The organism is Aquirufa aurantiipilula, assembly GCF_019923745.1.
Taxonomy (GTDB): Bacteria; Bacteroidota; Bacteroidia; order Cytophagales; family Spirosomataceae; genus Aquirufa; species Aquirufa aurantiipilula.
This window is the reverse complement of record NZ_JAANOG010000003.1, coordinates 172,817-362,912: the sequence shown is the minus strand read 5'-3', so window position 1 is coordinate 362,912 and position 190,096 is coordinate 172,817. Positions and strand designations below refer to the sequence as shown.

At 38.6% G+C, this 190,096-nt stretch carries 184 protein-coding genes, 6 tRNA genes and 1 riboswitch (1 of these 191 only partly in view); of the genes, 100 read left to right on the top strand and 90 right to left on the bottom strand.

What is annotated here, in order from left to right:
• From G9H60_RS05290 to G9H60_RS05260, 7 genes are all read left to right on the top strand, one after another.
• Nucleotides 1-198: integrase core domain-containing protein (locus G9H60_RS05290; RefSeq protein WP_223143039.1), on the top strand; the 198-nt coding region annotated here is incomplete at its 5' end.
• A 195-nt stretch (nucleotides 199-393) separates the two neighbouring features.
• Nucleotides 394-945, top strand: a complete 552-nt coding sequence (locus tag G9H60_RS05285; protein ID WP_223143038.1) for a hypothetical protein — start codon at nucleotides 394-396, stop codon at nucleotides 943-945.
• Nucleotides 946-964: 19 nt separating this feature from the next.
• The gene (locus G9H60_RS05280) at nucleotides 965-1,363 is read left to right on the top strand and encodes a MerC domain-containing protein (protein ID WP_223143037.1); all 399 of its coding nucleotides are present in this window, start codon (nucleotides 965-967) and stop codon (nucleotides 1,361-1,363) included.
• 58 nt (nucleotides 1,364-1,421) lie between these two features.
• Complete coding sequence (gene gatB, locus G9H60_RS05275) at nucleotides 1,422-2,876, top strand: Asp-tRNA(Asn)/Glu-tRNA(Gln) amidotransferase subunit GatB (protein ID WP_223143036.1); 1,455 nt, start codon at nucleotides 1,422-1,424, stop codon at nucleotides 2,874-2,876.
• A gap of 9 nt (nucleotides 2,877-2,885) precedes the next feature.
• Complete coding sequence (locus G9H60_RS05270) at nucleotides 2,886-3,998, top strand: TlpA disulfide reductase family protein (protein WP_223143035.1); 1,113 nt, start codon at nucleotides 2,886-2,888, stop codon at nucleotides 3,996-3,998.
• A gap of 3 nt (nucleotides 3,999-4,001) precedes the next feature.
• Nucleotides 4,002-4,802 (top strand): pyrroline-5-carboxylate reductase, encoded by an 801-nt coding sequence (proC, locus tag G9H60_RS05265; RefSeq protein WP_223143034.1) that lies wholly within the window; start codon nucleotides 4,002-4,004, stop codon nucleotides 4,800-4,802.
• A 126-nt stretch (nucleotides 4,803-4,928) separates the two neighbouring features.
• Complete coding sequence (locus G9H60_RS05260; RefSeq protein ID WP_223143033.1) at nucleotides 4,929-5,654, top strand: hypothetical protein; 726 nt, start codon at nucleotides 4,929-4,931, stop codon at nucleotides 5,652-5,654.
• Between the two features lie 4 nt (nucleotides 5,655-5,658).
• Here the strand turns inward: G9H60_RS05260 and mutL are convergent, their stop codons facing one another.
• The 17 genes from mutL to G9H60_RS05175 all read right to left on the bottom strand — a co-directional run bounded on the left by mutL (nucleotide 5,659) and on the right by G9H60_RS05175 (nucleotide 16,720).
• Nucleotides 5,659-7,509, bottom strand: coding sequence for a DNA mismatch repair endonuclease MutL (gene mutL / locus G9H60_RS05255; protein ID WP_223143032.1), 1,851 nt, complete (start codon nucleotides 7,507-7,509; stop codon nucleotides 5,659-5,661).
• 90 nt (nucleotides 7,510-7,599) lie between these two features.
• Nucleotides 7,600-7,986, bottom strand: coding sequence for a 50S ribosomal protein L7/L12 (gene rplL, locus G9H60_RS05250; protein WP_166229839.1), 387 nt, complete (start codon nucleotides 7,984-7,986; stop codon nucleotides 7,600-7,602).
• A 66-nt stretch (nucleotides 7,987-8,052) separates the two neighbouring features.
• The gene (gene rplJ, locus G9H60_RS05245; protein WP_130924445.1) at nucleotides 8,053-8,586 is read right to left on the bottom strand and encodes a 50S ribosomal protein L10; all 534 of its coding nucleotides are present in this window, start codon (nucleotides 8,584-8,586) and stop codon (nucleotides 8,053-8,055) included.
• Nucleotides 8,587-8,588: 2 nt separating this feature from the next.
• Nucleotides 8,589-9,287, bottom strand: coding sequence for a 50S ribosomal protein L1 (rplA, locus tag G9H60_RS05240; protein ID WP_130924446.1), 699 nt, complete (start codon nucleotides 9,285-9,287; stop codon nucleotides 8,589-8,591).
• A 38-nt stretch (nucleotides 9,288-9,325) separates the two neighbouring features.
• Nucleotides 9,326-9,763: a 50S ribosomal protein L11 gene (rplK, locus tag G9H60_RS05235; RefSeq protein ID WP_109321960.1), complete on the bottom strand. Its 438-nt coding sequence runs from the start codon at nucleotides 9,761-9,763 to the stop codon at nucleotides 9,326-9,328.
• 217 nt (nucleotides 9,764-9,980) lie between these two features.
• On the bottom strand, nucleotides 9,981-10,448 hold the full coding sequence (locus G9H60_RS05230) for a hypothetical protein (RefSeq protein ID WP_223143031.1): 468 nt from the start codon (nucleotides 10,446-10,448) through the stop codon (nucleotides 9,981-9,983).
• A 119-nt stretch (nucleotides 10,449-10,567) separates the two neighbouring features.
• Nucleotides 10,568-11,164 (bottom strand): transcription termination/antitermination protein NusG, encoded by a 597-nt coding sequence (gene nusG / locus G9H60_RS05225; protein WP_109321962.1) that lies wholly within the window; start codon nucleotides 11,162-11,164, stop codon nucleotides 10,568-10,570.
• A 35-nt stretch (nucleotides 11,165-11,199) separates the two neighbouring features.
• Nucleotides 11,200-11,391, bottom strand: a complete 192-nt coding sequence (gene secE, locus G9H60_RS05220) for a preprotein translocase subunit SecE (protein WP_166375032.1) — start codon at nucleotides 11,389-11,391, stop codon at nucleotides 11,200-11,202.
• A 36-nt stretch (nucleotides 11,392-11,427) separates the two neighbouring features.
• Nucleotides 11,428-11,501: transfer RNA gene (locus G9H60_RS05215), tRNA-Trp, on the bottom strand.
• A 62-nt stretch (nucleotides 11,502-11,563) separates the two neighbouring features.
• Nucleotides 11,564-12,310 (bottom strand): NIPSNAP family protein, encoded by a 747-nt coding sequence (locus G9H60_RS05210; RefSeq protein ID WP_223143030.1) that lies wholly within the window; start codon nucleotides 12,308-12,310, stop codon nucleotides 11,564-11,566.
• Nucleotides 12,311-12,460: 150 nt separating this feature from the next.
• Entirely contained in the window at nucleotides 12,461-13,648 is a 1,188-nt protein-coding gene (gene tuf / locus G9H60_RS05205) for an elongation factor Tu (protein ID WP_109321965.1), read from the bottom strand.
• An 84-nt stretch (nucleotides 13,649-13,732) separates the two neighbouring features.
• A tRNA-Thr gene (locus tag G9H60_RS05200) sits at nucleotides 13,733-13,804 on the bottom strand.
• 85 nt (nucleotides 13,805-13,889) lie between these two features.
• Nucleotides 13,890-13,962, bottom strand: a tRNA-Gly gene (locus G9H60_RS05195).
• 42 nt (nucleotides 13,963-14,004) lie between these two features.
• Nucleotides 14,005-14,090: transfer RNA gene (locus tag G9H60_RS05190), tRNA-Tyr, on the bottom strand.
• A gap of 101 nt (nucleotides 14,091-14,191) precedes the next feature.
• The gene (locus G9H60_RS05185) at nucleotides 14,192-15,370 is read right to left on the bottom strand and encodes an outer membrane beta-barrel protein (protein WP_223143029.1); all 1,179 of its coding nucleotides are present in this window, start codon (nucleotides 15,368-15,370) and stop codon (nucleotides 14,192-14,194) included.
• A gap of 4 nt (nucleotides 15,371-15,374) precedes the next feature.
• Nucleotides 15,375-16,175, bottom strand: a complete 801-nt coding sequence (locus G9H60_RS05180) for a hypothetical protein (RefSeq protein WP_223143028.1) — start codon at nucleotides 16,173-16,175, stop codon at nucleotides 15,375-15,377.
• Nucleotides 16,172-16,720: an RNA polymerase sigma factor gene (locus G9H60_RS05175; protein ID WP_223143027.1), complete on the bottom strand. Its 549-nt coding sequence runs from the start codon at nucleotides 16,718-16,720 to the stop codon at nucleotides 16,172-16,174. Before G9H60_RS05175 ends, G9H60_RS05180 begins: the two co-directional genes overlap by 4 nt.
• 105 nt (nucleotides 16,721-16,825) lie before the next feature.
• Here G9H60_RS05175 and murI point away from each other — a divergent pair, with 105 nt between their 5' ends.
• Nucleotides 16,826-17,635, top strand: coding sequence for a glutamate racemase (gene murI, locus G9H60_RS05170; RefSeq protein ID WP_223143026.1), 810 nt, complete (start codon nucleotides 16,826-16,828; stop codon nucleotides 17,633-17,635).
• On the opposite strand, the gene G9H60_RS05165 is transcribed toward murI, so the two are convergent.
• The 18 genes from G9H60_RS05165 to G9H60_RS05080 all read right to left on the bottom strand — a co-directional run bounded on the left by G9H60_RS05165 (nucleotide 17,636) and on the right by G9H60_RS05080 (nucleotide 35,835).
• A complete protein-coding gene (locus G9H60_RS05165) occupies nucleotides 17,636-17,923 on the bottom strand; it encodes a hypothetical protein (RefSeq protein WP_223143025.1) in 288 nt (95 codons plus the stop codon).
• Nucleotides 17,916-18,473: a DUF420 domain-containing protein gene (locus G9H60_RS05160; RefSeq protein ID WP_262899952.1), complete on the bottom strand. Its 558-nt coding sequence runs from the start codon at nucleotides 18,471-18,473 to the stop codon at nucleotides 17,916-17,918. The genes G9H60_RS05165 and G9H60_RS05160 overlap by 8 nt, the downstream gene beginning before the upstream one ends.
• The gene (locus G9H60_RS05155) at nucleotides 18,457-19,176 is read right to left on the bottom strand and encodes an SCO family protein (RefSeq protein WP_223143024.1); all 720 of its coding nucleotides are present in this window, start codon (nucleotides 19,174-19,176) and stop codon (nucleotides 18,457-18,459) included. Before G9H60_RS05155 ends, G9H60_RS05160 begins: the two co-directional genes overlap by 17 nt.
• A 24-nt stretch (nucleotides 19,177-19,200) precedes the next feature.
• Entirely contained in the window at nucleotides 19,201-19,518 is a 318-nt protein-coding gene (locus G9H60_RS05150; RefSeq protein ID WP_109321973.1) for a cytochrome C oxidase subunit IV family protein, read from the bottom strand.
• A gap of 19 nt (nucleotides 19,519-19,537) precedes the next feature.
• A complete protein-coding gene (locus G9H60_RS05145) occupies nucleotides 19,538-20,305 on the bottom strand; it encodes a cytochrome c oxidase subunit 3 (protein ID WP_223143023.1) in 768 nt (255 codons plus the stop codon).
• An 11-nt stretch (nucleotides 20,306-20,316) separates the two neighbouring features.
• Nucleotides 20,317-20,895 carry a cytochrome c oxidase subunit 3 gene (locus tag G9H60_RS05140; RefSeq protein WP_166229863.1) on the bottom strand — a complete coding sequence of 193 codons (579 nt, stop codon included), beginning with the start codon at nucleotides 20,893-20,895 and terminating at the stop codon, nucleotides 20,317-20,319.
• Between the two features lies 1 nt (nucleotide 20,896).
• Complete coding sequence (gene cyoE, locus G9H60_RS05135; protein WP_223143022.1) at nucleotides 20,897-21,748, bottom strand: heme o synthase; 852 nt, start codon at nucleotides 21,746-21,748, stop codon at nucleotides 20,897-20,899.
• A gap of 1 nt (nucleotide 21,749) precedes the next feature.
• Nucleotides 21,750-22,655 carry a COX15/CtaA family protein gene (locus tag G9H60_RS05130; protein WP_223143021.1) on the bottom strand — a complete coding sequence of 302 codons (906 nt, stop codon included), beginning with the start codon at nucleotides 22,653-22,655 and terminating at the stop codon, nucleotides 21,750-21,752.
• A 71-nt stretch (nucleotides 22,656-22,726) separates the two neighbouring features.
• Complete coding sequence (locus G9H60_RS05125) at nucleotides 22,727-24,631, bottom strand: cytochrome c oxidase subunit I (RefSeq protein ID WP_223143020.1); 1,905 nt, start codon at nucleotides 24,629-24,631, stop codon at nucleotides 22,727-22,729.
• A gap of 29 nt (nucleotides 24,632-24,660) precedes the next feature.
• A complete protein-coding gene (locus G9H60_RS05120) occupies nucleotides 24,661-25,746 on the bottom strand; it encodes a cytochrome c oxidase subunit II (protein ID WP_223143019.1) in 1,086 nt (361 codons plus the stop codon).
• A gap of 32 nt (nucleotides 25,747-25,778) precedes the next feature.
• Nucleotides 25,779-27,140, bottom strand: coding sequence for a quinol:cytochrome C oxidoreductase (locus tag G9H60_RS05115; protein WP_223143018.1), 1,362 nt, complete (start codon nucleotides 27,138-27,140; stop codon nucleotides 25,779-25,781).
• 32 nt (nucleotides 27,141-27,172) lie between these two features.
• The gene (locus G9H60_RS05110) at nucleotides 27,173-27,784 is read right to left on the bottom strand and encodes a c-type cytochrome (protein ID WP_223143017.1); all 612 of its coding nucleotides are present in this window, start codon (nucleotides 27,782-27,784) and stop codon (nucleotides 27,173-27,175) included.
• A gap of 38 nt (nucleotides 27,785-27,822) precedes the next feature.
• Complete coding sequence (locus G9H60_RS05105) at nucleotides 27,823-28,344, bottom strand: DUF3341 domain-containing protein (RefSeq protein ID WP_223143016.1); 522 nt, start codon at nucleotides 28,342-28,344, stop codon at nucleotides 27,823-27,825.
• A gap of 28 nt (nucleotides 28,345-28,372) precedes the next feature.
• Nucleotides 28,373-29,770 (bottom strand): NrfD/PsrC family molybdoenzyme membrane anchor subunit, encoded by a 1,398-nt coding sequence (nrfD, locus tag G9H60_RS05100; RefSeq protein ID WP_109321983.1) that lies wholly within the window; start codon nucleotides 29,768-29,770, stop codon nucleotides 28,373-28,375.
• Nucleotides 29,771-29,802: 32 nt separating this feature from the next.
• The gene (locus G9H60_RS05095; protein ID WP_223143015.1) at nucleotides 29,803-32,850 is read right to left on the bottom strand and encodes a TAT-variant-translocated molybdopterin oxidoreductase; all 3,048 of its coding nucleotides are present in this window, start codon (nucleotides 32,848-32,850) and stop codon (nucleotides 29,803-29,805) included.
• 51 nt (nucleotides 32,851-32,901) lie between these two features.
• On the bottom strand, nucleotides 32,902-34,104 hold the full coding sequence (locus tag G9H60_RS05090) for a cytochrome c3 family protein (protein ID WP_223143014.1): 1,203 nt from the start codon (nucleotides 34,102-34,104) through the stop codon (nucleotides 32,902-32,904).
• A 214-nt stretch (nucleotides 34,105-34,318) separates the two neighbouring features.
• A tRNA-Cys gene (locus G9H60_RS05085) sits at nucleotides 34,319-34,389 on the bottom strand.
• Between the two features lie 195 nt (nucleotides 34,390-34,584).
• A complete protein-coding gene (locus G9H60_RS05080) occupies nucleotides 34,585-35,835 on the bottom strand; it encodes a metallophosphoesterase (RefSeq protein WP_223143013.1) in 1,251 nt (416 codons plus the stop codon).
• A 142-nt stretch (nucleotides 35,836-35,977) separates the two neighbouring features.
• Between G9H60_RS05080 and G9H60_RS05075 the strand changes: the two genes are divergently transcribed.
• Nucleotides 35,978-36,769 carry a Rossmann-fold NAD(P)-binding domain-containing protein gene (locus tag G9H60_RS05075; RefSeq protein WP_223143012.1) on the top strand — a complete coding sequence of 264 codons (792 nt, stop codon included), beginning with the start codon at nucleotides 35,978-35,980 and terminating at the stop codon, nucleotides 36,767-36,769.
• On the opposite strand, the gene G9H60_RS05070 is transcribed toward G9H60_RS05075, so the two are convergent.
• The gene (locus G9H60_RS05070; protein WP_223143011.1) at nucleotides 36,766-37,959 is read right to left on the bottom strand and encodes a M20 metallopeptidase family protein; all 1,194 of its coding nucleotides are present in this window, start codon (nucleotides 37,957-37,959) and stop codon (nucleotides 36,766-36,768) included. The genes G9H60_RS05075 and G9H60_RS05070 overlap by 4 nt on opposite strands.
• 111 nt (nucleotides 37,960-38,070) lie before the next feature.
• Between G9H60_RS05070 and G9H60_RS05065 the strand changes: the two genes are divergently transcribed.
• Nucleotides 38,071-38,586, top strand: coding sequence for an HNH endonuclease (locus G9H60_RS05065; protein ID WP_223143010.1), 516 nt, complete (start codon nucleotides 38,071-38,073; stop codon nucleotides 38,584-38,586).
• Nucleotides 38,587-38,588: 2 nt separating this feature from the next.
• Entirely contained in the window at nucleotides 38,589-39,374 is a 786-nt protein-coding gene (locus tag G9H60_RS05060; protein WP_223143009.1) for a DUF2520 domain-containing protein, read from the top strand.
• On the opposite strand, the gene G9H60_RS05055 is transcribed toward G9H60_RS05060, so the two are convergent.
• Nucleotides 39,367-39,852, bottom strand: coding sequence for a hypothetical protein (locus tag G9H60_RS05055; protein WP_223143008.1), 486 nt, complete (start codon nucleotides 39,850-39,852; stop codon nucleotides 39,367-39,369). The two genes, G9H60_RS05060 and G9H60_RS05055, sit on opposite strands and share 8 nt — an antisense overlap.
• Before the next feature lie 97 nt (nucleotides 39,853-39,949).
• Here G9H60_RS05055 and prfA point away from each other — a divergent pair, with 97 nt between their 5' ends.
• The gene (gene prfA, locus G9H60_RS05050) at nucleotides 39,950-41,020 is read left to right on the top strand and encodes a peptide chain release factor 1 (protein WP_109321993.1); all 1,071 of its coding nucleotides are present in this window, start codon (nucleotides 39,950-39,952) and stop codon (nucleotides 41,018-41,020) included.
• 158 nt (nucleotides 41,021-41,178) lie between these two features.
• On the opposite strand, the gene G9H60_RS05045 is transcribed toward prfA, so the two are convergent.
• Nucleotides 41,179-42,207 (bottom strand): sensor histidine kinase, encoded by a 1,029-nt coding sequence (locus tag G9H60_RS05045; protein WP_223143007.1) that lies wholly within the window; start codon nucleotides 42,205-42,207, stop codon nucleotides 41,179-41,181.
• 120 nt (nucleotides 42,208-42,327) lie between these two features.
• On the opposite strand from G9H60_RS05045, the gene purB reads away from it, so the two are divergent.
• The 10 genes from purB to rplS all read left to right on the top strand — a co-directional run bounded on the left by purB (nucleotide 42,328) and on the right by rplS (nucleotide 51,148).
• Nucleotides 42,328-43,692: an adenylosuccinate lyase gene (gene purB / locus G9H60_RS05040; RefSeq protein ID WP_223143006.1), complete on the top strand. Its 1,365-nt coding sequence runs from the start codon at nucleotides 42,328-42,330 to the stop codon at nucleotides 43,690-43,692.
• 4 nt (nucleotides 43,693-43,696) lie between these two features.
• Entirely contained in the window at nucleotides 43,697-44,089 is a 393-nt protein-coding gene (locus tag G9H60_RS05035; RefSeq protein ID WP_223143005.1) for a VOC family protein, read from the top strand.
• 205 nt (nucleotides 44,090-44,294) lie between these two features.
• On the top strand, nucleotides 44,295-45,716 hold the full coding sequence (locus tag G9H60_RS05030) for an anthranilate synthase component I family protein (protein ID WP_223143004.1): 1,422 nt from the start codon (nucleotides 44,295-44,297) through the stop codon (nucleotides 45,714-45,716).
• Nucleotides 45,717-45,722: 6 nt separating this feature from the next.
• Nucleotides 45,723-46,286 carry an anthranilate synthase component II gene (locus G9H60_RS05025; protein WP_223143003.1) on the top strand — a complete coding sequence of 188 codons (564 nt, stop codon included), beginning with the start codon at nucleotides 45,723-45,725 and terminating at the stop codon, nucleotides 46,284-46,286.
• 3 nt (nucleotides 46,287-46,289) lie between these two features.
• A complete protein-coding gene (gene trpD / locus G9H60_RS05020) occupies nucleotides 46,290-47,279 on the top strand; it encodes an anthranilate phosphoribosyltransferase (RefSeq protein WP_223143002.1) in 990 nt (329 codons plus the stop codon).
• A 1-nt stretch (nucleotide 47,280) separates the two neighbouring features.
• Nucleotides 47,281-48,069 carry an indole-3-glycerol phosphate synthase TrpC gene (gene trpC / locus G9H60_RS05015; RefSeq protein ID WP_223143001.1) on the top strand — a complete coding sequence of 263 codons (789 nt, stop codon included), beginning with the start codon at nucleotides 47,281-47,283 and terminating at the stop codon, nucleotides 48,067-48,069.
• A 1-nt stretch (nucleotide 48,070) separates the two neighbouring features.
• Nucleotides 48,071-48,688 carry a phosphoribosylanthranilate isomerase gene (locus G9H60_RS05010; RefSeq protein ID WP_223143000.1) on the top strand — a complete coding sequence of 206 codons (618 nt, stop codon included), beginning with the start codon at nucleotides 48,071-48,073 and terminating at the stop codon, nucleotides 48,686-48,688.
• Nucleotides 48,689-48,698: 10 nt separating this feature from the next.
• Nucleotides 48,699-49,883, top strand: a complete 1,185-nt coding sequence (gene trpB, locus G9H60_RS05005; RefSeq protein ID WP_223143055.1) for a tryptophan synthase subunit beta — start codon at nucleotides 48,699-48,701, stop codon at nucleotides 49,881-49,883.
• Nucleotides 49,884-50,663 (top strand): tryptophan synthase subunit alpha, encoded by a 780-nt coding sequence (trpA, locus tag G9H60_RS05000; protein ID WP_223142999.1) that lies wholly within the window; start codon nucleotides 49,884-49,886, stop codon nucleotides 50,661-50,663.
• A 131-nt stretch (nucleotides 50,664-50,794) separates the two neighbouring features.
• Nucleotides 50,795-51,148 (top strand): 50S ribosomal protein L19, encoded by a 354-nt coding sequence (gene rplS / locus G9H60_RS04995; protein ID WP_109322003.1) that lies wholly within the window; start codon nucleotides 50,795-50,797, stop codon nucleotides 51,146-51,148.
• 450 nt (nucleotides 51,149-51,598) lie between these two features.
• On the opposite strand, the gene G9H60_RS04990 is transcribed toward rplS, so the two are convergent.
• Together G9H60_RS04990 and G9H60_RS04985 are read right to left on the bottom strand one after the other, a co-directional pair.
• Entirely contained in the window at nucleotides 51,599-52,207 is a 609-nt protein-coding gene (locus tag G9H60_RS04990; RefSeq protein WP_223142998.1) for a Crp/Fnr family transcriptional regulator, read from the bottom strand.
• A 316-nt stretch (nucleotides 52,208-52,523) separates the two neighbouring features.
• Nucleotides 52,524-53,231 carry an ABC transporter ATP-binding protein gene (locus tag G9H60_RS04985; protein ID WP_109322005.1) on the bottom strand — a complete coding sequence of 236 codons (708 nt, stop codon included), beginning with the start codon at nucleotides 53,229-53,231 and terminating at the stop codon, nucleotides 52,524-52,526.
• Between the two features lie 154 nt (nucleotides 53,232-53,385).
• Here G9H60_RS04985 and G9H60_RS04980 point away from each other — a divergent pair, with 154 nt between their 5' ends.
• Complete coding sequence (locus tag G9H60_RS04980; protein WP_223142997.1) at nucleotides 53,386-54,417, top strand: acyltransferase family protein; 1,032 nt, start codon at nucleotides 53,386-53,388, stop codon at nucleotides 54,415-54,417.
• 116 nt (nucleotides 54,418-54,533) lie between these two features.
• Here the strand turns inward: G9H60_RS04980 and G9H60_RS04975 are convergent, their stop codons facing one another.
• Together G9H60_RS04975 and fusA are read right to left on the bottom strand one after the other, a co-directional pair.
• Nucleotides 54,534-55,109 (bottom strand): YdeI/OmpD-associated family protein, encoded by a 576-nt coding sequence (locus G9H60_RS04975; RefSeq protein ID WP_223142996.1) that lies wholly within the window; start codon nucleotides 55,107-55,109, stop codon nucleotides 54,534-54,536.
• 110 nt (nucleotides 55,110-55,219) lie between these two features.
• Complete coding sequence (gene fusA / locus G9H60_RS04970; RefSeq protein WP_223142995.1) at nucleotides 55,220-57,313, bottom strand: elongation factor G; 2,094 nt, start codon at nucleotides 57,311-57,313, stop codon at nucleotides 55,220-55,222.
• 148 nt (nucleotides 57,314-57,461) lie between these two features.
• Here fusA and G9H60_RS04965 point away from each other — a divergent pair, with 148 nt between their 5' ends.
• A complete protein-coding gene (locus G9H60_RS04965) occupies nucleotides 57,462-58,142 on the top strand; it encodes a ComF family protein (RefSeq protein WP_223142994.1) in 681 nt (226 codons plus the stop codon).
• Nucleotides 58,143-58,153: 11 nt separating this feature from the next.
• On the opposite strand, the gene gldJ is transcribed toward G9H60_RS04965, so the two are convergent.
• Together gldJ and mfd are read right to left on the bottom strand one after the other, a co-directional pair.
• Entirely contained in the window at nucleotides 58,154-59,413 is a 1,260-nt protein-coding gene (gene gldJ / locus G9H60_RS04960; protein WP_262899951.1) for a gliding motility lipoprotein GldJ, read from the bottom strand.
• Between the two features lie 63 nt (nucleotides 59,414-59,476).
• Nucleotides 59,477-62,827, bottom strand: a complete 3,351-nt coding sequence (gene mfd, locus G9H60_RS04955; RefSeq protein ID WP_223142993.1) for a transcription-repair coupling factor — start codon at nucleotides 62,825-62,827, stop codon at nucleotides 59,477-59,479.
• A gap of 70 nt (nucleotides 62,828-62,897) precedes the next feature.
• Nucleotides 62,898-62,993: riboswitch (TPP riboswitch) on the top strand.
• A 92-nt stretch (nucleotides 62,994-63,085) separates the two neighbouring features.
• On the opposite strand from mfd, the gene G9H60_RS04950 reads away from it, so the two are divergent.
• A complete protein-coding gene (locus G9H60_RS04950; RefSeq protein WP_223142992.1) occupies nucleotides 63,086-65,536 on the top strand; it encodes a TonB-dependent receptor in 2,451 nt (816 codons plus the stop codon).
• Nucleotides 65,537-65,597: 61 nt separating this feature from the next.
• Here the strand turns inward: G9H60_RS04950 and G9H60_RS04945 are convergent, their stop codons facing one another.
• A complete protein-coding gene (locus tag G9H60_RS04945) occupies nucleotides 65,598-66,338 on the bottom strand; it encodes a glycosyltransferase family 2 protein (protein WP_223142991.1) in 741 nt (246 codons plus the stop codon).
• 49 nt (nucleotides 66,339-66,387) lie between these two features.
• On the opposite strand from G9H60_RS04945, the gene G9H60_RS04940 reads away from it, so the two are divergent.
• The gene (locus G9H60_RS04940; protein WP_223143053.1) at nucleotides 66,388-67,437 is read left to right on the top strand and encodes a TerC/Alx family metal homeostasis membrane protein; all 1,050 of its coding nucleotides are present in this window, start codon (nucleotides 66,388-66,390) and stop codon (nucleotides 67,435-67,437) included.
• 94 nt (nucleotides 67,438-67,531) lie between these two features.
• Here G9H60_RS04940 and G9H60_RS04935 read toward each other — a convergent pair whose 3' ends face one another.
• Nucleotides 67,532-68,419, bottom strand: coding sequence for an AraC family transcriptional regulator (locus G9H60_RS04935; RefSeq protein WP_223142990.1), 888 nt, complete (start codon nucleotides 68,417-68,419; stop codon nucleotides 67,532-67,534).
• 178 nt (nucleotides 68,420-68,597) lie between these two features.
• On the opposite strand from G9H60_RS04935, the gene G9H60_RS04930 reads away from it, so the two are divergent.
• Entirely contained in the window at nucleotides 68,598-69,338 is a 741-nt protein-coding gene (locus tag G9H60_RS04930) for a phytanoyl-CoA dioxygenase family protein (protein WP_223142989.1), read from the top strand.
• A gap of 25 nt (nucleotides 69,339-69,363) precedes the next feature.
• Here the strand turns inward: G9H60_RS04930 and G9H60_RS04925 are convergent, their stop codons facing one another.
• Nucleotides 69,364-69,555, bottom strand: coding sequence for a hypothetical protein (locus G9H60_RS04925; RefSeq protein WP_223142988.1), 192 nt, complete (start codon nucleotides 69,553-69,555; stop codon nucleotides 69,364-69,366).
• 150 nt (nucleotides 69,556-69,705) lie between these two features.
• Between G9H60_RS04925 and G9H60_RS04920 the strand changes: the two genes are divergently transcribed.
• Nucleotides 69,706-71,040 (top strand): C69 family dipeptidase, encoded by a 1,335-nt coding sequence (locus G9H60_RS04920; protein WP_223142987.1) that lies wholly within the window; start codon nucleotides 69,706-69,708, stop codon nucleotides 71,038-71,040.
• Nucleotides 71,027-72,379: a flavin monoamine oxidase family protein gene (locus G9H60_RS04915; protein ID WP_223142986.1), complete on the top strand. Its 1,353-nt coding sequence runs from the start codon at nucleotides 71,027-71,029 to the stop codon at nucleotides 72,377-72,379. The genes G9H60_RS04920 and G9H60_RS04915 overlap by 14 nt, the downstream gene beginning before the upstream one ends.
• Nucleotides 72,380-72,395: 16 nt before the next feature.
• Here G9H60_RS04915 and G9H60_RS04910 read toward each other — a convergent pair whose 3' ends face one another.
• Entirely contained in the window at nucleotides 72,396-73,229 is an 834-nt protein-coding gene (locus G9H60_RS04910; RefSeq protein ID WP_223142985.1) for a dienelactone hydrolase family protein, read from the bottom strand.
• A 122-nt stretch (nucleotides 73,230-73,351) separates the two neighbouring features.
• On the opposite strand from G9H60_RS04910, the gene G9H60_RS04905 reads away from it, so the two are divergent.
• Nucleotides 73,352-76,690, top strand: coding sequence for a ThuA domain-containing protein (locus G9H60_RS04905; protein WP_262899949.1), 3,339 nt, complete (start codon nucleotides 73,352-73,354; stop codon nucleotides 76,688-76,690).
• A 42-nt stretch (nucleotides 76,691-76,732) separates the two neighbouring features.
• Here the strand turns inward: G9H60_RS04905 and G9H60_RS04900 are convergent, their stop codons facing one another.
• From G9H60_RS04900 to G9H60_RS04885, 4 genes are read right to left on the bottom strand one after another with little or no spacing between them, the layout of a single operon-like run.
• Nucleotides 76,733-76,957 (bottom strand): VF530 family protein, encoded by a 225-nt coding sequence (locus G9H60_RS04900; protein ID WP_223142983.1) that lies wholly within the window; start codon nucleotides 76,955-76,957, stop codon nucleotides 76,733-76,735.
• 10 nt (nucleotides 76,958-76,967) lie between these two features.
• Nucleotides 76,968-78,827: an ABC-F family ATP-binding cassette domain-containing protein gene (locus G9H60_RS04895; RefSeq protein WP_223142982.1), complete on the bottom strand. Its 1,860-nt coding sequence runs from the start codon at nucleotides 78,825-78,827 to the stop codon at nucleotides 76,968-76,970.
• Nucleotides 78,828-78,848: 21 nt separating this feature from the next.
• On the bottom strand, nucleotides 78,849-79,715 hold the full coding sequence (gene tatC, locus G9H60_RS04890; RefSeq protein ID WP_223142981.1) for a twin-arginine translocase subunit TatC: 867 nt from the start codon (nucleotides 79,713-79,715) through the stop codon (nucleotides 78,849-78,851).
• Between the two features lie 9 nt (nucleotides 79,716-79,724).
• A complete protein-coding gene (locus G9H60_RS04885) occupies nucleotides 79,725-81,017 on the bottom strand; it encodes a serine hydroxymethyltransferase (RefSeq protein ID WP_223142980.1) in 1,293 nt (430 codons plus the stop codon).
• A 181-nt stretch (nucleotides 81,018-81,198) separates the two neighbouring features.
• On the opposite strand from G9H60_RS04885, the gene G9H60_RS04880 reads away from it, so the two are divergent.
• Nucleotides 81,199-83,190: a protein-disulfide reductase DsbD family protein gene (locus G9H60_RS04880; protein ID WP_262899948.1), complete on the top strand. Its 1,992-nt coding sequence runs from the start codon at nucleotides 81,199-81,201 to the stop codon at nucleotides 83,188-83,190.
• 2 nt (nucleotides 83,191-83,192) lie between these two features.
• Nucleotides 83,193-83,642: a hypothetical protein gene (locus G9H60_RS04875; protein ID WP_223142979.1), complete on the top strand. Its 450-nt coding sequence runs from the start codon at nucleotides 83,193-83,195 to the stop codon at nucleotides 83,640-83,642.
• Between the two features lie 56 nt (nucleotides 83,643-83,698).
• Here G9H60_RS04875 and G9H60_RS04870 read toward each other — a convergent pair whose 3' ends face one another.
• Both G9H60_RS04870 and G9H60_RS04865 read right to left on the bottom strand, forming a co-directional pair.
• Complete coding sequence (locus G9H60_RS04870) at nucleotides 83,699-83,932, bottom strand: hypothetical protein (RefSeq protein ID WP_109322027.1); 234 nt, start codon at nucleotides 83,930-83,932, stop codon at nucleotides 83,699-83,701.
• 74 nt (nucleotides 83,933-84,006) lie between these two features.
• On the bottom strand, nucleotides 84,007-85,734 hold the full coding sequence (locus G9H60_RS04865; protein WP_223142978.1) for a M3 family oligoendopeptidase: 1,728 nt from the start codon (nucleotides 85,732-85,734) through the stop codon (nucleotides 84,007-84,009).
• A gap of 307 nt (nucleotides 85,735-86,041) precedes the next feature.
• Here G9H60_RS04865 and G9H60_RS04860 point away from each other — a divergent pair, with 307 nt between their 5' ends.
• Nucleotides 86,042-86,857, top strand: a complete 816-nt coding sequence (locus tag G9H60_RS04860) for an aldo/keto reductase (RefSeq protein ID WP_223142977.1) — start codon at nucleotides 86,042-86,044, stop codon at nucleotides 86,855-86,857.
• An 86-nt stretch (nucleotides 86,858-86,943) separates the two neighbouring features.
• On the opposite strand, the gene G9H60_RS04855 is transcribed toward G9H60_RS04860, so the two are convergent.
• From G9H60_RS04855 to G9H60_RS04845, 3 genes are read right to left on the bottom strand one after another with little or no spacing between them, the layout of a single operon-like run.
• Nucleotides 86,944-87,993: a ferredoxin--NADP reductase gene (locus G9H60_RS04855; protein WP_317197220.1), complete on the bottom strand. Its 1,050-nt coding sequence runs from the start codon at nucleotides 87,991-87,993 to the stop codon at nucleotides 86,944-86,946.
• A 10-nt stretch (nucleotides 87,994-88,003) separates the two neighbouring features.
• Complete coding sequence (locus G9H60_RS04850) at nucleotides 88,004-89,509, bottom strand: glycoside hydrolase family 10 protein (RefSeq protein ID WP_223142975.1); 1,506 nt, start codon at nucleotides 89,507-89,509, stop codon at nucleotides 88,004-88,006.
• Nucleotides 89,510-89,551: 42 nt separating this feature from the next.
• Complete coding sequence (locus G9H60_RS04845) at nucleotides 89,552-90,250, bottom strand: response regulator transcription factor (RefSeq protein ID WP_223142974.1); 699 nt, start codon at nucleotides 90,248-90,250, stop codon at nucleotides 89,552-89,554.
• A 107-nt stretch (nucleotides 90,251-90,357) separates the two neighbouring features.
• Here G9H60_RS04845 and G9H60_RS04840 point away from each other — a divergent pair, with 107 nt between their 5' ends.
• Entirely contained in the window at nucleotides 90,358-91,443 is a 1,086-nt protein-coding gene (locus G9H60_RS04840; RefSeq protein ID WP_223142973.1) for an AI-2E family transporter, read from the top strand.
• On the opposite strand, the gene G9H60_RS04835 is transcribed toward G9H60_RS04840, so the two are convergent.
• Genes G9H60_RS04835 through G9H60_RS04825 form a run of 3 tightly spaced genes read right to left on the bottom strand, consistent with a single transcriptional unit; the run spans nucleotide 91,429 to nucleotide 93,884 of the window.
• The gene (locus tag G9H60_RS04835; protein ID WP_223142972.1) at nucleotides 91,429-92,172 is read right to left on the bottom strand and encodes a LytR/AlgR family response regulator transcription factor; all 744 of its coding nucleotides are present in this window, start codon (nucleotides 92,170-92,172) and stop codon (nucleotides 91,429-91,431) included. The two genes, G9H60_RS04840 and G9H60_RS04835, sit on opposite strands and share 15 nt — an antisense overlap.
• 30 nt (nucleotides 92,173-92,202) lie before the next feature.
• Nucleotides 92,203-93,240: a sensor histidine kinase gene (locus G9H60_RS04830; protein ID WP_223142971.1), complete on the bottom strand. Its 1,038-nt coding sequence runs from the start codon at nucleotides 93,238-93,240 to the stop codon at nucleotides 92,203-92,205.
• Between the two features lie 2 nt (nucleotides 93,241-93,242).
• Nucleotides 93,243-93,884, bottom strand: a complete 642-nt coding sequence (locus tag G9H60_RS04825) for a histidine phosphatase family protein (protein WP_223142970.1) — start codon at nucleotides 93,882-93,884, stop codon at nucleotides 93,243-93,245.
• A gap of 67 nt (nucleotides 93,885-93,951) precedes the next feature.
• On the opposite strand from G9H60_RS04825, the gene G9H60_RS04820 reads away from it, so the two are divergent.
• From G9H60_RS04820 to G9H60_RS04805, 4 genes are all read left to right on the top strand, one after another.
• Nucleotides 93,952-94,371, top strand: a complete 420-nt coding sequence (locus G9H60_RS04820; protein ID WP_166229982.1) for a hotdog fold thioesterase — start codon at nucleotides 93,952-93,954, stop codon at nucleotides 94,369-94,371.
• A 30-nt stretch (nucleotides 94,372-94,401) separates the two neighbouring features.
• Nucleotides 94,402-94,869, top strand: a complete 468-nt coding sequence (locus tag G9H60_RS04815) for a DUF5004 domain-containing protein (RefSeq protein ID WP_223142969.1) — start codon at nucleotides 94,402-94,404, stop codon at nucleotides 94,867-94,869.
• A gap of 62 nt (nucleotides 94,870-94,931) precedes the next feature.
• A complete protein-coding gene (locus G9H60_RS04810; RefSeq protein ID WP_223142968.1) occupies nucleotides 94,932-95,927 on the top strand; it encodes an LLM class flavin-dependent oxidoreductase in 996 nt (331 codons plus the stop codon).
• 148 nt (nucleotides 95,928-96,075) lie between these two features.
• On the top strand, nucleotides 96,076-97,224 hold the full coding sequence (locus tag G9H60_RS04805; protein ID WP_223142967.1) for a chorismate-binding protein: 1,149 nt from the start codon (nucleotides 96,076-96,078) through the stop codon (nucleotides 97,222-97,224).
• Here G9H60_RS04805 and G9H60_RS04800 read toward each other — a convergent pair.
• The 7 genes from G9H60_RS04800 to G9H60_RS04770 are packed head-to-tail and all read right to left on the bottom strand — an operon-like array spanning nucleotide 97,221 to nucleotide 103,369.
• Complete coding sequence (locus G9H60_RS04800; RefSeq protein ID WP_223142966.1) at nucleotides 97,221-98,543, bottom strand: hemolysin family protein; 1,323 nt, start codon at nucleotides 98,541-98,543, stop codon at nucleotides 97,221-97,223. The two genes, G9H60_RS04805 and G9H60_RS04800, sit on opposite strands and share 4 nt — an antisense overlap.
• Before the next feature lie 5 nt (nucleotides 98,544-98,548).
• The gene (locus G9H60_RS04795; RefSeq protein ID WP_223142965.1) at nucleotides 98,549-98,821 is read right to left on the bottom strand and encodes a hypothetical protein; all 273 of its coding nucleotides are present in this window, start codon (nucleotides 98,819-98,821) and stop codon (nucleotides 98,549-98,551) included.
• Nucleotides 98,822-98,825: 4 nt separating this feature from the next.
• A complete protein-coding gene (ccsA, locus tag G9H60_RS04790) occupies nucleotides 98,826-101,378 on the bottom strand; it encodes a cytochrome c biogenesis protein CcsA (protein ID WP_223142964.1) in 2,553 nt (850 codons plus the stop codon).
• Nucleotides 101,375-101,824 carry a cytochrome c maturation protein CcmE domain-containing protein gene (locus G9H60_RS04785; RefSeq protein WP_223142963.1) on the bottom strand — a complete coding sequence of 150 codons (450 nt, stop codon included), beginning with the start codon at nucleotides 101,822-101,824 and terminating at the stop codon, nucleotides 101,375-101,377. The genes ccsA (G9H60_RS04790) and G9H60_RS04785 overlap by 4 nt, the downstream gene beginning before the upstream one ends.
• Nucleotides 101,825-101,829: 5 nt before the next feature.
• Entirely contained in the window at nucleotides 101,830-102,039 is a 210-nt protein-coding gene (locus tag G9H60_RS04780; protein WP_223142962.1) for a CcmD family protein, read from the bottom strand.
• Nucleotides 102,036-102,716, bottom strand: a complete 681-nt coding sequence (gene ccsA / locus G9H60_RS04775; RefSeq protein WP_223142961.1) for a cytochrome c biogenesis protein CcsA — start codon at nucleotides 102,714-102,716, stop codon at nucleotides 102,036-102,038. The genes G9H60_RS04780 and ccsA (G9H60_RS04775) overlap by 4 nt, the downstream gene beginning before the upstream one ends.
• The gene (locus tag G9H60_RS04770) at nucleotides 102,704-103,369 is read right to left on the bottom strand and encodes a heme exporter protein CcmB (protein WP_223142960.1); all 666 of its coding nucleotides are present in this window, start codon (nucleotides 103,367-103,369) and stop codon (nucleotides 102,704-102,706) included. Before G9H60_RS04770 ends, ccsA (G9H60_RS04775) begins: the two co-directional genes overlap by 13 nt.
• Before the next feature lie 185 nt (nucleotides 103,370-103,554).
• Here G9H60_RS04770 and G9H60_RS04765 point away from each other — a divergent pair, with 185 nt between their 5' ends.
• Both G9H60_RS04765 and feoB read left to right on the top strand, forming a co-directional pair.
• Complete coding sequence (locus G9H60_RS04765) at nucleotides 103,555-103,785, top strand: FeoA family protein (RefSeq protein WP_109322050.1); 231 nt, start codon at nucleotides 103,555-103,557, stop codon at nucleotides 103,783-103,785.
• An 8-nt stretch (nucleotides 103,786-103,793) separates the two neighbouring features.
• Nucleotides 103,794-105,920: a ferrous iron transport protein B gene (feoB, locus tag G9H60_RS04760; RefSeq protein WP_262899947.1), complete on the top strand. Its 2,127-nt coding sequence runs from the start codon at nucleotides 103,794-103,796 to the stop codon at nucleotides 105,918-105,920.
• On the opposite strand, the gene G9H60_RS04755 is transcribed toward feoB, so the two are convergent.
• The gene (locus G9H60_RS04755) at nucleotides 105,921-106,370 is read right to left on the bottom strand and encodes a PaaI family thioesterase (RefSeq protein ID WP_223142959.1); all 450 of its coding nucleotides are present in this window, start codon (nucleotides 106,368-106,370) and stop codon (nucleotides 105,921-105,923) included.
• A gap of 30 nt (nucleotides 106,371-106,400) precedes the next feature.
• Entirely contained in the window at nucleotides 106,401-106,823 is a 423-nt protein-coding gene (locus G9H60_RS04750) for a DUF2147 domain-containing protein (protein ID WP_223142958.1), read from the bottom strand.
• Nucleotides 106,824-106,976: 153 nt separating this feature from the next.
• Here G9H60_RS04750 and G9H60_RS04745 point away from each other — a divergent pair, with 153 nt between their 5' ends.
• From G9H60_RS04745 to G9H60_RS04735, 3 genes are read left to right on the top strand one after another with little or no spacing between them, the layout of a single operon-like run.
• Nucleotides 106,977-107,738 carry a phosphosulfolactate synthase gene (locus G9H60_RS04745; RefSeq protein ID WP_223142957.1) on the top strand — a complete coding sequence of 254 codons (762 nt, stop codon included), beginning with the start codon at nucleotides 106,977-106,979 and terminating at the stop codon, nucleotides 107,736-107,738.
• Nucleotides 107,739-107,788: 50 nt separating this feature from the next.
• Nucleotides 107,789-108,427 (top strand): VTT domain-containing protein, encoded by a 639-nt coding sequence (locus tag G9H60_RS04740; RefSeq protein WP_223142956.1) that lies wholly within the window; start codon nucleotides 107,789-107,791, stop codon nucleotides 108,425-108,427.
• Nucleotide 108,428: 1 nt separating this feature from the next.
• A complete protein-coding gene (locus G9H60_RS04735) occupies nucleotides 108,429-109,187 on the top strand; it encodes a shikimate dehydrogenase family protein (protein ID WP_223142955.1) in 759 nt (252 codons plus the stop codon).
• Here G9H60_RS04735 and G9H60_RS04730 read toward each other — a convergent pair.
• Nucleotides 109,184-109,687 (bottom strand): phosphoribosyltransferase family protein, encoded by a 504-nt coding sequence (locus G9H60_RS04730; protein ID WP_223142954.1) that lies wholly within the window; start codon nucleotides 109,685-109,687, stop codon nucleotides 109,184-109,186. The genes G9H60_RS04735 and G9H60_RS04730 overlap by 4 nt on opposite strands.
• Nucleotides 109,688-109,783: 96 nt before the next feature.
• Here G9H60_RS04730 and G9H60_RS04725 point away from each other — a divergent pair, with 96 nt between their 5' ends.
• Complete coding sequence (locus G9H60_RS04725; protein WP_223142953.1) at nucleotides 109,784-110,329, top strand: YcxB family protein; 546 nt, start codon at nucleotides 109,784-109,786, stop codon at nucleotides 110,327-110,329.
• Nucleotides 110,330-110,352: 23 nt separating this feature from the next.
• Nucleotides 110,353-110,763, top strand: a complete 411-nt coding sequence (gene ruvX / locus G9H60_RS04720) for a Holliday junction resolvase RuvX (RefSeq protein WP_223142952.1) — start codon at nucleotides 110,353-110,355, stop codon at nucleotides 110,761-110,763.
• Nucleotides 110,764-110,798: 35 nt separating this feature from the next.
• Here ruvX and G9H60_RS04715 read toward each other — a convergent pair whose 3' ends face one another.
• Complete coding sequence (locus G9H60_RS04715) at nucleotides 110,799-111,626, bottom strand: phytanoyl-CoA dioxygenase family protein (RefSeq protein ID WP_223142951.1); 828 nt, start codon at nucleotides 111,624-111,626, stop codon at nucleotides 110,799-110,801.
• A 231-nt stretch (nucleotides 111,627-111,857) separates the two neighbouring features.
• Between G9H60_RS04715 and G9H60_RS04710 the strand changes: the two genes are divergently transcribed.
• The 7 genes from G9H60_RS04710 (at nucleotide 111,858) to G9H60_RS04680 (ending at nucleotide 117,353) form a co-directional block, all read left to right on the top strand.
• A complete protein-coding gene (locus tag G9H60_RS04710) occupies nucleotides 111,858-112,703 on the top strand; it encodes a hypothetical protein (protein WP_223142950.1) in 846 nt (281 codons plus the stop codon).
• Nucleotides 112,704-112,740: 37 nt separating this feature from the next.
• Nucleotides 112,741-113,487: a transporter gene (locus G9H60_RS04705; protein WP_223142949.1), complete on the top strand. Its 747-nt coding sequence runs from the start codon at nucleotides 112,741-112,743 to the stop codon at nucleotides 113,485-113,487.
• Between the two features lie 43 nt (nucleotides 113,488-113,530).
• Entirely contained in the window at nucleotides 113,531-114,952 is a 1,422-nt protein-coding gene (locus G9H60_RS04700; RefSeq protein WP_223142948.1) for a BatD family protein, read from the top strand.
• A 6-nt stretch (nucleotides 114,953-114,958) separates the two neighbouring features.
• Entirely contained in the window at nucleotides 114,959-116,044 is a 1,086-nt protein-coding gene (aroC, locus tag G9H60_RS04695) for a chorismate synthase (protein ID WP_223142947.1), read from the top strand.
• Entirely contained in the window at nucleotides 116,044-116,484 is a 441-nt protein-coding gene (locus G9H60_RS04690; protein ID WP_262899946.1) for a nucleoside deaminase, read from the top strand. Before aroC ends, G9H60_RS04690 begins: the two co-directional genes overlap by 1 nt.
• Nucleotides 116,485-116,574: 90 nt before the next feature.
• Nucleotides 116,575-117,186, top strand: a complete 612-nt coding sequence (locus tag G9H60_RS04685) for a superoxide dismutase (protein ID WP_223142946.1) — start codon at nucleotides 116,575-116,577, stop codon at nucleotides 117,184-117,186.
• Between the two features lie 93 nt (nucleotides 117,187-117,279).
• A tRNA-His gene (locus G9H60_RS04680) sits at nucleotides 117,280-117,353 on the top strand.
• Between the two features lie 157 nt (nucleotides 117,354-117,510).
• Here the strand turns inward: G9H60_RS04680 and G9H60_RS04675 are convergent.
• On the bottom strand, nucleotides 117,511-118,866 hold the full coding sequence (locus G9H60_RS04675) for an alpha/beta hydrolase family protein (protein ID WP_223142945.1): 1,356 nt from the start codon (nucleotides 118,864-118,866) through the stop codon (nucleotides 117,511-117,513).
• Between the two features lie 51 nt (nucleotides 118,867-118,917).
• On the opposite strand from G9H60_RS04675, the gene G9H60_RS04670 reads away from it, so the two are divergent.
• The 3 genes from G9H60_RS04670 to G9H60_RS04660 are packed head-to-tail and all read left to right on the top strand — an operon-like array spanning nucleotide 118,918 to nucleotide 121,256.
• Nucleotides 118,918-119,655, top strand: a complete 738-nt coding sequence (locus G9H60_RS04670) for an NYN domain-containing protein (RefSeq protein WP_223142944.1) — start codon at nucleotides 118,918-118,920, stop codon at nucleotides 119,653-119,655.
• Nucleotides 119,656-119,679: 24 nt separating this feature from the next.
• Nucleotides 119,680-120,312 (top strand): carotenoid biosynthesis protein, encoded by a 633-nt coding sequence (locus tag G9H60_RS04665; RefSeq protein ID WP_223142943.1) that lies wholly within the window; start codon nucleotides 119,680-119,682, stop codon nucleotides 120,310-120,312.
• Between the two features lie 59 nt (nucleotides 120,313-120,371).
• On the top strand, nucleotides 120,372-121,256 hold the full coding sequence (locus tag G9H60_RS04660) for a MerR family transcriptional regulator (protein WP_223142942.1): 885 nt from the start codon (nucleotides 120,372-120,374) through the stop codon (nucleotides 121,254-121,256).
• Here the strand turns inward: G9H60_RS04660 and G9H60_RS04655 are convergent.
• Nucleotides 121,249-122,313 (bottom strand): mannose-1-phosphate guanylyltransferase, encoded by a 1,065-nt coding sequence (locus tag G9H60_RS04655; protein WP_223142941.1) that lies wholly within the window; start codon nucleotides 122,311-122,313, stop codon nucleotides 121,249-121,251. The two genes, G9H60_RS04660 and G9H60_RS04655, sit on opposite strands and share 8 nt — an antisense overlap.
• 338 nt (nucleotides 122,314-122,651) lie before the next feature.
• Between G9H60_RS04655 and G9H60_RS04650 the strand changes: the two genes are divergently transcribed.
• Nucleotides 122,652-125,531 carry a TonB-dependent receptor gene (locus G9H60_RS04650; RefSeq protein ID WP_223142940.1) on the top strand — a complete coding sequence of 960 codons (2,880 nt, stop codon included), beginning with the start codon at nucleotides 122,652-122,654 and terminating at the stop codon, nucleotides 125,529-125,531.
• A 78-nt stretch (nucleotides 125,532-125,609) separates the two neighbouring features.
• Nucleotides 125,610-128,447 carry an excinuclease ABC subunit UvrA gene (gene uvrA, locus G9H60_RS04645; RefSeq protein ID WP_223142939.1) on the top strand — a complete coding sequence of 946 codons (2,838 nt, stop codon included), beginning with the start codon at nucleotides 125,610-125,612 and terminating at the stop codon, nucleotides 128,445-128,447.
• Between the two features lie 65 nt (nucleotides 128,448-128,512).
• Here the strand turns inward: uvrA and G9H60_RS04640 are convergent, their stop codons facing one another.
• The gene (locus tag G9H60_RS04640) at nucleotides 128,513-129,133 is read right to left on the bottom strand and encodes a hypothetical protein (RefSeq protein ID WP_223142938.1); all 621 of its coding nucleotides are present in this window, start codon (nucleotides 129,131-129,133) and stop codon (nucleotides 128,513-128,515) included.
• Between the two features lie 202 nt (nucleotides 129,134-129,335).
• Here G9H60_RS04640 and G9H60_RS04635 point away from each other — a divergent pair, with 202 nt between their 5' ends.
• The 6 genes from G9H60_RS04635 to G9H60_RS04610 are packed head-to-tail and all read left to right on the top strand — an operon-like array spanning nucleotide 129,336 to nucleotide 134,319.
• A complete protein-coding gene (locus G9H60_RS04635; RefSeq protein ID WP_223142937.1) occupies nucleotides 129,336-130,658 on the top strand; it encodes a (Fe-S)-binding protein in 1,323 nt (440 codons plus the stop codon).
• A 4-nt stretch (nucleotides 130,659-130,662) separates the two neighbouring features.
• Nucleotides 130,663-131,658 carry an alpha/beta hydrolase gene (locus G9H60_RS04630; RefSeq protein ID WP_223142936.1) on the top strand — a complete coding sequence of 332 codons (996 nt, stop codon included), beginning with the start codon at nucleotides 130,663-130,665 and terminating at the stop codon, nucleotides 131,656-131,658.
• A 4-nt stretch (nucleotides 131,659-131,662) separates the two neighbouring features.
• Nucleotides 131,663-132,544, top strand: a complete 882-nt coding sequence (locus tag G9H60_RS04625; RefSeq protein WP_223142935.1) for a sterol desaturase family protein — start codon at nucleotides 131,663-131,665, stop codon at nucleotides 132,542-132,544.
• Between the two features lies 1 nt (nucleotide 132,545).
• Nucleotides 132,546-133,322 (top strand): (Fe-S)-binding protein, encoded by a 777-nt coding sequence (locus tag G9H60_RS04620; protein WP_223142934.1) that lies wholly within the window; start codon nucleotides 132,546-132,548, stop codon nucleotides 133,320-133,322.
• 4 nt (nucleotides 133,323-133,326) lie between these two features.
• Nucleotides 133,327-133,821: a hypothetical protein gene (locus G9H60_RS04615; protein ID WP_223142933.1), complete on the top strand. Its 495-nt coding sequence runs from the start codon at nucleotides 133,327-133,329 to the stop codon at nucleotides 133,819-133,821.
• A gap of 3 nt (nucleotides 133,822-133,824) precedes the next feature.
• A complete protein-coding gene (locus G9H60_RS04610; protein ID WP_223142932.1) occupies nucleotides 133,825-134,319 on the top strand; it encodes a GAF domain-containing protein in 495 nt (164 codons plus the stop codon).
• 3 nt (nucleotides 134,320-134,322) lie between these two features.
• Here G9H60_RS04610 and G9H60_RS04605 read toward each other — a convergent pair whose 3' ends face one another.
• Entirely contained in the window at nucleotides 134,323-134,826 is a 504-nt protein-coding gene (locus tag G9H60_RS04605) for a DinB family protein (RefSeq protein ID WP_223142931.1), read from the bottom strand.
• Between the two features lie 74 nt (nucleotides 134,827-134,900).
• The gene (locus G9H60_RS04600; RefSeq protein WP_223142930.1) at nucleotides 134,901-135,563 is read right to left on the bottom strand and encodes a phosphatidylserine decarboxylase family protein; all 663 of its coding nucleotides are present in this window, start codon (nucleotides 135,561-135,563) and stop codon (nucleotides 134,901-134,903) included.
• Between the two features lie 160 nt (nucleotides 135,564-135,723).
• Between G9H60_RS04600 and G9H60_RS04595 the strand changes: the two genes are divergently transcribed.
• Nucleotides 135,724-137,139, top strand: coding sequence for a hypothetical protein (locus G9H60_RS04595; RefSeq protein ID WP_223142929.1), 1,416 nt, complete (start codon nucleotides 135,724-135,726; stop codon nucleotides 137,137-137,139).
• Here G9H60_RS04595 and G9H60_RS04590 read toward each other — a convergent pair.
• A complete protein-coding gene (locus tag G9H60_RS04590; RefSeq protein WP_223142928.1) occupies nucleotides 137,134-139,320 on the bottom strand; it encodes a S9 family peptidase in 2,187 nt (728 codons plus the stop codon). The two genes, G9H60_RS04595 and G9H60_RS04590, sit on opposite strands and share 6 nt — an antisense overlap.
• An 8-nt stretch (nucleotides 139,321-139,328) precedes the next feature.
• On the bottom strand, nucleotides 139,329-139,883 hold the full coding sequence (locus tag G9H60_RS04585; protein ID WP_223142927.1) for a hypothetical protein: 555 nt from the start codon (nucleotides 139,881-139,883) through the stop codon (nucleotides 139,329-139,331).
• Between the two features lie 73 nt (nucleotides 139,884-139,956).
• On the opposite strand from G9H60_RS04585, the gene G9H60_RS04580 reads away from it, so the two are divergent.
• Entirely contained in the window at nucleotides 139,957-141,036 is a 1,080-nt protein-coding gene (locus tag G9H60_RS04580; protein WP_223142926.1) for a long-chain-fatty-acid--protein ligase, read from the top strand.
• Here the strand turns inward: G9H60_RS04580 and G9H60_RS04575 are convergent.
• Entirely contained in the window at nucleotides 140,997-141,416 is a 420-nt protein-coding gene (locus tag G9H60_RS04575; protein ID WP_223142925.1) for a molybdenum cofactor biosynthesis protein MoaE, read from the bottom strand. The genes G9H60_RS04580 and G9H60_RS04575 overlap by 40 nt on opposite strands.
• A 1-nt stretch (nucleotide 141,417) precedes the next feature.
• Nucleotides 141,418-141,909, bottom strand: a complete 492-nt coding sequence (locus G9H60_RS04570) for a dihydrofolate reductase (protein WP_223142924.1) — start codon at nucleotides 141,907-141,909, stop codon at nucleotides 141,418-141,420.
• Between the two features lie 208 nt (nucleotides 141,910-142,117).
• Here G9H60_RS04570 and carB point away from each other — a divergent pair, with 208 nt between their 5' ends.
• From carB to G9H60_RS04535, 7 genes are all read left to right on the top strand, one after another.
• On the top strand, nucleotides 142,118-144,946 hold the full coding sequence (carB, locus tag G9H60_RS04565) for a carbamoyl-phosphate synthase large subunit (protein ID WP_223142923.1): 2,829 nt from the start codon (nucleotides 142,118-142,120) through the stop codon (nucleotides 144,944-144,946).
• Nucleotides 144,947-144,964: 18 nt separating this feature from the next.
• Nucleotides 144,965-145,216: a hypothetical protein gene (locus G9H60_RS04560; protein WP_223142922.1), complete on the top strand. Its 252-nt coding sequence runs from the start codon at nucleotides 144,965-144,967 to the stop codon at nucleotides 145,214-145,216.
• Between the two features lie 140 nt (nucleotides 145,217-145,356).
• Nucleotides 145,357-145,632 carry a hypothetical protein gene (locus G9H60_RS04555; RefSeq protein WP_223142921.1) on the top strand — a complete coding sequence of 92 codons (276 nt, stop codon included), beginning with the start codon at nucleotides 145,357-145,359 and terminating at the stop codon, nucleotides 145,630-145,632.
• Between the two features lie 92 nt (nucleotides 145,633-145,724).
• Entirely contained in the window at nucleotides 145,725-145,997 is a 273-nt protein-coding gene (locus tag G9H60_RS04550) for a hypothetical protein (RefSeq protein ID WP_223142920.1), read from the top strand.
• A gap of 31 nt (nucleotides 145,998-146,028) precedes the next feature.
• Nucleotides 146,029-147,120 carry an efflux RND transporter periplasmic adaptor subunit gene (locus tag G9H60_RS04545; protein ID WP_223142919.1) on the top strand — a complete coding sequence of 364 codons (1,092 nt, stop codon included), beginning with the start codon at nucleotides 146,029-146,031 and terminating at the stop codon, nucleotides 147,118-147,120.
• Between the two features lie 9 nt (nucleotides 147,121-147,129).
• Nucleotides 147,130-150,249 carry an efflux RND transporter permease subunit gene (locus G9H60_RS04540; protein ID WP_223142918.1) on the top strand — a complete coding sequence of 1,040 codons (3,120 nt, stop codon included), beginning with the start codon at nucleotides 147,130-147,132 and terminating at the stop codon, nucleotides 150,247-150,249.
• Between the two features lies 1 nt (nucleotide 150,250).
• Nucleotides 150,251-151,675 (top strand): TolC family protein, encoded by a 1,425-nt coding sequence (locus tag G9H60_RS04535; RefSeq protein ID WP_223142917.1) that lies wholly within the window; start codon nucleotides 150,251-150,253, stop codon nucleotides 151,673-151,675.
• Here the strand turns inward: G9H60_RS04535 and purN are convergent, their stop codons facing one another.
• Entirely contained in the window at nucleotides 151,676-152,245 is a 570-nt protein-coding gene (gene purN, locus G9H60_RS04530) for a phosphoribosylglycinamide formyltransferase (protein WP_223142916.1), read from the bottom strand.
• A 92-nt stretch (nucleotides 152,246-152,337) separates the two neighbouring features.
• Here purN and bshA point away from each other — a divergent pair, with 92 nt between their 5' ends.
• On the top strand, nucleotides 152,338-153,501 hold the full coding sequence (gene bshA / locus G9H60_RS04525) for an N-acetyl-alpha-D-glucosaminyl L-malate synthase BshA (RefSeq protein WP_223142915.1): 1,164 nt from the start codon (nucleotides 152,338-152,340) through the stop codon (nucleotides 153,499-153,501).
• A 74-nt stretch (nucleotides 153,502-153,575) separates the two neighbouring features.
• Complete coding sequence (locus G9H60_RS04520) at nucleotides 153,576-154,220, top strand: sterol desaturase family protein (protein WP_223142914.1); 645 nt, start codon at nucleotides 153,576-153,578, stop codon at nucleotides 154,218-154,220.
• Here the strand turns inward: G9H60_RS04520 and folK are convergent.
• On the bottom strand, nucleotides 154,215-154,703 hold the full coding sequence (folK, locus tag G9H60_RS04515) for a 2-amino-4-hydroxy-6-hydroxymethyldihydropteridine diphosphokinase (protein ID WP_262899944.1): 489 nt from the start codon (nucleotides 154,701-154,703) through the stop codon (nucleotides 154,215-154,217). The genes G9H60_RS04520 and folK overlap by 6 nt on opposite strands.
• A gap of 39 nt (nucleotides 154,704-154,742) precedes the next feature.
• Between folK and G9H60_RS04510 the strand changes: the two genes are divergently transcribed.
• Entirely contained in the window at nucleotides 154,743-155,312 is a 570-nt protein-coding gene (locus G9H60_RS04510; RefSeq protein WP_223142913.1) for a YqgE/AlgH family protein, read from the top strand.
• Here G9H60_RS04510 and recG read toward each other — a convergent pair.
• On the bottom strand, nucleotides 155,309-157,402 hold the full coding sequence (gene recG / locus G9H60_RS04505; RefSeq protein ID WP_223143048.1) for an ATP-dependent DNA helicase RecG: 2,094 nt from the start codon (nucleotides 157,400-157,402) through the stop codon (nucleotides 155,309-155,311). The two genes, G9H60_RS04510 and recG, sit on opposite strands and share 4 nt — an antisense overlap.
• A 69-nt stretch (nucleotides 157,403-157,471) precedes the next feature.
• Between recG and G9H60_RS04500 the strand changes: the two genes are divergently transcribed.
• Genes G9H60_RS04500 through G9H60_RS04480 form a run of 5 tightly spaced genes read left to right on the top strand, consistent with a single transcriptional unit; the run spans nucleotide 157,472 to nucleotide 160,997 of the window.
• Nucleotides 157,472-158,206 (top strand): gliding motility-associated C-terminal domain-containing protein, encoded by a 735-nt coding sequence (locus tag G9H60_RS04500; protein WP_223142912.1) that lies wholly within the window; start codon nucleotides 157,472-157,474, stop codon nucleotides 158,204-158,206.
• A gap of 3 nt (nucleotides 158,207-158,209) precedes the next feature.
• Nucleotides 158,210-158,722 carry an NADH-quinone oxidoreductase subunit B gene (locus tag G9H60_RS04495; RefSeq protein WP_166230106.1) on the top strand — a complete coding sequence of 171 codons (513 nt, stop codon included), beginning with the start codon at nucleotides 158,210-158,212 and terminating at the stop codon, nucleotides 158,720-158,722.
• A gap of 10 nt (nucleotides 158,723-158,732) precedes the next feature.
• Nucleotides 158,733-159,224, top strand: coding sequence for an NADH-quinone oxidoreductase subunit C (locus G9H60_RS04490; protein WP_223142911.1), 492 nt, complete (start codon nucleotides 158,733-158,735; stop codon nucleotides 159,222-159,224).
• Between the two features lie 4 nt (nucleotides 159,225-159,228).
• The gene (locus G9H60_RS04485; protein WP_223142910.1) at nucleotides 159,229-160,104 is read left to right on the top strand and encodes a glycosyltransferase family protein; all 876 of its coding nucleotides are present in this window, start codon (nucleotides 159,229-159,231) and stop codon (nucleotides 160,102-160,104) included.
• Nucleotides 160,104-160,997: a glycosyltransferase family 2 protein gene (locus tag G9H60_RS04480; RefSeq protein ID WP_223142909.1), complete on the top strand. Its 894-nt coding sequence runs from the start codon at nucleotides 160,104-160,106 to the stop codon at nucleotides 160,995-160,997. Before G9H60_RS04485 ends, G9H60_RS04480 begins: the two co-directional genes overlap by 1 nt.
• Here the strand turns inward: G9H60_RS04480 and G9H60_RS04475 are convergent.
• Nucleotides 160,994-161,935, bottom strand: coding sequence for a glycosyltransferase (locus G9H60_RS04475; protein ID WP_223142908.1), 942 nt, complete (start codon nucleotides 161,933-161,935; stop codon nucleotides 160,994-160,996). The two genes, G9H60_RS04480 and G9H60_RS04475, sit on opposite strands and share 4 nt — an antisense overlap.
• A 71-nt stretch (nucleotides 161,936-162,006) precedes the next feature.
• Between G9H60_RS04475 and G9H60_RS04470 the strand changes: the two genes are divergently transcribed.
• Nucleotides 162,007-163,836, top strand: coding sequence for an ABC transporter ATP-binding protein (locus G9H60_RS04470; protein ID WP_223142907.1), 1,830 nt, complete (start codon nucleotides 162,007-162,009; stop codon nucleotides 163,834-163,836).
• A gap of 110 nt (nucleotides 163,837-163,946) precedes the next feature.
• The gene (locus G9H60_RS04465; protein ID WP_223142906.1) at nucleotides 163,947-165,149 is read left to right on the top strand and encodes a pyridoxal phosphate-dependent aminotransferase; all 1,203 of its coding nucleotides are present in this window, start codon (nucleotides 163,947-163,949) and stop codon (nucleotides 165,147-165,149) included.
• An 84-nt stretch (nucleotides 165,150-165,233) separates the two neighbouring features.
• On the opposite strand, the gene nhaA is transcribed toward G9H60_RS04465, so the two are convergent.
• Genes nhaA through G9H60_RS04450 form a run of 3 tightly spaced genes read right to left on the bottom strand, consistent with a single transcriptional unit; the run spans nucleotide 165,234 to nucleotide 168,339 of the window.
• The gene (gene nhaA / locus G9H60_RS04460; protein ID WP_223142905.1) at nucleotides 165,234-166,367 is read right to left on the bottom strand and encodes a Na+/H+ antiporter NhaA; all 1,134 of its coding nucleotides are present in this window, start codon (nucleotides 166,365-166,367) and stop codon (nucleotides 165,234-165,236) included.
• A 26-nt stretch (nucleotides 166,368-166,393) separates the two neighbouring features.
• The gene (locus tag G9H60_RS04455) at nucleotides 166,394-167,104 is read right to left on the bottom strand and encodes a phosphatase PAP2 family protein (protein WP_223142904.1); all 711 of its coding nucleotides are present in this window, start codon (nucleotides 167,102-167,104) and stop codon (nucleotides 166,394-166,396) included.
• A complete protein-coding gene (locus G9H60_RS04450; RefSeq protein ID WP_223142903.1) occupies nucleotides 167,104-168,339 on the bottom strand; it encodes a peroxiredoxin family protein in 1,236 nt (411 codons plus the stop codon). Before G9H60_RS04450 ends, G9H60_RS04455 begins: the two co-directional genes overlap by 1 nt.
• A gap of 124 nt (nucleotides 168,340-168,463) precedes the next feature.
• On the opposite strand from G9H60_RS04450, the gene rsmH reads away from it, so the two are divergent.
• The 7 genes from rsmH to G9H60_RS04415 all read left to right on the top strand — a co-directional run bounded on the left by rsmH (nucleotide 168,464) and on the right by G9H60_RS04415 (nucleotide 177,300).
• A complete protein-coding gene (rsmH, locus tag G9H60_RS04445) occupies nucleotides 168,464-169,378 on the top strand; it encodes a 16S rRNA (cytosine(1402)-N(4))-methyltransferase RsmH (protein WP_223142902.1) in 915 nt (304 codons plus the stop codon).
• Between the two features lies 1 nt (nucleotide 169,379).
• On the top strand, nucleotides 169,380-169,769 hold the full coding sequence (locus tag G9H60_RS04440; RefSeq protein WP_223142901.1) for an FtsL-like putative cell division protein: 390 nt from the start codon (nucleotides 169,380-169,382) through the stop codon (nucleotides 169,767-169,769).
• A gap of 3 nt (nucleotides 169,770-169,772) precedes the next feature.
• Nucleotides 169,773-171,902, top strand: coding sequence for a penicillin-binding protein (locus G9H60_RS04435; RefSeq protein WP_223142900.1), 2,130 nt, complete (start codon nucleotides 169,773-169,775; stop codon nucleotides 171,900-171,902).
• 1 nt (nucleotide 171,903) lies between these two features.
• A complete protein-coding gene (locus G9H60_RS04430) occupies nucleotides 171,904-173,364 on the top strand; it encodes a UDP-N-acetylmuramoyl-L-alanyl-D-glutamate--2,6-diaminopimelate ligase (protein WP_223142899.1) in 1,461 nt (486 codons plus the stop codon).
• A gap of 62 nt (nucleotides 173,365-173,426) precedes the next feature.
• Nucleotides 173,427-174,638: a phospho-N-acetylmuramoyl-pentapeptide-transferase gene (mraY, locus tag G9H60_RS04425; protein WP_223142898.1), complete on the top strand. Its 1,212-nt coding sequence runs from the start codon at nucleotides 173,427-173,429 to the stop codon at nucleotides 174,636-174,638.
• 13 nt (nucleotides 174,639-174,651) lie between these two features.
• On the top strand, nucleotides 174,652-175,893 hold the full coding sequence (locus G9H60_RS04420) for a 3-phosphoshikimate 1-carboxyvinyltransferase (protein ID WP_223142897.1): 1,242 nt from the start codon (nucleotides 174,652-174,654) through the stop codon (nucleotides 175,891-175,893).
• A gap of 135 nt (nucleotides 175,894-176,028) precedes the next feature.
• Entirely contained in the window at nucleotides 176,029-177,300 is a 1,272-nt protein-coding gene (locus G9H60_RS04415) for a metal-dependent hydrolase family protein (RefSeq protein WP_223142896.1), read from the top strand.
• Nucleotides 177,301-177,339: 39 nt separating this feature from the next.
• On the opposite strand, the gene G9H60_RS04410 is transcribed toward G9H60_RS04415, so the two are convergent.
• The gene (locus G9H60_RS04410) at nucleotides 177,340-177,924 is read right to left on the bottom strand and encodes a DUF6580 family putative transport protein (RefSeq protein WP_223142895.1); all 585 of its coding nucleotides are present in this window, start codon (nucleotides 177,922-177,924) and stop codon (nucleotides 177,340-177,342) included.
• A gap of 93 nt (nucleotides 177,925-178,017) precedes the next feature.
• Between G9H60_RS04410 and G9H60_RS04405 the strand changes: the two genes are divergently transcribed.
• The 4 genes from G9H60_RS04405 to G9H60_RS04390 are packed head-to-tail and all read left to right on the top strand — an operon-like array spanning nucleotide 178,018 to nucleotide 181,305.
• Entirely contained in the window at nucleotides 178,018-179,151 is a 1,134-nt protein-coding gene (locus G9H60_RS04405) for a 5-(carboxyamino)imidazole ribonucleotide synthase (protein ID WP_394369772.1), read from the top strand.
• Nucleotides 179,152-179,163: 12 nt separating this feature from the next.
• Nucleotides 179,164-179,652, top strand: coding sequence for a 5-(carboxyamino)imidazole ribonucleotide mutase (gene purE, locus G9H60_RS04400; RefSeq protein WP_223142893.1), 489 nt, complete (start codon nucleotides 179,164-179,166; stop codon nucleotides 179,650-179,652).
• Between the two features lie 3 nt (nucleotides 179,653-179,655).
• The gene (locus tag G9H60_RS04395; protein WP_223142892.1) at nucleotides 179,656-180,309 is read left to right on the top strand and encodes a LysM peptidoglycan-binding domain-containing protein; all 654 of its coding nucleotides are present in this window, start codon (nucleotides 179,656-179,658) and stop codon (nucleotides 180,307-180,309) included.
• Between the two features lie 9 nt (nucleotides 180,310-180,318).
• The gene (locus G9H60_RS04390; RefSeq protein WP_223142891.1) at nucleotides 180,319-181,305 is read left to right on the top strand and encodes a M15 family metallopeptidase; all 987 of its coding nucleotides are present in this window, start codon (nucleotides 180,319-180,321) and stop codon (nucleotides 181,303-181,305) included.
• A 1-nt stretch (nucleotide 181,306) separates the two neighbouring features.
• On the opposite strand, the gene fmt is transcribed toward G9H60_RS04390, so the two are convergent.
• Nucleotides 181,307-182,224, bottom strand: a complete 918-nt coding sequence (fmt, locus tag G9H60_RS04385) for a methionyl-tRNA formyltransferase (RefSeq protein ID WP_223142890.1) — start codon at nucleotides 182,222-182,224, stop codon at nucleotides 181,307-181,309.
• Nucleotides 182,225-182,436: 212 nt separating this feature from the next.
• Between fmt and greA the strand changes: the two genes are divergently transcribed.
• Complete coding sequence (gene greA, locus G9H60_RS04380; protein ID WP_223142889.1) at nucleotides 182,437-182,910, top strand: transcription elongation factor GreA; 474 nt, start codon at nucleotides 182,437-182,439, stop codon at nucleotides 182,908-182,910.
• Nucleotides 182,911-182,974: 64 nt separating this feature from the next.
• Nucleotides 182,975-185,008, top strand: a complete 2,034-nt coding sequence (locus G9H60_RS04375; RefSeq protein ID WP_223142888.1) for a BatA domain-containing protein — start codon at nucleotides 182,975-182,977, stop codon at nucleotides 185,006-185,008.
• Here the strand turns inward: G9H60_RS04375 and G9H60_RS04370 are convergent.
• A complete protein-coding gene (locus G9H60_RS04370; protein WP_223142887.1) occupies nucleotides 184,982-185,659 on the bottom strand; it encodes a YggS family pyridoxal phosphate-dependent enzyme in 678 nt (225 codons plus the stop codon). The two genes, G9H60_RS04375 and G9H60_RS04370, sit on opposite strands and share 27 nt — an antisense overlap.
• 111 nt (nucleotides 185,660-185,770) lie before the next feature.
• Between G9H60_RS04370 and G9H60_RS04365 the strand changes: the two genes are divergently transcribed.
• The 5 genes from G9H60_RS04365 to G9H60_RS04345 all read left to right on the top strand — a co-directional run.
• A complete protein-coding gene (locus G9H60_RS04365; protein WP_223142886.1) occupies nucleotides 185,771-186,748 on the top strand; it encodes a hypothetical protein in 978 nt (325 codons plus the stop codon).
• Nucleotides 186,749-186,835: 87 nt separating this feature from the next.
• Nucleotides 186,836-187,198 carry a 30S ribosomal protein S6 gene (gene rpsF / locus G9H60_RS04360; protein ID WP_109322122.1) on the top strand — a complete coding sequence of 121 codons (363 nt, stop codon included), beginning with the start codon at nucleotides 186,836-186,838 and terminating at the stop codon, nucleotides 187,196-187,198.
• Between the two features lies 1 nt (nucleotide 187,199).
• A complete protein-coding gene (rpsR, locus tag G9H60_RS04355) occupies nucleotides 187,200-187,451 on the top strand; it encodes a 30S ribosomal protein S18 (protein ID WP_109322123.1) in 252 nt (83 codons plus the stop codon).
• A gap of 38 nt (nucleotides 187,452-187,489) precedes the next feature.
• On the top strand, nucleotides 187,490-187,933 hold the full coding sequence (gene rplI / locus G9H60_RS04350; protein ID WP_223142885.1) for a 50S ribosomal protein L9: 444 nt from the start codon (nucleotides 187,490-187,492) through the stop codon (nucleotides 187,931-187,933).
• A gap of 116 nt (nucleotides 187,934-188,049) precedes the next feature.
• Nucleotides 188,050-190,096, top strand: the 5' portion of a protein-coding gene (locus G9H60_RS04345) for a sialate O-acetylesterase (RefSeq protein WP_223142884.1). The gene runs 86 nt beyond the window's last position; only the first 2,047 of its 2,133 coding nucleotides appear in the window; it begins with the start codon at nucleotides 188,050-188,052; the stop codon falls past the right edge of the window.

Below are 190,096 nucleotides of genomic sequence, written 5' to 3'. Positions count from 1 at the left end.
AAAGCAGAACGCATCAATGGCATTATTAAAAACAATTATTTACGGCATCGTAAAATCAATAACTTCGAAATGCTAGTCAAGGAAGTTGACCGCGCAGTATCACTTTATAATCTAGAAAAGCCACATACTGAGTTAAATAAAATGTCTCCTATTGCATTTGAAAAAAAACTACTAAATTTAAATCAAGCTATAAGCTAAATACCTAAAATACTTGAATATGAATCAAGTATAAGTGACACAAAACGGTCAACGTCATTCAGGCATTCACAATTTATAATCCATCATCCATAATCCATAATTTATACTCTATAATTCATCATTTATTATTGCAACATTGTTGCAATAATAAAATCTCTTTGTATATTTGCAACAGTATTGCAAAAAGATCCTCCTATGAAAAGTAATTTTGTATATGTATTCTTTTTTACACTCGTATTATTTTCTTGTAAGAAAGATCCAGCTGTAGAACCTACAGATGATAACGAATTAATAACCACCGTAGAATTGGAATTTACCAATAGCAAAAATGTCACGAAAACATTTTCCTTTCAAGACCTTGATGCTAATTCTATTACCCCTCCTGACAAATTTGAATCCATTGTTTTGGATGCAAATGAAAATTATGACATGGAGGTGAAAGTATACGATGAATCAAGAAAACCTCGTGTCGATGTGACCGAAAAAATTGAAGAAGATGCCGAAGCCCATTTGTTTGTATACAAAGTAACTCCAGCTTCTTTATTCTCTCTTAAGGCGAAAGACAAGGATAAAAATAATTTACCAGTTGGATTAAAGAATACGGGTAAAACCCAAGGTAAAGGTGTTGGTAAATTGCATGTTATATTAAAACATCAGCCTCCAGCTAATGGGAAAAGAACAAAAAATGGCGATGAGGAAATTGGGTCAACGGATATTGATTTAGAATTTAAATTAGAAATTAAGTAGTTATTTAAATATCTAAATAATGAAAAGATATAAACATTTATTGGGCATTGAAAAGATGGGCTTATTTTTCTCCATAGCCTGTGCCATTCATTGCATGACGTTGCCCATCTTTTTATTCTTTGCTCCCTATATTGCTAGTAGCTTTGCTTTTACTTCTACTTTTGAATGGATTTTGGTCTCTACCAGTTTTTTATTGGCTTTGATTTTATTGTTTCAAGACTTTAAAAGACACCGTAAACCTTTACCTATGATTTATCTAGGATTAGCTGTCCTAGTTAAAGTGATTGAAGTTAGTATGAGCAAGAATTCTTTTGATTGGGCTTTTGGTCTGCTCCTAGGTATTTTTATTTCAATTGCCTATTGGGTTAATTACAAACATAAAGTCGCTTGTACGTGTAAAATCAAGCACCAAGTCTAGCTTTCCTATCCTTTTTTGTATCTTTACAGACTATTGATGACCTAATTATTTCAAATCTGTGAGTACATTTCAATCTACTATCTATCAACCGGTTATTGGTCTTGAAATCCATGCACAACTGCAAACGGATTCCAAAATATTCGCCAGCGATGCTGTCCGATTTGGTAGAGAGGCTAATACCTTAATTTCTCCCATTAGTTTAGGTCATCCGGGAACCTTACCTTTTTTGAACAAAAGAGTTGTTGAATATGCGATTAAAATGGGGATTGCCATTGGATCTGACATAAATGAGTGGCAATATTTTGACCGTAAAAATTATTTTTATCCTGACCTTCCAAAGGGCTATCAAATCACCCAAGATAAAACACCTATTTGCATTGGTGGGAAAATTAAAGTTAAGTTAAAATCTGAAGAGAAATTCATTTCTTTCCACCATATCCATTTGGAAGAAGATGCTGGAAAATCAATGCATGAGGGCGATAATCCATTTAGTTTTATTGATTACAATAGAGCTGGCACACCATTAATTGAAATGGTAACAGACCCGACCTTGCATTCTTCGGAAGAAGCATTTGCTCTTGTTTCTGAAGTTCGTAAACTAGTTCGTTATTTGGGTATTTGTGACGGTAATATGGAAGAAGGATCCTTACGAGCCGACGTTAATATATCACTGAGACCCATTGGTACAGAAAAACTAGGGACCAAAGTGGAAATCAAAAACATGAATTCCATTCGAAATATTCAGCGGGCAATTGAATTTGAATGCACACGCCAAGCAGCTATGATAGATGCTGGAGAAACCATCATTCAAGAAACACGTACATTCGATGCACATACGGGTAAAACATCCAGTATGAGGGTTAAAGAAACAATGAATGACTATCGTTATTTCCCTGAACCTGATTTAGCGCCATTGCACATTAGCCAAGAATGGATTAATGAAGTAAGAGCAAGCATGCCTTTACTGCCATGGGAACAAGAACAAGAGCTCGTGGATCAGTTTGGTTTACCTGCCTATGACGCACATTTTTTGGCAGATTCCAAGGAAATGGCTTTGTATTTTAAAGAAGCGGCAAACTTTACCAAAGCCTATAAAGCATTATCCAATTGGCTTATGGGGCCAGTAAAATCCCACATGAATGAGAGTTTATTGCACATTCAAGACTTTGAAATAAGTCCTAAAAACCTAGCTGAGATAGTCGACCTAGTAGAATTAGGCAGCATCACCCATAATTTAGCAGCACATCAATTATTCCCACTTTGTTTGCAAGAAAGGTCCAAAAGTCCGAAACAATTAGTGGATGAAAATGGCTGGGCTTTAGTTGATAATAATGATGAGTTAAACAATTTCGTTCAAGAAGTAATTCAAGCTTTTCCAGATAAAGTAAAAGAATACCATAAAGGTAAAAAAGGCCTAATAGCTTTATTTATTGGAGAAGTGATGAAAAAATCAAAAGGTAAAGCTGATCCCAAACTAGTGAATCAATTAGTTCAAGAAGCCTTGGCCCAATAAACCATAACTATGAACCGTATTTGCCTACTTGCTTTTATTTTTATATCGTTTGCCTTGCAGGCTCAGGAGTTTACTATTCAAGTAAAAGTCAAGCAAATAGTCCCACAAAGAAAAGTATATTTAGAATTTCTTAATGGTCGGGGGCAAGCCATCAAAATTGACTCTTTAAGTCCAGATCAAAATAATAGTGTAGTTTTTCGTGGAAAGGTATTGGAAAATGGTGGATTCTACATTGTTAATTTTTATGATATAGCCAATCCTCAAAAGATTATGGTCATCTTAGAGGGAAATGAGAAAGTTCAAATAGAGGCGGAAGGAGTAAATTTGCCTGATAAACCTGGTACTTACAGCGTAAGTGGGGAATCAATTAATATCAAAATGATGAACCAGGTTATGGCCATTTCCAAAGGCCTAGAAAAAAAGATCATTGCCTGGAATGCAGAAATCCAAAAAACACCTGCTTCTCAAACTAGGATTCAAAAGGAGTTCGAGACAGCTCAAAATCTTGCGCTAAGTCAGATAAAAGCATTAATTCCGCAAATGGGGACTAATTTAGTGGCACTTTGGACTACTAATTTCTTGCCAATTGAAACGGAGATGGCAACTTTAGAAATCATTGCAGATAAATTTCGAGTAGCTAGACCCAATCATGTTCAGATAAAACCATTTTTGGAAAATTTGAAACGGCTAAAAGGAGTCAGTGTAGGTTCCGAAGCCCCAGAAATTAGCCTTCCTTCACCTAGTGGAGAAAAAATTGCTCTCTCTTCATTACGTGGTAAATATGTATTGATTGATTTTTGGGCAAGTTGGTGTGGCCCATGCCGGAGAGAAAACCCCAATGTCATTAAAACTTATGCTCGTTTTAAAGACAAAGGTTTTGAGATTTTTGGGGTAAGTTTAGATCAGGATAAAAGTGCTTGGTTAAAAGCTATCGAAACCGATCAATTAACTTGGAAACATGTTTCTGATTTACAATACTGGAATTCAGTGGCAGCACAAGCTTACCAAGTTTCAGCTATTCCAATGACATTTATGTTAGATAAGGAAGGTAAAATTATGGCAAAAGGCCTTAGGGGAGCTAGTTTAGACCAATTTTTGGAGAATTTATTTAAAGGAAAATAGTACATGAAAATTGCTATCATAGGTTGCGGAAATATGGGAATGGCTTTTGCCAATTCTTTTATTCAATATAATTTGGTCAAGAAAGAAGACCTGTTGCTTATTGAAAAAAATAAGGAGAGGGGGGATATATTACAAGAACAAAAAGCTGGAGTGGTAGTAGATACTATTTCTGAGAAGATATCGTCTGTCAATTTGGTCATATTATCTGTTAAACCCCAGGATTACCCATCAGTCTCAGAGGAGTTGAAGCAATATTTACGACCAGGCCAATTGGTGCTTTCTATCATGGCTGGTATTCCCATTAAAAAGATACAGGAAAGTTTATCCTATCCTTTAATTATAAGGGCCATGCCCAATACTCCCGCATTGCTAGGTATGGGAATGACCGCATTTGCTTCAGCACCGGAAGTAGGATTGTCGGATATTCGGTTGGCTGAGAATTTGATTAATTCCACTGGCCGTGCCGTATTTTTAGAAGAAGAGAGTTTATTGGATGCTGTAACGGGTTTAAGTGGAAGTGGTCCTGCCTATTTCTTTTATTTGATTAAAAACATGATTGATGCAGGTGTAGCCATGGGCTTCGATCCTGCTATGTCGGCTTTATTGGTGAAACAAACTATGCTAGGATCCTATCACCTGATGCAAACCAGTGATAAATCATTGGATGAATTAATTCAGGCTGTAGCTTCCAAAGGAGGAACCACTGAAGCAGCTTTAAAGACCTTTGGTGAAAAAGAAGTAGGAGAAGGATTGCAAAAAGGTATTTTTGCTGCCAGAGACAGAGCTGTAGAATTAGCTAAATAATTTTTTGTTTAACTAAGCAGAGAATTTATTGTTTTGATATCCGTCCTAAGGATGATTATTTTAAAAAATTAAGCTTTCTTTAGGGCTTAATTTTATATACGAGGGTACTTTTTTTTAATAAGTTCTATGAGGGTTGTAAAGTACCACATAAAAAAACAGGATATTGATATTCAATCAGACTTGTTTTCAGGCATTTATACTATTTTAACACATACCATTGGTCCTAATCTTACTTTAGATGAAGCATTGGGAGGTTCATTTTGTTATCCAGTTCCAGATGAGGTGTTTATCTGGAGTTTCATGGTGAAAGATAAGATGGTCGGGTTTTGTTATTTTACCATTCTAAGCCACGAAGATTTAGTCATCATTCGATTAACCTTATCGGTAGAAAGAAATTATAGACATATCGTTAAAATGCCTTACCATGATTTCCTTTGGGAAATGATCTTCATCAAATTAAAGAATTTGTCGAAAAAGGTGGTATTTTATTCCAATCCAATCAATCCTATTATTTATTCAGTTATCAGAGAGTATACCAAAAACTTCTTACGTTACGAGAATAATGTCCCATCTCAAACGGCAACCATTAATAAGATTTATGATCTATTTGAAATAGAAAGGTACAGCCGTACTAGGAAGACTCCATTTAAAATGGAAGAAACAAGTTTGAATTTTGAGACTTTAAGGCATAGAAATAAATATGTCAATGATTTTTTAAACCAAAATCCAAACTTTAAACAAGGAACAGGATTGATCACAATGGTACCAGCTACCGTAGCCAATATGATTTATGCCGTAGTAAAAATGGCGAAGAAGCAATTCAATCCTTCTAAATCAAAATACAAGAAATAGTAATTTAGTTCAGTAAATTGATAATTTCCTGAAGGTGAAGGGCTCGGCTAATTTGTTCCCCATTGGGAGAGGAATTAGGATTACTGCTTGCAAATAATTGCTCGACCAAGGCATTCATTTCTTCGGCACTTAATTTTTTCTGTTGGTATCTGATAGCTGATCTGTTCGCCATTGCTTGGGCAATTTTTTCATTGCGATGTTTACTTAGATCGCTGGCTTCATGTTTGACTTGTTCCAATATTCCTTCCAACAAGGATTGTCCATCTTCTTCCCCTAAACCCGCGGGAATTCCTTTGACCCAGTATTTGCCCCCATCTTCTTGGGCGAGTTGAAACCCAAGGTAAAGCAAGTCTTCTTTGATTTCCTCTAAGATTAATTGGTCAGCCGGACTAATATGCAATAATTTGGGGAATAATAATTGCTGGGAAGCCCCATTTTTTCGCTGTAAATGATCCATGAATTGATCATAAAGAATACGTTGATACGCTCTTTTTTGATCGATGAGTATAAGGCCATTGGACCAACTTAATGCTAGGTATTTCTGCAATATTTGAATAACCTGGAAGTTGGTAGAATTGAATTCCGTGGTTTCTCTTTGGTTAGCCCTACTCTGTAGTATGGTTTCTGAACTATAGTTTTGTTGTTCAAACAAGAGAGGCTTTATAGCTGGTGCTTGTTGCTCAAATGCCTGGATATTGTCGTGTAAACCTTCATAAAGTTTTTTCCAGGCATCTTGAACGTTTTTATTGGAATTATTTCCTGATCCTGTCGAAAAATTCCCACTTCTGTTGGCTAATGCTTGTCCAGAAGGTGTATGTGGAATATTAAAATTGACATTGGTATCAAAATCCAGCGAGGGGATTAAGTTGTGAATACTTAAGGTCTTTCTAACTGCTGCTTGAACGATGGCATAAATAGACCTTTCATCGTCGAATTTGATCTCCGTTTTAGTTGGATGGACATTAATGTCAATATGGCTAGGATCGATGCTTAGAAACAAAACATAGAAGGGGAAAGCGCCTTCGGGCAATAAGCGTTCATAGGCGCTCATTACGGCATGGTTCAAATAGGCATTCTTGATGTAACGATCATTGACGAAGAAAAACTGTTCACCCCGAGTTTTTTTGGCATGTTCAGGTTTTCCTACATAGCCTTTGATACTCACGTAGGACGTATCTTCTTCGCAAGAGGCTAATTGTTCTCGATAACCTTTACCGAATAAATCCACGATTCTTTTACCGAGCTTTTCAGCAGGCAATTGATAGGTTTCTTGTTCATTCTGAACAAAGGAAAATCGAATGTGTGGATGGGCTAGGGCGACATGTTGAAATTCATCCAGGATGTGTCGGATTTCAACTGGATTTGATTTTAGGAAATTTCTGCGAGCAGGGATGTTATAAAATAGATTTTTAACGGTAATGGATGTGCCAACTGGATGTTGAATACTTTCTTGTATTTTTAGAACAGAGGCTTCCATTCGAACTAAAGTTCCTAATTCATCTTGCTCTCTCCTCGTTTTTAATTCCACCTGCGCCACAGAGGCAATAGAAGCCATGGCTTCACCACGAAAGCCCATGGTTTTGATGCTAAAGAGATCCTCGGCCTTTCTAATTTTGGAAGTGGCATGTCGTTCAAAACACATTCTTGCGTCTGTTTCGGACATTCCAGAGCCATTATCTATGACTTGAATAATTCCTTTCCCTGCATCTTTGATGATGAGTTGTATGTAGGTAGCTTGTGCATCGATGGCATTTTCCATGAGCTCTTTGACTACCGAAGCGGGTCTTTGTACGACTTCACCAGCAGCAATTTGGTTTGCTATGGCATCTGGAAGTAATTGTATCAAATCACGCATGTTAATAGGTAGGTATAGGCAATTAGAATTCAAATAAAGCAAAAAAAAGGGAATGTTGCCATCCCCTTTCTTTTATAATCAGTGTGTGAATTATTTCAATTCAACTTCAGCACCAGCTTCTTCTAAAGATTTTTTCAAACCTTCAGCTTCGTCTTTAGATACACCTTCTTTAACAGCTTTCGGTGCAGCATCAACTACATCTTTCGCTTCTTTCAAACCTAAACCAGTTAAGTCTTTTACTAATTTAACGATAGCTAATTTGTTAGGACCAGCAGCTTTCAAGATAACATCGAAAGATGTTTTCTCAGCAGGAGCATCAGCACCGTCACCAGCACCAGCAGCAGGACCTGCAACTACAACAGCACCAGCAGCAGCTGGCTCAATACCGTACTCATCCTTAAGGATAGCAGCTAATTCATTTACTTCTTTTACAGTTAAGTTCACTAATTGTTCAGCGAACGCTTTTAAATCTGCCATTTTTTGAAAATTTAATTGTTAAGAATTAATTATTTTGTGGGGTATTACCCCGGTAAAATCTGGTAATTATTCAGGACGCTCTCCTAAAGTCTTTACGATACCAGCTAATTTCTTCTCGCCGCTTGTAAGAGCAGAGATAACGTTTTTAGCAGGCGATTGCAATAGGCCAATAACCTCTCCAATCATCTCGTTTTTCGACTTGATATTTTCAAGTGCTGTTAATTGGTCTTCACCAATGTATAAACCACCTTCAATAGAAGCGCCTTTGAATGCAATTTTATCCTTTCCTGCTTCTTTACGGAAGTCTTTGATCAATTTAGCTGGAACTTTAGCATTTTCTGGGGAGAAAATGATTCCAGACATACCTTTCAATACACCTTCGTTGAATGCAGAATAGTCATTTCCCGTTTTCTCTAATGCTTTAGCGATCAAAGTGTTTTTGAATACTTTGTATTCTAAACCTCTTGAAAAACACATTCTACGGAATTCTGTAGCCTGAGCTACTGTTAAACCGGCTGTACTTGCAATGTAGAAGTACGGAGTTACCGCGAACTTTTCGCTTAACTCATCAATAATCTGATTTTTTTCTTCTCTTGTCATGATTACAATCCAGTTACTGTCGCCTTATCAATAACAATGCCCGGAGACATAGTAGAAGATATATTGATCGATTTAACATATGTACCTTTTGCAGAAGATGGCTTCAATTTGATCAACGTATTGATCACTTCTTGCGCATTTTCAGCAATTTTGCTAGCGTCAAATGAAACCTTACCGATTGAGGTATGGATGATACCTGTTTTATCAACTTTAAAGTCAATTTTACCGGCTTTCACTTCATTTACTGCTTTTCCTACTTCCAAAGTTACTGTACCAGACTTTGGATTAGGCATAAGTCCACGTGGACCTAACACACGACCCAAGCGACCTAATTTGGCCATAACCGTAGGCATTGTGATGATTACATCGATATCGGTCCAACCTCCTTCGATTTTTGAAATATAATCATCTAATCCTACATGGTCAGCACCGGCTGCTTTTGCTTCCTCTACTTTATCAGGAGTACACAATACGAGAACTCGTACGTCTTTTCCTGTTCCATGAGGTAGGGCAACCACGCCACGAACCATTTGGTCGGCTTTGCGGGGATCTACTCCTAAGCGAACATCAATGTCCACTGAGGCGTCGAATTTTGTATAGGAAATTTCCTTCAAAATTTCAGCCGCTTTGTTTAGAGAATACTCTAACGTCGCGTCATATTTAGAAAGGGCTTCCTTTTTTTTCTTCGTAAGTTTTGCCATTACCTTTTTATTAAAATGTTAAATTCTGATTATTACAATCAGAACGGTTTCTCTCCAGAAACAGTAATACCCATTGATCGGGCCGTTCCAGCAATCATACTCATTGCTGCTTCAATTGTAAAACAGTTTAAATCTGGCATCTTAGTCTCAGCGATAACTCGCACTTGATCCCAAGAAACAGATCCTACTTTTTTCAAGTTTGGCTGAGCCGAACCTGATTTCACCTTAGCTGCTTCCAATAACAAAATTGGTGCAGGAGGAGTTTTTACAACGAAATCAAACGATTTATCTGCGTAATAAGTAATTAGGACCGGCAATACTACGCCGTTTTTATCTTGAGTTCTAGCATTGAACTGCTTACAGAACTCCATGATATTTAATCCTTTCGAACCTAATGCAGGACCGATGGGCGGTGAAGGATTGGCTTGGCCACCTTTGCATTGAAGCTTAACGTAACCAGCTATTTCTTTTGCCATATTAAAACATCGTTTTTAAGTGAATTATTGAGGTTTATCTGCCAATAAGGGTGGAAGCTTCCTTATCTGATGTACCTCGTTTTGATCTTCCAGCGTAACAAACCTTCCAATCCATTCATCCGTTTGATAATCAATCGAATAGAATGCCGCTTTTTAAACGGACTGCAAAATTAGGAGATTTATTTGATAAACCAAAGCTAATTGACAATAATTCAAATTAATATTCCCAGCTATGATATAATTCTAAATATCCATTTCTTAGTCGAGAAGATTTTTGTATTAAAATCAATTGTTGGATTTGATAATAGGCTATTACAGGTGTTGATAGAAGCGTCCCCCAATAAATAGAAGGATAATCATTTTTGGTTAAGCTAAGCCAAAGTATCCAGGATAATACTTTTAAACTTAGCGATATATTGGTAAATGTATAACGAGCGATCCCTTTCTCTTTAAGGTCAAAATATAGATTTTTGCCTTCAGGTACATCAAGGGAAAATCGGGAAGGTGGATATCGAAATAGATTGAAACGGAAAGCTATTTCGATAACATGGTTTCCACAGGGCAATTGGAAGGTGTCATGCTTTCCCAAGTTTTTACTGAGCACTTCTTGAGTTCGTGCATTTTTAATGGAAAGATTTTGATAACGTAGTAGTGAACCTGTATAGGTGATGGTGATTTCAGACATATTATTAGTGGATAGCAGATAATGTTATCTGTTTTTTTACTACAAATAAATCAAATGGGAGTGAAATAAAAAACCCCAACCAAAAGGTCAGGGTTTCTCATTCCAAAATAAAGGTTTGTTTATTTCTCTACTTGAGAATAATTTAATTCCAAAGGAGTATTTCTTCCAAAGATTTTTACCATCACTGATAATTTCTTACTGTTTTCGTGAATCTCTTCCACTGTTCCTTCAAAGGTTGCAAATGGCCCGTCAATTACACGCACCGTTTCTCCTTTAATGAAAGATACTGAAGCGAAATCTTCTACCGCTGCTGATTCATCCACTTTACCTAAAATTCGATTTACTTCGGATTGACTTAATGGCATTGGCTTTTTAACAACCACTTTTACCTTTTTTGTCTTTCCGCCTTCTATTTTAGTTTCTTCAACTTCCTCATTCATGGTTTGTAGAAAACCAATGACGCCAGGAGTAGAAGTTAAAATGTGACTTACTTCGCCTGCCAAATCCGCCTCAATCATAATATATCCAGGAAATAGATTTTTCTCGCGAATCACCTTTTTCCCTTTTCTGATTTCATAAATCTTTTCGGTAGGAATCAATATTTGGGGAACAGCATCCGCTACGCCTTGACGTGCGATTTCGTTCTCCATATACGTTTTCACTTTTTTCTCTTGTCCTGAAATTGCTCTCAAAACATACCATTTAGTCTCTGCCATGGCTATTTTCGTGTTAAGGATCGGGTTAAGCCCTGTTAAAATGAACTATAAAATAAATCCAATCCAGATTTGAATGCCAAATCAACTAATCCTACCAAGATGGCAAAAATTAGAGAGGCCACTAAAACCAATATAGAACTTGCTTGAAGCTCGGAAAATTTAGGCCAAGTAACGTTTTCTGTTACTTCTACCCAAGATTCCTTAATTAATGATGTAAAGTTGCTCATATTTTCACCGATTTTTCGGCTTTAAAAATTATTACATGGCACGGGCACAAGGATTCGAACCCTGACCAAAGGTTTTGGAGACCTGCATACTACCATTATACTATGCCCGTAGGAGGATTGCAAAATTAGGCAAATTTTCCTAATTCGCAAACCCCATATTAATTAAAAGCAATTACCATTGAGAATATGCTGTTGGTTCCAAGAATCGGCGGACCGTTCTTGAGTGACTATTGGCGTATTTAGGGTCATTGGAAATGCGTTTCCATTCTGGATCAGCGGAAAATTTGGCCCAATTTTTATCACGCTCTGCCATATTTTCAAAACTAACCATGTAGGTTAAGCAGGGGGTATTTTCTCCAGCCAAAACTTCTCCAAAGAAAACGCGGTGTAATCCTACATTTTCAAAAACTTGAAGTTCCGAATCATCAAACATAGCAATTTTTCTGCGTAAGGCATCTTCATTGTATGATTCGTAGGTTCTCCACTCGTAAATGCGGCCTTCATTTTTTGTTGGCAATGTTAAAGCTGGATGTCCTTTAAAGCCCTTGGCTAAATAGGTGGATATTTTCTCAAATAATGGTTTATCTAAACCAACCATATCAAAGTACGCCTTGCTAGCTTGTAAATATGCATCGTCTTTTTCTAATGCGGCTTTGTATCCAGCATAAGATTCTAAAGACGCAAAAGGGATAGTCACCACCAAAATTGCTGGTTCTGGCTTTCCTAAATCTTTGAAAACACCCACTTTTGAAACACCATATTTATTTAATGCAGGAATAAGTGCATTGGAAATGTATTTTTCTACCACGCCCAAATTACCTCTAAATTTCATTTGGTAGGTTCTTACTTCATAGTATTCCTGACTGATGGCCAAATGACTTAATAAGATAAGTGATAATAATGCAAGGATTTTTTTCATAGGATAATTTATTTAAAGGTTCATTCGTTTCTATTTTGTTCTTATAGATTTCTAATAGATTTGACAACTTTTTAAAAGTTGTCAAATCTTAAAATTTAGGCAAAAAAAAAGAGCGGGATAAACCGCTCTTTTTCTATATCAACCAAAAAATTAGTCTAAGATTTCAGTTACCTGACCAGCACCTACTGTACGACCTCCTTCACGAATCGCGAAACGAAGACCTTTGTCCATAGCTACAGGGTTCAATAATGTAACTTCAATTGTCAAGTTATCACCTGGCATACACATCTCCACACCAGCTGGCAACATGATTTCTCCTGTTACGTCTGTTGTACGGAAATAGAACTGTGGACGATATTTGTTAAAGAATGGAGTGTGACGACCACCTTCCTCTTTTGACAAGATATAAACCTCAGCCTTGAATTTAGTGTGAGGCTTAACTGAACCTGGTTTACAGATAACCATACCACGACGGATATCAGTTTTCTCAATACCACGTAACAATAAACCTACGTTATCTCCAGCTTCACCACGATCCAAAATCTTACGGAACATCTCAACACCAGTTACTACTGATTTCAAGTTTTCAGCTCCCATACCTAAGATATCTACACCTTCACCTGAGTTGATAACTCCAGTCTCAATACGACCTGTTGCTACTGTACCACGACCTGTGATCGAGAATACGTCTTCAACTGGCATCAAGAATGGCTTATCTACGTCACGCTTAGGAAGTGGAATCCAGCTATCAACTGCATCCATTAAAGCATCGATTGTAGCAACCCACTTAGCATCTCCATTCAAACCACCCAAAGCAGAACCTTGGATTACTGGAATGTTATCGCCATCGAATTCATAGAATGAAAGAAGCTCGCGAATCTCCATTTCTACCAATTCTAATAATTCTGGATCATCCACCATATCCACTTTGTTCATGAAAACAACCAATTGAGGTACACCAACTTGGCGTGCCAAAAGGATGTGCTCACGAGTTTGTGGCATTGGTCCGTCAGTAGCAGCAACTACTAGGATAGCACCGTCCATTTGGGCAGCACCTGTAACCATGTTTTTCACGTAGTCAGCGTGACCTGGACAGTCAACGTGAGCATAGTGACGGTTAGCTGTTGAATACTCAACGTGAGCAGTGTTGATTGTGATACCACGCTCTTTCTCTTCTGGAGCAGAGTCAATGGAAGAGAAATCTTTCTTCTCAGCTAGACCTTTTTCAGAAAGAACTTTTGTGATAGCAGCAGTCAAGGTAGTTTTACCGTGGTCAACGTGGCCAATAGTACCAATGTTTACGTGGGGTTTACTTCGGTCAAAATTCTCTTTTGCCATGATTATTTAGTTCTTAATTTAGTTATAAAAAGTTTCAAAATGTGCTAATCGAAGCTACTCTCGCGAGTAATTTTGGTATTTTAGAGCCTTTGAGCAGGATTGAACTGCCGACCTCTTCCTTACCAAGGAAGTGCTCTACCACTGAGCTACAAAGGCCTTTACCCTGGGGCCAATAGTAGGTCTTTGGGCCCTACCAATATAAAAATCGTCTATGAGATTCCTCATAGAACGAAGTTTATTGAGCGGGAGACGGGGCTCGAACCCGCCACCTATAGCTTGGAAGGCTATCGCTCTACCAAATGAGCTACTCCCGCTGGTAATATCAACACAAAAACTTGGTTATTTCTGTGTGCGAATGGTGGGGACAGATGGATTCGAACCACCGTAGGCATTCGCCAGCAGATTTACAGTCTGCCCCATTTGGCCGCTCTGGTATATCCCCCTCTTTCTTATTTCAGTGAAACGTTTTACTGAAATAGTTCGCAAAAGTAGCTCAAATTTTGGTATCCACAAACACCTTGGTAAAAAATTTCTAAATTAATTTTATAATAATCGGAATCCAAAGCTAAATGCCTGTACATCCGGCCCTTTTCCTTTCTCAAATAATGGACTTAAGTCATAGGAGAAAAATAAATCTGGGAAATGTTTTAAAGCAAACTCCGCTCGAACACCATACCGTATCTGGTTAACAAATAAATTAGAGCTTGTCTTATGTAAATTTTCAGTTTTATCTTCAATGGCCTTCGTGTAACTGTCAAGTCGGTAAGAGACATATCCTCCTAATCCAATCATTTGTACAGCAGATTCTTTGGAATAGGTCCAATGGGGCATGATAGGTAAGGTGACATAACTGACCGTCATTTTGTTTTTTGTCAATACTGTTTCTCCGCCATTTCCATTAATTATCGGCTGGAAAATAACCGCATCATTCCCTTTTTGTATGATTCGATTATGATCAAACATGAAATTGTACCAATCAAATTGTATTCCATAACCTAAATTGAATCTCGAATTTTTGCCAGAACTAAGTCGGATTGCCCGAGCAATTTCTAAGCCAACATACCTAGAACCCATAGGTTTTAAAGCAAAATCTGTGGACAACAAAGGGGCCGGAAACTGCGCGATGCTAACGGCAGGTAAATTTCCTGAAGTTCCATTTAATCCTAAGTATAGATTTAAGCCTTTGCGTTGATAGAAATTTCGATCCTTAGCTTGAACTTTGGTGGAATCTTTACCCCAAATAACTCGCGTAACTTCATTACCTTCTTTTACCTGTACTCCATTCCAGCCTACTTGGACTTCTTCATTTCCTTCTTTGACATGGATTCCCTTCAAACCTACTTCCACTTGCTTGTCGTTAGAACTAGGTGATCCTGCCGAAATTGTTTTTGTCGAGGAAAAGCTTTTTGTCCCATTGAATCCAGTTTGATGCAATTTAATAGTAACATTTTTTCCACCGATCCCTACAACAATCGAAGTGTCTTTATCACTATCTGCTTGAACAGCTTTGCGGATGCTTTGCCACAAACTGTCTTCCAATACCAAGCCGTTTTTGGTAAAAATAGCTTGTAATTCTTCTTTCAATGATTTTTTTGAATTACTGGGATTGCCAATAATTTCTTGATTTCGCTTATCTATTTTTAATAATAAGGAATCTTGAGTTGGTCTTGCTAAAAGACCCGTGCTAAGTAGGATAAATCCTAAGATGAATAAATTTTTCATATACTTAAAATTGAAATGTTCTTTGTACTACTTGTTCGGTTTTGATATAGGTATTCGCCACTTGGTGAATACTGTTTTCTAGTTTGGGGTCTCCCTGCTTTAAAGTTTGCCAATCCACAGGTTCTCCATCGATGGCCTGACGTAATTGTTTCACTACACGCGCAAACAAGGAATTTCTTTTTTTGCTAGGCTCCGGAACATAGCTATTGTCTTTCTCTTGATTGTTCGCTTGGCTCGGTTGAATGTCAATTAACATTTCGACACTTTCTTCCTTTGCCAATAAAGCAGGTTTTTCTTTTTCAAATGTCCTATTATCAGCTAAAATAATAGGGTTGGTATTGGGTTTACTTACGTCTTCTATGACAGGAATTGACTCAGTTATGCTTTTTGTCTCTTGAATGCTAGATGCTTGAGAGCTATGGCTGACCTTAGTTTCCGTATGATTTGATTCAATGCGATTAATTAAGGTATTATTTTCTACTTGAATTGGTGTATTCGAATTGGGTACTTGTTGGCTTGGGCCATTGTTTTCAGTTTGGATATGGTGGGCAACCTTTGAATCGTCAATGAATGTATTCGTATTAGATAATTGCCACCAGCCTAAACCAAAAGAAATTAATAATATTGCCGCCCATGACCACTGTCTACGATGAATGATGAAAGGGGCAGCCTTTCCTTTTTTCTCGTCAAGCTTTTTCTCAATCTGATTCCAAATGGCAGCGGGAACTTCCTCTTCGTGAGAGTTTAGTTTTTCCTGCCAGTTTTTTTCAAGGGAATCCCAATTGTCAACCGATGATTTTTTCATGCGTGTAATTCCTTTAATTTACTCTGTAATAGTTGTCTAGCTCGTGAAAGCTGTGACTTCGATGTACCTTCTGATATTTGTAACATATCGCCAATTTCAATATGTGAGTAGCCTTCAATGGCATATAAATTAAATATCGTTCGGTAGCCAGGAGGTAATTCCAAAATTAAATTTTGAATTTCCTCAACTCCCAAATGCATTAGTGCATCTTCGGGATGAGCAACATCATAGGTTTCATCTATGTCTTGATCATAGCGATTGGAAGCTTTTCGAATTTTCATGAGTGATTCATTCACCATGATTTTCCGAATCCATCCCTCGAAACTCCCTTGGCCCTGGAAGTTGTCAATTTTACTAAAGACTTTCATGAAACCCTCCATCAATGCATCTTCCGCATCGGGACCTACTCCTAAGTAGCGCTTGCACACAGCCATCATCTTGCCAGCGTTCAGCTGATAGACAATTTGTTGAGCTCTTCGGTCTTGTTTTTGGCAAGCCTGAATCAACTCTTGTTCGCTCTTGAAGGGTAGTAAAGTTTTACTCAATGATTATAGAACTTATTTGAACGTAAAGATGTGCATTAAACATAAATGGTTGCATGGGTTTGAAAAGATTTTCAAAATTCCTTTCTTTACGCAGATTTAACATATATGCCAAACTCTTCGCCCATTGGGATTTTTGATAGTGGAATTGGGGGATTAACCCTCGCTCATGCCATCACGGAATTGATACCTCAGGAACCCATCATTTATTTTGGAGATACTGCCCACTTACCTTATGGGGATAAATCAGCAACGTCCATTCAAGCATATTCGGTAAAAATTTGCAATTTATTATTAGAGAAAAATTGTAAGTTGATTCTAATAGCTTGTAACTCTGCCTCTGCCGCTGCTTTTGATTTAGTGAAAACCTATGTGGGGACAAGGGCTGTTGTGGTGAATGTGATAGATCCTGTCATTCAATATTTAGATCAACAATGGGCTGGCAAAACTTTGGGTTTGATTGGTACAAAACAAACCGTCAATTCTGGGATTTATGCTCGAAAGGCAGAAGCCTTAGGGAAAGATATCCATATTCATTCCTTAGCTACTCCTTTGTTGGCACCCATGATTGAAGAAGGTTTTTTCAATAATACGATTTCAGAACATATTATTCGTGAATATTTGGAACAAGATGTGCTCAAAAATATTGAAGGATTAATTTTAGCTTGTACGCACTATCCTCTCATAAAACCACAGATTGATCAATTTTATGGGGGCCGAATTCCAGTTATAGATACGTCTCAGATTGTGGCTCAGGAAATCAAACGTATTTTGAATCAACAAGATTTATCGATAGAAGCTGGGCCGGTAGGGTCAAGGCAATTTTTTGTGTCAGACTATACAGACTCATTTGAAAAGTCCACTCAATTATTTTTCGGTGAGGCTATTAAATTGACTCAATATCCCATTTGGGATTGATTATTGACTGAGTAATTGACTGACTTTTTGTCGAATTCTAAATTTCGCAATTCGTTCTTGTTGTTCCTTTTTACTTTGACGAAACCACAAAAAAGCGATTGCTCCAACCAATAAGTAGGGAGCTGACAATAAATATAAAATCCCTGTATTTAAACCTGTAGCAATGTTGGAGCGGCCGTTTGAAATGGTGCTTTCTACTGTTGTTCGACACATAGCACATTGTGCTGAGCTATCAAATTGGACCAGAACAAAAAACAAAAAGAGGATCAATATTAACTTCTTAGACATAATATGGGGCAATTAATAAGTACACCAATACACCTGTAATACTCACATATAACCAAATCGGGAAAGCCCATTTCACTAATTTTTTATGGGAATTGATTTGATCTGTTAAAGCGTAGAATATTGCCTTTAAAACTAAGTTAACTACACCAATAGACAATAAAATATGCGAAAAAAGTAATATGTAATAAGTGGGTCTTAACCATCCACTACCACCAAATTTAGTTGGTTCATTGGAAATGTGGTAGGTTACATAGGAGACTAAAAAGAGACTTCCTAAAATAAAGGCCACGCCCATTAATCTACGATGCATTTCGATGTTTTTGTTTTTAATAGCAATAAAGCCTAAAATCAAAACGATCGAACAAGTAGCATTTAACACACCATTGACATGCGGAAGTACTTTTGTCCAAGTACCTAAGGCTAATTTTGTTTGAATGGCGTTTAACATGGCTACAGCAATGGGTATAGCCAGGGACAAAATATTAACAATTTGATTATTTCGAGGGGTATTTTCAATCTTGTAAGCTGCCATATTATTTTTCACTATCATAAATGCGTTTTAATACTTTGATTTCCATCATTAGGCGATCAACATCCTTTTTATCGGTTCCGTTATAGAAGCCACGAATATGCTTTTCTTTATCTATGAGTATTAACCTTTCAGAGTGTATAAATGTTTCATCTGGATTTTTGATGGCTTGATCATATTCAGAAGCATCTGCCAAAGGGACATGAAATCCTTTTAAAGCTAATGGATAAATGGTTTTTTTGTCGCCCGTTAAAAAATACCATTTACCTGATTTAGCATCAAAGCGATTCGCATAATCAGCAAGTTTTTCAGGAGTATCAAAATGTGGATCCACTGAAATAGAAAGAAGTTTAATGTCATCCTCTTTGCTAAAGGTATCTTGTAATCTACTTACTTGGGTAGTGATTTTGGGGCAAATGGTAGTACAGCGGGTAAAGAAAAAGCTCGCTACATAGATTTGATTGTCTAGAACTTTTGAGGAAAAGGGATTGCCTTTTTGATCGGTCAGTTCAAAGGCAGGAATTCTAAAGAATACCGTATCCATGTCGGATTCATTCCAACGAGGATTGATTCGTTTTTCCATTTTGATTTCACCGGTAGTGGAATCAATTTCTGGAATGTATCGAGGTAATTGAAAATGATTATTACCAAATTCGTGCAGGCCTAAATATAATAAGACAGGCACTATTAAAATGGTTAATAAAATGCCTGTCTTTTTAGTCATGCGCCAATAAGAGTTTATAATCTACTAATACAAATGACCACCTTCGTAGATCAATGCTACTAGTAACCAAACAACGAATACAGTAGGGATTAAAACAGCCCAGATAAGGGTTTTAACTTCATGCTTTAAGTGCATGAATTCACCTACGATATAGAAAGCTTTAACGATTGTCATTCCTGAAAAGATAGCAACACGCAAGGTGTTAGCTGGCAATGTAAAGGCAATAACAAATTCGATTGCTGTTAGAATTAAAAGAATCCAAAAAGTTTTCCAAATAGCGCCAGTTTGTGGAGCTGGAATTTCTTTTTCTGAGGTTTCGTGTGCAGTAACGTGCGAAGCCATATGTTAAGGGAATTAAATATTAAACAAGATAAAAGAAGGTAAATACGAATACCCAAACTAAGTCTACAAAGTGCCAGTATAAACCAACTTTTTCAACCATTTCATAATGACCTCTGCGCTCATAAACTCCTGTTGCAGCATTGAAGAAAATCAAAATGTTTAGGATAACTCCTGAAAATACGTGAGTTCCGTGGAAACCTGTAATGAAAAAGAATAAGTCAGCAAAGGCAGGAGGGCCATATGGATTGCGTACTAAATTGGCTCCTTCAATTGGGGTCATCACACCGTCTACCAGTTGTTTCGCTGCTAAAGACAAATCTTCTGGTCCGTGTATGAAGTGACTCCACTCCCAAGCTTGTGAGCCTAAGAACGTAAAACCACCTACGATAGTCCAAAGCATCCATTTTTCTACATCTTTACGATCACCACGGTGACCAGCTTCTACAGCTAATACCATAGTTACTGAAGACGCAATCAAAATGAAAGTCATGATACCTACGAATACCAAGGGTAATGAAATGCCGTGTAGGAATGGAACTGCTTCAAACACTTTTTCTGGGATAGGCCAGTGTTGTGTTGAAAAATAGAAATCACTTGGACTTCCTTCCCAAGCTGGTTGACTGAAACGAATCATTCCATAAGTCACTAAGAGTGCTGAGAATGTAAAAGTGTCAGAAAGTAGGAAAAACCACATCATGAGTTTTCCATAACTAGCTTTAAGAGGTTCAGAACCACCTGTCCAAGTTAAATTTTCAGGAACAGAAGGGGCAGCGTGTGCAACTGACATGAGGTAATAGCTTAATTGTTAAACACTAAAAATAAAAATAAATAAATCCACAAAGCATCTAAAAAATGCCAATAAGTGGAACAAATTTTAATTTGAGTAAGGGCTTTGGCATTGATTTTCATACGGAATGCAGCAACTAGTGCTACAATTAATACAATCAATCCGGAGATTAAGTGCAGACCGTGAAGACCAGATAATACGTAGACAAATGACCCTGATGGATTACCAACGAAATAAACGTTCATTTCGACTAATTGTACCCATCCGAAATATTGTAAAACTAAAAACAATAATCCGAGCACAAAAGTAATAGAAATACTTATTCTTAACGCATTAAATTGGTCTTTTTTTGCGGCTAATAATGCAAAATGCATCGAAGCGCTACTAAGAAGTAGGACTACAGTACTTATCCAAAATAAATTAGGTAATTGAAACTCTACCCAGTTTCCTTCTGCTTTACGTACAAGATAGGCACTCGTAAAAGCTGCGAAGAGCATAATTATAGATACGATGAACAACCACATGGTGAATATTTTAGGATTCACTGAACGGGTCGCTTTGGCTTCTATGGAATTGGTTTCAGCGTTCATGTTATGAAATTTTATCAAATAAAAAGGCAATTTGTACGACTAATAAATAGAAAAAAGATCCAAACATCATCCATCGAGCAGCCTTGTCTGTTGGACGCATCATAAGATAAAAAGTTTGGCAAAGGAATAATGTACCAGCCATTACAGCGATAATAGCTGATTGAATTCCTGTCATGTGCAATAAATACGGGACTAGTCCCAAGGGTACTAAAAATATGGTGTAGATCATGATGGTAAAAGCCGTTTTCATGTCTTTTTTCCCATCATTGGGCAACATTTTAAATCCCGCTTTTTTATAATCAGCATCTGCAACCCACGCAATTGCCCAAAAGTGCGGGAATTGCCAAAAGAATTGAATGGCAAATAAGATGCCTGGTTCCCATCCAAATTCGTGTGTAGCTGCTAGCCAACCAATCATGGGAGGAAAGGCACCCGGTATAGCACCCACAAATACTGAAATTGGTCCAACCCGTTTTAATGGGGTATAAACAAATCCGTATAGCAAGTAGGAAATGAACCCGATTATGGCTGCTTTCCAGGATAAATAGCTAAGCAAGCTTAAGGATATGAATAAGATGACAATCCCATACATCTTGGCTTGCTGTGGTTGCAAAACTTCTGTAGGGAGCGGTCTTTTGGCTGTCCTTTTCATCAGTTTATCGTAATCAATTTCTTTCAACTGATTGACAATGTTGGCTGCTCCAGTTAATAAATAGCCTGCTAAGGATATTAGGATAATATGAAATGTAGTATGTTCAATAGGCGCCAATAAATAGCCAAAGGTACCCGAGAATGCTACCGTGATCGATAGTCTGGATTTTAATAAGGCTATATAGGGTTTAATTATTGACATCTTATTTGGCGGTGCTTGTTTTTATCCAAGTATTCATGTGTAATCCTAAAATCACTAAGGATATGGTTAAATGTATGGCTTGACTTCCCAAAGGTAGGTTGACATAGGCCATTAATATTCCTGTGAGTAGGGATACACTTAAAAAAACTAATAAGTAGGTACTATAGTTTTTTAAAGATTCGATTTTTGACTTATTTATTTTATACCAAAGGATTAAATGACTAATTAGAACAATCCAAGAGAAGGTTCTATGAATGATATAAATGATTCCTAGATGACTTACCCATTCTGATTTCGCATTTTCTCCATATTGAACGATCACATGATCCATTTCTTCTCTCACTTGAGTTCCTAATACGATTTGTATCAATATGATCAATAAATTGAGCATAAGCATTGTTCGTATGGTAGAAGGAATCTCTATGTAGCTTTGATTGACATGTAAGGCTTTAAAAAGTAAAAAGAGTACTCCTATACTCAAAAGCATATGCATGGTGACTACTCCTGGCAATAAGAAGGAATCAACAACGTATTTACCTAATACGGCATTGCCCAATACAAGTAATAAAGCTAGAAAAGAAAGGATAAATTCTTTCTTACCAGTTTTAAATGCCAAAATGGTTGTAATTAAAACAAAAAGTCCTGTTAATGCGCCAATGAGACGGTTAATGTATTCAATCCAGGTCTTTGTTGGATTAAATAGAACCTCACCATGTAACTTTTCCTTATAGGTGATTTCATAATGAAGGGGCAGTTCGGACTCCTTGGTAGGTGGGATGAATCTCCCAAAGCATTTTGGCCAATCTGGGCAACCCATTCCCGATCCCGTACTTCGAACTATTCCTCCGGCCAATATGAGGAGGTAGATGCATAGTAAAGTAACAAAGCCAAATTTTTGGAATGTCATGGTTGTAGGGAGAAAAAAAAAGATGCATCCAAATGAGAATCATTTCGATGCATCTTTTAGGTTATTGGTTTTTATCGGTTGTAACTCTCGTTCTGAGCCGCTAATAAACTTTCAATTTCCTTTTCTTTTGCAATCTCATCATTCTCTTCAGGAAGATTTGATTCAGGAGTTGCAGAGTGAGGTATAGTTTGAGGAATAAAATCTGCCTCAGAACCTGGCTTGCTATAATCATAAGGCCAACGGTAAACAGCAGGAATTTCTCCTTCCCAGTTTCCATGCCCTGGTACGATAGGTGTTGTCCACTCCAATGTATTTGACTTCCAAGGGTTTTGTGTAGCACGTTTTCCTTTGAAAATAGAATAGAAGAAGTTGAAGAAGAAGATCGCTTGAGCCGTGAAAGTAATAATCGCAGCTAGTGATATGAAAGCATTTAAATCAGTAAATGCAGCTTCTCCATCATTACCTAAAGCGGTGAATGAATAGTAACGTCTTGGGAAACCTGCAATACCCGTATAGTGCATTGGGAAGAATACAGCATATACTCCCACAAATGTTAACCAGAAGTGGATATATCCAGCTGTTTTATTCATCATACGTCCAAACATCTTAGGGAACCAGTGGTAAACACCAGCCATTAATCCAAAGAAGGAAGCTGCACCCATTACTAAGTGGAAGTGGGCTACAACGAAATAGGTATCGTGTAAATTAATATCCAATGCCGAATTTCCTAAAATGATACCTGTAACACCACCTGAAATAAATAGGGATACAAGACCAATAGAGAATAACATGGCTGGAGTAAATACGATATTTCCTTTCCAAAGTGTAGTAATGTAGTTAAAGCCTTTTACTGCTGAAGGTACAGCAATAATTAAGGTCAAGAACATGAATACGGAACCAAGGAATGGGTTCATACCAGTTACGAACATGTGGTGAGCCCACACAATAAAAGCAAGTACGGTGATACCCATCATGGAACCAATCATGGCACGGTAACCAAAGATAGGTTTACGTGAATTGGTAGCAATAACTTCTGATGTCATACCTAAAGCAGGTAATAATACGATATATACCTCTGGGTGACCTAAGAACCAGAATAAGTGTTGGTACAAGATTGGGCTACCTCCCATGTTTGGAAGTGCTTGACCTTGAATATAAATTTCTGACAAGTAGAAAGAAGTACCGAAGCTACGGTCAAAAATCAATAATAAAGCAGCTGATAACAATACAGGGAAAGATAATAATCCTAATACCGCTGTAAAGAAGAACGACCAGATAGTCAATGGCATTTTAGTAAATGTCATTCCACGTGTTCTCAAGTTGATGATGGTACAGATGTAGTTGATACCTCCCATTAATTGAGAAACAATAAATAGGGCCATACTGGTTAACCATAAGGTCATACCTAATCCTGAACCTGGCATTGCTTGTGGTAGAGCACTTAATGGGGGATAAATTACCCAGCCACCGGATGCAGGACCTGTTTCAATGAATAATGATGAGAACATAATCACTGATGATAAGGCAAAGAACCAATAGGATAACATATTGATAAAGCCAGACGCCATATCACGAGCTCCAATTTGCAATGGAATCAAGAAGTTGGAGAATGTACCTGATAGACCTGCTGTCAATACAAAGAATACCATGATGGTACCGTGCATGGTTACTAAAGCAAGGTAAAATTCTTTGTCTAATTTGCCTGACTCATCAATCCATTCACCTAAAATAGGTCTTAACCATTCTAAGCTCATATCTGGGAAACCTAATTGCAAACGGAAGATGATCGATAATGATCCACCGATAAATGCCCAAAGGATACCTGAGATTAAATATTGTTTTGCAATCGTCTTATGATCCTCTGAAAAGATGTACTTACGGATAAAACCAAGTTCATGATGTTCATGCTCGTGATCATGACCATGATCGTGTCCATGAGCGTGCACTTCTTCAGTAGTTGATATGGCTGTTGACATAGGTATTATTTTTTCTAAATTCTTTCTAATTATTTGACACTTACAGCTTCTGTAGCAGTACTATCTGCTGCGATTGGCTCAGCTGGAATATATTTACTTGCTTTCGCTTTTAAATTCTCAGGTACTTTAGACAAATACGCAGGATTCATCGTTAAGAATGGTTTTTGTTCCATCACCCATTTTTTGTAATCTGCAGGTTCATCAACAAAAACTGTGATTGCCATACCGAAGTGACCACGGCCACAAATTTCTGTACAGTTTAATTTAAAGTTGAAATCCTTCTTACCTAATTTGGCACGCATTTCATCTGTAGAAATTGTAGGAGTAAACCAAAATTTAGTTGGCATACCTGGTACTGCATCCATCTTAACTCGTTGGAAAGGCAAATAAACCGAGTGTAATACGTCTTGTGCTCTGATTTTCAACAAGACAGGCACGCCTTTTGGAAGGTGTAATTCACTTGCTGTAAAATCATCAAAAGAGTTTTTATCTGTAAAGTCTAAACCTAAGCTATTGGTTTCGTCAATTAATTTGTAGTTGATATTACCTAATTGGCTATCATCATTACCTGCATAACGTACATACCAACCAAATTGGTGGCCTGTAACTTCAATAACTACTGCATTACTTGGTGCTTGAGAAGTAATATCTCTCCAAGTTCTCCAACCTGTGAATACCAAGATGGCCATGACAATGGCAGGAATAATGGTCCAGATAATTTCAAGCTTGTGGTTTACTGGGTAAAAAGTAGCTTTTCTGTTTTTATCGTTACGGTATTGGAATGCAAAAAAGAACAATAAAGAGTTGGTAATAAAAAATGCAAATGTTACCACCGCCATAGAGATCCAGAACATGGAATCTGTTTTTACTCCATGAGCTGATGCCGCTTCAGGTAGAAAATCAGGCTGTGAGTGTAAGAATGACCATACACCAGCAATAGTTCCAAATAACCAGAAGAGTAAGAATCCAACGGCATTGGTATTATTGTGTGAATCTAGAGCAGAATCTGACTCATTTTCACCACTAAGGTTTTTGTTAAGCTTCAAACTTTTGCTGATTACAGTAATCGCTAAGATGAAGAATACAACGGATAAAAGACCAACTAGGTAATTCATATGTTTTATTTGTTAGAATCTTAATTTAAATACTAAATATCGTGATGAACTGCTTCTGGTAAGAATGGGTGGTTCTTAGCTATTAATGAAGCTTTGGTTAATTCATCACTAACGATGTAAATAAACGCAGAAGCAAAAACAGTTACCATTCCAAACTCAACTAATCCATATCCTGCATGACCTCCTAATACTCCTGGCATAATCATTTGATAAAAATCAATGTAATGTCCTACGATGATGAAGAATGCAGCGATTTTTAAGAAAATACGAGTTCTTTTTGCATCACGTGTCATAAGAACTAGGAAAGGGAAGAAGAAGTTTAAGAAAACCATCAAAATTTCTGATGTTTTGTAAATTTTGTTGTGACCTTCCCAACGCTCCAAGAAATAAATGATTTCTTCTGGCATGTTAGCATAATAGATCAATAAGAATTGTTCAAACCAAACGTATGTCCAGAAAATAGAAAATGCAAACATCAACTTACCTAAATCATGTAGGTGGTTTTCGTTTACGTAAGCCATATATCCTTTATCTTTTAACAATAAGATAGTTAAAGTAATAACAGCTAAACCCGTAACATGCCAAGATGAGAACATGTACCATCCAAACATGGTAGAGAACCAGTGTGTATCGATGGACATAACCCAATCCCATGCAAACATAGAACTAGAAGCTCCGAATACGACAATAAATGCAGTTGAGATACGAACTAATTGAGTAAATAAATCAGTACCACCTATTAAATCTTCTTCTAAAGACTTCTTACGAAGAACAGTCCAAAGACCGATCCAAAGTGCAAAGAAACCTACTAAACGAACTAAGAAGAATGTCTTGTTCAAATAACCAGATTTACCAGCAATGATTTTATCGTAGTTTTCATTTCCTACTTCAGTAACCCCATGGTGCATCCAGTGGAAAATAGCATCTCCTTTGAAAAAGAATACCAACAATAGGATTGGAAGAGTGATGTATAAGAATTTAGGGAATGCTTCTGGAACACGCTTCATCACAGATGACCATCCTGATTTAGTTAGGTATTGTAATGAAACAAAGAACATACCAATGATAGCTATACCTGTAAAGAATACCGCATTTAACCATACGTTAGCCCAAATACGATTTGTCCAATCATAATGTTCTTCTGCTGCAGGTTGGTGGGATACCGCTCCGCCTGAAAGGTGTTCTGAGGCAGCTTCATGACCTGCTTTCACAGCTTCATGTCCTGCATTGGCAACTTCGTGGCCACCAGCCTCACCTTTGGATAAAAGATATATTCCAAGCACTAAAGCTACTACTCCGGCAATGAAAGCATAAATAACTCTTTTTTTGCCTTCAGAAGTGAATTCAAAATGCTCTTCAACGTTTGCTGGGGAAAAATGTGAGTGTCCCGCCATTTTATCTGGTATTTTAATTTTTAATAATTGAACTATTGTTTTTGCAATTCATGTACATAAAGTACAATTTTCCAACGATTGGCTGAAGTGATTTGTGAGCCATGAGGCCACATTCTTCCTTTACCATGTGTAATTACGTGGTAGATATGACCATCGTTCAAGGCTTTTAATGCGTCGCTAGAATATACTGGAACTCCTTTATACATTTTAGCTACCAAACCATCTCCTTTACCTGTTTCACCGTGGCAATGCTGGCAATATCTTTCATATTGTAATTTTCCTGCTTCGATATTTTCAGGTGTAGCAGCTAATGGATTTTTCAAAGCTGCAGCTGAATAGGTAATGCTATCGTTTGGAATAGTTCTTGAAATCAAATCTTGATGTAAGAGTTCTTTCTGTAAGGAATCATTTCCTGTGAATTTGCTTCTTGCTATCGTTCCTGCTACAGGCTGGCGCATGTTCATCCCGAGTGGATTAATAGTATTGGTATCACCATCAGTCTGAGTCATTGGCTCATAAGCAACGGAATGGTACATATTTGGAGCAAATTCTGTTCCTGTATCATTGTGGTCGTCACTACAAGAGGACAATAAGCCTAGGGCTAAACCAGCAAATAAAACGAATTGGTATCTTGGATTCAACATTTTGTTATGCTTCTTCGTGAACAATTGTTCTTGGTTAATTATTTAACATTTACTTCAATCGCACCTGAATCTTTCAAGGCTTTCTTGATATCATCGGCACTTACTTTTTTGTTTTTGTCAACATTGATTGCCATAACAAATTTGTCGTCCGTGATTCTAAGATCTAATAAATCCGGTTGGTTACCTGGATAAAGATTATTGGATATACAGAAGGTAATTACCAATCCAAAAGCAGTGAACAATACGGTTCCTTCAAAAGTTACTGGGATCCAGTTGGGAAGTGCAAAGAAGTCTTTACCTCCAATGATCATAGGCCAATCAAAAACCATAGTATAGCTGATTAATGATAAAGCACAGGTTAAACCCAATACACCAAACATGAAGGCTGCAATAGGTAAACGTGTACGCTCATGCCCTACAGCACGATCCAATCCGTGAATCGGAAAAGGAGTGAATACGTCTTCAATTTTGATGCCTTTAGATTTTACCTCGCTAACTGCGTGTAACACCTCATCCTCATCATCGTATACACCTAAAATGTAGTTAGTTGTCGAACTCATATTGTTTTAATTTCGAATTGCTAATAAATTATTCTTCGGTTTTTTTCGTAGCTTTTTTCTTTTCAGGGAAATTGCTTGATACACCTTTCATGACAGATTTCACCTCAGCCATATTAACTACAGGCAAATATTTAGCGAATAAGAAGAATAGGGTAAAGAATAAACCGAAAGAGAAAATGTAATCACCAATATCATACATAGTAGGAGAGAACATAGCCCATGAAGATGGTAAGTAATCTCTGTGTAAAGATGTTACGATAATCACAAAACGCTCAAACCACATACCTACGTTTACTACGATAGATAAGAAAAAGCTCACCATTAAATTGGTACGGATTGCTTTTGACCAGAATAATTGTGGAGAGATAACGTTACAAGTCATCATCATCCAATATGCCCACCAATAAGGACCTGTGGCACGGTTAATGAAGGCATAGCTTTCATATTCCACTCCAGAGTACCAAGCAATGAAGAACTCAGTTAAATAAGCAATACCTACTACTGAACCAGTTACCGTGATAACGATGTTCATCATTTCGATATGCTCAATGGTGATATAATCTTCTAATTTGAACACCACACGTGTGATTAACAAGAGTGTTTGTACCATAGCAAATCCTGAGAAAATCGCACCTGCCACGAAATAGGGAGGGAAGATTGTCGTATGCCATCCTGGAATGACAGAAGTTGCAAAGTCCATGGATACAATGGTGTGTACAGAAAGTACTAATGGGGTAGAGATACCGGCTAAAATTAAAGACATGTATTCATAACGAGCCCAAGTTTTAGATGAACCTGTCCAACCTAAACTGAACAAACCATACCAAAATTTACGTCCTTTCGTCGTAGCACGATCACGGATAGAAGCCAAATCAGGCACTAGACCCATGTACCAGAATAATAAAGAAACGGATAAATATGTCGAGATAGCAAATACGTCCCAAACCAATGGAGAGTTAAAGTTAACCCAAAGAGAACCAAATGCGTTGGGAAGTGGTAAAGCCCAATGAGCTAACCAAGGACGACCCATGTGGGCCAAAATGAAAGAAGCTGCACAAAGTACCGCAAAAATAGTCATCGCTTCCGCTGAACGGTTAATGGAGGTTCTCCATTTTTGACGGAATAATAACAATACGGCAGAAATCAAGGTACCGGCGTGACCAATACCAACCCACCATACGAAGTTGGTAATATCCCATGCCCAACCTACTGTTTTATTTAAACCCCAAACACCAATACCTTGCCACCAGGTATAGAATAGGCAGTAAGCTCCATAGATAAATACAATGGAAGATATACCGAAGGCCCATTTCCATTCTTTGGTGGGTTCCCCTTCTACCTGCTTGCAAATATCGTGGGTAACATCGGAATAAGATTTGCCACCAGTAACTAGTTTCTCTCTTATGGGTGATACAACGTGCGACATATTTTTATTTACTTTTTAATACGATTGAATAATTATGCTTCTTTTTTAACGTCCTTGTTACGAACCTTCATTAAGTAAGAGATGTTTGGCTTTACGTTAATCTCTTCGATTACACCGTAAGCCCTTCCTTCTTTCTCAACAGCTAATAATTTAGAAATTTCAGAAGCAGGATCGTTCATGTCACCAAAGGTAATCGCATTGGTAGGACAAGACTGAGCACAAGCAACCTGGATCTCTCCGTCGACTGGTCTTCTTTTTTCTTTCTTCGCAGTTAACTTACCTTCTTGGATACGTTGAACGCACATAGAACATTTTTCCATTACCCCACGTGAACGAACTGTTACGTCTGGGTTAATCACCATACGACCTAAGTCATTGTTGAAGTGGAAATCATATTCATCAGTTTGGTAGTAACGGAACCAGTTGAAACGACGAACTTTATACGGACAGTTGTTAGCACAGTAACGTGTACCAATACAACGGTTATATGTCATTTGATTTAGACCCTCAGTAGAGTGAGTCGTTGCTAATACCGGACAAACAGTCTCACAAGGAGCATTGTTACAGTGTTGGCAAAGCATTGGTTGGAATACAACCTCTGGATTATCTGAAGCTACTTCTAATCCTTTCAAATCTTCTACCTCAGCATCAGAAGAATAATAACGGTCAATACGCATCCAGTGCATTTCACGACGGTTGATGACCTCTTGACGACCTACTACTGGTACGTTGTTTTCAGCCGAACACGAAACGACGCAAGCTGAACAACCTGTACATGTATTTAAGTCAATCACCATTCCCCACGCGTGGTTGTTGTATTGGTGACCATTCCATAGAGTTAAATCAGTTGCATTTTTCTTGCCTTCTGATGTAGCTACTGTTGGGTTGAAACGACCAGATTGAGGATTCTTAACAAATTCTCCTAAAACAGTTTCTTGAACTACTGCCTGACGCGCCATCACTGTGTGGTGAGTTTGCGTTTGAGCAATGTCTTTGGTATCTCCTGTTGGACTTACTGATACTCCTGTTGTGCAAGTACCTACGCAAGCTCCATTGATTTCTGATATAAATGGATAGGCATTTACACCTACACCATCAGCTGATTTTCCAGCTTTTGTTCTACCGTATCCAATAGCGATAGCTACTGTATCTTGTGCTTGACCTGGTTGAACTAAAACAGGTAAGGTAACTTCATAACCTTTTGCAGCTACTTTAACTACATCTCCTTGTTTCAAGTTTAATTTCGTAGCTGTCGGCTGCGAAATGGATGCATAATTATCCCAGCATGCTTTGGATACTGGTTCAGGGAATTCTTGTAACCAAGGGTTATTGGCTTGAGAACCTGTTCCTAAACCTACTTTTTCATAAACTGATATTTCTAAGCCAGTTGAACTAGCCGAATATGCTTTAGATATTGCCGCTGCTGCTGCATTAGCATCTACAGATGGAACAGCTGAAGAAATACTTGCTGCATTGGGTTGGAATACACCATCATGCAAAGCATTTTTCCATTGTACAGCACCTGCTTTCAAGATATTGGATTCCCAATTACGCTCTAAATAAGCAGCATAATCGCCGTTCAAACCTGCCCAAGTTAATAAGCTGGATTGTGCTTGACGAGTTTTGAAAATGGTTGAGATTGTAGGCTGAGTTAATGAGTAGAATCCTGTTTTAGGCTCTGCATCATTCCATGATTCTAAATAATGAGAATCTGGAGCAATGAACTGGCACAAGGAAGCTGTTTCATCAGCACGTTCATTGGTTGCCAAACTTACTTCAACCTTAGGCAATGCAGCTGCTAATGCTGCGCCCATTGGGTGATTATATACCGGATTGGCATTGTAGAAAATAACAGCAGCTATTTTTCCAGCTCCTGCTTCTTTAATGAAATTAGCCATAGCCATATCATTACCTTGACGGTAATTAACAGCTACTCCTGTATTGATGGTTGCTCCATACGCTCCAACTAAGGCGTTGATAGCCACCACTACTTTTTGTACTTCTGGATCATTTGAACCAGCCACGACAATAGAAGCTCCTTTTGAAGCTACTAAATCTTTCGCAGCTTTATCTAAGTGATCTATTTTAACGGATGCACCTGCTAAAGCAGCTGCTCCTGTTAATTTAGCAACCGCATTGTATAAACTGATTACTACTAAACCTTCTTGAGATGGCTTGTATGCAGAACGGTAGTCAGCATTAGCACCTGTATTGGATAAGATTGTCTCAAATTGATAATGACGAGACATTTCTTTTTTACCGTCTTTTGCAGAACCTACACGGCGAGTTTCAGCCCATTGTGCTGCAAACTCCGTAGGAGCAACCCATGTACCTAAGAAATCAGCGCCCACAGAAACAATTGTTTTTGCTTTGCTGAAATCAATGCTTGGTAGGATGCCACCGTGCGCTTGGGTTAAACCGTAAGCTGGGTTTGCATCATATACGACATGTTGTGTTGTTGGATATTTTGCTGTGAATTCAGCAATTACTTTTTTCGTGCTTGGAGAAAGAATCGTATTGGATACAATTCTAATTTGTCCTCCTTTAGCGGCTACTGCAGCTAATTTAGCTATGAATTCTTTATCTAATTGAGCCCAATCAGCAGCTTTTGCACCAATTTGTGGACCTTTTAATTTCTCATTATCATAAAGACTCAATACGGAAGCATGTGCTCTACCAGAAAGAACTCCTTTAGAAACAGCAGAAAGTTTATTTCCTTCAATTTTGATAGGGCGACCTTCTCTTGTTTTAACTAAGATAGAAGCATATTCACCTCCATCTGTATACGTTGAAGCATACCAGTTAGCAATGGTAGGTTCTACATCTACTGGTTTGTTCAAGTAAGGAATGGTTTTCTTTACTGGAGCCTCGCATGCAGCTAATGAAACGGCTGCAACACCGAATCCCAACATTTTGAGAAAATCACGACGATGTGTTCCCGAACCATCCACTAGGGCTTCCCCTTTAGAATCGTTCTCCGATGGCATATTGCCAAATTCGTTGTGGATATTTTTTACAAACGATGGTTCATTGGTTAACTCCTCAATCCCTTTCCAATACCTCTTGTTCGAATTTTCCATATAATCTTTCTTATTCAGACTAAAATTGAATCTTTTATGACGCGTATACTATTAATAGTGGCACTTAGAACATTCTAAACCGCCAATGTTTTGTACTTTAAGGGGTGTTTTGCTGTCCTTATTGTGAACCTCAACCAACTTATCGTAATAGGCATTTCCCTTAGCGTTAACATCCGTATTACGGTGGCAATCAATACACCATCCCATGGTTAAAGTAGAACGTTGTTCTACTACTTCCATTTTTTCAATATCTCCGTGGCAGTTCTTACATTCCAAATTACCCACATTGGTGTGTTGTGAGTGATTGAAATAAGCTAAGTCTGGAAGATTGTGTACACGAACCCATTGAATTGGCTCGTCGTTTTCAAGTGCTTGATAGATTTTTTGAATCTCTGGAGACTCTCTCTTGATTGCGTTGTGGCAATTCATACAAATGTTGGCTGAAGGGACGTTAGCGCCTTTTCCTTCATAGACACCTGTATGGCAGTAGTTACAGTTGATTTGATACTGTCCTGCGTGTAATTTGTGAGAGAATTTAATCGGTTGCTCTGGGGCATAACCTTGGTGAATACCTACACCATATGCTGCATCAATGGTAGCTTTACCACCTAATAACAGTGCGAAGATGATGATACCCGTTTTCACTGCTGAATTAGCAGCTAATTTTTTAGCATTTTCAGCAATTCTTTTCATCAATGGAGCCTCAGAATCAGCCTCTCCACCACTTAATTTACTTAAAGTGCTTACGATAGATAATAAAGCAATCAATACAAAAACCATGATTACTAATAATCCTACTAATAATACTTCCATCATACCACCTGAACTAGCAGCAGCTGGCGCAGCAGCACCCGCTGGAGCAGCACCAGCAGCCGGAGCAGCAGGGGCAGCGTTAGAAGCATCGATATAAGCTATGATGCTTTTGATTTGACCTTCCGTGAAGTTAGGATATGGTGTCATAGCCGCCTTATTGAACTTATTGTACAATTCATTGGCATACTTATCACCTGAAGCAATAACCGCTTGTGGGTTGTGTACCCATTTAACGATCCATTCGATGGGTCTGCGTTCCCCAATACCTTTTAATCCTGGTCCTACAAGCACTTCATCTGTGCTACTGTGACATGCAGCACAGTTGTTTTTAAACAATGTTTCCCCTTCTGCAGCGTCTTGCGCTAAAGTCGCATATACTGATGCAAACAAAAACAGAAAAGAGAAAAGGAACTTAACGAGCGTAAAATTTTTGCGATTCATGTTTGAAAATCTCCTATTTATTCAGTCCGCAAAACTACAATTCGAATTTTTAGGAAACAATTTATTTGCCATTCAATTTCAGGAATTTTTAAGCTTTACCTGTCTATTTAGAATTTTTCAAAATAAGCCAAAGCTTAAATTTCAATATTTTGATAATAAATTGTACCTAAATCTCTTTAAATAAAAAAACCTCCCAGAATGGGAGGTTTTTGGGAGGTTTCGAGCGGATTCGAACCGCTGTAGAAGGTTTTGCAGACCTCTGCCTAGCCACTCGGCCACGAAACCATCGTTTTGGGGACACAAAATTAGGTCATTTTTGTGAAAATGCCAAGTGTTTTTTAATTGTTAAATCGATAGAATGGTATAATTAATTCATTTTAAGCCAAAATACATCAGGCAACCCTGCGTATTAAGCGTTGAGTTATTTTATTTTAGCAAGTTATTTTTTTCCAAATTCGTTTCAATTAGAAAGAATCTACCTTAACCTCTTGTCAAAGTAAATACCGAAATTTCTGGTGGCATGCCAACTCGTCCTGGATAACCAATGTACCCAAATCCACGGTTAACATACAATTGCTGTTTTCCTTCTTGATACAAACCTGCCCATTGCTTGTATACATATTGAGCTGGGGACCATTTGAAATCTCCTACTTTAACTCCGAATTGTGTGCCATGTGTGTGTCCTGCAAAGGCAACATCAATGTCATGGTACTTTTTCGTCACCTCGGCGTTCCAGTGTGTCGGATCATGAGAAAGTAATAATTTAGTGCTGGCCTCCTCGGTTCCTTGATGCGCCTTAGCTAAATTTCCATACCAAGGAAAACGGCCCACCCCAATGTTCTGAACCCCAATTAAAGCTAATTTCTCTCCTGACTCTTCAATGATTTTATTTTCATCCATCATCAGATTCCAGCCCATTAATTCATGAGCCTTCATCAAATCTTGAAGATTTTGTTTTTTCGCCTGTGGCGATTTCCATCTGACATAATCTCCATAATCATGATTCCCTAAGGTGCTATAAACACCCATGGGGGCATGTAACTTGGAAAACATTTGAAAGTAATCCTCTACCTCCGTAGCCTCATTATTGACTAAATCACCCGTAAAAAATAGTAAGTCGGCCTTCTCTTTCATTACCATATCGACTCCTCCTTGTACCGCCCTTTTATTGTAAAAACTCCCTGAATGTATATCTGATAGCTGGGCAATGCGTAGGCCATCAAATGCCTTGGGGAGGTTAGGGATTTTTAAACTAATTTTTTCAACTCGGTAATCATGTGCTCCTGAAAGGATTCCAAAAGTAAACGTAGCTGCAGGTACTGCGCCTACTACCAAAGCTGTCTTGGATAAAAACTCACTCCGACTAATCTGACCAGGTGCTGGTTCTCCCGGAATGATGTCTAAGTTTTTGTTGGTAAATGCCCAACGAATGATGCGAGTAATATCTTCAATGAACAGAAATATAACGACAAACAATTTTGAGACCACCGTAATCATGACACTAGCCATGAAGAAAGTGCGGATTGTTTTGTTCCAATAAGTCAATGGAAGGAAATTATATCCAATAATTCCGAATATGATACTAGCAGAAATGGTCCAATAAACCCATCGAATGATTTGTTGAGTGGATTGACTCTGTTGTTGAAAGCCCGTTTTGAACGCTTGCCATACATAATAGTCGATGGCAAGTATGACCAAACTCATGATCGGGATAAAAAGTAATTTATTCATGGCTTAATTTAGAATGGCAAGTAGAGGCAATCCGGGGAAATATCAAAAATAAAATGGATAAACGGCATTTATCCCTGGATAATCCTCGTTAATTTGCTGTCATTAACGGCTAACAGGGGTATTTTGTTCCCAAAGATCATTTATGTTTGATATTTCTATTCTTGGAGGAGGTTGGGTAGGTGTCCCTTTGGCGGAAAAACTAGCTTCATTGGGTTATTCTGTTAAAATAAGTCAATCATCTCAAACCAAATCAATTCATAATCCCAATATTTCATTAATTGATTGGAGAGCAGAGGTCAATTTGCCCCAATTGGCTTGGGAATCAATTTTGGATGCAAAGACGATTATTTGGACCATTCCACCTCGTCGAAAAGTCAATGGAGATCATTTTTACCTAGAAGTGTTAGCTGATTTTGTTCGAATATTGAACCCAAAAACGCATCAACAAGTAATTTTCCTTTCTTCTACTTCCGTATATAAAGCTGAAAACGCTGTCGTTAATGAAGCATCTGCTTTGGAAAACAATTTGATGTGCCAGGCAGAAGAAATCTTACATGGGCTTCACAGCCCCTTACTTTTATTAAGGTTGGGTGGATTGATGGGAGGAGAACGTTTTGTGTCCAAATATTTTGCAGGCAAGAATGTTCCAGCTGCCAATCATCCTGTCAATTATGTGCATCGGTTGGATGTGCTTGAAATAATCAATCAAAGTATAAAAAGTCAACTCCGTGGCGTATATAATGTAGTAGCACCATTGCATCCCATTAAATCTGAATTAGTTAAGTCGGAGTGCCAATTACGAGGATTGGAACTGCCTGTGGATTATCTTGAAGACAAGGAAGCCATAAAAGTAGTCAGTTCAGATAAATTAATCCAGGCACTGAATTATACATTTCAATACCCAGATCCTTTAACTTTCCCCATCGAAAACTAGGCTAGGCTTAACTCTTGAATAGCCAACCAAGCCATTAGTCCAGGCCCAACATGAAGTGCTTTTTCATCAATATTGAAGTTGGGAGTGTGGACACCATGAATAATGCCTTTGTCATCATTTCTAGTTCCTAAACGATAAAAGCAAGCATCCACATGGTGGGTATAAAAGGCAAAATCTTCTGCCGCCATCCAAATATCTAGGTCGATCACATTATCTGCTCCCATGTATTCGATAGCCGCTTCTTTCATACGTCGAGTTAATTCAGGATTATTTTTTAAGAAAGGATATCCTTTTAAAACAAAGAAATCACAAGAGCCTCCCATAGATTCCGCTATTCCTTCGGCCAATTTTTTCATTTTGGCCAATCCATCGGCTCTCCATTCTTCGTCCATGGCACGGAAAGTACCTTCAATCTTCACTTCATTGGGAATAACATTGGTGGCTCCTTCGGCTATGAATTTTCCAAAGCTTAATACCGAAGGGAGTCTTGGGTTTTTATTTCTAGAGATAATTTGTTGCATCGCAATAATGATATGCGAAGCAATCACAATAGGGTCAATGCATTGATCTGGCATCGCACCATGTCCACCTTTACCTTTTACGGTTAAATACAATTCATCTGCGCTGGCCATGTACATGCCTTCTCTAAATCCAACCTTACCCACCGGGATGTTGGTGGCCACATGTTGACCCAAAATACCCGCGGGACTTGGATTTTGTAGAGCACCTTCTTGAATCATGATGCTGGCACCTCCTGGTGCTTTTTCCTCAGCCGGTTGGAAAAGTAATTTGATGGTTCCTTCAAATTCATCTTTAACAGATTGCAAGATGCGAGCTGTTCCTAACAAAGATGAAGTATGGACATCATGGCCACAAGCATGCATCACACCTGGGTTTTGAGATTTATATGGAATATCATTTGTTTCTTGGATAGGCAATGCATCCATGTCGGCGCGTAATGCAACTACCTTCTTTGTTGGATTTTTACCTTCAATGATAGCGATAACACCGGTATTGGCTATACGCTGAGTTGGGATTCCTAGTTTATTCAATTGACTCTCCACATATACCTGTGTCTCGAATTCATGAAAGGAGAGTTCGGGGTGGGCATGCAAATGACGGCGTGTATCAATATTCGCATTGGCCTGTTGCTCAGCTAGTTCCTGTATCTTTTTTAGAAGGCTCGACATAATAAAATTTAATTTTTTACAAATCTACAAAATATTGCTTCAAAGAGTTTTTTTCTTAACTTTAAAGACAAGGGATGTGTAGGAGAGTATTCACCTTTAATCTTTTGTCCTATGAGTCGGAAAGTTTTAGTTTTAAACCAAGATTATAGTGCATTAACCATCTGTTCCATGCCGAAGGCCTTTCTATTGGTCTATCTTAATAAGGCGGAATTAGTGGCAGAATCAACCACCGAAAAACTTCATTCAATTTCACAGACTTTCCCATTCCCATCGGTGATTCGATTGAATCGATATGTTTATTTTCCTTACAAAGGAGTGATGTTAAGTCGACAAAATATTTTCAAGCGGGATGATAATATGTGCCAATATTGTGGATCCAAGGATCATTTAACCTTAGATCATGTGATGCCAAAATCCAGACAAGGTCGGACCTCTTGGGATAATTTAACTACGGCTTGTAAATATTGTAATTCTAAAAAAGGAGATCATACCCCTGAAGAGGCGGGGATGACTTTGAAGAGGCGACCATTTAAACCTTCCTTTGTTATGTTTTTGCGTAATTTTTCTGGAATTTTGGATCAACAATGGATTCCATTTGTCGGATCTAAAATGGAGCAAATCGTTTAAGCATGAATATTTCGTTTATTGGTTCTGGTCACGTGGCCTGGCATTTATCTCAGGCTCTTGAAAACGCAGGTCATAGTGTACAAGAAGTTTTTAGTCGAGACCCTGCTAAAGCCAAAGATGTAGTTAGTTATTTATACAATGCCAAAGTGCAGGAGCATTTGGATTTTTCGGAATCGAAATCGTCGGTCTTCTTTTTCTGTATACCTGATATAGCATACCCAACTGTTCTAAAGGAATTAATTCTCCCGAAATACGCTACTTTATTATTGGTATCAGGAACGGTCTTACTGGCCGAAGCTTCTATTTGGTATGACCCTGCCAGAGAAAGTACCAATCAAATAGCGATTTTCTTCCCGGTGCAACATTTGCAAAGTGGGAGAAAAATCAATTTGGGTCACATGCCTATTTGTTTAGAAGTGATGGTGGAGGAAACGGAACAAGTGCTAGTTCAATTAGCTCGTGACATTACAGATGCCATGTATTTAGTGAATGGCGAGGAAAGAAAGAAAATTTATCTGTCCATGCTTTTGGCTGGCGTATTTACCCAGCAACTTTGGGCAGAGGCTAGTCGTTTGCTTCATTCCATCGAATTAGATACGTCCTTACTTCAAGGATTGATACAAAATTATGTTCAGTCGTATTTCAAAAATTTACCAGTTTCCAATCAAATTGAAGCTAATGCTTTACAAGATGGTCGCTTAATGTTTGAGCAGCAAGGCTTTTTGTCGACTGTAGAACTTCAAGAAGTATACCGAAATATGGTTCAGCAGATTTTGAAAACTACTTAATCAAGGGTTTATCTATGTTCAAGACTATTTGAGATTTACTGAATCCCAATAAAATGACATCTTGTTTCTTATGGATAAAAATATAGAACAAGCTATCTCCTGAAGTGTTTTTCTGAATACTAGGAGGAATTTCTTGGTTCATGGATAAACTGTATTCTAAGGCGTCCAAGACTTCTTGAATCTTTTTATCCTTGTTTTGTTGTTTCAAATTAATGGCTTTGCCTGACTGTATTCTAATTTGAAATTGCTTAGCGATACTATCTAAACTCAATTTATTTGAAGGGCTTTCAATCATCGCTTGAACTTCTTGTCCCCAGGTGTCGGCTTTGTTGGTAATGTCTTGGGGAAGAATTCGCTTTACTTGTCGACTTTTCATTTCCTTAACCGCTGCCGTGGTATCGATGCGTTTTGAGAAATCACAAGATTGAAGAGAAAGGATACTTAAAACAAGGCAAGTTAAAACAAGCGATTTTTTCATGGGATTGATTTGATGTGCAAAGGTATTCCATCCAAGCAGAAAGGGCAATGAATTTAATTGTTATCTTTGCGGGGAATTTTAAAAATATTATACGAGTATGTTGGAGCAGCTGGAGGCTATTAGGGAAAGATTTTTAGAGGTAGAGCAACAAATTGCCATGCCTGAGATCGTTTCTGATTTAAAGAAATTCAAAACTTTAAGTAAAGAATACAAGGATTTACAGAAGATTGTAGATCAATATATGGCCTATCAAAATTTATTGAAATCCATTGAAGAAGCTAAAGATGTTATTGCCACAGAGAAGGATGAGGATTTTAGAGATATGGCAAAAGCGGAATTGGAAACTTTAGTTCCTCAAGAAAAGGAAATGCAAGAGGAACTTAAGGAAATGTTAATTCCTAAAGATCCAAATGATTCAAAAGACTGTATTTTGGAAATTCGTGGTGGTACAGGTGGGGATGAGGCATCCATTTTTGCTGGTGATTTGTTTCGTATGTATCAGCGATATGCAGAAAAGATGGGTTGGACATTCCAAATCATGGATTTTACAGAAGGTACAGCTGGAGGCTTTAAAGAGATTATTGTTTCTGTTCAAGGTGAGGATGTTTACGCCAAATTGAAATTTGAATCAGGGGTTCATCGTGTACAACGTGTTCCCGCAACGGAATCTGCTGGAAGAATTCACACATCAGCCGCCACCGTAGCGGTGATGCCTGAAGCGGATGAAGTAGATGTTCAAATTAATATGAATGATATTCGTAAAGATACATTCTGTTCTTCTGGTGCAGGTGGTCAGTCGGTCAACACGACCTACTCTGCTGTACGTGTAACGCACATTCCATCGGGTTTGGTGGTACAATGTCAAGATGAAAGATCTCAAATTAAGAACTTTGACAAGGCCATGACGGTGTTGCGTTCTAGATTATATGAGATTGAGTTAGAGAAAAGAAATGCTGAAATAGCTGGAAATAGAAAATCCATGGTTGGATCTGGAGATAGATCAGATAAAATCAGAACTTATAATTACCCCCAAGGTCGTGTTACGGATCACCGCATTGGTTTAACAGTGTATAATTTACCAGTGGTAATGGATGGCGAAATCGCTGAATTTATTGAACAATTGCGAATTGCAGAAAACGCAGAGCGATTGAAAGAAGGCTCGATGTAAAAGAGTTGATTATTTTAAAATGAATCGGGCTCAGGTTTAAACCTGAGCCCGATTTTTTTATCAAGTAAGTGATTGAAATATAGAAACAAAAGGGGAGAAAAAAATGTTAAACCGCCAACGCTGTCAAGGTTTTAAACCTTGACAGCGTTAGGTTTTTTTTAAGCCTTATCCAATTTAAATTGAAAGGAGGTTCCTTTGTCTACTTTGGAAAATACGGCAATCTTACTATTGTGGGCTTGGATGATATGTTTTACAATGGATAATCCTAAGCCGGAACCTCCACTCATTTTAGCCCTACTTTTATCTACCCGATAGAACCTTTCGAACAAGCGGGGTAAATGTTCTGCAGGTATGCCTGGTCCATTATCCTTGACCATGATTAAAAATGCCTTTTTCTTCTCTTCTAAATGAACCGTTACTTTGCCGTCTTGATGGCCATATTTGATTCCGTTATCTATTAAATTCACCAATACTTGGCTAATTCGCTGATAGTCAGCTTTGACTAACACTGGGCCATGGTGGCCAATCAATTTCAATTCGATGTTTTTAGCTTTAGCCTTGGCTTCTAATTGTTCAAATATCTCAATGACCAATGGTTTTAAATCGAGTGCTCTTTTGTCAATTTTGATCGCTCCTGTTTCTATTTGAGATACTGTTAATAAATCTTTTACCAAGATATCTAGCCCATCCAAACTCTTTGCTGCTTTTTCTAAAAATCGTTTTCTGATTTCAGGGTCCTCTTCAGGATTATCCAGCAGAGTATGAACAAAACCTTGGGCTGCAAAAATGGGTGTTTTTAATTCATGTGAAACATCCGCTAAGAATTCTTGGCGGTACTTAGCCGCTTTCTTTAATTCTTTAACCTCATCTTCCTTGGTCGTCACATAGGAGTTTAATTCCTCCTTTAATAACTCAATGGGATTCTCTTTTTCGATTAATTGTTTGCGGGGAATAACAGAAAAATTCTTCTTTTTAATCTGTTTGATGCGGTCGTATAATTTATTGACTTCTTTAAACACGAGGTTGTCTAAAGCAAAATAAATAACGGCACTTCCAAAGATAAAGGCACTTATAAAGCAGACAAAAAGTATGGTGAAATCGGTATTGGGCAAAAAAGAAAGAAAAGAGGTACATACCCCAGCAATCACAAAGGCCAGTAATAAGGAAAGGTATCTAGGGCTTAACATGCTTTATTTTTGTTTTCAAGTTACAATTTATATTTCTTTTGGGGAATCATGTGCCCAATTGTTTTAGTATAATCAGGTTTTACGCACATTTTCGTACCTTTGCGCTTTACAAAAAATACCATGGAATTAAATCGCTTAAGTGCTATCTCTCCCGTTGATGGACGTTATCGCAAACAAACGGAAGTCTTATCTCCTTATTTTTCAGAATTTGGATTAATTCAATACCGTGTTCGAGTGGAAATCGAATATTTCATTGCTTTATGCGAAATTCCATTGGCTCCATTGGCTAGTTTTCCTGCGGCAGCCATTCCTGCTTTGCGCGGTTTATACCAAAACTTTTCTGAGCAAGATGCACTTTGGATTAAAGAAAAAGAAAAAGAAACCAATCACGATGTCAAAGCAGTTGAATACTTCATTAAAGATAAGATAGCTGGATTTAGTGAATTTGGAGATTTAACGGACTACCTGGAATTTATTCACTTTGGCTTAACGTCTCAAGATATTAATAATACGGCGATTCCTGTTTCCATATTGGAGGCTCATCGTGCTGTCATTTTACCTGCATATTTACAAGTGAAAGAGCAATTGGCTCTCGTAGCGAAGGCCTGGAAGGATATTCCTATGTTGGCACACACCCATGGACAACCCGCTTCTCCTACTCGTTTGGGTAAGGAAATTCAGGTATTTGTAGAACGCCTAGAAAGACAATTGGAGCTTTTGGCTCAAGTCCCTTTTACTGGAAAGTTTGGAGGAGCCACAGGTAATTTTAATGCACATCATGTAGCATTTCCTGAGATTCATTGGCCGGAATTTGGAGCTAATTTATTGGAAAATAAATTGGGGATTCAGCGTAGTAAATACACCACTCAAATTGAGCATTACGATAATTTAGCTGCCTATTTTGATGGATTAAAGCGTTTAAATACCATCCTAGTAGATTTGGCTCGAGATATTTGGTCTTATGTTTCCATGGGTTATTTCAAACAAAAAATCAAAGCTGGTGAAATCGGTTCTTCTGCCATGCCCCACAAGGTGAATCCTATCGATTTTGAAAATGCGGAAGGAAACTTAGCTATTGCTAATGCTTTATTGGAATTTTTATCTGCCAAATTGCCTATTTCTCGCTTGCAAAGAGATTTGACGGATTCTACTGTTCTTAGAAATGTTGGAACGCCATTGGCACACATCCTTATTTCCTTGACTTCGCTTCAAAGAGGTTTGGGTAAATTGGAGCTTAATGAAGCTAAGATTCACCAAGATTTAGAAGAAAATTGGGTGGTTATAGCTGAAGCGATTCAAACCGTTTTACGTCGAGAGTCTTATCCAAAACCCTATGAAGCTTTAAAAGAATTGACACGTCATCATGGAAAGATAGATCAAGCCGTATTTCAACAATTTATTCAGGGATTAGCTGTTTCAGAAGCAATAAAGGCTGAATTGTTATTGATATCTCCATTTAATTTTGTGGGAAGAGACGAAAACTAAGCGCATGAATCAACGAATTGCACAAATTTCTCTAGTGGTGGATGATTATGATGAGGCCATCGCTTTTTATACACAAAAGCTAGGTTTTGAATTGTTGGAAGACACCGTTATGAGTCCGACAAAACGCTGGGTAGTTGTTACACCTGTGGGAGAGGGTTCTTGTCAATTGTTGTTAGCAAAAGCAGCAAATGAAGAGCAGAAATCCCGCGTAGGCAATCAAACTGGCGGAAGAGTTTTCTTGTTTTTACATACGGAAGATTTTGACCGAGATTATCAAAATTTAGTACAAAAGGGTGTTCAAATAATCCGAGAAGCCAGTGTTGAGGAATATGGAAAAGTGGCCGTTTTTGCTGATTTATATGGCAATTTATGGGATTTAGTAGAAAGGAATGCCTAGTTTTTTTATCTTGAAATTTTGATTTACCATATTTCAGATTACATTTGCATCAAATTATTATAGAAATGACTAAAACAACATACAACAAAAACTGGTGGCAAGGCTAAAATTTCCTTGAACAGTTTTGCTGTGTGTATATGATATGTTTTACTCAAGGCTTGCTGTTCCCAGTAAGCCTTTTTATTTTAATTTTGCCGATAGCCTCATGTCCAGTTCAAATACATTTACCATTCATACCACTAGGAAGACCTTGTTAGCAGACACGTTAACACCCATTGGTATTTTCTTGAAAATCAGAAAAAATTATAAAAATTCTGTCATCTTAGAAAGTGCTGATTACCACGGTCGTGAACATGGTTTTTCTCATATAGCTTTTGATCCTGTTGCTAGTTTTGTTTTGGATCAGCAGCAAGTCACACAGACTTTTCCTGACGGAACAGTTGAAACCTTCCGATTAGAAAATCCAAAGGATGCCGTGAAGGTCCTACAACGTTTTTCCTCACGTTTTGTATATCAAAAGGAGGCGGGAGATTCGCCCATGTCCAATGGACTGTTTGGTCACATCAGTTACGATGCGGTCACCTATTTTGAAGATATTCAGATACAGGATAAAAATCCAGAAACAGCTATTCCTTCCATTCGCTATTATGTGTATCGCTATGTGGTGGCATTGAACCATTTCAATAACCAAATGACTTGGTATGCTCACAGTTATTTGGAAGGAGAAAAGCCTAATTTGGATGCTGTAGCCTATCATTTAGAGATGCCACATTATACCTTAGAGGCATTTAAGCGCGTGGGTGATGAACAAAGTAATTTAACGGAAGCTCAAACGGAAGAGATTGTCAAGACTTGCATCAAGCATTGTTTACGTGGGGATGTATTTCAAATTGTGCCTTCCAGAAGGTTTAGTCAGAATTTTACAGGAGATGATTTTCAGGTTTATCGTGCATTGCGTTCAGTAAATCCTTCCCCCTATTTGTTCTTTTTTGATTATGAACAATACCGAATTTTTGGAGCTTCGCCTGAGAAACAAATTAAAATAGATCATGATTTGGCAGAAATTCACCCCATTGCTGGAACATTCAGACGTACAGGGGATGATGCGCGGGATGCAGAGCTTGCACAAGCTCTAATCGCAGATCCTAAAGAATCAGCTGAACATGTGATGTTGGTGGATTTGGCCAGAAACGATTTGAGTAGAAGTGCAGATAATGTGAAAGTAGAGACTTTTAAAGAAGTGCAATTCTTTTCTCATGTGATACATTTAGTGTCTAAGGTGACAGGAACCTTGCAAAAAGGAGTAAATCCTTTGCAAATGGTTGCTGATACCTTTCCTGCAGGAACGTTGAGTGGAGCACCTAAGCACAATGCCATGACGATTATCAATCGTTTGGAACCAACCAACCGCCATATTTATGGAGGTGCCATCGGTTTTATGGATTTTGAAGGCAATTTTAATCATGCCATCGCTATTCGAACCTTTTTAAGTAAAGGAAATACCTTGTTTTATCAAGCAGGGATGGGTGTGGTAGCTAAATCCGTAGTAGCCAGTGAAATGCAAGAGATACACAACAAATTAGCTGCGCTGAAAAAGGCCTTGGATGTAGCTGAAAATTTAGCATAAGAAGCCATGAAAGTATTAGTAATAGATAATTATGATTCATTTGTATACAATTTGGTATACTTATTGAAAGAGATTGGGGCTGAAGTGGATGTTTTCAGAAATGATAAAATAGCCTTAGAAGAAGTAAAGGCATATGACCATATTTTATTATCTCCAGGTCCTGGTATTCCATCTGAAGCTGGCATTATGCTGGATTTATTAAAAGAATATGCTCCATCCAAACGAATTTTAGGAGTTTGCTTGGGACATCAAGCTATAGCGGAATCTTTTGGTTCCACTTTGCAGAATATGGGAGAGGTTTTGCACGGAGTAACGACTGAATGCGTAGTTACAGATCCTACAGAAAGATTATTTAAAGGGATTCCTTCTCGGTTTGAAGTTTGTCGTTACCATTCTTGGACGGTCATTCCAGAAAGCATGCCTGCAGATTTAAAAATTACGGCAGTGGATGATAAAGGATATGTAATGGCGGAGGCTCATCAGACATTTGATGTCCGAGGAGTGCAGTTTCACCCAGAGGCATATTTAACGCAACATGGTTTGCAAATGATTAAAAATTGGATTCAATAAAACATGAAAGATATATTAAGTAAACGAGTTCAGGGGTATTCCTTAACCGAGGTAGAAGCAAAAGAGTTACTGTTGCGCGTAGGTCAAGGAGGTATCAATCCAAGTCAAATTGCGGCATTTTTAGCAAGTTATTGGTACACACCTATTCAGGTTCAAGAGTTAAAGGGATTTGTTTCCGCCATGATGGATTTGGCTGTGACCATTGATTTGACGGACTTTGATGCCATGGATGTATGCGGTACCGGTGGCGATGGGAAAGATACTTTTAATGTTAGTACGACTTCCTCATTTGTGGTGGTGGGTGCAGGACAAAAGATTGCGAAGCACGGTAACCATGGAGTTTCTTCTGCGGTAGGATCTTCTACTGTATTGGAGTTTTTAGGGGTTAAGTTCAGTAATGATCCTAGCTATTTAAAACGTAAGATGGAATCATCGGGAATCTGTTTTTTACACGCTCCCTTATTTCATCCTGCCATGCGCCACGTTGGGCCTATTCGAAAAGAATTAGGTATGAAGACATTTTTCAACCTATTAGGGCCATTGATGAATCCTGCATTGGTTAGTAAACAGCTTACTGGGGTATATTCCAAGGAAGTGTATGACTTATTTGTGCAATTTTATGCTTCTGGGCCGAAGAAGTTTGGTATCGTTTTTGGCGAAGATGGATATGATGAAATATCATTAACCAGTTCTTTTTTGTTGACTACGAAAGAAGGTGAAACGCGTTATCTCCCAGGCGATTTTGGTTGCGAAACTTTTCAATCTCAGGATTTAAGCGGAGGTTCAAATGTAGAGCAGTCAGCGGATATGTTGTATAAAATATTGCAAAGACAGGGGACGCCCGCTCAAACCCAAGTGGTTTTGGCCAATGCTGGCGCTGCTTTGCTCGTTGCAGAAAAGGTTAATAATTTATCGGATGGGTATTTGATGGCCAAAGAGTCTTTGGAAAGTGGAAGAGCTTTTCAGGTTTTCAAGAAATTTATCATGGATTAAGATGAGTATTTTAGCTACAATTTTAGATTCCAAAAGAAAAGAAGTTGCGGAAAGGAAATCTCGCATTTCCATGAGTGCATTGGAGAAAACTGGATTCTTTGCGCGCAATTGCCACTCTTTGTCGATGTCTTTGACACAACCTGCATCTACTGGTATTATTGCAGAGTTTAAGCGAAAATCACCATCCAAAGGAGTAATTAATGATCGTTTAACAGTAAAAGAAGTGACCCAGGCTTATGCAGCTGCTGGTGCAGCTTGTTTATCTGTATTAACGGATGGCCCATTTTTTGGAGGAACAGATCAAGATTTTGAAGAGGCTCGTCGGGCTAATCCCCATACGCCAATACTTCGTAAGGACTTTATGGTCGATGAATACCAAATTGTGGAGGCAAAAGCCATGGGTGCCGACGTGATTTTGTTGATAGCAGCGGCATTGAGTCCCCAGGAGATTAAGCAATTGGGGGCATTAGCACGATCATTGGGTATGGAAACATTGTTGGAAGTACATGATGAAGAAGAATTGAATCGAAGTTTGGGAGACTATATTTCGGTAGTCGGTGTGAATAACCGTAATTTGAAGAATTTTGCTGAGCAGAATGTGGAGGCATCCAAACGATTGGCAGAAAAAATACCTGCCACTTGTATTAAGGTATCTGAAAGTTGCATTTCGAGTTCCCAAATTATCCAAGAATTACGGGGTTACGGATACAAAGGATTTTTGATAGGAGAGAGTTTTATGAAAACGGATGCTCCAGGAAAAGCATTATTGGATTTTTTAAATCGAGGCTAAGATGAAATGGAAGGTTTGCGGCATGCGGGAAATGGAGAATACCCAGGAAGTGGCCAAGCTCAAGCCAGACTATATGGGATTTATTTGGGCAGAAGCATCTCCCAGGTATGTAGGGGAAGATTTTGTGATACCCCTTGAAATGTTGAGAGAAACTATTCCTGTGGGTGTTTTTGTGAATCGAGCTGTTGATAGCATCATCGACTTATCTAGAAAAGCTGGATTTACTTGGGTTCAGTTGCATGGAGAGGAAAAGGATGAAGAGATTTTGGCATTGAAAAAAGCCGGTTTAACGGTGATTAAGGCCATCTCGGTGTCAGATCCTCAGGATGTGAAAGATTTGAGTTTAACTCCTGATTTTTATTTATTTGATACTAAAAAAGGCCAGCAAACCGGTGGAACTGGTCAGCGATTTGATTGGGATATATTGGCTGCATATACTGTCGGAAAACCTTTTATTTTGGCAGGCGGTTTAAGTAAGGAGAATTTGGAGGAGGCAATAGAATTAAGTAAAAAATATTCAATTCATGCCCTGGATTTTAACAGTAAAGTGGAGATCAAGGCTGGGTTGAAAGATGTACAAGAAGTAAGGGAAATTTCGGAAATATTAGCAGAACATTAGCATTATGGCAATGACTTACCAAGTAGACGACAAAGGTTATTATGGGGAATTTGGCGGGGCATTTATTCCCGAGATGCTTTATCCCAATGTGGAGGAGCTCAGAACGCATTACCTTGATATTATTCAGGAACCTTCTTTTCAACAAGAGTTTCATGAGTTATTGAGGGATTTTGTGGGTAGACCTACTCCTCTGTTTGAGGCAAAAAGGTTGTCGGAGAAATACCAAACCCAGATTTATTTGAAAAGAGAAGACCTTTGTCATACTGGCGCTCACAAAGTAAATAATACCATTGGGCAGATTTTAGTAGCCAAGAAATTGGGCAAAAATAAGATTGTGGCTGAGACGGGTGCTGGCCAACATGGCGTAGCCACAGCGACAGTTTGTGCATTGATGGGTATGGAATGTATTGTTTACATGGGGGCAATTGACATTCAACGTCAGGCACCTAATGTGGCAAGAATGAGAATGTTAGGGGCACAGGTGGTAGCTGCTGAATCCGGCTCAAAGACGTTAAAAGATGCTACAAATGAGGCTATGCGCCATTGGATTAATAATCCTGTGGATACGCATTACATCATAGGCTCTGTGGTTGGACCTCATCCTTATCCAGATATGGTAGCAAGATTTCAATCGGTGATTTCAGAGGAAATAAAGGCTCAATTGACGGAAAAAGTGGGTAGAAATTATCCAGATTATGTATTGGCTTGCGTAGGAGGAGGATCAAATGCCGCCGGAGCTTTTTATCATTATTTAAATGAACCAAGAACCCAATTGGTGGCTGCTGAGGCAGCTGGACAGGGAGTGGGGACTGGACATTCTGCTGCGACCACTTTTTTAGGGAAGTCGGGCGTTTTACATGGCAGTAAGAGTTTGTTAATGCAAACAGAGGATGGGCAAGTGATAGAACCATATTCTATTTCGGCTGGATTGGACTACCCGGGAATTGGACCGATGCATGCTCATTTATTTAAAACGGGTCGCGCGCAATTTTATGACATCACAGATGAGGAGGCTTTGGTTTCTGCATTGGAATTAAGTCAATTAGAGGGTATTATTCCTGCTTTGGAATCAGCCCATGCCTTGGCGGTATTGCCTAAATTACAGGCTAAGCCTACCGAAATAGTAGTGATTAATTTATCGGGTAGAGGAGATAAGGATTTGGCGACCTACCAACAAAGATTAAATTTAGTTTAGATGAATCGAATTTCAGCAGTTTTTGAATCGGCGAAAGGCCCTATATTAAATGTGTATGCTACGGCAGGTTTCCCAAAATTGGGTGATACGATGACCGTGTTGGAGGCGCTTCAAGAAGGAGGAGCAGATATCATTGAGATTGGTATGCCCTATTCTGATCCTGTAGCAGATGGCGAAACCATTCAGCAGTCCAACCAGGTTTCTTTGGACCAAGGAATGACAGTAGCCTATTTATTTGAGCAATTGAAGGATTTGAGATCAAAAGTTCAGGTTCCAGTTTTGTTGATGGGATATATCAACCCTGTTTTGCAGTTTGGAGTGGAGAAGTTTTGTCAAAAATGCCAAGAAGTGGGAGTCGATGGGCTGATTTTACCCGATTTGCCTATGGCTGAATACGAGTTGGAATATCAAGAAATATTTGAACGATATGGTTTGTTTAATATCTTTTTGATTACGCCACAAACGGCAGATGAGCGCATTAGACAGATTGATTCAGTCAGTAAGGGTTTTATTTATATGGTATCTTCAGCAAGTACCACGGGTGCTAAAACGGGGATTAGTTCTGAGCAGGAGGTGTATTTTGAAAGAATTAATCGGATGAACTTGAAAAATCCTCGATTGATTGGGTTTGGCATTTCAGATCGAGAGAGCTTTTTGAAAGCTTCTACTTCTGCTTCGGGGGCCATTATTGGTAGTGCTTTTGTGAAGTTATTGGCTAAGTCGAGTCATTTGAGAGAGGATATTGTGGCATTTGTACGTGGGATAAAAGGACTGAATTAATTCACAATTTTTTGACTAACAGTTTTTTAGAAAAAATAAATTTTCTATCTTTGCAACCCAAATCAGTGAGCCTTATGTACGATTGGACCGCTAAGCACTGATAATCACCAAAGTTTGAACAAATAATTAAGATGAGTGATTTAATTAAATTAGTAGAAGCAGAAAATGCAGCTCGTAGAGCAGATCATCCTGAATTTGCAGCAGGAGATACCATTAATGTACACGTTAAGATTCGTGAAGGAAACAAGGAGCGTATCCAGGTTTTCCAAGGATTGGTAATTCAACGTAAGAATTCAGGTGCAGGTGAGTCATTCACTGTTCGTAAGATTTCTAATGGAATTGGTGTTGAGCGTATTTTCCCAATCTTGTCTCCAAACATTGACAAAATTGAAGTATTACGTCGTGGTAAAGTACGTAGAGCTCGTTTATATTACATGAGAGGTAAGCAAGGTAAAGCTGCTCGTGTTAAAGAGAAGAAAAAATAAGAGGTTTGAATTCTTTGAAATAAGAAAGAGCTGCTCCGAAAGGGCAGCTCTTTTGTTTTAAGGGTACTAGTGGTTAGATGTAAAATTGTTGGTATGAGATGATAAAGCATAATGGTTTCTTCAAAAGAGGAGTTTTTAGGCTCCTCTGATGAATTAGAAATTATTAGTGATTAGGTGGTTAATAAGAGAGATTATGTAACAAATCATTTTTGAGATGGAGGTGTATACATTGATTTCTATAATGCTTAAAAAATTAGTAGAATTCACTTCCATGGTAACTATAAATTTTAGAACACAGGTTGCAATTTTTATCTCTTATCAACCGATAATTGGCAAGATTCCTTTGTTTTACCATAGAAAACCCATCAATTACCACATGACAAAGTTGAAGAAAACTTATTGAAATTTTCTTGCGAAAAATCAATAAATAAAATTGAGAAAACGCAAGTATTAGTCGATTAGGGAGCCATTCTCCATGATTTTCCTTCTAACCCGACTTAATTCCGAGGGGCTCATATTGAGAAAAGAAGCTTTGTATTTATCAGGAACCTGTTCATCCATTTCTCTAAAGGCTTTTCGAAAAGATTCGTATCGAACTTGGGTGTTTCTGATGTGAAGGAAGGAAGTGATTCGTTCGTGTTGAACTAAGTTTTCTTGTAAGATGATTCTACAAATGGTATTGGAGTGAGGGATTTCAATATAGGCTTTTTCAAGATCTTCTTTTTCCATATAAAATACCTCTGATTTTTTTAAAGCATCAAGTGTGATTTCACTAGGTGTTTGGTGGAAAAAACTTTCTGCTGAGATACCAAATTTACCTGGTAAAGTAAACCATCTGGATATAGGTTCAGGCATATCCAATTGGTCTACCCAGGAATATTCTCGGAGTAAACCTGATGTTAAAAAGTAGAAACGACTATTTATTTCTCCTTCTGCAATGATTATTTGATTCTTTTGAAATTTGGCATACTTGAAATAACTCGCTAGTTGTTTTGTTTCAGATGGGCTTAATAAATGAAAGGAGTTAAGGTAAGCTTCTAGGTTAGCTAGAGTCGTCATAAAATGGGATAATTAGGGGTTATGTATTTGAAATATATTGCCCGAATGCAAGGCATTGTTCGATAAACCAAAGTTGATTTTCTCAGGATTTTTTTGACAAATCAGAAGAGAAGAAGTGGAATTCTTCAAGGAATATACATTTAGAACAAGCCAAAGATAGGAATCCCCTTGAATTTTGCCAATTATGAATGGCGGAAAGCGCTATTGAATATTCATTTCTTGCGTTTTCTCAAGAATAATTCTTGTTTTCCCGCAATTTAAAAGCCCCGAAATACGGAATGTTTTGTATTTCAGGGCTTTGTACTACTTTTTTCTACTACTTAATTACTTTTCTTACGTTTTGATTGATGGTATCTGACTCAATAAGTCCATCACGTAAACGTATTATTCGGTGGGCATATTGAGCAATATCATCCTCGTGAGTAACCATGACAATGGTATTTCCTTTTTTGTGTAATTGATCAAAAAGGTCCATAATTTCATAAGATGTTTTGGTGTCCAAATTACCTGTAGGCTCATCCGCTAATAAAATGGATGGCTCATTGACCAATGCTCTGGCTACTGCTACACGTTGTCTTTGACCTCCTGATAACTCATTAGGCTTATGGCTAGCTCGGTTATCTAGACCTACACCTCTCAGGGTTTCCATGGCAATTTCGTTCCTTTCTTTTTTGGAATATCCTGCATAAATCAGAGGAAGAGCTACATTGTCCAAGGCAGATTGCCGAGGTAATAAGTTGAATGTTTGAAAAACGAACCCAATTTCTTTATTGCGCACAGCGGCTAACTCATTTTCTGACATTTCGCTGACGTCATGACCATTCAAAATATACTTTCCAGTACTAGGAGTATCCAAGCATCCAACAATATTCATCAAGGTGGATTTACCTGAACCGGATGGCCCCATAAATGCTACATATTCGCCTTTATTCACTGAAATACTGATGTTTTTTAAGGCATCAATTACTTCTTCTCCCATCACATAGCGCTTGGAAATATTTCTTGTTTCAATAATTTTGGTCATAATCTCAGGAATAAAATATCTTAAAAATACACCCAATACCTGAAAGAAGTTTCACTTTTCTACAAAAGATACGCAGCGTGGATAAAGTAGCTTTAGGAAGGATAAGAGGTTTATTGCACAATATGTTTTAGCTTTGTTAGCTGTAGATTTAATAATGAAATACATTCCTGCTTTAGATGGTATTAGAGCCATAGCAATTTTATTAGTATTGGTTTTTCATTGGTTTCCCACAAATCATTGGATCAATACTATTCCCAATGGCCCCATAGGAGTCACCTTATTTTTTGTATTAAGTGGATACTTGATTACATCCATTTTGTTAGGTCAAAGGGCAAATCATTCATTTTTGAAATCATTTGGCAATTTTGTGGCACGTAGGGCCTTGCGCATATTTCCTATTTATTACGCGGTGTTGGCATCCTTACTCATATTAAAGCCATTTGGCATACAAATTGTCAGTGATTTTTATGAGCATCCCGGTTATTATTGGTCGTATTGGTATAATCATTGGTTAGAACAAAGTCAGAATTGGTCAGATATGCTTTCTCCCTATTGGTCACTTTCTGTAGAAGAGCAGTTTTATATCATTTGGCCTGTATTAATTTTAGGTATAAGTTCAAGGAAAAACATATTGTCGCTTTTGTGGGCTACGACTATACTTGGATTAGTAGCTAGATTCGTTTTAATTCATCAATATGAGGGAATTGGGGTATACATGATTACATGTGTTGATACATTTGCTTGGGGAGGCTTATTGGCGTATTATGTGAGAGAGGGTAGAGAAGAGCAAGTTCGGTCAGCAGCCAAATGGATTTTACCTGTGGCAGCTTTAGGATTTGTAATGACTACTGTATTTATGTCGGATATCAATCTTGGTAAGCAATTGTTTTTTCGAACCTTTACTTCCATACTTTCAGCAGGATTGATTTTGGGAGCATTGCAACCTGGACTTCTAGCTCATTTGTTATCTATTCGCCCCTTAAGAGAAATTGGTAAGGTTAGTTATGGGTTGTATTTATACCATATGTTAATCCCTGATTTGTTTTATCAGCTGATGAATCGACTTCATATTTCGATCCAAGATCCCTATCACATTTATGGAATAGTAGCATTATTTGCCACCAGTTTCATTTCCTACCATTTGTTTGAAAAACCCATTCAATCAATAAAGCGATATTTTGTTTAGTGAAGCAATAATTATCAGTTTTTGGGAGGTTTTTCGAGGGAGAATGAGGTAATTTTGCCTAACGCTGGCAAGGTTTAAAACCTTGACAGCGTTGGGGGAGGTGCAGAGAAAAATGCTTAATGAAACTTCTCTCCTTTAGCCAGTTTTTCAAGGATTTGTTCCATTCTTTTCTGTCTAGTTTCTGGCTTTTTTGCCGACTGAAGTCGGAAGTAGATGGCAAATAAATTCGTTCGATTGAGGGTTTGGTAAAAGAGTTCTGCAGGTTTGTTCTTTTTCAATTCAAGGAGAAAATCTTCAGGAATCACCATTTCGCTTTGCGCAGCATAAGCCTGTTCCCATTGACCATTCTCTTTGGCCTCCTGTACTACCTGTATTCCAGCAGGCATCATTTTACCTGCTTGAGTTAATCGCTCTATATGCTGAATATTGATTTTAGACCAAATGCTTTTAGGTTTTCTAGGACTGAATTTTTGTAACCAGTAATATTCATCAAAAGGAAATTTTTGACTATCTATCCAACCAAAGCAAAGCGCTTCATCCAATGCTTCTTTATATGAAATGGTTTGTTCTGGGGCCTTTGATTTAGAGATTTGAAGGCAAATACCAACAGAATTTGTATGATGCTCTTGAAGCCATTCACGCCACTCCTGTGAAGAATGGAATTTAATTATTTCCGATTTACTTGTCGCCATGTGGAGGATTTTGACCTAAATATACATCATTGAGCTAGCAAGGCTTATGTTGGGGCATAAAAAAAGCCCTCGATTAATCGAGGGCTTTCTGTACTTATATTGATTGGATATTACAATCCTTTCGCTTTCTTAACTACTTCGTCAGCAATGTTTTGCGGAACAAATTCGTAGTGAGAGAAAGTTAAAGATGCAGTAGCACGTCCAGAAGACATTGTACGTAAATCTGTAACATATCCGAATAATTCTGATAAAGGCACATCAGCTTTTAAGATAACAGCACCTTGACGAGAATCCATACCTTTCATGATACCACGACGACGGTTTAAGTCACCTGTGATAGGTCCAGTATACTCATCTGGAGTAACTACGTCAACAGCCATGATAGGTTCCATTAATTTAGCACCTGCACTTTTCGCTGCTTCTTTGTAACCCATACGAGCTGCTAATTCAAAAGATAATGAATCTGAATCGACATCATGGTAAGAACCATGGAACAAACGTACTTTCATGGAATCCATAGGATAACCAGCTAAAGCACCTGTTTTCATTGCTTCTTCAAAACCTTTCTGAACTGCAGGGATGAATTCACGAGGAATAACACCACCCACGATATTGTTTACAAATTCTAAACCAGGTTTATCATCTTCTCTTGGTCCGATTTCAAATACGATATCAGCAAATTTACCACGACCACCTGATTGTTTTTTGTAAACCTCACGGTGCTCAGTTGTCTTAGTTAAAGACTCTTTGTAAGCCACTTGAGGCGCACCTTGGTTAACTTCAACTTTGAATTCACGACGCATACGGTCAATGATAATCTCTAAGTGAAGCTCACCCATACCTTTGATGATGGTTTGACCAGTCTCTTCGTTAGATTCTACTTGTAAAGTTGGGTCTTCCTCGATCAATTTTGTGATTGCTTTTGAGAAGTTATCAGCATCAGCTGTTTTCTTAGGCTCAATAGCATATCCAATAACTGGCTCTGGGAAATCCATTGCTTCTAAAATGATTGGGTGTTTCTCATCAGATAAAGTATCACCAGTTTTGATGTCTTTAAATCCAACTACGGCACCAATATCACCAGCACCTAAGCGCTCAATAGAATTTTGCTTGTTAGCGTGCATTTGGAAGATACGAGAGATACGCTCCTTATTTCCTGAACGGTTGTTCAAAACATAAGAACCAGAATCCAATCCACCAGAGTATGCACGAATAAAACATAAACGACCTACGTAAGGGTCAGTTGCAATTTTAAATGCTAAAGCAGCAAATGGCTCAGACTCAGATGGTTTTCTAAGAATTTCTTCTCCTGTATCTGGGTTTGTTCCTTTTACACCTTCTTTGTCCATCGGTGATGGCAAAATAGCCATTACATAATCCAACATAGTCTGCACTCCTTTGTTTTTGAAAGAAGAACCACAAAGCATTGGAACGATTTTCATAGAAATAGTAGCGGCACGTAAAGCAGCTAAAATTTCATCTTCAGTGATTGAGTTAGGATCTTCGAAGTATTTCTCCATCAAAGTCTCGTCAAACTCAGCTACTGCTTCTAATAATTTCTCACGATATTCAGTCGCCTCTTCTAACATATCATCTGGGATAGGTACCTCAGTGAATGTCATTCCTTTGTCTGCTTCGTTCCACTTGATACCACGGAAGTTCACCAAATCAACTACTCCTTCGAAATGCTCTTCAGCACCGATAGGTAATTGCAATGGTACTGCGTAGCTACCCAACATTTCTTTTACTTGCTTACACACGTTTAAGAAATCAGCACCAGAACGGTCCATTTTGTTTACGAAACCAATACGAGCAACGTTGTAATTGTTCGCTAAACGCCAGTTAGTTTCTGACTGTGGCTCAACACCGTCTACCGCTGAAAACAAGAAAACTAGACCATCTAATACACGTAGGGAACGGTTTACCTCTACAGTAAAGTCAACGTGACCTGGTGTATCAATGATGTTAACATGGTAATCTTCGTTACGGTATTTCCAGTTTACAGTAGTTGCTGCAGAAGTAATCGTGATTCCACGCTCCTGCTCTTGCTCCATCCAGTCCATGGTTGCCGCACCATCGTGTACCTCACCAATTTTGTGACTCACACCTGCGTAATACAGGATACGTTCCGTCGTGGTGGTTTTACCAGCGTCAATGTGCGCAGCAATACCGATGTTTCTAGTGAATTTTAAATCGCGTGCCATTTTTAAAGGTTAATTATGATATAAGTGTTTTTACTCTTCTCTAAGATTATCAAGAACTTGAACTACATGGTTTTAGCATGTAAACTTTAGGTTCTTATTTAGGGGTGCAAAATTACTGAATCTTAATTAAATACAAAACTTTTTTCAAATGTTTAAGCGCATTTTACAATTGCTTTACCCGGAAGTTTGTTTTGGGTGTTCCATGACCCTTTTAGAATCAGAGGAAATACTATGTAGTAGGTGTCGATTAGAGCTCCCAAGGCCCGGTTTATTCCTTCCAAAGCCCAATTGGCTCAGTCTGAAATTCGACGGTTGGATGGATTATCAGGATGCACATTGTTTCTTTTTATTTTCTGAGGGAGGGCGCGTTCAGCACTTAATGCATCAAATTAAATACAAAGGAGCCCAAGATGTAGGAAGATTTCTTGGGGTTTGGTGTGGCTCAGAATTAAATAAGTACAATTGGCCTTTCACTTACGATCTAATTCTCCCTATTCCAATGCATGCTCAAAGAGCGCGCGATCGAGGATATAATCAAGCCCAATGCATCGCCGAAGGAATTTCTTCAAGTACTCAAATTCCAATCATTTGGGGAGGTATAGAACGAATCAAGAATAGTCAAACATTGATTCATCAAAATCGGCAAGAACGTTTTCAAGTATTGGAAGAGGTATTTCAGGTTATTAATCCATCCCTTATCCAAGGAAAACATGTATTGATTGTGGATGATACCTTGACCACTGGAGCCACGATGCTGGCATTGGGACAAAAAATAAAAACCGCCGGAGCTAGACAAGTGTCTTTTTTAGCTCTGGCGGCTTTGCAATAAATGGGAAAATATTATTTGTTCGTTCCTGCGGAAATCATAGCACAACGGAATCCGATAGTCGCAGTAGCTGAATCTTCATCCAAATAACGACGAGTACCCGGCGCTAACCAATAAGCCACATCTGACCAAGATCCACCTTTATAAACACGAACTTTGTTGTCAATTAATGAGTTATTGTTTTTGCTGTCATAGCGACTAGCCTTATCTAATTTTTCGTTTCTACGAACAGGGTTCAAGTCATTAAAGTCTTGAAAGGAAAGAGGACGGTATAAATCTTGTACCCACTCATTTACGTTTCCTGCCATTTGATATAAACCAAAATCATTTGGTGGGTATTTGTATACTTCTGTAGTAATGATAGCACCGTCATTCGATTTACCAGCAATACCTGCGTAGTCACCGCGTCCACGCTTAAAGTTAGCCAACATGGTTCCTCTCGCTTTTCCTTGTGACTGACGTAAAGAAGGGCCATCCCATGGATAAATACGTTGGTTAATTTGGTTTTCGTCTTCTTGCTGTGTACCAATCATGGCCTTAGCTGCATATTCCCATTCCGCTTCGGTTGGAAGTCGGTAAGAAGGCAATACTCGACCTGATTCAATGGTTAAGCGAGCCGTAGTGTTGGTTCTTGTCGTGGCTGCAGTAGCGGCAGTACCTGTGGTAGCAGCTCCTTTTTTAGGTTTCTTTTCTTTTACTTTATCTCCACCTGCCAATTGTTGGTTTACAACCGCAGTTCTCCATACACAATAGTCGTTTACTTGTTTCCACGAAGTACCCACTACTGGATACATACGGAAGCCTGGGAAACGCAAATATTGTTCCACATAAGGATCATTAAATGCTAAATCGTTTTTCCAAACAGTCGTATCTGGTAATGCAGATTCGTAAAAATCTTGAGTAGAGTCCTTTTGAACCGAATATAAATATTCTAAATAATGCACGTTGGCGATTTCTGTTTCGTCCATGTAAAAGGACTGTACAGATACAGTTCTTTCCACGTTGTCATGCATGCCTAATACATCCTCTTCTAAAGAGCCCATTGTGAAACGGCCACCTTCAATAAATACCAAATTCGGGCCAGTTAATTGGCCGTTGAATTTTTTATCTACCTGAAATCCACCTTTTTGGTTGTAGGAAACTCCTGTAGCAGAGGATTTAGAACCGATATTTACACTGCTAGGTTTTACGCCAGATTTGATTCCACTTGGACATGATGTCAAGAGAAACACACTAGCACAAATCCCCATTACAATTTTCAATTTAGCAATCATTGATATCTTTTATCGTAAGAATTTGAAAAGCAAAGGTATAAAATTCAATTAATAAGCTCAAAACTAGCCTAAAATATCCACTAAAATAGTATTTAATTCTTCAATACTACTGATTCGGTCAACTTGAAGAATCAATTTGTTGGCTTTTTCTCTGAGTTGACACTGTCCTTTTCGAGAATTAACAAAGTTGATAACCTTCAAAACAATGGAACTAGCATGTTTTTGATGCGTCTCTGATGAAACGAAATGAAGTTTAAGGATATTGTTTTTTAGCAGTATTTTTTCAATTCCTAAAACTTGTGCTTTCCAGCGACATTTCACGAGTTCAATCATGTCGCTCACTTCTTGAGGTAATTTGCCAAAACGATCCTCAATTTCTTGAATGAATTTGTTTAAATCTTCTTCATGATCAATTTCATCCAATCGAGTATAAAGAGCCAATCTTTCTGAAATACTTTGTACATAGGTATCAGGAATCAAAACCCGTAAATCTGTTTCAATTTGGCAATCTACTTTCAAGGTATCTGCTACTTCATGTAAATCTGCTTCAAACAGGGCTTTAAATTCATTCTCTTTTAATTCCTGAACGGCTTCATCTAGGATTTTGTGGTACATATCATAGCCTAAATCATTAATGAATCCACTTTGTTCAGCTCCTAAAAGGTTCCCTGCTCCACGAATGTCCAAATCGCGCATGGCCACTTTAATTCCATCTCCTAGGTCGGAGAATTCCTCTAAGGCACTTAATCTTTTACGTGCATCGCTAGTCAAATTAGCCAAGGATGGTGTAACCAAATAGCAATAAGCCTTTTTATTGGATCTACCCACACGGCCTCGCATTTGGTGTAAATCCGATAACCCAAAATTATTGGCATTGATGATGAAAATGGTATTTGCATTGGGTATATCCAAGCCTGATTCAATGATATTCGTCGCTACCAATACATCGAAATGCCCCTCAATGAACCCCAGCATGATTTTTTCAAGTTTGTCCCCGTCCATTTGTCCGTGTGCCACGGCAATTTTGGCATCTGGAACCAATCGTAAAATTCGGTTCGCAATACTTTCCAATTCGCCAATGCGGTTGTAGACCACAAAGACCTGTCCGTTTCTTGCTAACTCTTCTCTAATTCCATCTCGCAAAAGTTCATCGTTTAATACCACTAATTTGGTTTCAACAGGCTGACGATTGGGTGGTGGGGTAGCAATAATGGATAAATCCCTCGCCCCCATGAGAGAAAAGTGTAAGGTCCTAGGAATCGGTGTGGCTGTCAAAGTCAAGACATCTACATCCACTCGCATTTCTTTTAATCGATCTTTGACCTTCACCCCAAATTTCTGTTCCTCATCAATGATCATCAATCCCAAGTTTTTGAAAACGACATCTTTATTGACCAATCGGTGTGTGCCTATTAAAATATCAGTTACACCTTTGGCCACTCGATCAAGCGTCTCTTTAATTTGTTTGGGTGATTTAAATCGATTGATGTATTCCACTTTGCAAGGAAAAGCGGCTAAACGGTCATGAAAAGTTCTGAAATGTTGCATGGCCAAAACGGTCGTTGGCACAAGAACGGCTACTTGCTTAGAGTCTGCCACGGCTTTGAAAGCTGCTCTAACCGCAATTTCTGTTTTACCAAAACCTACGTCGCCACACACCAATCGATCCATCGGATGAGGTTTTTCCATGTCGGCCTTGACATCCTGTGTCGCTTTGGCTTGGTCAGGGGTATCTTCGTACAGAAAAGAAGATTCTAATTCAGCTTGTAAATAGGTGTCGGGTGAAAATGCGAAGCCGGGAGCAGATTTTCTTTTGGCATACAAGGCAATTAACTCCTTGGCAATATCTTTTACCTGCTTTTTGACTCTCGATTTTTTGTTGTCCCAATCAGGAGAACCCAATTTGGACATACTAGGAGGAGCACCTTCTTTTCCAGAATATTTTGAAATTTTATGTAAAGCATGGATGGAAACGGAGAGGACGTCATCATCTCGGTAAATCAAGCGAATGACTTCCTGTTCTCCATTGGAAGTGTCTATTAGGTTTAAACCTGCAAAACGGCCAATTCCATAATCAATGTGTGTGACAAAATCCCCTACTTGTAAGCTTCGTAACTCCTTTAATGTGAGGGCTTTATTTTTAGAAAATTTGTTTTTTTCTTTAAATCGATGGAAACGGTCAAATAGTTGGTGATCTGGGTAAAAAGCAATTTTGGTTTGCTCATCGATGAAACCTTCACGAAGAGTAATTTGCAGGTTTTTGAATTGAATGGAGGTATTTAATTCATTGAAAATGACTTCCAAACGTTCCAATTGTCGGGAAGATTCCGAGCAAATGATATTTTGATACCCCTGCGTTTGATTATCGAGCAAAGCACCTGCTAAACGTTCGAAATCCTTGTGAAAAGCACCAGGATTTTTGGAAGCGTAGCTAATGCTTTCTGCATTTTTTAGGTGGTTCCTTTTTCCATATTCCACTTGGGTAAAATGGTTGAGGGACTTTAAAAAGTCTTTTTTATTCTCCCAGCGCTCGGAAGGGTCAGACATAATTTGAATATCACTTCCCCGACTTTTCAGTTCTTCAAAAGCATCATGTGTTTTTTGGAAATAATTTTGAATAATTTCCAACAGCATGTCATGGTCTTTTATCCAAATGATGCTGTTTTCTGGGAAGAAACTCAAAAAGCTCTCTCTACTTTCTTGGATGAGCTTAGTTTGCACATCAGGGATGAGGTGCATGGCTGAAACCGACTGAATGGAAAGTTGGGTTTCTGGATGAAAGGTCCGTATACTATCTACCTCATTTCCAAAAAAATCAAGGCGATAAGGGAATTCTGTTGCATAAGAAAATACATCTAAAATTCCTCCACGAACGGAATATTGGCCTGCTTCATAGACAAAATCGGTTCGCTCAAAATCATATTCATTCAATGTTTCAGCTACAAAATTCGGGTCAATTTTATCACCTACACGGATAGAAAGGGTATTCTTAACGAGGGATTTTCGATTGATGACTTTTTCACTTAACGCTTCTGGATACGTAACAATGTAGGTGTCTTTGGAAGATAAATTACTCAGGACATTCAGTACTTCAGCCCGCATTAACACATTGGCATTATCTATTTCTTCCCATTCATAAGGTTTTTTATGTGACATGGGAAATAGAAGAACTTCCGCATCACCCACCAAAGCTTGTAAGTCATTGAGCAAATAATGGGCCTCTTCTTTTTCTTCACATATCAAAAGATAAGGCCTTTTTTCTTGCTTGGTGGCCGCCATAATAATGGCATCTAAAGAGCCAGATAGGCCTTTTATGTGAAATTTGCTCCCTTTTTGGGCATGATGAATCTGCGAGGAAAGGGTTTGAATAATTCCATCGTGTTGGTAGTGGGCAATAAAATCTTTTACAATCATAATCTACCGAATCAGGGCAGCCAAATTTTTCTTAGGGCTTGCAAAGGTAGGAATTTTTGTATCTTTGTGCATCCACAAAAAGGGGTGCCCAATTTTTTGGGCTGAGATTATACCCATTGAACCTGATTCGGTTAGTACCGACGAAGGGATTTTGTCGAGTTTTTAGCGCTGAAAACTCAAAAAAATCATCGATGTAAGGGTTGCATGTTAAATCAGACAGGATTTGACTCCTTTACCTGTTGTTAAACTTTTCAAAAAATGAAAAAGATAACGACAACGTTTTTTCTTATTGTAGTAATCGCCATGATGGCTGCACCAGTTTGGGCGCAGAAAACCTTCCGATGGGAAGGGACGGTCGTAGACCAAGAAAACACCCAAGCTCTTTGGGGGGCAAGTATTCAGTTAAAAGATAGTCAGCGAGGAACCGTTACGGATAGTAAGGGGCATTTTGTATTAACTAGCACGCAATCTTCTGTGAGTATTTCGGTTCATTTTGTCGGATTTGAAACCCAAACTAGGGTATTAAATTCATCAGAAAAATCGGTCAATATTCAATTGAAGAAATCTTCTTTTTTAAATGATGAAGTGATTGTTAAGGCCACTCGAGCGGATGAAAATTCGGCTATGGCTTACACGAATGTTGGGGCAAAAGAATTGGCGAAGTCAAATTTAGGCCAAGATATGCCTGTATTGCTAAATTTCACCCCTTCTATCGTGACCACATCTGATGCAGGGGCTGGAGTTGGATACACGGGAATTCGTATTCGTGGTTCGGATGCTACTCGTGTCAATGTGACCATCAATGGAATTCCAGTCAATGATTCTGAATCTCAAGGGACCTATTGGGTGAATATGCCTGATTTCGCTAGTTCGGTTGCCTCTGTACAAATTCAACGTGGGGTTGGAACCTCCACCAATGGTGCTGGGGCGTTTGGAGGATCAGTCAACATGCAGACCAATAGTTTTGAAAAAGATCCTTATGCCGAATTGAATGCTTCTGGAGGATCATTTGGAACATTAAAGACTACCTTGAAATTGGGAACGGGTTTGTTGGCTGGGAAATGGACTATTGATGGTCGATTATCCCGTGTAGTTTCTAATGGTTATTTGGACCGAGCGTCTTCTAATTTACAATCCGCGTATTTGTCGGCTGCCTATTTTGGGAAGAAATCCTTTTTTCGTTTGAATTATTTCATTGGAAAAGAAAAGACTTTTCAGTCTTGGTATGGAACTCCGGAAAGTCGAGTAAACAATGATGTTGCTGGAATGAATGCCTATATAGAACGAAATTGGTTAAGTGAAGTGGAGGCTAAAAACTTGTTAGAAAGCGGAAGGACTTACAATTATTATACTTATCCCAATCAAACGGATAATTATGCACAAGATCATTATCAATTCTTGACACATCACAGTTTGGGAACGTATTGGAATTTGGACTTAAATGGACATTTTACCTATGGAAGAGGTTATTATGAGGAGTTTAAGGCCGATGCCAGTTTGTCGAAATACGGATTAGCACCTATTAATTTAGGTTCAGTATTGTTGACAAGTACCAATTTAGTGCGAAGAAAATGGTTAGATAATGATTTTTATGGAAGCACTTTTGCTTTGAATTATGACGCCAATCAAGGTTTTAAGTTCACCTTTGGTGGGGCGTGGAACCGTTATATAGGTCGTCATTTTGGAGAAGTAGTTTCTGGTGATAATTTGCCTAGTTCATATGTAGGTCATCGCTGGTATCAAAGTCGATCTCAAAAAACGGATTTGAATATGTTTGTCAAAATGAATTATGCCTTGTCTACCCAATGGCAAAGTTATTTGGATTTACAGTACCGCACAGCAGGCTATACCATGAAAGGAACAGCGGATAAGATGCAGGATATAAGCCAAACCTGGTCCTATGATTTCTTTAATCCTAAATTTGGATTAACACATCAGCTTTCGGAATTAAGTAAAATTTATGGTTCTTTAGCGATTGGAAGTAAGGAGCCAAGTCGACAAGATTTTATCGATAATCCAGGAACGACACCTCGGTCGGAGTTTTTGACAGACTATGAATTGGGTTTTGAAAGAGCCGCTTCCAATTATTCCTTTCAATTGAATTTATATCGTATGCAATATAGAGATCAGTTGGTTTTGACGGGAGCAGTCAATAGTGTAGGGGAGGCTATTCGAACCAATGTTCCAGAAAGTTATCGCATGGGTGCAGAGGCCAGTTTGAATTATCGATTGTCCAATCATTTTTCATGGCAAGCTAATGTAACCTTGAGTCAAAATAAAGTCTTGAATTTCGTAGAAAGTATTCCAGATTATGATACGTATGGAGTTAAAATCGTGAATCATGGGACTACAGATATTGCCTATTCTCCATCAACAATTGCGGGTAGTCAATTCACTTATTCATGGAAAGGTTTGGAAACAAGTTTGTTGACCAAATATGTAGGACAGCAGTATTTGGATAACACTTCAAGTGAAAATAGAAAATTGAAGGCTTATTGGACTCAAGATATACGTTTGACCTATCCAATAAAGACGAATTGGGCAAAAAATGTACAGGCTAGTTTATTGTTAAACAATCTAGCGAATAGCTTGTATTCCTCCAATGGATACACCTACAGCTATGTGTATGAGCAAAAAGTGATTACGGAGAATTTCCAGTATCCACAGGCAGGATTCAACTTTTTAGTAGGTCTTTCTATTCGTCTGTAAAAGGATTAAATAAAAATCCCCTGTCGCTTTGGCAGGGGATTTTTTATGGAATCATGGAATTTTATTTCCCCATTAAATCCCAAGTCCAGCCCATTTTGGCTAGGCGATAACGAAGGGAATACCATAATACGCCAAAACCATAGATGGAACTGCGTTTAAAATTGATAGAAGAGGCTTCTTCAAAATATTTGGTTGGGCAGGTAACTTCACCCACTTCAAAGTTTTTCCAAAATAATTGGAGTACCATTTGGTTATCGAAGATGAAATCATCGTCACAATCATGAAAAGGTACGGCTTCTAAAGCCTCTCTAGAAAAAGCGCGGTAACCGGTATGGTATTCGGATAGCTTTTGTCCGATGAGAATATTTTGATATAAAGTTAAAATACGATTTGCGATGTATTTATAAATGGGCATTCCCCCTTTCAGTGCTCCTTTTCCTAAAATTCGAGAAGCAAAAACAACTGGGTACAGGCCATTGCCAATGATACTTATCATGGCTTTTAATAGCAAAGGAGTATACTGGTAATCTGGGTGAAGCATGATGACAATGTCACCTTGTAATTCCAAGGCTTTGGTATAACAGGTTTTCTGATTACCTCCATAACCCTTGTTTTTATCATGGCGGATCACATGTTGAATGCCAATTTGCTTAGCGACTTCCACCGTATTATCCGGACTGTGGTCATCGACTAAAATGACTTCATCCACCCAATCGTGAGGAATCTCGTTATACGTTTTTTCTAGTGTGAGTGCGGCTTTATAGGCAGGCATCACAACAATTACCTTTTTCCCTTCGTACATATAATGTGTGCCAAAGATTTACGAACTTTGGGCTTTGGTGCAAAATTAGATATTTATGAGCGAAACTTTGTTTTTTATTCTGTTTTCAGTGGGAGTCTTGGCGGTGATGTTAGTGGATTTAGGAGTTTTTAAGACTGGACCACAGTCAGAAGTAACATTTCGAGAGGCGGGTTTTTGGAGTGGAGCTTGGGTGATTTTAGCACTATTGTTTTATCTGTTTTTGAGGTTTAATGGGGGCATGATTCATGGAATTCATGATGTGCCTAGTTTACAAGTTGTTCAAGAGTTATATGCCAAACAGATTCAATTGGGTACAGGAAGCTATTTAGATCAACTTGCTGTATTTCAGGAAAATATGTCCTTGGAGTATATCACTGGTTATTTGGTGGAATATTCTTTATCGGCTGATAATGTCTTTGTCTTCATATTGATTTTCAATTCCTTCGGAGTTCAAAAGCGTTACTATAAAAAGATATTAGTTTGGGGAGTATTAGGTGCTATCGTATTGCGATTGATCTTCATCTTTTTAGGAGCAGCATTATTACAGAAGTTCGACTGGATTATTTATTTATTTGGGGCGTTTTTGGTGTATACGGGTATCAGTATTATCGTCAAAAAAGAGAGTGAGGAAGAAATGGTCCCAGGTCATCATCCTGTAGTGAAGATTTTGTCGAAGTATTTTAATGTGTATAAAAGAAATGTGATTGGTCGCTTTTTTGTACGGATGAAGACGGGCAAATGGTACATAACGCCCATTTTTGTCGTGGTGGTAGTGATTGCATTTACGGATATTTTATTTGCTGTAGATTCTATTCCAGCTATATTTTCTATTTCAAAAGACCCTTACATTGTATTCTTTTCGAATGTGTTTGCAGTCATGGGATTGCGGTCTTTATTTTTCTTCTTATCGAATTTAATGGGCTTATTCCGTTTTTTACCAATGGGATTAGGAGTGCTTTTAAGTTTTGTAGGAATCAAAATGTTAGCGCATCATTATTTGGAGCAAATTGGTTTTGGAACGCTCGCTTCCTTGGGAGTTATAATTGGAATTTTGACGGTAAGTATCGTATTAAGTATGCTGTTTCCTGAAAAGAAATAATCAGTATTTTATCAGTTTTTTGAAAGAGAAATTGGGGGAAATTAGTGAAATTTGCCCAACGCTGGCAAGGTTTTAAACCTTGACAGCGTTAGGATTATTGATGCCATTCTAAGGTCAATTTCCTGTATTGTAGGGGTGGCATTTTCATCCACTGTTTGAATTGTTTGTTGAAGTGAGAAAGATTCCCAAATCCACTTTCAAAACAAATCTCAATCATAGGTTTCGAGCTGCTTCTAAGTAACTGGCAGGCATGTTTAATCCTAAATTCTGTGACCAATTCCACAAAGGTTTTATTCGTAACTTTTTTGAAATAACGGCAAAATGCAGTTTCAGTCATGTTAGCCAAATGAGCCACTTCATCCAAGTGTACTTCATGTGTATAATTGGCGATAACATATGCGTAAACCCGATTGATTCTATCCAAATCTACTGTAGATAAAGTATAACTACTTTCACTAGATTCAATAGGATGAAGATCAGCTACTTGGGTACTTAAGGTGTGGAGTATTTGTAGAAAATTCAATAAACGAGGGAAAGGTGCTAATCCTTTTAATAGTAACATTTCCCTGGCAATTTTATCCTGCGTGCTTCCTTGAATAGAAAATCCTAGTTTAGCTCTTTCAAGTAAGGATTTAATAGCGGCACTTTCTTTTTTGTTCAAAAAAGCTTCTCCCAAAAAATCCAAAGAAAAATGAATTACTAATGCTTGGGCAGCATCCTCTTGCAAATCTTCCGTTAACCAATCTTTTCGGTGATTTTGCCAGCAATGCGGCAGATTGGAACCTAAAAGCACCAAATCTCCAGGGCTAAAGTCGCTGATTTGATTGCCTATAAACCGTTTACCCTCGCCAGAAATAATCAAAGTTAGTTCCAATTCAGGGTGAAAATGATAGGGAGCATCAAAACGCGCTTGCTTTACTTCCTTGATTTCGAAGGATAAGGCTTCGCTTCCCTTAGCTAAATGCTCCAAACTAGCTTTCATCTTATTTGAAAATTATCAGAATAATCTATGTAATGTTTAATCTATGGTAAAATTGCATTAATTTTTACAAATTTCACGGTAGATAGTCGGATTCTTTTTATGGAACTTTGGCCTAAAATTTAGCTAGATGCTCGATCAAGCTTACTTACTGAAGAACACAGATAAAACCTATTTTAATATGAATGGACACGTCTATTTACCAGACGTGTTAAGTGCCGATGATTTGCAACCCTATCGGGAAGCAATCAATCGCTGGGCTAAGGATTTTCGCGCAAAGCAAAAGTCCTTAGCTGAACGCGATACCTATGGTAAGGCCTTTTTGCAAATGATGAATTTGTGGGAAGAGGATGCCAAAATCAAGGAATTTACCCTCGCTAAACGATTTGCTCAAATTGCTGCTGATTTATTGGGAGTCCAGCATGTTCGCCTTTACCATGACCAAGCCTTATTTAAAGAACCTGGTGGAGGTTTAACCCCATGGCATCAAGATCAGTATTATTGGCCTTTAAACACTAAAAATACGGTAACCATGTGGATGCCTCTGGTGGATATCGACGAAGAAATGGGGATGCTTACTTTTGCTTCAGGGACTCAAGATGTCAACTTGCCTTTAGTGAATATTTCTGATGAGTCAGAACAAATGATAAGTCAATTTGTCAAAGAAAAGAATTTTCCCATTGTAGCTCAAAAGACCATGAAAGCCGGAGATGCGACCTTTCACAAGGGTTGGACTCTTCATGCCGCTCCAGGAAATCATTCCAATAAAATGCGGGAGGTAATGACCATTATTTTTATGGATGCTGATGCCAAAATCATTGAGCCACAAAATGAGAATCAAGAAGCAGATCGCCAGCGTTGGTTGCAAGGATTAGCCCCAGGAAAAGAAGCCGCCTCGGATTTGAATCCCGTGTTGGTTTAAGTTTTGGACCTAAAAGGGGATTTAATTAAAGCTTTGGACAATCGCAGCCTTTTTTCTTCTTTTTAAAAAGTCCCCAAAGAAAACCTTTCTTTTTTCGATATTTAGCCACTTTCTTGTTGGTAGAGCTTGAATAGCTTAATGCCATTTTCGAGTCCGCTACCGTGCTATGCGCAGGAATACTGAAAGAAATCAAGCAAAATAGAACTAGGTATTTCATTGCTTTGAGCGCTTTGATGGAGTACAAACTTACTATTTTTGAAGGAATAAACTTGACCTCTTATTTTTGGATTTATAGGTTCTAATTTTTTGAGTTGCGTGAAATAAATTCCATACTTGTATTATTATTGGCTTTCTAAACCTAACATGCATGTGCGATACTTTTTTTAGCCCTTCTCACAGGAATGTACATGGAAATGCCATCTTAGCCAAAAACTCAGATCGTGAGCCCAATGAAGCTCAACAAATCGTTCGATTTCCTGCTCACAGCCGATTTCAAAAACGTGTCCAATCAACTTTTATTGTTGTGGATTGTCCAGAACAAGTAAATGAGGTAATTCTATCCAAACCTTTTCAGATGTGGGGTGCCGAAATGGGAGTGAACGAACATGGTGTGGCCATTGGGAATGAGGCGGTTTTTACCAAATTACGTTTGGCCAGAAAAAACAATGGCTTGACTGGAATGGACCTTTTGCGATTAGCCTTGGAACAGTCGAAAACGGCTAAATCGGCCTTGGAGAAAATCATAGAGTTGTTGGGGAAATATGGACAAGATGCATGTGGTGGTTACCAAGATAAAGGGATGTTTTACAGCAATAGTTTTCTAATAGCGGATTCTCATACTGCTTTTGTTTTAGAAACAGCAGGCCCATTTTGGGCTTATAAACACTTGAATTCTTTTTATGCCATATCCAATCTGCTGACTATTGGGACAGATTTTGATGAGATCCATCCTGAGGCAAAAGCTTTTGCCTATCAAAAATCTTGGATGAAAGAAGATGTGCCATTTGATTTTCAAATGGCTTTTTCTGAGCCTTTCATGACTTATATGGGTCGAGGGGCATCCCGAAAACAGCAATGTGAGCTTCAGGCTCCTTCATCAAATAGTATTCAATTTAGCGTTAGGGATGCTTTTCAGATTTTGAGAAGTCATAAGATCCAAGAAGATTTTGAGCCATGCCAAGGAGATATGGGAAATATTTGTTTGCATGCACAAGGTCTTTTGACCCCTTCTCAAACTACAGGAAGTATGGTGGCAGAGTTGAGGGAGAATGCCCAATCCACAGTTTGGCTAACAGGTTCTTCTGCGCCTTGTTTGTCGGTATTTAAGCCTTTTTACTTTAGAACTAATGCCTTGAATGCCAATGTATTTCCACAATCCAGCGACCGCCTGGATCATTCTTATTGGTGGCAATGGGAAAAAATTCACCGTAGGGCCTTGACAGATTATTCCACTATAAAGTCGAGTATTCAAAGATTTCAGCAAGAAAAAGAACAAGAATGGGTGGAAGAAGATCAGGAGCTATCTAGGCAAACAGATGCTAGCAAGAAGGAAGTTTTTAGTCAAAAAGCCATCGAGGATTGTTTTGACTACTTACATCAATGGGAGCAAAAAAATGGTTCAGTCCAGATCAAGATTTGGCCTGTGGCTTATCGGTTGTATTGGATGTGGCAAAATAGAAAGATGAAACATGAAGGAAATTAATACAGAGATATTGATTGTTGGAGCAGGTTATGCGGGTATAGCTGCGGCAAAAAAAATGTATGCTGCCAACCAAGATTTTAGGGTGATAGAAGCCCGAGACAGAATTGGTGGTAGAACCTTGACCGAGGATTTGCAATCGGGAGTGACGGTAGACATGGGAGCAAAGTGGGTAGGACCCACGCAACATTTGGTGTGGGAGTGGATAAAAGAGACCCAAACTGAAACATATGATACCTACGACCAAGGAAAGAATCTATTGAAGTTTAAGGAAAAAATCAGTTCATATACGGGCACAATTCCCAAAATTGACCCTGTATCCCTGATTGATTTAGGTATTGCAATCAGTAAAATGAATAAGCTTTCAGATCAAATATCCATTTCTGAACCTTGGAACCACCCGAAAGCCAAGGAATACGATGCCATGACTTTGGCTACCTGGATGGATAAACATATCTGGACAGCTAAAGCAAAGCATTTATTTGAAATTGGAATTCAAACGGTTTTTGCGGCAGAAGCTTCGGAGATTTCATTGCTTTTTGCTTTGTTTTATTTTAAGTCGGGGGACAATATGGACACCCTCATTTCCATTAAAAATGGAGCCCAGCAAAGTATTTTAAAAGGGGGTACGCAAGGTTTGATTAAAAAAATAGCTGCTCCATTTTTAGACAAAATTCATTTTCAGGAACCTGTTTTTAGGTTAAGTCAACATGCTGGAGGAATTATAGCGGAGACAGATAATCTAACAATAAAGGCAAAGAAATGCATTTTTACTATACCCCCCGTGCTAATCAGTAGTGTTGTATTTGATCCCCCATTAACCCAACAAAAAGCACAACTTTATCAGCGGATGCCCATGGGAGCAGCCATGAAAGTGTATTTGATTTACCCGACGCCTTTTTGGAGAGAGATGGGCTTTAGTGGACAAATTGTAAGTGACGAATACCCATTGAAAGTCACCTTTGATGTGGGACATGCTGATGCAGATCAGGGTGTACTATTGGTTTTTGTGGAAGGGAATGATGCACGAAATTTCATTGACTTGCCGGAGGATACTCGCAAGAAAATGATTGTTGAGCGAGTGGAGAAAATATTTGGACATCAAGCATCGCAACCTATACAATACATCGACAAATGTTGGACGGAGGAAGTATATTCTCGGGGTTGTTATACTGGATTGATGGGACCAAATACATTAACTCAGTTTGGACACCAGATTAGAGCACCTTTTCAGCATGTACATTTTGCTGGGACAGAAACAGCGGAAAAATGGAGTGGTTATTTAGATGGGGCTATTTCCTCAGGATATCGGGCAGCTTCTGAGGTGTTAAAAATGCTCTAGAAGCCGCCCAATACTATTATTTTATTCTTTCTTTAAAAAAAGCAATGGCCATATTCCAAGCTTCTTCAGTTGATTTTTTATCAAAAGCAGGATTTGAAGGATTGGCAAAAGCATGCTCAGCATCAAAGCTTTTTACTTGTAATTTTTTCCCTGCAGCCTTCATGTTTTCTTCAAACTCGGCTACAACTTTAGGAGAAATCCATTGTTCTTTACCCGCGAATAATCCTAATACATCGGTATTTAAGGCTTTCAATTCTGCGACATCCTTCACTGGCATTCCATAATACATGACGCATGCTACACCTTGTTTTCCTGCTAGAATAGATGCTTTTAGGGATAATCCTCCTCCAAAGCACCAACCGACTGTGGCAATTTTTGCTTTTGGACCTACATGTTGAATGGCACCTTTAATAATGGCCTCTAACCTTGCTGGATTGGCTTCACCCATGTATTTACCAGCATCTTCTCGGGTGGTGGCTACTTTTCCATCATACATATCTATGGCTAATACATTCACATTACCTAAAGTGCTGTAGAAATGTTCAGCTTCTCTTTTAATGTGATCATTTAATCCCCACCATTCTTGAAATACGAATAAGGTAGTATTAGTTGGTTTCGCAGCTTTGATGTAAAATGCTTTCGCTTTTTGGCCATCGGGTGTGCTGAATTCTACCATTTCTCCGCCTGCTTTAGAGATATGTACATAAGGTTTAGGCAATTTATGCGAGCGTTGAAAAGCTTTATTAGATGCCATTAATTGCATATCATCCTTTTTAAGGAAGCAGCAGGATTGGGCGCTTAGTTCCTGAAAACCAGCTAGTAAGGCGAGTAAAACGATGATTTTTTTCATGGTATTATTTGAATAAAAATTTTGAATAATTTAATCGAAAATGAAGCTTTTAATTTAACTTTACCAACTCTTTAAGACTGAAATATAATATGAAACACAATTTCTTCGGCACTGTCCGAATCATGGCTAGCATCTGTCTTGCATGCTTATTTTCGTTCTCACTTGTTGCACAAGACAAAAACGTACTCAAAGGTAAAAAGGTTTTGGTTTTTTCATCTACGAAAGGATTTCGTCATAGTTCTATTGAACCTGGCAAAATTGCATTTTTGAAGATGGCTTCTGAAAAAGGTTTTTCAGTGGATACCACAGAAAATGCTGCGGCATTTACCGAAAATAATTTGAAGAAATACCGCGTCGTGGTGTTTTTAAACACGACAGGAAATGTCTTAAATGCACCTCAACAAAATGCATTTGAACGCTTTATTCAAGCTGGAGGAGGATATTTAGGTATTCACGCTGCCACGGATACAGAATATGATTGGCCTTGGTATGGTAAATTATCTGGCGGGTATTTCGCCTCACATCCTGGCCGACCTAATGTACAGGAAGGTAAAATGACTGTTGTAGACGGAAGTCATATTTCTACTTCTCACATGCCAGCTAGTTTTATTCGCAAGGATGAATTCTATGATATTAAGGAATTTAATAAAGATGTTAAGGTTTTGGTTACAGTAGACGAAAAAACTTACACAGATGGTAAAATGGGTGATTTTCACCCAATGGCTTGGTATCACGAGTTTGATGGTGGTCGTGCATTTTATACTAACTGGGGACATACTCATGAGACTTTTTCTGAAGATTTAGTATTGAAACATATCTGGGGAGGTCTACAATGGTTGGCTTCAGGTGCCGACATCAATTACAATAAAAAATTACGTACAGGTGTACTTCCAGAAGAAAACAGATTCACTAAAATTACTTTAGACCGTAATTTGGATGAGCCAACGGAGTTAGCCGTTACAAATCAAGGAAAAATCTTTTTTGCTGAGCGAAAAGGTAAATTGAAGATGTTTGATCCTAAAAAAGGCAAAACGAAAGTTATCGCTCATTTGGATGTTTTCAATAAGTTTGAGTATGGTTTAATGGGGATGAATATTGATCCAAACTATGATCAAAACAAATGGATTTATTTGTTTTATTCTCCACAAACAGGTCAGCCTGATACAGCACAACATTTATCTCGTTTTACTTATGATGATGTGAAAGATACCTTGTTGATGAATACAGAGAAGGTAATATTGCGAGTTCCCGTAAAACGTACAGGATGTTGTCATACTGGTGGTTCTATTGCTTGGGATAAGGAAGGAAACTTGTTTTTATCCACAGGAGATGATACCAACCCATTTGATTCCAATGGTTTTGGACCTATCGATAACCGTCCAGGAAGAGCGGGCTGGGATGCACGTGCTACCAGTTCTAACACCAATGATTTACGAGGTAAAATTATTCGAATTAAACCTACTGCTGAAGGTTCTTATACCATTCCAAAAGGCAATTTATTCCCGGAGAAAACTCCTCATGCCAAAGCAGAAATTTATGTAATGGGTAATCGTAATCCTTACCGAATTGCGGTGGATCAACGTACTGGCTTTTTATATTGGGGAGAGGTTGGTCCAGATGCAGGAGAAAATTCACCTAAATATGGTTCACGAGGTTATGATGAAGTAAACCAGGCTCGTGAAGCTGGGTATTTTGGATGGCCTTTATTTGTTGGAAATAATCAAACCTATAATCAACGTGATTTTGTGAAAGATAGTACTTGGGCTAAGTTCAGTGTAGAGGCTCCTATCAACGATTCTCCTCACAATACTGGTTTTGCACATTTACCTAAGCCTCAAAAAGCGTTTATATTCTATCCATACGTAGATTCACCAGACTTTGGTCCAGTTATTGGAAAAGGTTCAAGAAATGCAATGGCAGGACCCGTTTATTATTCAGAAGATTTCCCAGCTACTTCAAAAACTAAATTCCCATCTTATTACGATGGAAAATTGTTTGCTTATGATTGGGCGAGAGATTTAGTTTACACTGTCACCATGAAACAAAATGGAGATTTTGATTCCATGGAGCGCTTCTTACCTTCGGTGAAGTTCTCTCATCCGATTGATATGCAATTTGCGAAAGATGGAACATTCTATGGATTAGAGTATGGTCCAAACTGGTTTGCTCAAAACGAGGAGGCTACTTTATACAAGATTGAATACAATGGCGGTAATCGTCCTCCTAAAGTGGAAATTTCAGCTGATAAAAAAGTAGGTGCATCACCATTAAAAGTGAAGTTCTCATCTGAAGGTACTTTAGACTACGATGGAGATGCCATCAAATATGCTTGGTCATTTGGAGATGGACAAACAAGTACCTTAGCTAATCCAACTATTACTTACTCTAAATCAGGTGAGTTCAAAGCCGTATTGAAGGTGAAAGATGCGAAGGGTAATGTTAGTTCAGCTGAAACTATTGTGAAAGTTGGAAATGAAATTCCAAAAGTCGATGTGAGTATTGAAGGAAATAAATCATTCTATTGGAATGATAAAGCCGTGAAATACCAAGTGAAGGTAGATGATAAAGAAGATGGTTCATTAAGCAACAAGAAAATTTCTGAAGAGGATGTTGTTTTGAATATCAATTACTTACAAGGATTTGATAAGACCTTAATTGAGCAAGGACATCAAAGCAATACTTCATTCTCGAATGGAAAGCGTTTAATTGATTTGTCCGATTGTAAAACATGCCATGCTGTAGAGAAGAAGTCCATTGGACCATCTTATACCGAAGTAAGTAAGAAATACCGTGCTTCAACAGCGAATATTGATATGTTGGCAAAGAAAGTTATTTCTGGTGGTGGTGGAGTTTGGGGAGAACAAATGATGGCTGCTCACCCTCAAATCAAATCGGATGATGCGAAAGAAATGGTTCGTTACATCTTAAGTTTATCTGATACTAAGAAAACGTCCAAACCATTGAAAGGAGAATTTGTGACCAATGACGGAGGTAAGCCTGGTACGTTCTTATTTGTGGCTAGCTATACGGATAAAGGAGGTTCAAAGGTTGGTTCGGCAACAGGTCAACAAGTGATCACTTTGCGTAATTCACGTGTAGCTGCAGCTTCTGCTGACCAAACAGCTAAAACCATGAAATACAAAATTGATGGTGTTGGCGAGTTATTAGTTGCTACTGCCGATAAAGGTTATGCCAATTTTGGGATGATTGATTTGACTGGAATTAAGTCGATTCAAGTATCTTCTTTTGTGATGCCAGGTCAAACGGCTGGTGGTAAATTAGAGTTGAGATCTGGTAGCCCAAGCGGTACTCTTTTAGGCTCGATTGATATTAATACAACAGGAAATGCTAGTATGCCTGTGAATGTATCGGGTTCTCAGAACTTATATTTTGTCTTCTTTAATCCGAATGCAGGGGATAAGCCACTGTATGGTTTGAAGGAAATCTATTTTGAGAATTAGGAATGATAATCCATAAAAAAAGGCTCCGAGAGGAGCCTTTTTTTATAACCATTTAGTACGAATGTAGAGGTTTTCTACTTTTTGCCTGGCCCAAGGAGTTCGTCTTAAAAAAGTCAAAGAAGATTTGATACTTGGGTTAATCGCAAAGCAATTGATGCGAATTCTTCGTGCCAGTTCTTCCCAGCCATAACGCTCCACCAATTGCTCCATGATGAAGGCTAAAGTTTTGCCATGCAAAGGGTCATTGGATACTTGTCCTTCGTCCATAGGTGATGATTTAAGCGCGCTCAGATAACTCTAACCAACGCAATTCTTTTTCCTCTAAACTATTTTTTAATCGTTCAATTTCTGCTGCCCAAGCTGTTAAGTCTTGAAAGTCGTCTGAACCTTTACTTAGTCGTTCTATAAGCGCCTCTTTTTGACTTTCCATCACCGCCATATCCTTTTCTAGTTCTTCCAATTCTTTCGCTTCTTTAAAACTTAATTTTGCTCCTTTGGGGGCGGGTTTACTTTCAACTACTGGAGCTGGATTTTTTTTCTCTGCTATAGGTTCTTTTTCTTTATTTTCAAGCGCAATGCGATAATCCGTATAATTTCCATTGAAGAAATTCACTTCACCTTCACCCTCAACTAATATTAGTTGATCGACCAAATTATCCATGAAATAGCGGTCGTGAGATACCAATAGCAAGCAACCTTGAAACTCACTTAGAAAGTCTTCCAATAATTGTAAGGTATCTAAATCTAAATCATTGGTAGGCTCATCCAGAATCAAGAAGTTGGGATTCTTGACCAAAACCTGCATGAGTTGTAGTCTTTTTTTCTCACCACCCGATAGTTTTTCTACTGGGGTATATTGCTGGGCAGTTGGGAATAAAAACTTGCTTAAGAACTGACTAGGAGTCAATGACTCATTTTTGCCATATGGAATCACTTCTGCGATTTCTGTAATAGTATCGATGACGCGTTGTTCAGGCTTAAATTCAAAAGGTAATTGAGTATAATACCCTATCACCAAAGTTTCTCCTGGATCTATGGTACCAGCATCAGGTTGTTCTAAACCAGTTAAAAGTTGAAGGAAAGTAGTCTTTCCGGCTCCATTTTTCCCAACAATACCTATTCGATCTTTCTTCTTGAATGTGTAAGTGAAATCATTGACAATCTTTTTTTCTCCCCAGGCTTTCTTCAGGTGATTGATTTCAATGATTTTATTGCCCAAGCGCGACATCTGAATATTCAATTCCAGTTTGCTATCGTCCGTTTTGCGATGTGCTACTTCTTCTGTTTCAGCAAAAGCATCAATGCGTGATTGAGCTTTGGTACCGCGTGCTTTGGGCTGTCTTCTCATCCATTCCAACTCCTTGCGGTACAAGTTTTTGGCTTTGGAAATCGTACTCGCTTCGGAAGCTTCACGTTCTGCTTTTTTCTCTAGGAAATAGGCATAATTACCTTCATATGTGTAGATGGAGCCATTGCTGAGCTCCAGCATTTTATTACATACTTTATCAAGGAAATATCGATCGTGAGATACAACTAAGACGGTGACGTTAGGACCAGAAAGTATACCTTCTAACCATTCAATGGTTTCAATATCCAAGTGGTTGGTAGGCTCATCCAGAATCATGATATCTGGACTTTCAATTAATAATTTAGCTAATGAAAGTCGTTTCTTTTGACCACCAGATAGGGTACTTACTTTTTGATCTCCGTCGGGAATACCTAGTCGAGTGATGATTTGTTTAGCTCTAGCCTCATAATCCCAGGCATTGTTGGCTTCCATGAGCGCAAAAGAATCTTCTAGTTCTTTGGCATCACCAGAAATCATGGCCTTTTCGTAGGCTTTGATAGCTTGTGCACTTGGCAAATCGTCTGAAAATAGATAGTTAAGGACTTCTTCGTTTTCCTGAAAAATAGGGTTTTGAGGAAGGTATCCCACGCGTATGCCTTTGCGGATGGTCACTTTACCTTCATCGGGGCTTTGGAGACCCATTAAGGTTTCCATTAGGGTCGTTTTACCCGTACCATTTTTTCCAATGAGGGATACTTTCTCTCCTTTTTGTAGGCCAAAGAACAGGTTTTTAAAAACCCATCTTTCACCCAAATTGCGAGAAATATTTTCCGCGGATAGGTAATTCATGTTTGTTAATTAGGAACTCGATTAGGAATTCGATTCGAGCGCTTCTTCTCTCATTTTTCTGCGCAATACTCTTCCTGAAACGATGATACTGATTTCATAGAGGCCAAAGAGAGGGAAGGCCACTAGTAACTGAGAAATCACATCGGGGGAAGGGGTGATGATAGCCGCTACTAATAAAATCACGATTAATGCGTGTTTTCTGTATTCTCTCATGAAAGAAGGTGTTAAAATACCTACTTGAGAAAGCACAAAAGCAATCATCGGTAATTGGAAAGTAAGGCCGCAAGCCAAGGTTAACATGGACAATAACGAGATGTAATCGTTGATGTCAAATTGATTTTGGATGCTAGGATCTAATTTAAAATTCGCCAAGAAATTAATGGCCATGGGGGCTACCACAAAATAGCCAAAAGATACTCCTACAAAAAATAATAACGAAACCCAGAAAACGGCTCCTCGAGCTGCTTTTTGTTCTTTTTCTTTCAAACCTGGACGAATAAATCGCCAGATTTCATAAAAGGCATAAGGGAAAGCGAAGAGGAGACCCACGATGATAGACTGAGTCAAGGCCATCATGAATTGTCCTGATACTTCCCTACTTTGAAGAATGAAATCTGCAGCTTGCATACACAAGCTAGTCATTCCTGTTAATTCAGCTAAATGGCAAAGTACTTGATTGGTATAGAAATCCACTTTAGTAGGTCCCATAATGATGATACCAAAGATCTCATTTCTGAAAATCCATGCCATGATGGTGAATATCACAATAGAAGCTAAGGAGCGAATAATATGCCACCTTAATTCTTCTAAATGATCCATAAACGACATTTCTGTGCCGTCCTTATCTTCATCCTGGTCCTCGTCGTCCCAATCTTGATCTAATGCCATGTTTTTCTTTTATAAATAAAGTGGGAATTGCTTCATCCACTGATTTACTTCTGTTTTTACTTGAGCTAAAACCGACTCATTTTCATGGTTCATCAAAGCGCGATCTACTAAATCCACGATTTGCTCCATTTCTGTTTCTTTCAAACCACGAGTAGTCATTGCTGCAGTTCCCACACGCATACCTGAGGTAACAAATGGGGATTTATCATCAAACGGCACCATGTTTTTATTGATGGTAATGTCTGATTTTATCAAGGTGTTTTCGGCTAATTTACCAGTCAAACCTTTAGGTCTTAAGTCGATTAGCATCAAGTGGTTATCCGTACCACCTGAAATAATATCATATCCTTTAGCTAAAAAGGCTTTTGCCATTGCTTGAGCATTGCTTTGCACTTGTTTGGCATAGGCTTCAAATGTTGGAGTTAATGCCTCACCAAAAGCAATAGCTTTAGCTGCAATCACATGCTCCAATGGGCCACCCTGAGTTCCAGGGAAAACCGCGCCGTCTAAACATGCGGACATGGTTTTAAGGTCGCCTTTCAATGTTTTGAATCCGAATGGATTTTCAAAATCATTTCCCATCATAATCAAACCTCCACGTGGTCCACGTAGGGTTTTGTGGGTGGTAGTAGTAACAATATGGCAATGTTGCATTGGGTTGTTTAATAAACCTTTGGCAATCAATGCAGATGGATGAGAAATATCAGCTAATAAAATGGCATCAACTTGGTCTGCAATAGCACGTAAACGAGCATAATCCCAATCACGAGAATAAGCAGAGGCACCACAAATGATTAATCTTGGCTTTTCTTTGGCAGCAGTTGCTTCTACTTTATCCCAATCGATTAAACCTGTTTCTTTTTCTACTCCGTAAAAAAATGCTTGAAAGTATTTTCCTGAAAAGTTGACAGGAGAACCATGTGATAAGTGACCTCCATGAGATAGGTCAAAACCTAAAATCTTGTCGCCTGGGTTCAAAAATGATAAAAATACAGCTGCATTAGCTTGTGCGCCTGAGTGAGGTTGCACGTTTGCCCAAGCTGCTCCAAATAATTTTTTGGCACGCTCAATGGCTAAAGTTTCTACTTCGTCCACTACTTCACAACCACCATAATAACGTTTCCCTGGAAGTCCTTCTGCATATTTGTTTGTCAAAACGCTACCTTGTGCCTCCATAACTTGAGGAGACGTGAAGTTTTCAGATGCGATTAACTCGATACCGAATTCCTGACGGTGTGCTTCTTGACTAATCAATGAAAAAATTTCGTTATCGCGCTGTTGTGGGAATGTGCTTGCAGCCATGGATATGTATTGTTCGTATTTACGTGAGAATGGGCACAAAATTACGTTTTTTTATCCGAATAGAAAAACCAATTGATAGCCTTTTCCGTTCTATAGATTTGTCATAGATATCCACTAAATTGTTTAATTTTGAAAATTATTTCACTCCCACGAACTAGATGTATACCAAACGACGTTTGGTATGGAAAATATTGAACTTATGAAATACAAATTACTCATCTTAAGCTTGTTCCTTTTTGTGCTTAGTCCAGTACTTGCGCAGAAATTAGTGCCTGCTAAATGGTCTTGGACTTTGGAGCCAGCTAAGCCTTCTGTAGGTCAAGAAGCAGAAATTGTATTTCAAGTAAAAATTGAAAAAGGGTGGTACCTCTATTCATCTGATTTTGATAAAGATTTAGGTCCTGTTGTAACCACGGTTACCATCAAAAATCCAGTTGGTTTTGAATTGGTGGGTGGATTAAAGGCGATTAATCCACATTCTAAATTTGATAAAGAGATTTGGAATGGAACGTATACTTATTTTACTGAAAAGGGAGAATTTAGACAAAAAATTAAAATAACTGCTGAAAATTGGAAGGTTGAAGGGGTTTATGACTCCCAAGCATGTTCCAATGAAAGTGGACTGTGTGTACCCGTCAAAGGTCCTTTTGTGATCGCAAGTTCAGCTGCGGCATCGGATGTTTTGACAGACGAAGCAAAAAAAAAAATCCCTGAATCAATAGATGTAGCTAGTGCATCCGCTGTTGCTCCTACTGAATCTTTATGGCAATTTTTTTGGATTGCCATGGGTGCAGGCCTTTTAGCTTTATTAACTCCTTGCGTTTATCCGCTCATTCCCATGACGGTGAGTTTTTTCACTAAACAAAAGGGAGGAAAAGGTTTAGCCTTTTTGTATGGGTCCTTCATTGTATTGATTTACGTATTTTTCGGGACATTATTAGCTTTTTTTGCGGGAGCAAGTTTTGCTAATTTCTTAAGTACCCACTGGATTCCTAACATCTTATTTTTTGTCATTTTTATCTTTTTTGGTATCTCTTTTTTGGGGGCATTCGAAATCGTATTGCCATCAGGAATGGTTAATTCCGTAGATGCTAAGTCGGATAAGGGCGGTATTATTGGAGTATTTTTCATGGCATTCACCTTGGTTTTGGTTTCATTTTCATGTACTGGACCCTTGGCTGGGAGTATTTTGATTGCAGCTTCTCAAGGTGCTTTTGTCAAGCCCATCATTGGGATGTTAGGCTTTTCGCTCGCCTTTGCTATCCCCTTCACTTTATTTGCCATTTTTCCTGGGTTCATGAAGAAATTGCCTAAGTCGGGCAATTGGATGAATGAAGTAAAAGTGGTACTAGGGTTCTTAGAAATTGCTTTAGCCTTCAAGTTTTTAAGCGTAGCCGATCAAGTTTATCATTGGCATTTATTAGACAGAGAGATTTTCTTGGCTATTTGGATTGCGATTTTTGGTGCTTTGACTTTATATCTTTTTGGTAAGATTTCCTTACCACATGATGGGCCTTCTGGCAAACTTTCTATACCTAGGACGCTATTTGCTACGGCCATGTTGGCTTTTGTTGTGTATTTGATTCCAGGCATGTTTGGAGCACCCTTGAAAGGCTTGTCGGGTTGGTTACCTCCTATGAGTAGTCAAGATTTCAAAGGGAACTCGGGAGAAGTTAGCATCAAGCCAGGCTCTACAGGTGTGGTTAAATATGGTGATTTTTTAGAATTGCCTTTGGGCCTTACGGGCTTTTTTGATTATCAAGAAGCGAAGGCATATGCTGTTCAAGTGGGAAAACCTTTGTTCATCGATTTTACAGGACACGGATGTGTGAACTGTCGGAAGATGGAAGAGTATGTTTGGTCAGACCCTAACGTGTTGAAACGCTTGCAAGAGGAATATGTGATTGTAGCTTTGTATTGCGACGATAAAACGGAGCTGCCAGCTGATCAATGGTATATTTCGAAAATAGATGGACAGGAGAAAAAGACACTAGGAGACCAAAATTTAGATTTTCAGATTAGTCGATTTAATTCCAATGCTCAGCCTCATTATGTTTTATTGGATCCCCGTAAAGAGGGGGCACCTCTAGTGACTCCAGTAGCTTTTGATGCCAATGTTGATCATTTTGTAGCGTTTTTGGATAAGGGTGTGCGTCAATATAAAATGAACTAAAGATGGATTGGTCTTCTTATTCGGCTGTTATGGCCGCCACAGCCATTAAGTTCATAGCTGGCCCTATTACGGGTTTTAGTCTAGGTCTAAGTTGGATGGAAACGATACTATTTACCTGGTTAGGCATGATGATTACGGTCAGTTTTATGATTAGTCTAGGTCAGTGGTTGGTGAAGTACATCGCTCAATGGCGAAATCAAAAGCCTTTGGTATTCAGTAAGCGCGCACGAATGGCGGTTAAGATTTGGACAAAATTTGGTATCAAAGGAATAGCAGCCTGTACTCCCTTGTTTCTAACACCTATTGGTGGGAGTTTATTGGCCCTCTCTTTTAAAGTTCCTCTGCCACGAATTTTGTTTTTTATGGCTATTTCTGCCTTATTATGGGCGGCAATTTATACGGCCTTGATTTACCAGTTGGATTTTATTCGCGACTATTTCATAGACAAATAAAAAAAGCCCCCGAAATCTCGGAGGCTATCATATAGAAGAACAGGGGCAAAAGTTGTTTACTTTTTTGCACTGTATAGTTTTGCACGAAGCTCGTTGGCTTTAACTTCCAATTCAGGTTTCGCAGTATAAGTTTGTTTGGTTTGTGCAGCTGCACTATCTGGATGAACACCGTATACATAAGTATCGCCTTGACGAACATCTTTTTGTTTAATTCGATTGTTTTTTTGGTAATCGCAAGAGCTAGCTAGAGCTACAACAAGAAGGGCAGGCAATAAACTTTTCAATTTCATATAGTTGTGTAAAAAATCCGAGTGCAAAAATAAGTCCAAATTTGGTACAAAAAAAATTTCTTTAAATAAGCCGCTTAGCTTTCTTCTAAATTTTTGATTTTTTCAGCTAAAAAGCTCATTAATTCAGCAATGTAGGCTTTACTAAAATTGAATTCAATACCTGCTGCAGCATAAATTGTTTTCATGGGTTCAGTATAACCTAATTCTAAGGCTTGCAAGTATTGTTCTAAAGCTTGCTTCGGTTGACGGCAATAATTTCTCCAAACAGCTAATGCGCCTAATTGAGCAATGGCATATTCAATGTAATAAAATGGCACCTCAAACAAGTGTAATTGTTTTTGCCAGATGTTGGTTTTAATTTCTTCCAAATCGGACCAATCCGTGATATTATCTGAGAAGCGTGCAATGATTTCCAACCAAGTGGCATCTCGCTCCGCTTGACTGTGATTGGGGTTTTCATAAATCCAATGTTGGAAGGCATCTATGGTGGCTACCCAAGGTAAGGTTTCTAAAATATCCTCTAAGTGCTTGATTTTAGCTCTTTTTGCCTCTTCTGGATTTGGGAAATAAATATCCCAATGATCTATAGTGAGTAGTTCCATGCTCATGGATGCCAATTCGGCTACTTCTGATGGGACATTTCTAAAGGTATTTAATGCTAAATCTTTGGTTACAATGGAATGTACGGCGTGTCCACCTTCGTGTAACAAGGTAACCATATCTCGCACTTGACCAGCTGCATTCATGAAGATAAATGGGAAGCCACTTTCTTCTAATGGGTAATTGTAACCACCTGGGTTTTTACCTTTTCTTGAGTCTAAATCAAAACGATTTAACTTAACCATTTCTTTCAGGCAATTTCCTAAGAAAGGGTCCAGTTCATCAAAGACTTGGATGGTTTTGCTTAATAAATCATCTGCAGTAGTAAATGGCACCAGAGGTTTTCTTCCCCATGGATCTACTGCTTTGTCCCAAGGTTTTAATGCATCCAATTGAAGAACTTCTTTTCTTTTGGCAGCTTGCTTATTAACCATGGGTACAACCGTCTGAGCTACTGCTTCATGAAATTCAAAACAATCGGCAGCGGTGTAGTCAAAACGGCCCAAACTAGCAAAGGAGTAATCTCTGAAATTGTCAAATCCAGCGTTTTGTGCTACTTGATGTCTTCTTTCAATTAATTTATTGAATAAATCATTCAGTTCATGCTTAATACTTAATCGTTTATTGGCAACGAGTAAATAGACCTCTTGCCGCTTATTTCGATCTGTTGATTCCAAATAGGCATTGGCCTGCTGAAGTGTTTTTTCTTGTCCATCTATTTCAACCATCAATCCGCCTGTCAATGCGCCATATTCGGTGGAAAGATTGGATAGCTCAGTGTAAAGTGGAATGTTTTCCTCACGAAATATTTCAATCGCCTTTTTCATGCCACGAAGCATGATACCATAACCATGGGCGGGTAATTGATCGGCAAAACCGGATTCTACTACTTTTTTATTCCAAGCATCCTCGTAAATAGATGCATTGGGCATGATGTCATTGACAAACTGTTGGTAACTTTTTTGAAGGCCCTCATTTTGATTGTCGCAAGACATTTTGATATATCTCCAAGCGAAATTTTCTGATAAGTAGCTTTCTAATTCCGATCGACTGATGCAAAATTGCTCTAATTCTTCTAGGTTTTGAATGCTCAAAGAGCTTAGTTTTTCAAAATAGGGTAATACACTTTCCCAAGTACTTAGTTGGAAATCAGAAGGAAGGAAATTTCTATTAGGCGCTTCTACGCTTATCGTTCTACTCATGCGATTAATTTTTTACAAAAATACACAAGGTATTTGGCTTTTGCAGATGAAAAAATAGGTTTGTTGATAGGAAGAAATCAAATGCCTGATAATTATTACATCATTTTGCCTTGATTTTTATTTAGATTTGTCAACTTTTCAAAAGTTGACAAATCTAGGAGGAGAGTCCCCCAAAAAAAAACTCATAAACCTGATCAACATAAAAAAATCCAAAGAACTTAGAGTTCCTCCAGCCACTCAAAAAAATAACCCTTATACCAAGTTTGTCGAGTTAATCAACCTTAATCATTCTATAGAATATTCAAAAATGAACATACCATTTGTAACATTAAACAATGGCATTTCAATGCCTCAATTGGGCTTAGGTTTATATGCACCCAAACAGCAAAATGAGGTCAAACAATCTGTTTTAGATGCCTTGGATTTAGGAATACGCTTGATTGATTCAGCGGCCATTTACGGTAATGAAAAAGAGGTGGGCCAAGGAATCATAGAATCTGGGGTATCTAGAGGGGAATTGTTTGTTACTAGCAAAGTCTGGATGGATGATATGGGATATGATACTACTTTACGAGCATTTGAAAAATCACTAAATGATTTGGGCTTGGAATACCTAGACCTATATTTAATCCATTGGCCTAAGGATTCCTATAGAAAAGAAACCTGGAAAGCCTTGGAGACGCTTTATGAACAGAAATTATGTCGTTCCATTGGCGTTTCAAACTATTACCAAAACCACCTAGAGGAATTATTTCTTCATGCCAATATTTGTCCAGCTGTTAATCAGTTTGAATTAAGTCCATTTTGCTACATGCCTGAGGAATTGGCGTTTAATCAGCAACATGATATTCAAGTGGAAGGATATGCTCCTTTGGTTCGCGGTTGGAAGAAAGATGACTTAGTATTGAATGAAATAGCTGCGCATTATGGTAAAAATACGTATCAATTATTGGTACGATGGAACTTGGAATTGGGGGCAGTAACCATCCCCAAATCGGTTAAAAGAGCGAGAATTCAAGAGAATATGGATGTATTTGATTTTCGTATATCTGCAGAGGATATGCGCCGATTGAGCCAACTTTTTGACAATACTCGGGTAGCTTGGGATCCTCGAGATTTTTAGTTAAAATGCTTAACCTTGACAGCGTTTTAAACGCTGTCAAGGTTAACGAAAAAACGATTTTTTTATTGAATCAAGAACCTGATAATCTAATCCAAATCAATGACGACGCCACTAGACATTGGATGTGCTACGCAAGTAAGTACATAGCCCTTTTTGATTTCATTATCAGTCAATCCATCTTCCTCGTCCATCACCACTTGACCACTTTTGCACAAGCCCATGCAAGCGGTACACATGCCGGCCTGACAAGAATAAGGCATATCCACATCGGCAGATAAGGCCGCTTCCAAAATGGTTTCACTCGGCTTTACTGTGATTTTATGTTCCTTACCTTCGTAAATAATGGTGATTTCTTGTTCTTTTAAACTACCATCATCTTCTACTTCCTCCGTTTGTGGATTGCTATGAAATAATTCTCGATGAATATGAGCAGTTGGTACATCAAACATCCCTAAGGCTTCTTGGATTTCATCCATCATCCCAGCTGGACCACATAAGTAATAATGGGCTGAAGAGATATCTATACCAAATTCTTGTTTCAAATAATAAACAGTAGAAGCTTTATTGATTCGTCCTTTTAAACCAGGCCAATTGGAAGCTGGTTGACTAATGATATGTAAAACTTGAAAACGACCAGCATAGTCCAGTTCCAGTTGATCCAATGCTTTCTTGAATATGATTTGACCCTCATGTCTGGACCCATAAATCAAATAAATTTTTGATTGTGGTTCTCCTTTTAGCAAGGTTTTAATCATAGAAATCAAAGGTGTAATGCCTGATCCAGCCCCCATGAAAACATAGGTTTTGCTTGCATTGGCTTGAGGCTCAACATAAAAGTTGCCCATGGGCTCAATCACCTCCACACTATCACCTACCTGAATTTGATCACATAAAAAATTGGATACAGCTCCTCCAGCAATCCGCTTCACCGTAATTGCAGGAGAGTGGTCAATCAAAGGAGATGATGATAAAGAATAGCTACGACGTACCTTTTTCCCGTCAATCTCAGGAATCACCGTTAAAAACTGTCCCGAATGATAGCTTAAAGCCTCATGAATTGGATGCCAAAAATGTATCGTTTTGGTATCATTCGTTTCTTCCGTAATTTCTTTAACAGATAAATGCAAGAATTTCATGTTCATCAATTTATTCAACTACATTAGGAACTATCCATTGAATAGTACCCGGAATAGATTCATTATGCAATCGGTCCAAAGCTGTTACAACAAATCCAGTACCCGATTTGATCCATTTCGAATCAATAATTAATTGTTTGTCTGATCCTTTATAAATAATGTTTTCCGCTTTATCCAAAGGTTCAATTTCATCTTTTTGAATTCGGTATACCAAATAATACCTCGGTGGGTCATTGTCCAAACTTGGTTCACCTTCCTTCCAGCGTAAAATCCACTGGTCTTTTTCCTTTGCTAAATTCACCTGATGAGGAGCGGTAGGAGCTATACTGTCTATCCACAACATCGGGGGTACTAAAGCAATATGCTCAAAATGCTTTGTTCTCAAACTATCCCTCCATCCTTTGGTATTCTGACTAATCTGTCGAGAACTGAAATAAATGGCTCCTTGAACTTTAGGTAAACTTCTGGAAATGCTTAATTGTTTGGCCAACTCAGCAGGTGCCCACAAATCACTCAAATGATAGGCTGCATGCCCCATGTAAATAGGCCGATCAAAACTATGTTCACTCCACCATGTAGCCAGTGCCTTGTAAGGCGCTACACGATGTGTTGTTCCCCAATACAATTGCGGTGCTAAATAATCCACCCAACCTTTTCTAATCCATAATTCCGTATCAGCAAATAAATCATCGTATGATTGTAAACCAGCCCGTGTAGGTGAACCATCTTCCTGGTCAATACTTTGATGTCTCCAAATTCCAAATGGACTGATACCAAATTTAACTTTAGGTTTGGTCGATTTTACGGTTTCAGCAATTTCTTGAATGAGCATGTTCACATTTCTCCTTCTCCAATCTGCCAGGCTTTCCTCTGGAAATTTGTACTGCTGAAACGTTTTTTCGTCTGGAATAGTCGCTCCTTTGATGGGATAGGGATAAAAATAATCGTCAAAATGGACTCCGTCGACATCGTAATTTTTGATCAAGTTTTTGACCAATTCAGCAATGTAATGACGTACTTGGGGTATACCAAAGTTCAATATCAGTTGACCATTGTAGGAAAACAGCCATTCTGGATGCCGTCGAGCTAAATGGTCTGAACTCAATATGGTTTTAGCAGACATGGTGGCCCGATTCAAATTTAACCAAGCATGGAATTCCATGCCTCGTTCATGACTCTGTTCTATCATGAATTCCAAAGGGTCATAATATGGACTTGGAGCCTGTCCTTGAAAACCAGATAAATAGGCTGACCAGGGTTCTGTACTTTTAGCATAAAGTGCGTCTGCAGCACAGCGAACTTGTACAAAAATGGCATTCATGCCTGTTTGATGATGTGAATCAATCAGGTCAATAAATTCCTCTCTTTGTTTAATGCTATTGTAATTTCTAGCTGACGGCCAATCGATGTTTTGTACGGTAGCTACCCAAACTCCACGCAATTCCCGCTTAGGGCTTTGTGCCGCCAAGGAATGCATCAAAAAAAATAGTGCTAGAATTAAATAAGAACCCCTCATTGAGGGCGCAATTTACCTATAAATGATGGAATTGTGCTAGAATTAATTCTTTTCAATCGAAAATAAATAACCAACACCCTTCAATGTTTTGATGTAATATTCAGGAATTTTCTCCCTCAGTTTACGGATATGTACGTCAATTGTTCTCTCCACCACATACACATCAGATCCCCAAACCTTCTCCAAAAGTTCATCTCGGTTAAAGACTTTATTGGGGTTTTTAGCCAAAAATGACAATAGTTCAAATTCTTTCTTAGGTAAAACCAAAGCCTTCCCATCAAAGGTCGCCGCATATTGAGTACGATTAATATGCAAGCCCCCAATATCAATAACTTCTTGATTATCTTCTACCGTTTCTCGCTTTAACATGGCTTTGATTCTACTAACCAAAGCACGTGGTTTTATAGGTTTGATGATGTAATCATGTGCTCCAGCATCAAAAGCTGCCACTTCGGTATATTCCTCCCCGCGAGCAGTTAAAAATAAAATAAGGGCGTCTTTTAATTCCGGCATGGATTTCATCCGACGTGCCGTTTCTATGCCATCCATGGCAGGCATCATTACATCCAAAATCACTAATTGAGGATTAAAATCTTGCGCAATCGCAATGGCTTCCTTCCCATCTGACGCTTTCGCTAACACAAATCCCTCTTTAGCTAGATTGTATTCCAATAATTCTAAAATATCAGGATCATCATCTACCAAGAGAATTTTTGTCGAATTGGCTGCTGCCTGGCTCATAGGATGAAATTAGTGAAGTGCTTTTAAAACTTGCTGCAAATATAGAGAGGGCTATATTACCAAATTATTAATTTTTTTCGACTAAATTTAATCATTAGCTTTGGTTTATGGCGAAAGAATCCTCCTATATTGTCCGTTTAGCCTCTGTTTTAATTTCCATTTCCTTATTGGTTTTGGGATTATACCTTTTGCAGGATTTATTGATCCTTTTAGCGGCGGCATTGATTTTGGCCATGCTTTTATTACCTCTAGCCTCTTGGTTAGAAAGAAAAGGGCTTCCTCGTTCGGTTTCCATCGCTATTTGCCTCATCATTACGGTCGCTGTTTTAGCAGGTATTTTAGCTATTTTGACGGTTCAAATGGTTGAATTTGCTTCGGATTGGCCTATTTTCATTAAAAAAGCCGAATCCTACATTTCTAGTTTACAGAGTTTCTTGTCCAGAAATCTCAATATTTCGCGGAAAAAACAAATGGTCGAAATCAGTAATCAGACCATCAATCTTTTGAAAAATTCAGGGACAATTTTGACAACCACCTTTGGCACCATTATACATTCCATAACCACCATCATACTTATTCCCATTTTCGTTTTCTTCTTCTTGTATTACCGCAGTTTTTTCGCCCAATTTTTAGAAATGGTTTTCCCTAATACGGAAACACATATATTAAAAGGGATCATGAGTAAAACAGGTCAAGTGGTCCAAGGGTATTTGATTGGTTTAATGGTGGTGATGCTCATTGTTTCCATTTTGAACACCATTGGCTTCTGGTGGATTGGGGTAGATTACCCTTACTTTTTTGGAATTCTAACGGGCTTATTATTGCTGATTCCTTACATCGGAATATGGATGGGCGCAAGTGGCCCCATTGTTTTAAGTTTAATCGTGTTGAGTCCATCCCACGCCTTTGCCGTTATAGCTTGGGTAGCTGCCGTACAGTTTATCGAGGCAAATTTCATCACACCAGTGGTGATAGGCTCTAAAGTAAGTGTTAATCCGATGGTAGCTATGCTAGCCTTATTGTTGGGGGAAATGCTCTGGGGAATTCCAGGTCTGATCTTGGCTTTGCCTTTGACAGCCATAGTCAAAGTAATTTTTGACTATGTACCATCATTGCAGGCTTATGGATATGTGCTTGGTGAAGCGCCTTCTCACAAGAAGAAAGAAAAAGATGAAAAATTAGAGGGAGAGTAATTCCTTGAAACGAATCGACTGCCTTCTAGAAATCTCGATTTTCTCTCCTTTTCCTTGTAATGTTACTTGCAACCCTCCTGAAAACCAAGGCTCTATTTTTTCAATAAAATTGAGATTGATGATGTGTTTTCTGTTAGCACGGAAAAATACTTTAGGATCCAAACGGTCTTCCAAAGCATTCAAAGATTTCAATACCAAAGGCTTTTGGTCATCAAAAAATAAACGTACGTAATTGCCCATGGATTCGCATAAACGTACTTTGTCTAAGCGAACAAACCAGCATTTCTCTCCATCTTTCACAAATATTTGATCCTGTGCACTTAAATAATGTTGAGGAGAAACAGAAACCTGTTCTGGATGAGATTTGGTTTTATTGGCTAATTGCTTTTCTAATTTTTGAACACTCTCACTTAAACGCGAAAGTTCGATTGGCTTTAAGACATAATCAAGGGCATTGACTTCAAATGCTTTCAAGGCATATTCATCAAAAGCCGTCGTAAAAATTACCTCAGGCAAATAGCCATCCCATTCTTCAAGCCATTCAAACCCCGTTTTGCCTGGCATTTGGATATCTAGGAAAATGACGTCAGGGTGTAATTCTTCAATCAAGGCCCCAGCCTCATCGGTATTTGCCGCTTCTCCAATGACCTGGATATGTGGGAAATTTTCTAATAAACGTTTTAGTTCATTTCTAGCTAAACGTTCGTCGTCGATGATAATAGCGTTCATAAAGGGTTTATTTTATAATTAACACAGGAATTAAGGCACAAGATAAGGTATAATTAATTCGGCAATCACTTGATTTTTGTCGAAAGGTTTAAGCCTTAGTTGAGCGGTCTCTCCAAACAATATCTTCAAACGAGCAATGGAGTTTTTCATTCCAACACCCGTTTCACTTTCTTTGGTTTTAATGGTCCCTGGATTAATGACATAGGCATGCAATAAGTTACCTACCTTATGTGCTTGAATCAAGATAGTACCTCCTTTGACAGAATGTGAGATGCCGTGTTTAATCGCATTTTCTACTAAAGTTTGTAAAATCATGGGGGGCACCTCCGCTTTTAGATGCTCTTTAGGTATTTGAACTTCCCAAAACAAACGTTCTTCATATCGGATTTTCTCCAAGGATAAGTAATCAACAATCGTCTCTATTTCTTCAGATAATGGAATCGTTTTTTTTCTTTCTGTCAGCAAAGAACTTCGAAGTAATTTGGACAACTGGTTTATGCCTTTCTTCGCTTTGCTAGGGTCTTCAGTAATTAATGCCCGAATGCTATTCAGCGCGTTAAACACAAAGTGAGGGTTCATTTGGGCACGTAAAACCTTCCCTTCTGTCTCCTGGATGGTTCGCTCCAATTGGTCGTTTTGCCTTTCAATCTCTAATTTCCTTTGGGAGTATTGGAAGAAGAAATAAATCAACTGCCAAATGGCCAAGGGTTTCATGAAATTGAAAAGGTATTGAAGAATGATGAAGGTATTTAATTTAACCTCATAATTCTCCTGCAATAAGGCAAAATCCAAGGGTAGGTTAAAGGCCAACAAGACAGTAGCCATCACCAAAAGCGCTTGAAGATTAATCCTCAAAAGTTTAAACAATGGATAATTCTGCCATTGAAATTTTTGGGTAATCCTTTTGTATTGGTGCGTCAATAAAATAGCGAGGGAAATATTTCCTACGAATGCATAGAGCCATGCCCATCGCCAACCATATTGCATGGTGTACAATAAAGCCTCATTGAGTGTCCAGGCGAACCAGCCAGAAAATTGTAAAACCCAATAAAGCTTTTGTCTCTTCATAATTACATGGAATCAGGTAAGTGCCTCAAGTGTTCAGTCAAGGGACCTTTCACTAATTTGAATGCACGCTCTGGGTAAGAATATTGTAAATGGTATAAGCAGAGATTGCTGTGGGCAAAATCATCCATTTTGTGTAGTGGTTGTTCAAATAAATGAGTCAATAAAACCCGCATAGCCCGACCGTGCATAGCGATTAAAATAGCCTGCTCTTCTGGACGTGAAAGGATTAAATCAACCACGGGTTTTTGTCTTTCCAAAACCTGCACTGGGCTCTCACCCTCTTCCGAAGGTACATGAATGTTCCCTTCTCGCCAAGTTCTGGTCAAATTTTTATAGTAAAGGTCGTCTTCCGTGTTGGGCGACTTCCCTTCCTTATTTCCCCAAGAAATTTCGTTCAATCCTGCATGCTGTTCCCAAGCAATTCCCTTCTTGATAAAGCCATCTACCGACTGGTGTGTACGTACTAAAGCAGAGGTGTAAATTTTATCAATGTATAAATCTTCATAATGATCAAAAAACGCCTGAGCTTGTTGACGTCCTAATTCATTCAAATGAGCGTCAATGCCACTTCCTTGTACCACCCCCATTCTATTATAATCAGTTTCTCCGTGACGAATTAGGTAAATGTCTTTGATAGGGTGCATAAAAAAGGCGAATTGAGGTTGGAATTAGTAAATTATTGCGAATTTTAGGCACAAAAATACGAAATATATGTTTAATACATCCATCACTTCAGAACAACTAAATAGCTTCAGTAAAGGCAATATGATTGAGCACCTAGGAATCGAATTTCTAGAAGTTCACCCCGAGTATTTCACTGCCCGTATGCCCGTGGATCACAGGACCAAACAACCCTTTGGGCTATTGCACGGAGGAGCATCCGTGGTTTTAGCGGAAACTATGGGAAGTATAGCGACTATGCTAGTCGCCAAAGATCCTGCTACCATGAAAGCTGTAGGTGTGGAGATCAATGCCAATCACCTAAAAGCAGTACGTGAAGGATGGGTAATAGGAACATGCTCCCCAATTCGGATAGGTAGAACCATGCATGTATATGATATCAAGATACACAATGAACAGGGTGATTTAGTCTGCGTGAGTCGATTGACCGTGGCGATTTTGTCGGCTTAGTTTTTCAGAATTAGATTAAAGCAATTCCATATGAAAACTCCAAGCATCATAATTGTAGGAATACTTATTCTTTCTGAATTAGGCCTATTTTCTTGCAGTCAATCTACTTCAAAAGCTATTATTGGTACTTGGCAAATTGCACATTTAAAAATCACCATGCCTAGCTATAAAAATTCAGATAGCACGCAAAACATGGAGGTACTTGGAAAGAATTGGGAAGCAAAAATGAAGTCTAAAAATATTCAAACCACCTACGCTGCAGATGGTACCTACCATTCTTTGCACCGTAACCTTCAAGGAAAGACTACCTATGACCCTGCCGGAACATGGAAGATTATTCAAGATACTTTAATCATTCAGGATACCATTCCGAAGCGCATCACCTATAAGTTTAGATTTAAAATCAAGAAAAATCAAATCGAGTATTGGGGAATAGAGGATTTTGACCTAGATGGTAAGGTGGATGATCAGTATTATAGTCGACAAGTGAAATTATAAAGAAATAAGGGAACATATTTATAAGAAATGAAGTTTAAATTTCTTTATCCCAATAAAAATACATGCCTAAAATCCCCCTATCCGTATTAGAACTTGCCCCTATCCCACAAGGCGGAACAGCAAGCACGGCCATCGAAAGAACCGTGGAAATAGCGCAACATGCGGAGACTTTAGGTTTTAACCGAATCTGGTTAGCTGAGCATCATAATATGGAGTTTATTGCGAGTTCGGCAACCTCCGTTTTGATAGGTCATGTTGCAGGTAAAACATCCCGTATTCGGGTAGGTTCAGGAGGTATCATGTTACCGAACCATAGTCCTTTAGTGATAGCCGAGCAGTTCGGTACTTTGGCATCCATGTATCCTAATCGGATCGACTTAGGACTGGGTCGTGCCCCGGGTACAGACCAGCAAACCGCTCGGGTCTTGAGAAGGGATAATATGGATACAGCCTATCATTTCCCCAAGGATGTAGAGCAATTGCAATTGTATTTCAGTGAAGAAAATAGCTTGGCTCAAGTTAGGGCCTTTCCTGCTGAGGGTCTTGAAGTGCCTATTTGGATTTTAGGGTCCAGTACTGATTCCGCTTATTTGGCCGCTAAAATGGGTTTACCTTATGCATTTGCTGCTCATTTTGCCCCTGCTCAATTTAGAACGGCTATTGATATTTATCGTAAGAATTTTATTCCTTCTTCCCAATTGGATAAACCCTATGTGATGGCTTGTGTGAACGTAGTAGGGGCCGACACAGATGAGGAGGCAGCCTTCCTTCGAAGTAGTTTAATCCGCATGTTTGTGGGTATTATCACCAATCGTCGAGTGCCTTTAGCTCCTCCAGGCCCTTTACCAGAAGCTTACCAAATTCCTGAAATTAGAGCGATGGCAGACAAGATGCTGACATGTAGTTTTTATGGCAGTCAAGAAACACTCCGAAATAAAGTAGGTGAATTTATTCAAGAAACAGGTATAGATGAATTGATGGTGGCTACCTATATATTTGATGGGGAAAAGAAAAAGCAATCGTATTCGATTTTGAAGCAAGCTCTAACAGAATTGTAATTTATGGGTTATAGATTCTAAGGGATTGATAGGGTATGGTACGTGAAATGAATCATTGACCACCTTGATAGAAAAATAACTAAAATTGCACAACACGATAAGTGGTCCTATGGTGAATTGCTTAACTTTGAAATTCGAATTATAAAATATGCCTTCTACGCTTTCTTCCACCCTAACCTCTTTGCTCGATTGGGAACAGTTGTGGCAACATACGCAGCAAAAGCGCGGAGGCATGGCTGTTTGGAGATTACCCAAAAGTGATAAACGCTATTTTTTAGTAGATTCTACTGGTGGAGAGAAGTTAGGATCTTTGGATTTAGAAACTTTTCCAGCCGGATTTTTAGTAGCACCCTTCATTGGGCTTCCATATTTTTTAAAAGCTGAGACATTGTTGGAAGAGTCCATCGTTCCTAAAGAAATTGAAGGTGCCTCATTGTTGAAAACCCAGCACAATGTCGAAGAAAACGAACAGAAACACCAGCATTTTACGCATTGGGTAAATGAATCCATTCAAGAAATACAATCGGGCCATTTTCAAAAAGTAGTTCTTTCTAGAACCGACGAAGTTGAATTCCCGGCTGATTTTTCTCCACTCAGGGCATTTGGTCAATTATGTCAAGCTTATCCTAATGCATTTGTTTGTGCTTTATACATCCCTGAATTAGGAAGTACTTGGTTATGTGCCACTCCAGAAACTTTGGTGGAACAAGACGCTCAAGGGATTTTTCGTACTATTGCTTTGGCTGGAACTCAATCTGCCATAGATCCTCAAGGAGAAATCATCCCTCCACAAAATGCACGGTGGTCTCAAAAAGAAATTGAAGAACAAGCCTATGTGTGTCGGTATATCATCGAATGTTTCAAGAAAACTCGTTTAAGAGAATATCAAGAGATTGGACCAAAAACGATTTTGGCAGGTAACCTCCTACACTTGAAAACCGAATTTACCGTAGATACCAAAGCCTTGAATTTTTCTCAATTGCCAGGTATTTTATTGTCTCTATTGCATCCTACTTCGGCTGTATGTGGGACACCCAAAGAGGAAGCAATTGCATGGATTGGCCAAGCAGAAAAACATGCACGTGAATTGTATTCTGGATATTTAGGCCCTGTTAATTTGGGAGATGAGATACATTTATTCGTTAACTTACGGACGGTCAAAGTAGATCAAAGCGAGGGGAAATGCTTGGCAACTTATTTTGCAGGTTGTGGTATCACAGAAGACTCTGATCCAGAAAAAGAATGGCATGAAACGGTGATGAAGTGCCAAACCCTACAACGCGTCTTGGAAAACTAGTGCTTAATTTTTGATTCTTCTTTTGGAGAAATTTTGCCAACTATCGTCATTTTGACGGTATCAATTCGCGCATCGGTCGACGTCAAAATCTGAAATTGAAAAGGAGCTAATGTGATGATTTCATTGGCTTTGGGAATGTCTTCATATAAACTGATTAACATACCACCCAGTGTTTCATAATCTCCTTCTGGAAAATTCCAATCGTATTTTTCATTAAGGTAATCAATCTCATGTCGACCCGACAATAAATAGGAATGGTCATCTAATTTCTTTTCTACCCAATCTTCGGAATCATCGTATTCATCTTGGATTTCACCAAATATCTTTTCCATGACATCTTCCATGCTGACAAGGCCGGAAGTGCTTCCAAATTCATCTACAACCAATGCCAATGATTTTCTGTCTTTGGAGAATTTTAGCATCAAGTCGTTCGCTGGCATAGCCTCTGGAACAATTAAAATGCTTGTCAATATGGATTGAATATCCTTAGGTTTCTTGAACAAGGCTAATGAATGGCAATAACCCAATACATCTTCTAAACTTTCCTTGTAAACCAATACTTTGGAATGCCCTGATTCGATAAATACTTCTTTTAAACCTTCAATACCTTCTTCTAAATCTATCGCAGTGATTTCAGTTCGTGGAATCATACAATCACGCACCTTTACCTGTTTAAATTCTAAGGCATTGTGGAAGATTTTGGTGTCTACTTCTGCCTCTTCTTCCGTGGAGACTTTACGATTTAAATTTTGTAAATAGTTATTCAGGTCGGTTAAACCAAAAGCGGGTTTTTCTTCGGAATAGTTCAGTCGGAGTACCTTAGTGATGAACCATTTGGATAAGCCTACTGTCACCCAAACAAGTGGGAACATGAGCGCATAGACAATCCAGATGAGGATGGCCAAGAATTCTAAAATAACATCAGGGTTGATTAAGAATATACTTTTTGGCGTAAATTCTGAGGTAATTAAGATCAAAATGGTGGCGACGATGGATGCTAATAAACGTGCCAGGATTTCATTTTGAAGAAAGGGGATGTATTGTAGAATTTGATGATGCAAAAACTCTTCCATGAAAATACCGTAGGCCACAAGGGATAAGGTATTGCCAATCAACATGGTTCCAATGAAGCGGGAAGGGGATTGATTGAAGTTGGAAATGATTTTGGCACTCAAGATATTTTGCTTTGCCTTGAGTTCAAAATACAATTTATTGCAGGAAACAAAGGCCATTTCTACGCCAGAAAAGAAGGCAGAGAAAATCATGGAAATGACGATTCCTGCAACTTGAGTGGTATATAATCCGGGATCTGGGTCCATTTAACTTAGTTTTTGCGCGGGTTACTTTTCATAGCTCGGCTACGGATATCTTGTTTGGGCTCCTTGGCTTTATTTTCTTCTTCCTTGATGCGCAAGTTCTTGGAATATTGAAAGTAAAGGAGTGAACCTAGACCAAACATAAGCCAAACATAGTGAAAGTAAATCTCTAACCAAAAATTTCCTTGGATTTCAACAGGTGTAGGTGCATTTAAATCAATGATCCAAATGATCAAAAATCCAATTCCTGCAGATAATATAATGATTTCTTTCCTAGTCATGTGATTAAGCAGCTTTGGGTTGTTGTAATCTACGGAACATGGCCACAAACAATCCTATAAAGACCAAAATGGACCCCACCCAAACTAAATTGATGTAAGGTTTTTCCAAGGCTTTGATAATAATTAAGTCTTGCTGAGTCGTATTAACCGCAAAACTAAATTGTTGTGTTTTCGGGTTGATGGCCGTGAATTTAATTTTGATCCCTGTTTCTTCACTTTCAAAAGCTGGCATAGCTACCATGCCTCCTTTGATGATGAAAAGTGGTGCCAGAGAGAATTGTTGGAAATTTTTACCTAAAACCTGGAATTGCGCTTTTACGGCAGCATCGTTGGGTCCTAAGGTCATATCTTCTACTGTATTCACTCGAGATACATCTTGTAAAACAGCCACAAAATCATTTAAAAATAGCGTGTCACCAATACTCACCGTGGAGTTAACTGTTTGACTCCATTGTTTTTCTTCTCCTGCTTCGGCGGCTAAACGAGGGTCCAGTGAAACATAAGTGTAAATGTCGTGGCTCCAAGCATGTTTTACGTCGGGCGAAATGGCTGTTCCCATTTTAGGATTTACTTGCCAACGAGGATAGAGTGAAACCGATTTTCCTTCGGCATTTTTAAATTCTAATTCATAGTAGGTGTTCTCGGGTTCCACGGTTAAGGTATCTCCTTTTTTAGCAATCAACTGACCGTCTTTTTCCACGTTGCGTAAAGCTACAGCATGAAAATCACCTTCTATCACTTCAAAATCTTTTCTTGGATAATAACCAGGCTTACCGCGCAATTCTATCATTCGACCTTTATAAGTCACTAAATAATCTTGCATTTGAGCACCTTGGCCTAGCCAAAGTGGAAGGTTCTCTTTATTTTCTTTGTTATCATCTTTGGTAAACTGTTCAACCTTATTGGAAATGGCAAACCCAGATCGGTTTAATGAAACGACTTTGGAATATCCAGAAGAAAATAAAATACCAATGAGCATAACCGCCAGTCCTACGTGGGCCATGGCTCCTCCCACCAAATTAAATCGCTGGCGAATTAAGAATATCAGGATATTGAAATTGGCAATAACAGAGAATAAACTTGTCCACAACAATAAGATGTACGAAACCGTATAAACCTTGCCTAAGTTGACAAAAAGAACGGTAAATAAAGTAGCTACCAAAGCGGAGTTGGTCAGTGGTTTAAAAGAAGTGGACTCTTTCAATTTCCCCCACCAAATGTATTGTCCTACAGCACTCAATGCCGCAATGGCCAAGAAAATCCAAATTTGAATTTTGCTGTAATGTTCTACTTGGTCAGCAGGCAATGCGATATTCGATACGATTCCGAAAGCCTCTGCAATTTTATTGTAGACAGGAATGGAAGTCGTGAAAATCAATTGGAAAGCAGATAAGCCTAAAATAGAGGCCCCTACGAAAATCCAGAATTCACGAGAATAAATGCCTAATTCTTTTTCATCCACAGGTAATTGTTTCCATCTTTTTGCCGCAAAAAATATGGCTACAAACAAGAAGGTCAACATGTAAATCAACAACTGTCCTGATAGCCCTAAGTCGGTAAAGGAGTGAACAGAAGCATTTCCTAAGATTCCTGATCGGTTTAGGAAAGTGGAATATAAAACCAAAATAAAGGTACATATCACCAAAATGATGGATGTTTTTAAGGCAGCACTGGAATGCTTATAAGCAATCATGGTGTGTATGGCACCAATGAGTACTAACCAGGGAACGAAAGAAGCATTTTCTACGGGATCCCAGTTCCAATAACCACCAAAGTTCAAGGTTTCATAAGCCCAATAGGCTCCCATCATGATACCAATACCTAAAATTCCTGCGCCAAAAAGAGCCCAAGGCAATGCTGGTTTGATCCATTCTGTTAATTGATTTTTCCAAAGGCCCGCAATTAAATAAGCAAATGGCACTAAGGTTAAAGCAAATCCCAAGAATAAGGTGGGAGGGTGAATTACCATCCAATAATTTTGTAACAATGGATTTAGTCCACGGCCGTCTTTAGGAATGAAATTTGGTTGTAAGCTCCACACAGGAAGGTCTGGCTGAGCTTCACGCAATAATAAGAATGGTGAGGATCCAATTTTTAAATCGATGTAAGGAAGAATGACTCCTAAAATCATCGAGGTTAAAAAGGTTTGAACCAAGGCAAAAACGGTCATGACTGGTGCTTCCCATTTTGGGTTTTTGACCATCAATATCACACCTAAAATCGCTTGCCAGAAAATCCACAAAAGGAAACTGCCCTCTTGTCCTTCCCAATAGCATGAAATCATGAAAGCCATAGGTAAGGCTTTGGATGAATGGGAGAAGGCGTAATGATATTCGAAATAGTGATTGTATATGATGACAAATAAGCTAGATGCTACACCAATCACAGCAATGAGATGAATGATGAAAATACCTCTGGCTAATTTTACCCAATCTTTAGCTGCTAATTCATCCGCCGTTTGCGTGGCTTTGAAATAGGAGAACGTAGCCAAAAGGGCAGTTACAAAGGATATGATGACTAATAGGTGACCAACTGATCCGATTGTCTCGTGTATCATAATTGTTTTTTTGCTTCATACGTGGCTGATGAGTCAGCCGAAATTTTACCTTCTTGATATTTAGAAGGGCATTTCAATAAAATTTTATCGCAATAGAAAATCTTGTCTGGCTTCATACTTCCTACCAACACAATCTTTTCAGAGCGTTCAAAATCCTGAGGTTTAGGTGCAGCATAGATCACTTGATTTTCTCTGCCTAAACTATCCTGAACAATGAATTCCAAGCGATTGGCATCCACCGCAGGGTCAAAATGCATGCCAACAATTTTGCCTTGTGCATCTTTTTTTAAGGTCCCAACTACGTGAACTTTTTGGTTTGGATCATTTTGAGAGATGCGTTCGGCTTCATCAAAGCCAACGTAGGTACTGGCATCTCCTGTGGTGATTAAAATAATTCCAATGGCTACAGCGATTAGAATCAGACCTATGATATGTGTCTTTTTCATACGTTTTATTTTTTGAGCTCTTTTTCAAGGGCACTCACTTTTTTGTCTAGACTGAACAGATAGATGAATAGTCCGATTAAAATAACGAGCACTACCGCTATAACGACATAGATTTTGCCATCCGCGCGAAACTTGTCCGCCATTTCAATCTCATTTTGAGCTAAACCTAAAAAGCAGGTAAAACTGAACAAAAGGGTTAAGATATATTTTTTCATACTTGTTCTTTTTCTTCTAATAAAACTTCAATTTTTCTGATCCGAATGCGTAATTGGGCATACCAAAAACCCAAGGACATCCATCCTAAAATGGCAGGATAAAATACCATGCGCATGCGGTTATCTAAATCCATGGAATTGAAACCTGGATTACCACCATTTCCTGGATGCAAAGAATCCGTCATACGAGGTAATATCCAAATAAGAACCATGAAAATGATGAAGGCAAAAATATTATAAACAGATGATATCCTGGCTTTTTGCTGTTCATCAGGTAGGGAAGAGCGTACTAGTCCATAAGCCAAGTAAATGAGCATTCCAATAGCAACAGAGTTCAATTTAGGGTCGTTGGTCCACCAATCTCCCCAAGTAAATTTAGCCCAAATACTACCCGTAATTAATCCCAAAGTGGCAAAAATTAGACCTGTAATGACATAGGCATTGGATTTCAAATCATCCATGGGGTCGGATTTACGCAAATATTGAATGGAATGATAAACCGATACTCCCAGCAGGGCAATCATACTGAACCACATGGTCACGTGGAAGTATAAGTTGCGAACCGTTTCATTCAGAATGGCTTGACGAGGCACTTGCCCAGCAAATCCCATGTACATGGTGTAGACCAATAACAGCATACCAGCCCACTTCCAATAATATTTTTTTAGTGTCTCCATATATAAGGGAATAGTATTCCTGATAAAACAATCACAATCACATCTAGAGAGGCTAGTACCGCGATTTCATCCCAGTTTTCAGCAATAGAAATACCATCTAATGCGCTTTTGGAAAGTTTTAATAAGAATAGTAATAAAGGTATGATGATGGGGAAACTTAAAACCGCCATCAATGTAGAAGTGTTTTCTGCTTGTGCGGCAATGCCACCCACCAAGGATAAAGTTGAAGCAAAGCCTATGGAACCTAAAATCAGGGCAATGACATACAGCGACATGTTGCCGACCGGATTTCCCATGACCCATGAATACATAAAAATTCCCACCAAGGAAATTCCTGTCATTAAGATGGAATTGTATAGGATTTTAGAATAAATAACAGACTCAGGTTTTACTAAAGTATAGTAAAATATCCCCCGCTGTGAGGACTCTTGGGTAAAACTTTTACCAATGGCATTGATGGCAATAAAGAGCAAAATGACCCAGAATAGCACATTCCATGTGATAGGACTGATGGATTCTTGCTTGGCTTTAAAGGATAAATAACTAACGAAGATGGTAGAAGCCAGGTAAAGCAACAAACCATGAACGGCATATTTTTGACGCCATTCTAGCTGTAGCTCTTTTTGAAACAAAACCTTGATCTCCTGAAGCATTATCAATGTCAAATTAGTAAAGGACCTGCAATTTACGACAGAAAGTTGGCTTTGATGAATATTCCTAAGAGTATTTTGGGTATTTAAAATCAAATTATTCAAAACTAAGAATTATCATTTTTTAGCTCAGAAATACTTAGTACATTTGTGCCTAATTTTGAATTATTCTAAATAAGAATGGAGGATTGAATATGCTAACACTGGCGGATTTACGGATAGGGGAACATGGTGAAATAACAGGGTTTACGGATGAAATACTCTCATTAAAGCTTTTAGAAATGGGCTGTTTGCCCGGTACCGAAGTGATATTAACCCATCATGCTCCTTTTGGCGATCCCATCGCTTTAAAAGTTTCTGGTTATACCTTAACCATGCGAAGAGAGGAAGCGGCTACCATTCAAATCAAACGAAAATAAATTAAACTTTGGCTAACGTAACCAGAATAGCGCTTATTGGTAATCCAAATGCTGGGAAATCCTCTTTGTTCAATACATTGACAGGACTGAACCAAAAAACAGGAAACTTTCCCGGGGTAACCATGGATAAGTTGACAGGTATTTGGGAACTAGAACCAGGCAGAAATATTGAAATTCTGGATTTACCGGGCATTTATAGTATATATCCCAAATCCATTGATGAAGAATTAGTTATCAATATTTTGGGTAATCCTAAACATCCAGATTATCCGGATATGGCCATTGTGGTAGCGGATGCTTCCAATTTAAAGCGTAATTTATTACTCTTTTCTCAGGTACGCGACTTAGGAATTCCTACGGTTTTGGCCTTGAATATGATTGATGTAGCTGAAAATCAAGGCTTTGTGATTAATTCTTTGAAATTGGCGCGTGAACTTAATGTGGAGGTTGCCGAAATCAATGCCAAAAAGGGAATTGGAGTGGGTGGATTGAAATTGGCCGTGATTAAAACATTGAAACATCGCTATGCTTCCAATGATGCCTTGCCGTTGCCAGTTTCTGAAGAGTTAATCGAAGATGTTCAAAAGCAATTTGGCGAAGCAGACCCTTACCGTTCTTTATTGTGGTTGATGGAACATGATCGCATGAAAATGTTTAATCAAGAGCAGCGCGAATCTTTCGATCATTTGATGGAAAAGCATCAATTTGAACCAAAGAAATACAAATCAGCTGAAACGGTTAGGCGATACGAGCAGATATCCGAAGTGGTAGAACGGTGTGTGATCAATTTGAATCGACAATGGGATGCGGAGCCAGTAAAAACCTGGACAGATCGATTGGATAAAGTCTTTATACATTCGTTTTGGGGCTATGTCATTTTCTTGGCCATCTTATTTGTGATGTTCCAAGCCGTATTTACTTGGGCAACATATCCCATGGATTTGATTGATGGGGGAGTAGCTCAATTAAATGATTGGTTGAAAGGCATTTTGCCTGATTCTCCTTTGACAGGAATGTTGACCGATGGCTTAATTGCCGGTGTCGGTGGGGTGTTGATATTCGTGCCTCAAATCGCTTTCTTGTTCTTCTTCATTTCTATGTTGGAAGAAACAGGCTATATGTCGCGCGTGATGTTCATCATGGACAAAATGATGCGCCGATTTGGATTAAACGGTAAATCAGTTGTGCCTTTGATTTCAGGGATTGCTTGTGCGGTGCCTGCCATTATGAGTACACGATCTATTGGTTCATGGAAAGATCGTTTAATTACCATCTTGGTGACTCCATTAATGTCTTGCTCGGCTCGATTACCTATTTATACCGTATTAATCGCCTTGGTTGTTCCCGAAAAGAATACCTTATTTGGCGTATTTAATTTACAGGGAGTGGCCCTTTTTGGTTTATATCTTTTAGGATTTTTCATGGCTTTGCTTTCAGCTTGGGTATTGAAGAAAATATTGAGAGCTAAAGAAAGAAGCTATTTCATCATGGAATTGCCGACCTATAAAGGCCCTCGATTTAAGCACGTAGCCATTTCCATTTACAATTCTGTAAGAGCCTTTGTTTTTGAAGCAGGAAAAATCATTGTAGCTATATCCATTGTCTTATGGGTATTTGCTAGTTACGGCCCTGGCGATAGTATGGCTAAGATTGAGGAGCAAGTGAGATTGAAAAACCCTACTTTATCTGGAGTAGACTTGAGTAACAAAATAGCATCAGAGAAGCTAGAGAATTCCTACGCAGGGCATTTTGGTAAATTAATTGAACCCGCCATCAAGCCTTTGGGATACGATTGGAAAATTGGTATTGCTTTGATTACCTCTTTTGCTGCTAGGGAAGTATTTGTTGGAACGATGTCCACCATTTACAGTTTGGGTGGTGAAGTGGACAATGAAAATGCCACTATTAAGAATCGCATGCGGGCAGAAATAAACCCAGATACGGGCAAACCGATGTATGATGCGGCTCTAGGTTTTTCCCTATTGATATTTTATGCCTTTGCAATGCAATGCATGAGTACTTTAGCGACTACCTACCGCGAGACTAAATCCTGGAAATATCCTTTGATTCAATTTGGCTACATGACGACTTTGGCCTATTTAGCCGCGTTCTTGGTTTACCAAATTCTGTCTTAATTACATTTTAAAAGGTATGGATGTGGCGGCAAGGTTACTTGAACCTTTTGCCAATAATTTACCTTCGGCATTGTACATTTTAGCTTCCACATTGGCTACTTTTTTTCCTACGCGAAAGACTTCAGATACCACAGTAATTTTTTCTCCTGCTTTGGCGCCGTAAAGAAAATCGATGCTAAGGTTGATGGTGACATATAAATGCTCAATATCGCAGGTAATTAAGGTGGTTCCCATCATTTCATCCAAGAGCATGGAAATAACACCTCCGTGCAAAACACCTGCATGATTGCATTGATCTTCCCTGACTTCAAATTCGGCTGTCATGGAACCTGCTGAAACAGATTTTAATACACCATCCAAATATCGGGTAATGGGATTCGGATTTTCGTGGGCCATTCTCTTGCCAATATATTGAGACAAAAATGCGATGGCTTTATCATTTGCTTTCATGTGGATGTAAGTGTAGGCGGTGGTAAATTATTATTGTGGACGAGTCCATGTGCTAGTTCTGCCAAACATGGCAACTCCCACAAATCCTCGAATATCAAGGGACTTATTATTATCTTTTACTTTTAAAATGCAGTCGTAGGTTTTACCAGAATGAGGGTCATAAATGGTTCCTTTTTCCCAAGCAGAACCTGTGAAAGTAAAATCTTTCAAAATGACAGTTCCGAGTAAATCTCGATTGCGCAAGGCTTCGTTTGGATTTTTTACATCTTTTTTGCCTGGCGTTTTACTCCAAGAAATTTTCCCATAATATTTATCCCCTTGTTTAAATACGGTTATTTTGCCGTCTTTTTCTTGGGAAATCCAATCACCCAAAATGACATCACTTGGGGGCTCTGCCAGGCTCATCGAAGTAAATAGGCAGGTGAAAAGTAAAAGTAAAAATGAGTTTTTCATGTCTATTTTTTTTGCAAATATACAAAAGGATATCTTCTTTTGAGCTTTCAGTAGAATTGGATTATAGGAGGTTTGGCTCAATCAGATGTAATGCTTATTTTTGTAGGATAGCAGGAAAAAACAATCAACAATTAACCTACTGCTTGTTTCTATATGAACTATAATTTATCCCAAATACCAGAAAGATTTGAAAAGCCACGTCAAAAGGGTTTGACTATGGTCATGGACAAAGGCCTTAGCCTTCGTCAAGTTGAAGATTTTTTAGAGGTCGCGGGAAGTTATACTGATTTAGTGAAATTAGGATGGGCTACTTCCTATGTAACCCCCAATCTAAAAGAGAAATTAGCTATTTATAAGTCAGCAGGCATCCCTGTTTATTTCGGTGGTACTTTATTTGAAGCATTTTATATCCGTGGAGAAGTGGATGAGTACCGTCGTGTATTAGATCAATATGGCATGGAATATGCTGAAATTTCGGATGGTTCAGTAGAAATGAATTCGGATGTGAAGTGTGAATATATTCGCCAACTATCTCAACAAGTAACCGTTCTCTCAGAAGTAGGTTCTAAAGACGAGGCAAAAATTATACCTCCATATAAGTGGATAAAATTGATGCGCATGGAGTTAGAAGCTGGCGCATGGAAAGTAATTGGAGAAGCTAGAGAAGGTGGTAACGTGGGACTTTTCCGCTCTTCTGGAGAGGTTCGCCAAGGTTTAGTAGAGGAGATTTTAACTGAAATTCCAGAAGAAAGTATCATTTGGGAAGCACCCCAAAAATCACAACAAGTATGGTTTGTGAAACTGGTAGGCGCTAATGTCAACGTAGGAAATATTGCTCCTAATGAAGTGATTTCATTAGAGACAATCCGACTAGGTTTACGCGGAGACACCTTTGATCATTTCTTAACCAAATAAGTTAAGCCCCGAATTTTCGGGGTTTTTTATGTTATCTAATTGAAGCAAACATGATACAACAAGCCTTAGATTTATTAAAGGACCCATTACATTTTTTAACGGAGTTTATCGCAGCGCATGGTTCTTTAACTTATGCTTTATTATTCGCCATCGTGTTTATGGAAACGGGCTTGGTGGTAACACCTTTATTGCCAGGTGATTCCCTTTTGTTTTCAGTCGGTTTGATCGCCGCGGCATCAGGTCAATTATCCATTGCCATTGTAATACCGATGTTGATATTCGCTGCTTTAAGTGGGGATCAAGTAAACTATTTCATGGGTAAATATTTCAGTGCCTATGTACGTTCCAAAGATAAAATCTTGTTTTTAAAGCGTTCGCATTTCGAAGAAACAGAAAAATTCTATGAGAAATACGGAGTGAAAACAGTGATCATTGCACGTTTTGTCCCTATTGTACGCACAGTAGCCCCATTTGTTGCTGGTGCAGGACGCATGTCATATTCAGTCTATTTATTATTTGGCTTTCTGGGAGCATGCCTTTGGGTAACGAGCATTACCTTGGCAGGTTATTTTTTGGGTGATAATGAATGGGTTAAATCCAACTTTGAAAAGGTCGTTTTAGGTATTGTTGGAGTTTCGGTTTTACCAATCATACTGGGTATTCTTAAGCAAAAATTCTCTTCTAAGTAATATGTCCATTTCCCACTTGTATGGTTTGCTCGGATATCCTTTAGGGCATTCTTTTTCTAAAAAGTACTTTACAGAGAAGTTTGAAAAATGGGGTTTATCAGAAAGTCATTCCTATGAGCAATTTGAAATTCCTCAAATTGAAGATTTTTTGACTCTAAAATCAGCACATAAAGGTCAGTTAAAAGGCTTAAATGTGACGATTCCCTATAAGCAACAAATCATGTCTTTATTGGATGAAATAGATCCAGCAGCGGCTAAGATTGGTGCTGTCAATACCATTAAAATATTCCCTGATGGTAAGACCAAAGGCTTTAATACCGACTATTGGGGTTTTCGTCAAACGATTGAATCTTGGGATGCTTTTCCTGAATTTAAATCAAAGAAGGCTGTGGTTTTAGGTCAAGGTGGAGCGGCAAAGGCAATTATTGCTGCTTTAGAGGACTTAGGTATAACTGTGTGGAAAGTTTCTCGAACACCTGTAGAAGGTCAGATTTCATATGAAGATTTAGCTGCCGCGATGGATGAGGTGGGCTTGATTGTGAACTCAACTCCATTAGGTATGTATCCCAACATTGACTCATTTCCCCCCATTGATTATCATTTGTTGAACAATCAACATTATTTATACGATATCGTTTATAACCCTTTAAGGACGGCTTTTTTGGAAAAAGGTGTCGCCCAAGGTGTGGGAGGAGTTTATGAAGGTCTTGAAATGCTGCATGGACAGGCCGACAAAGCCTGGGAAATTTGGAATGCTTAACGCAGATAAACGCCTAATCTACTTTTGTCGGATAAAACAACTTCTACGTGTTCAGATAAGGTAGTCGACATTTGATAGCCAATATAATCTGCAGAAATGGGAAATTTGCGGTAATTACGATCTACCACTACCGCCACTTGAATCTTTTTGACGTGCATACTTAGGAAAGGAGCAAGGCTGTAAGAAAAAGTTCTTCCTGTATTTAATACATCATCTACCACGATAATCACTTTGTCTTCAAAGATGCTTTTGTCGCAATCAAACTGAACTGGACTTTCGTAAGGAACGTCTTTATTTAATTGAATAGCTACGGCCTGAGCCTTGATGGAGGAGATTTCCAAGATGTTTTGACACAACAGTTGGGCTAGGGTAAAGCCTTCACCTACTATCCCGGCGATGATGATTTCTTTCTCTTCAAAATTGTTTTCAAAAATTTGAAAGGCAATTCGACGAATTTTTTGAAGCAAAGCCGGACCGTCAAGTATTTGTTTGGAATTCATGCTAATGGGATTCATTCAAAATAGCCTCTGAAATTACCAAAAAGTATTCAAATTTTGTACCTTTGCGACTTATTTAGCGATTAAAATAATAGATATATGGCCAAAATGTATGGGGCTCAGCAGCGAGTTCAGCAAGCACCCAGTAACCCTTTAGCAATTAAGACGAAGAAATTTTCCCTTGAAAAGAATAAATACATCGGCTTGTGTATGCGTCAACTCTTCTCTAATCAGTGGAAATGGTCATTTTTGCCATTGGCTTTGATTCTTGGAAACGTGGCATTGAATCTAACAGCTGTTTATAAAAACTACTGGATTTACATTTTCATCGTAGTCGGTGTGATTGGCTATGTCTTGTTTTGGTTGATTCAATTTACAGGAATTACTCAGTTAGCTCAATACAAGCAATTGTTTGATAAGTATCGTTATGAGATTGATAGTCGTCAGATTTTCATGAAAATCTCAGATAAAGAAGGAGGAATGATCAAGTGGGATATGATAACAAGTGCTTACAAGGATAAAGATGCCTATGTATTTACGATGGGCAAATACCAGTTCATTCATTTGCCTTTTAACGTGTTAACGAGCGATAACGATCGTAAATTATTGGATAAGATTTTGCGTGACAAAGGTTTAATATCCTAAAAGATTCTTGGGAATCATCCAACATGGGAAGAATACTGGCGATTGACTATGGCTTAAAGCGTACGGGTATTGCCGTGACAGATCCTCTGCAAATTATTGCCAATGGATTGGAGACTGTTCCATCTCATCAATTGTTGGTTTTTTTGGCTGATTATATGGCAAAGGAACAAGTGGATGAACTGGTCATTGGTATGCCAAAGAATTTGGACAATACCGATACGGATTCCACCCAAGCTGTAAGGAACATTATCAAGCAAATTCAAAAGAAATTTCCGGCAACACCTTTACGATTGCATGATGAACGCTTTACTTCCCAAATGGCCATGAAGGCTATGATAGCAGGTGGGATGTCTAAGAAAGATCGAAGGGTGAAAGCCACGGTGGATCGGGTTTCCGCAACCATCATTTTGCAGTCCTATATGGAATCAAAATAGCATAAAAAAGCCCTCATTAATTGAGGGCTTTTTGTTTATTTCTGAACTACTTTCGCAAATCGATGGTAGAAAGGTGTTTTACTGTTTTCTGATTTCGGTTTGAATTTACCCGTGATGATTGGAACGTACATCACACGTCTGCGCGATTTTTCTCCAAAATTAGGAGAAACCTCCACACGGTGCCATAAGCGGCCATCATGTATTGTTAGATCGCCACGCTCTATTTCAAAGGCTACTTCACGTGGATCTGGACGGTGATCGATGAATTGTTTTTTGCCAAACAATAACTTTAGTACACTTTGGTTTTGAGTTCCCGGGATTACACGTAAACCACCATTGGCTGATGGACAATTATCTAAATGTATACCTACGTTTAACATAGGTAAAATCTTTTGACCCAAAAATAAATCTCTAGGGCTATCCGTATGCCAACCCATTTGAGTGAATTTAGAGTTCGGCTGATTCACATAGTGATTAAACACCAAGCCGTCTTTTTCATCTTCACTTAGACGTCCATCGTAAGGTGCCAAAAATTCAGTTAATAATTGGAAACGAGGGTCTTTTAAGAATTCACCTAAAACGGGACTATACTTGTTCGTAAAACACATGCGCTGAATCATGTCATTACCTTGTGGATCTTTACCAAACTTCAATGGAATTCCATTGATTTTTTCCACTTTATCATCCAACCATTTTCTCTCAATCTGAGCTAATTCCTGGATAAATAACTGGGCAGTTTCATCGGTAATGAAACCCTTAAACTGAATAACTCCAAATTTGGTAAAGTAGTCTTTCTGCTCCTGGGTTATCTCACTACCTAAAGTAAATGTTTTGTATTCAAACTTTGGTGATGATTTTTTCATATTCTATGGCCAATTTTGCGCGTTTTGTTTCTCGCTTAGTATTGGTACTCTAATTATAAATTTGAACTCGCAAGTTACGTCAATGTTACTAAAATTTGATTATTAAAACCTAATTTTCTGATGAAAATCATGATATTTTGAGCATACTTTGTGGAAAAAATAGCAGCTTTGTATTCTTTTTTCAGCCTAAGGAAATCGGAATCATTTTATTGATATTTAATTTATTTGTTCATGCCTAAGTACATCCTACTCTTTCTTTTTTTTATCCCATTTCTCGCTTCTTCTCAATCCGATTATTTACATCGTAAAGGAACGTTTTTCGTTTTTTGGGGCTATAATAGATCTGCCTATCCCACTTCTGATATTCGCTTTCAAGGCCCCGGTTATGACTTTACCCTAGCAGCCGTTCAAGCGAGTGATGCCCCAACTCCCTTTGATGGTTTTCAAACGTATTTTAACCCTTCCTTATTTTCCATCCCTCAGTTCAATTTACATGGAGGCTACTTTATTAATGATAGCTGGTCAATAAGCTTGGGTTGGGATCACATGAAATACGTGATGAATCCTGATCAGGCTTCTCATATTACCGGTCACATTGACGCACAAGTGTCTAACCCTCAAATACCTGTAAATCCGGCTTATGTGGGCAATTATTCCAACAGTCCTTTCGTAATTCAATCCAAGGATTTTTTACAATATGAACATACTGACGGATATAATTATGCAGCTCTGGAAGTGGAAAACTACCATCCCATTTGGAAAAAAGAGAAATCAAATTTCCAGTTAGATTGGATTAATGGAGTGGGTATCGGGGCAGTTGTTCCACGATCAGATGTACGTTTATTTACTGTTGGTACTAATAATTTTTGGAACTTGGCCGGCGCTGGAGTATCTGCAAAATCGGGTTTACGCTTGAATTTAACGAAGCTCTTGTTTTTTGAAGCCATGTTTAAAGGAGGTTATACTAATTTGTGGGAGGTACATACCACAGGTAGGTCGGTAGACCATGCCTCACAGACCATTTGGTTCGGTGAATTTTATGGAGCCCTCGGTTTTTCTATAGGAAAGGCTAAATAAATTTTTAGTTTAATCTAAAAATTTGTAAACTCGCAGTATGTTGCGAGCGAAATACTTCTATATTCTATTTTTTCTGTTCAGTTTCCCTCTTTTTGCCCAGCAAGAGGGTAGAATAGAAACGGATCGTCCTGACCAGACTGAATGTCCCTTTATTGTCAAAAAAGGCTATATCCAAATGGAATGGGGCTTTAACCGCCAAATTGAATCTGGAGAGATGTCCTTAACATATCCTACATCTTTGATGAAAATTGGTTTAGGGAAACGCTGGGAAGCTCGCTATACCTCGGTCTGGGGACAAGAGGGCGGTCGTTCTACTTATCAATCGGATGCTGTAGGATTCAAATATGCCATATTGTTTCCAGAGAAATCCTTTGCTCGAGTTTCCTTAATCGCCCATTATCGGGTGAATGACCAAAAAAGAGATGAGAGTGAGCGAAATAATGAACGCCACTCTGTGGGGGATTTTGTCTTCACTATTCAACATGATTTTCCTAAAGGATTTGGACTCGGATATAATGTAGGAGCGGAAGTGCACAGCAATGGGTCAGTAGAGGCGATTTACCGTTTTGCCCCCAATATGAATATAGGTAAACGAGGATATGCTTATGTAGAGGTTTTCGGGAGGATGCCTTCTTCTAGTCAAACCGATCAATGGGTAGACGGCGGTTTGGCTTATTACATCAATGATGACCTCAAATTGGATATATCTGCAGGAAAAAGTTTACAAATTGAGAATACCTGGTATGCAGCCTTAGGATTATCATTCCGATTTAAAGTTTTTTAGGAACTAGCCTAAAGAGCTTGGGACAATTGCTTAAATTGCCGGAATGAATTCACGGAATGCCTTCTTGGGCTTATTTCTTTATTTAATTTTTGGCTTTCAAACTTTGTTCGCTCAAAACAAAGTAGATTTTTCCATTCAGATTGGTTCAAAAAATATCAATCAGGACGAAACTTTTGTAATTTCCATAACAGTGCCCGCCAATGGAACAAACCCCGAATCCATTACTTATAAATTTCCCGAATTAGCCAATTTTCAAAAGTTGGGGATAAGTCGAGGGAAGTCCTCCAATTATCAAAATGGACAAATAGAACAACGCATAATTTATTCTCAGCACTATCAAGCATTAGGAGTAGGGCAGTTTTACATTCCTTCTGATGAAGTAGTCGTCAATCAACAGGCTCAAAAGTTTGAACCCTTTTACATTTCTGTGAATCTAAGTACTGGGCCCACTGTAGAAAATAATCCTGATGAAGTTTCTCTTGCCGACGAAGTGTTGGCAAAAGCGAATCAACCCTTTTTATTGGTGGCTAGTAATCATGTTCGGCCCTTTGTTGGGCAAGGTTTCACCTTGAAATTTTCCTTGTTTGTACCTGAAAATAATACCCAAGAGCTAGAATTTGACCGAAATGATATTCAATTACCTAAATTAATTCAACAACTAAGACCGAGGAATTGTTGGGAAGAAAGTTTTGGTTTGCAAGTTGAAAAAGTTTCTAAAGTAGAAATCAATCAGAAAAAATATACCGAATATCGTTTTTTTCAAGCCACTTATTTTGCATTAAATAATCGTCCTATTCAAATTCCCTCCCTTAGCTTACAGATTCTGAAAAAGGAAAAAATCGCTGGCGAAGTAAAATCTATTCCGATGGTTTTTAAATCTCCTGCTTTGTTGATTCAACCTAGGTCTTTACCCAATCATCCTTTGGCAAACAAAGTACCTGTAGGGATATACACCTTGAAAGAATCCATTTCTAAAAATCAGGCAAAAACAGGAGAGCAAGTATTGTATACGTCCAGTATCATCGGTGATGGGAATGGTATTTTATGGGATTCAAAAGGGCTGGAATCGGATTACTTTATGGATTTTAATCGACTATCTACACAAAGTTCTGTGTATCCGTCCATGGATAAAATGTTGGGAGATATAACAGAAATTATACAGATTATTCCTAAACAACCGGGTAAATTTGCATTAAAGCAGTATTTTTACTGGATTTATTTTAACACACGTACAGAAAAGTTTGATACGTTACGATCAAAGATTGATGTAGAAATTCAGGGCCAGCCATCAGATTCACGCGTGAATACAAGTCGTGAAATGGAGGGTTTGTACCGAGGAATTGAGAACTTGAATTCAGATACGGTGGTGTGGAATAGGTGGGTGAATTGGCGACAATTAGCTAATTTGACCATTTTTTCAATTTTTGTAGTCTTGGTTTTCCTGATTTGGAAAACAAAAAAATAAAGCGATATGGGGAGTATTTACGGGAAAATATTTCAGATTAGTACTTTTGGTGAGTCACATGGAGCGGCAGTAGGTGTCGTGGTTCAAGGCTGTCCAGCAGGAATTTCATTTGATTTAGAATTCATTCAGTCGGAATTGGATAGAAGAAAGCCTGGGCAATCCAGAATTACTACCCAAAGAAAAGAGGCGGATAGTATTGAAGTGGTATCTGGAGTATTTGAAGGAAAAACTACGGGTACTCCCATAGCCATGTTAGTTTGGAATGGCGACCAGCGTTCTAAGGATTATTCCCACATTGCTGATCAGTTTAGACCTTCCCATGCGGATTACACCTATTTTGCTAAATATGGATTAAGGGATTATCGAGGAGGCGGACGTAGTTCGGCTAGAGAAACGGTTGCCCGTGTGGCTGCTGGGGCATTGGCTAAATTGGTCTTAGCTCAATTGGGCGTAAAAATTACTGCTTATGTTTCTCAAGTAGGAACCTTAAAACTACTAAGGCCTGTTGAACAATTGGATTTAAGTGTAACGGAAACGAATGCGGTGCGTTGCCCAGATCCTGAAATGGCAGATCAAATGTTTCATTATATTGATGAGATTCGTAAACAGGGAGATTCAGTAGGAGGAGTTGTTTCAGCTTATATCACAGGTTGTCCAGTTGGTTTAGGCGAACCGGTGTTTGATAAATTACATGCTGAGTTGGGTAAAGCTATGTTGAGCATCAATGCTGTAAAAGGTTTTGAATATGGCAGTGGTTTTGATGGTGTAGAAAAGAAGGGTTCAGAGCATAATGACGTCATTGTGAAAGAAGCTGATGGTACCGTGCGCACTTTGACCAACCATTCGGGTGGTATTCAAGGAGGGATATCCAATGGAGAACCTATCTATTTCCGAGTAGGATTTAAACCAGTAGCCACCATCATGCAAGATCAGGATAGCATCAATGAGAAGGGTGATAAGATTACCGTTTCTGGAAAAGGTCGCCATGATCCCTGTGTGGTTCCAAGAGCAGTTCCTATCGTGGAGGCTATGGCAGCTATTGTGATTTTGGACTTTTATTTGAGAAATCGGGTGATTCAAATGCCTGCCTAATGATGAGTCAGGAAGATGAATATTACATGGGGTTGGCGCTCATGCAAGCTCAAAAGGCCCTAGATGAGGAAGAAATACCTGTAGGTGCTGTGGTGGTTTGCCAAGGGCGAGTAGTGGCTAAGGCCTATAATCAAACGGAAGTGTTAACGGATGTGACAGCCCATGCTGAGATGATCGCGATTACTTCAGCGGCGCAAACAATCGGAGCCAAATATTTGAAAGATTGCACGATGTATGTGACATTAGAGCCTTGTTTGATGTGTGCTGGCGCATTATATTGGTCGCAATTGGGTAGACTAGTTTATGGAGCAAAAGAAGAAAAACGAGGATTTGAACGTGTGGGGCAGTCTGTTTTGCACCCTAAAACGGAAATACTTGGAGGAATAAGAGCAGAAGAGTCAGAATCTTTATTGAAAGAGTTTTTTTCCATGCGTAGGTGAACCGAAACCATGGTTTACTTGTTTAAGACCTACGCATCCTGATATTGGATACGATTAAAGACAAATTTACATATTTTTAAAACCTATATTATGGCTTTTGAACTAGCACCCTTACCTTATGCAAACAATGCTTTAGAACCGCATTTTGATGCATTAACCATGGAAATACACCATGACCGTCACCACAATGCTTATGTGACCAATTTGAATGCAGCCGTAGCAGGCAGTCCATCTGAAGGAAAATCTTTAGAAGAATTATTCAGTCATATTTCTAGCTTAAGCCCAGCTATTCGTAACAATGGCGGTGGACATTATAACCATGATTTGTTCTGGAATATTTTATCACCCAATGGTGGTGGAGCTCCAGTGGGAACTTTAGCCAAAGCAATTGATGCTAAATTTGGTTCATTTGATGCTTTCAAGGAAGAATTCAAAAAAGCAGGTATTACCCGTTTTGGTTCTGGTTGGGCATGGTTAGTTGCTCAAAAAGATGGCTCTATTGCTGTTTCTTCTACGCCTAATCAAGATAATCCATTGATGGATGTAGCTGATGTTAAAGGTTTTCCTGTGATTGGTTTAGACGTGTGGGAGCATGCTTATTACTTGAAATTCCAAAATAAGCGTCCGGATTACGTGGATGCATTTTGGAATGTTATCGATTGGAATGCAGCTGAAAAAAGATATTTAGCAGCACAGAAATAAAAGAAGGGGGATAAAATTTCGGTTTTATCCCCATTTTTTTTCGATTCGGATTTGCGATGTACCTTGATTTGTGTATTTTTGCAATCCCAAATGGCGGTTGTAGCTCACTCGGTTAGAGCACTGGTTTGTGGTACCAGGGGTAGTGGGTTCGAATCCCATCATCCGCCCAAAAAGTCTCAGTATTCATACTGGGACTTTTTTTGTTGCTATTTTCTCCCTAATCTTTTAATGCAGAATGTAGAATTAAGAATGAAGAATTGGGAATACAGCATGATACCACTTCCAACAGCTATCATTTACAATTTATAATTTACAATTTATCATTTATTTCAAGTATTTGGATGCAAACTCGATGAAATTGGGCCAATTGGGGCCTGTAACGTGGCCTTTATCATGCATACGAAAAGCAATTTCACCTTCGGTTTTAGCTTCGTTAATTACAGGTGCACGATCAGAAATCAAGCCCTTTTTTCCAAGTAATTCATAGACTGGACTTGCTTCTTTTCCTGCCAAATACATTCCATAAGGATCTGCCCAACTATCTCCATTTCCACCCACACCTATGTATATTGGCCTTGGAGCACAAAGCGCAATTAACTCATGGGCATCAATTGCTAGGTCGTTCCACTGCAACGGTCCTGCATATTTTAAAAAATTCCCAGCCATCCAATGGTATTCATTTTTTGCTGCGACATTCTCAATCAACTCTCCATAATTTCTGCGGTATAATTTCAGTCCACCAGCACCTGAAGAACAGATATAGCCGATGGCAAAGCGTGAATCAAATGCCATGGCCACCGCTGCCGCTTTACCATAGCGCGAATGTCCAGTTATGCCCACGTGAGTATATTTGATTTGTGGTAAAGTTTCCAAATAGTCCAATACTTTACTCGCACCCCATGCCCAGGCCCGCAAAGAGCCCCAATCGTCGGCTTTTCTAAATTCCCCACGATTCATCAATCCAATAATGCCTGATTTTAAACCAGCCCCATTATCTGCTTGAACGCTAGTAGGGTTTAATTGAATAAAGGCCCATCCTTTGGCGATCACTTGTTCTGTCCATGGAATTTCATTGGCTGGCGCTGGCGGTCGATTCATGCCTGGAGGAAACACCCATGCCAATTCCATCATTGCGGGCATAGCTTTTTTAATATCCTTTCTAAATCCTATGCTTACTTCTATTTGAACGGATATGGAAGGGAATCGTTTATTGTCGACCGTCCCAATTAATTTTTGAATTTCCACAGGAAAACCGGCCATGGTTTTGTTTTCTGTGGAGATTATTTTCCAAGTAATCGGTGGAATGTTATCTGGTATACGTCCATAAATCTCTCTTTCAAAATCTTCTACAATTTCAGGTTTGCGGTGGTAATTCCAAGTTCTTTTGGAATCCACCCACTTTCCATTCTTTAACTGCAAAGCTGCGGGTAAATTTGGGAAAATGGTCGCTTTAGATTCATCATAATTGGCTGCATTGGGAGCTTTAGGATTACTTCCATTCACACCAGGCCGAATGCTTTGAATGTTTAATTGCTGTAACATTTGCTCATAATCAGCCTGCGTTTTTCTATTTCGTTCGGCTATGATACTATCTTGTTCAGCTGTTCTAGGTATTTGAGCCAAGCCATTCCATGAAACTAGGAGTAAAAAAAACAGGGGAAAGGATAATGTTGGTTTCATCGTAAGAAGATTCATTCAACGATATTACTCAAATAATTCCTTTAATTATTCATGAAACAGGATAGCTCTGAAAAAGTAAATGCCCCACCTAGGTGGGGCATCATTCCAAAGATGCTATCTTTGGAGAAGTTCTTGTACAAAGATACAATTCATTGGAGAAATAAGTTCATGAAGGATAAAAAATATCGAGTTAAGGCATACGTGGATGGTTCCAATTTGTATTTTGGAATGATCGATGCCGGGTTTCGAAATTGTAAATGGCTGAATGTAGATAAGCTTATTCGTAGTTTTTTGCGCTCCAACCAAGAACTCGTGGAGATTAAATATTTTACAAGTCGGATTACTCATAATCCCCCCAAGCAAAAGCGTCAAACGACTTATTTGGAAGCATTAGAATCCACGGGTGTGAATTTAATTTATGGTTCGTATCAAGCTAAATTTACGGATTGTAGAAAATGTGGAAATAGCTGGATTATCCCCAATGAGAAAATGACGGATGTAAACTTGGCAACTCATTTGCTGATGGATGCATTTCAAGATCAATACGATATCGCCATTGTAGTTTCCGGAGATAGTGATTTTGTTCCTTGCATAAAAAGTGTGAATGAGCATTTTTTGGATAAATCTGTCGTTGTATTTTTCCCTCCATTAAGAAGAAATGAGTCCGTTGTAGAGGTGGCTAGAGCATTTCAAATGATTGGTAGAAAGAAATTAGTAGAAAATCAATTTCCTTTGCATGTTAGAAAGAAAGATGGTTTTGTTTTGGAGAGGCCAGATGAATGGTCCTAGTATTTTTATATTGAAATTTGTGATATGTCTGGAGTATATTTAAAAAGATTTCTCATCGTATTGTATGCCGCAGGTTTAGTAGGCATGAACTTGCCAGCGACCAAGGAATTATTTGTTTCATTGGTTCCTTTAACCTTGTGGTTTACTGGTTTCATCTGCTTGTTTTATTTTCCCAAACCAAGTATGTCAGCCTACCTGACCTTAGGTGGAATTGTGGTGGCAGCATGGTTTTTAGAGGTAGTTGGCGTAAGGACAGGGAAAATATTTGGGGTGTATCATTATGGAGAAACTTTAGGCTTTAAATTGTTGGACGCCCCCATCACCATTGGTATTAATTGGCTTATCTTATTATTAGGATCAAGTGCCGTTGTTGAAGAATGGAACGTTGGCGGTAAGATAGGAAGAGCCGCTTTGGGAGCGGGTTTGATGACAGCTTTAGATTTATTAATAGAACCAGTAGCTATACATTTTGATTTTTGGCAGTGGTCAGGAGGGCAGGTACCCATTCAAAACTTTGGTGCTTGGTGGCTCGTGAGTTTCTTTTTTCATTGGGTAATTCAATCAGGAGAATTTACTAGTAAATCCTCTTTATTTAGGTGGATACTACTATTACAGTTCATGTTTTTCTTGGGACATTGGATTTTTTTACAAGCTTAATCAGCTATGTGAAAACAATTAGCGGTCTTATCATGTTAGCTTAAAATAGATAATACCTTATGAGTGTTTATTCAATTAAAGATTTAGAACATCTTAGTGGCATAAAAGCTCATACCTTGCGGATTTGGGAGCAAAGATATGGCATACTGAATCCGGAAAGGACTGATACCAACATCCGTACCTATGGAGATGAGGAGTTAAAGTTGGTATTGAATATTGCTATTTTGCAAAATAGAGGGGAGTTCAAAATTTCCGAAATTGCTAAAATGAGCGATAGTGAGCGCTCTGCCAATTTACTTCGATTATCAGAAGAAACACTTCATTTTCCCGATCAGATTCAAGCTTTAACAATTTCCATGTTGGAATTGAACGAGGCTATGTTTCAACAATTAACTAAAAACATCATTCAAAAGCATGGATTTGAGGATTATTTAATTCAAATCATTCATCCATTTATGTTACGCTTGGGAACTTTGTGGTTGTCAGGCTCCGTAGGACCAGCACAAGAACATTTTATCAGTCATTTGATTCGTCAAAAAGTTATAGCTGCTATTGATCAACAAGATTTAAGCCATAAGCCCAATGCCAAAAAATTCTTGTTGTATTTACCCGAAGGGGAATTGCATGAAATAGGTTTACTTTTCGCCAATTATTTATTGCGCGCTAGAAAACATAAGGTAATTTATTTGGGACAATCTTTACCATTTGAAGAATTGGTTTTGGCACATGAAATTCATCAACCGGATTATATCCTGAGTGTATTTACTTCTCAACCCAATCCCGATGAGATGTCGGATTATTTGAATCAATTGGTTGAAAGAATACCGAATTCGAAATTTTTATTAACTGGATATCAATTATTGGCTCTAGGTCATGATGTACCCGAGAAAATCCAAGTTTTACGAAATTTTCAAGATCTGATTGAGATTGCGAATACTAACTAAACTTAGGGTCAAGAGAAGTAGCTTCCTCCACAAATTTCTTTACTTCTTGTTCCTGGTCTTTGGGACAAATCATGAGTGCGTTTCCATGTTCAGCTACAATAAAACCTTTCAGTCCTTGAATGACTACTAGTTTTTCAGACGGGGTTTTGATGATGCAATTTTGTGTATCATAGGTGATGACATTGCCTTCAATCACATTATGATTCACATCTTTTTCATTGATTTCATACAAAGACTGCCAAGTGCCAAGGTCAGACCATCCAATATCAGAAAGAATCACTTTGACTTCTTGTGCTTTTTCCATGATACCCACATCCATGGAAATGTTTTTACAAACTCCATAGACCTTTTTGATGAATGAATCCTCTTCTGGGGTGTAATAATGAGATAATCCTTCTTCAAATTGCTCCGCCATTCGGGATTGATGCTTCTCTAATTCCTTTTTGAAAGTAGGAAGTTTAAAAACAAATATGCCAGCATTCCAGACATAATCCCCGCTTTCTAAAAAAGCTTGGGCTAATTCAAGGTTGGGTTTTTCGGTAAATGTCTTTACTCTTTGAGCCTTATTTTCACTTGGGACATATTGAATGTAACCATATCCCGTATCCGGCCGAGTAGGGATAATTCCTAAAGTCACAAAAACATCCTCTTCGGCGACAGCTAAAGCCGTTTTAATATTCTCTTGAAATACCTGTTCTTTTAAAATGACATGATCTGCCGGAGCAACCACGAATTTCGCTTTTTTATTCTTCTTGGAGATTTTATACGTCGCATATGCAATACAGGGAGCGGTATTTTTACGCAAAGGCTCCTTTAATATTTGCTCTTTACTTAAAAACGGTAATTGCTCCTCAACTAATCCTGCAAATTCATCGCTGGTAACTACATAGATGTTTTCTTGAGGAATGATACCTTGAAAACGCTCAGCGGTTTGTTGAAGCATTGTTTTGCCAACACCTAAAACATCGTGAAATTGCTTTGGATTTGCGCTTCTGCTGATTGGCCAAAAGCGAGTGCCTATTCCGCCAGCCATGATGATGAGGTAATTGTCTTTCATACGTTATTATGCGTTCAATTCATTTGAACGAATGCTTAGTAGAATTCTTGTCCTTGACTAATCAGAATGTTCCATAAAGCATCATGCTCATTCCAAAATAAATGAAGGAATATATCTTAGAAACTTGGAATTTCAATTCAAAGCTAACAAGAATTTCAATGGATTTAAAGTTCTTTTGAAATGGCCTATTTTCAAGGAATCCTAGGGAAAGGCCAATATTTAAGTATTTATTGAAAAACTAGTAATTTTTTAATAAAATGAGTGTGCAATTCTATTTTCTTCCTTAGATTTGTTTATGGTCTCGTGCCATATCTACAATGTTATCTAAATTTATCAACATGAAAAGACTATCTACCAAATTCCTACCCGCTATTTTAGTTCTGTTTTTGATGAGTTTTTCTGTGCTTGCTCAAACGAAAGTAGGAGGTCAAGTTTCAGATGCAGCTTCCAAAGAAGCTTTAATCGGTGTTAGTATCGCCGTTAAAGGGAAAGTAATCGGAACAATTACAGACGCTAAAGGAAGTTTCTCATTGAGTACTTCCACTCCCGTTCCATTCACTATTGTAGTTTCTATGGTCGGATATGAAAGACAAGAAATTGCTATTTCTGGAAATAAAACAGATTTAAAAATCAATTTAAAAGAACAATCCGTACTAGGTCAAGATGTAGTCGTTTCTGCCAGTAGAGTGGAAGAAAGTGTGATGAAATCCCCTGTATCAGTGGAGAAAATGGATATTAGAAGCATCAGAGAAACACCTTCTGCTTCCTTTTATGACGCTCTTCGTAATTTAAAAGGTGTGGAAATGGTTACTCAATCGGTTTCTTTTTCATCCATTAACATGAGAGGTTTTGGTAGTAACGGAAACGTTCGTGTGGTTCAAATGATTGACGGTATGGATAACCAAGCACCAGGTTTGAACTTCTCCGTTGGTAATATTGTCGGAATTTCAGAATTAGATTTAGAGAATGTGGAAGTTTTGCCAGGAGCATCTTCTGCTTTATATGGTCCAAATGCCATGAACGGTATCGTGTTAATGAACTCTAAGAGTCCATTTTTATACCAAGGTTTAAGTGCGCAAATCAAAGGAGGATTTATGGATGCTCCTAACCGTACGGTTCAAAACACACCTTACAGTGATATTTCTATTCGTTATGCAAAAGCTTTCAACAACAAGGTTGCCTTCAAATTGAATTTTAATACATTAAGTGCCGAAGATTGGCAAGCATCAGATTACCGTGATCAGAGTTTATTGAACGGTAGAACTTTAGGTTTAGGTGGTCGTTCTACGAACTTAGCCTACAATGGTGTGAATATTTACGGAGACGAGACGAATGTCAATATGTTAAGTTCATTAACTCCCGTATTAGGAGATCCTACGAATCCATTAACAGCAGGTATCAACCAAATTTCAAGAGCTACTGGAGGTTTATTATCTCCAACAGCCATTTTGGGATACATTGTTCCTAATGTAAATATTTCACGTGAAGGTTATGCTGAGCGTGATTTAGCTTCTTATGCAAACCGTAACATGAAATTTAATGCAGCTTTGCATTATCGTTTTAATGATAAAGTGGAGTTGATCTTGCAAGGATCTTATGGTCAAGGTACTACCGTGTATACCGGGGCAGATCGTTACTCGATCAAAAACTTTAGCATGGGTCAATACAAAGCAGAATTAAAAGGCTCTAATTTCTTCTTACGTGCTTATACTACACAAGAAAATTCTGGCGATGCTTATGCCACAGGAACTTTAGGCCAAATTGTTAATGAAGCAGCCAAACCAAGTACTACTTGGTATCCACAGTATTTTGGCGCATTTGCTACACAAGCATTGACGAACTTTGGAACTGTTCTAGGAACGACTTTAGCACAAACAGGTAATCCAACCTTAGCCGTTGGAAATGCGATTGCGACTACACAAGCAGCTTTCAATACCTATCATAACAATGCACGTGCTGCAGCAGATGCAGGTCGTTTGATCCCAGGCACAGCGGCATTTACCACCGCAGTGGAGGCTATTAAAGGCAAGCCACTTCCTCAAGGAGCTCGTTTCTTAGACAAATCGGCTTTGTATCACTATGAAGGTATGTACAACTTCAGTGAGATGTTGAACGATAAATTTGAAATGTTGGTTGGTGCTAACTACCGTGTTTATGCTTTGAATTCAGAAGGATCTTTATTCGCTCGTCAAGATAATGGACAAGAGTTTTCTATTAACGAATACGGCGGGTATTTGCAATTGGCTAAGAAAATGTTCCAGGATAAGTTCAAGTTAACTGGATCGATGCGTTATGATAAAAATGAAAACTTTGAAGGTCAGTATAGCCCAAGATTATCGGGTGTTTATACTGTTGGACAATCGAACTTCAGAGCATCATATCAAACAGGTTTCCGTATTCCAACCACACAGGATCAATACATTGATTTAAATACTCCTTCGGCAAGATTATTAGGAGGTTTGCCAGTAGTACAAGATCGTTATAAATTGTCTGGTAATTCATTAACACTTCAATCTGTATTAGCCGGAAAACCAGAAGTATATACGGCTAAAGCTTGGAAACCAGAGCAAGTTCGTACGTTTGAAGTAGGATATAAAGGAAATTTAGGGAACAATTTATTAGCTGATTTCTATTACTACCAAAGTACCTTTACCAATTTCTCAGCTGGTCAAGTTGTAGTTCAAACTCCTCAACAACACAATGATAAAACAGTAGTTGGTAATAAAGTGTTTTCTTTCCCATCCAACGTAGACAACCTAGTTAAAACGAGTGGTTGGGGTTTAAGTTTAGACTACCGTCTTCCATCTAACTGGACATTAGGAGGTAACGTTTCTTATAATGCAGTTAATGATAATGGTGGATTAAGTAATTATCAATTGGCATTTAATACACCGGCTTATCGTACCAACATTACTTTAGGAAACCGCAACATTGGTGGTTCAGGATGGGGCTTCAGCACGGTTTGGAGATACCAAGATGAATATGTTTGGCAATCAAGCTTTGTTAACCAAATCTTAAACCAAACTCAGCAAAGTGTTATCCCTTCATTCAGTACTTTAGATGCACAAATTAGCAAGAAGTTATCTAGCATTAAATCCATTGTTAAATTAGGAGCTTCAAATCTATTAGGTACAGCTTATACTACAGGTTGGGGAAATCCAACAGTGGGTAGCATCTATTATGTGAGCATCACATTTGACGAGTTATTGAATAAATAATCACTCAAATTTTTATTGAGGCTGTCCTATCCGGGCAGCCTTTTTTTTGTACCTTTGTGGATTGATTTGTAGCAAAATATGCAGCCACCTAAAGATTTAACAGGGTTTTCTCACATTGAAGTTTTAGGTGCTCGTGAGCATAATTTAAAGAACATCGACGTTCAAATTCCTAGAAATCAATTAGTCGTTATTACCGGTATCTCCGGTTCCGGAAAGTCAAGCTTAGCTTTTGATACCATTTATGCCGAAGGCCAAAGGCGTTATATGGAAAGTTTTTCGGCTTATGCCAGAAGCTTTTTGGGTAATATGGAGCGTCCAGATGTAGACAAGATTGAAGGTCTTTCTCCAGTAATTTCGATAGAGCAAAAAACGACTTCTAAAAATCCAAGGTCTACCGTAGGTACTACCACGGAGATTTATGACTTTTTACGCTTGCTATTTGCGCGCGCTTCTGAGGCCTATAGTTACCTTTCTGGGGAAAAAATGGTCAAGCAGTCGGTTGACCAAATTATCAATACACTTTTACAGCAATTTCAAGGGAGCAAAGTACAGTTATTGGCCCCTGTAGTAAAAGGGAGAAAAGGGCATTACAGAGAGTTATTTGTACAAATAGCCAAGTGGGGATATACCAAAGTGCGGGTGGATGGGGAGATTATGGAATTGGAGCCTAAAATGCAAGTGGATCGATTCAAGGTGCATGATATTGAGATTGTGGTGGATCGATTGGTGGTGAAAGAGGATGACCGTTTTCGGATTTCCCAAAGTTTGCAAACAGCCATGAATGTAGGCAAGGGTCAGGTATTCATTTTAGATGAAAAAGAAAAGCTTCATTATTTTTCTCAAACTTTAATGGATCCCAAGACGGGTTTATCATACGATGAACCTGCCCCAAATACTTTTTCATTCAATAGTCCATATGGGGCTTGTCCAACCTGCAATGGTTTAGGTCAAGTAGAAGAAATTACGGAGGAATCCGTAATTCCAGATCCTGAATTAAGTATTATACGTGGAGCAATAGCTCCAATAGGTGAATACCGGGATTTATGGATTTTTAAGCAATTGGAAGTATTATTGAAGCCTTACCAAGTTGGTTTATCAACACCCATTGCTAAGTTCCCCAGAAAAGCTGTTGAAATGATGCTTTATGGTACGGATGAACCTGTACCTGTTCCATCTAAGAAATATGTGGGCACGGAATGGACGACCAAGTATGATGGGATAATCCATTTTTTGAAAAGGCAACAAGAGAGTGGATCAGAGAAAACGCAAGATTGGTTAAAGGATTTTTTGGAAGTGAAGACTTGTCCAGATTGCCAGGGTTATCGTTTGAAAAAAGAAGCACTTTGTTTCAAAATTGATGACAAACATATTGGCGAATTGGCTCAAATGGACATTTCGACCTTGGAAAATTGGTTTGAGGGATTGTATTTACGACTTTCTGATCGTCAACAACAGATTGGAGTAGAAGTATTGAAGGAGATACAGAAGCGAATTGGGTTTTTGACTCAAATTGGTTTGAATTACCTGACCCTTGATCGGCCTATGAAGAGCTTATCAGGTGGAGAAGCACAACGTATTCGTTTGGCCACGCAAATTGGAACGCAACTTGTTGGAGTTTTATACATCATGGATGAGCCAAGTATTGGATTACATCAGCGCGATAATGAAAAATTAATTCATGCCTTAAAGGATTTGAGGGATTTGGGAAATAGTGTGTTGGTAGTAGAACATGATAAAGACATGATGTTGGAGTCTGACTATTTGTTGGACATAGGTCCTGGTGCCGGAAGACATGGAGGTCACATCGTTGGACAAGGTACACCGGCTGAGTTTTTGAAATTACAAACTCCTACGGCACAGTATTTAAATGGACAATTAGCCATAGAAATACCGAAAAAGCGTAGAAAGGGAACAGATAAAGAGATTAAATTAATAGGAGCTTCAGGAAATAATTTGAAGCATGTGACGGTCAGTATTCCTTTAGGAAAAATGATTTCGGTCACTGGCGTTTCAGGTTCTGGTAAATCAACTTTGATACATGATACGCTTGTACTAAAGTTGAAACAACATTTCGACAGAACCAAAAGAGATCCTAAAGATTTCAAAGGAATCGAGGGCTTAGAATTGATTGATAAAGTGATTGAGGTAGATCAATCGCCCATTGGTAGGACACCTCGTTCCAATCCTGCCACCTATACCAATATGTATAGTGATATTCGAACCTTGTATTGTGAGTTGCCTGAATCTAAAATTCGAGGTTATAAAGCAGGAAGATTTAGTTTCAATGTGAAAGGGGGACGATGTGAAAGCTGTGAAGGAGCAGGTAGGAAGAAAATCGAGATGGAATTTTTGCCGGATGTCTTGGTTGAATGTGAATCATGCAAAGGCAAACGATTTAATCGGGAGACCTTAGAAGTTCGCTTTAAAGGCAAGTCAATATCCGATGTATTGGATATGACAGTGGAGCAAGCATTGGAGTTTTTTGAACATCAACCCAAGATTTACCGTAAAGTAAAAACCTTATTGGAGGTAGGCTTAGGGTATATTACTTTAGGACAACATGCCACAACCTTATCTGGAGGTGAGGCACAGCGGGTGAAATTGGCGGAGGAATTGTCTAAAAAAGATACAGGAAAGACCTTGTATGTGCTGGATGAGCCAACTACAGGTTTACATTTTCAAGATGTAAAATTATTATTGGAAGTGCTCCAAAAATTGGTGGATCGCGGCAATACGGTGTTGATTATTGAACATAATTTAGATGTCATTAAGGTATCTGACCATGTGATAGATTTAGGTCCAGAAGGCGGACTTGCTGGTGGGCAAATAATAGCCGAAGGAACTCCTGAAGAAGTAGCCCGAGTGAAGCAAAGTCATACGGGAAGATTTTTATTGAAGGAGTTGAATATGGCTTAGATTTTTCCTAACGCTGTCAAGGTTCGAAACCTTGACAGCGTTGCGAAAACGAATGGAATTTCAATTTATTCTAACAATAAATTGATAATGTGTTTTTCATCCACTCTGGAAGTATGAAAATGTTTGAATTCTTCGATTCCTCCAAAATATTCCAAAACTGATTTTTTATCTACAAAGCTCTTTTTCATGGTTGAAATGTCATGATAAGAGGAATTTTTGTATTGCCTGAAATCAGAAACAATACCATGATTTTCGGGGTTAAAGTGCAAATATTTGATAAGCTGAGTGAAATAGATTTCATCTTCCACCTTTATCCTTCGAAACGGGTTTTCAAATAGCCCACCTGTTCGGTCATTCGTCTTATTAAATGCCTGCGCATAACAATTAAACAATGTTCCAAATTGCCTTGCAATTAATTTGGAAAGGTCAATATGTTCTCTCTGTTCTGTTTTTATTTTTTTGAATTCAAAAATTTCTTGAGCAGGTTTAATTCTAAGAAGAAAATGGAAGTGGTTTCCAATTAGACAATAAGCATAAGTATAAGCAATTGGGCAGATATATTTTTGATATTTTCTAAGGAAAAACCGGTAGTTCCTATATTCTTTAAAAATTTTAGTTCGGTTTATTCCACGGTTAAAGACATGGTACAACTGATCCGGAACCATTGCTTCTGTATTTTTTTTCATGATTAGTGATTATTAGAATGTATGGAACAAATCTCCTGATTTTGTTAAAAACTGAATCTTAAATAATTGGTAAAAAATATCAGAAATGTGATGAAAAGTTTGATTAAAAAAAGTTAGCTTTATTGGCATTTCAACAACGCTGTCAAGGTTTTAAACCTTGACAGCGTTAAGGGAAAAAGATTCAGCAAAACACTCATCAATCATGCATATTTTTCTCCAAGTACTTTTTATTTTAGTACTAGTCGGGTTGGGCTATTTGGTAACGCAACGATTTAAACTTATACTAGCTAGCATTCGATTATCCAAACCCATGGAACTGAATGATCACCCTAGTGAACGTTGGAAAAGGGTCATTCTTTTGGCATTTGGCCAGAAAAAAATGTTCCATAAACCCTTGGTCGGCATTTTTCACTTTTTGATTTACATAGGATTCGTATTAATCAATGTTGAGATTTTGGAAATTGTCATTGATGGGATTTTAGGTACTCATCGTGTTTTTGCCCCATTCTTGGGAGAGCTTTATCCCTTTTTGCTCAACTTTTTTGAACTACTATCTCTGGGAGTCTTTTTGGCCTGTATTGTATTTTTTTTAAGAAGAGGGGTGATTCATGTACAGCGACTACGATCCGATTCTCATCGGGAATTGAAAGGTTTCCCGATTCAAGATGCTTACACCATTTTGGCGATTGAATGTATCCTCATGTTAGCTCTATGGACCATGAATGCAAGTGATGCCATTCTGCAAGAGAGGCAAGTAGCTCATTTTGAGCCTGTTGGTTCATTTTTAGTTTCGCAGCATGTAATGCCCTTTTTAACCCAGCTTTCCACACCTGTATTATTGACACTGGAAAGGGTAGCTTGGTGGTTTCACATCATCGGAATATTGGGATTTGCCCTTTATGTCACATATTCCAAGCACCTACATATTTTCTTTGCATTTCCTGCAGCTTACTTTTCTAGTCTTGAACCTTCAAGTAAAATGGGCAATATGCCATCCGTCACCCATGAAGTAAAATTGATGTTAGGTCAACCCGTTGAAGCCAATGCCACTACCCCTGAACAATTACGTTTTGGAGCAAAAGATGTGATGGACTTAACCTGGAAAAATGCCCTAGATGCCTATTCTTGTACCGAATGTGGCCGCTGTACAGAACAGTGTCCTGCCAATCAAACAGGTCGAGCACTATCTCCTCGAAAGATTATGATGGATACTCGTGACCGTTTGGAAGAAGTTGGGCAAGGTTTGGTTAAGAATAAAGGCCAATGGCAAGAAGATGGGAAATCATTATTAGGCGATTATATTTCTGCGGAAGAATTGAGAGCCTGTACAACCTGTCAGGCATGCGTTGAAGCTTGTCCCATGGAGTTATCCCCCCTAAATATCATTTTGGCATTACGCCGCTATCAAATCATGGAGCAATCGGATGCCCCTGCTGCATGGAATAGTATGTTTTCAAACATTGAAACAAATCAAGCCCCCTGGAAATTTAATCCATCGGATCGTTTAAATTGGGCTAAATCATAAGCATATGAAAAAAGTATTTATACCCATAATCCTTGGGCTCATCTTATTTTTTACTTTGGGACCAAGCCCGCAAACTCCTCAATTAAACCGAGGTGTTACTTGGAAAAATATTCCTGATTCACTGCCTGCAATAGCTCAGTATTTACAAGATAAAGAAGGGGCCTACCCACAAATTAAAGCGAATAATGAAGCCAAAATTGTCTGGGCAGATTCTTTGAATCCCCAAAAAACAAAATGGGTTTTCATGTATGTGCATGGTTTTTCTGCTTCCCAGATGGAAGGAAATCCAGTACACCGTCAAATAGCGAAAGCATTTGGTGCCAATTTACTTCTGACCCGCGTAGCTGGACATGGTTTTGTTACTTCGGATAGTGTATTGCAGCATGTTACGGCCGACGATTATTATGAGAGTGTGGAGAATCAATTAGCCCTAGCCAAAAAAATGGGGGAAAACGTTATCGTGTTAGCCACCTCATTTGGAGGAGCCTTGTCCTTATCTTTGGCTTCCCGTCACCCTGAAATCAAAGCATTATTGTTGTTTAGTCCTTGTATAGCCATTGCCGATCCAGCGGCTGTTTTGATGGATAATCCTTGGGGTCTTCAATTAGCCAGAAAAGTTGTAGGTAGTGATTACCGGGATATCCCTGCTCAAAATCCAGCCCATGACCAATATTGGAATTTGCACTACCGTTTAGAAGGGGCAGTAGAATTGCAGAATTTTTTAACCAATCAAATGACCGACGAGGTTTTTGAGCAAGTAAAATGCCCAGTATTCATGGGTTATTATTACAAAGATGATGCACACCAAGACCCCGTTGTCTCCGTAAAAGCTATGCGCCATATGTTTCCTTACCTTGGCACGAATCCCGCACAGAAAAAGGAAATGGCTTTCCCTTTAGCTGAAAATCATGTCATTACGTCGGATATTTTGGCCAAGAGAACCGATTTGCCTTTGAAAGCAAGTATCCAATTTTTGAAAGAAATCGTACATCTACCTTAGAATTATGACACCGAATTTAATTCTATATGCAGTTCCTTTCTTTTTGATTACGGTCATCTTAGAATCCTATGTCGTTTTCAAACAACATCGGGATTTTGTTGAGACAAAAGACTCTTTGACTTCCATCGGTTTAGGACTTGGGAATCTTTTCATTGGTTTGTTGACCAAATCGGTTATTTACGTCTGCTATTTTTATGTTTATGATCATTGGCGTTTATTTGATCTTTCCATTTCTTGGTGGTGGGTATGGGTATTTGCCTTTTTTGCCGACGATTTTACCTACTATTGGTTTCATCGGATCTCCCATGAAGTACGTTATTTTTGGGCTTCCCATATGGTCCATCATTCTTCTCCGAAGTACAATTTAGCCGCAGCTTTACGTCAAACTTGGACTGGTAATTTATCCGGAGCATTTTTATTTTATACCTGGATTTTAGTAATAGGAGTTCACCCTTTTATCGTATTCTTTTTTCAACAAATTAGCCTTTTGTATCAGTATTGGATTCATACCGAACTGATCAAAAAAATGCCCAATTGGTTTGAATATATTTTTAATACTCCTTCTCATCATCGAGTGCATCATGGCACAGACTTAGAATATTTAGACACGAATTATGCTGGTGTATTGATTATTTGGGATCGGATGTTTGGTTCTTTCCAACAAGAAAACCAAAGACCACATTATGGCTTAACTAAACAGATTGAAAGTTATAATCCTGCCAAAATTGCTTTTTTTGAATGGATGCAGATATGTAAAGATATTGTTCATTCCAAAAGTCTTAAAGCCGCTTGGAATTATCTGATAGGTCCTCCCGGATGGAGTCCCGATGGTTCTAGATTAACAGTAGAACAAATGCGTCAACAAAATAAGTCGAAAACAGAATAGCATGGAACTGAAGATAAGTACGATGGCCGAATGGGCAGCCAAAGGAGAAAGCCCAGAGTTTTTGTTTTGGGTTGGATGTGCTGGTTCATTTGATGATCGTCATAAAAAAGTAACGCGGGCTTTTTGTGAAATTTTACAAAAGCTAGAAATTTCATTTGCGGTCCTTGGAACAGAGGAATCATGTACGGGAGATCCTGCTCGTAGAAGTGGAAATGAGTTTTTATTCCAAATGCAGGCTATGTCCAACATAGAGGTGTTGAATATGTATGGCGTGAAAAAAATTGTGACGGCTTGTCCTCATTGCTTCAATACTTTGAAAAATGAATATCCAGAATTGGGAGGAACTTACGATGTCATACACCACAGTCAGTTATTAGCTGATTTGTTGGCAGCAGGTAAAATTCAACTAAAAGAAGAAGAAAAAGAAGCTGTTGCCTTTCATGATTCATGCTATTTAGGTCGGGGCAATGGAATTTATGAAGCCCCTCGTGAAATTATTCATGGACTGAAAAAGGAACTAAAAGAACTGAAAAGTTGTAGAACTAAAGGCTTGTGTTGTGGTGCGGGTGGTGCTCAAGTGTTTAAAGAGCCAGAAGAAGGGAGTATCGACATCCAAACCAAACGTTCACAAGAAATCATCGACTCGGGTGTTCAAAAGGTAGCTTTAGCTTGTCCTTTTTGTATGGTCATGATTCAAGATGGATTGAATAAACACGGTAAAGATAAAGAAATACAAGTAGTAGATTTGGCTGAATTAGTTCAGCAAACCATGATATAAAAATATGTACGTAGAATTTCAACAATTGCCGGCCCATGCTCGCGTTTGGATTTACCAAGCCAATAGGGCTTTTAATGAGCAAGAAAATAACTTTGTTCAGTCTTATTTAAAACAGGCCGTTCAAGATTGGAATGCCCATGGTGCACCATTAGCTGGTTCATTCCAAATCCGATACAATCAGATTATTGTAATTGCTGTTGATGAAAAACACAACGCTGCTTCAGGTTGTTCCATCGATGCTTCAACAGGATGGTTTAAAGACCTGGCATTTCAATTAGGGATTGATTTCTTTGATCGTTCAGTGGCTTTGGTTCAAGAAGATTCTTTGACATTGTTTCCTCTATTAAGCGTCAAGCAAGCAGTAGCTGCTGGACAAATTAGCTCAGAGTCCTTCATTGCCACACCTCAAGTCAATGATTTGGCAGATTTTAAAGCTAATTGGCCAAGCAAAGCCAAAGACTCTTGGCTTAAAAAGTATTTTGTAGCCGCATCCGTATAATTTATGGCAGAAGATTTACAAATTGTGGAGGGTAGCAGAGCCGATAAATACCATGCCCTCATTCCTCAAGTAGAAGCTCTCCTCCAAGGAGAGACAGATTTATATGCCAATTTAGCCAATATCGCGGCAGCAATTCATTCGTATTTTGGCTTTTTTTGGGTGGGTTTTTATCTAAATAAACAAGATCAATTGGTTCTTGGTCCTTTTCAAGGTCCAGTAGCTTGTACGCGCATTCCTTACCATAAAGGTGTTTGTGGTCATGCCTATCGAACTCAAGAAAGTATTATTGTCCCCAATGTCGATGAATTTCCGGGTCATATTGCCTGTGCATCTGCTTCCAAATCCGAAATCGTATTGCCGGTGATGGATTCTGCAGGTGAGGTGTTGATGGTCTTGGATGTGGATTCCGATCAATTGGATGATTTTAGTGAGATTGACCGAGAAGGCTTGCAAGCTATTATTGATTTGATAGAAAAAAATTATCCCTCCTGGTCTTAAGCCTTATGCCAAAGGTTTCATTCCCATAGCAATCCATTCCTCCTTAGAAGGTCCGTACATACCAGGAACAGTAAGGCCTTCTTGTCGAATCAATACACTCAACTGACCTCGATGATGTGTTTGATGACGAATAAGTATGCTTAAAACTGCGCCTCTTTCCCAATGATCTCCGTACATGGGAACTTTCTCCCCGAGCATCTCGTCAGTCCATTGGTTTTTTAATGCCAAAATCAAAGATTCAGATGATTTTTGATATTCAGAAATGAGCTTATTTAGGTCATTTTTTTCACCACTGGCATCCACAATTCCTTTTACTTCCTTTAGCCCAGCGTGATGCAATAACTCGGCAATGGATTCCGTAATATGCCATGATAATCTAGCCATGCTCCTGAAGTTTTCGCTAGGATTATCTTGAAAATGGCCCGCTTCAATAGCCTGAAACATTTTGATGGAGCTTTCTGATTCGTAAGCCCAAGCGCGATAAAAGTCGGTTAATTGTCTAAACATGGCGTAGATTTTTAATAAAAATACACCCTAGGAAATTCTCTTCCTACATAGAAATTACTGAAAATGATGAATGGTTATTGAGCGAGTCTGGCAATAACAGTTTCTCCTCCAACGGGTTTATCGTCTAATTTAACGCAGATTTCAGCATCTAAAGGAAGATAAATATCAATACGACTACCAAATTTGATGAAGCCAAATTCTGTTCCTTGAACCACAGCATCTCCTTCTTTGGCATACCAGCAAATACGCTTAGCCAATGCACCAGCTATTTGGCGGAATAAAACTTCTGTTCCGTTTTCATGCTTCACGACATAGGTTGTACGCTCATTTTCCGTACTCGATTTTGGATGCCAAGCTACCAAATATTTACCCGGGTGGTATTTGAAATAAGAAACGATACCCGAAATAGGGTTAAAATTAATGTGTACGTTGATAGGCGACATGAAAATTGAAACTTGTCTACGCTTATCTTTGAAGTATTCGCTTTCTACGGCTTCTTCAATGACCACGACTTTACCATCTGCTGGGGCAATGATGTCCTGAGGATTGATAGGTGTTACACGTTTAGGGACGCGGAAAAACTGGACCAAAAGCAAATAAAATACAGCTGTAACAACGACTACTGCTTCTCTGATGTAAACTTGCTCAGGTAAAAAATATGCCACTAAAGCATTTATAGCTAAAACGATGACAATAGCTGTCAATAAGATTGTTTTTCCTTCTCTGTGTAGGGTCATAAGCGATTAGTATGGTTTAATCCATGCTATGGATTAAACTTTAATCCGTAAAATTAGCCAATTTTGTTGAAAAATTGGGCATGGCATTTCAATCTATTCCGAAGTATTTAACAATTTTGCTTGAAAAAATTGCATTTTTATTATCCATTTGAATTCTACTATGCGTCTAGGCAGCTACATTTTAAGTCTTTTTTTGTTGATTCATGTAAATGTCTTGGCCCAAACTTTAGAATGGTTTAGTTCAAGTACGGGCTATTTTTATAAAATTGATTTTGAAACTAATCAGCTTTCTAGAACCAAAAATGGACTTCCTTGGTCAAATTTAGGTGTACTATCCCTTGAAAATGTCGAAAAAGCAGATTTGATTTCGGCCAATTATGCCGTGAAAGAATATAAAATTGAAAATTCTGATTGGGCATATCTTTTAATATCCTGTACCAACCAAGTATATCAAATCAATAAAAAGCAATTGGCACTCAAGCGAATTGATGAGACCTATTACCGAGGAGCGAATTGTTTAAGCCATACATTTTATCGAAACGGAATTTTATATTCTTTTGGAGGCTATGGATTTTGGACTTCTACCAATATTCTAACAAAATACAATGCCGATGGAAAAGAATGGTTGAGTATACAAGCTAAAGGTGATGTTCCACCTGCGATCACGATGGGTTTAACGGCTTATGTTCCCAGTCGAGATAGGTTCATAACCATGGGGAATCACTCAGTCAATGATACGGATACCAGGCGGCAGGATTTGGTTGATTGGAATATATATGAATACAATTTTTCCACCAGTGAATTTGTCATTCAGGGGTCCATTGAATTGGAGGAAATCAAATCCTTTCTAGAAAAGGACATTGCTCGTTATTATTTATTCAATGGCCGGTATTTCTTTTTATTGGATAAATCTGGTCGGGAAAAGAACTATGATACCGTGTACATCATTGATGTATTAGATGATTTCAAAACCTATTGTTGGAAAAATACGAATCGATTAGTCCTGGAAGGTGCCTATACGGGCAATTTTGATAAGGCATTGCATATCAATGGAGATACGTTGATTTGGACTAATTTATCCACTCAAGTTTCACCGAATAATGTCAAAAATTATCGACTGATGGTGAATGATGTACTACGTGAGGCAGATTACCTTGGGAAATTAAATCAAGTACCTTGGTATCAGTCCATCATCGAGGGTTCTTTCATTTTGGTAGCCATAGGCTTTATCGTTTTAGCCTTCTTTTTATTCCAAAAATGGAAAAAGAAAAGACTTTCAAAACAGCTAAAAATCATGTTAGGGGAAAACGAAAAAATGCTGCTAGATTTTCTGATTTTGAATTATACCACTGGCTATATTTCAGGTCATCAAATCATTGCATTTTTTGGCAAGCATAAAAGTTCACCTGAATCACAGCGACAATTTAGGGCCAAGATGTTTGAGAATTTGACAAAATCGCTTCGTCTTTTACTAGGTAAGGATCAAATTTTAGATGTCCATACCGACGAGAAAGATCAGCGAATGTTTACCTACCGCTTGAATCCCGACGTCTATCAAATTCTCAAATCATTATAAATTCTTCAAGAGAAAGTTGGTCATCATTTGGTATAAATGATATCGGGTATTTCCTCCTGCAATGCTGTGATTTTTATTAGGATAATAAAAACTTTGGAATTGCTTGTTGGCTTTAATTAAAGCTTCTTGTAAGGCCACCGCATTTTGAAAATGTACATTATCATCACCTGTTCCATGTACCAATAAAAGATTTCCTTTTAATTTGTTGACATGATTCACTGGTGAGTTTTCATCATAGCCTTTGGCGTTTTCTTGAGGTGTCCTTTGATAACGTTCCGTATAAATGCTATCATAAAAACGCCAGTTAGTAACCGGAGCTACAGAAATAGCCGTTTTGAATACATCAGCACCTTGCATTAGGCAATTTGACGACATAAATCCGCCATAACTCCAGCCCCAAATTCCTATACGAGAAGCATCCACATACGGTAATTTAGCCAAATATTGTGCCGAATAAATTTGATCTTGTACCTCAATTTTACCTAGATTTTGATACGTTATTTTTTTGAAATCTACACCTCGAGCTCCTGTACCGCGATTATCCACACAATAAATTAAGTAGCCTTTATCTAATAAGGTTTGATACCAATAAAAATCGTTGCTAACGGGATAGGCATCCAACACTTGCTGGCTTCCAGGTCCACCGTATACGTGCATTAAAACGGGATATTTTTTATTTGGATCAAAGTTTTTAGGCTTGATGGTATAGGCATTTAACTTTTCCCCATTGGCTAGAGGAATTTGAAAAAATTCACGTGTTGAGATAGCATAGTCTTTCAACTGCTGCTTTAATTTATTGTTTTCTTCCAGCACGCGAATTAAGGTACCTTGGCTACTTTTTAAGCTGATTTGTAAAGGTTCTTTGGCAGAACTAAAATAGAGCATGTAAAAAGAGAAGTCAGGGCTGAAATTAGCTGTGTTAGTACCTGCTTGTTGAGAAATCATTTGCAGATTAGTGCCATCCAATTGAATTTTATAGACCTCTCTTTGAATAGCCGATTTCGATGCAGCATTGAAATAGAGTGTTTGGCTTTTTTCATCATATCCATAAAAATCATCCACATCCCAACTGCCTTGAGAAATCGCTTCTACTTTTCCAGTAGCAATTTCTGCAAGATATAAATGCTTAAATCCTGATTTTTCAGAAGAGAAAATAAAACGTTTTTGGTCAGCCAAATACATGATGTCATTTCCGACTGATTCAATTTCCAATGAAGTAGCACTTCTTTCTTCATAAATCAATTTGGATGAACCATCCTTAGCAGAAGCATGAAGTATCTCCATGTGATTTTGAAGGCGGTTTAAGCGGATAAAAGAAACCCAATCCGAGCTAGCCGTCCATTTCATTCTTGGAATGTATTGATCTTTGTCTTTTCCAACCTGAATTGGAATGTTTTTTTGATTCACTAAAGAATACACACTAAGAGTCACTATGGAATTGGCTTCACCTGCTTTAGGATATTTGAAACGGTAATCTTTGGGATACAATTCCCCCCACATTTGCATGTTGTATTCAGGTACTTTGGTCTCATCAAAAGTATAGTAGGCTATTTTTTTGCTGTTTGGCGACCATTGGAAGGCTTTAGCAAAAGAAAACTCTTCTTCATATACCCAATCACAAGCGCCATGAATGAGGTGATTAAACTTGCCAGAAGTCGTAATTGCTTTTTCTTTACCCGAAACTAAATCCACTAAAAATAAGTTGTTTTCTCGAACAAAAGCCACTTTTTTGCCATCAGGAGAGAAGCTAGCATGCATTTGTTTACCTGCCTTGGATAATGGTATGATGGATTTATTTTGACGATCAAAAATGAAATTATTCTCTTTCGAACTGCGGCGATAAATTTGTTCAGATTCGGTAGAAATTAAAATTTTATGTTCGTCAGAAGATAAACTAAATGCTTGAACATTGATTTTTTTACCAGCTACTCGGTACTGTTCTTCATCAAAAAGAACTTCAGATTTTTGAGGGTCTACTACCGAATATTTAATGATTTTACCCTCCTTTAATTCGGTATAATGCTGCCCATCCTGAGTCCAATTTAGGTTTTGAATACTTCTTTGACGGAAGGTATAATTTTGCCAAACGTCTTCTAGGCTAACACTTTTTTGAGCCAAGCTCACCTGAGCCAATAGAAAAATAACAGCGAAGCTGAGGATGCGGTAAAAACGTAGAATCATAAGGATATTTAGTCTTGAAAAATTACGATTGGACTCGTCTCAATCGTATTGCTTTGATGAAATGCTTTGTCTTTAATGGAAATTCGGAAAGCTAATGTATCGTTTTTTTCAGTGAAATCGGGAGAATAACCTTTGTAAAAAGCATACACAAACTGAGTGGAATAGGAAATATATCCTTCGATGGGACCTGGTTTTTGGTCTGGTTTAAAGGGAAAATTCATTAAGCCTCCTAATTTGGGGCTAAAAGTTACTGGAATGAATTTGCCATTTTTCTTGAATAAAACATCTACCTCAAAATTGCGGTAGTCTTTGTATTTAGGATCTGAGTTTTTCTCTGCAGTTGTAATACCTAAATCCCCGTCTCCATCTTGGAACTTAATGGTCATCACCACGGAATCAATTTTGGCTTTACCGCCAAAACCATCATTACTAATTTTGGTGATTTTTTTAATGGACTCAAATTCAATATTAGGAGTAGTGCCATAATCAGGTTCTTGGACACAGGCAAAGAATACCCAAGTGCACAATGCGGTGATGATGAAGAGACTACCTAGTTTAATCATGAAGATTCGATGCTCATTAGAAGCGTAAAGTTAATGATTTGCATTAATTTTGTGCATAATTTCAAAAAAAGCTATGCAGAGTGGAAGCGAAGATTGGGAAAGCCTTTCTTTGAGTTTGAAGAATCGTGTAAATCAGATGCAAGAGGCTGATTTTGAAAGCCTCGCTTTGGACATTTTTCAATATCAGGCTGTCCATAATCCCTTGTATCATTTGTATCTAGGATTATTGGGAGTGGATGCTAATAGCATTTCTAAAATTTCCGATATCCCGTTTTTGCCAATTGAGTTGTTTAAAAATCATTTGGTGCAATCGGGCTTTGCCCCCATTTTATTTCAATTTGAAAGTTCAGGTACTACCGGGCAAATCCCTTCAAAACACATAGTATGTGATCCTGAATTTTATCAAAAACAAGCTAAGCGGATTTTTGAGTCGAATTACGGTCCATTATCCGACTACCATATTTTCGCTCTTTTGCCATCTTATCTAGAAAGAAGCACTTCATCTTTGGTCTTCATGATGGATTATTTCATTAAGCAGTCGGGTTCAGATTTGGCTGGATTTTATTTAAATCAATATGATGTATTGGTTGAAAATCTGAAAGCTGCCTTGCAAACTAAACGTAAGATTTGGTTGATGGGAGTAACTTTTGGTTTATTGGATTGGGTAGATAGTGGGCAAGATTTTTCGTTTTGGAAAGATGCCGTTGCTGAGGGACGCATCATGGTGATGGAAACAGGAGGGATGAAAGGGAGAAGAGAGGAATGGTTACGTGAAGAAGTTCATGCTTTCCTTGAAGAAAAAATGTATTTGCCACAAATAGCTTCAGAATATGGTATGACGGAGTTATTTTCACAAGCCTATGCAGATAAAGGGGGCGTTTTTACACCTGGAATCAGCATGCGAGTTTTATTGAGGGAAGTCAATGATCCCTTTGGACAAGTTACGCAATCAGGAAGAGTAGGTGGCATTAAGGTCATTGACCTAGCCAATGTCGATTCCTGTTCTTTTATCGAAACCAAGGATTTAGGTTCATTGGAAGCAGACGGAATACGATTTAAGGTGTTAGGTCGATTTGATAATTCGGAGCAAAGAGGTTGTAACTTGATGTTAGCTCAAGGGTGGGGAACTAACCAAGACGAGCCATCTTCATAAAATTCATTTTTCCAAATGGGTACTTCTTCTTTTAGTCGGTCGATAAGCCACTGACAAGCTTGAAATGCTTCGGCACGATGTACGCAAGTTACCCCAATAAGTACGGCAATATCTCCAATTTGCAAAGGACCTGTTCGATGAGCCATCGCCACTTTTTGTATGGGCCATTTTGAACCAGCTTGATCAATCAATAGGTTTATTTGTTTCACGGCCATGGGCGGGTAAGCTTCCATATCCAGTGATTTCACGTCTTTGTTTTGATTTTTATTTCGAATGGTACCGATAAATAAGCAAATTCCTCCGGCCATATCATCTTGCAAAAAGGGATAAAATGCATCCAGCTGGATGGCTTGCTCCAATAATGCCACTTTTCTTTCCATGTTATTGGATTCTTTGGTAAGTTAAAAAACTATACTGATAGGGATTTTTTTCATCGGTTATACCTCTTTCAGTGTGTATGATTTCCCATTCTTGGCCAGAAAGTTCGGGAAAAAAGGCATCACCGTCAAAATAATCATGCAAGCGTGTTAGAATGACTTGGTCAGCAATCTCCAGCGCTTGTTTGTAAATTTCAGCTCCTCCAATGATGAAAATATCATCTCTGGAAAGGCTTTTTGCTTTTAAAATGGCTTCGTCCAAAGATTGACAAAGAATAATGCCTTCGCTTTGGAGGTGGTTTTGTCGACTGACCACCAAATTATTGCGGTTTGGTAAGGCTTTCCCAATGGAATCAAAAGTCTTTCTTCCCATGATGATGGAATGTCCGGTGGTCAAATTTTTGAAATGTTTTAGGTCTGCCGGAAGGTGCCAAATGAGTTGATTGTTTTTGCCGATGACGTTTTTTTCATCACAAGCCACGATTATTTTGATCACGGGATTTTTATTTTTATCAAAATTACGGGAAATAATGGGACGAAAAGAAATCAAATCAGGTAAAAGGTCTATGTGCTTAAAATTCCTGATTTTTATTTTCAATAACGTTTCCCAATTCGGGCTTCAACTGCTAACTTTGTACAATTTTTGAGCCTAAGTGTAAAGGTCTAAAAATTTGTTTTCTATTGATACAAAATAAATTCATCCCGTGCCAAAAGATTTATCTATCCGTTCCGTTCTGATTATCGGTTCTGGTCCTATTGTAATTGGTCAAGCCTGTGAGTTTGATTATTCTGGTTCTCAAGCTGCTCGTTCCTTGCTAGAAGAAGGAATCGAAGTGATTCTGATCAATTCCAACCCTGCTACCATCATGACGGATCCTATGAACGCCGATCATGTGTATTTGAAGCCATTAGATAGAGCTTCCATCATTCATATTTTGGAGAGACATCAAATAGATGCAGTGTTACCAACCATGGGTGGTCAAACAGCTTTGAACTTGGCTATCGATTGCGAAGAAGCGGGTGTTTGGGAAAAATACGGAGTGAAAATAATCGGGGTTGATATAAAAGCCATCGAAACCACAGAAGATCGGGAGAAATTCCGTTTGAAAATGTTGGAGTTGGGAGTGGGAGTGTGTAAAGGAAGAACAGCTCGTTCATTCCTAGAAGGAAAAGAAATTGCTCAAGAAACAGGTTTCCCCTTAGTAATTCGTCCATCATTTACCTTGGGTGGAACAGGTGGTGGATTTGTGAATGATCCTAAGGACTTTGATGCTGCTTTAAATAAAGGTTTACATGCATCACCTACACATGAGGTTTTGGTTGAACAGTCCATCATGGGCTGGAAAGAATATGAATTGGAGTTATTACGTGATAATTTAGGTAACGTTATCATCATTTGCTCCATTGAGAATTTTGACCCAATGGGTATTCATACTGGAGATTCCATTACAGTGGCTCCAGCCATGACCTTGCCAGATACGATATACCAACGTATGCGTGATATGGCTATCATGATGATGAATGCGATTGGAAAATTTGCGGGTGGATGTAATGTTCAATTTGCACTGAATCCTGAAACGGATGAAATCATTGCCATTGAAATTAACCCTCGTGTTTCTCGTTCATCGGCATTGGCTTCTAAAGCGACTGGTTATCCGATAGCAAAAATTGCAGCCAAAATGGCCATTGGTTATAACTTGGATGAGTTGAGTAATGCCATCACTGGAACGACCTCAGCCTATTTTGAGCCAGCTTTAGATTACGTGATTGTGAAAGTTCCACGTTGGAATTTTGATAAATTCAAAGGAGCTGATCGCTCATTAGGTCTTCAAATGAAGTCGGTAGGAGAAACCATGGGAATCGGCCGTAATTTCCAAGAGGCATTGCAAAAGGCTTGTCAATCCTTGGAAATTAAGCGTAATGGTCTGGGTGCTGACGGAAAGGAATTGAGAGATCAAGATGCTATCATGCATTCTTTGGCTAATCCTTCATGGAATCGTTTGTTCCATGTCTATGATGCCTTTAAAATGGGAATCTCTTTCAAGACCATTCAGCAACTAACACGTATAGATAAATGGTTCTTGAACCAAATTGAAGATTTGGTACGTGTCGAAAAAGAAATTGAACGTTTTACCTTAGCTAGCATTCCAACAGATTTATTGGAAGAAGCTAAACACAAAGGATTTGCAGATCGTCAAATTGCTCATGCCTTACGTTGCTTAGAATCTGAGGTGTACGATAAGCGTAACAACCTTGGAATTAAGCGTTTATACAAATGTGTGGATACTTGCGCAGCGGAATTTGAAGCAAAAACTCCATATTATTATTCCACTTTTGGTCAAAGTACAGACTCCATGGATAATGAATCCAAGTCTTCTGACCGTAAAAAAGTAGTGGTTCTAGGTTCTGGCCCTAACCGCATCGGTCAAGGAATTGAGTTTGATTATTCTTGTGTACACGGTGTTTTAGCCGCTAAGGAAGCAGGATATGAAACCATCATGATCAACTCCAATCCTGAAACTGTTTCTACGGATTTTGATATTGCTGACAAATTATATTTTGAACCTGTATTTTGGGAGCATGTCTATGACATCATTCAACATGAAAAACCGGAAGGAGTAATCGTACAATTGGGTGGTCAAACCGCTTTGAAATTAGCTGAGAAGTTATCTAAATATGGCATTAAAATCTTAGGTACTTCATTTGAAGCGTTGGATTTGGCAGAAGATCGGGGAGCTTTCTCTAGTCTTTTGAAAGATTTAGATATTCCTTATCCTAAATTTGGCGTTTGTGAAGATGCTGATAATGCGGTGCTTTTAGGTCGTGAGTTAGGATATCCATTATTAGTGCGTCCAAGTTACGTTTTGGGTGGTCAATCCATGAAGATTGTCATCAACGAACAAGAATTGGAGCAACATGTAGTAGATATTTTGCGTGATATTCCGGGGAATAAAATCTTATTAGATCACTTCCTTGAAAATGCGATTGAAGCGGAGGCAGATGCCATTTGTGATGGAGAAGATGTATACATTATTGGTGTAATGGAGCATATTGAGCCTGCTGGAATTCACTCAGGAGATTCACATTCTGTCTTACCTCCATTTGATTTGTCTGAAAACGTCATCAAGCAAATTGAAGACCATACGAAGAAAATTGCGGTTGCTTTAAAGACAAAAGGATTGTTGAATATTCAATTCGCTGTTAAAAATGAAGTTGTGTACATCATTGAAGCTAACCCTAGAGCTTCTAGAACGGTACCTTTTATTTGTAAAGCTTATCAAGAGCCTTATGTAAATTATGCTACAAAGGTGATGCTTGGGGATAAAAAAGTAAAGGATTTTGATTTCAAACCTGTTAAAAAAGGATACGCCATAAAGATTCCTGTATTTTCTTTCAATAAATTTCCGAATGTCAACATGGAATTAGGTCCCGAGATGAAATCCACTGGGGAAGCCATATATTTCATTGATGATTTGAAAGATGAGTTTTTCAGGAAGGTGTATGGGGAACGAAATTTATATTTAAGTCGTTAATAGACAAAAAATAGAAACATGTTAAAGATTCTCGGACTTATTTTCTTGTTTATCTACGTCATTAGGCCTTTGTTCAAATTGCTGTTTAAGAGTTATATCATCACTCAAGTACATAGACAGCAATCTGAACAGGCATATCGACAAAAGGAGGCCACCAAGAGAGAAGGGAGCATTGATGTGGACTATGTACCACCCCAAGCTAAATCCAAGCCTCGGACGACTAAAGCTGACGATGGTGACTACGTTCCTTTTGAGGAAATCAAGGAGTAAGAAGAGAGAGATTTTATATTTATTAAAACGATTTTGTAGTTTTTGGGTTTAATCATGTATACTTGTTTAAACCAAATGACATTTTATTTGCCTAGATGAGGAATTTATTAACGTGGTGCTTTTTTTTACTTGCCGTTTTGATGATAAACGACAGTTTGATTTTGAGCACGATTAAGAATTCCCACGAAACATCTAAAGTTTGGGTAGATCAGTTCTCTGACATCAATTCTGCAGGTCAAACTTCTGATGAAGTAGAAGATATGGAAGAAGAGGGATTTGCTTTTCTTTTACAACCTGCACCTCATTTTCAATTGTTTCAAGTGATTCAATCGGATTTAGTACTTTCATTGAAAGCTAATCCGTATCAGGATATTTCCTTGGACATGATTTGTCCTCCTCCCCAATTGTCGGTCTAAATCCGCACAATTAGAAACAAAACACAATAAAACATTTCTTGTAACAGGTGGGTGAAGCTTAAGGCTTTCGCGCATCTATTAATTTGAATCATATGAAATTTTTCATGTTAATGCTATGTGTATGCTGTGCACACATAGGGATTAGCCAAGTACCAGCTAATTATAAAGCCCAGCTTAATAAAAATGTAAAGTCCGAAGCTAAAGTTATTCAAGTCATCGAAAAAGGGTATTCTCAACAAACGAGTCATGAGACACCGAAGTACAGAAAAAGAGAGACATTGATCGAACAAAAAGTAGCTGTGAGCAAAGGATTGGCACGTAGTTCTTATAAACAACAGGCAATAGCCGAAACTAAAGAAAAGTAAAATGAATCGAGCGTCTAAGCTAGTGTTTTGTATGGGTATACTCCTTTTACAAGCATGTGGTACCAAAAACGAAAACAATAGTCAGGAGATTTCCAGTCTAGAAGTCAGTGTACCTATTCAAATGGATACGACAATTTCTCAGGAGTTTGTGGCAGATATCAATGCCATCAATAACGTAGAAATACGGGCCCGAGTAAAAGGCTATTTGGATAAAATACATGTGGATGAAGGAAAAGCGGTTCGTAAAGGACAAGTCTTATTTACCATTAATAATTTGGAATATTTGGCCGAAGTGATGCGTGCCAAATCAGTGTTGAATCAAACCATGGCGGACATCAAAGCCGAGGAGTTGGAATTGATCAATACACGATTATTGGTGGAGAAAAATGTCATTGCGAAAAACCAATTAGCCATTGCCCTAGCTAAAATAGAAGGATTAAAAGCGAAAAAAGAGGAAGCTGAAGCGCATGTGAAAGCGGCTCAATTACGCGTAGAATACTCTTCTATTCGGGCACCATTTGATGGCGTTGTAGACCGTTTACCTTTCAAATCAGGTAGCTTAGTTGACGAGGGAACTTTACTCACCACTTTATCCGACACTAAAAATGTATTTGCCTATTTCAATGTTTCTGAAAAGGAATATTTGGCATTTGCGGAGTTAGGCGAGGGCTTTAAACACAATACTTCGGTTTCATTATTATTGGCCAATGGGGAATTGTATCCTTACATGGGTAAAGTGGAAACGATTGAAGGTGAGTTTGATAAGAATACAGGTAATATCGCTTTTCGAGCAAGATTTGATAATCCAGAAAAACTGTTGAAACATGGTTCTTCTGGTCGCGTTCAAATGCCTAAAAAGGTGAATGGTTACTGGTTATTACCACAAAAGGCGGTATTCGAAATTCAGGAGAAAAATTATGTTTTTGTCAAGGATAAAACAGGGATTTTGAAGATGAAAAGTTTAATACCTGAAATTCGGATGCCGCACTTTTATTTAGTAAAAGGATTTAGCTCCTCGGATACCATTTTGGTGGAAGGAATTCAATTAGTTAAACAAGGACAAAAGATCAAAGGAGAGTATATTCCTATGCGTCGCATTTTGGAAAAATCTAAAACACTTTAAGCAAGAACTATGGTACAAAAATTTATAACCCGACCGGTTCTGGCCATTGTTGTTTCCCTCTTCATTGTGATTTTGGGAGTTATTTCTATGCAACAATTACCCATTACGCAGTTTCCGGATATTGTTCCTCCGGCGGTAACGGTTACAACGAAATATACAGGAGCTAATGCGGAAGTATGTGCGAAAGCCGTAGTGACGCCTTTGGAACGTGCCATTAATGGCGTGGCAGGAATGACCTACATGACTTCCGTTTCTGGAAATGACGGGACAAGTATTATTCAGGTTTATTTTGAAGTAGGTACTGATCCTGACGTGGCGGCCGTAAACGTTCAAACCAGGGTACAGACGGTTTTGGACGAAATGCCTGAAGAAGTTATTAAGGCCGGTGTAATGACGGAGAAAGAGGTAAACAGTATGTTGCTGTATGTGAACTTATTAAGTTCAGATCCCAGCATCGATGAAAAGTTTATTTACAACTTCGCGGACATCAACGTGTTGCCGGAATTAAAGCGTATCAATGGGGTGGGTTTTGCGGACATTATGGGTCAGCGTGAGTATGCCATGCGTATTTGGTTACACCCAGATCGATTGTTTGCCTATAAACTTTCAGCGGATGACGTAGTAGCGGCATTGCGGAGTCAAAACGTAGAAGCCGCACCAGGTAAAATTGGGGAAAGCTCAGGTAAAAGAGCTCAAGCCTTGCAATACGTTCTTCGATACACCGGTAAGTTTACCCAAGTGGCAGAGTATGAAAATCTCATCATCAAGTCAACCGAATCTGGTCAATTATTGCGCTTAAAAGATGTAGCCGATATTGAGTTTGGCTCTTTGGATTATGATGTTTTATCGAAGGAAAATGGAAAGCCATCGGCTGCTATTTTATTGAAGCAAAGACCTGGATCTAATGCCGCAGAGGTTATTGCTAATGTCAAGAAACGCTTAGAAGAATTAAAAGTTAGCACCTTTCCTCCGGGTATGGGTTATACGATTAGTTATGACGTATCTCGCTTTTTAGATGCATCAATTCATGAGGTAATAAAAACACTTTTGGAAGCCTTTTTATTGGTGGCATTGGTGGTGTTTATCTTCTTGCAGGATTGGAGAGCAACTTTAGTACCCATCATTGCAGTACCCGTATCGTTGGTTGGAACCTTTAGCTTCATGCTCTTTTTTGGTTTCTCTATCAATTTGCTGACACTATTCTCTTTGGTATTAGCCATTGGTATTGTCGTGGATGATGCCATAGTCGTGGTAGAAGCGGTCCATGCCAAAATGGAAGAAAAGAACATGTCAGTTCTTGCTGCTACCAAAGAAGCCATGTTTGAAATTTCTGGAGCCATTATGGCCATAACCTTGGTCATGGTTTCGGTATTTGTGCCGGTGGCCTTTTTATCTGGACCAGTGGGAGTTTTCTTTAGGCAGTTTTCGGTAACTATGGCTATATCCATTGCCTTATCAGGATTAACGGCCTTAACCTTAACCCCAGCTCTTTGTGTATTGCTGTTAAAAAAGCCCCATTTAGATGATAAAAATATCTTGGGCAGATTCTTCATAGCCTTCAATCATCGATATGATAAGATTGCGAATAAGTATTTAGGTGTGGTACAATTTTTTATCCATCGTAGAACCATCATGTGGGGAACGCTGGGGATTTTTACTTTGGCTACCGTCTTTTTGGTACGACAAGTACCTACGGGTTTTATTCCAACGGAAGATCAAGGAACTTTGTATGTCAATGTAACGACACCATCGGGAGCTACCTTGGAAAGAACCGAAAAAGTGATGGATGATGTCTATAAGCAAATTAAGAGTGTTTCTGCCATTGAATCTTTTTCAAGTTTGGCAGGATTTAGCTTATTGACAGACGGAAGCGGAGCTTCTTTTGGTATGGGTATTGTGACCTTAAAACCCTGGGATGTACGTGATAAAAACTTAGATCAGGTAATTGATGAAGTTCGCGAAAAAACCAAGGAAATTAAAGAAGCGAGCATTCAACTTATTCCACCACCGGCAGTGCCTGGTTTTGGAAATGCTTCTGGATTTGAATTCCGTGTGCAAGACAGATCGGGTAGTGGAGATTTGCAAAAACTTTCTGCCGTGACATTAGAGTTTGCTAAAAAACTGAATGAGTCCGCATCCATTCAAAATACTTTTTCCAGCTTTGACCCAACTTTCCCTCAATATATGTTGGAAGTTGACCAATCAGCGGCTGCTCAGAAAGGGGTCAATGTGATTTCGGCCATGGATAATTTACAAACTTTATTGGGTAGTTTTTACGCCACTAACTTTATCCGATTTGGACAGATGTACAAAGTTATGGTGCAAGTGGACCCGAGTTATCGAATTCATCCTGATGATGTTATGAAATTTTATGCCAAAAATAAGGATGGAGAAATGGTGCCTTATTCGTCGTTTATGAAGATGCGTAGGGTATATGGACCAGAGCAGTTGACTCGATTCAATATGTTTACTTCTGCCATGGTGAATGGGGAGCCAGCTCCTGGTTTCAGTACCGGGGAGGCCTTAAAGGAAATTCAAGCACAAGCGGCGAAAAATCTTCCTAGAGGATATACCATAGAATGGTCAGGTATGACCCGTGAAGAGTTTTTGGCAGGGAATCAAGCTATTTTCATTTTTATCATTTGTTTGGTATTTGTGTATTTATTGCTTTCAGCTCAATACGAATCCTTCCTTATGCCATTCCCGGTGCTAATCTTTTTGCCAATGGGAGCCTTTGGCGTGTATCTATTCTTACAGGTATTTGGATTACAAAACAACATTTATGCTCAGGTGGCTATGGTTATGCTCATCGGATTGTTGGGTAAAAATGCCATTTTGATTGTGGAATTTGCCTTGGCGCAAATGAAACAAGGAGTCAGTATTATTGATGCGGCTAAGCAAGGAGCTTTTGCTCGTTTACGACCTATTTTAATGACTTCCTTTGCCTTTGTAGCTGGATTGATTCCTTTGATGATTTCAAGTGGAGCAGGTGCCATAGGGAACAGAACCATTGGGACAGCTTCTGCTGGAGGGATGATTTTAGGAACTATAGGAGGATTGATTCTTATTCCAGGATTGTTTGTTGTCTTTGCCACTATATCAGCTAAATTTTCTAAACCCAAGGTTTAATATGCGTCTAATCGTCATAATAAGTATATTTTCCATGAGCTTGCTGTCTTGTCAGCAAGCCATTTTTCGAGATGCACGTAAAATCGATGCAGAATTAGAAGCCTATCGAATGAAAGATGTTGGGCAGTCTGTATCCAGTATAGAAGCCTGTTGGAAAAAGGATAGTTTATTGGTGCAATTGATTGATTCAGTCTTAATTCGTAGTAATGATATTAAGATTGGATTCCTAAATCTTGCCATTAGTCGGGCTCAATATACCTTTGATCGGGGAGCTATGAAGCCGACTGTTTCTGGAGTTATTCAACCGAGTTTGAGGAAATTCAGTAAATATACCATGGATGGGGTCGGTAATTACGATACCCAATTTTCGCCTAATATTTCCAAAGATCAGATCATTCCTGAGCATTTACCTGATGTGATGATAGGGCTTCAATCTTCTTGGGAAGTGGATATTTGGGGGAAACTTTCAAAGCGTAAAAAAGCAAGTGCTTTGAGGTATTTAGCAACCGAATCAGGCCAACAATGGTACATTACTTCTTTGGTTTCTGAAGTAGCGGGTATGTATGGACAATTGGTGGCATTGGATCAAGAATTGGACATTTTGAAAACCAATATTGGCATACAATTTAGTGCCTTGAACTTGGTTAAAATTCAAAAAGAAGCGGGTGTGGTGAATGAGTCAGCAGTTCAGCAGTTGGAGGCACAATGGTTAAATTCAAGAGCCCAGGAAGGTTTGGTGTTGCAACAAATCACGGAATTGGAAAATCAACTTCGTTATTGGTTAAATCAACCTAATAAAAAAATTGCTCGTTCTCAGTATCCATTTAATTGTTCCTTGGATAGCTCCTTGTATGCTCAAATTCAGATTGATCAATTGGAAAGAAGACCCGATGTGCGTCAGGCAAGGTTAGAATTGGAAGCCCAATTACTGAACAAGCAAAGTGCCGATTTAGCCTTGAAACCATCTGTGGTATTATCAGGTATGTTAGGAGTGCAAGGATTCCAACCAGCTTATTTATTTCAGTTGCCTACCTCCATGGCCTATCAATTGATAGGGGGAATTACAGCACCCTGGTTAAATCGTTCGGCTTTATATTCTAATATTAGTCGAGAAAATGCTCGTTGGAAAGCTCTCGATTTAACCTATCAAAATGCCTTATTAAAAGGCTTTTTGGAATGGGATACTCAGGTAAAGTCCTTGGCCTATTTACAAAGGATGGATCAGTTGAAAGAACGAGAAGTAATGTTGACCAAAGGGGCTATTGCTACGGTGGGCACCTTGTTTACTACAGCTAAAGCTAATTATTTGGAGGTTCTAACTGCCCAACAAAACGCATTACGTTCGGAGTTGGAATTATTGGAAATCTCAAGAAAACGCTGGATACATGCTATCCAGTTATACCGTGTTTTAGGTGGAGGCTGGTAATTAGTTTGATTGCTTAATCAGTTTTTCAATAATTACCGGAAAATCACGGTGCTCAAGAACCTGGCCTTTTCTGGCGACATCCTCCGGGCTGTCGCCAGGATCAATGCTAAATGAACTTTGATGGATAATAGCACCTTCATCATAATGCTCATTTACAAAATGAATGGTGATACCTGATTCTTTTTCTCCTGCTTCAATAACAGCTTCATGTACAAAGTGTCCGTACATTCCTTTTCCTCCAAACTTAGGTAAAAGAGCTGGGTGAAGGTTAATGATGCGTTGTGGATATGCTTGCACAAAGCTGCTTGGAATTAACCATAAAAATCCAGCTAACACAATCCAGTCGGTTTGTAATGCTTGAATTTCACTTAAGACAATTCCATTTTTGTATTCTTCTCGGGAGAAAACGCGACAAGGGACTTGCAGTCTTTTGGCACGTTCAATGACCCCTGCTTCTGGGTTATTGCAATAAATGCAACTAACCTGAGCTAGCGAGGAACCCTGTAAATGTTGAATGATTTTTTCCGCATTGGAACCTGATCCGGAAGCAAAAATGACGATGTTTTTCAAGCCTAAACGATTATTTTCTTACAAATTTAGGCCATATTGCGGAACCTTTAGGCAAAAATTGAAGTTTTGTTTCTTCAGGTTAAAATCGGAACATGAAAATAGGAATCATTTGCTACCCAACGTATGGGGGAAGTGGGGTTGTGGCAACCGAGTTAGGAAAAGCCCTAGCATCGGCTGGTCATGAAGTGCATTTTATCACGTATACTCAGCCACCAAGATTGGATTTCTTTTCCGAAAATATTTTTTATCATGAGGTAAGTGTGGCCTCCTATCCCTTATTTCAGTACTTACCTTATGAGTCGGCTTTAGCCAGTAAAATGGTGGATGTCACCATCAATGAAAAGCTAGATTTACTACATGTTCATTATGCCATTCCTCATGCTTCTGCGGCTTATTTAGCGAAGCAAATTTTAAAATATAAAGGTATTCACGTGCCAGTAATTACCACATTGCACGGTACAGATATAACACTTGTAGGAAGGGATCCATCCTTTGAACCTGTCGTAACTTTTTCCATCAATGAATCGGATGGCGTTACAGCGGTATCAGAAAGTCTTCGAAATGATACCTATGCAGAGTTTGAGATTTTAAGTGCGATTGAAGTGATTCCAAATTTTATTGACTTAAAACGATTTAAAAAACAAGCTAAAGAACATTTTAAGATAGCCATTTGTCCCCATGGAGAAAAGCTATTGATGCATACTTCCAATTTTCGAAAAGTTAAAAGAATTGAAGACATCATTCATGTATTTGAGAAAGTTCGGAAAGAGATTCCTTCCAAATTATTATTAGTAGGAGATGGGCCAGAACGTTCGGCGATCGAAGCCTTATGTCGGGATTTGGGAGTACAAGGAGATGTTCGTTTTTTAGGAAAATTGGATACTATTGAGGAAGCACTTTCTTTGGCTGATGTCTTCTTTTTGACCTCTGAAAAAGAAAGTTTTGGATTAGCTGCTTTGGAAGCAATGGCTTGTGAAGTTCCTGTAATTTCATCCAATGCAGGAGGAATAACCGAAGTGAATATTCATGGCGAAACAGGCTATGTGAGTGAAATAGGCGATATCGATGATATGGCCAAAAATACCATTAAACTACTTTCAGACGAAGTTTTGTTAACCCAAATGAAGAAGAATTCCTTGGAGAGAGCCAAGTTATTTGATATTGAGAAAATACTTCCTCTTTATGAAAACTACTATCAAAGGATCATAAGTCAAAGTTGGAAATTCCCAACTCAGAATCTTTTGGATAGCGAATAGTTTCTATTAATTTTGTGTTCAAAGCCTAAGTCTACTATCAATTCAATTCCGATTTTTTTCTAAAAATTCGAGATATGGAAAAACAAAACATACGTCCGAAGCATTCGGGTTCAAAGCAATTATTTGAAAATCCTATTTTAGAGAGGTTGTCAAGAACACACATTGCGATACCAGTAACTTTATTTTTTCTGACAGGTATGGTGCTTTTGTACTTTGCTTTCACGTATGCGGTATTGGATAACAGAGTTATTTTAGGCTTATTTTTAATTGGATTTTTCGGGTTCACCTTCATCGAATATTGGGTGCATCGCAGTATTTACCACATTGAACCTACTACTGAGGCTAGATCTAAATTTCAGTACATTGCACATGGCGTTCATCATGAATATCCCAAAGACAAGACTCGTTTAGCAATGCCTCCGGTGATTGCCATTTTGGTGGTAGGTCTGCTCTTTTCTATTTCTTATTTTGCACTAAATAATTATGCTTTTGCCTTCTTTCCTGGATTCATTTGGGGATATGCTTCTTATTTATTGGTGCATTATTGTGTTCACGCTTATCCTCCTCCCAAGAATTATTTTAAAATGCTTTGGGTAAACCATGCTGTTCATCACTATAAAGATGGAAATGCGGTATTTGGTGTTTCTTCTCCTATTTGGGATTATGTATTTGGTACCATGGATACCATGGATAAGAATAAGGTTCAGGAGAATTTATAAATCCAATTTTTTAACTTCAGAACTATCTGGACAATCTATTACAAGATTGTCTATACTTTTCTTTAAGATTGGGTGTATCAAATTTGGAGCAATTTCTGCCAAAGGAATTAATACAAATTTTCGTTGAGGTAAAAAGGGGTGAGGTATTTGTAAATTACTTTCTTGGATGATTTGATTTCCATAAAATAGAATGTCCAAGTCGATGATTCTAGCCTCCCATTGTTGTTTTCTTACACGGCCTAATTCGGATTCAATGTTCAATAGTTGAGCGATTAATTCCTGAGGATTCAGTTCTGTGTTTAATTCAAGCACTTGGTTTAGGAAGTCAGCTTGCTGGGTATTTCCCCAAGCTTTCGTTTGATAAATAGAAGAAAAATGAAGTATAGGCCCTATTTTTTTTTCAAGAATTGGATAGACATTTTTAAAAATTTCAAGGGTATTTCCTAGATTGCCTCCCAAAGAGAGGTACATGTTGGTGGCCATGGTCATTTCATTTCTAACAAACTTACAAATTTCTTTTTTATGCCTAAGAAAAATGCTCCATTGGAATTAAAACCAGGTATGCTCTTGGTTTCTGAACCATTTTTGGAGGACCCTTCTTTTCATCGTTCCGTGGTATTATTATGTGAACATTCTTCTTCTCATTCGTTTGGATTGGTGTTAAATCAAAGGCAGGAAATAGTGTTGGATTCCTATATGGACGAAAAGGTCATGGAAGATGTGCCGCTTTATTCAGGTGGCCCAGTGGATCCTACCATCATGCAGTTTGTACATCGAAGACCTGATTTGATTCCTGATGGAATAGAGATAGGAGAAGGGATATTTTGGTCAGGAGATTTTGAACGGGCTATCGAATTAGTGGTTGGGGGAGAAATTGGATTTGAAGAGATCAAATTTTTTATTGGCTATTCTGGCTGGGGCGCGGGTCAATTAGAACGAGAAGTGAAATCCAATGCATGGATGTTACATCCCGCCAAAGCTGAATATGTTTTTGATGAACCCACCTTGAACTTGTGGCGGAAAGTCTTGTTTGATAAAGGTGGCGACTATCGAGTATTGTCTACTTATCCCGATGACCCCAATCTGAACTAGCTAATTTTAGCCCAGTTGGTCGTGTCCCTACGTTGATGGGCAACTTGTTCGCGTATCATCTGGTGATTGGGTAATGTTAACTGTGGATCTTCGTCCAATATTTTTTGTGCCGTTTCTCTAGCAACTTTTAAAATTTCGCCGTCTTTGGCCAAGTCCGCAATCATCAGATCAATGGCGCCACTTTGACGCGTCCCACCTAAATCACCTGGACCCCTTAATTGTAAATCAACTTCAGCAATCTCAAAACCATTGTTGGTTCTGACCATGGTTTCAACCCTTTTTTTGGTATCTGCACTTAATTTATAGCCTGTCATCAATATGCAATAACTTTGTTCGGCACCTCGCCCAACCCGTCCTCTAAGTTGGTGTAATTGCGCCAAACCAAATCTTTCAGCACTTTCAATGATCATGATACTGGCATTAGGGACATTGACACCCACTTCAATGACCGTAGTGGCTACCATGATTTTAGTTTCATTTTTGACAAAGCGGGCCATTTCAAAGTCTTTATCAGCCGACTTCATTTTGCCATGAAGAATTCCTAAAGGCACTTCGGGAAAAGCTCTAGAAATACTTTCAAATCCATCCATTAAATCTTTGAAATCCATTTTTTCAGATTCTTCAATCAAGGGATAGACGATATAAACTTGTCGGCCTTTGCTCAGTTCATTTTGGATAAAACCAAACACCTGTAAACGATGGCTATCATAGCGATGAATGGTTTGAATGGCTTTTCTACCTGCTGGCATTTCGTCAATGATGGAAATATCTAAATCTCCATACAATGTCATAGCTAAAGTACGCGGGATCGGTGTGGCCGTCATTACCATGACATGCGGATGAGTCTGTTTGTTTTTATCCCACAGTTTGGCTCTTTGAGCTACACCAAAACGATGTTGTTCATCAATGATGCATAATCCCAAATTGTGAAATTGAACGACGTCCTCAAAAATGGCATGTGTTCCCACCAAAATTTGCAGCTTGCCTGAGGCTAAATCTTCATGTAAAACTTGTCGATCTTTCTTTTTGGTAGAACCCGTCAATTTAGATATTTGTATATCCAATAAATCAGCAAATTTCTTGAGACCTTGATAATGCTGGTCGGCTAAAATTTCAGTGGGAGCCATCAAGCAGGCTTGTGTGCCATTATCAATGGCTAAAAGCATGGCGATGAAAGCCACGATGGTTTTTCCAGAACCTACATCACCTTGGAGAAGCCGGTTCATCTGCTGCCCCGATTTCATGTCTTGAAAAATTTCTCGAATCACTTTTTTCTGCGCATTGGTTAATTCAAAGGGCATGTGATTCTGATAGAAATTAGTTAACAAGGCCGCTGAAGAAAAAACTTGACCAGGGAAGGCCGTTTTTCTAACTAAATTTTGTTTGATTAATCGGAGCTGGTTGTAGAATAGCTCTTCAAATTTCAAGCGTCTTTTTGCTTGATGTAACCAATTCTCCGATTGAGGTAAATGAATGTGGTATAAAGCTTCTTGTTTTGAAATAAGTTTGAATTGCTGAATTATTTCTGGGGGAAGCGTTTCTCGGATGTAAGGGAATGCCAAATGCAATAGATTTTTTTGCAGTTGGGCCATTACTTTACTATCGATGTATTTTTTTCTTAATTTTTCAGTTAAGGAATATACAGGATGGAAATAGGTGTCATTTTGAGCTTTTCCTTTATACACTTCCATTTCTGGATGAGTAATTTGCATTTGCCCATTGAAGCTGGTCGGCTTGCCATAAAATAAATAATCAACCCCGGGCGTTAAGGTTTTTTCAAGCCATTTAATGCCTTGAAACCAGACTAACTCAATGCAACCCGATTCATCGCAACATTGAGCAACAAGTCTTTGCTTGGGTCCCTGACCGATTTTTTCTTTGTAACGAATTCGCCCGACAAACTGGGCATGCTCCAATTGTTCGGTAATTTGATCAATCGGATAAATGGCTGTACGGTCTTCGTAACGAAAGGGAAAGTACTGAATTAAGTCGCCATAGGTAAATAGACCTAATTCCATTTGAAGCAGGCTAAGTCGTGCGGGTGTCATTCCACGCAGCAAGGCTAAATCTGTTTCAAAAAAATGGGTCATGGGCATTCCATAAAAATTTTGTGAATTTAGGTATATTTACAAAACCTTAGGGAGAATTTTTTAAGCTTTATGTTTTTAACAAACACTTTATTAATTTCTAGATTAAAATACCCTTCTTTAACTCGCGTAAAGCACGTATTGTTGCTGTTCTTTTTATTGGGGACGAGTATTGCCTCATGGGCTCAATGTCCTGTGTGGGTAGCGACAGAAAAGAAAGTGGTGGTGTTTTCCCCCAATCGCCTTTTAGGTGAACCTTACCCAAACCCTATTCCTATTCCTGTCAATGGTGCTCAAAATGCCGAAATTAAATGGACATGGACATTAGCTGGTACCAATAGAGGGCAGGAGATTGGCGTAACGGATTCTACTCGATTAAATACGACCTTCGATATTCAGAAAATAATACAGAGTCATCAGGATTTAGAAGGTACAAGTTTTACGTTAACCTATTTTATTACGGGAGTTGGTAAAGACGCTACTACGGGTCAACCATGTCAGAGTTTTGCTACCATTGACGTGGTGGTTTTAGTTAAAATTCACCCTTACAATGCCATTACGCCGAATTCAGATGATACCAATGATGAATGGTTTATTGATTATTTATACAATTATCCTGATGCCAGCATTGTGATTTTTGATCGTTGGGGTCAACCTGTTTTTGAAAGTACGGGATATCAATACGAAGAAAAGCCCTTTAAAGGGAAGTTTAATGGGAAGGATTTGCCCTCTGGAACCTACATGTACCGCATTACCCCTAGTGAGGAATATGGGACTATTTATGGCAATTTGACCATTGTAAGATAATATATGAAAAGCTTATTAGACCAACAGTTTCAGTCGGAAGGATTTGTGATTAGTCAAGTTGAAGATTTACTCAACTGGGCTAGAGCCAGCTCCTTGTGGCCTATGAGCTTTGGTCTAGCTTGTTGTGCGATAGAAATGATGCAGGCTTTTGCATCGGGTTATGATTTAGATCGATTTGGGGTGTTTCCTCGCCCTTCCCCTCGTCAGTCAGATGTGATGATTGTAGCTGGTACTGTTACATTCAAAATGGCCGATCGGATTCGTCGTTTATACGAGCAAATGCCTGAGCCAAGGTATGTGATTTCCATGGGTTCTTGTTCCAACTGTGGCGGACCTTATTGGGATCATGGATACCATGTGGTCAAAGGTGTGGATCGGATAATTCCAGTGGATGTTTATGTGCCTGGGTGTCCACCAAGACCCGAAGCTTTATTAGGTGGTATCATTAAATTGCAAGAGAAAATTCAACAAGAAAGTTTGGTAGTTCCAGCCCGTATTTTGGAAGCCATCTCTTAAACGAACTCGCATGAACGCTGTTTTACATATCAAAGAATTGATAGAACAAAGTTTGGGAAAAAGCCTGAACTTCGAAGAGGCGAATAGTCGGGTTACTTTAGAAGTCGATGATTTGGTTCCCGTATGTGATTTATTGTGGAGAAACCCCGTATCTTATTTTGATTCATTGTCTTGCTTAACTGCTTTGGATAATGGTCCCGACAAAGGTGATATAGAATTGATTTATACCCTTTATTCCATACCCAACCATTTGACATTTCATCTACGAATTGTAGTGCCACGTTTATCGGCTGATGGGTCATTACCAGAGGTGTCTACTGTTTCTCATATTTGGAAAACAGCCGATTGGCATGAAAGAGAGGCTTTTGATTTGGTAGGTGTGAAATTTACGGGTCATCCCGATTTAAGAAGAATCTTATTGCCAGAAGACTGGAAAGGTCATCCATTAAGAAAGGATTATGAAGAACCTGATACCTACCACGGTATTCAAGTAAAATATTAGTCTGATGAAAATAGCAGGCTTTACTTTCATTCGGAATGCCATCAAAAATGATTATGCCATTGTGGAGGCAATAACATCCATTCTACCTATTTGTGATGAATTTGTAGTGGCTGTTGGTAAATCAGAGGATGATACGTTGGCCTTAATTCAAAGCATTCCTTCCCATAAAATTAAAATTGTTGAGACCGTTTGGGATGATAGCCAGCGAGAAGGAGGAAGAACTTTCGCCTTAGAAACAGATAAGGCCTATGCGGCAATTTCACCCGACACGGATTGGGCTTTTTATATACAAGGGGATGAATGCGTACATGAAAATGATTTGCCCATCATTCAACAATCCATGGAGCAGTATTTGAATGATTCAGCTGTGGAAGGTTTATTATTCAACTACCGCCATTTTTATGGGTCCTATAATCATGTAGCGGTATCTCGGCGCTGGTATCGTCGGGAAATAAGGGTAGTCAAATTTCATCCAGATGTACATTCATACAAGGATGCTCAGGGATTCAGAAAAGCTGGGAAAAAGATACAAGTCAAGTTAATTCCAGCCCATATTTTTCATTATGGTTGGGTGAAACCTCCACAAGGATTAAATAATAAAGTAAGAAACTTTACTCAGTTTTATCATGATGATGCTTGGCTAGAGGCTAATGTACCTCAAGATTATCAGTTTGATTATGGAAATGCTGAGCGATTGACTCTTTTTGATGGGACACATCCACAAGTGATGCAAGCCCGAGTAGCTCAGCAAAATTGGCCTTTTCATGTGGATCCTAAAGAATTAAGAAAGCGGATGAGCTTACGAAGAAAGGTATTGCAGCAAATAGAAGATTGGACAGGTAGAAGAATAGGGGAATATAAAAACTACCGAATGATCTAATGATGGAAGAGAAAATTTCCTATTTCCCGCGGCAAGTTTCAGATGACAAGCCATTTTTCACCATAATGATTCCTACATGGAACAATTTGGCATTTCTTCAACATTGCATCCGAAGCATACGTCAGCATTCTACTACTTCATACCAGTTGGTAGTACATCTGAATGAAGGTTCGGATGGCTCACTGGAATGGATAAAAGCACAAGGAGATATTGCCTATTCTTACAGTAAGGAAAATGTCGGTGTATGCTATGCCATGAATGCCATGCGAAAATTGGCTAAGGCAGATTACTTGCTATATCTCAATGACGACATGTATGTGTTACCCAATTGGGATGGTATTTTACAAGAAGAAGTTTTGGCTTGCCCAGATCATAATTTCTTTATTTCTGCCACTATGATTGAGCCTAGAGCTCAAAGTAATTGTTCGATAGAACAGGCTTATGGCTATAATCTGGAAACCTTTGAGGAAGATCGATTATTGAAAGAATGGAATACATGGGAGAAACATGATTGGCAAGGAAGTACTTGGCCACCCAATGTAGTTCATAAAGATCTATGGGATCAGGTAGGGGGCTATAGTGTAGAGTTTTCTCCCGGTATGTATTCAGATCCTGATTTTTCGATGAAATTATGGCAGGCTGGTGTACGATTTTTCAAAGGTGTAGCTCGCTGCCGAGTATATCATTTTGGATCTATTTCTGTCAAAAGAGTCAAACAAAATAAAGGATATTATCAATTCATTCGGACCTGGGGTATGAGCTCAGGGACTTTTTCCAAATACTACTTACAAAGAGGGAAACCATTTGATGGACCACTACAAAAAAGATACATTCCTTTTTGGGTTTATCTCAAAAATTGGTATTACCGAATCAGCTTGCGGTTCAAGGCTTAATATATGGTGAATAGTAGTTTAAATGGGTAAAGCCATTTGGAGAGTGCTCCCTTTTTTTTGTAGGCTAACATCTCATCTCGGTATTTCATAACCAAATATGTTCTTCTGATTCGAGCAAAAAGGTTAGTGGAGCAAAAGTCGCGTGCTAGTTTCCTTAATACTTGTTTTTCTAAGGCTTTTTCTTCCGGACAAAATTCAGCTAACAATTGAACGCGCTGCTGTATACGCAGGTCACGTTGTTTTCTAGTAGCATAATGTTTAGGAGCTTTTTTTAGATTGGCACCTATAGCATTTTGATCATGCTGTCGGTAGTGTACCAAGATTTCGGGTAAATAGGTAACACCTTGAAAGCAGGTAGCCAGAAAGCCGATGTAATAATCATGAGAAACAAATCGCGGAAAAGGAAATGCATGTTTTAAGATGGATTTTTGGAATAACATACTATGTCCTGGCGCCCAAGCACCAAAGGTATACATCAGTGGACTGGTATATGGAATTTGATTTTTCAGGTCCGACATTCTTTGAGGAAGCTCATTTCCTTTATCGTCAATAAGCTGAGAATCAGCATAAATAAGGGAGTGAGATCCAATAGTATGGTATAATCGACTTAGTTTTTGTTTTTCCCAAATATCATCTTGGTCAGATAACGCTATCCATTCACCTTGAGCCAATTGTATTGCTTTTTCAAAACTGCCGACATAGCCCAGGTTTTTCTCATTTTGGAAGATTTTAATACGAGCATCTTTCAGAGCCATTTCTTGAAGAATAGACCAGGTGCGATCGGTAGAGGCATCATCTAAATACACGAATTCAAGATGCGGATAATCTTGGTTTAAGTGACTATGAATCTGTTCTTCCACATATTTCTCGCCCTGGTAACAAGCCATGACGATGGAAATCAAGGGGTGCTTCGCTTCGTTATTCTGTATTGAGGGCATTGAAAGGGTATAAATTCTAATTTGTTTGTTAAAATTGTAGTAATTTGGCCTAAATTTAAGAAAGATTCTCATTGAAAACCTATCTCCGACTACTTAGCTACGCCGTTTCCATTCGGAAGTATATATTTCCATATTTTGGATTTTCACTTTTGGCAAGCTTATTCGGAATCTTGAATTTTACTTTGTTGATCCCCCTATTAAATGTGCTATTTAATCAGGCCGCAACAGCGAATATAGCCTTATATAGAAATTTACCTGAATTTGCTTTTTCTCCCAATTATTTCTCCTTTGCTTTTAATCATTATTTCTACGGAGCTTTAGAACAGTATGGAAGAATTGGCGCCTTGCAATATGCTTGTGGAGCCATTATGATTTCCGTGATTTTGTCCAATATATTTCGGTATTTTTCTCAACGTGTATTGAAAACGGTGGAGGCTGATACCATTGCTTCATTGCGACAAGCCGTATTTGAACAAGCCATACGTTTGGACTTGAGTTATTTCAGCGAGCGTAAGAAAGGAAATTTGATGTCGCGCTTGACCACGGATGTGCAGGAGGTGGAAAATAGTATCGGGCGGGCCTTTACCGCGACTTTCAAGGAGATTTTTTCTTTAGTATTGTTTTTTGTCTTTTTGGCTAGCATGTCAGGAAAATTGACTCTGTTTTCCCTGATGATACTTCCGCTTTCTGGAGGAGTTATCGCCACCATTACCCGTCGATTGCGAAGAGCTGCCGGAGAAGTGCAACAGCATTTAAGTGGTTTGATTAGCTTATTGGATGAAACATTTGGCGCTATGCGCGTGGTGAAGGCCTTTCGGGCTGAAACGATGATGGATCAACGATTTCAACAAGAAAATGGAAAATACCGACATTCTTTGTTGAAGATGGTATTTCGACAAGAATTAACCTCACCTGTATCGGAGAGTTTGGGAGTTTTGGTAGTTACGGGAATATTGTTGTACGGAGGTACCTTGGTGATTTCTGGCGATGGAGAGCTAAGTGCTTCAACTTTCATAGCCTTTATTGCTACATTTTCCCAAGTAATGCGACCAGCCAAAGCGATAGCAGATGCATTCAGTGGTATTCAGCGAGGAGTAGCTAGTGCTGACCGAATTATTGAAATTTTAGATACTCAACCGAGTATCATAGCGGAGGAGCCGATTATACCCAAGAAGGAATTGCAGCATCGCATTGTTTTTGATCAAGTGAATTTTGCCTATCAAAAAGACAAGCTTGTTTTGGATCAAGTTAGTTTTGAGATTCCGAAAGGGAAGACCATTGCTTTGGTTGGTCCATCAGGAGGGGGTAAATCTACTTTAGCGGATTTGTTGCCTCGTTTTTATGATCCAAGTTCGGGTCAAATTTTGATCGATGATGTGCCCATTAAGCAAGTGCCTTTGGAAGATTTACGTTCTTTGATGGGAATAGTGACTCAGGAATCCGTGTTGTTCAATGACTCGATATTTAACAACATAGCTTTTGGGACAGAAGCCAGTCAAGAAGAAGTAGAAGAAGCCGCAAAAATTGCCAATGCACATGATTTCATTATGGCTAATCCAGAAGGTTACCAGGCGTTTATCGGGGATAGAGGTTCTAAATTATCAGGAGGACAACGACAACGAATTTCCATTGCTAGAGCCGTTTTGAAAAATCCACCCATTTTGATTTTGGATGAGGCGACTAGTGCATTGGACAATGAATCTGAGAAATTGGTTCAAGCTGCATTAACTAACTTAATGAAGAATAGAACGGTGTTAGTCATCGCACATCGTTTGAGTACCATTCAGCATGCAGATCAAATATTGGTGGTACAAAAAGGGAAGATTATGGAAAGGGGAACGCACGAGGAATTAATGCAGGATTCCAAGGGACTTTATGCCAAATTAAGTCACACTAAGTAAACGACCGTTTGATAGATTCACGAATCGATTTATCAAGAAATGATTAGTTATTCCATTTAGAAAAGGGTAATTTTGCGTTCGAATTGTAAAATTAGCATTGATTATCTACTATGTCATCATCATTATTAGCCCAACGAATTCAAGCTTTAGAAGAGTCTTCCACTTTGGGAATGACTAAAAAAGCACGTGAATTAGCCGCCCAAGGTCATAAAGTTATAAGTTTATCGGTAGGAGAGCCAGATTTCAAAACTCCAGCTCACATCTGTGAAGCAGCTAAGAAAGCCATTGATGATGGTTTTCATGGATATTCTCCAGTAGCTGGTTATCCAGATTTACGTATGGCTATTGCCAACAAATTAAAGCGTGATAATGGATTGGAATGGGCTTCTGAAAACATTGTTGTTTCTACAGGAGCAAAGCATTCATTAGCGAATGCCATTGCTGCTTTGATTGATCCAGGTGATGAGGTAATCATTTTTTCTCCATACTGGGTTTCTTATTCTGAGATGGTGAAATTAGCTGAAGGTACTTCGGTGATTGTTCAAGGGTCATTTGAAAACAATTTCAAAGTAACAGCTGAGCAATTTGAAGCAGCTATTACACTTAAGACTAAAATGGTGATGTTTGCTTCACCTAATAATCCTACGGGATCTGTTTATACAGAATCTGAACTACGTGATATCGCCAATGTAGTGGCTCGTCATGAGCGCATCTTTGTTTTGGCAGATGAAATATATGAGTATATCAACTTTACTCAAGGAGGCCATTTCTCCATTGGTTCTATTCCGGAAATTAAAGACCGTGTAATCACAGTTAATGGAGTAGCCAAAGGTCATGCCATGACAGGTTGGAGAATTGGATTCATTGCTGCCGCCAAATGGATTGCTGACGGTGTTGAGAAATTACAAGGTCAAGTTACTTCTGGTACGAATTCCATTGCTCAAAAAGCTGCTGTTGCTGCTTTTAACGGAACATTAGATCATGCTTACGAAATGAAAGCTGCCTATGACCGTCGCCGTAAATTAGTAGTAGGTAAATTGCGTGAAATTGAAGGATTTAAAGTTAACATGCCAGATGGTGCATTTTATGCATTCCCTGATATTTCCTATTTCTATGGTAAGTCAGATGGTAAAACGACTATCCATGATTCAGACGATTTCTGTAACTGGTTATTGCAAGAGGCTTTTGTAGCCACCGTGGCAGGTTCTGGTTTTGGAGCACCGAATTGCATGCGTATTTCTACGGCAGCAGCTGACGAGCAATTAGAAGAAGCTTGTGAGCGTATCAAAAATGCCGTAGCTAAATTGAAATAAGATTATTTCTTTATAAAGGAAAAGGTTAGCCGAACAGCTAACCTTTTTTTATGCCCGATGAATACCAGCAGAAATTTCAGCTGATTACTTTTTCAAAGTCTTGCTCAATAGACTAAAACCAATGATTGCCGAAACCAAAGAAGCCAATAAAATACTGAATTTGGAAACGTCTACGATAGACTCTTGATCAAAGGATAAGTTGGTAATGAATATGGACATGGTAAATCCAATACCACCTAAAAAACCGACTCCAATGATGGTGGGCCAAGAAAGATCTTTGGGTAATTTACTAATTCCCAAACTTGAAGCAATGAAGCAAAAAAGGAAAATACCGATGGGTTTGCCCAGGCTCAAGCCGGTAAAAATACCTAAACTATAAGTTTCAAACAGTTTACTGGTGGTTTCGGTATTTAAGAATATCGCAGTATTGGCCAAAGCAAAGATGGGTAAAATTCCAAAGCTGACAGGCTTATGCAAAAAGTGTTGAATCTTGGTGGAGATGGATTGTTGATCGCCCTTATCAAATGGAATAGCAAAGGCCAACAGTACCCCAGTGATGGTTGGATGAACACCTGATTGACCCATGAAATACCACATAGCTAGGCCACCCAATAAATACAATGGAATGGAGCGTACACGGGCAAAATTCATACCTCCTAACAAAGCAAAGGTTCCCAACGACAAGAATAAATTGGTCCAATCCAGTCCGCTAGAATAAAAAGTCCCTATGATCACAATCGCACCTAGGTCATCGATAACCGCCAATGCAGTCAAAAATATCTTGAGCGAAAGTGGGACTTTATTGCCCAAAAGAGATAAGATACCTAATGCAAAAGCGATATCCGTGGACATTGGAATGGCACTTCCTGAAATGGTTGCTGTGCCAATATTGAATATGGTATATATGATAACCGGGACAATCATGCCTCCTAAAGCACCAATGACAGGGAAAGAAGCTTCTTTGATTTTGGATAATTCTCCAATGTAGATTTCTCGTTCTAATTCTAAACCGACCAATAAGAAAAATATAGTCATTAATCCATCATTAATCCAATGCTCCAGAGCATGGCCCATCAATTCTGTTTTCCAAAGTTGGTGGTATGCATTTCCCCATTCAGAATTACTTACAAAGAGGGAGAAAAGAGTACAAAAAATCAAGATGATGCCACTCGATTTTTCGCTTTCAAAAAATTCTTTAAATAGTTTAGTAACCTTCATAGAATGGGCAAATGAGTGAATGTATTTTAGAAATGATAACTAAAACTGGCTGCATAATAATTAGGGGCTACCCTTGGTTCCCATTGAAAAGCTTGCGATTTAGAAAACCGCTCTTTCAATTTTGGATAAATACAATAAGCTAATTCAGCTGAAGCAATGCCAATGCCAGCACCTACCAAGACATCGCTTAGCCAATGTTCATGATTTGCCAAGCGAAGGTAACCTGTTCCTGCTGCTAAAGTATACCCTGTTACAGCTAGCCAAGGATATTCCTTGCCAAGTTCTTTTGATAAAAGGGTTGCGCCGAAAAAAGCAGTAGCAGTATGTCCAGATGGGAAAGAATGTTCTGCTCCATTTGGACGGGTTTCGTTGATTATTCGTTTTAAACCTTGGGTGCTGATGACATAGATACCCGTTCCAAGAAGGAATAGTCCTAGCTGCTCTTTGCCTTTATGAATGGCATTGGCTCCTAAAATTCGAGCTCCAATATGGATTAAAGTGGGGCTGTATTGTAAGAAATCATCTGCTGAACTTTGAAATGTTGCATAGTTGTCATGATGCCAGATCACTTGTTTGTCGTGAGCAGCTTGATTATAAAAAGCCAATCCACCTAAGGTTAAACTCAAGGGAGCTATCCAGGGCTTCAGTTTAGCATTTTTCCTTTCTTGACCAAAACTTATACGTTCTATCCCGAAGAAAAAGAAGCCGATGAGCAGCAAATATTTGAGTAAGGGCATTATTTCTCCTTTAGTAATGTTTGGATGGTTTTTTCAAATTCTTGAACCCAATCCGTATAATACAAACCCGTTCCTGGTCCTGAAAATCCTGTGTGAATTTCTCTAACTTTTCCTTTTTTATCAATCACGAAAGTTGTTGGATAACCATAGAACTTATTTAACATGGGAAATACTTGTGCAATGGTTTCATCATTAGGCACTCCTCCAAAAACTAAAGGATAATCAATACCAATTTTCTTTTTGAAATTTTCGATTTTGGGGCCTGAAACCGCCATCTCTGGGGAGTATTCAAAAGAAACACCCACTACTTCTACTCCTTTGGCCTTGTTTTTGGAATAAAATGGAGCTAAAAAACGAGCTTCATCGATGCAGTTAGGGCACCAAGAACCCATGATTTCTACAATGACCACTTTGTTTTTGAAACGCTCATCTTGTAAACTAATCGTTTCGCCTTTGGGAGTTGGAAGACTGAAATTTAAACGGTCATATCCTGGTTTTAGAAAGGTTAGTTTTTTCAAATCAGGCAAGCTGGCTTTTGGATCTAAATTCCCTTTGACTTCTTTTTTGGTAGCAAATCCTGAGAATAAGGTTCCGTTGATTTCTTTTCCTATCACTTTGGTTTTAAAAAGTAAGACAAAGCTTCCATCAAAATAGCTTACAAAAAGACTATCTCCTGAAACGTTTCCTTGTAAAAAACGGTAATCACCTGAAGTCTGTAAAATGGAACCTGTGACCTTGTTACCTACTTGTTTGAATACACCTACACTGGGGGTGTGTTTATCCTCAACAGCAATGTCCACATTCCATGTGCCGCTAACATTGATTTTGGGGGTTTTCAATCCAGTGAATCTTTCCTTGGAACCATATAAAGCTGAAAAGGGAAGCTGGTTGACAAATTTACCATTTCGTTTTTTAATCCAATAACCGGTCATTTTTTGAGAGCCATCTAAGCGGGCTACAATTTCTGAATCATATAGATCAAAAGGTATTACTAAAGAATCACCTCGAAAATAGGATTCACCCAAATGAAAGCTTTCGGAACCATTGATGACTTTAATTATAAAAGTGTTTTTCTGTTTACCTGCAGCTACACTTAGGTTAAAAGGAAGGCCTCCTCCTTGAGATCGAAGTTCTGCTCTCCATGAGCCCAATTGAGGATTTTTGCTTGACTGGGCGGCTAAATTTCCAACAAAAAAGAAATTGAGAAAGGCAATTAATAAATATCGTTTTATCATGATGTTAAAATGCTTGTGCGCAAAGATAGGACAAAGCAAGGCGGCTTTAAAAAAAATGCTGACAATTTCGAAAATTGCTGAAATGGCCAAAGGATAATTTGTAAATTTGTTTAGAATAGACCCTATGATCGAGAACCCTTACCATACCTCCGTTTTATTGCATGAGTGCATTGATGGATTAGCCATTAAGCCTGATGGTATTTATGTGGATGTGACTTTTGGTGGAGGGGGGCATTCTAGAGCAATTTTGGAAAAATTAGGGCCTCAAGGTAGATTGTTTGCCTTTGATCAAGATCCTGATGCTTGGCGTCAAGCTGAGAAAATCGATGATGATCGATTGGAATTAATTACAGCTAATTTCCGCCATATTCAGAAATATTTGAGGATACACGGGATCAAGCAAGTGGATGGTATTATGGCCGATTTTGGCGTATCTTCTTTTCAATTGGATGCTGCTGAAAGAGGATTTTCTACTCGATTTGATGGACCATTGGATATGCGTATGGGACCATCCGCTTCCACTGATGCCGCAGAGATTTTAAATTCCTATTCAGCTGAAAGTTTGCAGAAGATTTTTGGAATGTATGGGGAGATTAAAAATGCCAGAACTTTAGCCCAAGCGGTGGTTCAGGCAAGGACTCAAAAAGCACTAAAAACCACATCGGAATTCAAAGAAATATTGGCTAAATTAGCTCCACGATCCCGCGAGTTCAAGTACTTTGCTCAAGCGTTTCAAGCGGTGCGCATTGAGGTGAATCAAGAACTCGCAGTTATTGAAGAATTTTTAGAACAAGCAGCTAATTTATTGGCTCCAGAGGGAAGATTGGTAGTATTGTCCTTTCATTCCTTAGAAGACCGCTTAGTGAAAAACTTCATACGAACGGGAGATAGCCATGGTAAAGAAGATAAAGATTTGTTTGGGGTCGTTCATAAACCTTTAGAATCGGTCATTCGAAAACCCATTACTGCTACTGAAGAAGAATTAAAAAGAAACCCCCGTTCCCGAAGTGCAAAATTGAGAATCGCAGCTAAAATATAATATGGCCAAACAAGTTTCTGATACTGAACAAGCTCCTAAAAATTCCGTTCCAAAAGAAGGGATATTGGACCTTTTGTTCAATATGGATCCATTGACTGGTGGAGAATTACCAGTTAAATTGGTTTTTCGCATAGGCTTTATCGCATTTTTGATTTTAGTATACATTTACTACTCGATGTTAGCCGACGGTAAAATTCACCAAATAGCCAAAACCAAAGCAGAATTGGAGGAGATTCGTGCGGATTATACTACACAAAAAGCGGAATTTATGAAGATTGGTAAACAAAGCTATTTGGCCATTGCCATGAAAAAATACGCTTTGGAGCTAAGCTTAACACCGCCTACTAAAGTTGTTATGGATCAATCTAAAGAAGGAAAAAACAGCGATTAGGATATGGCTAAGGTCAAAAGACAAAATATACGTGAGATTATCACCAAGCGCTTCATCCTCTTTTTTGTTGTGGTGATTATGCTCTTTGTGATATTGGTTTTCAATTTGTACAAAATAGTATTCATTAATGGGGACACTTTACGCAACGATGTGTTCAATACCTACGTCAAAGAAAGAAGCGTAGATGCCACCCGAGGCAATATCTATTCTGATGATGGAAGTTTATTAGCTACTTCTTTGCCTAAATACCGTTTAGGCCTTGATCCTTCGGTGTACAATCGTAATGCTACTTCGGAACAAAAATTCAAGGAGCATATAGATGAGCTGGCCAATGCTTTAGCGAATTTTTTTCAGGACCATACTGCGGAAGAATACAAGAACAAAATTGTTTCTGCGAAAAAGAATGGCAAAAACTATTTGCTGCTGAACAACCGTTTACTTGATTTTCAAGAACGTAAAAAGGTCGCCAAATTCCCTTTATTTAATTTAGGCGAAGCGACCAAAACAGGGATTGTTTTTGATAAAGTCAATGTACGCTACGCTCCTTTCGGACAAATGGCTTATCGTACGGTTGGCTATTTAAAAGATAAAGTAGCTGTAGGTATTGAAGGGAGTTTTAATGCGGAGTTGAAAGGAACACCAGGAAAAGGTCTATTTGAAAAAATGGATAAAAACACTTGGCGTCCTGTAGAAGGAGGGGAAGAATCAGTTCCCAAGCCAGGATTAGACATTTACACGACCTTGGATATCAACATTCAAGATATTGTTGAAACCGCTTTGATGAAAGCCATGACCACCTATGAAGGAGATTATGGCGTGGTGATTGTGATGGAAACGGCCACAGGAGAAATCAAGGCAATTTCGAATTTATCCAAAAATGCAAATTCCCTAACAGGGTATTCAGAGAGTTTTAATTACGCCATACGAGAAGCCAGGGACCCAGGTTCAGTGTTTAAATTGCCTTCCATGATGGCTATGTTAGAAGAGGCAGATTTGCCTTTGGATATGCCGGTTTCTACGGGAAATGGAAAATACCATCATTATAATGGAACCATGTCAGACTCTCATCCCATGGGAACCATCTCAGTCGCTCAGGTGATTGAAAGTTCATCTAACGTGGGTACTATGGTTCTCATGAAAAAGGTCTTTGCTTCCAAGCCGGCAAAATTTTATGATTATTTGAAAAAATACCATTTAATTGAGTCTTTGCATTTTCAAATTCAACCGAATCCTAGACCAAATTTTCCCGTTCCAGCCAAATGGGATGCTTTTCAATTACTTTGGTCGTCGGTAGGTTATTCAACTCAATATTCCCCATTGCAGTTGATTTCATTTTACAATGCCATTGCCAATAACGGCTATTGGGTTCAGCCCATCATCGTTAGTAAAGCCACTAGAGCAGACGAAGTGGTGATAGACTACCGAGCTAGTCAAGTCAGAGATCAAGCACCTTTATGTTCACCAAAAACCTTAGCAAAGATTCAAAGTATGCTAGAGGGAGTAGTGACCAAAGGAACTGCCAATAACATCAAAGGTACATCTTATGGTATTGCAGGTAAAACAGGTACAGCTCAGCGAATTATCAATGGTAGATACATACCTGGTAAATATTATACCTCATTTATTGGTTATTTCCCTGTAAAAAAACCTAAATACACCATTTTGGTGTCTATCGATAATCCGCAAGGACATGCGGAAGCTACGTATGCTCGACAAGTTACGGCACCGGTTTTTAAAGAAATTTCGGACAATATTTACCTACGTGACATGAAGTTGCACCGTAAATTGGCGGGCACCTTACCTGATTCATTAAACAAGGCTTCATTGAGCCATACGGTTCATCCTATGGACCAAACTATATTGTATTCCAATTTTGGATTACCTAAAGTAGAGGAAGATGGAAGTTGGTTGCAGTTTAAAATGGATAAGCAATTGGTGCAAAATACGCCTCTAAGTTTTCCTGCCAAAACCGTTCCCAATGTGATCGGTATGAATTTAAGAGATGCCTTATTTACCTTGGAAAATAGAGGACTTAAAGTGAAGGCTAACGGTTTAGGTACGGTGGTCAGTCAATCTGTACCAGCAGGCAGTCCTACCCGAAAAAATTTATTATTACAAATTCAACTTCAGTAGCATGGCATCAGTTCAGACCTTATTTCAATCGATACCTGTATTACAAATAAGAGGTGAAGATCAATCGGTTGAAATGCTTTGCTTTGATTCACGAAAAGCATTAGCAGGTTCTCTGTTTTTTGCCATGCGTGGTACCCAAGTGGATGGTCATCAATTCTTGTCTCAAGTGTATGAACAAGGATGTAAGGCATGGGTAGTGGAACAATTACCTGAAGAAGTTCCTTCTGATGTGATTTGTGTTCAAGTAAAGGACAGTAATGAAGCTTTGGCTTTGGCTGCAGCAGAGTTTTATGGGCATCCTTCCAAAGAATTAAAGCTAGTTGGCATTACTGGAACCAATGGTAAAACGACGAGTGTAACCCTATTATTTGAGTTATTTAGAAAATTGGGACACCGCTGTGGTTTGATTTCTACCGTGCAAAATAAGATTGAAGATCGGGTTATTCCAGCGACACATACGACACCGGATGCCTTAAGCTTACAAGCCTTATTAAGAGAAATGAAAGAGGAGGGTTGTAGTCATGTTTTCATGGAAGTTAGCTCACATGCCGTAGTACAAAAAAGGATATTTGCCGTACAGTTTTGCGGGGCTATATTTTCCAACATTACGCGAGACCACTTGGATTTTCATGAGACATTTGATGCTTATATAGCTGCTAAAAAAGGTTTTTTTGATGCATTATCAGCTACAGCATTTGCCTTGACTAACGTAGATGATAAGCGAGGAATGGTGATGTTGCAAAACACCAAAGCCAAAAAATATACCTATGGATTATTGAATGCGGCGGATTATAAAGCTAAGATTATTAGTAATGGACTGTCTGGTTTACAGCTAGAAATCAATGGGCAACATTTGCATGCTCAGTTGATTGGAACATTCAATGCCTATAATTTATTAGCTATTTATTCTACGGCCATCATTTTAGGGGAAGACCCTCTAGAGGTTTTGATTCAATTATCAAGCTTGAAAACAGCCCCAGGCCGGTTTGAACAAATGGCTGGCAGCCAACATAAAATGGCCATCGTTGATTATGCTCATACGCCTGATGCTTTAGAAAATGTCTTGAAAACCATTCAAGCGATTCGGTCAAAAAACCAAAAAATCATTACAGTAGTAGGTTGTGGAGGTAATCGTGATGCGGGAAAAAGACCTATCATGGCTGCCTTAGCGGCTAAATTTTCAGACGCATTTGTACTTACTTCAGATAATCCAAGAAAGGAAGATCCAGAATTTATCTTGGATCAAATGGAAGCAGGAGTAAGTGAAGAAGATAAAGTGAAAATGACAAGAATGGTTGATCGGAAAGAGGGAATATTTTACGCTATTCGACAATTGGCAGGTGCAGGAGATATCATTTTAGTGGCAGGGAAAGGACATGAAACTTACCAAGACATACAAGGTGTGAAATATGATTTCGATGATAAACAAGTTATTCAGGAAGCTTTTGGGGCTATGAATTAATTTGTACATCGGTATAAAATTTTGCATTTTTGTTTTTAATATCTAATCCAAATTTCAGGAATATGTTGTATTACCTTTTTGATTACCTAGACAAGCAATGGAACATTCCGGGAGCAGGGGTATTTCAATATATTTCATTTCGCGTTTTTATGGCTATCATCACCTCATTAGGGATAGCAGCTATTTGGGGTAAAGCGGTAATTTATCGTTTGCAAAGACTTCAAATTGGCGAGGAAATTCGTGATTTAGGTTTAGAAGGTCAAATGCAGAAGAAAGGTACCCCTACGATGGGAGGCTTTATTATTCTTTTGTCCCTGATTATTCCCACCTTACTGTTTGCTAAAATCACCAACGTATATATTGTACTGTTACTAACTTCTGCCATTTGGTTAGGCGCAGTGGGTTTTGCGGATGATTACATTAAAGTTTTTAAAAAGAACAAAGATGGTTTATCGGGCCGTTTTAAAATAGTGGGTCAGATTGGGCTAGGAATTATTGTAGGTTTGACCATGTATTTCAATGAGCATATCAAAGTACGGTTATTTTCAAAAGTGAGTGTATTAGCAGATGGTACGGCCTTACAGTCTTACACGGATCATAAATCATTGATGACAACGGTACCTTTTTTAAAGAATAACCAGTTTGACTACAACATGTTGTTACCAGATTTCATTCCTGATCATTATGTTTGGGTGGTCTATGTGTTGGTCGTTATTTTTATTATTACCGCTGTTTCCAATGGAGCTAATATTACAGATGGATTGGATGGATTGGCAGCAGGCACATCCGTGATTATCGGTTTGACATTGGCCATTTTGGCCTATGTGTCGGGGAATAAAGTATTCTCTCAATATTTAAATGTGATGTTTATTCCCAATTCGGGAGAGTTGGCCATTTTTTGTGCTGCTTTCGTGGGTGCTTGTATTGGATTTTTATGGTACAATGCTTACCCTGCCCAAGTTTTTATGGGAGATACAGGTAGTTTAATGTTGGGAGGAGTGATTGCTACGTTAGCCATTGTTATTCGTAAAGAGATGTTGATTCCCGTATTATGTGGAATCTTTTTGGTGGAAAATCTATCAGTCATTATTCAGGTGGCTTATTTTAAGTATACCAAACGAAAATATGGAGAAGGAAGGCGGGTCTTTTTGATGTCCCCTTTGCACCATCATTTTCAGAAGAAAAATTACCATGAGGCTAAAATTGTTATCCGCTTCTTAATTGTGGGTATTATTTTAGCTGTTATTTCACTTGTCACTTTAAAATTGCGCTAAGCGCTACCTAGTTTTGAGTCAAATTCGCCTATTCCCAAGAAACAAATCCTTTCAAGAAATTATACCATTACCGGCTTCCAAGTCGGAAAGTAATCGTGCTTTGATTATAAATGCCTTAGCAGGAGGTGCATTATCCAATGTGTCTAATTTGGCTGAAGCGAGAGATACCCAAACCATGATTCGCTTATTGGCGGAAAATGGTGAAGTGGCTGATGTATTAGATGCTGGCACGACCATGCGTTTTTTGACAGCTTATTATGCGATCAAAGGACAAAAGAAAAAAATGACGGGTACACCACGGATGTGTGAGCGGCCTATTGGTATTTTGGTCGATGCTTTAAGGGCTTTAGGAGCAGACATCACTTATCTGAATAAAGAGGGTTATCCTCCCATGCAATTGAATGGATTTAGCTATGCGGGTAATCGGAATTTATCCATTCGAGGAGATGTAAGTTCACAGTTTATTTCGGCTATTTTAATGTTGGCGCCCTTGTTGCCAGCCGGTTTGGAATTGACTATAACAGGTTCATTAGGGTCAAAACCATACGTAGAAATGACTCTGGCTCAAATGAAACATTTTGGCATTCAAGCAGAGGCAGATTGGAAAAGGGCGGTGATTAACATCCCAGCTCAACCTTATCAAGTGAATCCTTTTGCGGTGGAATCAGATTGGTCTGGAGCTAGTTATTGGTATTCCATGGTGGCTTTATCTCCCTTTGAGGATGCTTCCTTGGAGTTATTGGGCTTGAAGGAAAATTCATTGCAAGGTGATTCAGCTATTCAGCACATCATGGCTGAAATGGGCGTTAAAAGTACTTATACAGGAAGAGGTTTTTTATTGACAAAATGTGATGCTAAACCAAGTTTGGCTTGGGATTTTACCGATTGTCCAGATTTAGCACAAACCATTTGTGTGGTAGCTACAGCTAAAAATATCCATTTGACGCTAACAGGAATTGAGTCATTGAAAGTAAAAGAAACGGATCGTGTCTTTGCATTGCAACAAGAACTGCAGAAGATTGGTGGAAATTTATTGGAGGTGGAACCTTGTTTAAAATATGAATTATCAGGAGCCTTGTCCATCCCAGAGCAAGCAGTTCCTGAATTTGAAACCTACGATGATCATCGTATGGCCATGGCATTTGCTCCATTAGGTTTATTATCTGAAATCGTCATTCATGAGCCTGGTGTAGTAGCAAAATCGTATCCAAGTTTTTGGTCTCATGTGGATAAAGTAGTAGATTCCAAGGAATAAGTATATTGGATTTCTTAAGGTAGATAGCAGGATTTTATCGTTTTTCACTTAGATTTGACAACCTTTGAAAGGTTGTCAAATCTACATGTACATTCGCCAAGGGTGAAATTTCGAAATTGCTAAATCAACAATCCAATGAAAAAAATTCTACTTATCCTATTGTGGGCGGTTCAGCCTATTTTAGCTCAAAAAACCATCATTCATTGCGGTAATTTAATTGATGTGAAAACATTGAAGGTCTTACCCAATATGTCGATTACAGTCCAAGGGAAAAAGATTGTTAGTGTATCATCAGGTTTTATCAATCCAGAAAAAGGGGATAAGGTAATCGATTTAAAAAGTAAAACTGTGATGCCAGGCTTAATTGACATGCACGTTCATTTACGTAGTGAAACCAATCCCAATGCTTATTTGGATCGCTTTGTGAAAAATCCCGCAGATCAAGCATATCAAGCTTTGGTCTTTGGTAAGAAAAATTTGATGGCAGGATTTACCACCGTAAGGGATTTGGGTGGATTGGTCAGCATTAATTTAAGGAATGCCATCAACAATGGCTTGGTAGAAGGACCGAGGATTTTTGCTGCCGGGGTTGCTATTTCCACCACCGGTGGACACATGGATGGAACTAATGGGGTAAACCAATATTATACTAAAGACTTGGGTCCAGAGGAAGGTATTATAAATGGAGTCGATGATGCCCGTAAAGCCGTTAGACAACGCTATAAAGAAGGTTCCGATGTCATTAAAATTGCTTCTACAGGTGGGGTATTGAGTTATGCCAAAGATGGAATGGGTGCTCAGTTTACCGTGGAAGAGGTACAAGCCATTGTACAAACGGCCAAGGATTATGGATTTAAAGTAGCAGCACATGCCCATGGTGCAGATGGAATTAAACGTGCCGTTTTAGGAGGTGTTAGCTCCATTGAACATGGAACCTACATGACGGAAGAGATTATGGAATTGATGAAGAAACATGGAACCTATTATGTACCTACCGTCATTGCGGGGAGATCTACGGCTGACTCAGCTAAAATCCCCAATTATTATCCAGAAATGGTTCGTTTAAAAGCATTAGCCATTGGCCCCATGATTCAGTCTACCTTTGCTAAGGCGTATAAAGCAGGTGTTAAAATTGCCTTTGGAACAGATGCTGGCGTATTTGGTCACGGCAAAAATGCTCGAGAATTTGAGTTGATGCACGAAGCAGGTATGCCTGCATTGGAAACGATACAGTCTGCCACAGTACATGCTGCAGATTTGTTGGGTCAAAGTGACATGCTAGGATCTATTGAACCAGGCAAATGGGCAGACATCATTGCCGTTGAAGGAAATCCAGCGGAAACCATCCAGTCGATGAGTCGAGTGAAATTTGTAATGAAAGAAGGTAAGGTGTACAAAAACGAATAAACCACCCAGCATGGGCGGACTATTCAAGTTGGCCCATGCTTAACGTAAAGCTGGAACTTGTTTCTTTAGTAATTCAAATCCACCAAAGAAAATACCAGAAAATAAGAATTGGCTCAGCAAACTGTTTTTCAAGAAAGGTAATCCCATCGCGTAGCATTGCATTAATCCATTCCAATCTTTTGTGTACACTAATTCGTCGCCAACTACTGCCGTACCTAGGCTAGGCAAGTTCAACCAAACTGCAAAATTAGAAAGTAAGAAGAAGCCAATAACGGCTGCTAAATTGGATGCAAGGAAGTTTAATGCGGTGATTTTGTTTTTCAACATGTAAGAACCCAACAAAGAAATACCTACAAAAAGCGACATATGGATAGGTGCGAAACCGAATGAAAACCCTTCGTAATATTGTGGATAAACTAGATTATTTAAAACCAAATTGGCCATCCAAATACTTAAAATAGTCCAAGAGATGGATTGTGATTTTGTACTAAAGTAGGCCCCAGCAAATAAGGCCATCGATGTAATGGGAGAAAAATTAGCCCACGCTGGTCCAGCCAATATTAAAAGTCGGCTTGCAACAGCTAACAATAAAATGCAAATTAGGGTAAGCGTTCTTTTCGACATTATCGTAAAATTTGAAAGAATCTATTTTGGACTAGGAAAATAATTTCCAAAGGTAAAACAAAAGCCGTAATTTTATCCATTCGAATGGAATTTATGTATCAAGACTTGCCAAAAATTGGATTATTAGGAGGAGGACAGTTAGGGCGCATGCTTTTACAAGCAGGTATCGATTTGGATTTTCAGATTTCCTGTCTCGATCCAGATCCCGAAGCACCTTGCCATCGTTTGGCTCATGAATTTACCCAAGGGTCTTTTCAAGATTTTGATACAGTTTATCAATTTGGTCAATCCCAAGATTTGATCAGCATTGAGATTGAGCATGTCAATATAGATGCCCTAGAGAAATTAGCATCTGAAGGGAAACAGGTTTATCCTCAACCACATTTGCTTCGAATGATTCAGGATAAAAGAACTCAAAAGCAGTTTTTTCAGCAATATGGATTTCCTACGGCCGACTTCCGATTAATTGAGTCGCGAGAAGAAATAAATCAGCATCTTGATTTTTTACCAGCTTATCAAAAGTTGGGAAAAGGAGGTTACGATGGCAAAGGCGTTCAATTGATTGCAGATGCAACTCAAATAGCTGAAGGTTTTGATGCCCCCGGACTATTAGAAAAGGCAGTTGATTTTGAAAAAGAACTAGCTGTTATCGTTGCTAGAAATATACATGGAGAAGTAAAAGCCTTTCCAGCAGTTGAAATGGTTTTTCATCCTGTACAGAATTTAGTCGAGTTTTTGATTTCACCTGCAGCTATTTCTGAAGAAATCGAAGCACAAGCGGTAGATATCGCTACTCGATTGATAGAAGAAATGAAAATGGTAGGTCTTTTGGCCGTAGAAATGTTTTTGACCAAAGACGGTCAGGTATTAATCAATGAAATTGCCCCTCGACCACATAATTCGGGTCATCAAACGATACGAGCTAATGCTACTTCTCAATATGAGCAGCATTTGCGAGCCATCGCTGGATTACCTTTAGGTGATACGTCTACCACTGTTTTTGCCGGTATGCTAAATCTATTAGGTGAGGCAGGTTATACAGGTAAGGTTAAATATGAAGGATTGGCTGAAGCCTTAGCTATTCCAGGAGTTTTCCCTTTTTTGTATGGTAAAAAAATAACCAAACCATTTCGTAAAATGGGGCATGTGAGTATCATAGGCGAGAGTCGGGAAGAAGTAGAGGAAAAAGCCAATCAAGTGAAAAAAATCATTCGTGTTATTAGTTAAGCAGCAATAGATATGGTAGGAATCATCATGGGAAGTAGTTCAGATCTTTCGGTTATGCAAGATGCAATCGAAATCTGCAAGGAATTTGGAGTAGCTTATGAAGTAGATATTGTATCTGCGCATCGTACTCCAGTAAAAATGCTTCAATATGCACAAACGGCTAAAGAGCGAGGAGTTAAGGTAATTATCGCTGGTGCAGGAGGTGCAGCACATCTACCAGGTATGGTTGCCTCGGCTACCATTTTGCCAGTAATCGGTGTACCTGTGAAATCATCTAATTCAATCGATGGATGGGATTCTGTTTTGTCAATATTGCAAATGCCCAATGGTGTTCCAGTAGCAACCGTGGCCTTGAATGCTTCCAAAAATGCCGGGATATTAGCCGTTCAAATGTTAGCTATTTCAGATGAAGACTTATCCCAAAAATTGCTAACATACAAGCAAGATTTAATTGAGAAAGTGGCTGAAATGAGCCAAAAAACAAAATCCAATTTGTCATAATTCATGAAAAATCCTTTTTCATTCCTTAAAGATAGTTCTACTGCCAGGCTCCCCTTCATTACTTTGCTGATCTTATTGGTCACTTTGTTGGGTTTACTTTTGGTGGGTTATGAACATTTTTTGAGTCCCAAGTCAGAAGAATTGGTGAAAGCTGAAAAGCTAAAAATGGAAGAGGATGAAACGCTGTTGGATGACCCAACTCCCATTATCATTGATTCCACAGAAGATTCGGATCCTACAATAGGGGCTAGTAATCAAGGAGATTCGGCAGTTACAGCTCAGCAAGAATTGGAGGCTCAGAAAAAGGAAGCCGAGGCAGAAAAAGTCCCAGAAACAGAAGCCCTAAAGAATGTTGGAGGTAAGAATCATGCCTATACGGTTGAAAAAGGGGAAACATTTTTTGGAATAGCCAACCGTTTTGGGCTTAAACCAGATCAATTAAAGGCCTTAAATCCGGGAGTTGACCCCAATGGAATTAAAGTAGGAGTAACTCGATTGAACGTTAAAATCCAAACCATTCACACGGTTGGTCCAGGTGATGTACTTCGTGTAGTAGCGGCAAAATACGGTGTTTCCAAAAAGTCACTGATGGAAGTTAACCATAAAGATCAAGACATTACTTTACGCGGTGAACAGCTAATTATTCCTTTACATTAATTAATTTTCATGCGTAAAGCGCTAATTCTCGTATTTCTGAGTGTTATTTCTTGCGCATCCTATTCGCAATCTGTTGTAAGAACTTGTCAAGTAAGTCGATTGGATAGCCTTCAATGGAAGGATTTGGTTTGGATGTTTGCCCAGCAAGATAGCCTGACAGAACTAGAACCACATCAAAGTTTAACGCTTATACTTGAAGATAGTCAAGGTCTTAGAACAGAAAAGACTTTTCAGTCGGATAGTACTTTTCGAATGAATGAATCGGTGGATGAATATTTAGCCCAACGTATTCTGATTGATAAACCCGACCTTACGGCATTTTGGGCATTGGAATTGGAAGACGATATCCGCTTATTTAAATCATTAAAGGATAGTTTGCAGGCAAAATTCAAATTTAGGCATTATGCCATGCGCTATTCCTCAGAGACACGCTCCTTGAAACAGCAATTATCCCTGCAAAAGCGTGGTCGATCTAAGATAGCCTTGTCCATGCACAATTTTAGTTTAGCTGCCGATGTAGCCATCTACCGAAAAAAGCGCTATTTGAAAAGAGGTTTGATGTACGACAAAATGGGGGCCATTGCCAAAGATCAAGGTCTTTTTTGGGGAGGTGATTTTGTTGGATTTCCTGACCTAGGCCATATTCAGGCTTTTAAAAATTCAGCAGAATTACTTCGTCAACATCCTAATTTGGCATTTGAATTCGAGCATTTTAAAAGTAATTATGAACAGATTTATGTTCAAAAGGCTCAAATAGGCCGAGAAGATTTAGTTCAAGATACCCGAGATTTATTGGAAGCTATGAATGAATTTCGTTTAGGTCAGCCTTGTCTTTGTGATAAAGCTCAACCCATTCCTATTAGTGCGCAATTTTGGATGAATAGCTATCAACAAAATCCCAAACCCAGAATTCACGTGAATTTAAAGGATCAATGGGCCTATGTGCAGCGCGGGAGTAATGGATATTTTTTTCCTTTGGGTATTTGGCAGCGATAAGCTAAAATGTGAAAGAATAGCCACGTAGAAAATCGGCTATTTTCATGCGCTTTTTACCTTCCATTTGCCATTCCAAAATCTGAATGTAGCCATCGGAGCAGCCTACGCGCAAAAATGTCTTTTGATCTGAATCCCAAACACCAATTCCTAAATCAGGGATAATTTCTGGGTGAAATGCGATCTGAATTAGTTTGCAATTCTTTCCTTGAAACTGGGTATGTGATCCAGGAAATGGATGCATGCCACGCACCAAATTAACGATTTCTTGTCCTTTTTTAGACCAATGTACTTCACCTGTTGCTCGATGTAATTTGGGAGCAGGCTTCATATCGCCAGTCAGGATTTGAGGTTTGGGCTGATAATTATTTTCCTGAATAGCTTTAGCTGTTTTTACGACGAGCTTAGCTCCTTTTTTCATCAAACGCTCGTAAAGTTCGCCAGTGGTATCAGTGGAGGAAATCGCTTCCTTTTCTTGAAACAATAAATCACCGGTGTCTATTTCATGTTGCAAGAAAAAGGTAGTAACCCCGGTTTCGGTTTCTCCATTTATAACTGCCCAGTGAATAGGAGCAGCCCCTCGATAATTAGGTAAAAGAGAAGCATGTAGGTTGAAAGTGCCTAAAGGGGGCATATTCCAAACAGCTTCAGGTAGCATACGAAATGCTACAATAACCTGTAGGTCAGCTTGGTATGATTTTAGCTCTTCTAGAAATTCAGGGTCCTTTAATTTGAGCGGTTGTAAGACAGGTAAATTTTTACTTTCTGCAAATATTTTTACGGGAGAAGCTTGAATTTGCTGGCCTCTTCCTGCGGGTTTATCGGGAGCTGTTACCACGGCTACCACCGAAAAATTAGCCTCAATTAAAGCTTCTAGGCTTGCAACCGCAAAATCAGGAGTACCAAAAAATACAATGCGCATAAGTAAATGATCAATAATTCGGATATTCGAAATGATTTGGGAATCTCTCAGCTTTTTAATTACCTTTGCAGGGCAAAATAAACCGAATTACGTGTTATTTATAAAATATTTATTTTAGGAACGAATCCGAAGCAAAACTACGAATAAATTAAGTAGAACGGTCGGAGGCCGTTCTATTTTGTTTTTATCACCCTGTATAATTAATAAAGCATATGGCAAAGTTACAATATTACACCGCAGAGGCCCTAGACAAGTTAAAGGCTGAATTGCATCACCTAAAGATTCAAGGTAGATCGGATATGGCTAAGCAAATTGCTGAAGCGCGTGATAAAGGTGATTTAAGTGAAAATGCTGAATACGATGCCGCAAAAGATGCTCAAGGACTTTTAGAGTTAAAAATTTCTAAAATGGAAGAGATTGTTGCCAATGCGCGTGTGCTTGATGAATCGACCATTGATTTATCCAAGGTGTCAATCTATTCGATAGTTCAAATTAAAAATACAAAATCAGGTGCTGTGGTAACTTATACCATTGTATCTGAAGAGGAAGCAGATTTGAGAGCCGGTAAAATTTCCGCATCATCACCATTTGGAAAAGGTTTGTTAGGAAAAAAAGTGGGAGATTTAGCCGAGATTCAAGCACCAGCAGGTAAATTGGAATTCGAAATTATTTCAATTACCCGTTAATATAATCACATTCAAAACTTGAAATCCCAATCAATCGATTGGGATTTTTTGTATTTTAGAGGATATGAATATTCATTTTGCCCACCCCATGTATTTATGGGCCTTATTGGGATTAATCATACCGCTTTGGATGCATTTTTACCATAGAAAGGCAGCCAAGGTTTTATATTATTCGGATTTAAGTTGGTTAGAAAAGATTCACCAAGAAGGAAAAGGTTTAAAACAAATTCAGAAAATCTGGCTATTGTTGGCTCGTTTGATAAGTTTGTTTTTTTTGATTTTAGGTTTTGCCAATCCACTAGGACCGATCTCGTTCAATAGGTCTTCAAAGTCTAATTTAATCCTTTATATAGATAATAGTCCGACTCAAGTTTTAGCCGCTAGAAAGTCATTTTTAGCTAAATCTAGCAGTTTGCCGACTAGTCCAAATGGTCAAGCTCATGTATTTTTCAATGATTTTGAAAGTCAAGATTTTGAACCTAAACCATGGCCTAAAATTAAGGAACAATGGAACCAAAGAGGACCTGGTTTGGAGCCAGTAAAGGCATTGAACCTAGTAAAACATGCTCAGCAAATAGCGGAGGAGAATCAGCAAGAACCAATGCTTTATTGGTTTTCCGATTTTCCTAAGAACAAAGCTTTACCCATTTTCCCCAATCAGGGGAGTTATATTTTACAACCTTTCGCTGCCCTACATTCGGATAATGTTTTCGTCGATAGTGTTTATTTGTCCAATAAATTCATTCGCCCTAATACCAGTTATGACCTTATAGTTCGCATGAAAAATGGTGGAACTAAAACGGCGAATAAAAGACAAGTTTCTCTCTATTTGAATGATTTCATGATGGCGACCCAGTCTGTCAACTTGGAACCATCGGCTTCTACGGAACTTAAGTTTTCATTTTCTTTGGCTAAATCGGGGGTATACAAGGCAAAATTGATGTCGGATGATCCCGTGGCTTTTGATAATAGTTTTTATTTTTTGTTGCAAAGCTCTGCCCCACGCAAAATTTATGTGGTAGGGAATGCTCAAAATTTAGAGAAGGTATTTGAGAAAGAAGAGTTTTTTGAATTCAAATCCATTCAGGCTTCGGAAATATTACCAGGGCATTTGCCAGAGGATGCTTTTGTGTGTTTGGTGGGTATTGAAAATAGGACAGCTACGGATTGGAAAGCATTGAATACCTGGGTCAGCCAAGGGCATTCTTTAGCAATAATTCCCAATCAGGTGCCTAATGATGCTATTCTGCAAGATTTAAATCGTTTTTTATCGGGTACTGGTAAGCAGATTGCTCAAACTTCCACTTCGGAATTACCTGTTCAACAAGTATCATCAAGTCAATCGTTTTTTCAAGCGATTTTAGCCAAAAAATCCTTGGATAAGGCCTCTAAATTATGGACATCTAAGCCTTTATGGGAATGGAATCCAGGAAAGGGAACACTCATTTCCTGGATGAACGCTAAACCATTTTTAGAGAAAATAAGTGTAGGTCAAGGAAGCGTATTTTTGTTTTCTTCCCAGGTATTATCACCTCAAGATGGATTTAATCGGCATGGCTTATTTTTGCCCGTTTGGCATGAAATGGTTTTATCTAGTGGCCTAAGTCCTGTATTGCATCAACGTATAAATTCTAAAGGAATAGAAATTAAAGCAAGTGCTGATTTTGTATTTCAATCTGTAGAGAAAAGCTTGTTGTATTGGCAGAAACAAGGGAAATCCTATATTCCTGAACAAAATTGGTTGGGGAAATCTTGGATATGTCGCATTCCACAGGCAATGATGCAAGATCTTAGGTCGGGGGCAAATGGTTTTATTGATGCCCAAGTGGGAGGAAAAACCATGGCTACTTTCGCCTTAAATTATCCCAAAGAATTTAGTGAATTGGCGACCTATTCGAAGAAGGAATTGGAAGAGTATTATGCTGGTCAAAAGCAAGTAAGCATTAGTCAAGATCTCCCAGATGGCCTTGGAGAGGATAATCCGCAGACGAGCTGGGCAATGCATTGTTTTGCTTTAGCTTTATTTTTCTTTTTCGTAGAAATGGCCTTAGTGCTGTGGAATAGCCGTTCTTCAAGAACGGGCTCCGTAAATCGCTGAACCCACACGTACCATGGTAGAGCCTAAATGGGCTGCTAAGAGGTAATCTCCTGACATACCCATGGATAATTCTTTCCATTCCACCAAGCCCGTTTCATAGCCTGTCTGCTTGGTTTGAAGGTCAATAAATATATCATGTAATGTTTGAAATTCAGCAGCTACTTGGGCTTCATTGTCAGTAAAACTAGCCATCCCCATCAAACCCAATATTTTGATATGGCTTAATTCCGCAAATTCAGGACTAGCCAATATGGTCAATAATTCCTCTTTATCTAGTCCAAACTTGCTTTCCTCTTGAGCAATATACATTTGAAAAAGACAAGGAATACAGCGTCCATGCTTTTTTCCTTGCGTATCAATCTCTTTTAAAAGGCGAAAAGAATCAACGGAATGAATCAAATGAACGAATGGGGCAATATATTTTACTTTATTCGTTTGTAAGTGACCTATTTGATGCCAACGGATATCGGTAGGTAATTGACTTTGCTTTTCCACCATTTCTTGAACACGATTTTCCCCAAAATCGAGTATTCCAGCATCATAAGTGGCTCTCAGCTCATCGATGCTACGGGTTTTGGTTACTGCAATGAGTTTCGCAGAACTAGATTTCAATTGGGCTTGAATGTCTGAAATATGTTGTGCGATGGACATGATGGAAATTTGTGAAAGATTGAATGAAGAAAAAAATAAAAGTAAAATTAATTTATTATTTTTGATTCTAGGAGTTTGATATTCATCAACTCTTACCAGAAAAATTTGAACATGGAGTCAAATACTATGAGTTCCAAGGAAAAGAGTCAGCAGCGAATTATTGGAGTGCTTTCTTTGCTTCTTCTTTTAATGAGCGGGCTTTGGGTGTGTGAGCATTATCAAATTCAGCTTTTTTCTTTAGGTAAAACAGAAGAAAAGTTTGCAGAAAGTGCTAGTGAACAGCTGGATTCAATTTCCAAGCAATTGCAATTGCGCATGGTTCAAATCAAGAAATTAGGTGGTCGAGTGAGTGAGTTAGAAATAGCTCGGGAACAAATATTGGGGGATAAGAAGGAATTGGCAGAAAATCCTAAAATGAATGAAGCAGATTTTAAGCAGAAATTGGCCTATTATTTGCGTTTATTGGGATTGAAAGACCAAGAAATCAAGAAATTAAGAAGAGAGAATACCTTTTTATTAGCGCGAAATGATTCTTTGAGTCGAGAGGCTAAATTATTACAGGATGGATTATCCAATGTTCAGAAAGCTTTAAAGGATTCTTCAGAGACATTTGGTTTGAAGCAAAGAGAGTTGAATGAGCGTTCACGGATTTTGGAAGTTAGAAATCAAGAATTGGTAGAAAAGGTTTCTGTGGCAGCAGCCATGCGAGCAGAAGGGGTAAATGTTTACGCCATTTCTTCTAGAGGAAAGGAAGTGGGGATACATAAATCCAAGAAAATTGACAAGATTCGAGTGATTTTCCATTTACAAGAGAATCCTTTAGCCTCAAAAGAAGTTAAGACCATTTATTTGCGGATCATAGAACCAACGGGTCAAACCTTATCGGATTATTCTTTGGGTTCAGGTAGTTTTACTTTCAAAGGGAAAGAGCTTTCCTATACTGCCAAGCAACGTATTTTTTATGAAAATAATCACCAGTCGGTAGAATTCATTTATGCCCGGTCTGTTCCTTACAGAGAGGGGAAGCATGAAATTGAGCTCTATGCGGAAGGTTTCTTAATTGGACTCGGTTCTTTCGAAGTTCGCTAATCAATTTTTTCATACAAGTTTTTGATTGTGAAGTATTTTTGATACTTTTGCAGTCCAATTTTAATTTTTTACTAACAACAATTTTTTATGGAATTAAAAAACTATGAGACGGTGTTCATTTTAACTCCCGTTTTGTCTGAGCAACAGACAAAGGACGCCGTTGAAAAATTCAAGAAAGTGTTGGTAGATAACGGTGCACAAATCGTTCACGAAGATGCATGGGGCTTACGTAAGTTAGCTTATCCAATCCAGAACAAGCACACAGGTTATTACCAGATTTTTGAATTTTTAGCGGCACCAGCATTAATTGCTAAGCTTGAACTTGAATACAAGCGTGATGAGAAGGTTATTCGCTTCTTAACATTAGCCTTAGACAAGCACGCAGTTGCGTATAATGAGAAAAAGAGAAAAGGTTTAGTAGGTAGAAAACCAGAAAAAACAGAAGCATAAGATGACACTTGTAAACGAACCTGTAGATAAAAATAGTAATCGTAAAAAATATTGCCGATTTAAGAAATCGGGTATTAAATACATTGATTTTAAAAATCCAGATTACTTATTAAAGTTAGTGAACGAGCAAGGAAAAATCTTGCCTCGTCGTATTACTGGTACTTCGTTGAAATTTCAACGTAAAGTTGCGCAAGCAGTAAAAAGATCTCGTCACTTGGCCTTAATGCCATATGTAGCTGACGGTTTAAAATAGACCAGGTACATCCTAATAACATTTGATTTTATACAAAAATGGAAATAATATTAAAAACGGATATTGCTGGATTAGGCTACAAGAACGATGTCGTGGTTGTGAAACCAGGTTATGGTCGTAACTACCTAATTCCACAAGGTTTTGCTATGATGGCAACACCGTCCAACCGCAAAGTCTTGGCTGAAAATATCAAGCAAGCGGCACACAAAGTGGAAAAAATTCGTCAAGATGCTGCTGATTTAGCTGCTGCTATTGGTGACATGAATTTAACGATTGTTGCCAAAACAGGTGATAGCGGTAAAATCTTTGGTCGCGTAACTAGTCTTCAAATCTCAGAAATGTTGAAAGAAAAAGGATTCGATGTAGATCGTAAGAAAATCTCATTCGATAGCGAAGTAAAAACCATCGGTGATTACGCAGCTACTTTGGATTTACATAAAGAAGTGAAGCATAAAGTAACTTTCTCGGTTGTTTCTGAATAAGAAATAAAGAGAAATTAGTGGAAAGTCGTATCAGATACAATCTGGTACGACTTTCTTGTTTTATGAGGGTGCAAATTTTGGAATATATCCCTAAATTAGTAATCTAATATTCCCTTATGAAGAAAAGTCTACTGATCTTAGTTATTGGCCTATTCGTTCAAGCTGCTCAAGCGCAAGTCAGTATTTCTTATCCTTATTTCCGACAAGTCTTTCAGCGAAATAATAATAATGAAGCGACATTTTCCGTTTTGGGAAATTATTCAGGCAACATTGATTATGTTCAGGCTAAATTAGTTCCTATACAAGTAGGGCAGGGGCAAATGCTTGATTGGTTTACCTTAGACTTAAAACCTAAAGGAGGTATTTACCAAGGAAATATTGTAGCCAAAGGTGGTTGGTATCAATTGCAAATAAGAACCGTCTTGAATCAACAGGTAAAGGACAGTACAAGTTTAGGACGTGTGGGGGTAGGTGAAAATTTTATCATTTCAGGCCAATCCAATGCCGAAGGGACTTTCCGTAAGCCAAATGACACCCAAGCTATAGATGATCGGGTAATTGCCGCCAATTTTTATAATTTTTTCAAAGAGTATAATCCAAGTCCCAATAATAAGTACATAGGAGAGCATAATTTGGATTTTCCAATGACGGAATTCCGGAAGATTGATTCAACTGTAACGATTGGCCCCATGGGACTATCCAATTTTTATTGGCCTATTTTAGGCGACTCATTGGTAAAGAAATACAATGTCCCAGTGTGTTTTTACAACACAGCTTGGGTGGGTACAGGAATTAAAAACTGGGCCGAATCTTCAAGGGGTGTTCAAACGGCTAACCAATGGGCCCCCAGTGTCTATTATCCCAAGGGATTTCCCTATGCTAATTTGAAAAGAACTGTGGAAATTTACGGCCAAAAGAATGGCGTTAGAGCCATACTTTGGCATCAAGGGGAAAATGATGCTTACCATAAAACCCCAGCAGCCGATTATAAAAATTATTTCATTGAATTAATTAATAATTTAAGAAAGCATACCGGCTTGGATGTGCCTTGGTTGATATCAGAAGCTACTTCCGTGTCAGTTCAATTGTCTGATGGTACTTGTACACCTACTATTTGGGATGCAGGTATTTTACAAGTTCAAAAGGATATGGTTACTTCCAGTGGTATTCCATTTTTATACTCCGGCCCCAATACCGAAAACGTAGAAATTCCGCGAAAATCTGATTGTATTCATTTTTCTAGAGGAGCTTATGTAACCTTAGCCGATTTGTGGTTTCAAAAAATATCCAGTCAGTTGGACGCCATTAAATTTCCCATATCGTCTAAATCTATGCCAAGTATTCAAGTGGCCTGTGGTCCCAATAATGAATTATCGCTGGATCTAACAACTTCTTATAAAAAGGTCAATTGGTTGAATACTTCCTCTGTGATTGTGGGGAATCTCTTGAAAAAGCAATTGTTGCCTTCTGGTACTTATTCAGCTACCTTGGAAGATGATTTGGGTAATCAGTTTAGTATTCCTAGTTTATCGTTTAGAGCTTTGTCTCAGCCTTCTAAACCGAGTATTCAAGTGCTTGGAGATACACTATTTTGTGAAGGCAAATCCGTTGAATTAAGGGTACAAGGTTCAAGCTCAAGTTTTACCTGGTCAAATGGTATTCAAGCAAATAGCTTAGTCGTAAAGAATTCAGGATTTTATCAAGTTAAAGCCTATGATGGAGATGGTTGTAGTTCCGAATATTCCAGCAAAGTTCAAGTTCAATCCAAGCCATTGCCAATAGCTACTATTGGTTTATTGGGTTCTTACATGTTGAAGGCAACTAGTACGGATTTGGATGCCAATTTGGGTTATTCTTGGGAAAAAAATGGAAGCCTTTTGGCAGAAAAATCAGGATTATTGCGACTGAAGTCTTCTGGGAAATATAGCCTTCAATTGGCTAAAAAATATAGTAATACCTTGACTTGTGTAAGTCCTAAGGTTGAATTCGATTATACCTTGCCGTCAGACGGAGGCCTTTCTGTATTCCCAAATCCAGCTATAGATAACATTAGCATCGAAAGTATAGCCACTTTAGCAGGAGCGGAATATTATTTATACACGATTGATGGGCGCTTAGCTTTACAAGGCAAAATCAGCCAGGATGGTGTCTATTCCATGAACT

Coding starts and splice junctions, on each gene's coding strand:
- G9H60_RS04580 (WP_223142926.1), top strand. CDS start 139,957: ATGCAGAGTGGAAGCGAAGATTGGGAAAGCCTTTCTTTGAGTTTGAAG.
- G9H60_RS05155 (WP_223143024.1), bottom strand. CDS start 19,176: ATGACTAAAAAGACAGGCATTTTATTAACCATTTTAATAGTGCCTGTC.
- purE (WP_223142893.1), top strand. CDS start 179,164: ATGGTAGGAATCATCATGGGAAGTAGTTCAGATCTTTCGGTTATGCAA.
- G9H60_RS04880 (WP_262899948.1), top strand. CDS start 81,199: ATGGAAAATATTGAACTTATGAAATACAAATTACTCATCTTAAGCTTG.
- proC (WP_223143034.1), top strand. CDS start 4,002: ATGAAAATTGCTATCATAGGTTGCGGAAATATGGGAATGGCTTTTGCC.
- G9H60_RS04920 (WP_223142987.1), top strand. CDS start 69,706: ATGTGCGATACTTTTTTTAGCCCTTCTCACAGGAATGTACATGGAAAT.
- G9H60_RS04510 (WP_223142913.1), top strand. CDS start 154,743: ATGCCTAAGAAAAATGCTCCATTGGAATTAAAACCAGGTATGCTCTTG.
- G9H60_RS04430 (WP_223142899.1), top strand. CDS start 171,904: ATGGCATCAGTTCAGACCTTATTTCAATCGATACCTGTATTACAAATA.
- G9H60_RS04455 (WP_223142904.1), bottom strand. CDS start 167,104: ATGCCCTTACTCAAATATTTGCTGCTCATCGGCTTCTTTTTCTTCGGG.
- G9H60_RS05210 (WP_223143030.1), bottom strand. CDS start 12,310: ATGAAAAAAATCCTTGCATTATTATCACTTATCTTATTAAGTCATTTG.
- tatC (WP_223142981.1), bottom strand. CDS start 79,715: ATGGCATTAGATCAAGATTGGGACGACGAGGACCAGGATGAAGATAAG.
- G9H60_RS04815 (WP_223142969.1), top strand. CDS start 94,402: ATGAAAACTCCAAGCATCATAATTGTAGGAATACTTATTCTTTCTGAA.
- G9H60_RS04655 (WP_223142941.1), bottom strand. CDS start 122,313: ATGAAAGACAATTACCTCATCATCATGGCTGGCGGAATAGGCACTCGC.
- G9H60_RS04635 (WP_223142937.1), top strand. CDS start 129,336: ATGCATATTTTTCTCCAAGTACTTTTTATTTTAGTACTAGTCGGGTTG.
- rplA (WP_130924446.1), bottom strand. CDS start 9,287: ATGGCAAAACTTACGAAGAAAAAAAAGGAAGCCCTTTCTAAATATGAC.
- G9H60_RS05280 (WP_223143037.1), top strand. CDS start 965: ATGAAAAGATATAAACATTTATTGGGCATTGAAAAGATGGGCTTATTT.
- gldJ (WP_262899951.1), bottom strand. CDS start 59,413: ATGATTGCTAAATTGAAAATTGTAATGGGGATTTGTGCTAGTGTGTTT.
- G9H60_RS05260 (WP_223143033.1), top strand. CDS start 4,929: ATGAGGGTTGTAAAGTACCACATAAAAAAACAGGATATTGATATTCAA.
- G9H60_RS04550 (WP_223142920.1), top strand. CDS start 145,725: ATGAAATTTTTCATGTTAATGCTATGTGTATGCTGTGCACACATAGGG.
- G9H60_RS05230 (WP_223143031.1), bottom strand. CDS start 10,448: ATGTCTGAAATCACCATCACCTATACAGGTTCACTACTACGTTATCAA.
- G9H60_RS04685 (WP_223142946.1), top strand. CDS start 116,575: ATGGCTTTTGAACTAGCACCCTTACCTTATGCAAACAATGCTTTAGAA.
- G9H60_RS04675 (WP_223142945.1), bottom strand. CDS start 118,866: ATGAAACCAACATTATCCTTTCCCCTGTTTTTTTTACTCCTAGTTTCA.
- G9H60_RS04390 (WP_223142891.1), top strand. CDS start 180,319: ATGCGTAAAGCGCTAATTCTCGTATTTCTGAGTGTTATTTCTTGCGCA.
- G9H60_RS05270 (WP_223143035.1), top strand. CDS start 2,886: ATGAACCGTATTTGCCTACTTGCTTTTATTTTTATATCGTTTGCCTTG.
- G9H60_RS04800 (WP_223142966.1), bottom strand. CDS start 98,543: ATGGACCCAGATCCCGGATTATATACCACTCAAGTTGCAGGAATCGTC.
- G9H60_RS04915 (WP_223142986.1), top strand. CDS start 71,027: ATGAAGGAAATTAATACAGAGATATTGATTGTTGGAGCAGGTTATGCG.
- G9H60_RS04780 (WP_223142962.1), bottom strand. CDS start 102,039: ATGAAAAAATATATCTTAACCCTTTTGTTCAGTTTTACCTGCTTTTTA.
- G9H60_RS04410 (WP_223142895.1), bottom strand. CDS start 177,924: ATGTCGAAAAGAACGCTTACCCTAATTTGCATTTTATTGTTAGCTGTT.
- G9H60_RS04825 (WP_223142970.1), bottom strand. CDS start 93,884: ATGCACCCTATCAAAGACATTTACCTAATTCGTCACGGAGAAACTGAT.
- G9H60_RS04440 (WP_223142901.1), top strand. CDS start 169,380: ATGGCCAAACAAGTTTCTGATACTGAACAAGCTCCTAAAAATTCCGTT.
- G9H60_RS04850 (WP_223142975.1), bottom strand. CDS start 89,509: ATGAGGGGTTCTTATTTAATTCTAGCACTATTTTTTTTGATGCATTCC.
- G9H60_RS05065 (WP_223143010.1), top strand. CDS start 38,071: ATGAGTCGGAAAGTTTTAGTTTTAAACCAAGATTATAGTGCATTAACC.
- G9H60_RS04560 (WP_223142922.1), top strand. CDS start 144,965: ATGTTAAAGATTCTCGGACTTATTTTCTTGTTTATCTACGTCATTAGG.
- G9H60_RS04795 (WP_223142965.1), bottom strand. CDS start 98,821: ATGACTAGGAAAGAAATCATTATATTATCTGCAGGAATTGGATTTTTG.
- G9H60_RS04670 (WP_223142944.1), top strand. CDS start 118,918: ATGAAACAGGATAGCTCTGAAAAAGTAAATGCCCCACCTAGGTGGGGC.
- G9H60_RS04475 (WP_223142908.1), bottom strand. CDS start 161,935: ATGCCCTCAATACAGAATAACGAAGCGAAGCACCCCTTGATTTCCATC.
- rplK (WP_109321960.1), bottom strand. CDS start 9,763: ATGGCAAAAGAAATAGCTGGTTACGTTAAGCTTCAATGCAAAGGTGGC.
- fusA (WP_223142995.1), bottom strand. CDS start 57,313: ATGGCACGCGATTTAAAATTCACTAGAAACATCGGTATTGCTGCGCAC.
- G9H60_RS04710 (WP_223142950.1), top strand. CDS start 111,858: ATGCCTAAGTACATCCTACTCTTTCTTTTTTTTATCCCATTTCTCGCT.
- G9H60_RS04785 (WP_223142963.1), bottom strand. CDS start 101,824: ATGAAAAAGACACATATCATAGGTCTGATTCTAATCGCTGTAGCCATT.
- G9H60_RS05045 (WP_223143007.1), bottom strand. CDS start 42,207: ATGTTAAGCCCTAGATACCTTTCCTTATTACTGGCCTTTGTGATTGCT.
- G9H60_RS04575 (WP_223142925.1), bottom strand. CDS start 141,416: ATGGAAAGAAAAGTGGCATTATTGGAGCAAGCCATCCAGCTGGATGCA.
- G9H60_RS04945 (WP_223142991.1), bottom strand. CDS start 66,338: ATGTACGAAGGGAAAAAGGTAATTGTTGTGATGCCTGCCTATAAAGCC.
- G9H60_RS04715 (WP_223142951.1), bottom strand. CDS start 111,626: ATGAAAAAATCATCACCAAAGTTTGAATACAAAACATTTACTTTAGGT.
- rsmH (WP_223142902.1), top strand. CDS start 168,464: ATGATCGAGAACCCTTACCATACCTCCGTTTTATTGCATGAGTGCATT.
- folK (WP_262899944.1), bottom strand. CDS start 154,703: ATGGCCACCAACATGTACCTCTCTTTGGGAGGCAATCTAGGAAATACC.
- G9H60_RS04935 (WP_223142990.1), bottom strand. CDS start 68,419: ATGAAAGCTAGTTTGGAGCATTTAGCTAAGGGAAGCGAAGCCTTATCC.
- rpsF (WP_109322122.1), top strand. CDS start 186,836: ATGGAATTAAAAAACTATGAGACGGTGTTCATTTTAACTCCCGTTTTG.
- G9H60_RS05090 (WP_223143014.1), bottom strand. CDS start 34,104: ATGAATCGCAAAAATTTTACGCTCGTTAAGTTCCTTTTCTCTTTTCTG.
- G9H60_RS04600 (WP_223142930.1), bottom strand. CDS start 135,563: ATGACCCTACACAGAGAAGGAAAAACAATCTTATTGACAGCTATTGTC.
- G9H60_RS04545 (WP_223142919.1), top strand. CDS start 146,029: ATGGGTATACTCCTTTTACAAGCATGTGGTACCAAAAACGAAAACAAT.
- G9H60_RS04640 (WP_223142938.1), bottom strand. CDS start 129,133: ATGAAAAAAAATACAGAAGCAATGGTTCCGGATCAGTTGTACCATGTC.
- G9H60_RS05025 (WP_223143003.1), top strand. CDS start 45,723: ATGAAAGTATTAGTAATAGATAATTATGATTCATTTGTATACAATTTG.
- G9H60_RS04660 (WP_223142942.1), top strand. CDS start 120,372: ATGAGTGTTTATTCAATTAAAGATTTAGAACATCTTAGTGGCATAAAA.
- G9H60_RS05125 (WP_223143020.1), bottom strand. CDS start 24,631: ATGTCAACAGCCATATCAACTACTGAAGAAGTGCACGCTCATGGACAC.
- G9H60_RS05130 (WP_223143021.1), bottom strand. CDS start 22,655: ATGACATTCCAAAAATTTGGCTTTGTTACTTTACTATGCATCTACCTC.
- ruvX (WP_223142952.1), top strand. CDS start 110,353: ATGGGAAGAATACTGGCGATTGACTATGGCTTAAAGCGTACGGGTATT.
- G9H60_RS05180 (WP_223143028.1), bottom strand. CDS start 16,175: ATGAAAAAATCATCGGTTGACAATTGGGATTCCCTTGAAAAAAACTGG.
- prfA (WP_109321993.1), top strand. CDS start 39,950: ATGTTGGAGCAGCTGGAGGCTATTAGGGAAAGATTTTTAGAGGTAGAG.
- G9H60_RS04595 (WP_223142929.1), top strand. CDS start 135,724: ATGCGTCTAGGCAGCTACATTTTAAGTCTTTTTTTGTTGATTCATGTA.
- G9H60_RS04895 (WP_223142982.1), bottom strand. CDS start 78,827: ATGAATTACCTATCCGCGGAAAATATTTCTCGCAATTTGGGTGAAAGA.
- G9H60_RS04365 (WP_223142886.1), top strand. CDS start 185,771: ATGGAGTCAAATACTATGAGTTCCAAGGAAAAGAGTCAGCAGCGAATT.
- G9H60_RS04885 (WP_223142980.1), bottom strand. CDS start 81,017: ATGGCTGCAAGCACATTCCCACAACAGCGCGATAACGAAATTTTTTCA.
- G9H60_RS05035 (WP_223143005.1), top strand. CDS start 43,697: ATGAATCAACGAATTGCACAAATTTCTCTAGTGGTGGATGATTATGAT.
- G9H60_RS04370 (WP_223142887.1), bottom strand. CDS start 185,659: ATGTCCATCGCACAACATATTTCAGACATTCAAGCCCAATTGAAATCT.
- G9H60_RS05140 (WP_166229863.1), bottom strand. CDS start 20,895: ATGAACGCTGAAACCAATTCCATAGAAGCCAAAGCGACCCGTTCAGTG.
- ccsA (WP_223142964.1), bottom strand. CDS start 101,378: ATGATACACGAGACAATCGGATCAGTTGGTCACCTATTAGTCATCATA.
- G9H60_RS04730 (WP_223142954.1), bottom strand. CDS start 109,687: ATGAATTCCAAACAAATACTTGACGGTCCGGCTTTGCTTCAAAAAATT.
- G9H60_RS04865 (WP_223142978.1), bottom strand. CDS start 85,734: ATGAGTAGAACGATAAGCGTAGAAGCGCCTAATAGAAATTTCCTTCCT.
- ccsA (WP_223142961.1), bottom strand. CDS start 102,716: ATGGAGACACTAAAAAAATATTATTGGAAGTGGGCTGGTATGCTGTTA.
- nhaA (WP_223142905.1), bottom strand. CDS start 166,367: ATGAAGGTTACTAAACTATTTAAAGAATTTTTTGAAAGCGAAAAATCG.
- G9H60_RS04450 (WP_223142903.1), bottom strand. CDS start 168,339: ATGATAAAACGATATTTATTAATTGCCTTTCTCAATTTCTTTTTTGTT.
- G9H60_RS04740 (WP_223142956.1), top strand. CDS start 107,789: ATGATACAACAAGCCTTAGATTTATTAAAGGACCCATTACATTTTTTA.
- G9H60_RS04845 (WP_223142974.1), bottom strand. CDS start 90,250: ATGAGCCAGGCAGCAGCCAATTCGACAAAAATTCTCTTGGTAGATGAT.
- G9H60_RS05110 (WP_223143017.1), bottom strand. CDS start 27,784: ATGTTGAATCCAAGATACCAATTCGTTTTATTTGCTGGTTTAGCCCTA.
- G9H60_RS05165 (WP_223143025.1), bottom strand. CDS start 17,923: ATGTCTAAGAAGTTAATATTGATCCTCTTTTTGTTTTTTGTTCTGGTC.
- G9H60_RS04375 (WP_223142888.1), top strand. CDS start 182,975: ATGAATATTCATTTTGCCCACCCCATGTATTTATGGGCCTTATTGGGA.
- G9H60_RS05150 (WP_109321973.1), bottom strand. CDS start 19,518: ATGGCTTCGCACGTTACTGCACACGAAACCTCAGAAAAAGAAATTCCA.
- G9H60_RS04750 (WP_223142958.1), bottom strand. CDS start 106,823: ATGAAAAACTCATTTTTACTTTTACTTTTCACCTGCCTATTTACTTCG.
- nrfD (WP_109321983.1), bottom strand. CDS start 29,770: ATGTCGCACGTTGTATCACCCATAAGAGAGAAACTAGTTACTGGTGGC.
- greA (WP_223142889.1), top strand. CDS start 182,437: ATGGCAAAGTTACAATATTACACCGCAGAGGCCCTAGACAAGTTAAAG.
- G9H60_RS04840 (WP_223142973.1), top strand. CDS start 90,358: ATGGCGAAAGAATCCTCCTATATTGTCCGTTTAGCCTCTGTTTTAATT.
- G9H60_RS04985 (WP_109322005.1), bottom strand. CDS start 53,231: ATGACCAAAATTATTGAAACAAGAAATATTTCCAAGCGCTATGTGATG.
- G9H60_RS04630 (WP_223142936.1), top strand. CDS start 130,663: ATGAAAAAAGTATTTATACCCATAATCCTTGGGCTCATCTTATTTTTT.
- G9H60_RS04555 (WP_223142921.1), top strand. CDS start 145,357: ATGATAAACGACAGTTTGATTTTGAGCACGATTAAGAATTCCCACGAA.
- fmt (WP_223142890.1), bottom strand. CDS start 182,224: ATGCGCATTGTATTTTTTGGTACTCCTGATTTTGCGGTTGCAAGCCTA.
- G9H60_RS04755 (WP_223142959.1), bottom strand. CDS start 106,370: ATGAAAGCAAATGATAAAGCCATCGCATTTTTGTCTCAATATATTGGC.
- G9H60_RS04860 (WP_223142977.1), top strand. CDS start 86,042: ATGAACATACCATTTGTAACATTAAACAATGGCATTTCAATGCCTCAA.
- mfd (WP_223142993.1), bottom strand. CDS start 62,827: ATGATTGTAAAAGATTTTATTGCCCACTACCAACACGATGGAATTATT.
- uvrA (WP_223142939.1), top strand. CDS start 125,610: ATGCAGCCACCTAAAGATTTAACAGGGTTTTCTCACATTGAAGTTTTA.
- G9H60_RS04965 (WP_223142994.1), top strand. CDS start 57,462: ATGTTTAAGCGCATTTTACAATTGCTTTACCCGGAAGTTTGTTTTGGG.
- G9H60_RS05120 (WP_223143019.1), bottom strand. CDS start 25,746: ATGAATTACCTAGTTGGTCTTTTATCCGTTGTATTCTTCATCTTAGCG.
- G9H60_RS04690 (WP_262899946.1), top strand. CDS start 116,044: ATGATGAGTCAGGAAGATGAATATTACATGGGGTTGGCGCTCATGCAA.
- G9H60_RS04990 (WP_223142998.1), bottom strand. CDS start 52,207: ATGACGACTCTAGCTAACCTAGAAGCTTACCTTAACTCCTTTCATTTA.
- G9H60_RS04480 (WP_223142909.1), top strand. CDS start 160,104: ATGATGGAAGAGAAAATTTCCTATTTCCCGCGGCAAGTTTCAGATGAC.
- G9H60_RS05095 (WP_223143015.1), bottom strand. CDS start 32,850: ATGGAAAATTCGAACAAGAGGTATTGGAAAGGGATTGAGGAGTTAACC.
- G9H60_RS04705 (WP_223142949.1), top strand. CDS start 112,741: ATGTTGCGAGCGAAATACTTCTATATTCTATTTTTTCTGTTCAGTTTC.
- G9H60_RS05145 (WP_223143023.1), bottom strand. CDS start 20,305: ATGTCAGTTGCACACGCTGCCCCTTCTGTTCCTGAAAATTTAACTTGG.
- aroC (WP_223142947.1), top strand. CDS start 114,959: ATGGGGAGTATTTACGGGAAAATATTTCAGATTAGTACTTTTGGTGAG.
- trpD (WP_223143002.1), top strand. CDS start 46,290: ATGAAAGATATATTAAGTAAACGAGTTCAGGGGTATTCCTTAACCGAG.
- nusG (WP_109321962.1), bottom strand. CDS start 11,164: ATGGCAGAGACTAAATGGTATGTTTTGAGAGCAATTTCAGGACAAGAG.
- G9H60_RS04905 (WP_262899949.1), top strand. CDS start 73,352: ATGGCTAGCATCTGTCTTGCATGCTTATTTTCGTTCTCACTTGTTGCA.
- G9H60_RS05160 (WP_262899952.1), bottom strand. CDS start 18,473: ATGATAGTGAAAAATAATATGGCAGCTTACAAGATTGAAAATACCCCT.
- G9H60_RS04540 (WP_223142918.1), top strand. CDS start 147,130: ATGGTACAAAAATTTATAACCCGACCGGTTCTGGCCATTGTTGTTTCC.
- G9H60_RS04830 (WP_223142971.1), bottom strand. CDS start 93,240: ATGAAGAGACAAAAGCTTTATTGGGTTTTACAATTTTCTGGCTGGTTC.
- G9H60_RS04615 (WP_223142933.1), top strand. CDS start 133,327: ATGTACGTAGAATTTCAACAATTGCCGGCCCATGCTCGCGTTTGGATT.
- G9H60_RS04650 (WP_223142940.1), top strand. CDS start 122,652: ATGAAAAGACTATCTACCAAATTCCTACCCGCTATTTTAGTTCTGTTT.
- murI (WP_223143026.1), top strand. CDS start 16,826: ATGCCAAACTCTTCGCCCATTGGGATTTTTGATAGTGGAATTGGGGGA.
- G9H60_RS04490 (WP_223142911.1), top strand. CDS start 158,733: ATGAACGCTGTTTTACATATCAAAGAATTGATAGAACAAAGTTTGGGA.
- mutL (WP_223143032.1), bottom strand. CDS start 7,509: ATGCGTGATTTGATACAATTACTTCCAGATGCCATAGCAAACCAAATT.
- G9H60_RS04980 (WP_223142997.1), top strand. CDS start 53,386: ATGAAATACATTCCTGCTTTAGATGGTATTAGAGCCATAGCAATTTTA.
- trpB (WP_223143055.1), top strand. CDS start 48,699: ATGACTTACCAAGTAGACGACAAAGGTTATTATGGGGAATTTGGCGGG.
- G9H60_RS04620 (WP_223142934.1), top strand. CDS start 132,546: ATGGAACTGAAGATAAGTACGATGGCCGAATGGGCAGCCAAAGGAGAA.
- G9H60_RS04465 (WP_223142906.1), top strand. CDS start 163,947: ATGTCATCATCATTATTAGCCCAACGAATTCAAGCTTTAGAAGAGTCT.
- G9H60_RS05105 (WP_223143016.1), bottom strand. CDS start 28,344: ATGAGTTCGACAACTAACTACATTTTAGGTGTATACGATGATGAGGAT.
- rplS (WP_109322003.1), top strand. CDS start 50,795: ATGAGTGATTTAATTAAATTAGTAGAAGCAGAAAATGCAGCTCGTAGA.
- G9H60_RS04415 (WP_223142896.1), top strand. CDS start 176,029: ATGAAAAAAATTCTACTTATCCTATTGTGGGCGGTTCAGCCTATTTTA.
- secE (WP_166375032.1), bottom strand. CDS start 11,391: ATGAGCAACTTTACATCATTAATTAAGGAATCTTGGGTAGAAGTAACA.
- G9H60_RS05285 (WP_223143038.1), top strand. CDS start 394: ATGAAAAGTAATTTTGTATATGTATTCTTTTTTACACTCGTATTATTT.
- G9H60_RS04520 (WP_223142914.1), top strand. CDS start 153,576: ATGGAAAAACAAAACATACGTCCGAAGCATTCGGGTTCAAAGCAATTA.
- G9H60_RS05115 (WP_223143018.1), bottom strand. CDS start 27,140: ATGGCGGGACACTCACATTTTTCCCCAGCAAACGTTGAAGAGCATTTT.
- G9H60_RS04875 (WP_223142979.1), top strand. CDS start 83,193: ATGGATTGGTCTTCTTATTCGGCTGTTATGGCCGCCACAGCCATTAAG.
- G9H60_RS04590 (WP_223142928.1), bottom strand. CDS start 139,320: ATGATTCTACGTTTTTACCGCATCCTCAGCTTCGCTGTTATTTTTCTA.
- G9H60_RS04725 (WP_223142953.1), top strand. CDS start 109,784: ATGGCCAAAATGTATGGGGCTCAGCAGCGAGTTCAGCAAGCACCCAGT.
- rplI (WP_223142885.1), top strand. CDS start 187,490: ATGGAAATAATATTAAAAACGGATATTGCTGGATTAGGCTACAAGAAC.
- G9H60_RS04900 (WP_223142983.1), bottom strand. CDS start 76,957: ATGGACGAAGGACAAGTATCCAATGACCCTTTGCATGGCAAAACTTTA.
- G9H60_RS04805 (WP_223142967.1), top strand. CDS start 96,076: ATGCCTTCTACGCTTTCTTCCACCCTAACCTCTTTGCTCGATTGGGAA.
- G9H60_RS04395 (WP_223142892.1), top strand. CDS start 179,656: ATGAAAAATCCTTTTTCATTCCTTAAAGATAGTTCTACTGCCAGGCTC.
- G9H60_RS05060 (WP_223143009.1), top strand. CDS start 38,589: ATGAATATTTCGTTTATTGGTTCTGGTCACGTGGCCTGGCATTTATCT.
- purB (WP_223143006.1), top strand. CDS start 42,328: ATGGAATTAAATCGCTTAAGTGCTATCTCTCCCGTTGATGGACGTTAT.
- G9H60_RS04770 (WP_223142960.1), bottom strand. CDS start 103,369: ATGCTTCAGGAGATCAAGGTTTTGTTTCAAAAAGAGCTACAGCTAGAA.
- G9H60_RS05185 (WP_223143029.1), bottom strand. CDS start 15,370: ATGAAAAATTTATTCATCTTAGGATTTATCCTACTTAGCACGGGTCTT.
- trpA (WP_223142999.1), top strand. CDS start 49,884: ATGAATCGAATTTCAGCAGTTTTTGAATCGGCGAAAGGCCCTATATTA.
- G9H60_RS04910 (WP_223142985.1), bottom strand. CDS start 73,229: ATGAAAAAAATCATCGTTTTACTCGCCTTACTAGCTGGTTTTCAGGAA.
- G9H60_RS04700 (WP_223142948.1), top strand. CDS start 113,531: ATGAATTCACGGAATGCCTTCTTGGGCTTATTTCTTTATTTAATTTTT.
- G9H60_RS04665 (WP_223142943.1), top strand. CDS start 119,680: ATGTCTGGAGTATATTTAAAAAGATTTCTCATCGTATTGTATGCCGCA.
- rplJ (WP_130924445.1), bottom strand. CDS start 8,586: ATGACAAGAGAAGAAAAAAATCAGATTATTGATGAGTTAAGCGAAAAG.
- G9H60_RS05010 (WP_223143000.1), top strand. CDS start 48,071: ATGAAATGGAAGGTTTGCGGCATGCGGGAAATGGAGAATACCCAGGAA.
- tuf (WP_109321965.1), bottom strand. CDS start 13,648: ATGGCAAAAGAGAATTTTGACCGAAGTAAACCCCACGTAAACATTGGT.
- G9H60_RS04495 (WP_166230106.1), top strand. CDS start 158,210: ATGAAAAGCTTATTAGACCAACAGTTTCAGTCGGAAGGATTTGTGATT.
- G9H60_RS04855 (WP_317197220.1), bottom strand. CDS start 87,993: ATGAAATTCTTGCATTTATCTGTTAAAGAAATTACGGAAGAAACGAAT.
- G9H60_RS04745 (WP_223142957.1), top strand. CDS start 106,977: ATGAACTATAATTTATCCCAAATACCAGAAAGATTTGAAAAGCCACGT.
- G9H60_RS04870 (WP_109322027.1), bottom strand. CDS start 83,932: ATGAAATTGAAAAGTTTATTGCCTGCCCTTCTTGTTGTAGCTCTAGCT.
- G9H60_RS04605 (WP_223142931.1), bottom strand. CDS start 134,826: ATGTTTAGACAATTAACCGACTTTTATCGCGCTTGGGCTTACGAATCA.
- G9H60_RS04820 (WP_166229982.1), top strand. CDS start 93,952: ATGTTTAATACATCCATCACTTCAGAACAACTAAATAGCTTCAGTAAA.
- G9H60_RS04810 (WP_223142968.1), top strand. CDS start 94,932: ATGCCTAAAATCCCCCTATCCGTATTAGAACTTGCCCCTATCCCACAA.
- trpC (WP_223143001.1), top strand. CDS start 47,281: ATGAGTATTTTAGCTACAATTTTAGATTCCAAAAGAAAAGAAGTTGCG.
- G9H60_RS05070 (WP_223143011.1), bottom strand. CDS start 37,959: ATGTCGAGCCTTCTAAAAAAGATACAGGAACTAGCTGAGCAACAGGCC.
- G9H60_RS04535 (WP_223142917.1), top strand. CDS start 150,251: ATGCGTCTAATCGTCATAATAAGTATATTTTCCATGAGCTTGCTGTCT.
- G9H60_RS04625 (WP_223142935.1), top strand. CDS start 131,663: ATGACACCGAATTTAATTCTATATGCAGTTCCTTTCTTTTTGATTACG.
- recG (WP_223143048.1), bottom strand. CDS start 157,402: ATGACCCATTTTTTTGAAACAGATTTAGCCTTGCTGCGTGGAATGACA.
- G9H60_RS04835 (WP_223142972.1), bottom strand. CDS start 92,172: ATGAACGCTATTATCATCGACGACGAACGTTTAGCTAGAAATGAACTA.
- G9H60_RS04610 (WP_223142932.1), top strand. CDS start 133,825: ATGGCAGAAGATTTACAAATTGTGGAGGGTAGCAGAGCCGATAAATAC.
- G9H60_RS04500 (WP_223142912.1), top strand. CDS start 157,472: ATGTTTTTAACAAACACTTTATTAATTTCTAGATTAAAATACCCTTCT.
- G9H60_RS04975 (WP_223142996.1), bottom strand. CDS start 55,109: ATGGCGACAAGTAAATCGGAAATAATTAAATTCCATTCTTCACAGGAG.
- G9H60_RS04405 (WP_394369772.1), top strand. CDS start 178,018: ATGTATCAAGACTTGCCAAAAATTGGATTATTAGGAGGAGGACAGTTA.
- G9H60_RS05080 (WP_223143013.1), bottom strand. CDS start 35,835: ATGAATAAATTACTTTTTATCCCGATCATGAGTTTGGTCATACTTGCC.
- G9H60_RS04925 (WP_223142988.1), bottom strand. CDS start 69,555: ATGAAATACCTAGTTCTATTTTGCTTGATTTCTTTCAGTATTCCTGCG.
- rpsR (WP_109322123.1), top strand. CDS start 187,200: ATGACACTTGTAAACGAACCTGTAGATAAAAATAGTAATCGTAAAAAA.
- G9H60_RS04435 (WP_223142900.1), top strand. CDS start 169,773: ATGGCTAAGGTCAAAAGACAAAATATACGTGAGATTATCACCAAGCGC.
- G9H60_RS04735 (WP_223142955.1), top strand. CDS start 108,429: ATGTCCATTTCCCACTTGTATGGTTTGCTCGGATATCCTTTAGGGCAT.
- G9H60_RS05055 (WP_223143008.1), bottom strand. CDS start 39,852: ATGAAAAAATCGCTTGTTTTAACTTGCCTTGTTTTAAGTATCCTTTCT.
- G9H60_RS05030 (WP_223143004.1), top strand. CDS start 44,295: ATGTCCAGTTCAAATACATTTACCATTCATACCACTAGGAAGACCTTG.
- mraY (WP_223142898.1), top strand. CDS start 173,427: ATGTTGTATTACCTTTTTGATTACCTAGACAAGCAATGGAACATTCCG.
- G9H60_RS04950 (WP_223142992.1), top strand. CDS start 63,086: ATGAAAAAGATAACGACAACGTTTTTTCTTATTGTAGTAATCGCCATG.
- G9H60_RS04930 (WP_223142989.1), top strand. CDS start 68,598: ATGAATGGACACGTCTATTTACCAGACGTGTTAAGTGCCGATGATTTG.
- G9H60_RS04585 (WP_223142927.1), bottom strand. CDS start 139,883: ATGATTAAACTAGGTAGTCTCTTCATCATCACCGCATTGTGCACTTGG.
- rplL (WP_166229839.1), bottom strand. CDS start 7,986: ATGGCAGATTTAAAAGCGTTCGCTGAACAATTAGTGAACTTAACTGTA.
- G9H60_RS05075 (WP_223143012.1), top strand. CDS start 35,978: ATGTTTGATATTTCTATTCTTGGAGGAGGTTGGGTAGGTGTCCCTTTG.
- bshA (WP_223142915.1), top strand. CDS start 152,338: ATGAAAATAGGAATCATTTGCTACCCAACGTATGGGGGAAGTGGGGTT.
- cyoE (WP_223143022.1), bottom strand. CDS start 21,748: ATGTCAATAATTAAACCCTATATAGCCTTATTAAAATCCAGACTATCG.
- G9H60_RS04485 (WP_223142910.1), top strand. CDS start 159,229: ATGAAAATAGCAGGCTTTACTTTCATTCGGAATGCCATCAAAAATGAT.